Here is a 174705-nt window from a genome sequence, read left to right as displayed (position 1 = left end):
GTAATGGAAAATGTATTAAAATTGTATTGATAAATAGGTAATTTAGATATGAGAAAATTATTTAGAGATCTGGTTACACATTTAATGAGAAAAAGATAACTACTATAATTCCCGGGATGTGATTTTATCGCATCCTTTTTTTATGACAACTATCATTTGCCTGTGTTCGGGAACTCCACTACTTTTGGGATTACAAAACTAACTGAGAATAAACCCGAAATTATGATTAAAAAAGCTGGGAGTATTTTTTTCCTAGGTGCTCTGTTTTTCATCCAGGCGCAGGAAAAAGCAACGGATATTGAAACCATCGAAGTCCAGGGAAAGCTTTTTTCCACCCCTTACAAAACGGCGAACCAGAATATTACGATCATCACCAGAGAGGAGATCGTAAATTCTCCCGCAAAAAGCATTGATGAAATTCTGCAGCTGGTTCCCGGGATGGACATCAGGAGACGGGGAGCCAATGGGGTACAAAGTGATATCGGCTTTCGGGGAAGTTCCTTCGAGCAGGTGCTGCTGCTGTTAAACGGAATCAGGATGAACGATTCCCAGACGGGGCATAATTCCATGAATCTTCCGGTAGACCTCGATGATGTAGAAAGGATCGAGGTAATCAAAGGGCCAGCCGCAAGACGTTTCGGACAGAATGCCTATGCCGGCGTTATCAACGTGATTACGAAGACCAATCCGGGAAAAAGGGTAAAAATAAGTGCGGAAGCCGGGGATTTTGGGACGTATGGCTTAGGACTGAACGCCCAGCTGGGAAATGAGAAGTTTTCAAATTCCCTACAAACCAATTCTGCAAGTTCCCAGGGATATATATACAATACGGACTACGAAATCCGGAATGTTTTTTATCAAAGCAAACTTAATATAAAAGACGGAGACCTGAGGCTGCAGGCAGGATTTTCGGAGAAGAAGTTCGGGGCAAACGGATTTTATGCATCCAAAACAGCAACGGAGCAGTATGAGGAAACCCAAGCTTCGGTACTAAGCCTTGCCCACCAACAGAAGTTTGGGCAGCTAAAACTGAACTCAAATGTCTATTGGAGAAGGGGTCAGGATATGTATCTGTTCAACAGGGCCATACCGGAAATATACCGCAATATGCATATTGGAAACAATGTGGGCGGAGAAGTAAACTCTGCATATGAATGGGGACTGGGAACTACCGGGGTTGGTGTAGAACTGAGAAAGGAATTTCTTGCCAGCAATAACCTGGGTAACAGAAACCGTTTCGTTTCACAGGTATTTTTCGAGCATCATTTTTCTTTACTTGATAAAAAATTAAACATCAGTCCGGGAATTTCCTGGGCCAACTATTCCAAAGAAGGAAATTTTTTCTATCCGGGTCTGGACATTGGATTCACCTTTAACCAAAACAATAAAATTTACGGAAATATTGCCAGGGTGCACCGTGTACCGACTTTTACCGATCTTTATTACAGCAGTAAAACTGAACGTGGCAATCCGGATCTTCGACCTGAGAATGCAGTATATACCGAAATAGGATACCAATATCAGACAAAAAATATCCTGGTTAAGGTCAGCGCTTTCCTGAGAGATACGCATGACGCGATCGACTGGACCAAAATTAATGAGAGCGATACCTTCTGGTCTGCCCAGAATATCGGCAATACGACTATTAAAGGGATCGAAGCCGAACTGAACCACCGCGTAAATAACTGGCTGAAATATACAGTCGGTTATACCTATCTGGATAATAAAATCAATCAGCCGGTTGATTTTTTAGCACGATATGCGCTGGATAATTTGAAGCATCAGTTTATTGCAAAATTAGAAACAAGGTTCCTTAAAAGTTTTACCAATGAAGTCGCTTATAGGTATAATGAAAGACTGAATAACGGAAGCTATAATCTGGTTGATGAAAAACTAAGTTTCATTAAGAAAGACTTTTCCGTTTATATTCTGGTTAACAATATTACAAATACCTATTATACAGAAACTTTCGGAGTACAGATGCCGCAACGATGGTTTCATTTGGGTTTTTCTTATAATATCAATATTAAGTAAATGTTAATGAATAATGAATTAAAGTTAATATTACGAAATTGTTAATTCATCTACATTTGCAAAAATTTTTTAGATGAGACTGTTTATAAGTTTGGGCTTATTATTGAGCATGACATTTTTTAAAGCACAGGAACATATTTCCAGCTTCAATGCACTTACAGTAACTTATAAATTTCATCCGAAATTTTTCCTTTATCTGGAAGGACAGTCGAGAGGGATTGAAGAATATACCTATCCCGACTATTATGAAATAAAAGGAGGATTGGGCTACAACCTGACGAAAAATCATAAACCCTTTATCGGATTGGGAAGGTACGCAACGTATAAAGAGCATGTCATCAACAGGGAAGAATTCAGGGTCTGGTTGCAGGACGTAATTGATTTTAAAAAAGGGATTGTTAAATTTGAGAACCGGTTACGAGCTGAGAAATCATGGTTTTATGAACCGCAGACGGATAAAAGCTCAGAGAGAATGCGTTACCGGTACCGTCTGAACATTTCTGTTCCGCTGAATGCGAAAAAGATCGGTCCGAAAACCCTTTTTGCCAATGTGTATGACGAAATCTTTATAGTTTCTCCCAACAAACCGTCATTCGCAAGAAACAGGATTTATGGAGGCCTTGGGTACCAGATCGACGAGCATTTCGGGGTATTGGGCGGTTATCTGATGCAGAGGGAATTTGAAGCGAAAGGAAATAAGAATTTCCATTTTATTTACCTGGCTTTAAACATCAACATCGACGATACCGACCCGCCGGCCAGAACATACCATTTCCCGGGTGCCGATTAATAACGTCATCGGTTTTAATAAAATACAAATCCTCCACAGTTACCGCTGTGGAGGATTTATTTTTAATATTTTTCAGTAAGGTAATGATAGGCTTTCAGATATTTGTTGAACCTTTTGATGTCTTTCGGCGTCAGCTCCCGGTTTACCCTTCTCAGGTCCATATTATCACGGAGGTCATTAAGCTTTACGGCAACGGCAAGCGGTGATCTTTCTGTCCTTTTCACAAAATCGTCATATTCTTCATCAGGGTCGAATTTGGTCAGGCAGCTGATGGCAAAAATGATATATTCGGGGAAGCCTTCGTCACGCAGGTAGTCCAGGCTAAATTCCTGAGGATGGTCTTCCACCACATCGTGCAGTACGCCTACAATTTTTTCATCCAGCGTCTTTCCGTATTCCATAACGCGCATGACGTGAGCAATGTATGGAGCATGGTATTTATCGGTCTGTCCTTTATGTGCTTTGTCGGCTATTTTTATGGCTCTGTTGAGCAGTTCTTCTTTTGTCATTATCTTTACAGTAGACTGCAAAAATAAAAAATGCTTCAAAATTTCAGGTTATTTTTTATCTATTATTTTAATTGAATTTTAATTTGCTACATCTTTCTATTAACCGACTGAATTCAATTTTTTGAAATAGATTCCCTTTTAAACTAAAAAAACCAGTTTATTTAATTTAAGTTTAATAATATTTATTCACAGTCAGTTAAAAAAGCCGGCCGGAATACAGTTTGAACCATTAAGAAGTAGGAAGAGCTTAAGGTTTAATGGAAATAAAATCAAAGATTTTATTCAGCGGTCTGCTTACAGCAGGACCCAGTTCAATTTTTCAGTATTTTAGATCTTAATGGTGTATGGAATAACATCATTTTATCCTGAAACCTTTCGCTATGATATTCATTAAAAAGTTCCAGCTTCCAGCATTCCCTTTCCAACAGGTTAACCCGGTTTTCACTTCGGGTTCATGTTATTTATTTTTAAACTTAGGCAGAATGTCATATTTTTTTCTTTGGGATTCTTTGGATTTCATGGGATTCAGCATTCTCTAATCCGTTTGATCGGTTCTGCTGTCTTTCAGGCCGGAATATTTACGGGCACCTGCAGGTTTTGCGGTAGGCATCTTATACAAATTCTATCAATCTGTGCGGTAAACGGTTTTAACGCCTTCTTTGCCTGCGAGCTCAGCTTAGTTTTTCTAAATATCTTAGGAGATCTGATGATTTATTAAACAATACCATTTAATCTTCAGTCTTCGCTGTAAGATTCGTTGGAAAGCCTTCCGGCTTCTATTATCATCTTTCAGCCAATTAGTCTGAATTCTACTTTAAGTTTTACATACAAATAAAAAAACGCCTCAAATGATTGAGACGCTTTGAAATCAAATTTATATATAAAAGACTAATAAGTTCCTTTATTGATGTAGTGGGCAGCAATTTTCTCTGTTAATGCCACTACATTCGGATGGTTGGTGTATTTGGTAAACCTTCTCAGTCCGGAAAGCATCATTCGCTGTTCATCGCCTTCCGCAAAAGAAACAATTCCTTCTTTAGCGGCAACGATAATTTTTTCAACGGCTTTGTAGAGATTCAGCTGGGCCATTGCCGCTTCTATAGATTCGGGAGCGGAATGTTTTTCGGCCCTTAATATTGTAGATTCAGCCATATAGATCTGGTTCAGGATTTCAGAAGCATTCAGCAGGAGGTGCTGCTGTTTTTCAATATCCATCATGTATTTCTGAAGTGCTGCTCCGGAAACCATCAGGAATACCTTTTTCAGGTTAGCGATAATGGCCTTTTCCTCACTCATAAAAGCCGAATAATCCGGAACGTCGAATGAAGGAATTCCCATCAGTTCTTTACCGATAGCCATTGCCGGAGATAACAGGTCCAGTTCTCCTTTCATGGCTCTTTTAATCAGCATTCCTACAGCAAGCAGCCTGTTGATTTCGTTTGTTCCTTCGTAAATCCTTGAAATCCTTGAATCTCTCCACGCCGCTTCCATTGGGGTATCTTCAGAGAATCCCATTCCACCGTATACCTGGATTCCTTCATCCGCCGTGTGCTGAGCTAAATCTGAAACAAAAACTTTCAGAATAGAACATTCCACGGCAAATTCTTCCACGCCTTTCAGCTCTGCTGCCTGATGGTCCATTCCGCCGGCTACCAATTCATCAATTTTATCCTGGATATCTTTTGCGGCTCTGTATGAACCGGCTTCACTCACATAAACGCCGGTTGCCATTTCAGCAATTTTCTTTCTGATCGCTCCGAAAGTGGAAATAGAAACGCCGAACTGTTTTCTCTCGTTTGAATACTGAATGGAATGGTTTAAAATCCTTCTCTGGGCATCCAGACACGCTGCCGCCAGCTTAATACGGCCTACATTCAATGCATTCAACGCAATTTTGAAACCGTTGTTTCTTTCGCCTAAAAGGTTTTCCACCGGAACTTTCATGTCGTTGAAGAAAACCTGCCGGGTAGAAGATGCCCGGATTCCCAGTTTGTGCTCTTCCTCACCAAACGTCAGGCTTTCCGGATTTTCCAGTTCGGAACGGTTGATCACAAAACCGGTGATGTTTTTATCATCATCAACTTTAGCGAATAAAGTAAAAGTATCGGCAAATCCTGCATTGGAAATCCACATTTTTTGTCCGTTGATGATGTAGTGTTTTCCATCTTCAGACAATTTTGCTCGTGTTTTCCCTGAATTGGCATCAGAACCTGCATCCGGCTCCGTTAAGCAATACGCTCCGAATTTTGTTCCGGCTGCCAGGTCCGGAAGGTATTTCTGTTTTTGTGCCTCCGTTCCGTAAAGCACGATCGGGAGGGTTCCGATTCCGGTATGCGCGCCGTAAGCGGTTGCTAAAGATCCTGTAGCTCCTGAAAGATAGTCGCAGGCCAGCATCGTCGTTACAAATCCCATGCCCAGACCTCCGTAAGCTTCAGGGACAGCAATTCCCAGCATCCCCATTTCTCCGAGCTTACGCATCACTTCTTCTGTAAGTGCGTAATCCTTTTTCTCAAAACGTTCTTTTTGCGGAACGACTTCACGGTCTATAAATTCTTTCGCCGAATCGCGAAGCATTTTCTGTTCTTCATTCAGTTCTTCAAGACTGAAGATTTCATTTGCAGGAATTTCCCTGATCAGGAATTCACCACCTTTTACTATATTTCCCATTTAATACTGTTGTTATTTAATTTTAAATTGTAAATGCAGAATCAATCGACTTTTTAATCCACTATAAAAGCTGCATGATTTGGCTCTGCCTGATCTGTTTCTTTTTTCTTATTAAAGCAATTCAAAAACACTGGCAGCTCCCTGGCCGGTTCCCACACACATAGTTACCAAGCCGTATTTGTTTCCGCGCTTTCTCATTTCATCCAGCAGCTGAACCGTCAGTTTGGTTCCGGTACATCCAAGCGGGTGGCCTAAGGCTATGGCGCCTCCATTAACGTTTAAAATATCAGGATTTAGATCCAGTTCTTTCTTAATGGCTACGGATTGGGAGGCAAAAGCTTCATTCATCTCGATCAGCTCAATGTCCTTGAGTTCCAGTCCGGCCTGTTTCAAAGCTTTTGGAATTGCGTAAAGCGGACCCATTCCCATAATTCTCGGCTCAAGACCGGCAGCAGCGTAAGAAACCAACCTGGCTTCCGGCTGCAGTCCTAATTCTTTTACCATTTCTTCGCTCATCACCACGACAAAAGCTGCTCCGTCACTCATTTGCGAGGAGTTTCCGGCGGTTACGCTTCCGCCATTGGCAAACACAGGCTTCAGCTTCGCAAGGCCTTCCAGGGAAGTATCAGCCCTTGGGCCTTCATCTACAGCAAAGTCAAACTTCTTGGTCTGTATTTTCTGGTTTTCATCCAAAAAATTATATTCTACCGGAATCGGAACGATCTGGCTGGCAAAGCGGCCTTCCAGGTTTGCTTTTAAAGCTTTTCGATGTGATTCGAAAGCAAACTCGTCCTGTTCTTCTCTGCTAATGTTATATTGCTTGGCTACTTCTTCCGCCGTATAGCCCATACCCCAATAATAATCAGGATTAGTTTTCGCAATATCTGTTTCCGGAACCGGCTTGTAGCCGCCCATAGGAATATAAGACATGGATTCAGTACCGCCGGCGATAATGCAGTCGGCCATTCCTGCCTGAATTTTTGCGGAAGCAATGGCGATCGCTTCGCTTCCGGATGCGCAGTACCGGTTAACCGTTACTCCCGGAACTTTGTCGGTATTCAGACCCATCAGGGAAATCAGACGGGCCACGTTAAGTCCCTGTTCGGCTTCCGGCATCGCATTTCCTACGATCAGGTCATCGATCCTGTTCTTATCCAGCTGCGGAAGCTCAGCCATTAATTTTTCAATAACCGTAGCTGCCATCACGTCCGGACGGGTAAATCGTAAACTTCCTTTCGGCGCTTTTCCAACGGCCGTTCTGAAACCTTTTACTATATATGCTGTTTTCATATTTTTGTTTAATTAAAAATTGTTTTTGAGAATATTTGTCTCAGCAAGGCAAGCTGTTAATAGTTTTTCTTTTGTCGTTTGCTTGGCTCCATAGATAGGGCTTATTTAATCTAAATCTTAACTATTAACAGATAGCTCCTTCGAAGCTTTTAGTTTCTCAACGGTTTTCCATTCTGTAACATGTACTGGATTCTTTCCAATGTCTTTCTTTCACCGCAAAGCTGCAGGAAGGTTTCCCTTTCGAGATTCAGCAAATACTGCTCGGTAACCACCGTTTCTTCGGAAAGATTTCCTCCGACCATTACATTAGCCAGTTTATCGGCAATCTTCTTATCATGTTCAGAAATATAATTTCCGGTAAGCATCTGGTCGGTTCCTACATAGAACATCCCGAGTGCATCTTTACCCAAAACTTTTACTTTCTGCTCGATAGGCTGGGTGTAGCCATGTTCGGCAAGGCTTTTTGCCAGCATTTTCGCCGTCATCACCTGGTTTCTCTTATCTACGGAAACGATGTCTTTTCCATGCTCAAGAATTCCCATATCATAAGCTTCGTAGGCAGAAGTGGCCACTTTACCCATGGCAATATTCATGAAAGCTTCACGAAGACGGTTGTTTTTAACGTCATCTTTATGGAATTCCCTCGATGTTCTCAGGGTAAGCTCTTTCGTACCGCCACCGCCGGGAATTACTCCGACACCGGTTTCAACCAGTCCGATATAGGTTTCTGCTGCAGCAACCACGCGGTCGGCATGCATCGTCATCTCACATCCACCGCCTAAAGTCATTCCGTGAGGAGCAACCACAACCGGAATAGAGGAGTAACGAACCCGCATCATTGACTTCTGGAAATAAGCGATCGCCATATTCAGATCATCCCAATCCTGTTCGATGGCCATCATTAAAATCATCGCCAAGTTGGCACCCACCGAGAAGTTGGTTCCCTGGTTACCGATGACAAGACCATCGTATTCTTTTTCAGCCAGGTCGATGGCACGGTTTAATCCGTCCAGTACCTCGCCGCCTAAAGAATTCATTTTGGACCGGATTTCAAAGTTGATGATTCCGTCGCCCAGATCTTCAATTGCCGCTCCGGAGTTGCTCCAAAGGGTTTTGTTTTTCCGGATGTTATCTAAAATGATAATTGAATCCTGTCCCGGAATCTTGCTGTATTCGCCGGAGTTTTTATCAACATAAATGCTTTGTCCGTCTTCATTTACTTTATAGAAAGTTTCCACATTCTTCACCCAGTCGGACACTTCGTAGCCGGCATCCTGAGCCAGCTCGATGCCTTTCTGAACGCCGACGGCATCCCAGATTTCAAACGGACCGTTTTCCCAGCCGAACCCGGCCTTCATGGCATCATCGATCTTGTAAACCTCATCGGAAATTTCCGGAACTTTATGCGAAACGTAAGCGAATAATGCACCAAATGATTTTCTGTAAAGTTCTCCCGCTTTATCTTTTCCACCGATTAACACTTTGAAACGGTCGATCGGCTTATCTATATTTTTAGTGAGTTCCAGGGTCGGGAAGGAAGATTTGCCCTGCAGCTCATATTCCATGGTATCAAGGTTCAACCCGTGGATTTCGGATTTGCCATCTGCATTTTTTACCTTCTTATAAAAGCCCTGCTGTGTTTTGGAACCCAGCCATTTGTTGTCTGCCATTTTCTGGATGTAACCCGGAAGGGCAAATACATCGTTGAAGTTATTAGCTTCCACACCGCTCTGACGGACGCCGTTGGCCACCATCACCAAAGTATCCAGACCAACGACATCCGCTGTTCTGAAGGTCGCTGACTTCGGGCGGCCGATCACAGGACCTGTCAGTTTATCAACTTCTGAAACAGTTAAACCTAATTTCTGTACGTTATGAAGCAGATCCATCATCGAAAATACTCCGATTCGGTTGGCAATAAATGCTGGGGTATCTTTAGCCAGAACGGTTGTTTTTCCAAGGAACTTTGCCCCGTAATTCATATAGAATTCGATGACTTCCGGTAAGGTATCGTTGGTTGGGATCACCTCAAGTAATGGAAGGTAACGCACTGGATTAAAGAAATGCGTTCCTGCAAAATACTGTTTAAAATCTTCGCTTCTTTCTTCCGTTAAAAAGTGAATAGGAATTCCGGAGGTATTGGAAGAAATTAATGTTCCCGGTTTTCTGAACTGTTCTATTTTTTCGTAAACGGATTTCTTGATGTCCAGTTTTTCAACGACCACCTCAATGATCCAATCCGTATTTTTTATTTTAGGCAGGTCATCGTCAAAGTTTCCGACGGTGATCCTTTCTGCGAATTTCGGTGAATAGAGCAGGGCCGGACTTGCTTTCTTAAGTTTCTCAAAGTTTTCGGAAGCAATTCTGTTTCTTACCGCTTTATTATCTTTGGTCAGACCTTTCTTCTGTTCTGCTTCAGTCAGTTCAAAAGGAACGATGTCCAGCAACGAAACCTGAACGCCGATATTGGCAAAGTGCGCTGCAATACCGCTGCCCATAATCCCCGAACCAAGAACGGTTACGTGTTTGATTCTTCTTTTCATTAATATTTATTTTTAGTTATTATCTGTAAAATATAGTGTGCGTGTTCAATTCCGTATATGATCTGCTGCGGAATCACAAGCTTATTTTCTGTTATTAATATCAGACGCGATTTTCATGATTTCACTCATGACTTCTTTAAAGGTGTCCAATTTGTCGGGAGAGATTTTCTCCATGACCTTCTTATTGAAGTTTACCACCACTTCTTTGGACATGTTTCTGGAATTCAAACCTTTGTCTGTGAGTTTAATGATGACTTCACGCTTATCGGTAGTGGTCTTTTCTTTGTAGATATAACCATTGTCTTCCAGAAGCTTGATAATTCTGGTGAGGGAAGTCGGTTCGATCGCCATTTTCGGACCGAGATTTGTACTTCTTGTTCCTTCTTTCGGATCTATTTTTAAAAGAGTAAGGGCCTGAACTGCCGTAGAATCGTGCTCCTGAGCCAATTCGGTGTACATTTTGGAAACAGCTAGCCAGGTCTGTTTTAAAATTAAATCTACGTTTTCTATTTTTTCCTTATTATTATCCATCATTCTTACTGAAAAGGTTTTACCCAAATTTAGCAAATATTATGCATGCATAGTATTTATTTGAGTTAAAATTTGTTAATAAAATGAAAATGAGAACGTTAAATTATATGATACGCATAATATTATGCATGCATAATATATGACTTATTCAATTGAAAGCCTGTATTAATGAATGGTTTTCACCAATTTAATAATTTCTTCAAAAGATTCGCATTTCTTTATTGATGATTCAACAGTAATCCACCAAATGCCATTTATGAATTCGAACTGAAGGGCTGAAAGGTCTTTCTGAAAGTTTTTCTGAAGCAGGGAGTACAGCATTTCTTTATAAGCATCCGGTGCTTTAATTGCCGGAGGTACGAAATTTTCGTTGATCTCAAACAGGGTAGGGTTGAGCAGTTCGTCATGTCTTAGCAGAATATCTTCCACGATCCCAGAATATAAGACGCTTTCTTTGACATACCAGATCTTATCGGCAAACTCTTTGGCCAGCCGCCAGTCGTGGGAAGAAAAGAGGATCAGTCTGTTTTGCTCTTTGGCCAGTTTCCTGAGTGTTTTAAGAATGATAATTTTATTCTTTTCATCCAGATGGGTCGTCGGTTCATCCAGGATAATAACCGGGGAATTCTGAGTAATGGCTCTTCCGATGAATGCTTTCTGAAGGTTACCATCTGAAAGGTTTTTCAGCAGGGTATGTTTGTGGTGTGACAGATTCAGTTCCCGGATAATATGGGAAACTTCTTCCCGGTCTTCTTTTTTTAGTTCAAAATAAAAAGGATAATAAATATATTTTCCCAATGAGATCAGGTCTTCAACGGTATAATTCTGCGGAATCGGAGATGTCGAAAGAACCACGGCAATCTGTTCCGCAATTTCCTTAACGGAAAAGTGTCTGATGCTTTTGCCTTTAATGAAAATGTCTCCGCTTAACAAGGGAATCTGATGTAAGATGGATTTGATCAGTGTTGTTTTCCCTACGCCGTTACTTCCAATCAAAAGGCATACTTCTCCCAGATTCAAATGGGTATCTGCCTTTGAAATTAAGGTGGTATGGTAGCCGATGTCTGCTTGCTGGATTTTTAGATGCATAACGAAATGGAAACAATTAGGATAAAAATTATAAGAGGAAGCATACTAAAAATAAAATACATCAATTTATGCTTTGTGACTTTCCATAAACTATATGCTCCTGAGATTAAGGACCCGGAAAATGCTGAGGGTACTGCTATCATGAACCACCAATTATGACTGAATGAATATATCCAATGTTTTTCCTGATCCATTCTGAATATCTTTGAATACTCTAAAAACAGACAGCTTACTACAAACAAAATAATGTTTGCAATGATCAGTTGTTTCTGTATTATATTTATATTCATCATCACTATTCAAAAATATACATTTTAATTTGTCTTCTCGAAACCATTTCTAAAAATTGAGCTGGATTTATGCGGAATAATAAACTGCTGAATGTACTTTATTATTAAAATATTCTTAAACATCCTGGGCAATTTTTAAAATCTGCGAGGGATAAAATTAACAGCTATTCCAACCTTTACACTTTATTCTGTTTCAAAAGCATCACGAGGATCACCGGGATTCCGAACACCGAACTGATCACATTCAGAGGGATCTGTGTTTTTTCTGCAATCACGGAGAATAAGAGCATCATCAGCATTCCCAGAAACATATTCAGTATCCACTGCTGCCAAAGCCGGGAAGGATTATAGATCAAACGGCAGAAATGCGGTACAATAATACCGATAAAAAGGATAGGGCCTAAAAAAGCAGTTACAGAAGCTGAAAGCAGGGAAGACGCGACGATAATACCGATCTTCAGCCGGTTTAGGTTGACGCCCAGGCTCTGAGCATAAGAAGTCCCTAAAGAATTACCGATCAACGGTTTGATGGTGTTGAAGCAGATCCATAATCCGGCTGCAATCAAAACGGATAAAACATAGATCTGATTCCGCGAGACCATGTTGTTTGCTCCGAAAGACCACAGGATATAGTTCTTAAGGCTTTGGTTTTCCGCATAAAACTGGAGCAGTGAAACAATAGCTCCGGCAAATGCCGAAACCAGGAAACCGAAAATAACGAGATAGGATTTATCCTGGAACCGCTTTGATATCGATAGCAAAACAAGCATCAGCAGTAAGCTTCCGGCAATGGCGGATAAACTTAAGAAGCTGTTCTGAAGGAATTCCGGCAGAAGAATATCATGAGAAAAAAAGATATAGAAAGCGACCGACAAACTTGCTACAGAGGTTATTCCTAAAATATCCGGCCCCGCAAGAGGATTCTGAAAATATTCCTGCATAAGGAAACCGGAGGTCGGAATGGAAATTCCTGCAAGCAGCATGACCAGAACCCGGTTGACACGGATTTCTGCAATCTGGCTGTTTAAAGCATTTCCCCAAAAATCATTGATATTTAAACTTAAAAATCCTGTGTTCAGATTAATGGCTGCCATGATCAGGATCGCAATCAGTAAAAAGAAACACAGAATTTTGAATTGATAAGACATTCTTTAAATGGTAGGCGGATTATTTTAGGAATGCATTAATTTTTTCATTCAGCATTTCTTCGGACATGGAACCTTCAATTTCATCAGTTTTATTGCCCTTTCTGAAATAGGTAAAAGGAATTCCGTTGCCTTTCCAGGTTTCAAAATTAGAAAAGAAAGTATTGTCGAATTTAGATTCATCCACCAGAACGATATGGTTTTCCAGCCCGTTTTCCTTTGCAAATGCCGGCACTTTATCTTTCCAGGCGGCTTTATCCAGAATATCCACAAAAGTAAATTTCACGGGTTTGGCATTAAGCTCGCTGATCTTTTTCTTAAAATGCGGAATTTCCATCATGCACGGACCGCACCACGTTGCAAAAAAATTGGTGACATACAGTGTGTCGTTTTTCTTAGATAAATGACTAACCAGCTCCTGCTGTGAAATTTCTTTTAATTCAACATTGGGAGTTTCAGCCTTTTGAGAAACTGCTGCAGAATCTGCTGATCCCGAATTTTCTTCTGTTGTCTGGCTTTCTTTTTTACAGCTTGACACGGCAAAAAGAACCAGCATGGACAAAATTATCTTCTTCATAATTATTTTTTATTTATTTTTGAGTTGAAGTTATGGAACAACACATCTATAAAGGGAAACTGACGCAGTTTCATCGGTTAAAAATAGCGAAAAAGGAAGAACTTACCAAAAATACTTTTTCCCTGGAATTTGAAATTCCCGAGCACCTGAAGGAAAGATTTAAGTTTGAAGCAGGACAGTTTGTCAGCATAAAATTTCAGGCTCAGGATGAGAGTGTAATCAATGATTACTCAATGACCTCAGCGCCTTATGAACAGAAAATAGCCCTGGGAATCAAAATCAATTCTCCTGAAGGAGCCGCCGCACAGCTGTTTGAAAATTATCAGCAAGATGATGAACTCTGGGTAAGCGAGCCTACGGGAAGATTTACACTGGTTTCCAAGCCTAGCGAATTCAGGACCATTGTAGGTTTTGCGGCAGGAATCGGAATTACTCCTGTTTTAAGCCACTTTAAGAATATCCTTCATAATGAGCCGAGGACAAGGCTGTTCCTGTTTTTCGGAAACACCAGTTCCGAAGACCTGATCTTCAGGGACGAGCTGGATGATCTTGCTGAACAATACAATAACCGGCTGCAGATTTTTTATTTCTATTCACGGGAAAAAACATCCAACAGTTTCTTTCACGGCAGGCTGGATGATAAAAAGCTGAGCCTAATCATCAATCAGATCCTCCATCTGGACGAAACTGATGAGGAATCGACGATCTGGGATGCCGTAGATGAAGTGCTGATCTGTGGAAAAGGGGAGATGATCAAAACGTTGGCCAATGCCTGCTACCATCACGGGATTCCCAAGAAAAATATTCACTTTGAACTGTTTGAAGAATTTAATGATGACATCTATCCGGTGGAAAAAGACTTTCCGTTTATTGAAAATATAAAAGTGGATTTCAATTTGCTGGGTAAGGCCTATGGTACCACATTACCGGACAATAAAGATAAAATTCTCCAGCAGTTGTTAATTCAAAGATTTCCTGTACCTTATTCCTGTAAATCAGGGATTTGCGGAAGCTGCGAATGTATTTTGGAAGAAGGCGAAGTAGAATTGCTGGAAAATGAATATTTAACGGAAAAGGAAGAAGAAAAAAGACATATTTTAGCTTGTATGTCGATTGCGAAAAGCATGAAAATAAAGCTTAACTTTGATCTTAGTTGAGAATAATAAAAAACATATTTAATCTTATATTCATATCGATAGAAATGGGAATTCTGTTGATATGCCTTGCCAATGCCTGGGTTTTCGCCCTGACAGATGGCAGAACCTATACCAAAATCTCGAAAATTCCTCCCCGTGAAGTAGCACTTGTCCTTGGAACTTCCCCTAAAATGAGATCCGGATTATCAAATCCGTATTTTACCAAGAGAATGGATGCTGCTGCTTTGCTGTATCATCACGGAAAAATCCGGAAAATTCTGGTGAGCGGAGAAAAGAGTAGGGGATATGATGAGCCCGCTGCCATGAAGACCTATCTGATCTATCAGGAAGGTGTTCCGGAAGAAATTATTATTGAAGATCCGAAAGGTTTCAATACTTATAAAAGTATCCTTCGCTGCAAGGATGTTTACCATAAAGACAATGTGATTATCGTTTCCCAGGGATTTCATAATCTGCGGGCACTTCTTTTTGCCAGAAACAATAATATGAATGCCCTGGGCTTTGACGCACAGGATGTCACGAAACCGGAAAGCTATTACCGGAATCAATTTAGGGAAATCCTTGCCAGGACGGTTGCGGTAGTGTATTTTGCCTTGGGAATTTCGCCGGATTAAAATGTTATCTTCTAATCATTTCTGGATTATTTTAGCCTGAGGAAACAGAATTGATACTAACAAAAAATACGTTTGATATTTTATCTACCATTACTTCGGGAGATTTTAAAAATCGTATCGAGAAGTTGCTGAACTACCAGCCAGAGGTCTTACTTTAAAGGTTCCGGATATATTTTTCTCCGCTGCGCTGCAAAAACGCTCTAACTGATGTTATATTATCAGTCATATGCAATTATAACTGTTTAATCTAGTTCTTTGACCTACTTACGTTAATTAAAGAAATTGTAACCTTTGCTTAAAGGTGAATATTAAACGTTACCGTCAATTCCACTTTTATCTTTTGAATTCTACAACAGAAGTTTGGCAGATGTAAATCCATCTGCCAAGATTATTGTAAAGCTAAAATTTAAATGATGTTTTTACTTCCCTGAATAATTTTTCACTTACCTAAGTATAAATTGGCCTAGAAAGGATATCCGAAAGCGATATTCAGCGTCGGCTTAAACGGCTGAAAATGTCTGAATCTCCATCTTTCTCCGTCAGGTCGGTTCGGCTCGTACATTTTATACGCAAGATCCAGCCTTACTTTAATGTAAGCGATATTCAGCCTTAATCCGACACCGCTTCCGACACCGACCTGCCTGAAAAATTTATTGAATTTAAATTCGTCCCCGTAGCCGTCATTGTAGTTTTTAAGGCTCCAGATATTACCGATGTCCGTAAACACCGCACCTTCATAGGTATCGTTGAAAGGAACCCTGAACTCGATATTGGTTGTGAGTTTCAGATTATCTGTCATATAGGTACGAACCCGTTCATCCACCTGGGAATCGGCAGGGCCCAGGCCTCCGAAAGGAACCCACGCCCTGATATCATTCGGTCCGCCGTTGAAATAAGAGCGGATTACCGGCATGTTGGAAGAGTTTCCATAAGGAATCCCGACTCCTATAAACTGGCGAAGGGCCAGGGTATTGTCACCGAATTTAAAGTATTTTCTGATATCAAAATCAAACTTTACAAACTGGGCATACGGAATATTGAAAATAGTTCTTTCAGGACTTGTCGTAATCCCTCCTTCATTTCTTTTCTGATTGAAAATGCTGAAGATATTTCCTGCCAGTTCCACTTTTCCGCTGAAATAGAAAGCATTGGGGAAATCCTTCTTTCCGATTTCATTATAAATAAAATTATAAATCATGGAGGAAATCAATACATCCTGGGTTTGCCGGTCTTTGTTGACCAGCGTTCCTACAAATGCCGTATACCGGTCAAGTCCCTGCTGATTAAGCCCCTGAAGATAAGCGGTATCATTAATAATCTGCTGGGAGACCTGATCAATGGTTAGCTGTCCTGAAGTAAACTGCTGGGCAATGCCGGGATTATAGACAAAATAATCGTTGAAAAATTCTTCACGGATGGCATTGTCACTGGTAAAGTAGCTGTAATAGGCATCTTTATTCTTCGTCAAACTGAGTTGGGTATTAAACAGGGTCAGCCTGTGGGAAACCTTATCATTTACCGTAGCCAGATAATTCAGGCCGGTATTGAAGTTCAGTCTTCCCAAACCGATATTATTCTGATCCGAAACCCCCAAAATAATAGAGGACGTCGGGCTGTAACGCTTTGGAATCAGCTTATAATAATTGAACGGCAATAATAATCTCGGGAAATTCAGTGAGGCCTGGGCTGAGATTTCATAGGCCCAGATTCTCCGGCTGATATCTTTAGGGTCCACGATACGCCCGAAAGTTCCCGAAAGGCTGGTGGAAAGGTTCTCCGCACCTCCGAAAACATTCCTGGTGATCAGGTCTACCGAAGGGGAGATCCCGAAGTTCAGCACTTCAGAGTAATTTAAGTCCATCCCGACCTTCAGGTCATATTTCGGAAGTGGTTTTAAGATATAGGTTACATCTACAATACTGTCGTTCGGGCTTGTACCGCCGCCTCGCCGCAATGAATCCTTGGCTTTCAGAATGCTGAAATTATTCATCGCCAGAATATTTCTTTTGGTAAGATCGAGCTTTTTCTGATCATATACCTGCTTATTGCCGACAATAATGGCCCGCCATATCGCCCGGGAATCATATTTATTATCCGCTTTATGAAAACGGATTCCTCTCAGACTGTCCTTTTTGGTATTGGCAGGAAAATCTTTGATGTCATCGACAATGGCTACATCAATATTTCCAATGGTAGACTTTTTATATGGGCTGTCCAGGGAATCTTTATGAACTTCCATCACAACAGGAACCTGCTTGGTGCTTTTTAAAGAGTCTGCTACAAATCCGACCTCATCGCCAAGCGCATTGAAACGGTAGTACCCGTATTCCCTCATCAGATCGTTGATCCGGTTGACTTCCTTTTCAAGTACTGTCTGATCAAGGATCTGTCCTCTTCTGATAAGGCTTTCGGTCAAATGCTGCTGATAGATGCTTTTAACTTCCTTATCTGTAATATTATAATAGTAATCTTTAATGTAAGTTGGATCTTTATGGGTAATAAAATAGGTAACGGCTGCTTTTTTAGCTGCCGAATCCAAAGCATGCTGATATTTTACGTCAGCATCCCAATATCCTCGGTATGTTAATCTCTTCTGAATGGATTCCGCACTTTTCTCAGTGCGGGTCTGATCGAGAATAACCGGAGCGGAACCCCAATTGTGATACAGCCTGTCCATGAAAAGGCTTTTCCCGATATCTTTGTTCATGTTGTATTTAATGAAAAGAGAATCCCTTAATTTCTGATTCCTCATTTCATTAGGGTAAGTCATGTATTCATTTAGGAGCGTATCGTATTTGGGATTCGCCGCATTATACAGCCAAAGGCTCAGCGGCATGAAAAGAAACTGCCTTTTATTAGGCTTTTGCTGAACATAGCCTTTCAGTTCGCCGTCGAAAGGTTCTTTCTTATCCTCAAACTCAAAATTGTTTTTTACCAGCAAAAATTCGCCGTCCGGAACTTTTTTCGTCGTACTGCACGCATACAAGAGACCAACAAATGTTGCAAATGAGATAATTTTATAATACTTTTGAGGAGAATTCTTATAATGCTTACAGCTCATACAATAAAAGTTTTACAGTCTTTGGATAAAAAGAAGTTCAGACAAAAATACGATTTGTTTTTGGTTGAAGGGAATAAAATCATTTGTGAACTTTTTAATTCTAAGGTTAAAATTAAAGAAATATTTTCTACCGATCCTCAAAAACTGGGCAATACGAACGTGCCCATCACTCATATCTCTGAAAATGAGCTGAAAAAAATCAGTATGCTGCAGCATCCTAAAGATTCTGTGGCGGTCTGCTATCTTGAACCTCAGGGAAAGTCAGAAGACAAAGATATACAGCTGGTGCTCGACGGGATCCAGGATCCCGGAAATTTAGGGACAATCATCCGTCTGGCCGACTGGTTTGGCATCGAACAGATCATCTGCAGCGAAGATACGGTGGATGTTTACAACCCTAAGGTAATTATGGCAACCATGGGTTCTTTTACCAGGGTAAATGTTGTTTATACGAATCTGACGGAATATTTATCACAGACGGAAAACGTGAATATCGGAACTGATATGGAGGGAGAAAACATTTACAGTTTTGAGAAACCCCACAAAATGAATTTAATTTTGGGAAATGAAGGAAATGGGATGCGTCCGGAAACTGAACGGCTGATTCAGAAAAGCATAATGATTCCGAGATTCGGAACATCCAAGGCTACTGAAAGCCTGAATGTTTCCATGGCGGCAGGAATTGTCTTAGGACAACTTTTCAGAGTGAGAGAGTAATAAAGTTTTAGGGCTTTAGAGCAGGAGAAATAAGTATCAACTCTGTAGTCCTCCGACTCCAAAACCCTAAAAAATTTATATAAGCTGTTCCATGCTGGATACGCTTTTGTTTTTCTGGTAAGTTTCCAGTTTCTTTCTGATGAAGCGCAAGGCCATAGGTGCCAGATAGATCATGGCTGCACCGATGAGTTTTTTCTTCCAATTGGAGCTTTTAAAGTTTTTACGGGCATAATTCCCGACGATAGTCGTTACGGCAAGGTTGATCATAATATCAATCGCTTCTCCTTTGAAAGCAGAACCCGCAATATCCATCGCTGAGTTTTTACTGATAACTGCATCTTTTATTTCACTCGTAATCTGTTTCGCAATTATATCTTTACGGAGAACCACTTTTTCATCACCGTTTTCATCTACCTTTTCCTGCAGATATTGGTCTGTTAAACCATTGGTAAATGCACTGAGGCTTTCTTTCGTATTCTTAAAGGTAAGAAGATCCTCCATACCTTCAATTTCCTGCTTCAGCAGTTTTTTCTTTCTCCTGAGTTCCTCAAGGTTTTCATACTTTCTGCCCATAGTTTAATCATTTAAAAATTTAATAACCTGATCTGCTATAGAATTTACGATTTTCTTTTTAAATACCATCACTATAATCATGATCAAAAGATAAAATCCTGCCACGATCAGGAATCCGTAAGACTGATTGCCTAATGCTTCTCCGATGAGAAAGGCAATCCCAAAGTTAAACAGGATAATGAAAAAACCAAAAGCAACAAGCATGATTACAAAATAAGTAATGACCCCTGCAGAAAGCGAAGATTTTTCGGTAGCTTCTATTTTCAGCAGATCAATCCTTTTGGACGCGTATTCTTTAATAGTTTCTATCATCGTTTTTTTATTTGAAGTTATAAAAAAAGGAACTTTCTTTTATAAAGTTCCTTTTCATAATTTATCTAAAAAAATAAACCGTTTTAATTTTTTAGATCATTAAGTTCCGTTTCTACGTTTTTTACAACATCCGCTGTCTTAGAAACGATCTGATCTTTGTATTTATCATATCCGTCTTTAACGGTATGCGCTACATTACTGGCTGTTTCTTTAAAAGTAGAAGAAATGTTGCTATACTGGTCTTTTACCTTTTCAGATACTTCTCCATATTTATTTTTAGCCTGGTCTTTGATATCCTCAGCTTTTGTCTTAATTTTTTTTCTCGTTTCTTTCCCTTCTTCAGGAGCATAAAGCATTCCTAAGATGACACCTGCTGCAGCACCTGCAAGAAGGCCTGCCAAAATACCCGCTGTATTGTTCTTTTTAGACATTTTCGTTTTTTTTAATAGTTAATAAATACTAGCTTTTTACTTGCAGTAAATTGTACAATTTATATACCAAAAGGGAAAGGTATCTATTAAAAAATGTTAAATCTTGTCGACATATGATAAAATTGCATCTATAGTTTCCTGTTTGTTAAGAGCGGTATTATCGATGATAATGGCATCGTCTGCCTGCTTCAGCGGGGCAATTTCACGCTCGCTGTCTATCCGGTCGCGCTCGATCAGATTTTCTTTTACCTGCTGTTCGTCGGCTTCAATTCCTAAACTCAGCAGTTCCTCATATCTTCTCCGGGTCCGCTCATTGATGCTGGCGGTCAGGAAGAATTTATAATCTGCATCAGGCAGGACAACGGTTCCGATATCACGCCCGTCCATGATAATGCCGCCTTTTTCTGCCTGAGAACGTTGGGATTGCAGAAGAAAATCGCGTACTTCTTTCTGTTTGGCCACAAAGCTTACGTTATCGGAAACTTCATTGGTGCGGATGGCCTTGGAAATATCAATGTGGTTGAGAAAGAGAATAAGTTCACCATCAGCATTTTTAAACTCAAGTTCGATTTCATTAAAAGATGAAAACAGCCTAGTCAGATCAATAAAACCGTCTTCTCCGGTACAGTTCTGAAGGGCAAACCAGGTAACACCCCGGTAAAGGGCACCGGTATCCAGATGGATGATTCCCAGTTTTTGGGCAATGATTTTAGAGATGGAACTTTTTCCGGTAGACGAGTACCCGTCGATCGCAATTACAGGTTTTTTCATCCTGCAAATTTCCAGAATTTTTCTTAAAAACCAAGAAACCTTAAGAGAATTTCTTAAGGTTTCTATACATTTATTGTTTTGTTTTTTATCTTATTTAATAACCGGCGTGGCTTGTAAGGTCTACTGAAATACCTATCTGATTGACATTCGACGCATTATGGTACCTTATATGGGCATAATCGATTCTGAACCTGGAAAGCTTAACCCCGAATCCGGCGGAAAGCCCTGAAAAGTTTCTCTGGTCTACCACGGCAAGTTCGCTTCCCCGTTTCACGTTATAGCCTAACCGGATATTGAAGCTTTTCTCCGGAAACAGTTCGGCACCCAAAGAAAAGTGGTCGGCTATTTTTCTTCCTACATTTACTTCCTGTCCGTTTACATTGTACGGTGAAGAAATATCAAATTGCTGAATATCGTGTGCAGTAATGGTAATTGCCAGCGGAACGGCTTTTAAAATTCTTGTGTATCCGATGTCTACACGAAAAGGAAGATTTTCCCTGGTTCCGTTGAATGACTTGAACTGATATCCGAAATTCCTGAAAACCACAGAAGCCGTTTCCTTGTTCTTTTTATTATGATAGGTAACTCCTGCATTTCCGGAAATTGCGGAAGAAGTATAGTTATCGATCTTTGACGTGATGAAATTAAGTCCTCCGCCGATGGTCCAGTCTTCTTCAAACTGATAGGCATATCCTGCACCTACCGAAACATCGGATGCCGTGAAGGTCCCGTTTTCAAAACCGCTGTCATCCGTTCTCGGGATACTCCCATAGCTCATATACCGTGCATTGATGGTGGCCATATGGCCGTTATCGAAATCTCTGGCATAAGCAATGGTTCCGTACTTGGAATCGGCAAGGTAGGCCGTAGCATTTACGGAAAGCTGGTTATCCGAATCTTTATTCAGCAAGGAAGGGTTTGCAATAGCAAAGGAAACATCATGATCCCTAACGGAAATTGCATCACCGCCCAAAGCTGCCTGCCGGGCAGACACGGGAAGGTTCAAGAACGGAAAAACATTTGTCCCCGTTTGTGCATAAGAAACAATTCCTGACAGAAATAATGAAAGAATGACAATTTTCTTCAACTCAGTTTATTAGTAATGCAAAAATAATCCTTTTTCGTACTTTTCAAAATATTTCTCACATTATTTATAGGTAAATATCTGTTTTTTTGTAAAACCAGGGGTTTATTTCAAATAAGGTAACTTTATAATAGAAGAGAGTTGCCGTTAAGGTGAGTGGAAAGCATTTACTTACCTGATTTGGCTGAACGAAGGAGTTTACATCATCATGGTTCTTATCTTTACTTACTAACTGGAAATACATTAAACCTTACCGGATTTAGGTTATCATTAGCCCCGATTGCAGCGGCATCCTTTTTTGCATGGGATAAAAGCCAGGTGGAAAAGATACAGCGGAAAGCGGGAAAAGCTCCGGATAAACTTCTGCTGTTTCGATAAAAAGTGTCAGAAACAGCTTCAGAGACCACATTTAAAAATTTAATACAGAATTAAAAACCAACCTTATTAATGATTATATTTGCAGAGTCAATTTTCAGACAATTAACCTAACGGAAAAAAGTTATTTATACAAAAAATGAAATATAAAAGAATCCTTCTGAAACTGAGCGGTGAAGCCTTAATGGGAAACAGACAGTACGGTATCGACAATGAAAGGCTACAGGAATACGCAGCAGAAATAAAAACAGTAGTAAACAAAGGTTGTGAAGTTGCCATTGTAATCGGAGGAGGAAATATTTTCCGTGGGTTAGCCGGCGCGGCAAAGGGGATGGACCGTGTACAGGGAGACTATATGGGGATGCTGGCCACCGTGATCAACGGGATGGCGTTACAGGGTGCTCTGGAAGATGCAGGAATTAAGACCAGACTTCAGTCTGCTATCGAAATGGATAAAGTGGCCGAACCCTTTATCAAAAGAAGAGCGGTAAGACATCTTGAGAAGGGAAGAGTGGTAATCTTCGGAGCCGGAACCGGAAACCCGTATTTTACGACGGATACCGCAGCAACGCTGAGAGCCATCGAAATTGATGCCGATGTTATTTTAAAAGGAACAAGGGTAGACGGAATCTACGACAGCGATCCTGAAAAAAATGCGGACGCGGTAAAATATAATTCGCTATCTTTCGACGAAGTTTATGCCAAGAACCTGAAGGTAATGGATATGACGGCATTTACCCTGAGCCACGAAAACAAGCTGCCGATTATCGTTTTTGATATGAACAAAGACGGCAATCTGGAAAAAATCGTGGATGGTGAGAAAGTTGGTACTTTAGTTGATTTGTAATAGGTATTCGGGGTAAGCATCTTTTTAAATTACCCATTACTCATTACTAATCAATCATAAAAAATGTGTAATTTATCAAATTTTTATTATATAATGGAAGAAATAGATCTTATAGTAGAGTCTGTACAGCACGACATGGAAGCCGCTATTAAGCACCTGGATCATGCATTTCAGAGAATCAGAGCAGGACGTGCGTCTACCACAATGGTTCAGGATGTAATGGTGGAATATTACGGGGCATTAACTCCCATCAACCAGGTAGCGAATGTTTCTGTTCCGGATGCGATGACGATTTCTATTCAACCCTGGGATTCCAAAGCAATCAATGACATTGAAAAGGCGATTATCAATTCAAATTTAGGTTTTGCGCCTTCCAACAATGGGATCAACATCATTCTTAATGTTCCGCCATTAACGGAGGAAAGAAGAAGGGAACTGGCCAAGCAGGCGAAAGGTGAAGCGGAAGACACGAAAGTGGTCGTAAGAAACGCCAGACAAAACGGCCTGAAAGAACTTAAGAAACTGGACGGTGTTTCTGAAGATATTATCAAAGGCGTAGAAGCCGATATCCAGACCCTTACCGATAAGTATGTAAAAGCTTGTGACGAGCATCTTAAAGTGAAGGAAGCTGAAATTATGAAAGTCTAATTTTCAGTACTGAAATATAAAAAAGCGGTTTCATTTGGTGAAGCCGCTTTTGTTTTGTCTGTGAACCATTTTGGTGAGCCAGATACAAGAACCAGGTTAAAGTAAAAGAGCCAAATAGCAATGCAGGCTGAACTATTAAGAAGGAGGAAGAGTTTTAAGGTTGATAAAGATAAAATCAAAGATTTATTCAACGACGGACTTGAAGCCAGGCTCAGCTAAATTTTTCTGACTGCTATATAATCTTATTGGTTTAAACCGTTGAATTTGAAAACCTAAAGGCATAGGGTTCTGTCTTTCCTGTTTTTGTTCTTTAAAATTTTCTGATAAATGTCCATCAGTTCTTTCACTTCGCAGTTTCCGTTTTTATTAGGAACCGTTTCAGGATTTACATTTTTGCCGGCAGATCTTATGGTAAATTGCTTTTCCAGACATTGAATCGCTTTACCATTCTGCAGATAGATTCTCTGCTGGCTGATGCTGTCTTTGGTGATGGGCTTTTCAGGAGTTCCGCCGTCAAACTGCCACAAGGCTTCTTCTTTAAAAATGAAAAATACATCGTTGTTTTTCACGTAATAATTCGTCACCGATGAGAAATGGCTGTCTGCAAAAAAATGCTTTACCAGTCGCAGGTTTTGCTTTTCATAATAAAAATCTGCTTTGCCTTCGATTTCGTTACAGGCGTAGGTAAAGCTTATGGAATCCAAACTTTTGGATAACAGCTTTTCATTGAGAGTGGTAAATTCTTTTTTGATTTCATTAATATTCTGCGGAGTTCTGTCCGGCGAAACGGTGTCTTTTATAACTGTAGGAAGATCTTTTGGAAAATTCTGTTCCGAACCTTCTTTTTGTTTATTACAAGAAACAATCAGGATGAGGCAAACGGCAGTGATTCTATTTTTCATAAGGGTAAATTTGGCGAATTCAATAATACAGAAAAAAAACAGCCTAAACAAAAAAACAGTCTCAAACTGAAACTGCTTTTTTTATTTTTAGAACTGGTTATTTACAGTTGTCGTTATAATCACCGATTACTTCATCCACGATGGCTCTATTATCGGCCATGGCATTTCCGATTTCGTTCCTGATGAATTTTCCTAAACCGGACCGCTGTTTCGTGTCGTTTTTCAGAGAAGCGTATTCCCCTTTCGAAGCCTTTGTCCTTATAACCGGACAGTCGGCAATGATCATTTTCGCCTTCACTGCGGTAAGTTCTTCCGGCTTGCCTCCTTTCTTGGAATAGACATACGACGGGTTTTCCCTCATTCTTTTATTTTCCGCTTCGGCAACAGCAATCTGACTTCCTGCTGAGAAAGTGGTCGGAAAACCGTAAACTTTATATACTTTGATTTTCCCGTCGGCAATCAGCTCTGCAAACTGGTTGCTTTTTGTAAGGTTATTAAAGGCTTTCATGTTGCCGCTCAACCCTCCGTTCTGGGTATTGTACGCCTCTTTTACATTGGTGTATTTGATGTTTTCAAAAACCCTTTCTGCATCGTTATCAACGGCCATGTAGCCTTTCAGGTCATCCACATCGTAGGTTTTGAATTTCTGTTTCTTTTTGGAAGCATCAATATCGATGGAAGCGATAAACTTTACTTTTTTCTGATTGGTCCACGGACTCATGTCATTTCCGGCAAGCCTCACAATGCCTTCGATTTTCTTCCCGCTTTTATCGATGATATAGCCGGGTTTTTCACCGGTTCCCATTTCATATTCGGTATTGTCTTCCTGTGCATAGGCATTGAATGAAGCCAGGCTTAACAAACCAACGAGTAATATTTTTTTCATAGTACTAAATTTTTAATTCCGGTAAAGATAATTTTTTATTGTTAAACTGACACGTACGCGAAGCAGAAATCAGATTAATAGGATGGGAAAAGGATGCTGAAAGCTGAAAGTTTGCCAAAGAACAGGATAATCTAATGATTTTTAGGATTAAATGGGATTGTTTTTAACTAATCGGACCTTTTAAATCATTAAGGCGTAATAAGGTATAAAGAAAGTTAAGCTAAGCTTCGCTTTAAGCAAACCCGCTATATAAATCTTTGATTTGATCTTTGTAAATCCTTAAAACCTTCATTTATCTTAATGGTTCAGCCTGCATTATGCGTTGGGTTCCTACTGGGCTCTTATGTAATCATCAAACAAAAAGATCCGGAATATCTCCGGATCTGATGTATTTTAAAATAATTTTAATTACTGATAACGCTGATGCTCTTTATTCTTTACAAACAGTTTCGTAATCGGTTTGAAAGCGGCTTTATATTTTTCCGCGTCGAATAATTGAGAATCGGTCAGGGCTTTATACGTCATCCAGACTCCAAACGGGAACAGGACAATATTCGGAACCCAGGCTGCCAGATAAGGATTAATTTTACCGGACCATGCCATGTTTTCAAAACCTACATTGATCACGTAGAATATAATGAAAATAACAATTGCAATAATTACCGGAAGCCCCATCCCTCCTTTTCTGATAATGGACCCGAGACTGGCACCGATCAGGAAAAAGATAATGCAGGTAAAGGAATAGGTAACAATCCTCTGCTGATAAATGACCACCTTATTGTAATACTTGATGCCGGGATCAAGCTCGTTGTTTTTTGCTTCAAGGGTACTTTTCAGACTTTCCAGCCGGTCATAGGCATTTTTAATGATTTCCAGCTTTTTCTCTTTCTTTACCGTATCCAGTTTCATAATCGGCTTCGGTTTGGCCTTTGCCCGGTTCTGCTTGGAATCCATATAGCTGATTACGGAATTGGTCTGGTTCAGGACGTCATTATTGACGTTGGTGAAAAAACGGTCGTTGTCGGTTTTAGCCTTGTCAATAGTTTTGTTAATTTCAGTGAAAGTCTGAAAACGGTAATCTTCCGTAATCTTTTCTTCCTCAATCGCTTTATTGATGATTTCACTCACATCGAAATGGGACGTCAGGGAATCGAACTTAATGGCCTGATCGGGTTGTTTCAGCCTTACGTTTTCACCCTTTCCTGCAAAATTATCATCGTATACATAACCGTCATACAGCACAAGCTTCAGGTAATTTTTGTTGGCAGCAGGAATGAACTTCCCTCTTTTGGCAACAATGGTCTGCTGGTTTTCATAAGAGCTTGCCTTCTTGTGAACGAAAACCCCCTCGATATTTTCATCGTTTTTACCTGAAAGTTTATCAAATTTCACCATATTTCCCGGGATCTGATCGATGAACTGACCGGGTGTAAAATTAAGGGCCGGCTTCGTCTGGGCGATATTGTACAACATATTTCTCGCTTTCCTCTGGAAATCGGGGATGATATTGTTTGAGAAAAAGTAAAGGATAATCGACATGACTACCGTTACTCCTAACAAAGGCATCATGACCCGGGTAAGAGAGATTCCCGCTGCCTTCATGGCAGCAAGCTCGTACCGTTCTCCAAATTCACCGAAAGACATAATGCTGGCCAGCAGGATCGTCAGCGGCAATACCATACTGATAACACTTACCCCGAGGTAGAAAAGCAGCTTCATGATCTGCCAGTAGCTTAATCCTTTCCCCATAAACTGTCCCAGCTGGATCCAGATAATGTTTACGATAAAGATAAAAAACAATACGCTGAATATAAAGAAAAACGGTCCGAAGAAGGTTTTTATGATATAGCGGTCTAGTATTTTTAACATGCGCCAAAATTAATCAAAAAGCTACAAAGTTTCCTTTGTAGCTCTTATATTTTATGAAATTTTTATAATAAAGTCCGTTAAAGCTCCGTAACCAGATAATTTTTGTATTTGTTCTTGTCGAAAACGAACATTCCCGGATCTAACGTCTGGTTTTCCTTATATTGGGTAATGGCAATTACGGCAAGGTCTTTATTATTACCGTGCTGCTCAAGCTTTACCATCTGCTTTTTGGCAGCATCTACAAAAAGATAAACGTATTGTATGCCGTTGGATTTTACCGGCGTTAGCTTAATTAAGTCTGCGTTTACACCGCTTACGCTTTTCTTTCCTTCGTAAGTTACGTTATAATCGTTTCTGTAGCTTGAAAGATAGTTGATAGGGGAGAACATAGAGCTGCTGCCGTTAGGCCTGGCCACCGTAACTTCCATATCTTCTGTATTGATGTTATATATTTTATTACCGTCGAAGATCTGTTCGGTTTCCATGATCTTCAGTTTGTATTTGTCGCCTGCTGCATAATAAATTCCCGGTTCGCTTTTATCCACTTTTCCGTTGGTTCCACTGCCGAATGAGAATTTAAAGTAGGTGTTTTTTTTCGATTTATAGTTGGCGGTAATATCGTCCAGGATCTTTTTTGCTTTGGCATCAATTTTCTGGGCACTTGTAAATCCTACGGCTCCTATTACCAGACTGCTGACTACAATTTTTGAAATAATATGTTTCATTTTTTTAATCTTACTTAAATTTTAGACTCTGTTTTAAGGGGAAAGTTAAACCTGTAGTTTCACTTTTAACTGCGCAGGTCTTCCAAAAACTGTTCCAAAGAATGCAGGTCGCTGATAAGAACTTCCCTTGCTTTTGCCCCGTTGAACCCGCCTACAATACCGCTTGCCTCCAGCTGGTCCATAATTCTTCCGGCCCTGTTGTACCCCAGCTTCAATTGTCTCTGAAGCATGGAAGTGGAACCCTGCTGGGTGGAGACGATAATTCTTGCTGCCTCCTCAAACAAGGCATCTTTTTCATTAGGGTCAAATGCGCCTACGGTACTCGTAGAATCTTCCGAAACATATTCGGGAAGGATAAATGCCGAAGCGTAACCTTTCTGCTCACCGATAAATTCCGCCAGCCGTTCTACTTCCGGCGTATCGACGAAAGCACACTGCAGTCTCAGGATTTCGTTACCGTTGAAATAAAGCATATCCCCTTTACCGATCAGCTGGTCGGCACCCGGAGAATCAAGGATCGTTCTTGAATCCACACTCGAAATTACCCTGAAGGCGGCCCTCGCCGGGAAATTCGCTTTGATCATCCCGGTAATTACATTTACCGAAGGTCTCTGCGTAGCAACAATTAAGTGGATACCTACCGCACGGGCAAGCTGGGCCAGGCGGGCAATCGGCAATTCGACTTCTTTACCGGCCGTCATGATCAGATCCGCAAATTCGTCCACGACCAGAACGATGTAAGGCAGATAGCGGTGTCCGTTTTCAGGATTCAGTTTCCGTTCTGTGAATTTTTTGTTGTATTCCTTTAAATTTTTACAAAAGGCATTTTTAAGCAGATCGTATCTCGTATCCATTTCGATACAGAGGGAATTCAGTGTATTGATTACTTTATTGGTGTCGGTGATGATCGCTTCTTCCGCATCGGGCAGTTTCGCCAGATAGTGCCTTTCTATTTTTGAATATAAAGAAAGTTCCACCTTTTTAGGATCCACCATCACGAATTTCAGTTCGCTCGGATGTTTTTTGTAGAGTAGGGAAGTAAGGATTGCATTGATCCCGACCGATTTACCCTGTCCTGTAGCACCCGCCATCAGCAAGTGGGGCATTTTGGAAAGATCGGCCATAAAAATTTCATTGGAGATCGTTTTCCCGAATACCACCGGAAGATCCATATCGGTATTCTGGAATTTCTGTGAGGCGATCACCGAACGCATGGAAACCATGGTCGGATTTTTCCTCGGAACCTCAATCCCGATGGTTCCTTTCCCCGGCATCGGTGCAATAATCCGGATTCCCAACGCCGATAAGTTGAGGGCAATATCATCCTGTAATTTCTTAATTGCTGCAACCCTGATTCCCGCTTCCGGAACAATCTCGTATAGAGTTACCGTAGGTCCGATGGTTGCTTTAATTTCGGCAATACCTACGTTAAAGTTTTTAAGCAGTCCTACAATCTTATTTTTGTTTTCTTCTAATTCTTCCTTATTAATGGAAATTTCTTCGTTTCCATAATCCTTTAAAAGTTCTACCGGCGGCATCTGGAATTTGGCCAGATCCAGCTTGTGATCATACAGACCGTGCTTATCTACCAACTCCTGGGACTTAATATCTGCGTCATCCAGGATATCAATTACCGGAGCTACTTCCACATTGAACTTGATCTCTTCCGCAGGAGCAGCGGCCGGAACCGTTTGGGCTGCCGGAACGGAAGGTTTAAAGTCAAACGCCTGTTCAGGAGTGGGAGTCGGCATCTTCGGCTTCGTATCAATTGGCAGATTGATGGATGATGAAAAATCCGTTTTTACTTCTTCATCGAAAGAAGTGTTGTTCGGAGTTACAATCGGATCCAGGTTGGCAGAAACCGGGACTTCCGGAAATCCTTTAGGAATGCTTACCGGCTCAGGCACCTTTGCTTTGGCGGCAGGTTTTTGTACGACCTCGGTTACTTTTACTTTTTCAACAGTGTCTTCCTTATGCGCCTCCAGCTCTTCAATCAGTTCTTCATCCGCTTCAAAATTCTCATCAGAGCTCGGCATCATGGATTTTACTTTTCCGATGGTATTTTCGTTAATGTCATTCAGTTTTGATTTGATCGAACTTGGACGGAGGTTAAACTCTAAAATGAAATACAAAGCAATACTGGATACCAGTACCAGCCAAAGACCGACGGTTCCGATAATCGCATTCAGCGAATCCATGATCTGATAGCCGTAGACTCCGCTTAAAACGCCCTGACCTTTGGTTACTGCTCCAAAAAGGATAGGCAGCCAGCAGATAAAGAACAGCGAGTGCCCGACGGTTTTCCATGGCTTAAACATTTTCTTTTTAAGGATCACCGTCCCGAAAACCAGAAATAAAAAGGCTATGATGAATGAGGCAACCCCAATACTTTCAAAAATAAAAATATTTCCCAGCCAGTCGCCCAGTTTTCCGAAAAGGTTAGACGATTTGATACTTTTGTCCAGCATGGTTCCTGCCTGGCTCTGATCAGCCTTCCAGTTCATCAGGTATGAAACGAATGAAAAGGTAAGCACAACGGAAAAAAGGATAAAGGTTAACCCGAAAAATACCCGGGGCTTCGATAAAAATTTGCCCTTGTCAGGCGATTCTGTCGGTTTGTTCTGCGTGTTTTTATTCATAATGTCAATTGGCAAATTTAATATTTTTCAACATTAAACGTCATGCTTTTTTACGAAAAGAAATTTAATTTTTCCCGATCCGGAAAAGGCGTTTTTCCGGCTGGTTTTGTTTTCTGATTATTAAAAATATTTAAAATAAAATAAATTAAAAAAAATTAGTGGACTAAATTTTTTTTTAATGTAAAAAAGAATTTATTCCTATCTGATTGATTGAATTTTTTCCAATTGATTTCAAGTTTATTAAGAATGATTCAAAATAACGTTTCAGGCCCTCAAAGTGATAAAAAACAGCTTTTTTTAACGGCTTTATGGTTTATCATGCTTATTTTTGCATGTCAAGTATATACATATGAAGAAGATCCAGGATATTTTGATCTCAACCAGAACAATGGCTGTGTTGTTATTGGGGTATGCATTCGCCATGGCCTATGCAACGTTCTTAGAAAACGATTACGGAACCCCCACAGCAAAAGCATTAATCTATGAAGCATGGTGGTTTGAATTAATCATGCTTCTATTAATCCTCAATTTTATCGGCAATATCGGAAGATACAGGCTCTGGAAGAGAGAGAAATGGCCGGTGCTGGTATTCCACCTCGCATTTGTGCTGATCTTTATCGGCGGTGCGATTACCCGGTACATCAGTTTTGAAGGCATCATGCACATCCGGGAAGGAGAAACCTCCAATGAAATTGTAACCGACAAGAATTTCCTTAAAATCCAGATCGAAGAAAAAGGTGACGTCCTTAACTACCAGGATATTCCTTATCTGATGTCCCCGCTGCACAAAAATCTGGAAGCGACCTATGATTTCCGTGGAAAACAGGTAAAAGTGGTGGCTAAAGAGTATGTTCAGCGGAAAAAAGACAGTCTTCTGGCAGATCCCAACGGTGCCGAATACCTGCATCTGGTATCTACCGGGCAAACAGGAAGGCAGAATATTTTCATCAAGCCCGGTGAAACAAAATCCATCAACGGAACCCTGGTTACTTTCAACAGGGCTATCGACGGTGCGGTGGAATTTAAAAAAGAAGGCGGGAAACTGTTCATCAAAACTCCGGTTGATGCCAATTACATGACCATGGCCACCCAGGCAACCGGAACGACTAAAAAAGATGAGTTCCAACCATTGGTTTTGAGAAGTTTATATTCAATCAATGAATTAAAACTGGTAGTTCCCGAAGGTTTAAGAAAAGGGAAATTACTTTCTATCGAAGGCGACCGTAAAAAAGACCAGAATGTTCCGGATATGCTGACGGTAGAACTTCAGGGACCAAAAACAAAACAGCTGGTAGACCTTTCCGTAGAAAAAGGAAACCCGAATGCCTATAAGCAGGTCACTATGGACGGGCTGAACATCATGGTTGGTTTCGGACCAAAGGTCTACAATACGCCGTTCTCTTTGAAGCTGGAGGACTTCGTTATGGAAACCTATCCGGGAAGTTCTTCCCCGAGTGCTTACGAAAGCCATATCAAAATTATCGATGAAGGGAAACAGACACCTTTTAAAATTTATATGAACCATGTACTGAACCATAAAGGCTACCGTTTCTTCCAGTCGAGTTTCGATCCGGACAGAATGGGAACCGTGCTTTCGGTGAATCACGATTTCTGGGGAACGCTGATCTCCTATATAGGTTATACTTTCCTGTTCGGAGGAATGTTCTTTATGTTCTTCTGGAAAGGAACCCACTTCTGGAAATTAAATAAAATACTGAAAGACGTTAATAAAAAGAAAGCGGCAACCGTTCTTCTGTTGCTTTTAAGCTTCGGACTGAATGCCCAGAAAATCGAAACGCACGGAACAACTGACGGAAGTCGGGAACACGTTCATGTAGAAGGAGAGAATCATAACCATACTCCGGAATCGGTACAGGCCCAGCCATCGCAGCAGAATTCTGCGGCAGTGCCGCTGGCCAAGATGAGAACCATTTCTGCAGACGAAATTATTGCGAGAAATAAAATCAGTGCGGAGCATGCCGATAAGTTCGGATACCTTCTGGTACAGAATTTTGAAGGCCGTATCGTTCCGATTAACACCGAAGCCCTCGATGTTTTAAGAAAACTGTATAAAAAGGATGAGTTTAAAGGGACAGACGGAAAATCCTTAACCGCTAACCAATGGTTCCTTTCCGTGAATACCGATACTCCGAGCTGGACGATGGTTCCGATGATTAAAGTAGGAACAAAGGGCGGTGATGAATTAAAGAATAAAACAAAAGCGGATGAAGACGGATACACTTCCTTAATGAACCTGTTCCCGGCAGATGCCAACGGAAATTTAAAATATATTCTTGAAAGCGATTACAACACGGCATTCCGTAAAAAACCGGCCGAGCAGACCAATTATGACAAAGAAGTCATTGCCGTTAACGAAAGGGTACAGATTTTCAATGAGTTTTTCAGCGGTCAGTTCATGAGAATTGTTCCGGTAAAGAACGATGCCAACCACACCTGGTATTCATGGCTGGACCAGAAAATGGAACCGGACATGGAATCCCAGCAGGTGATGGGCCCTTATTTCGCGGAAGTTTTAAAAGCACAGCAAACCGGAAACTGGAGCAAGGCCGATGCGGAACTGGCAAAACTTTCGGAATACCAGCAGAAGTGGGGGAAAGCCGTTGTCCCTGCCCCATCAAAAGTTGAACTGGAAGTGTTCATGAATAAGGTGAATATCAATTTCAAGCTGTTGATTTTCTATACCCTGATCGGAGGCTTATTGCTGATCTTAGGTTTTGTGGAATTGTTCAAACCGGGTAAAATTTTAAACAAAAGCATCAAAGCCATTATTGTAATAGGTATTATCGGATATGCTTTCCATTTCCTCGGATTGGTGGCAAGATGGTATATTTCAGGACACGCGCCTTGGAGTAACGGTTATGAAGCCATTATTTTCATTTCGTGGGTCGGAATTACCGCCGGGCTCTTATTATACAGAAATTCCAATGCCCTGATTCCGGCAGCCGGATTTATGGTGGCGGTCATTATGATGGGATTTGCCCACGGAGGTTCAGCGCTTGACCCGCAGATCACCCCTTTGGTACCTGTATTGAAGTCGTACTGGCTGATCGTACACGTAGCGATCATTACATCGAGTTACGGGTTCTTTGCCTTATCAATGATCATCGCGGTCATCAGTCTGGTTTTCTATATTATCTCGAAAAAGAATACTTATAAAATACACCACGACACCACATTGAAGGAACTGGCTATCGTTTCGGAAATGTCTCTTACCATCGGTTTGTTTGCCTTAACGGTAGGAAACTTCTTAGGCGGGATCTGGGCCAATGAATCGTGGGGAAGATACTGGAGCTGGGACCCTAAAGAAACCTGGGCTTTCATTTCCATCATGGTTTATGCGTTCGTACTCCACATGAGACTGGTTCCGGGATTACGAAGCAGATGGGCATTTCACGTAGCTACCATGTTTGCTTTCTGCTCGATGGTCATGACGTATTTCGGGGTAAATTACTACCTCAGTGGGCTGCACTCATACGCTGCAGGAGATCCGGTGCCTGTTCCGGCCTGGGTATACATCGGACTTGGAAGCATGCTGGCCTTAGCCATTGCCTCTTATTTAAAGTTCAGAGTTTTAACGAGAAAATAAGATTTAATTTTTATAAAACAGATCCCGGAAGAAACTTCCGGGATTTTCCGTTTGTGAAGGACAGCACTGAAACTGGCTTTTACAAAATCTTAATCGTTTTCAAGGTATAAAGAGCCACGTAAAAAGTAAAATGAACCAAGTGAAAATACAGTTTAGGCTATTAAGAAGAATCAAAGATTTTATTTAGCGGTTTGCTCAAAGCAAAGCTCATCTTAACTTTCCAGATACCTTATTCAATCTTAATGGTTTTCAAGATTAAGAGCCAAGTAAAAAGTAAATGAACCAGGTGGAAATGCAGTTTAATAAGTTACACTGAAAAACGTCCGGCATCCATCATCCCGCTTACAGCCTTTTTATTTTACATTCACATTAATTTAACATACCTGGCAGTTAAAATCCAAATTTATAATCAGTATTTAAAAAATAAAAAAGCTGAGAAAATTCCCAGCTTCTGTTTCATATTTATTTCAATTAATTAATCAAATATCCCTGTAAAGTAGCCGGCAATAATGCTCCACGCATTTTTTCCTAAGAAATAGATCAGCGTGGAAGTAATGATGCCTTTCACCGTAAAAAATATGATTCCGCCGATCCCGAATTTTTTCAGCAGGCTTTTCCACCGGGAGGTTTTCTGTTCTCCGGCATCAGATTCGTTTTTAATCCTGTTATTTTCCATTTCTGAAATTCAAATGATTGCCTTACAAAGATAAGTATGTTTATAATTAGTCCAAATAAAAAACACGTTAAAAAAATTAAAATTTTGCGGTTCGCATAATATTTTTATCTTTAGAGGAAACGAAAAGTAAAATTTTTATGTCTAAAAAAGTAAAGGATTTTGGGATTGAAAAAACGCTCAAGAATCTTGGAATTAAAGATGAGAATAAGGGGACTTCGACAGGCGGGAAATACTTTGCATCAGGGAATACGCTGGAAAGTTACTCTCCGGTGGACGGAAACCTGATTGCAAAAGTAAAAACCTCCGGTGCTTCGGATTATGATAAAGTAATCGAAACGGCAGAGAGGGCTTTTAAGGAATTCAGGCTTATTCCCGCCCCTAAAAGAGGGGAGATCGTCAGGCAGCTCGGCCAGAAATTAAGACAGTACAAAGATGATTTGGGGAAACTCGTTTCTTATGAAATGGGCAAATCCCTACAGGAAGGTTTGGGTGAAGTTCAGGAAATGATCGACATCTGCGATTTTGCCGTGGGGGTTTCCAGGCAGCTCCATGGGTATACCATGCACTCGGAAAGACCGGGACACCGCATGTACGAGCAGTATCATCCGCTGGGAATCGTGGGAATTATCACCGCTTTCAATTTCCCGGTAGCCGTGTGGTCATGGAATACCGCACTGGCCTGGATCTGTGGAAACGTTACCATCTGGAAACCCTCGGAAAAAACACCGCTTTGCGCCATTGCATGCCAGAACATCATGAACGAAGTACTGAAGGAAAACAATCTTCCGGAAGGCATTTCAAGTGTATTGGTAGCAGATCACGAGATCGGACAACGGCTGGTGGACGATAAGAGAATTGCCCTGGTCTCCTTTACGGGATCTACAAGAGTCGGAAGAATGGTCTCTGCCAATGTGGCGCAGCGGTTCGGAAAATCGATCCTTGAACTGGGCGGAAACAATGCCATCATCATTTCCAAAGATGCCGATATCGATATGTCGATCATCGGAGCGGTTTTCGGAGCGGTTGGAACAGCCGGACAACGGTGTACTTCAACGAGAAGACTGATTATCCACGAAAGTGTTTATGATGAAGTGAAAAACAGACTGGCAAAAGCCTATGGACAATTAAAGATCGGAAATCCTCTGGATGAAACCAACCACGTCGGACCACTGATTGATACCGATGCGGTAAATATGTACCAGGAAGCCATTAAAAAGGGCAAAAAAGAAGGGGCAAAATTTATTGTGGAAGGAGAGGTTCTGAAAGGAAAAGGCTATGAATCCGGCTGCTATGTGAAACCTTGTATCGCTGAAGTGAAAAATTCATATGAAATTGTTCAGCACGAAACATTTGCGCCTATTTTATATTTAATTAAATACAATACATTAGACGAAGCCATTGCTATTCAGAATGATGTTCCTCAGGGATTGTCATCCGCAATCATGACGCAGAACCTGAGAGAAGCTGAATTATTTCTTTCCCACGCAGGTTCAGACTGTGGAATCGCCAATGTGAACATCGGGACTTCCGGTGCGGAAATCGGCGGTGCATTCGGTGGTGAAAAAGAAACCGGCGGCGGCAGGGAATCGGGATCCGATGTCTGGAAATATTACATGAGAAGACAGACCAACACGATCAACTATACTGCCAGCTTACCGTTGGCACAAGGTATTAAGTTTGACCTTTAAAAAACTAATATTGAGAACCGGGATGCAAAAAGTGGTACTATCTGCGTTATAATTAAAATCCCGCTTTCTAACTATTAAATTCTAATCAACCCTAAGATTTTATTTAATATGCAAACAACAATTGATAGACAGACAAATAAAGTAAAAGAAACCGTAGGCAGACACGTGCTGGCCGACGGCTTCGATTTCGTAATGGATATTGAAAAATCCCATGGCTCATGGCTTTACGATAAACTCACCAACCGCGAATACCTGGATATGTTTTCCATGTTCGCTTCTGCATCCATCGGATACAACCATCCTTATCTGATGGAAAAATCAGCATGGCTGGGTAAAATGGCGATCAATAAGCCGACACTGGCAGATGTATATTCTCAAGAATATGCGCATTTCCTGGAAGTATTTGAACGTGTAGCCATTCCTCACGAACTGCAATATGCATTTTTCATAGAAGGTGGTACTGTTGCTGTTGAAAATGCAATGAAAGCCTGTTTCGACTGGAAAACAAGGAAAAATTTTGAAAAAGGACTTGATCTCGAAGCCGGAATCTGTATCCATTTCAGACAGGCATTCCATGGAAGGAGCGGATATACCTTAAGCCTTACCAATACGGCGGATCCGAGAAAATACCAGTATTTTCCGATGTTCAACTGGCCGAGAATCCTGAATCCGAAGCTGACGTTCCCGGTCACGGAAGAAAATCTGGAAGAAACCATAAGAAATGAAAGGCTGGCTTTATTAAACATCGAAGAAGCTATTCTGATGAACCCGGATAAAGTGGCCTGTATCATTATAGAGCCGATTCAGGCGGAAGGCGGCGACAACCATTTCCGTGATGAATTTTTTACAGGCCTGAGAAAAATCTGCGATCAGCACGAAATCCTCCTGATCTTTGACGAAGTGCAGACGGGAATCGGAATCACCGGAAAAATGTGGGCATTTGAGCATTTTACAGCAAAGCCGGATATCATTTCTTTCGGAAAAAAAACGCAGGTATGCGGAATCCTGGCCAATAAGGAAAAGTTCGATGAAGTTCCTGAAAATGTATTCAGAGAAAGTTCCAGGATCAATTCCACTTTCGGCGGGAATTTTATCGACATGCTGCGTTTCCAGCTGGTAATGGAAGTTATTGAAAAAGAAAACCTGGTGGAGAATGCAAGGATTGTCGGCGATTACCTGTTGGAAGGCTTGCAGAATTTACAGCAGAAATATCCTGAAAAACTATCCAATGCCAGAGGAAGAGGCCTTATGTGTGCCATTGATCTTCCGACCCACGAGCAAAGAAACCATCTGCGGGATGTGCTTTGGAAAGACGGAATGATTATTCTGGCCTGTGGCGATCAGTCGCTGCGTTTCAGGCCGCATCTGAACGTTACCAAAGAAGAAATTCAGCTTGCGCTGGATAAAATAGAAAGCAATATTACTAAAATTTAAAAGCTGAAAATTTGTAATTTTCAAAAAAACGTTATATATTTAGATACTCAAACGAGACAGAACTATGGAAAGAAGTACAAGAGTATCAGTTTTTGAAAGTGACAAACCTGCAGAAATCCAGTTGATAAAATCCAAGCTGGATGACGCACAAATCAAGAATTCAGTAGAAAACAACTACCTTACTTTTACAACGACGCCTACGGCAACATCCCTGAAAGTAATGGTAAAACTGGAAGATGAGAAGAAAGCCTTTGAGGTAATCGATGCTTATCTTCAGCAAAATGAAAATCAATAAAACAATTTCATAATTTTAAATTTTACTACTTCGAACCGAAAATTAATTTGATTAGTTTTCGGTTTTTTTACTTTGACAATCATCCGTTTTACCAGTCGGATTCAAAATCAATTTTACATTTAATCAAAAATTAACAGCAATGCATTCGGAAATCAGATTAAGACAAGCACAAATGAATGAAAAAGAAATAATCTGGAATATTTTGCAACAGGCCATCGAACGTCGCAGGCAGGACGGAAGCACCCAGTGGCAGCAGGGATATCCAAACCACGGAACAGTAGAAAGTGATATTTCAAAAGGTTTCGGATACGTGATGACAGTCGATAATGAAATTGCAGTTTATGCGGCTTTGATTTTAAATGATGAGCCTGCTTATAGTACGATCGAAGGAGCATGGCTCAGCAATGGGGAATTTGTTGTCGTACACCGCGTTGCCGTAGATGAAAAATTTGCCGGTAGAGGAATAGTGAAGGCTCTCTTCGATCATATCGAAGATTTTACAAGATCGCATGGGATCCAGAGCGTTAAGGTAGATACCAATTATGACAATACCGCTATGCTGAAAATTTTAGAAAGCAAAGGATATAGCTATTGCGGCGAAGTTTTTTTGGCTGGCGGAGTGCGCAAGGCCTTTGAAAAGATTATTATTTAATTAAAAAGTTAAATCGTTTGTCATAGAATTTTTAAAACGCTATGCATTTATAAACTCTATCATGTTTGTTCGTTTAGTTCTGAACTAATTTTTACTTTTGTTGCAAATTTATATACCATGCATAAGAGTATAGAAATTGATGAAAGAATCTTCCAAGATGCCGTAAAGTTTTACGGTTCTGTTTTCAACCTACCACCTTTAGCTTCAAAGATTTATGCTTACCTTCTTTTCGATTACGATAAAGCGGGCATTACTTTTGATGAATTTGTGGAGGTTTTTTCGGCTAGCAAAAGTTCAGTTTCCACCAGCATTTCTCTGCTGTTGAACTCTGAACTTATCGTCGATCATAATAAAATGGATGAGCGGAAACGGTATTTTTTCATCAATGAGGGTTACAAGAAGATAAGATTTGAAAAAATAGTTCAAAAAATGAAAGACGAATTAAAACTATTGGATGATTTAGACCATTTTAAAAAAAATCATGATGACCACAATGAGAGAATGGAAGCTTATAAGGCACTTTTAAACAAAAATATCATACATATTCAGGAATCTCTTAATAAACTATAAAATGAATAATAAGCTAGTTATACTTTCTGTTGCAGCACTTTCTATGGTGGCCTGCAAAAAAGAAGCTCCCAAGCAGGACGGCCCGAAACCCTATCCTGTAGTGAATGTAGAGACAAAAAATGTAACCGGTTACCAGACATTTCCGGCTACGATTCAGGGAAGGGTAAATAATGATGTAAGGGCTAAAATACAGGGATATATCACCCAGGTTTTGGTAGATGAAGGGCAGTATGTGACAAAGGGACAACCACTTTTCCGTCTGGAAACCAATATTCTTAATGAGACTGCTGCGGCGTCCAAAGCAGGAATCAGTGCTGCGGAATCCAATATTGCAGCAGCTCAGGCAGCAGTATCGGCGGCAAATGTTGAAGTGAATAAACTGAAGCCGCTGGTTCAGAAAAATATCATCAGTAATGTGCAGTTGCAGACGGCACAGGCCAACTTAGCCCAGGCCCAGGCTCAGCTGAAACAGGCCCAAGCGTCGAAAAGCCAGGCTGTAGCCAATTATAAAGGTGTAGAAGCGAATATCGAATATTCTGTTATCCGCGCGCCGATTTCCGGAGTCGTGGGAAAACTTCCATTAAAAGTGGGAAGCCTTGTCGGACCGAGTGATCAGACGCCGCTTACGACCATTTCCGATACTTCCGGGATTTACGCTTATTTTTCTATGAATGAGAAAGAATATTTCAACTTCCTTGAAAAATCACCGGGAGCCTCAATGCCTGAAAAAATTAAAAACCTTCCGATGGTGGAATTGCAGCTCGCAAACGGCAGTCTGTATCCTGAAAAAGGAAGGATTCAAGCCATTACAGGACAGATTGATCCTACAACGGGAACCATTCAGTTCAGGGTGGAATTTACAAACGCTCAGAAATTGTTAAGCAACGGGAACAGCGGAACCATCCGTTTCCCTCAGCCTTACGACAATGTTCTGGTTGTTCCTGAAAGTGCAACGTACGAACAGCAGGGTATCGTTTACGTGTATAAAGTGGACAAAGGAGATACGGCCCGCAATGTGGTGATTGATGTGATCGACCGTATAGATAATATGGCCCTGATTAAATCGGGGGTGAATAAAGGCGAGCTGGTAGTAGCTGCCGGAACGGGGACTCTGAAGTCCGGAACCGCTATCAAGCCTAAAAAAGTAAAAATGGACAGTCTTGTACAATCCGTAAAACCGAAATTCTAATATGATTAAAAATTTTATAAACAGACCGGTTTTATCAACTGTAATCTCGATCCTCATCGTCATCTTAGGGGTGCTCGGGCTTCTGGCACTTCCGGTTACCCAGTATCCGGATATTGCTCCGCCGACAGTAAGTGTAAGAGCAAACTATACAGGGGCGAACGCCGAAACGGTCATGAAAAGTGTGGTCGTACCTTTGGAAGAGCAGATCAATGGAGTGGAAGGAATGGACTATATTACCTCAACGGCAGGTAATGACGGTTCGGCACAGATCCAGGTCTTCTTTAAACAGGGAATCGATCCGGATATTGCTGCCGTAAACGTTCAGAACCGGGTGTCGAGGGCCAGCCCGCTCTTACCAAGTGAAGTTACCCGCTCCGGGGTTGTTACGCAGAAGCAGCAGACCAGTGCCCTGATGTACTTATCTTTCTATTCTGAAAATAAAAATATCGATGATGTTTACCTTCAGAATTTTTTGAATATCAACGTAATTCCGGATCTGCAAAGGATTAACGGGGTAGGGGAAGCCAACGTTTTCGGAGGTAAGAACTATTCGATGAGAGTATGGCTGGATCCCGCGAAACTCGCGGCTTACGGCATTACACCAACAGATGTTACTACAGCTATTAACGAACAGAGTAGAGAAGCGGCTGCCGGTTCTTTAGGGCAAAACAGCGGGAGTTCATTTGAATATATCATTAAATATGTAGGTAAATTCAACGAAAAGGAACAATACGACAACATCATCATCAAAGCAATGCCCGATGGACAGAACCTGATGTTAAAAGATGTTGCGAAAGTTGAATTGGGTGGGCTCTCCTATAGCGGAGTCGGTGAGAACGGGAATTCCCCTTCCATCAGTATGGGGATTTTCCAGACGCCGGGTTCCAATGCACAGGAAATCATCGAAAACATCAAAGCCCAGCTGAAAGAAAAGGAAAGCACATATCCTGCAGGAATCAAATATACCTTTAACTTCGATACCAACGAATTCCTGGATGCGTCGATCGAAAAAGTGATCCATACTTTAATTGAAGCATTTATCCTGGTCTTTATCGTGGTGTATATTTTCTTACAGGATTTCAGGTCTACCCTGATTCCGGCCATCGCGGTTCCGGTTTCCATTGTAGGAGCTTTTTTCTTCCTGAATTTATTCGGCTATTCATTGAACCTTTTAACGTTGTTCGCTCTGGTACTGGCAATCGGTATTGTAGTGGATGACGCGATTGTCGTCGTCGAAGCCGTTCATGCCAAGATGGAAAACGGAATTTCCGATGCTAAAAAAGCGACGATCGAAGCAATGGACGAAATCACGGGAGCAATTATTTCCATTACCCTTGTAATGGCTTCGGTATTTATTCCGGTAACTTTTATCACCGGTCCTACGGGAGTTTTCTACCAGCAGTTCGGGGTAACGCTTATTATTGCCATCGTTATTTCTGCGGTAAACGCCTTGACGTTAAGTCCTGTTTTATGTTCATTATTCCTGAAACCTCATGATGCGCATCACAAAGAATACAGGCAGATGAATTTCATTCAGAAGTTCTTCTATAAATTTAATATCGCCTTTAAAACAACCACCGAACGTTACGGAAGAGGCTTTATCTTTTTATTAAGGCATAAATGGGTAACCTTAATCATTTTTGCAGTGACCGGAGGTATTTTATACTGGGCAAGTGCAACGATGAAGAAAGGTTTCGTCCCGACGGAAGACCGTGGAATTATCTTTACCGACGTTCAGCTTCCTCCCGGGGCTTCCATGGAAAGAACCTACAATGTTCTTAAAACATTGCAGAAGGAAGCGATGAAAATTCCGGGAATCCAGAACGTAACAATTTCTACCGGTCGCGGTCTGCTTTCCGGTAACGGAAGCAACAATGGTTTGGCTTTTATAAAGCTTAAACCTTTTGACGAAAGAAAAGGAGACCTCAGCTCGGATAATATTACCAAGCAGCTGTTCGGACTTTCTGCTAAAGCGCCGGATGCCAAAGTGGTATTCTTCCAGCCGCCGAGTGTACCCGGATTTGGAAACAGTGCCGGTTTCGAAATGGTGCTTCTTGATAAATCCGGAGGCGATTTCGCCCAGCTGGATGCCAAAACCAATGAACTTATCGGAAACCTGATGAAGAGACCGGAGATTGAATTTGCTCAGACTTCGTTCAATACCAAATATCCGCAGTACCAGATGGATATCAACGTTCCTCTGGCCAAGCAGCTCGGTGTTTCCGTAAACAGTATCCTGGAAACCATGCAGGGCTATATCGGGGGGATCTACGGTGCCGACTTTACCAAATATGGAAAACAGTTCCGGGTGATGATCCAGGCACTGCCGGAAAATCGTAAAGATGCCAGCAACCTGAATGAATTATATGTAAGAACAAATTCAGGAACCATGTCCCCGATCTCACAGTTCGTTACTCTAACAAAAACCTACGGGCCTCAATCGGTAGGACGTTATAACCTGTTCAGTTCGGTGAAAATTACAGGGGCGAACTCGGCGGGATACAGTACCGGGGATGCCATCGGAGCAGTTCAGCAGGTGGCCAGCCAGACGCTTGACCAGAATTACAGCGTAGAATTTACCGGACTTTCACGAGAGGAATTGTCTTCAGGTTCACAAACGATTCTGATCTTTGCCCTGAGTTTAATCTTTGTTTATTTCATTCTTGCAGCACAGTATGAGAGTTATATTCTTCCACTGACCGTAGTGATTTCACTTCCTCTTGGGGTAATGGGGGCTTATTTCGGGCAGAAGATCATGGGGCTTGAAAACAACATCTATTTCCAGATTGCCCTGATCATGTTGGTCGGACTATTGGCGAAGAATGCGATTCTGATTGTTGAATTTGCCGTTCAGAGGAGGCATCACGGCGAAACCATTGTAATGTCGGCCATCAATGCGGCGAAAGCAAGGTTAAGACCGATCCTGATGACTTCATTTGCCTTTATCTTCGGTTTATTACCATTGGTTCTGGCAAGCGGAATCGGTGCGGTGGGTAACCGTTCCATTGCAACCGGAGCAGCCATCGGATTGCTGATCGGTACCATTCTCGGACTTTTTGTGATTCCGGTACTGTATGTTATCTTCGAATACCTGCAGGAAAAAGTGAAGCCGATTAAAGAAAAAGAAATCAATCTAGCAGAATAAATTAAGTCAGTTCAGGATGGCAAAACGCTTCAGCCGATTATCATTCTGATCTTTAAACCTTACATTCAAATAATGAAGAGTATTTTAAACATTATAAAAGGAATAACATTTTCTGTGACCATTCTCGTGACCGTATCTTCCTGTATGGCCAGAAAAGAATACCAGAGACCGGACCGCGTGGTGGATGAAAAGCTGTATCGTACCGATATGCTTCCTTCAGACAGCGTTAACCTGGCAAATGTTTCGTGGAAAGAAATTTTTACGGATCCTATCCTTCAGGGCCATATTAACAAAGCACTGGAAAATAACCTTGACATCAGGATTGCGCTGCAGAATATTTATTCGGCAGAGTCTTATTTAAAACAGACTAAAGCAGCCTACCAACCGACTCTGGCAATAGGACCCAACTATACCTTTCAGACCCAGTCGATCAATACCCAATTCGGACAGATCATTGGTGAGAGACGGTATGTCAACCAGTTCGACATTACGGCCAATATCGGATGGGAAGTCGATCTTTGGGGCAAATTAAAGTCACAGGAAAAGGCGCAGCTGGCAACCTATCTGGGAACGGTTGAAGCGCATAAAGCGGTAAAAAGTGATCTGGTGGCTTCAGTGGCGTCATCTTACTACCAATTGCTGACGTACGATGCCCAGAAAAGAATTATCACCGAGACCATCCAATTACGGGAACAGAATCTGGAAACGACAAGAGCTTTGAAAACAGCAGGAACCTTAACGGAAGTGGCGGTACAGCAGAGTGAAGCTTTGGTTTACAATGCGCAATCTCTACTGATCGATGTTGAAACCCAGATTCAGCTTCTGGAAAATACCATGAGTCTGCTGATGGGTGAACCTTCACATACTATTGAACGTTCAACACTTGAAGGCCAGGACCTTCCGGTCAATCTGAAATTAGGATATCCGGCACAGTTACTCGCCAACAGGCCTGATGTAAGAAGGGCGGAGTACAATCTGATTAATACCTTTGAACTGACAAACTCGGCAAAAGCCCAGTTTTATCCGACGTTGCGCCTTACCGGAAGCGGCGGGGTGCAGTCTGTGGACATCGACCACCTTTTCAGTGTGAATTCCTTGTTTGCGAATGTGGTAGCCGGTCTTGCCCAACCGATCCTGAACAGAAGAACGATCCGGACCAATTATGAAGTAAGCTTAGCCAACCAGGAAGCTGCTTATCTGAATTTCAGAAAAGCGATCCTTAACGCAGGGAAAGAAGTTTCAGATGCCATCCGGGTATATTCTGTACAGGATTCTTATATTGCGCTTAAACAGAAAGAGTTGGAGTCTTATAAAAAGTCTGTAAACTATTCTCAGGAACTGGTAAACTACGGCATGGCAAATTATCTGGAAGTACTGAACGCCAGTGTCAATTCTTTAAATGCAGAATTAAATATCGCCAACGCAGAATACAATAAAATGAGAGCCGGGGTTGAACTGTACCAGGCACTCGGAGGAGGCTGGAAATAAAAGTTCCAACATGTCTTTTAATTTATAAATCATCTTAAACCTGGCAGGTCCTGTCAGGTTTATTTTTTAGTTTTGAATTTTAACTTTAAAAAATTTTCATCAAAACTTTTCTCATCAATTGTTTATTTATTCACAGCATTTACATAAAAAAATATTCCCGACAATCAGACGGGAATATTTAAAGTTCTTTGTTGTTTATTTTTAATAGTTGATTTTTAATTTTCAAGTATTGTGCCAGAGTGTATTAGGCTCTAATAATTTTTTGATTTTGAAAAAAAGTAAAATAAAAACCATAAGAGTATTGCGCGATATACTTTAAATGCTTACTTTTGTACCACTTTAAAATCAGATGGGGGATTGGCGCAGTTGGCTAGCGCGTTTGACTGGCAGTCAAAAGGTCACGGGTTCGAATCCCGTATTCTCCACAAGATCAGTTTATTTGGATCAACAAAGTCAAAAGCCGTTTCAGTTCTCTGAAATGGCTTTTTTTATGTTGAATATACAGACTATAATCACGGATCTTCGTCAATTTCAAGATCCAAAGATGGAATGAATAATAAACCCCATAGTTTTTCAAAAACTATGAGGTTTTGTCATCCTTCAGATTTAATCATAATTATCTCAATCCACTGCCAGAGAAGCGTAAAATATCAATAATACTGAAACAAAACACAAAAGCAATCTCACCGGAGTTTATTTTTAATTATTGATCATAAAAAATGATATTTGGCTTGTGAAAAGGCAAATAAATCAAATATAAATTTTATATTTGTCACCGTTCAAAGTCTAATCGTTAAGACTTTCGGATATATCAGGGAACTGTTCCTGGAAATTATTGAAAAAATAATCGACTTATACATTATGAAGAAACTATTTTTACTCTTGTTTACTGCTTTTTTATTTGTAGGCTGCAGCAAAGATGACGATACGATCTACGATTTCATCGGAACATGGGCCGGAACGTATGAAGGAACTGAAAAAGGCGACTGGAACATCGTTGTGGCAACCGACGGAAAAGTAACGGGAACCATGCATTCCGACCAGACTACCGAAAACTATTATATTTCCGGATATCTGAGTGAATCGGGTGATCTGAATGCTACTATCGGCTCTCCTGATGACGGGGAGTTTAGAGGAACACTGACAAGAGAAGATAAAAAAGCCAGCGGAACATGGACCAATGCGGTTCCTGCAACCGTAAGATCCGGTACCTGGAAAGGGGCTAAGACATCTAAGTAAAAACATTTTCACACCAAAATACAGGCTGTCCGGTTTCGGACAGCTTTTTTTATAATCCGATCTAAAAGCATCTGCCTTCTGATCCCACAAAACATAATTTGCCTATATTTGTATACAGCGTAAAATTAAAGGAAAGTATGAACGACCGAATCTTTTGCAGAAAACCATCCATCCGAAATTTATGGCTTTTAACCGCAGTTTCTTTATTTGCAGTTTCATGTGGAAGTTCAAAAAAGGTATCCGCTAAGAGAAATTCCTCTTATAAAAATGTGGCCAAAACGGAAAGCCTCCGTAAGCTGGATTCCCGTTTCGACGGCAAAGTTTCAAAATCCATCAATGAACTTTTAAAGGATGCTGAGAAATATCTTGGCGCGCCCTACAAATTCGGGGGAAATACATCTTCGGGATTCGACTGTTCCGGATTTGCCCTGAAGGTTTTTGAAGAAAACGACTACAAACTACCGAGAAGATCCGCAGATCAGGCAGAAACAGGCAGAGAAATCGATATCAGAGAAGCGAAACCGGGAGACCTTTTGTTTTTTGCCACGGCCGGCGGCACCAAAGTTTCCCATGTCGGGATCGTCCATGATATCGGGAACGACGGGGAAGTACGCTTCATCCACGCTTCAACCACTAAAGGCGTCATTATCTCTTCACTCAATGAAGCCTATTGGAATAAAGCCTACCTGAATGCTAAAAGAGTGTTGTAAGCTGGAGTTGTAAGCTGGAAGAGCCAGGTAAAAAGTAAAAAAGCCAAGTGGTAATGCTGTTTGAATTATTGTCTGAAAGAACAAGGTGGAAATACCTTATAGACCATTAAGATAAACGGAGATTTTAAGGTTAGATTGAAATGAAATCAAAGATTTTATTCAGCGATTTTCTTAAAGCGGAACTCGGTTTCATATTTCTAAATATCTTAACAATCTTAATGGTTTTAATTTACAGTACAGTAAATAATCTTTTTGATAATAAAGTCTCTCATTGTATTCAGTGAGCAAAGAAAAACTCCCGGCATCCATCTTCCGACTTCCAGCCCATCAAACTGCATCTCTCTTAATCTTAAGCTGAGCCTTCATCTTAGCCTAAACTTTTGTATCTTTGGCGCGAATAATTTTAAAAGAGAAACATGTCGTTACAACAAACTATTGAAAATATCTGGGACAACAGAGAACTATTGCAGAATGAAGACAGCCAGAAAGCCATCAGAGAGGTTATTGCTTTGGTAGATAAAGGAGAACTCCGTACGGCTGAACCAACTGAAAACGGATGGCAGGTCAACGAATGGGTGAAGAAAGCGGTCGTAATGTACTTCCCGATCCAGAAGATGGAAACCATCGAAGTGGGTCCTTTTGAATTTCACGATAAAATGCCTTTGAAGAGAAACTATGCTGAAAAAGGGGTAAGGGTTGTACCGCATGCCATCGCCAGAGAGGGCGCTTATATTGCTCCGGGGGTTATCCTGATGCCGTCTTATGTAAATATCGGGGCTTATGTGGATTCCGGAACGATGGTGGATACCTGGGCAACGGTAGGAAGCTGCGCACAGATCGGTAAAAATGTTCACCTAAGCGGTGGTGTTGGAATTGGTGGCGTACTGGAACCGCTTCAGGCTGCTCCGGTAATTATCGAAGACGATTGTTTTGTAGGTTCAAGATGCATTGTTGTAGAAGGGGTACACGTAGAAAAAGAAGCGGTGTTGGGTGCAAACGTAGTGTTGACGGCATCAACCAAAATTATCGACGTGACCGGCGATACTCCGGTAGAAATCAAAGGAAGAGTGCCGGCAAGATCGGTTGTCATTCCGGGAAGCTATACCAAAACATTCCCGGCAGGAGAATATCAGGTTCCATGTGCATTGATTATCGGTAAAAGAAAGGAGTCCACAGATAAAAAAACGTCTTTGAATGACGCGTTGAGAGAGAATAATGTTGCTGTTTAAGATGACTGTTTTAAACTAAAACCACCTATCTTGAAAGAAAAATTTCTTAAAATAATTTTAAACCCTAAATATATTTTTGGGGTTTATTTGATTATCGCTGTGGTAACAGCCGTTTCCAAATATCTCAGAGGGAATTCCATCAACAATTACCTCATCTTTAAGAATGTATTTTTTAATACCATTCACGAAAGAAATCTTTACCTGCAGTATCCCGATCTTTACCAGGATTCAAACCATTACGGGATATTTTTCAGCCTTCTGATCGCTCCTTTTGCGTTGATGCCGGATTGGCTTGGGATCTGCCTCTGGAATGCAGCCAATACTTTAATTTTTCTCTACGCCATCTACAAGCTGCCTTTTTCCGATCCGAAAAAAGCACTGTTTGCTTTATTCTGTTTACAGGAATATATTACATCCTCCCTGTACTTCCAGTTTAATATTGCGCTGGTTGCTCTTTTGGTTTTAGGGGCGGTTTATATTTACGAGAATAAAGAGAAAAACGCAGCCGCAGCCATGATGGTTGGCTTTTTTGTCAAAATTTACGGCATTGTCGGATTGACACAGTTTTTCTTCATTAAAAATAAATTTAAATATATTTTATCCGTAGCGGTTATTGGTGTACTTTTTTTTGTGGTTCCGATGATTTATTCGGGCCCGGCATTTGTTGTACAGAGCTATGCGGACTGGTTCCAGTCTTTGGCCGAAAAGAACGGTCAGAATCAGGGGCTCACTTCCTACCAGGATATTTCCCTGATGGGTTTTGTAAGAAGAATCATCGGTGATGCGTCAATCTCCAACCTTACCTTCCTGGCCTTCGGATTACCGCTTTTTGCCGTACCGTATATCCGGATCAGTCAGTATAAGAATTATGCCTTTCAGCTGATGATCCTGGCTTCCTCACTGTTGTTTTTGGTCCTGTTCAGCTCAAGCTCGGAATCTCCGACCTATATTATTGCTGTTGTAGGAGTGATGGTCTGGTTTTTCCTTCAGAAAAAGAGGACTCCTTTGGTTATAAGCTTATTGGTTTTCGTCATTGTTTTAACCTGCTTTTCCACTTCGGATCTGTTCCCGAAATTTGTACGGGAAAATTACATCATCAAATACTCTTTGAAAGCCGTACCTTGTATTGTTGTTTGGTTCAGGGTGATTTATGAACTGTTAACCAAAGATTTTCAAAAAGAGTATAGCCTGAACTGATCCTATGAAGAAAATTTCAATTGTAATTCCTGCCCATAACGAAGAAGGAAATGTGGCACTGGTCCATCAGAAAATTAGAGAAGTTTTTGACGGATTGGCCCATTATGACTTTGAAATTATTTTTGTGAATGACGGCAGCAGAGATAATACCCAGGAAAAGCTTGAAGCGCTTTCCGCAAAATACCCGGAAGTAAAATTCATCGAATTCTCAAGGAATTTCGGGCATCAGCCTGCCGTGAAAGCGGGAATGGATCTAGCCTACGGAAATGCAGTGATCTCCATGGACGGCGATCTTCAGCATCCTCCCGAAATGATTCCGGGTATGATAAAAAAATGGGAAGAAGGCTACGACATCGTTTTTACCATCCGGAAATATCCCAGGCAGATTTCTTATTTTAAAAGAAAAACCTCCGACTTTTTTTACAAAGTCCTGTCCGGTCTTTCCGACGTTAACTTAACCAAAGGCGGCGGTTCGGATTTCAGGCTGATGGATGCCAACGCTGTGGAAGTAATGCGCAACCTGAATGAAGATGATCTCTTTCTGCGCGGACTTACCAGCTGGATGGGCTTTAAACAGACGGGAATCGAATTTACGGCTAACGAAAGACAGTCCGGGCAAAGCAGCTACAACCTCAAAAAAATGATTACTTTCGCTTTTACAGGGATTACTGCATTCAGCGTAAAACCGTTGTATATTGCAGCTTATCTTGGATTCCTTTTCTCAGGATTTTCCGTTTTGGGTTACGGAATCTACGTGCTCTATTCATTTATTGCCAAAACGGAAATCTCCGGCTGGGCGTCGCTGATTATGACCATTGTATTTTTCGGAGGATTACAGCTCATTATTTTAGGAATCATCGGAATTTATTTAGGCAAAATATTCAAACAGGTTAAAGAACGACCGAATTACATCATCAAAAATAAAAACTTTTAAATGGTTTTATTAAGTTTTGACATCGAGGAATTTGATATGCCGTTAGAGTACAAAGGGCAGATTCCTTTCGAAAAACAGATTTCAATCTCACAGACCGGCCTTGAGCGTATTCTAAATATACTTAAAAAGCACCAGGTAAAAGCTACCTTTTTCTCAACGGTGGTTTTTGCGGAAAACAGCAGCACTTTAATCGAAAGATTATTAAACGAAGGCCACGAACTGGCTTCCCATACCTGGTTTCATTCCGAATTTGAGGAAAAACATTTAAAGGACTCGAAAGACCGTCTGGAAGAATTATTTTCTACAAAAGTTACCGGATTGCGGATGCCAAGGATGATGCCCGTGAGCAAAAATGCCGTTGAAGAGGCGGGATACTCCTACAATTCGTCGGTTAATCCTACCTTTCTGCCGGGAAGGTACAACAACCTTAAAGTTTCAAGAACTTATTTCAAAGAAGGAGAAGTTATCCAGATTCCCGCTTCCGTCTCACCCAATTTCAGGATTCCCTTATTCTGGCTGAGTTTTCACAATTTTCCGTTGGCTTTCTACAAAAAGCTGGCTTCCGATACCCTGAAGAAAGACCGTTATCTCAACATCTATTTCCATCCGTGGGAATTTGCGGAAATTAAAGAGGAAGCTTTCAGATTACCTGGTTTTACCGTAAAAAATTCAGGAGAAGATATGGTCAGCAGATTTGACGATTTCGTTTCGTGGCTAAAAAATAAAAACCATACCTTTGGCACCTTCCAGGAATTTCAAAAACAGATCGAATCATGAAGATAGCCTATGATGCCAAAAGATTTTTTCACAACACGTCAGGATTGGGCAACTATTCCCGCGACCTGGTGAGAATCCTCTCCCAATATTTCCCGGAGAACAAATATCTTCTTTTGAACAAAAACAAATCGGAACGCGGTGCAGATATTTTACAGCTTCCCGGCGTCCGTTTTGTGGAAACTTCAAAAGGACAGATGTCCCGGCAGTTTAAAATGGGAAAAGATGCCCAGCAGGCAGGAGCCGATATTTTCCACGGACTATCCGGTGAACTTCCGCTGAAATGGGATAAGAGATCAATCAGGAAAGCGGTGACCATTCACGATCTTATCTTCGTCCGGTATCCGCAGTATTATTCCTTTTTCGACCGTAAGATCCATTTTTGGAAATTTAAAAAAGCAGCGGAATCGGCTGATAAAATCATTGCAATTTCCGAACAGACGAAACGCGATATCATTCAGTTTCTAAAGATCCCAGGGCCGAAAGTTGAAGTCATTTATCAGGGTTGCCATCAGGCATTTAAGGAAAAGCAATCAGAAGAATTTACTCAAAATACAAAACAAAAATTTAATATTCCCGAAAAGTTTATCCTGAATGTCGGGACCATCGAAGCGCGCAAAAACCTGCTGAATGTAGTAAAAGCGTTGAAAGACACCGGCATCCCGCTCGTAGTGGTGGGTAAAAAGACGAAATACTTCAAAAAAGTAGAACGGTTTGTTCAACAGAACAAAATTGAAGTCCGGTTTCTGGAAGGTGTTTCCATGGATGAGCTGGCCGTGCTTTACAAGTTGGCGGAAATCTTTATTTATCCCAGCCTTTTCGAGGGATTCGGGATTCCGGTGATTGAAGCCTTGTTTTCCAGAACAGTAGTCATCACAAGCAACACCAGCTGCCTTCCTGAGGCCGGCGGACCGGATTCCGTTTATATTGATCCCCAGAATTATCTTGATATCAGGGCAAAAATTAAATTTCTTTGGGAAAACAAAGCAGAAGCAAAACGCCGGGCGGACAAAGGATATCACTTTGTCCAAAAGTTCAATGACGAAGCGATCGCCGAACAGCTGATCCGGTTTTATCAGGATCTTATTCGTTAATTCTCATCTGATTATTTTATATAAGTAAAACGTCCGGAATTATTTCCGGACGTTTTGCTAGTGTTTATATTACTGACTTTATTCTACTTCAAACGGAACAGCATACATCTGGACATACGGCCCGTAGCTGCCCGGATCGAACCTGAAACGGATGCTTCGGGCTGCCGTACTGGACCAGTTTCCACCCGACATATACACCCAAAGGTACAGGGTGGTTGTCTGGGTAATGGTAACGGCAATATTTCCTGATCCGTAATAATCCGGACTGGATGAAGCCGCATTGTACAGTCTCGGAATGATAATCGACTTGATCGGAGTCAGGTAATTCGGAGCGACATTAGCCGTTGAAGATGTTGAAAGGAAAACTGAGGCAAAACCATCGTTTGTAGACGTAGGAGCGGCGTTACCGCCTGTCGGAGCGCACCACATGGTAAAATTAACCTGATATTTTCCGGGTGTTAACGTAACAAAAGCACCGGAATAAGCAATCCGCTGGTCTCCGGAAATCAGAGGATCGTCGATCGTAGTTACAGTCTGTTCCGTATTCGGGATTGTCGCCAGTTTTGCGAGGCTGGTTCCCGGAGCTGCCCATCTTGCATTTCCGCTGGAATCGGAGGTAAGCACTTTTCCCAATCCTTCCGAAGTATCGGTAATTTTAAGGGCATTTCCTGATCCCGCATTGATTTCAAGTTTTGCAGATGGTGCAGTCGTTCCCACGCCGATATTTCCGTTTGCATCAATGGTTACATCATTCAGCTGTTGAGCAGCAGACGGAGCTCCGGTGGCAGGATTATCCTTTGCTCCGTCTACATGAAAAGTTGTTTGAGGATTATTAGTGTTAATGCCGACCTGGGCATTTGAAATAATGGGCAGAAGGCCCATCACCGTAAGTAGTTGTTTTATCATTTTCAGTATTTAAGTTAATCCTTACCTTTCGTCTGAATCCATTTTATCCATTCAGAACATTTATTTTTAAAAAAGCAAATATATGGTAAACTTCGATGAAATAAGGGTTTTCCAATATTAATTCAATGTATTATTATACGGACAGATTAAAAAAACAGATTAAAAATTTGCACGGGTCAGAAATAATGCTTTACCTTTGCAATACAAATTTCAACAATGAAACCGAATTTTTTAACCGTACATCATTATCATTATCATCTCTGCTAAGACGGAACTGATTGATATGTTACGAAGTTAAAAATCAAAATAAAGAAAACCGTCTGAGTAAAAACAGGCGGTTTTTTGTTTCTGAATTCTTCCCGGGCAATTTGTTTCAATAAACCACTTCTTTTTTACTCAGGCACAGCAAAAGTGAAATAATGAGTAAATTAAAAATAGCCATACAGAAAAGCGGAAGACTCTACGAAGAATCGCTTCAGCTGCTTAAAGACTGCGGCATCTTTATCAACAACGGCAAAGATCAGCTGAAAGTTTCCGTAGACAATTTCCCTATGGAAATCATGTACCTGCGTAACTCCGATATTCCCCAGTACCTAGAGGATGGAGTGGTGGATATAGCCATTGTCGGGGAAAACCTTTTGGCGGAAAAACAGAAAAACATTCAAATTATACAGCCTTTGGGATTCTCAAAATGCAGGGTGTCTCTGGCTATTCCGAAAGAGATCGAAACCGACGACATCAGCTACTTCCAGGGCAAAAAAATCGCTACTTCCTATCCGAATACCCTTAATAAATTCTTGCAGGAAAACAACATTTCAGCGGAAATCCACATCATTTCCGGTTCGGTGGAAATTGCCCCGAATATCGGATTGGCAGACGGCATCTGTGACATCGTAAGTTCCGGAAGCACCTTATTTAAAAACGGATTGAGGGAAACCGTTACGCTCCTGAAATCGGAAGCCGTTCTCGCAAAAACTGCTGTTTTAAATGAAGAAAAAACAGCCATTCTTGAAAAATTCCTGTTCAGGATTAAAGCGGTTTTAAAAGCAAAAAACTCAAAGTACATTTTGATGAATGTACCGAACAATAAAATCGAAATGATCTCTAAAACACTTCCGGTGCTGAAAAGCCCGACGGTTATTCCGCTGGCGGAAGAAGGATGGAGCAGCATACATTCCGTAATTGATGAAGAACGGTTCTGGGAAGTGATTGATGAGCTGAAGGAAAGAGGGGCCCAGGATATCCTGATAATTCCAATCGATAAAATGGTAATCTAGCATGAAAATCAAAAAGTATCCACAGAAAGAAGCCTGGACGAAACTGGTGAAAAGGCAGGTCTTAAAAAGAGAAAAACTTACGGAAATCATCACTGAAATTTTTAACGAGGTTTCAAAAAACGGTGACGGTGCATTGATTGAATTCAGTAAAAAGTTCGACAACGCTGAAGTTGAAAACATCAGAGTTTCACAGGAAGAAATAAATGATGCTGAAAGATTGGTTGACAATGCTTTGAAGTCAGCCATCCAGCAGGCAAAAGAGAATATTGCAAAATTCCACGTTTCTCAAATTCCACAGACTGAAAAGGTTGAAACAGTAAAAGGAGTGGTTTGCTGGCGTGAAAACCGGGCGATCGGGAAAGTGGGGATTTATATTCCGGGAGGAACAGCTCCCCTGTTTTCTACGGTTTTAATGCTTGCGGTGCCTGCTCAGCTGGCCGGCTGTAAAGAAATTATTTTGTGCACGCCTCCGGATCGGAATGGGAGGATCAATCCGGCTATTTTATATGCAGCAAAGCTTTGCGGAGTGACCGAAATATTTAAAACCGGTGGTGCACAGGCGATTGCAGCGATGACTTTGGGAACGGAAAGTATTCCTGCGGTGTATAAGATTTTCGGTCCCGGAAATCAGTATGTTGTTGCTGCAAAAGAGTTTGCCCAGAATTATAAAGTAGCTATTGATATGCCTGCCGGACCAAGTGAAGTGCTGATTATTGCCGATGAGCAGGCCGTTCCGGCATTCTGTGCAGCCGACCTGCTCTCCCAGGCAGAGCACGGCAGTGATAGCCAGGTTATTTTCCTGACAACGGATGAAAGGATTCTGGAGGAAACAGTAAAAGAAACCGAAAAGCAGCTGGCCGTTCTTCCCAGAGCTGAATTGGCAGCGGAAGCTTTGAAAAACAGCCACTTCATTTTGATGAAAACGTTGGCAGAAGCGTTGGAATTCAGCAATCAATACGCTCCGGAACACCTGATTTTAGCGATGGAAAATGCAGAACAGTATATTTCCCGAATAGAGAATGCAGGTTCTGTTTTTTTAGGCAATTATTCCTGCGAAAGTGCCGGGGATTATGCCAGCGGGACCAACCACACGCTTCCGACCAACGGTTTTGCAAAGAATTACAGCGGGGTGTCTTTAGACAGTTTCGTAAAGAAAATTACGTTTCAGAACCTATCCGAAGAAGGATTAAAGAATTTAGGTAAAACAATAGAGATTATGGCAGAGGCAGAAGGTCTATTCGCCCACAAAAATGCCGTCAGCATCCGGTTAAAAGAAGAAAATGAAAGAGTTTAATATCAAAAATTTAGTCCGTAAGAATATCCGGGAGCTCCAGCCTTATCTCAGCTTCAGGGATCTGAATGAGTTTAAAAATCCGGTGTTCCTGGATGCCAACGAAAGCGCTTTCGGTGAACTGAACCGTTACCCGGATTCAACCCAGAAAAAGCTAAAGCAGAAATTATCTGGATTAAAAGGGATTTCAGCAGATCAGATCGCCGTAGGAAACGGAAGTGATGAGCTGATTGACCTCATCATCAAAGCATTCTGTGAGCCTAAAGAAGATTCCATCCTCATGATGAACCCTTCGTTTGCGATGTACGGATTCTATGCTTTGGTGAATGGAAATAAGGTCCAACTGCTTGACCTAGACGAAAATTTTGAAATCAGTAAAGCTGAATTTTTAAAAACAACGAATGAAAATCAACCAAAAGTTTTCTTTCTCTGCTCACCCAATAACCCGACCGGAAATTCAGTAGAAGATATTGAATTCTATATTCGGAATTTTAACGGAATTGTAGTGGTAGACGAAGCGTATATTGAATTTTCAGATAAAAAATCCTGCATTAATATGTTGGGAAAATATCCCAACCTTATCGTGCTTCAGACGTTTTCGAAAGCCTGGGGGATGGCCGGCGCAAGGGTAGGAGCTGCTTATTCTTCAGCTGAAATCATTGCCTTGATTAACACGATTAAGGCTCCGTATAATGTCAATTCTTTAAGTTTAAATAGAATCCTGGAAGCAGTTGATCAAAAGGATACTGTAGAGCAGAATATAAAAAATACTTTAGCAGAAATGTCCTGGCTGAATAAAGAACTGCGGTGTCTGAAAGGTGTGAAAAAAATATATCCGAGCGACGCCAATTTCTTTCTGGTCGAATTTGAAGAGGTGGAAAAAGCATATGCAAAACTACTGGAAAATGAAATCCTGACCAGCAAGAGAAGCCCTAAAATTCCCGGCTGTATCAGGATAAACGCCGGAAGCCGGAAAGAAAATATCCGTTTAATTGAAACCTTAAAAACCATAGCATGAAAAAAGTATTGTTTATCGACCGTGACGGGACATTAATCGTAGAACCACCGGTGGATTATCAGGTTGATTCGCTGGAAAAGCTGGAATTTTACCCCGGCGTTTTCCGTAACCTTTCCGCCATTGCCAAAGAACTGGATTTTGAATTGGTGATGGTGACCAATCAGGACGGACTGGGAACCGACAGTTTTCCCTCTGAAGACTTTGTAAAGCCCCAGGAAAAAATGCTGAAGGCTTTTGAAAACGAAGGTATTGTGTTCAGTGATATATTAATCGATAAAAGCTTTGAGCATGAGAACCTGCCGACCCGAAAACCGGGCATCGGAATGATGGGAAAATACATCTACGGCGATTATGACCTCATAAATTCATTTGTCATCGGTGACCGGCTGACGGATGTCCAACTGGCCAAAAACCTGGGGACGCAGGCCATTCTAATCGGTGATTTGACGAATGAGGATGCGGTTCTAATAACAACAAACTGGCAGGATATTTACCAGTACCTGAAACGGATTCCGAGGAAAGCAAAAGTGTCACGGAAAACCAATGAAACCGGGATTGAAGTGGAAGTCAATCTCGATGGCAGCGGGAAGTCGGAGATTTCGACCGGGCTTCACTTTTTTAACCACATGCTGGAACAGATTTCAAGACACGGTAATATGGATCTGAAAATTAAAGTGGAAGGCGATTTGCAGGTCGATGAGCACCACACCATAGAAGATACCGGAATTGTGCTGGGTGAAGCATTTCTGAAAGCATTGGGTAAGAAAAAAGGCATCGAGCGGTACGGGTTTCTTCTGCCGATGGATGACTGCCTGGCGCAGGTTGCCCTGGATTTCGGAGGACGTCCGTGGCTGGTATGGGAAGCTGATTTTAAAAGGGAAAAGATCGGTGATGTCCCGACGGAGATGTTTTACCACTTTTTCAAATCCTTTACCGATTCTGCCAAATGTAATCTGAATATTAAATCTGAAGGTGAAAATGAACATCACAAGATCGAATCCGTTTTCAAGGCATTTGCCAAAGCCGTTAAGATGGCGGTAAACCGCTCTGACCTGAATTTTAATTTACCATCAACCAAAGGAAGCTTGTAATGATTGCTATTATTAAATACAACGGCGGAAATGTAAATTCCGTACAAAATGCAGTGAGCAGATTAAATGCCGACTCCATCATCACCGATGACTTCGATACCATCAGAAATGCAGACAGGGTGATCTTTCCTGGAGTTGGGGAAGCCTCTTCCACTATGGAAAACCTGAAAGAGAAAGGCCTTGACCTGCTGATTCCTTCACTGCGGCAGCCTGTCCTGGGAATCTGCCTGGGAATGCAGCTGATGTGCGGCGATAATGAGGAAGGAAATACCATAGGAATGGGAATTTTCGACATCCGTGTAAGAAAGTTTCCGGCAAAAGACATTGTTCCGCACATGGGCTGGAATACGGTTTCGCAGCTCAGATCCGATCTGTTTTCAGGGATTGAAGATAACAGTGATGTATATTTTGTACACAGCTATTATTGTGAGCAGTCGGAATTTGCCACTTCCGTCTGCGATTACATCCTGCCTTTCAGTGCTTCCCTGCAGAAAGACAACTTTTACGCAATGCAGTTTCACCCGGAAAAATCGGGAACGGTCGGAAATAGGTTATTAGAGAACTTTTTAAAACTTTAAAGATGAAAATTATTCCTGCTATTGATATTATTGACGGAAAATGCGTCCGTCTCTCAAAAGGCGATTACGGAACGAAAAAAATATATAATGAAAACCCGGTAGAGGTGGCCAGAGAATTTGAAAGCTACGGCATCAGATACCTTCACCTGATAGATCTGGACGGTGCGAAATCAAAACATATCGTTAACCAAAAAGTCCTGGAAAGGATTGCCAATGAAACGTCTCTCACCATTGATTTCGGCGGCGGTCTGAAGACCCTGCAGGATATTGAAACGGCCTTTGATTCCGGAGCATCACAAATTACAATCGGAAGTATAGCTGTCCAGGATCCCGGATTTTGTTTTCAATTAATTGAAACATATGGTCCTGAAAAGATAATTCTCGGTGCCGATTTTGAGAACCGGAAAATCAAAACTTCCGGCTGGCTGGAAGAAAGCGGATCGGATGTCATCGATTTTATCCTGCAATACCGGGAAAAAGGAATAGAAAACGTGATTTGTACGGATATTGCAAAAGACGGGATGTTACAGGGGGCCTCCGGAGAATTGTACTCGGAGATTTTAAGCAGAACAGAAATCAATTTAGTGGCGAGCGGCGGCATCTCATGCATGGAAGATCTGTACCAGATGAAGGAAATCGGGTGCTTTGGAACCATCATCGGAAAAGCAATTTACGAAGGAAAGATTTTACTGAAACAATTGCAGGATTTTATTTAACCACAAAAGTTTTTCTACAAGATGCTATCTTAGAGCACGGAACAAGGTCCGGTGGCTGAAGCACTCGAAGCCACGGTATCATCTGTGAAGGTCCGTGAAGATCTGTAGTAGAACCAAAATACAACATATTTAAAATGCTAAAAAAAAGAATCATCCCCTGTCTGGATATAAAAAACGGAACCACCGTTAAAGGAATTAATTTTGAAGGATTACGGAATGCCGGAGATCCAATAGAGCTGGCCAAACGGTACGAGCAGGAAGGCGCTGATGAACTCGTTTTCCTGGATATTACGGCAACGATTGAAGAACGGAAAACCTTTGCAGCGCTGGTACGGAGAATTTCCCGTGAACTCAGCATCCCTTTCACTGTTGGCGGTGGCATCTCCACAGTGGACGATGTAAGGAAGCTGCTTGAAGCCGGAGCGGATAAAATCAGTATCAATTCTTCTGCGGTAAAAAATCCATCCTTAATTTCAGCTCTTGCCAAACAATTCGGAAGTCAGTGCGTGGTGGTAGCCATTGATACACGGTGGGTAAACGGCTCGGATTATGTCCACATCAGGGGCGGACGGGAGCTTACCGGACTAAGAACAATGGATTGGGCAAAGACAGCGGAAACATTAGGCGCCGGTGAAATTATGCTGACCTCCATGGATGGCGACGGCACCAAGAATGGATTCGACATCAGGATCACCAAACTGGTTTCTGAAAATATAAACATTCCGGTGATTGCTTCCGGAGGAGCGGGTAAAACAGAGGATTTCGAAGAAGTCTTTACCCAAACCAAAGCTACTGCTGCTCTGGCAGCCAGCATTTTCCATTTCGGGGAAGTCGGAATTCGCGATCTCAAAAATAATTTAACCTTAAAAAATATTGCCGTACGATGAATATTGATTTTAATAAAAGCCAGAACGGCCTGATACCGGTAATTGTTCAGGACGACCAGACACTGCAGGTGCTGATGCTTGGCTATATGAATGCAGAAGCCTTTGAAAAAACACAGCAGGAAAAAGTCGTTACCTTTTTCAGCCGTTCCAAAAACAGGCTTTGGACGAAAGGTGAGGAATCCGGAAATTTTTTAACCGTAAAAAGCATAGCCATCGACTGCGATCAGGATACGATTCTGATTAAAGCCGTTCCTGAAAAAGTCGTCTGTCACACCGGAAGTTTCAGCTGTTTTGGTAATAAAGATTCTAAGGGGTTTCTGTACGAGCTGGAAGAAAAAATCATCGAGAGAATTGATCAAAAAACAGAGGGTTCTTATACATATTCTTTATTTCAGAGGGGCATCAACAAAATGGCCCAGAAAGTAGGAGAAGAAGCAGTAGAACTAGTGATCGAAGCGAAAGATGACAACGGTAATTTGTTTAAAAACGAAGCGGCGGACCTGCTGTATCACTTTTTAATTTTACTGAAAGCCAAGAATTGTTCATTACAGGATATTGAAGGAGTCCTCATGTCCCGGAATCAATAAAATTGGTATTTTTTAATATTACAACATTAAAATACAGATAAAGACAAAAAGCCAATCAATAGCGATTGGCTTTTATGGATAAGCTTGCGGTTTTATTCGGTTATTTCGCAATAATCACTTTCCGTACAGCTGTTTTTCCGTCTGATTTCAGGGTTACCATGTAAGCTCCGTCGGATAATCCCGCAAGATTTATTTTGGACTCATTTTCCCTGCTCAGGATCAGGCGGCCATTCATATCTGAAATTTCCAGTCTGAAATTTTTAACCTCTTTCGGAAATTCTACCTGCAGATAATCTTTGGCCGGATTAGGATAAATCTTTACCGATTCCAAAGTATTCTGTTGTACTTCTTCAGTCGCCAGCTGACTTGCAGAGGCCGTTGCGAAATGCTGTAAAGCGCCTACTGCCGCTTTCCCTACATTGTACACGTAAGTAGGATCTACGTTGGCAAAAGTATCGTTTGCCGTATGTTCATTATTGCTTCTTACATTTTCATAAAAACCGGTAATGATATCTCCCTTCTGCTCAAAGGGAATATAATCTGAAGAATAAGCGTTCGACATGACTGTCTGTAATGGGGAATATAGCCCGGTGCATACAGCCAGCTGCTGCGTAAAGCTCAACGACTGGGCATTGTTGGAACTTAGTCCCGCCTGGTCGCTTTCGCATTTAATGGCATTGTTGATATTGCCCAGTTTTCCTCCGACCTGATCAATATTGAAAACCACTCTGATATTAAACTGGCGGACATTGTTCTGGAACAAAACATTGTTCGCATAATGGCTGCTTCCCTGCAGGTTCTGCTCTTCTCCTGAGAAATGGATGAATTTAATTGAATATTCGGTAGGGATATCCTTCAGTATTCTGGCTGCTTCCAGAAGAATAGCCGTTCCGCTGCCATTATCACTTACGCCCGGGCCTACAATGGTATCGTAGTGCCCGCAGATAATCACATAAATATTGGGATAAAGCGTCCCGGTTTTTGTAATAATCAGATTCTTGGAACTAATGTTGTTTCCGAATGTGAAAGGGTCTTCCGTAATCTGGCTGGCGGTGTATCCGTAAGACTGGTATTTGGCTTTCAGCCAGTTCAGGGTGTTGGTATTGGCATCAGAACCGGTGGTTTTCACACCGAGATTCTGAAAGTCCTGCAACAGGTTCGTAACGGTTGTCTGGGAAACCTGGTCGGCCCTGTTTTTATAAGCCTGAATAAAATTTTGTGCCTGGAGGCTGTATGCTGATAAAGAAACAAGCAATAGAGTCGTTATTTTTTTCACGGGTGAAGAAAATTTTACATTTTTAATAATACACAAATGTAGATAATAAAAAAATCCTGAGCAAAAAACCCAGGATTTATATTGATAACAAAAATTTTACATTATTTTACTTGATCTACAACTGCTTTGAAAGCTTCAGGGTGATTCATTGCTAAATCGGCTAAAACCTTTCTGTTAAGCTCAACGTTGTTCTTTTTAAGAGCTCCCATAAACTGAGAGTAAGACATCCCGTGCTCTCTGGCTCCCGCGTTGATACGAGTGATCCAAAGGGCTCTGAAGTTTCTTTTCTTCTCTTTTCTACCACGGTAAGCATATTGCATTGCTTTTTCTACCGCGTTTTTAGCTACTGTCCAAACGTTCTTTCTTCTACCGAAAAAACCTTTAGCTTGCTTAAAAATTTTCTTTCTGCGAGCTCTTGAAGCTACCGCATTTACTGATCTTGGCATAATTTAATTGTTTTTTTGAAATGGGCGGTAATGATTGCATGACACTTAAGGGCTCCATTTCAGGGTTAAAATGTTGAATTTGTTTGAATTCTTATAAACCGATATAGATTTATAAAAACTACTTGATGGCTAATTGACGAAGTACGCTTTTCTCGTCCACCGCAGCAACGTAAGAAGTCGTCGTAAGATTTCTCTTTTGTTTCGTTTCTTTCTTGGTTAAGATGTGGCTTTTGTAAGCATTCTTTCTTTTGATCTTACCGGAACCGGTAAGAGCAAAACGTTTCTTAGCACCTGATTTCGTTTTTAATTTTGGCATTGTTTTGCTTTTTATGGTTTTGTTATCAATATCTGTAATTGGTTTCCGATGACCCCCGGAAATAATAGTGTGCAAAATTACGAAAAATTATTTATATTTCCTGTGTAATTCCAGTGTTTCTAAAAATATTTCCTTTTCTGGAATGATCTCGACGGTTATCGTATTTTTACTATAACTGATTTCCGAAACGGAAATTAATCTTTGCTGAGATTTGCTTATTTCCCATTTTTCAGAACCCGGATTTTGAAAGGAGATACTATATTTCTTTTCTCTCTGCAAATGATTCAGAAGTCTTCTGTTTTTAAAAGTGCTTTCATTATTCGAAACATTGCTCATCAGGTAGCCGGGAATAATGAGCATGTTCTCTCTCTTTACAATTCCCGTGTTTTTCCCGTATTTATTAAAATACAGAATATGTTCATCACCACTCTGCTTTGCAAGAACTTTCACATAATGATTCTTAAAAACCGGATTCATTTTCATCTGTTCGCCGATATTAAATTCCGGAGTTACTCCCATATGATAGATGATGATATCGGGATTTCTTCCAAGAACGTATCGGGCATCTCCCAGTTCATGCGCTAAAGAGCCGGTACCAAAATTCTCAGGCGGATGGCGGGGAGTATAATAATCATTTAATCCAAGCATATCGATAGCCGGAAGTTCGGAGGCATAAGGAATACAGCCGGCAGCCGTCACGGCGATCAGAGTAGTTTCCGGAAACGTATTTTTCAGGGTGTTTCCAAGTTTCAGTCCGCGGAATTCCCAACGCTCTCCAATGGCGTATTCATTGGCAGGAATTAACAATTGGATAAACGGATTGATGATAAGCAGAATTATAAAACCTGTCCTGAGGCTTTTTGTTTTCAGTCCTGCCTGCAAATCATTCAAACTGAAAATAACTGCAAATACCAGGACAATCAGAACGGCATAATAATGCCGGAAAGCGGGGAAAATATCACCACCTATCAGGACTACATAAGTCGTCCATGCTGCAACATTCAGTAACAGGTAGAAGCCGAAAACATTTTTCTTCCTGTAAGCCAGATGAAACAGGCCATATAGTCCTAAAGCAGACAGCAACACGGTGCCGGTAAAAGCTTTCAGGATATAAAATCCGCCCCGTAAAATATGGTGCAGGGTAACTTTTACTTTAACCAGCGCTGTATTGGGAACCAGTTCTCCGTAAAAGCTATATCTGAAAATAAGCTGTCCCAACAAAAATAGAGCAGGCACAACGGCAACAATAAAGAATATTTTAATAAATTTTCTTTTGTTCTTTCTGAATATAAACAATAAAAATGCAGCTGTTATAATCGTAAACAGAAAACCGTCCGGTCTCGTAATGGCTAAAAGCCCCAGCCATAGCCCCAGAAAATACAACCTGCCGGAATTTTTGTCGTTTATGATCTTTGATACTTCTGTTAAACAAAGGGTGAGCAGAAAAATATATAATGGCTGCTCCAATCCGCCAATTGCCCAGACTGTGAAGCACGGAGTTGTCACCAGAAGGAAAACCGCTAAAAATACATACTGCTTTTTAATATTTTTTGTTTCGAAATAAGAAAAAATAACCGCCAGCGTTCCGATGGAACATATGATTCCTAATATTCTGGCTGCGAGGATCAGGTCCATCCCTAATTTTCCCAGGAAAGAAATAAGCAGTACCCATAACAGGTTGGAATAACCTTCTACAGGATGTCCATCGTTCCAGGTCAGTCCTTTACCTTCAATCAAACGCTGGGCATAGCGCAGGGAGATCAGGCTGTCATCAGAAAGAAAAGGGTAGTGGTAGAAGCAACCCAATGAAAAAATAATCAGGATGAATAATAGAAAGGAGTAATATCCTGCCTTCATGAAATTAAATTAAAGATAAACTTCTTAAGCCTTTTAAGAATAAGTGCAAAATAACGAAAAATAAAAAAGTAAAGGACAATGATTGTTTCTAAAGTTCAATAAGAAAACCGCTCCAGTAATGAAGCGGTTTAGTTGATATGTTTTATTGGATCGAATGATCCATGCTATCGATTATTTAGCCGGTTTTTTAGGACTCATCATCATAATCATTCTTTTTCCTTCAAGCTTTGGAAGCTGGTCTACTTTTCCCACATGCTCCAGTTCCTGGGCAAGTTTCAGAAGCAGGATTTCTCCCTGGTCTTTAAAGATAATCGAACGTCCTTTAAAAAATACGTAGGTCTTTAATTTTGAACCTTCTTCAAGGAATTTCTCAGCATGCTTTTTCTTGAATTCGTAATCGTGCTCATCGGTCTGAGGTCCGAAACGGATCTCTTTTACCACCACTTTTACCTGCTTAGCTTTTAGTTCCTTCTGTTTTTTCTTTTGCTCATAAAGGAATTTTTTATATTCCAGAATTCTTGCAATAAACGGTTCGGCCTTATCGGAAATTACGACTAAATCGAGATCCTGCTCAGCAGCAATCTGTCTTGCTTTGTCGATAGGATAAATTCCCGGCTCTACGTTATCGCCCACCAAACGAAGCTCTCTCACACGAATTTTTTCGTTGATCAAGTGTAAGTCCTCCTGTACCGGACGTCTTTGTGGGCCCCTGTTGTTAAATCTTTGTGCTATTGTATTATAATTTTATTGGTTAATTCTATTTTAATAATCATTCAGAATCACATCATGCATTAGCTTGAATTCTGAATTTAAACCTTCGATTTTATATCGCAGATTCTTTTTTGAAATAGGAAACGAAATCTTCAAGATTCATTACCCCTAAATCTCCTTCACCACGTCTACGTACAGAAATTGTGCCATCCTTCTCCTCATTTTCACCCACGACAAGCATGAATGGAATTTTATTTAATTCTGCATCGCGGATCTTCTTTCCGGTCTTTTCGTTCCGGTCATCAATCTGACCGCTAATATCGTGATTTTCTAAAAATTCTGAAACTTTTTTAGCATAATCTACATATTTTTCACTGATCGGAAGAATGATAAACTGATCCGGGCTCAGCCATAACGGGAAATCCCCGGCTGTATTCTCAAGCAAAATAGCAATGAAACGTTCCATCGAACCGAACGGTGCTCTGTGGATCATTACCGGCCTGTGCTTCTCATTATCGTTTCCGATATAATGAAGATCGAATCTTTCCGGCAAGTTATAATCTACCTGGATGGTTCCCAACTGCCATTTTCTTCCCAGAGCATCTTTCACCATGAAGTCCAGTTTCGGTCCATAAAATGCGGCTTCACCGTATTCTACAACGGTTTTCAAGCCTTTGTTTTTAGCTGCGGTGATGATGGCATTTTCCGCTTTTTCCCAGTTCTCATCAGAACCGATGTATTTTTCTCTGTTATCAGGATCCCTTAAAGAAACCTGAGTAAGGAAATCTTCAAAGCCCAAAGATTTGAAAACATACAATACCAGATCAATTACAGCTTCAAACTCTCCCAACAGCTGGTCCGGAGTACAGAAAAGGTGGGCGTCATCCTGGGTAAACCCACGAACCCTTGTCAATCCGTGAAGCTCTCCCGACTGCTCGTAGCGATAAACGGTTCCGAACTCAGCATATCTTTTTGGCAGATCCCTGTAGCTCCATTGAGAAGTCTTGTAGATTTCACAGTGGTGCGGGCAGTTCATCGGCTTCAGCATAAATTCTTCCCCTTCGTTCGGCGTTTTTATCGGCTGGAAGCTGTCAGCCCCGTATTTATCCCAGTGTCCTGAAGTTACATAGAGCTCTTTAGACCCGATATGCGGAGACATAACGAATTCGTAACCTCCTTTTTTCTGAGCGGCAGACAGGAAATTTTCCAGCTTTCTTCTCAAAGCCGTTCCCTTGGGTAGCCATAACGGTAATCCGGCACCTACTTTTTCAGAGAATGCAAAAATTCCCAATTCCTTACCTAATTTCCGGTGGTCCCGTCTTTTCGCTTCTTCAAGTCTTTCAAGGTATTCAGTTAATTCCTTCTGTTTAGGGAAAGAAACGCCGTACACTCTTGTCAGCTGAGGGTTCTTTTCATTTCCTCTCCAGTATGCTCCGGCAGCATTTAAAATCTTTACCGCTTTTACAATACTTGTATTCGGAATATGTCCTCCACGGCAAAGATCCGTGAAGTTATCATGGGTTACAAAAGTAATTTCGCCATCGTTAAGATTAGAGATCAGCTCCACTTTATACGGATTATCGGCATATGTTTTCAATGCTTCCTCCTTGGAGACAGGGTATAATGAGAAAGTCGAGCCTTTTTTTGCATTTTCCAATACCTTTTTCTCGATTTTCTCAAAATCTTTTTCTGATAAACTTTCGTCGCCGAAATCTACATCATAATAGAATCCGCTTTCGATGGCCGGACCAATAGTCAGCTTAGCATCAGGATAAAATTCAAGGATCGCCTGCGCCAGAAGGTGGGCAGAAGAATGCCAGAAAGCTTTCTTCCCAAGATCGTCATTCCAGGTCAGCAGCTGTACCGTAGAATCCGTGGTAATAGGCGTGGTCGTCTCTACTTGTTTGTCATTAACGACTGCGGAAATGGCATTTCTAGCCAATCCCTCGCTTATAGATTTTGCCACATCTAGCGGAGTAACTCCCGCCTCGAATTCTTTGACGCTGTTGTCTGGAAGTGTAATTTTTATCATTGTTTACTAAGAAATTTTAAGAGGCAAAAATACGAAAATTTTACTTAGTATGCTATTTTCAAGGGGATTTGTAAAATATAGATGCTAAATTTATTCAGGCAGTTTCGGATTAATGAAATAAATTTTATGGCTATGATGTTGTGGTAGGAATAATTACGATAGTTAAATGATTTATATTGAATGATTTAAAGTTACATATGGATAAAAATAAAGAATGGGTAAAGATCCCCCAGAGATCGGCCTGTATTAACATCGGAAAGAATCTGAAGGTCACAAAAATAACACATCATCAAAGTCTCGAAGGGCAGTTAATAATCTTATCAGATCAATTTAGGGAAAGACAGCAATGAATTTCCGGGCATACGATGTGAAATTAACAAAGTATTCACGATCAACTTATATTAACATGGGTATAGCCCGATATTCAGGATAGCCCTAAAATTTAAAACCCTTAAGGGGTGAACTCTAGTAGCCACTAGTGAAATCAACTCCGTCTCTTATACCTCACCTTCTCCTTGATAATTTCAATCACATCCACGTTCCGCACTTTGGATTTTACCCACCCGTGAATATCAATGTATAAAAGGGATCTTCTGTAATATTCGTTACCTGCAAAAAACTCTAGCTCAGCATCGAATTTCCTGAAAGATTCAAGTTGCCGGTCGGGCGTTACACCATTCAGGTTTTTAAAGAAAGCTACGCTTTCAAAATGGAATTCATCCGGTTTTTTCATCTTTTTGACAAATTTTGATGTCGATCTGATAAATTCATCATAATCTTCGTCATTTCCTGATTCATATTTTGCCATTAAAATCAGTATTCTGGTGTGGAAGAGCAGATCTTCCTGCACATTGCCTTTTGACTCAATGATGTTTAAAGAATATTTTATGGATTCTATAAACTTTTTGCTTCCGAAAAACAAGGCGGCCATTTTAAGGTATAAAATCATAAAATGGTGCTCATCAATTTTATCCCTCAGCTTTTCCATTTTCAGTTCGATTTCAGGAATAAGCCTGGATCCTGAAAAGAACTCACCTTTCACGAAGTGAATGTTCATTAGCGTATTGTAATGGGTAAGAAAAATAAGCGATTGAAGGTTTTCATTTTGAGCAAAGCTTGAGGAATGCACCCTTTCGTTAAACTCTCTGAAACTGTTTTCAAGGATGTCGATATTTCCGTATAGGAAAAGGATTTTCAGGAGATAGGTATTGCCTTTGATGTACCAGACCGGATGGCTGAAGATCATTTCCGGATTTTTGTGAAACAGGTCTACCCATTGAAAGGCATATTTCAGGGTATACTTATAATCCTGGAGCAGCTGGTTTTTCCAGACATGCGCTTTGAAATACCACAGCTTTTCCGTAAAATTCAGCCTTTCGAAATTAATTTTCTGAATCTGTGCATTGAAAAGACTCATAATTTGTTCCCGGTCTTCATGGTTTTTTACATAACCATGGGTAAGCATTTCGCTGTATAATTTCAACGAAAGGTTGGATAATTCCGTAGTGTAATGATTCTGCTTACTGATTTCCGTAGATTGCCGGATCAGTTCGTCGGCACGGCCTTCAATACTCCGGGTAATAAATTGGGATTCAATAACTTTTTCCAGATCAATGATTTCCGAAGCAATGGTTTTTTCATCCAGCTGCAAAGCCGACTGTTTTGTTTTATCCAATATTTTCAGAGCCTGTTTGTAAAGGCCCTTCTGGTAGAGAATATTGGCAAAATCCAATTGTTCCCGAAGCTGGATCCGGTAATTCTGATGGCTGGGATTCATTCGTAAGCTCACAAGGATCTGTTTATAAAGGTGGGCCTTCAGATTAGACAACTGCTGCTTTGTGGAAATTTTCTTCTCGATGATAATGTTTTCATCATATTCTTTCATCTTTTCGATTTCTGAAAACAGCAGAAGAAATTTGGCATCCACATTAATTCCAAGACGGTTCACATACAGCCTGAATTGTCTTTTTTCTGACATGGTAAGGGATTTGATCAGGACAAATAGAAAATCTTTATGCAATTCTGCCATTGTAAATTTTTGGAAATTAAAATATTGTTAGATAACTGGTTAGGGTAAAATTATGATATTTTGGCTATTGTAATTTTTGTGAAAACCGGTAATGACTGAACGTTTCATCTTTCTAGTTTTGGTTCAAAATTAAGTAAAAAACTTCATTATGAAATCCGAAAAAATTGAAATTTTTGATACCACGTTGCGTGACGGAGAGCAGGTCCCGGGTTGCAAGTTAAATACAGAGCAGAAATTAATAATTGCCGAAAAACTGGATGAGCTGGGAGTAGATGTTATCGAAGCGGGTTTTCCAATTTCAAGTCCCGGTGATTTTCATTCCGTTTCAGAGATTTCAAAACTGGTGAAAAATGCAAAAGTATGCGGACTGACCAGGGCCAACCAAAAAGACATCGATGCCGCAGCTGAAGCTCTGCGCTTTGCCAAAAGGCCAAGAATCCACACCGGAATCGGAACTTCGGATTCCCATATCAGATTTAAATTCAATTCTAATCGGGAAGATATTATCGAAAGAGCCTCACAGGCTGTAAAATACGCCAAAAATTTTGTAGAGGATGTGGAATTTTATGCCGAAGATGCCGGAAGAACCGATAACGATTACCTGGCCAGAGTTTGTGAAGCGGCCATCAAAGCAGGTGCTACGGTACTTAATATTCCAGACACCACGGGATATTGCCTGCCGGAAGAATACGGTAATAAAATAAAATATTTAAAAGAAAATGTAAACGGTATCGACAGAGCCATCCTTTCCTGCCACTGCCACAATGATCTGGGAATGGCCACTGCCAATTCTATTTCAGGAGTGATCAACGGGGCAAGGCAAATCGAATGTACCATCAATGGGCTTGGCGAAAGAGCAGGAAATACCGCTTTGGAAGAAGTGGTGATGATTCTCAGACAGCATCCGGACTTACAGCTGTATACCGATGTAAAGTCCAGAATGCTGAACCCGATGAGCTTCCTGGTTTCGGAACTGATGGGAATGCCCGTACAGCCGAATAAGGCTATTGTCGGAGCCAATGCTTTTGCCCACAGCTCAGGGATTCACCAGGACGGTATCATCAAAAACAGGGAAACGTACGAAATTATTGATCCGGCAGAAGTAGGAGTGAATGCTTCAACAATTGTGCTGACGGCAAGGAGCGGACGTTCGGCATTGGCTTACCGGTTTAAGCATATCGGTTTTGAAGTGACAAAAAACGAACTGGACTTTTTATACGAGGAATTCCTAAGAGTGGCCGACCGTAAAAAAGAAGTTGATAATAACGACCTGAGTGCGATCATCGAAAAAGTGACCAGAAAAATAGGATAGTAATATTGATTTTAACAGAATCATTTGAAATGAATAATAAGAAAACACTTTTTGACAAAGTCTGGGATGCCCATGTGGTCGAAACAATTCCGGACGGACCTCAGATCATCTATATCGATAAGCACCTGATCCACGAAGTCACCAGCCCACAGGCCTTTGCCGAACTGGAATCAAGGAATCTGGAAGTTTTCAGGCCGCGGCAGATTGTGGCCACTGCCGATCATAATGTTCCGACCTGGGATCAGGATAAGCCCATCCGTGACGAATCTTCGAGAAACCAGGTAGAGCAGCTTACCGGAAACTGTAAGAAAAACAATATTGAATTGTACGGTTTGGGTCATCCGTACCAGGGAATTGTTCACATCATTGCCCCTGAGCTTGGCGTTACCCAGCCGGGAATGAGTATTGTCTGCGGCGACAGCCATACTTCTACCCATGGCGCTTTCGGCTCGATTGCTTTCGGAATAGGTACAAGCCAGGTGGCGCAGGTTTTTGCGAGCCAATGCTTATTGCTGAACAAACCAAAATCCATGAGGATTACGGTAAACGGAACATTAAGTAAAAATGTTCAGCCTAAAGATGTGATCCTGTATATTATTTCAAAAGTCGGGACTGACGGCGGAACAGGATATTTCTGTGAATATGCCGGAAATGTTTTTGAGGAAATGTCGATGGAGGGAAGAATGACGGTCTGCAACATGAGCATCGAAATGGGAGCCCGCGGCGGAATGATTGCACCGGATGAAACCACTTTCCAATATGTAAAAGGTCGGACCTTTGCCCCGAAAGGAGAAGAGTGGGCAGAAAAAGCAGAGTATTGGAAAACATTGAAAACAGACGATGAAGCGGTTTTTGATGCGGAGTTCTCCTTTGATGCCTCTGATATTCACCCGATGGTAACATACGGGACCCATCCGGGTATGGGAATTCCCATCAGCCAGAATATTCCGTTTCCACAGAATGATTCTGAGGAAAAAGCGTTGAAATATATGGGTTTAAAAGCCGGACAGGCGCTTTCGGATATTACGGTGAATTATGTTTTCATCGGAAGCTGTACGAATGCAAGAATCGAAGATTTTCGGACTGCAGCAAATTATATTAAAGGGAAAAGAAAATCGGAAAATGTTCAGGCGCTGATCGTTCCCGGTTCCCAGCAGGTCGTTAAACAGATTTTTGAAGAAGGGCTGGATGTCATTTTCACTGAAGCCGGTTTTCAGATCAGGCAGCCGGGATGTTCGGCATGCCTTGCCATGAACGACGATAAGATCCCGGAAGGTGAATATTGTGTATCTACCTCCAACAGAAATTTTGAAGGAAGACAGGGTCAGGGAGCAAGAACGATTCTGGCAAGTCCGCTGACTGCTGCAAAAGTAGCAGTCGAAGGAAAAATATCGGTCTTCGAAAACTGATCGGATAGGTGAATGGCGAATTTCGCTATGCAAGTAAATTTTAAAATCGTTTAAAAATTGACCATTGACTTACGAAGTAAAATTGACCATTGACCTTTAAAAAACTAAACAAAATGCAAAAATTGGTTATTATAAAATCCCGGGCAATTCCTTTACCGGTTGAAAATATAGATACGGACCAGATCATTCCGGCCCGCTTTTTAAAAAGTATTGATAAAAAAGGTTTTGGAGAAAACCTTTTCAGGGACTGGCGGTATAACGTCCATACCGGAGTACCGAATGCCGATTTTGTTCTGAACAATCCAAAGTACAGCGGGGAAATCCTGGTGGCCGGCAACAATTTCGGTTGCGGAAGCAGCCGGGAACATGCCGCATGGTCATTGACGGATTACGGTTTCAAAGTCGTGGTCTCAAGCTTCTTCGCTGACATTTTTAAAGGAAATGCTTTGAATAACGGTTTGCTTCCGGTAAAAGTTTCCGAAGCATTCCTGAAAGAAATCCTGAATTGCATTACCGAAAACCCTGAGAAAGAGCTTGTGGTTGATGTAGAAAGACAAACCGTCACTTTTGATGATAAATCAGAAAGTTTTGAAATTGACTCCTATAAAAAGATCTGCCTGATGAATGGTTATGATGACATCGATTTTTTAATCAGCAGAAAACAGGCCATCAGAGAATTTGAACTTAAAACACAGAAAGTATATGAAAACTAAGTTTAACATCGCGGTGCTTCCCGGAGATGGCATCGGTCCGGAAGTCGTAGGTGAAAGCATTAAAATTTTAAATGCCATTGCGGAAGCCTTTCACTATGAGTTTGATTTTACCTACGGGCTGATGGGCGCGGAAGCTATAGATAAAACGGGGAATCCGCTGCCGGATGAAACCCTGGCTATCTGCCGGAATTCTGACGCCGTATTGTTCGGAGCCATAGGAGATCCTTCTTTTGATAATAATCCGGATGCAAAAGTGCGTCCCGAACAGGGCCTGCTGAAACTCCGCAAGGAGCTTGGTCTTTTTGCCAATATCCGACCTTTGAAGACCTACAGTTCGCTGATCGATAAAAGCCCTTTGAAAAGAGAGATTATTGCCGGGACGGATATCCAGATTTTCCGGGAACTGGTAAGCGGAATTTATTTCGGGGAAAAATTTACGGATGAGGAAGCAGGGTATGCTTATGATAACTGCAAGTATCACAGGGATGAAATTGCCCCGATCGTTCACATGGCGTTTCAGGAAGCCCTGAAGCGCAGAAAGAAAGTTACGCTTATCGACAAAGCCAACGTTCTTGATACTTCAAGATTATGGAGAAAGGTTTGTAAAGAGATTGCCGCCGGATATCCGGACGTGGAGCTGGATTTTATGTTTGTTGATAATGCGGCCATGCAGCTGATCCTGAATCCGAAGCAGTTTGATGTTATTGTGACGGAAAATATGTTCGGGGATATCATTTCCGATGAAGCGAGTGTCATCGGTGGTTCTATCGGGCTGCTGCCTTCCGCCTCCATCGGGACCGAAAATGCTTTGTTTGAACCCATCCACGGTTCGTATCCGCAGGCCAAAGGAAAGGGAATTGCCAACCCGATTGCCTCTCTTTTAAGTACCGCTATGATGCTGGATTACCTGAAGCTTGATCAGGCGGCCGAAAAATTAAGACAGTCGGTGCAGCACGCCATTGAAAACAAATATGTGACGGTAGACCTGAATGCCGAACAGCCGTGTTCTACCGCTGAAGTAGGAAGCTTTATTGCAGATTATATTACCTATTCTGAGAAGTCGTATTATAATTTTGAAAATGTGAAGCTTGGAAAATCCACCATTGTGTAATTAATAAACAGCAGATTCCGCTTCGCCGATAACAATCAATAGTCCATAAAAATTCACTTGCGGAGCGAACTGCTGTTTTACATATAATATGATAAATCAGGTTTGTAGGAATGCCGGAAGTTTTACTGCAGTACATTAAAGGATATTTGTATCAATTCTTCTTAAAAATAGCATTTACAATCCTGATTCATTTAATCTTCCTACTTACATTTTTGATGGCCGGAGGATAATTAAATATGTACTTTAAATGCAAATCCATGGTGATTTGAAAAATTGTTGTTTGATTTTTATTTGTATATTTTTTTTCTGAAAAAAGGTTCTGCCTCATCTGAGACAGAACCTTTTTAAATTTATTCTTCCGTGTTATCCGTTTTGCCGGACTCATTGTTTTTCGAAGACTTCTGGACATCCTCCTTGTCTACATCAGACGGATTCGTCTTTTCTGAAGAAGCGGGAATATTCTGAAAATCTTCGTTCTGCTTTTTGGTTTCCGCCTTGTTGGCCGATTCCTGACCTTTTTTGTCGTCGTCGTGTTTGTTGTTCATAGCTTATATTTTATAATCCCAAAATACCGAGTTTGCCGGTCTGGTCTTCAATTTTATAATTCAAAGCTTTTGCCAAAACGAAAATATTATTCAGGTTTTCCATTAATTGCTCACGTCCTTCGGTTCTGAGCCGGTTTTGATCGATCGACCGGATGGCGGTATCTTTGGCTTTTTGCGTTACATTTTTAATGTCTTTCTCTGAAATCCTGTTAAAAAAAGAATCGTCTACCGACTGGATCTCCACACTTGGCGTAATCCTGATGTCGGCGTCAGGCAGTGCAGTAATCATCAGTTTTTTATTCACTGAATCCACTTCGATTTTCATTTTGTTTAAATCGTAAGAAACCTGCGCATTGGTTTTGGTAAATGTGATGATGCTGTTGCTGGAAACTTCCTTGCCTAAAAATTCATAGCCCATTTTGGTTTTCTGTATAGAAGACGTATTCTGTTCCATCACCACCATCTTGTTCATTTTGGCAATCTGGTTGGTGAGAATATAATAATCTGATTTCTCTGTTTTCTTTGCGGGACTTAAACAGGATCTAAAACTGAAAAACAGAATAACCATAACGATTATTCCGGCCAGAAACGGGACTAAAATTTTAATATTTTTCAAATCTTAATTTATTTGCTGAAAATTTCTTTGATCACGGAGCCGTCGTCTTTCTTCAGGATTTCTACCAGATCCCTTTCAATATATCCGGTAGTAGGCATTTCAATAATCCTTCCTATCTCTTTACCATATCTCTGTACGATAATCGTAGGAACTTTCTGAACGTTATAAAGGCCTTCTTCGCCGTTAGGGGATTCTTTTTTACGGTTAACGGCAATGATTTTCAGTTTGCCTTCCGGATAGTTTACTTCATCAAGAATCCTCATCAGCCTCGGAAAATCCCGGTGGGAATCTTCACACCAGGTTCCAATGAATACAACCAGATTATAAGAATTGATCTTATCTTTTTTAAGTTCGCTGACAGCTTTCTGATCCAGTGTATATTCGTCATGCTCTTTCACATACCAGTCGGAATAAGGCGCTTCGGTAAATTTGCTTTTGAGCTGCATTCCCAACAGCATCTTGCCGTCATTTGCCGTTTCCACTTCACGGCCGACCACTACTTTCTGTGCTGCAAGCTGCTGACCCGCAAGAAACAATGCTGAAACGGCAAATATGTTTGTGATAATTTTTTTCATGCTTTTTATTTCTCAATAATGGTTTTTAAATCGGCAGGAGAGTAATACTTGTTTTTAAGGACTTTATGATCGGCCTGTCGGTATACATTGAACTTCTCACCCGATTTTTCATAAAAAGATGCCACATCCTTTGCCTTATAAAACTCAACGGTTTCCTGTGCCTGTTCTTCGTTGTCGCAGGCTTTGGACATATTGGACCGCTGAACTTCGTTGAACAGTTCTACAAATTTGCTGCCAAGTCCGAATTCCAGAACCGCACCGCTCAGAACATACTGCAGGTCACACAGGGCGTCCGCAATTTCAATGATATTGTTATCGGCGATGGCCTGTTTCAATTCGTTCAGTTCTTCCTGCAAAAGTTCAACCCTGAGCTCGCATCTTTCCGGTAAAGGAATCTGCGGACTCTCTAAAATAGGGGCTTTAAAAGTGGTGTGGAATTCTGCTACCTGGTTCAGACTGTCAATTTTATCCATGAATAATTTTTAATTTACGCAAATATAAAAATTCGATTTTACAAATCGGGAATCAACGCTGAGGTTTTTCCAAAGCATAAAATTTAATTTGATATAAATTTTAATCGAAGTATATGTTTTTCTCTGGGTAGATCTTAGCTTATTCAAACACTTTTCTCTTGTTCATACATGTATCAATTTCTTTTTTACAAATCTAAAGGAATAGATTTTTGAAAAAAACATATTGATAAGTTTCTAAATTATCAATTGAAGGTCCCATTGTAAACATTCTAATACATTTTTCTCTGTTGTGCCGCAAGAACAGTCGAACTGATGTAGTGGTTACTACACCGGATCAGCAGGCAAAATGTATCTCTGTTTCGATCATATTTCTGTTTCTTACATCGAGCTTCTGTTAAAAACAGAAAAGACAGCGGTTTCCAAATCCAAAATTTAAATTTAATTGCAGATTATCACTTATTAATCATAACCTATTACTAAAAAAAGGCCGCCCTTTTCAGGCTGCCTTTATCATAAGATTAAATTGATTGGAAATTAGTTTTTAATGAATCTCCCGGAGGTTTCCCCGATTTGAATTATATAAGCCCCTTTAATCAGTCCACTTACATTCACGGAGCCCCTTTCAAGTTTTCCGGAATTGATTAGTTTTCCACCCATATCGAAGATTCTGTACTCTTCGTTCGTTGTATCTGATACATGCAGGATATCTTTTGCCGGGTTCGGATATAATTTGATATCCGTAATCAAATCTTTGGTAGCCGGCAGTTCGCGTCTTCCTGAAGAAACGATATTCACTGTGTAATCTTCCACCTGTCCGTAGGTGTAAGACCCGCATGAAGATGAAGGAACAGTATTATACTGCATCATCACCCGCATTCTCGTGCTTCCTGCAACAGCGGTAGACGGAATGGTCAGGGTTCCCGTTACCGGAGAAGTGGTAGATGCGGATCTGGACCAAACCAGTTCACCGCTGTCCGCGAAGTCACCGTCCCCATTGTAATCGATATATACAGCGTAGGCTTCATTGTATCTGGTGGATGTCCAGACAGGGGTTACGGAAATGGTATAGGAAGATCCTTTGGTAACATTGGTGGAAACTGAAGTGAAATTTTCATATCCTGCCGTTCCCGTCGAGGTATTGTTGATCGTTCCGAACTTCACGTTTCCTATTCTTTCATCAGCCGTATTCGTTGCGGACGCCGAACAGTAACTTACAGTACTTCCCGCAGAAGTGGTTACGGATACCGTATTGCTGGAAGACGAAGCGTTTCCTGCCGCATCTTTAGCCCTTACGCTAAAGCTGTAGGTGGTGGAAGGCGTTAATCCGGTTACGGTATACGAAGTAGAAGAGGTGGAGCCGAGCATTGAGCTTCCCTGGTAAAGATCATATCCCGTTACGCCTACATTATCGGTAGCTCCCGACCAGGAAAGATTGGTGCTTGTGGAGGTTGTTCCTGAAGCAGCCAGCGTAGGAGCGGTAGGGGCTACCTGATCTACGTTCGCAGAGCCTCCATTTACTGTGATGTTGGCATTGTTTATATCAAAGAAAATATGATTGGAACCTTTTATCATAATCCGTCCTGTGGAAGTGGAAGTATTCGGAATCGTTACGGCCTGTGAGCCGTCATTCGGTGTTCCCGCGAGCAGGGTCGTCCATGTATTCCCGCTGTCGGCAGACCATAAGATATCCACGTTGGATGCATTTATCCCGTTGGCTGTTGTTCCGGCAACATTCCAGGTTACGGTTTGGCTGCTTCCGCCGGTATAGGTAACTGCTGAATTTTGAGAGCTTACGCTGAAAGGCCCGGCCGTTCCGTTCACCGTGATTAGCGCATCGTCTGAATTATTACCGGATCCGCCGGCCCTGTTATCACGAACGGTGAACCTGAAGTTATAGGTTCTTGCTACGCTGGATAAAGCTTCCACGGTAATTTCGGAACCGGCTGTTGTTGTTGCTCCGGCCAATAAGGAGGCCATTCTCGGAAAGTATCTCACCGGCGTCATTTGTGGTGTGAACGATCTGAATGCAGGTCCTGAAGCCTTTGTGGCACTGGCTGCAGAGCTTGCTCCCGTCTGGGAAGACGAAGCATTGTCCATCTGTTCCCAGATGTAGGTTAGAGAGTCTCCGTTGGCATCGGTTCCTGATCCTGTAAGCATAAACGGCGTGCCTTTCGGGATGGTATAATCCAGGCCGGCATTGGCGGTTGGAATTGAATTGCCTGTGTTTGTGCTTACAGGACAGGTTTTAGTTTTGATATTATTGGTAATCTGCTGAATGCTGACTGCGTGAAAGAACGAATCCGAGTGCGGCTGTATGTCCTGAGCGGTGATTCCGGCATATCCCATAATCGTTGAGCCTGAGCCGGGTTCCATATTGGCTCCTGTTCCTTCGTTGCTCATGGAGAAAGTATGGTTTCCGCCGAACTGGTGACCCATCTCGTGGGCGACATAATCAATATCAAAGTTGTCTCCGGACGGAATTCCGTCTGCCGGAGAAGTGTAGCCGCTTCCTTTGGATCCGTTGGTGCATACACAGCCGATACAGCCTGCATTTCCTCCGCCTCCCGAAGCGCCGAACAGGTGTCCGATGTCATAGTTGGCTTCCCCAATCACTGAAGTCAGGGTAGACTGCAGTTGGGAATTCCAGCTGTTCATCTGTGAAGAAGGGGAATAAGGATCCGTTGAGGCATTGGTATAAATCACTGCATCATTGTTGGAGATCAGTACCATTCTGGCTGAAAAGTCTTTTTCAAAAACACCGTTGACGCGGGTCATGGTATTGTTCATGGCTGCCAGGGCATTGGCTTTTGTGCCGCCGAAATAGGTAGTGTATTCTCCTGTACAGGATAATGCCAGGCGGAAGGTCCTGAGTTTTGCATCATCGGCATTAGGTCTCGCCGTGAGATTCGTTGTACCGGCTACCCCTTTCTGGGCTACGTCGATTACCGTGCATTCAAATGCATTCAGGTTGTCTTTTTTATCAGACTTCTTGTACACCACGTAGGTAGACAAGTCTTTGGAATAAGGTTCGATGAAAACTGCGGATTTATCACCATAAATTTCCATGGAAGACAATCCCAGCGGGGAAACGCTGAAATAAACCGTTGTGCCGGTATCTCCCAGTCCTTCGCCTACATAGGATTTGATGTCCGGATATTTAGCGGCCAGCTGAGGGTCGAAGTTGGAATTCTCCCTTACTTTGAAGCTTTCCATCTTTCCCTCTGCATTAGGGAACGAAATCAGGATTTCCGATTTTTCACCCGTTGCCAGTCTTTTCGGGGCTTTGGCAAGGACATTTTTCAATCCGTTAATATCCAGGCTGTATAATTTCGGATGATTGATCGTTACTTTGTTTTGAAAAATTTCTAAGGTATTTTTTTGTGAAGTTTCAGACCAGAGGCGGTCGGTCTGAGCGAATGAAATGCCGGAAGCCAGCATCCCAATCAACAATAGTTGTTTTCTCATACATATTCTTATTTGATTGTGGAATATCAAAGCTAATAAAAAATACATTATGAAAAATAAAATTTTTTAAGAAAATTTCTGATAAACAGTCTAAATAATTATGCAATACATTAAACATCAGCAAATGGCGATTTACCGGAAAAAGAAATAGCATATGCTGATGCATATGCTATTATGGGATGAATTGATATAATTCTATTTTATGTAATTACTTGGTAATGTCTCTGCCGATTACCAGTCTCTGAATTTCAGAAGTTCCTTCACCAATTGTGCAAAGCTTGGAATCCCTGTAGAATTTTTCGGCAGGGAAGTCCTTGGTATATCCGTAACCGCCGAAAATCTGAACCGCATTGTTTGCAATTCTTACGCAGGCTTCAGAAGCATAGAGTTTGGCCATGGCTCCTTCCTTGGTCATTTTCTGTTTGGCGTTTTTCATAGTGGAAGCTCTCTGGATCAGCAGTTCTGCAGCATCAATTTCCGTTGCCATATCCGCCAGCATAAAGTTGATCGCCTGGAATTCTGAAATGGATTTCCCGAACTGATGTCTTTCTTTAGCATATTTTAAAGCTGCTTTATAAGCTCCTCTTGCCGTTCCCAAACTCAATGCCGCGATGGAAATTCTTCCGCCGTCAAGGATTTTCATGGCCTGTTTGAAACCTTCGCCCACTTCGCCCAAACGGTGGGAATCCGGTACGCGTACATTATCGAAAATAAGTTCTGCCGTTTCGGAAGCCCTCATCCCCAGTTTGTTTTCTTTTTTACCTGAGCTGAATCCCGGCATTCCTTTTTCAAGAACAAATGCAGTGGAGTTATTTTTAGCTCCTTTTTCGCCTGTTCTGGTCATTACTACGGCAATATCACCGGAAATTGCATGGGTAATAAAGTTTTTAGCTCCGTTGATGATCCATTCGTCACCGTCTTTTACAGCTGTCGTAGACATTCCTCCGGAATCGGAGCCGGTGTTGTGCTCCGTTAGTCCCCAGGCTCCTATTACTTTACCGGAAGCCAGTTGCGGAAGCCATCGGTGCCTCTGCTCTTCATTGGCAAATTCATAAATATGGTTGGTGCAAAGTGAATTGTGTGCCGCTACGGAAAGTCCGATGGAAGGATCTACCTGAGAGATCTCATCCAGGATTGTTACATATTCGTGATACCCGAGTCCGGAACCGCCGTACTCTTCAGGAATTACGATTCCCATGAATCCCATTTCTCCCAACTCATGAAACAGATCTTTAGGGAACGTCTGGCTTTCGTCCCACTCCATAATGTTTGGTCTGATGTTCTTTTCAGCAAACTCCCTTGCCGTTTCCGCTATCATTTTGATATTGTCAATAGTCTCCGTATTCATATAGATAATAAGTTAGTTCCCAAAGATAAATAAATTGCGGTAACGCCCAAAAAAATTATTGCATCCATAGGAATTTATTCGCAAAAAACTAATTTCCAATTTTTTACATTCTCATAATTAATGATTTTTTAATAAAATTTTCCGAAATTTAAGCGGATTAATTTACTATTTTAGCCTCCCAATTTTTTTTAAGTATGAAAAAACTTTTCCTTCCTGTTATATTGATTTCATCCTCTATTGCAGCGCAGGCTCCGGCCGGCTATTACAACGGAACGGCCGGTCTTGCAGGCTATGCGCTGAAATCGAAGCTGCACGATATTATTGCAGCAAAAAATATCAGCTGGAATTACAGCGATCTTCAAAGTTACTATAACCAGACCGACCTGGATAAGTATTACGACCATACGGCAACCAATACCACGTATCTTCTTGACATCTATTCTGAAATTCCATCGGGTCCGGATGCCTATGAATATACTTCCGCCCAGATGATCGGCAGTGCTTCAGGAGAGGGACTGGGCTGGAACCGCGAGCACATGATGCCGCAGAGTACGTTTTACAGTAATTACCCGATGTATTCCGATCTTTTTTATGTGATTCCTACGGATGCCTTCATCAACCAGCGGAGGAGCAACTATCCTTATGGAATTGTAGGAAATACCATTTACCATACGTTCTCCAATTCCTCCAGAATCGGGAATTGTGCGATTCCCGGAGTGTCCTATACCGGAAGGGTGTATGAACCGATCAACGAATTCAAAGGGGACATCGCCAGAAGCTTATTGTATTTTGCCGTACGTTACGAAGGAAAGTTAGGTGCTTTCAATTTTAACAACGATACTAATCCTGCTTCCGATTCCAATCCTCTGGATGGAACCGAAGAAAGATCCTATGATCCCGCTTATATTGTGATGCTTCTGCAGTGGCATCAGCAGGATCCGGTTTCTCAGAGGGAGATCGACCGCAATAATTCAGTGTATGCCATACAAAACAACCGGAACCCCTTCATCGACAATCCTTCGTGGGTAAATGCGATCTGGAATCAGACGGCTGATGCTGTGGCGCCGCAGGCTCCGACAAATCTGTCAGCGATTCAGAATAGTGCTTATTTTACAACCCTAAGCTGGCCTCCAAGTACCAGCATGGATGTAATCGGCTACAAAATTTACCAGAACGGAACATTGATTGCGTCAACAAAAAATACGACATTTACCGCAGATCATTTAACGCCTTCTACGGCTTATACTTTTACTGTAAAAGCTTACGATAACGGGTACTTTCTTTCTCCTGACAGCAATACGGTTTCTATAACGACCCTGGCTACCGATACCTACGCCAAAGATATTATGATCACAAAGTATCTCGAAGGGACATCGAATAACAAAGGATTGGAAATTACCAATAAAACCGGCCATGCTGTAAATTTAAACGATTATAAATTATCCATCCAACTGCCGGGCAGCAGTAACTATTATTACCCTGCTCCTTATGAGCTGGAAGGGATATTGCAGGACAATGAATCAGCAGTGGTGCTGAACCCCAATGCCAGTTTTTCCTGCTATACGACAGGCCAGGCAAGATTTGTAACGGCGGCCCCGCAGATGACATTTTCAGGAAGCCAATATGTAGAATTAAGATACAAATCTTCTTCGGTGGATGCCATTGGTATTCCAGGCACGAATAACTCTTCCGCTTTAGGGAACGTTTCTTTGTACAGGAAAGCCAATGTTACCCAGCCGGCAACAACATTCAATATCAATGAATGGAATTCTTACACTACCGATTACTGCCAGAACCTGGGAACCCTAACGGCAGCTGAGGTTGATCCTGTACAGCAGAACGAATTTAAAGTTTACCCGAATCCGGCGAGTGATCATGTTTTTGTAACCGGCAAAACAGAAAATGTAAAATCCGCACAGATCCTGGATTTCTCAGGAAAGCTGATCTATTCCGAAAAGAATCCTTTCATAAATAAGAAAGCAATCCCGGTTCATTCTCTGCCGGCAGGTTCCTATCTTTTGAATCTGGATGGAAAAGCCTATCCATTTATGAAAAAATAGCTTTAGCCTTAAAATTCAGTTATTTACAATAAAATCGACATAAGCAGATGTACCGATAATTATTATCTATAAGTACATCTGCTTATATTTTTTATTTATAAGTAATTATGCTTATATTTGCAGAATGATAGCGGTCATTACCGGAGATATTATAAATTCACAACACGCGAAAACGGAAGTTTGGATTACCAGACTTAAAAATCTTCTCGGCAAGTGGGGAAGTGCTCCCGAAACATGGGAAATCTACAGGGGCGACGAGTTTCAGTTTAAATGTAATATCGATGACGTGTTCTGGCGTTTCTTAGCTATAAAGTCATTAATCAAAAGTCAGGAAAATTTGGATGTACGGATGGCCATCGGGATCGGTGAAGAAAACTTTTCTTCCGGAAAGATTACCGAATCCAACGGTACGGCATACGTGCATTCCGGAAGATTGCTGAATGATCTGAAAAATGACGGACACACCGTTGCCATCAGGACATCCAGTGTTTCTGTAGACCGGGACCTGAATATCCTGCTGAAATGGTCTTCCAAGGATTTTGACAGCTGGACGATGGCCACCGCAGAGATCATCCACGAGATGATCATGAATAAAGACCTCACGCAGGAAGATCTTGCGAAGAAGTTTGCGATTTCCCAATCCTCCGTAAGCCAGCGGCTGAAACGGGCAAACTACGAGCTGATCGCCGAAACCAACCAGTATTTCAGAAAAAAAATCTCAGAACTCTAAGCATGATTTTTATCCAGCTCATATTCGCACATCTATTGGGAGATTTTATTCTTCAGCCGGATTCATGGGTTGCAGATAAGGAAAGGAAGAAGGTGAAGAGCGGGTACCTGTATCTTCATACACTGATCCATACGGTTTTAAGTTTTGCTTTTCTGTGGGATACCGAACTTTGGTGGGTCGCACTGACGGTCGGAATTTCGCATTTCATAATCGACGCTGCAAAGCTGAGCTTTCAGACCGTCAAAAACCGAAAGAACTGGTTTTTTATGGATCAGGCACTCCATGTTCTGGTGATTGCCGGAATTTCCTTTTACTCAAACGAATTCAATTTTGAATTTTTAAAAGATACGGACCTTTTAAAAACGATGGCAGGTGCGGTGTTTCTGACGACGCCGGCTTCGGTTTTCATCAGGATACTGCTGTCGTCCTGGACACCGGTTCCGGAGACTGCAGGAAATCTGCAGACCGACTCTTTATCAAGTGCCGGAAAATATATCGGGATCCTTGAGCGTTTAATGGTTTTCACCTTTATCATGGTCAACCATTGGGAAGGCGTTGGTTTTATGGTGGCGGCAAAATCCGTATTCCGGTTCAGCGACCTGGCGCAGGCCAGGCAGAGAAAGTTAACGGAGTATGTACTGATCGGGACGCTGCTGAGTTTCGGGATGGCGGTTTTAATAGGAATTTTAATTAAGTAATATAAATCTAACTAAAAAGTAATTTCAGAAAATGGAAAAGAAAGAAATGTTGTACGAAGGTAAGGCAAAACAGGTATTTGCTACCGATAATCCTAATGAAGTCGTAGTACGTTTCAAAGACGACGCTACGGCATTTAATGCTCAGAAAAGAGGATCTGTAGATCTTAAAGGAGAAATGAACAATGCGATCACGACTCTTATTTTCGAATATTTAAATGAAAAAGGGATTAAGACTCATTTCATTAAACAACTGGACGAAAGAGAGCAATTGGTAAAAAAAGTATCGATCATTCCTCTGGAAATGGTGGTAAGAAATTATTCCGCAGGAAGCATGGCTCAGAGATTAGGGGTTGAAGAAGGCATCAAATCTCCGGTTACGATCTTCGATATCTGCTACAAAAAGGATGAATTGGGAGATCCGCTGATTAATGACCACCATGCAGTTTTCTTAGGCGCTGCGACGTACGAGGAACTTGATGAAATGTATGAGCTGACTTCAGACATCAATGAAATCCTGATCGATCTTTTTGATAAAATGAACATCATCCTGGTTGATTTCAAGATCGAATTGGGAAAAACGGCAGACGGCGAAATCATCCTTGCAGACGAAATCTCTCCGGATACGTGCAGACTTTGGGACAAAGACACGATGAAGAAACTCGATAAAGACCGTTTCAGAAGAGATCTTGGTGAAGTTACCGAAGCCTATGTGGAGATCCACAACCGATTGAAAGCTGTTCTTGGCAAGTAAATAAAAAGCATAGATCCATCAGGTGCAGGATTTTTTATTTAACATCATATCAGATTCTGCATCTAATGAGTATCTGTCAACATAATCTAGATTAGAAAAAATAGAATGAAAAGTTTAGACATTCATAAAAGTGAATATTTAAAACAATTTGAAACCCAGACCTACGGAAGGAATCTTTTCAGAACGCAGGAAGAGGAGAGGCTTGATGCTCCCAACGAGGAGTGCGGGATCTTCGGAATGTATTCTGATGATGATCTGGATACGTTCTCGCTTTCACAGTTCGGTCTTTTTGCCTTACAGCACAGAGGCCAGGAAGCCTGTGGTATTTCCGTTTTGAAGAACGGAAGGATCACCAATATGAAAGACGAAGGGCTGGTTTTGGATGTGTATAAAGAAATTCCGGATCCGGAAACTTTTATGGGGAATTCTGCCATCGGGCATACCCGTTACACGACGGCAGGAGACAAAAAGAAGTATAATTTTCAGCCGTTTTTCGCCAAAAACGAATACGACCAGATTATCCTTTCCATTGCACACAACGGGAACCTGACCAACGCAAAAGAACTGAAAACGGAACTTGAGGCAGAAGGGGTGGTTTTCAGGGCAACTTCAGATTCTGAGGTGATTCTAAGACTGATCCAGAAAAACCTTGATCTTGGTCTTCGCGGAGCTATTAAAGCGACAATGGATAAGATCGAAGGGGCTTATTCGGTGGTGGGAATGACGAGAAATAAATTCTTTGCCTTCAGGGATTTCAACGGGATCAGGCCGTTGGTTCTGGGAGCGATCAATGAAAATTCTTACGTTGTTGCTTCCGAGTCGGTTGCTTTGGATGCGGTAGGAGCGCAATATGTGCGTGATATTTTACCAGGCGAAATCATTTATACCAATGAAAACGAGCCGGGAAAACTTCATTCTTACATGGTAGATGAAGAAAAAGGAAAGCAGAGAATCTGTTCTTTCGAATACATCTATTTCGCCAGACCAGACTCTTCTTTAGAGAATATCAACGTTTACGAAATCAGGGAGAAGTCGGGAGAGAAAATCTGGGATCAGGCGCCGGTAGAAGCGGACGTGGTAATCGGGGTTCCGGATTCGGGGGTTCCTGCCGCCATCGGATTCTCCAAAGCTTCGGGAATTCCTTTCCGTCCTGTATTGATCAAAAACCGGTATATCGGAAGAAGCTTCATCGTACCGACCCAGGAAATGAGAGAAAGGGTGGTGAACCTGAAATTGAATCCTATTATTTCAGAAATTAAAGATAAAAGGGTAGTGATCATCGATGATTCCATTGTTCGCGGAACTACTTCTAAGAGACTGGTAAAAATATTAAAAGATGCCGGCGTAAAAGAAATCCACTTCAGAAGTGTTTCCCCGCCGATCATTGCACCATGTTACTTAGGAATCGATACGCCTTCTAAAGATGACCTTATCTCAGCCAATATGTCTACAGAACAGCTGAGGGATTATCTAGGCGTAGATTCACTCGAATTCTTAAGTGTAGAAAACCTGAAAGACATTTTAGGCTCTGCCAACCACTGTTTCGGATGCTTTACCGAGCAATATCCTGTAGAAAAAGGAGAAGAAGTGGAATTATTTAATTAAAATTTTTAGTTTAAATAAAAAGAAAACCGGATTTTAATGAATCCGGTTTTTTTATGAAGATCAGAATTATCTTAAAATTTATACGCAACGCCAATCTGAAAAACGCTGTTCCTTACCGCATCACTCGGATTGTTTTCTACGATATCCGTAAGTCCGGCAACATATCTTGCTGTGATTCCGAATCTCTGCTCGAAATAATATCCCGCACCAAGACCCAATCCTAAATCAAAATTTTTAAAGGCTTCATTTACATCTGCCGAACCGCCGTCGCCTTTAACCTTCTGGCTGACCGCAAAGCTGAACTGAGGACCTGCTTCAACATACAATGCAGGAAGAACGTTATACTGAACCATTACAGGAACAGAGATATAATCCAGATTCAGTCTCACTGAAGAATATGTTCTGTCTTTCGCACCCATCCCATTATACAATAATTCCGGCTGAACGCTGAAATCACTTGCTACCGGAATATTGGCAAATAGCCCTCCGTAGAATCCCGGTTTCGCTTTAGAGTCGTTATCATTAATAGACGATACGTTAAGTCCGGCTTTAATCCCGAACCGAACCGGTGAAGCAGAAGAAGCTGCTTTTTCCTGGGCAAAAGATAAGGTGCCTGCTGTAATCGCAAGGCCTAGAAAAAACTTTTTCATAGTTATTATTTTTTAATGTTATTTAAAGTCCTGCAATTTAAGAAAATAATAAACACCTTATATACAAAAGGTCAGGTTTCATTATGAAAACTGACCTTTCTATTGAAAATTAAAATTTGTTTAGAATTTGTAATTAAGACCTAACTGGAATACCCGGTTGGTATTAACGTTTTTCTGTGCCTCGGAAGCAGCATTGGAATTGTCATAGATATGCGTTAAGCTGTTTACATATCGTGCATTGATCCCTAAGTGGGGCGTAAAGTAATATCCCAGTCCTACGCCAAACCCTAAATTGAATTTTTTGATATTATCTTTATCGATACTTTCTGAAGCGGAAACGGTTTGTGTAGTCGTCGTACCGGATGTGGTTGTGGAAATTGTTTGTTCCCCCTTGTTTTTCCCATCTACGAAATAACTTACTTCAGGTCCGGCTTCCACATAGAAATTATCGGTTGGCTTCATTTGTAACATAACAGGAACTGAAATATAATTGAGCGTAGTGCTGTAATCCTGTCTTGTTCTCACCGTTGTGGTTCCGGTGTTTACTTCGTTATCAGATATTACACTTTTTGCTCCCATCTGGTTATACAGCACCTCCGGCTGTAAAGCAAACTTTTCGGTTAAAGGTACATTTACAAAAACCCCTGCATTAAAACCGATCTTCTGATTTTTAGCAGTAAGCTGCTGTTCACTGAACTGTGCCGCCGTAGCAGCGCCTTTAATACCGAATCTTACAGGTTCTTTCACCTTCATTGGAGGAACGGAAGCCGATACCGGATTAACTTCCTGTGCAAATGCCATAGACGCAGTAACCACTGCCATTCCTAAAAATAACTTCTTCATAATTTTACATTTAAATTTTACTGTTGTTGATTGCCTGATAATTCAATCAGGCATGAATTATTTTGCAAAATGCTTGCCATTAAAGCCCGCACTGAAAATATTATAGAGTAGAATAGGGTAAATCCGCAATTACTTATATGCTAAGCATGGGATGTGAGAGATAAAAAGAATAAAAGTAAAGGTCAGCATCATACAATGAAGCTGACCTTTTATTGAAATCAAAATTATTTTAAATTTCTGCTTCTTAGAATTTGAATGCTAAGCCAACCTGGAATACGTTGTTTCTGATGGCATCAGAACCGTTTGGTCTGTCTTTAGCTACATCAGTTAAACCTGCAACATATCTTGCTGTGATACCGAAGTTATCGGTAAAATAATATCCCGCTCCTAAACCTAAACCGAAGTTGAAAGTATTTAAGTTATCTTTGTCAATATCTTCTGTGTAGCTTGAATTACCTACAGTACTGGAAGATCCTGTAGTAGTTGTTGTAGTTCTGTCACCCTTATTTTTCGCTGTTACCATAAATCCGAATTCAGGACCTGCTTCTACATAAAAGTTTGGTACGAATTTGTACTGGAACATTACCGGTACTGTAATATAATCTAGGTGAGTAGAATAAGATTCAACGTCTCTTGTAGTGGTACCTAACACAGTATACTCATTTACACTTTCTACTTTAGCTCCATATTGAGAGTATAAAACTTCCGGCTGTACGCTGAAAGATTCAGCTAAAGGAATATGAGCAAAAACACCTGCATTGAAACCTATTTTAGATTTCTGATCCTGAAGGCTTGCGTCTTTGGATAATGAAGCAACGTTCATTCCTGCTTTGATACCGAATTGAACCGGGCTAGCAGATGATGACATTCCTGTTGTAGTCTGAGCAAATGCCATAGATCCTGCTGCAAGTGCCATTCCTAAGATTAACTTTTTCATAACTTTAATTTTTTTAATTCTTACTATTTTTCTAATTCTAAATTTTACTACTGCCAATCCTCTTTCTGAATTGACGGAAGGAATCTTTCAAATTGCTTGCCAAAAAGAGAAATCATGATTAAAGTCATGAAAAATCCGCCTGTCTGAATAAGCGGATTTTATTTTTAAAAAATTGATTTTCAATATTTTGTTTACCTGTATTCCAAAATTATTTAGAAATGGTCAAAATCGAAAATTTTGGTAAAAACACCAGTTTTTTACAGGAAGATACTTGGCAGAATTTCTATGCATTGTTGAGTTTCCGGTAGAAATCCAGTGATTTCGTGATGTTTTCCTCGCTGCACTGATAATCAAACACACAGCTTCCGATGCCTGAGATCAGTGAAAAATTAATGTTGCGGTCTGCATTCTTTTTATCATTCCATAACAGGTTAAAAATATCTTCATCTTTGAAATCGCTGATATCCAGGTACGGATAATACTTCTGTATACATTCAATGATAACCCAGCTGTCTTCTTCAGAAATCAGTTCTTCCAGATAAGCAAGGTGGGTTTCGGCAATCATTCCCGTGGCTACGGCCTCACCGTGAAGTACCGGATTTCCCTGCTGCAGGCAAAGGCTTTCAATAGCATGGCCGATGGTATGGCCGAAATTCAGGGTCTTGCGGATGTTTTTCTCCTGAAAATCTTTATTCACCACTTCCTGCTTGATACCCATCGAGGTTTCGATATGCGGGATAACCCCTTCAATATCCAACCTGCTGATGCGGGTGAGATTTTCCCAATGGATCTTATCGGCAATCAGCCCGTGCTTCAGCATTTCGGCAAAACCGCTTCTCACTTCTTTGAAAGGAAGCGTTTCGAGGAATTTCGGATAGACAAAAATGCGTTCGGGGAAAGTAAACGTGCCTACCATATTCTTATAATGCATAAGGTCGATACCGGTTTTTCCGCCAATGGATGCATCGCACATCGATAAAAGGGTTGTAGGGATATTAATGAATGGTATTCCTCTTTTAAAGGTAGCTGCCACAAAGCCACCCATATCCGTAATGACACCGCCGCCGAGGTTGATCACCAGAGCTTTCCGATCTGCCTGCATTTCCGTTAAAATTTCCCAAAGCTGATTGGCCGTCTGGATATTCTTCATGTCTTCACCGGCTTCAATCTCCAGGATTTCAAAACCAAGATCCGTTTCCATATTTCCTAAGAGGACCGGAAGACAATATTCATGCGTATTTTCGTCAACCAATATAAATATTTTGCTGAAAGACTTTTCATGAAGGAATTCGTTCAGCTGGGAAAAGGTATTGTCTAATAATGTTATCATTTTCAGATTTTCTGTAAGGTTTAATATGAAACTATATACAAAGTTATGATTCTTAATTTTTAACTCGTTGCTAAATGTACTATCTTTGCAAAAATATTTTAGAATGAGCAGAGACAATAATTCAGGAAAACCCAAAAGACCAAGAACTTCAACAAGAAATAATTCTGATGATTCTCGCGCTTCCAGATCCGGAAATTCCGGTTCCAAACCTTTTAAGAAATCTTTTCCCAAAGCAGGAGAAAGAAATTCCGACAGAGGATCCAATACAAGATTCGAAAAGAAACCTTTTGAAAGAAGTTCGGAAGAATTTGATGGCGGTAAGAAAGATACCAGCTATCAGGCCCGGATGGATAAGAAATATTCAAAAACCGAAAGAGAGCCTTATATTACCACCGAAGGGGAAGGTAAAAAAACGTTCGGAAAACCGGCTCCGAAAAGAGGCGGGAAAAATTTCGATACCCGTGACAAATACGAAAGGGGCAGCCTGAAATACGGAAAAAGACCTTCTGCTGACGGAGACGAGAGACAGGACAAAGCAAGGTCTTTTGTACAGAAAAGAAGACTGAACAAGATCGACAAAGATGTTCATAAAGATACCGTGCGTCTGAATAAATACATTGCCAACTCAGGAATCTGCAGCAGGAGAGAAGCTGATGAGCTGATTACCCAGGGCCTGGTAGAAGTTAACGGTAAAGTGGTAACCGAAATGGGTTACCAGGTTGAAAAGACCGATAAAGTTGTTTTCGACGGACAGAACATCACGCCTGAAAAGCCGGTATACGTTCTTCTGAACAAACCGAAAGGGTATATTTCTACCACGAAAGACGATAAAGCCAGGAAAACCGTAATGGACCTGGTGGCGAACGCTTCGCCATACCGTCTGTTCCCGGTTGGAAGACTGGACCGTTCCACAACAGGGGTTATCCTGTTAACGAATGACGGACACATGACGAAAAAGCTGACGCACCCTTCTTTCGATGCCAAGAAAATCTATCATGTCACTCTGGATAAAAAATTAACCCATGAAGATATGAAACTGATTGCTGAAGGAATCCGTCTGGATGAAGGGGTAGCGGTAGTTGACCAGATTTCTTTTATCGAGGGCAAGCCGAAGAATGAAGTGGGCATTGAAATCCACATCGGCTGGAACCGGGTAATCAGAAGGATTTTCCAGAGATTAGGATATGAAGTGGAAGCTTTGGACCGTGTGATGTTTGCAGGATTAACGAAGAAAAATATCAAAAGAGGACACTGGAGAATCCTTACGGAACTGGAAGTGAACAATCTTAAAATGCTTTAGGTAAAGTGTTTTTAAGTGAAAATAAAAAACGGCGTTGAAATTTATCAATGCCGTTTTCATTGTAAAAAAATGTTCTTCATTATCCTAAAACCGTAACCCCTTTCTGGATCATCTCATAGATCGCATCCCTTCCGTTATCCGGTTTTACGTTAACGGCGCGTGTTCCGTTGAAATGGAGGCAGGTAACATAACCGCTGTTTACGGCATCGATACAGGTAAATTTTACGCAGTAATCCATCGCAAGACCTACAATCTCTACCAGCTGGATATCGTGGAATTTCAGGAAGTCGTCCAGTCCGGTCTTCATAAAATGATTGTTGTCCTGAAAACCGCTGTAGCTGTCGATTTCTACATTTTTTCCTTTCTGCACGATGTGGGTTACCTTATCCCTGTTCAGGTCTTTGTGGAATTCGGCCCCGAAAGTTCCCTGGATGCAGTGGTCCGGCCACATAAATTGAGGAACACCGTTCAGGATGATGCTTTCCCCTACATTTCTGCCATTGTTGCTGGCGAAGCTTTTATGATTTGCAGGATGCCAGTCCTGAGTCAATACAATCTGGTCGTAGTCGTTTTCTTCCATCAGGGAATTGATGTAAGGGAGTACCTCACTGGCTTCCGGAACCGCCAGGGCTCCACCCTCACAAAAATCATTCTGCACATCGACGATGATTAGCGCTTTTTTCATATTTAAATTCTTGAATTTTCGATAAATTTACAAAAACTACTCCTCAAAAAATTATCCAAAGGATAATTATCGGACAAATCGGCATTATAAACCGATTCGGGATTGTTTCTCCTTCTTTATGAAATGCCAATAGCTTATCTTTGCCCAAAATAAGAATTTTATGTCATTTGAATCGCTGGGATTATCACACCACATCATCCGTTCCGTAAAAAAGTTAGGCTACCTGAAACCTTTTCCGATCCAGGAGCAGGCCGTTCCAGTGATTTTACAGGGCAAAGACCTGATGGGCATTGCACAGACGGGTTCCGGAAAGACGGCATGTTTTGTAATGCCCGTTCTTGAAAAACTGCAGAATGCCGAGGTTAAAAAAGACCGTAACGTCCAGGTTTTGATATTGGTGCCAACGAGGGAACTGGCCATTCAGATTGATGAGGTCTTCAGGGCTTTTACAGACAACCTGAAGCGTGAAATCCGCACCATGGCGGTTTACGGCGGGGTCTCTGTCAATCCGCAGATGAAAGGGCTGTTTGGGGTGGAGGTACTTATTGCAACACCCGGCCGTCTGCTGGATCTCATAGACCACAATGCATTAAGTATTTCAGGGATCCAACATCTTATCATTGATGAGGCCGACAAAATGTTTCAGCTGGGGTTCGGGGAAGAGCTGGACAAGCTTTTTGCCATGATGCCGGTCGCGAAGCAGACCACTTTATTTTCTGCTACTTTAAACGAGAAGGTTGCCGAAATAAAGGAACGCCTGACCATCAACCCGGTCATTATTGAAATCAAGAAAGAAGAAGTTGAGATCGACAATATCGAACAGCTGGCCTATCATGTTTCCCCGGAAAGCAAAGGTCCTTTTCTGCGGTATTTAATTAAGGAGAAAAAAGTAGAGAAAGCCCTGGTATTCGTTTCTTCCACAAGATCGGCCGATAACCTGGTTGAAAAGTTGAAGAAAAACAAAATAAAAGCTGTAGCCATTCACAGTCAGAAATCACAGGGTGCCCGTCGGAACAATCTGGAAGAGTTCAAAGTAAACGGTGCTCAGATTCTGGTAGCCACCGACCTGATCGGCCGCGGGATTCACATCGAATCCTTGCCTTGCGTCATTAATTACGAACTGCCGCGTTCGCCGCTGGATTATATTCACCGCATCGGAAGAACCGGACGTGCCAACGAAACAGGGACTGCCATCAGCATTCTGACGGACGATGAACTGCAGCACTTCCGCGTTATCCAGAAAAAGATGGGAAAGAAAGTACCGTTGCAGCGAACCGAAGGACTTGATCTGCACGGATATTAGGATAATCTTGCGGAACAGGCTGGAAAAAGGAAGCCGGGGCCGGATGTTTTGTTTGTATATATTATCACGAATACTCTTTAAAATCAAACCTGAAAGAATATTTAAAAATAAAATCCTGAAGAGATTGATATACGGCAGAATTTCTGAAATTTTCGGTGTTTTATCCAAAACTGATATTAGGCATTGTCTGTTTAAAATGCAGCCAACCGGATTTATGAAAGAAATTACCATCGTCCGCGGATTGCCCGACACCAGAAAACGGTCATTGATTATTGATGAGGATTTTATCAGGTTTAAAAATAAAGACTTTAAAAATGATCCCTTTACCGTTATCAATAAAAAGGATATCGCCCGGGTCCGGTACGGCATTCGTTTTTATTAACAGCTACCGTTTTACCATAGGAAGGGAACACCTTATTTTTATCTGCAGAAGCTCCGGCAAAGAGCCCAGAATATCTTTTAAACTTTTTTACGGAAGAAAACTCTAAGAAAAGCATCAGCTGTATGTAGAGATCATCGATGCCTTGTGGGATTATTTTTCGATGAAACTTTTGATGATTACGAAAGAAAGTTTGAAAATGGCGGATTTTTAAGTATATCAGGCATTGAAATTGCTGGCGATAGAATTAAATTCGATAAAGGTGAAATCCTGTTTGAAGATCTGGATCTGAAACGGTATCATCATTATTTTATGGTGTTCTCAAAAAAGAATCCGCATCATCATAAAATGCTGTAATACCGCAAGACCGGGATGCCGTGATTTTACTTAATATACTAAATAACATTATTAAAAATGAGCCACTTAGAGCAAAAGAAATTTCCGATCGGGCGGTTTGAAGAACCTGAAAGCATTTGTGACATCAAACTTGACGAATACATCAAAGTCATCAGGGATTTCCCCGGCAAGCTGAAGAACCTGATTGAACATTTTACCGACGGTCAGCTGGATACCCAGTACCGGGAAGGCGGCTGGACGGTACGGCAGGTGGTAAATCACCTGGCAGACAGCCATATCAACAGTTTTATGCGTCTGAAACTGGCTCTTACGGAAGAAAACCCTACAATAAAACCCTATGACGAAGCGAAGTGGGCAGAACTGCAGGATAGTCTCAGTATGCCCGTAAAACCGGCAATGCGGATGCTGAAAGGCACCCACCAGCGATGGACGGTTTTGCTGAAAAGCATGACTAACAGACATTTCGAAAGAACCTTCCACCATCCGGAGCATAACAAGAATTACAACCTAAGAAGTTATCTAGCCTTATACGCGTGGCATTGTAACCATCATTATGCCCACATCGATAATCTAAAGAAAGAAAAAGGTTGGTAAAGAAAAGTCTACATCACCCGGCTGACTTTAGGGAGATCACGGAAAGGATTTCGCGCCTGAACGAAAATTCACGCAGGAAATGGGGGAAAATGGAGGTAAGCCAGATGATGAGGCATTGCAGCTGTGTGCTTCAGGTGCCTCAGAAGAAACTTATTCTCCCCGAGATCAACAGGCTGTTCCGCATGATCGGAATCGCCACCAGAAAAGAAATTCAGATATTCAACAACGGAATTCCTCGAAATATGCCGACTTTTCAAAAACTTATTATTAATTTTGAATGTCATTTCGATGAAGAACAACAAAATCTTCTGAAAACACTGGATGATTACCTGATTCATTTCAAAAACGGCAGCCTGCCGGATCGTCACGTGCTTTTCGGGAAGATGGAGGAAAGAGACTGGGGCTTTTTGGAGTATAAACATCTCGATCATCATTTAAAACAGTTTAACGTATGAGTTTCTTTGATAAAATATTCGGCGGAAAAGAAGATGCTTCCGAGCAGAAGTCTTTCTGGAAAAAAATAGAATCCGAAGAGGATCTGCAAAAAGCTATTGAAAGTTCTTTCGATCATAAAATAGCCATTTTCAAACATTCCACCAGCTGCTTCATCAGCAAAACGGTGCTGCGGAATTTTGAAAAGGAAGCAGAAAACGTAGAGGGAAAAGCGGAGTTGTATTACCTGGACCTTCTGGCACACCGACCGCTCTCCAGTAAAATTGCGGAAGATCTCGGGGTGACCCACCAGAGCCCGCAGCTGATCGTCATTGAAAACGGAAAAGCCATCAGCAACACTTCCCACCAGAGTATTTCGGCAGACCAGATTGTATAATGAAGAATATCAACAATTATTTAGCAAAAGTTCTGAATGTTCCCCTGGAAAGAGTGAATATGTGCAGCCTGCATTATGAAGCCAAGAAAGTACAGAAAAACCAGTTCCTTTTACAATACGGCGAAATTTGCAGGTACATTTATTTTGTAGAGAGGGGGCTTCTGAAAATGTATTCCATCGACAAAAACGGTAAAGAACACATCATCCAGTTTGCACCGGAAAGCTGGCTTATTTCCGACCGCAGCAGTCTTTATTTCAATGAAAAATCAGTTTACTACATAGAAGCGGTGGAAGATTCGGAAATTCTGATGCTGCCTCCGGATTTCATCAATAAACTGATTGAGGGATTCCCCAACAGTCTTGAGCAGAGTGATATCCTTTTACAGAAGCATATCAAAAGCCTGCAGGACCGGATCAATTCTTTACTGGCCGAAACGGCGGAAGAGCGGTATATGAAATTCATTAAAATGTATCCGGATCTCCTGTTGAGGGTTCCCCAATGGATGATTGCTTCCTATCTGGGAATCACGCCTGAAAGCTTAAGCCGTGTACGGAAAGAGCTGGCAAGAAAAAACTTCGTTCCCGACAGTAAATAGTAGTATATATCTATCTAATATAAGTCCGATACTCAGCTTTATATCGGATTTATATTATTTATACCCTGTAGCCAGATTAGTGACATAAAATATTCATGTACCCTAATTTTGGTAAGACATCCCGTTAAATATACTTTAATAAACAACCGGACTATATCGACAGTAATGTACATTGATACTATTTCATTTATGTTCAGTCAGTTTATAAATAAGAGAAGCACATAGGGCTGAATTCAGGTTTGAACAGAATTATTCTTAAAAGTAATAAACTCAGGATCTCCTTGTCTATAATAATAGAGAAGAATGTTCAGTCTCCAGCTTTATGATTGCAATTATAATTACAACACTTTCCAATTTTCAATTTACTATTCATAAAGTTTTATAATTAAGCAGCTTAATGATCGTAATCATAAAAGATTAACAGAATATTTGTTTATCTTTGATAATCACACCACTTAAAATATAAATATTATGAAATTTGCATTATCATTCGCAGTGCTGGGACTTCTTACCCTGAGCTGTGAAAAAAAAGAAACATCTCCTCCTGCCGATATGCAGGATCCGATGGAAGTCACTGATAATACTTCGGCCGCACCGATGTCTTCAGACACTATACAGGCAGGAGACAGTACTTCCCGGCCGGGCAATACCGAATCCGATACGGCCAGAACAGCACGATAAATTTACAGTTAAAAAATTTAAGACCCGTTTTATACAGAAACGGGAAATATTTGTGATATGCCTTCATTTCCAGCGTATCATGAAATAATTGCAAAATTAATACGACTAAAATTTTCGGTAAATTTATCTTAAAGGCTAAATATTAGATGCTAACGTCAAAAACAGGTAATCATTTATCCTGTCCAACGATATAAGGCAGTGTTTACTATTCGCATTCATCATTCATTTACTTACTATCCAATTTTATTTTTACTAAGGATGCTTGAAATTACTAGAAACACTAAAACAGCTAAATATGATCATCAAGGAAGAACTCCTATATTCGGCAGGAGCAACAATAAAACAGTACAAACCATCTGAAATTATTTTCAGTGAAGGAGACCCGGCTAACTATTATTATCAGATTATAACCGGTGAAGTAAAGCTTAACAATTATAATGACGAGGGAAAAGAAATTATACAAACCCTGTTGGAAGACGGGCAGAGTATCGGAGAGTCTTTGCTTTTTATGGATAAACTTTATCCGATCAATGCCATCGCATTGACGAATTGTAAAGTTCTCAAATTGCCGAAAAACAATTTTTTCGAGCTCTTAAAGCTTTATCCCGATATCTCTTTCGATATGAACAGGGTACTTTCCCAAAGACTTTATTTTAAAATCATCATGGCACAGAACCTGTGCAGCCAGAGCCCGACAGCAAAGCTTAAGGTATTGATGGATTATCTTAAGAGCTCCCAGGAAGAACAGGCCCCTTATTCATTCATGATTCCGCTTACGAGGCAACAAATGGCCAGCCTTACCGGTCTGTGTGTAGAAACGGCTATACGGACTATAAAGACCATGGAAAGGGATAAGATTGTGAAAATAAAGGACCGTAAGATTTTATATTAATTTTTCTGAGCCGAAAGGCATGGTCTTTTTTTTGCACGCCATCTGAAAAACTCTTTATGAAAACGATAAGCTGCATGAATATCGATGCGGATCTTCTATATTCTTATGGTGCAGAAGACAGAAATTATAAAAAAGGAGAGGTTATTTACAGGGAAGGGGATCAGGCACTTTATTATTACCAGATCATCAAAGGAAAAATAAAGCAGAATAATTATAATGATGAAGGAAAGGAATTTATTCAGAACATCCTGGAAGGTCAACAGAGCTTTGGTGATTCTATGCTCTTTCTTGAAAAGTTCTATGTGATGAATGCAATTGCGCTTACGGATATTGCGCTGATCCGGTTGCCTAAGGCGAATTTTATGGAACTGCTGGAAAACAATCCCAGGATCTCCATGGAGATGAATACCTGTCTTTCACAAAGGCTTTATTTCAAAGCGATCATGCTGCAGAATATGTCGTCATCCAGTCCGCTTTTAAGACTGAAAGGATTGCTGGATTATCTTAAAAGCTACCATAAAGGTGACGGTGACCATTGCTTCCACATAGAACTTACCAGACAACAGATCGCCAATCTCATCGGGTTGCGGGTTGAAACGGTAATAAGGACTCTGAAAAAACTGGAAAAACAGGAAATTATCCGGATTGAAAACCGTAAAATATTGTATTAATTCCCATTAAACATGACTTCGGTCATAAAAAGGTGAATTATTCTGTTGTAGATTTGAGTATAGTTCATTTAAATTTCTCTAGGGCCTCATTTTGAGGAACTTATATTTTGATTTTTTAACCGAAAACCAACCTATTGCTGTCTAATACTAGTCACGGCTGGCAATAGCTATCACTTAATATTAATATAAAAAAGTTATGAACAACAGAAATTCAGGAAATCGCAGCTCCAGAGGAAATTCAAATTTATCCAGAAATCTCGAAGAAATCTATCAGCTGGGTTATGACCATGGATATAGCGACGCACAGAACGAAGAAGATTATGATGATGACTTCTCAGAATATGAAGACTATTTTGAGGACGAAGATTATGACGACTATGATGATAACTACGACGGCTATGAAGATTATGACGACGGTGATAACAGAGGCCGTAGCAGAGTAAACAACGGAAATCAGCAGAGGGACGACCAGGGGCGGTTTACTTCAGGCAGCGGAAGAGGCAGTTCCCGCGGAGGATCGGGAACAAGATCAAACTCAGGCAGATCCGGTTCCGGTGGTGGAAGAGACAGGTCTTCTTCATCAGGAAACGGAAGTTCGGGAAGAGGCTTTGCATCCATGAGCCGTGAAGAACGTACGAGAATCGCCCGTATGGGTGGTGAAGCGTCTCAGGGAAGCGGAAGAAGATCTTCTTCAGGTGCAGACTCAAATTCAGGAGGCAGATCAGGCGGAAGAGGTAATTCCGGCTCAGGATCCCGCAATAACAACAACAACAACAACAACAACAGTTCAGGCCGGGGCTTTAATTCCGGTAACGGTTCAGGAAACTCAAAAAGAGGTTTCGCTTCAATGAGCAAGGAAGAACGTACAAGAATAGCACGTATGGGCGGCCAGGCTTCTCACGGAGGCGGAAGATCATCCGGCTCAGGAAGATCAGGATTCGGAGGCAGACGCAACAATTCATAATTCTTTTTTCAGGATTACCTCTTTATGAATAATAATAGAGGGGTAATCTTTTCAAATCAAAACACCACAATCATATTATGGCAACCAAAACATCAGAAAATAAAAACAATGCAGGTACGGAGAATGGTACGGCACCGACATCAGCCGTCAAAAACACAACGGCCGTAGATAACGCAAAGGTAGATGGAAATGAAATGAAAAGCGCTCCGCTTTATAAATTTTTCGTATCCGCACTTAAAGACATTTATTTCGCAGAAAATGCGATTATCGATGCACTGGAAAAAATGCAGGAAGCAGCGACAACGGAGGAACTGAAAGAAGCTTTCGAAGATCATCAGCTGCAAACTAAAAAGCATGTAAGCCGTCTCGAAAAAGTTTTCAGACTTATTGATGAAACTCCCGAACAGAAAGAATGTAAAGCCATTAAAGGTATTATTGAAGAAGGGGAAGAAATCATTAAGTCTACCGAAGAAGGATCGATGACGCGGGATGCGGCTCTGATTATTGCAGCCCAGAAAGTCGAACATTACGAGATTGCTACCTATGGCGGACTGGCTCAGCTGGCGATTACTATGGGTCATGATAAAGCAGCGGATCTTCTGGAAAAAACATTACAGGAAGAAGAAGATACGGATTATAATCTTACAGAAATTGCGGAAACATACATCAATTTTGACGCAGAACAGGAAGATTAAGGATTACAAAAGCCATATAGAGCTTTCTATATGGCTTTTTAAAAATATTGGCCGACATCAATATCAATTTATCTTAAATGCCAGCACTATCGGGAAAATAATTACTTTTTCTGTTTATTGATCACAAACCAGACCAACGATACACCAAATCACAAAACATAAGAATTTATGAATGACAAGTCACACAATGAAAAGCTGGACCAGCTGGAATCGCATACGACTTCTAATGAAAACGCCAGGCTCACGAGCAATCAGGGACTCAGAATCAACAATAACCAGGATTCCCTGAAAGCAGGAGACCGGGGACCGACGCTGATGGAAGATTTTTTCTTCAGGGAAAAAATGACCCATTTTGACCATGAAAGGATTCCGGAAAGAGTAGTACATGCCCGCGGATCCGGTGCCCACGGTGTCTTTAAACTTAATAAGAGCCTTGAAAAATATACCAAAGCCGGGTTCCTGACGGAAGTAGGAAAAGAAACTCCTGTATTTGTACGGTTCTCTACCGTGGCCGGAAACAGGGGAAGTACCGACCTTGCAAGAGACGTTAGGGGATTTGCTGTAAAATTCTATACCGATGAAGGGAATTACGATTTGGTTGCCAATAATATTCCGGTATTCTTTATTCAGGATGCCATTAAGTTCCCGGATCTGGTGCATGCCGTAAAGCCGGAACCGCATAATGAAATTCCGCAAGCCCAGTCGGCACACGATACTTTTTGGGATTTCATTTCCCTGATGCCGGAAAGTATGCACATGATCATGTGGCTGATGAGCGACCGTTCCATCCCGAGAAGCTACAGCCGGATGGAAGGTTTTGGAGTACATTCTTTTAAATTCATCAATGACGAAGGCAGAATGCACTTTGTAAAATTCCACTTCAAACCGAAATTAGGCGTTCATTCCGTCGCATGGGATGAAGCCCAGCGAATTTCCGGGGTAGATCCGGATTTCCACAAACGGGACCTTTGGGAATCCATTGAAAACGGGATGTTCCCGGAATGGGACTTCGGCGTACAGCTGATCCCTGAAGAAGATGAAGATAAATTTGATTTTGACCTTCTGGATCCTACTAAAATTATTCCTGAAGAAGAAGTTCCGGTAGAACTGGTAGGAACCCTTACTCTGAACAGGAACCCTGACAATTTCTTTGCAGAAACCGAACAAGTTGCTTTCCATCCGGGACACATTGTTCCGGGAATCGATTTCAGTAACGATCCGCTGCTTCAGGGAAGACTATTTTCTTACACCGATACCCAGCTGATAAGATTAGGCGGACCTAATTTCCACGAGATCCCGATCAACAGATCTGTCAAAACGGTTCATAACAACCAGCGTGACGGCTATATGAGACAGCAGATCGCCAAAGGAAAAGTAAGCTATGAGCCGAACTCCATCGGTGGAGGCTGCCCGTTCCAGTCGATGATGTCCGAAGGAGGATATGTCTCGCATCAGGAAAGGGTTTCCGGCCCGAAAGTCAGACAAAGGAGCGAAAGCTTTGTAGACCATTATTCTCAGGCTAAATTATTTTATAATAGCCAGTCCGACTACGAAAAGATGCACCTTCAGAATGCACTGATCTTTGAACTTTCAAAAGTGACGATTTCTGCAATCAGGGAAAGAATGGTAGGACAGCTGAATTTTATTGATAAAACATTGGCCCAAAAAGTTGCCAGTCAGGTAGGCGTACAGGTAACAGAGCTGGAATTTCCCAATCAAAGCCTTCCTCCAGATAGCAACCATCAGGATCTTCAGAGTGAAGAAAGGGAGGCCCACACGAGAGTTTCCCAGGCGCTGAGTATGGAAAATACCATTAAAGATACCATTAAAGGCAGAAAAATTGGCTTTATCATGGCTAATGGTGTAGATGCGCTGAAGGTTCATGATCTGAAAACCAAACTGGAGGGAGAACATGCCGTTGTGGAAATTATAGGTCCGAATATGGGACCGGTAACCACTAATGACGGATCGATGCTGATACCTAAGCACTCCATTAGCAGTATAGCCAGTGTCGCTTTTGATGCACTTTATATCGGCGCAGGAGAAGATTCCGTGAAAGAACTGCTTACTGCCGGAAATAAGCCGCATGTACTGAATTTCATAAATGAAGCTTACAAACATTGTAAAGCGATTTACTTCGGGGAAGGATCCGAACCGTTTTATATGAACAGTAATGTAAGCCTTAAAAAGCATATCGATCCGGGCATTGTATCCTGGGAAGATGAAATGCCGGAGAACAAATTTATTGATGCCATCGCACAGCACAGGGTCTGGTATCTTGAACTCGAAAGAACCATACAGGATTAATAAACATCACCTCATACCACTTAAATATTACGTTATGAAAGCTGCAGTCATTCATTCACCGGGAGTTATTACGTGCGATACCGTAGATGATCCCATCATTAAAGATTCCCATGACGTCATTTTGAAAGTAACATCTACGGCCATTTGCGGAAGTGACCTGCATCTGTTTTCAGGCGGAATCCCGCAGGCAAGGCCGATGGTACTGGGCCATGAATTCATGGGGATTGTGGAAGAAGTCGGACAACGGATTACCAATCTGAAAGTCGGGGACAGGGTCGTAGTGCCCTTCCCGGTTTCCTGCGGAAGCTGCTTTTTCTGTCAGCACGACCTTCCTACGGCCTGTGAACACAGTAATCCCAATCATTACGGTCCTGAAGGCGGAATTTTGACCGAAAAAGGCGGAGCCCTTTTCGGATACAGTGATCTTTACGGTGGCTATGATGGTGGACAGGCCCAATATGTAAGAGTTCCGTACGCGCATGTCGGGCCACGAAAAGTTCCCGATAACCTGACAGATGAGCAGGTTTTGTTTCTTACCGATATTTTCCCCACGGGTTATACCGGCGTTCTATGGGGAGAAATAAAAGGCGGGGAAACCGTTGCTATCTTTGGAGCCGGCCCGGTAGGATCAATGGCTGCCAAAAGTGCCATCCTCAAAAATGCTAAAAAAGTAATCGTTGTGGATACGCAGCAATACCGTTTGGACCAGATTAAAAAACTGACAGGCTGCGACACCATTTTATGGGAAGATGCGGAAAGTGTTGTAGAACAGATCCGGGATATGACAGACGGACGAGGAGCCGATGTATGCATTGAGGCGGTAGGTTTTGAACCGGACCGGAATTTAATGGACCGTGCCAAAGCGGTCCTGAATTTTGAAAAAGGTTCTATTAAAGTACTTGAAGCCTGTATGAGTGCGGTAAGAAGGGGCGGAATTGTCCCGGTTTTAGGAGTTTATCCTGTAAATTATGATAATTTCAAACTTGGACAGATTTTTGATAAAGGTATAACCATAAAGGCAGGGCAGTGCAACGTTCATACCATTATTGATGAATTGATGGATTACGTACAGAGCGGCCGGGTTACGTTAGACGATATTATTACCCATCGTCTTTCATTGGAAGATGTTTCCAAAGGATATGAAATTTTTGATAAAAAAATGGACAACTGTGTAAAAGTAGTCCTCGATCCCTGGAAATCTTCAGCTTTATAGATTTAGAATACACAAACCACTTAAATATTAGAATTATGGAATTTCAAAAAAACCTCCTGGAATACATCAGCCAGTCGCTGATGACCTCAGATGAAACGATTTCAGTTGTAGAAAGTGTTACTTCAGGCTGTCTGCAGCTGGCTTTCTCACAGATGCCCAACGCTTCTCTTTTTTATAAAGGCGGAATGACAACATATACCCTTGCAGAAAAGGTAAGACTGCTGAATGTAGACCGGGACGAAGCTGAAGAATGCGACTGCGTTTCCGAAAATATTGCCGAAACCATGGCATTGAATGCGGCGAGGCTCTTTGAGTCCGACTGGTCTATTGCTACCACAGGTTACTGCACACCGATCAGAAATTCCTCTTATAAAATCTTTGCCTATTTCTCTTTTTCTTATAAAGGGGAAATTGTGCTGACAAAAAAACTTGAATTGCATCCTAAAACACAGGCGCTTAATGCTCAGCTGTATTATACCGAATTTATTTTGGGCTGCTTCAAAAGTGAAATCAATCAGCTTTTAATTTTAAAATAAAATGATGAATCGGAAAAATCAGTATGTCTTAATTACGGGGGCTACCAGCGGGATCGGCTATGAGCTGGCAAAGCTGTTTGCAAAGGATGGCTATGATCTTGTTATGGTTTCCAGAAACCACGATGATCTTCAGGCAAAAGCCAGAGAATTTAAAAGTTACGGAATCAATGCTATTACGATGGCTAAAAACCTTTTTACCCAGGAGGATGCCTTTTCTTTGTATTCTGAACTGAAATTAAATGGGATCAGTCCCGAAATTCTTGTAAATGATGCAGGACAGGGTGTTTACGGAAAATTTCAGGATACGGATATCCATCGTGAGGTGGATATCATCAACCTGAATATTGTTTCCGTTATTATTTTAACCAAACTGTTCTTAAAAGACCGTTTATCTCAAGGATCCGGAAGAATTTTAAACCTGGCTTCCATAGCCAGCAAAGCACCCGGTCCATGGCATTCGGTATACCATGGCACAAAAGCCTTTATCCTTTCGTGGTCCGAAGCGATCCGGGAAGAACTGAAAGATTCCGGGATTACAGTTACCGCACTTTTGCCTGGGCCTACCGATACGGATTTCTTTAATAAAGCCGATATGAATGAAAGTAAGATTCTTGAAGACAAAGATAACCTGATGTTGCCGGAAGAAGTGGCGATGGACGGCTACAAAGCTCTTATGAACGGCGATGATAAAGTAATATCCGGATTAAAAAATAAGCTTTCTGTAGCGATGACCAACATTGCGACCGACAGTATGGCGGCGCACCGGATGGGGGAAATGCAGAAGCCGGTAAATGAAAAGTAATTCTATTATGGGGAAATTAAAGTTAGAAAATAAATCTGTTCTGATTACAGGAGCCGACAGTGGAATCGGGAAGGCAGCGGCTGTGCTTTTTGCAGAGCAAGGAGCAAATATAGCCATTGTTTACCATTCCAGTAAAGAAGATGCGGAGAAAGTAAAATCTGAAATTGAAAGCCTCGGAAGAAAATCGATCATTATACAGGGAGATGTCAGCGATTCTGCATTCTGTACAAAAGCTGTTGAAAAAACAGTTTCAGAACTCGGAGGAATTGATATCCTGGTAAATAATGCCGGCGTACAGTTTCCTGCGGATTCCATTGAGGATCTGGAAGAAGAAAACATCAGAAAGACATTCGATTCCAATATTATCGGAATGATCCTGCTTACAAAAGCAGCTTTCCCTCACCTTAAAGAAGGCAGTGCAATCATCAATACAACCTCTGCAGCAGCTTATCAGGGACATCCTGAACTGCTGGATTATTCGGCGACAAAAGGAGCTATTGTTTCTTTTACACGCTCGCTTGCCCTGCAGGCAAAGCCTAAAGGCATCCGGGTTAACGCGGTAGCACCGGGACCGGTAGCCACGCCGCTGACCGAAGCAACATTCGGGGAGGAAAAAGAAGATCTGAGCAAGCCGCCCTTCGAAAGAAATGCTTCTCCTGAAGAAGTGGCTTACAGCTTCTTATTTCTGGCAAGCAGAGATTCTGTACAGATTACAGGGCAGGTTCTGCATCCCAATGGTGGATTAATCGTCGGTGGATAACCCATCGAAGAACAATCAAAAAATCTAATACCTAAATTAAACGAGAACTTATGAAAACCAAAGCCATCGTGATTCTGGGAGTGATCGCTCTATGCACTGTTACTTCATGCCGCTGTGATTTTGATGAAGATGAACCTAAAAACAGAGATAAAGATCGTGAATCCCAAGCCTTCAGGCCTCAGCCTTTTTCCGAGAATGATACTATTCTGCTTAAAAGATGAACCTGATACTTTCATTAATTAATAATTATAAAAAAATAACGCTATGTACAGAGACGGAGCGAGAAAAAGTATATGGCAGGAAGAAATAAAGAAATTTTCTTCGGAAGCCGACTTTCACCAGCTGTTCGACGCAGCTATTGTAGGAGGAGGAATCACTGGTGTTTCCACTGCCCTAAAATTACAGCAGTCCGGTAAGAAATGTATTCTTCTGGAAGCAGCCAATATCGGTTTCGGAACAACCGGTGGCACTACAGCCCATCTAAATGATTTTTTTGATACTACTTTTACCGAAGCCATCAATGATTTTGGTAAAGATAATGCCAGAATATTCGCCGAAGTGGGACAGGAGGCTATCGGAATTATAGAAACCAATATCAGGAATTATAATATCGACTGCGATTTTGAGAGAAAGACCGCTTATCTCTTTGCCTTAGATGAAAAACAGGAAAAGCAATTGCAGGATATCGTTGACGGTGCCTCAGAAGTCGGACACGAAATGAGATATGTTAATGAGATTCCTTTCCCGATTCCTTTTAAAAAAGCTGTTTCCATTCCGGATCAGGCCCAGTTTCATCCGATAAAATATATCAAAGCTTTATGCGAGGCATTCATCAATGCTGGTGGAATTATTTTGGAAGACTGCCAGTGTGAAAATGATGATGAGCAGGATGATGTCGTCATTTTAAAAACCTCAAAAGGAGAAATCAAAGCAGCAAATGTTGTCTATGCTACGCACATTCCTCCGGGCCTGAGCATTCTGCATACAACCAATGCACCATACAGAAGTTATGCTATGGCTTTCAGCCTGAAAGATGAAAATTATCCGAAAGATCTGGGTTATGATCTTATTGACCCGTATCATTATTACAGAGTACAGGAAGTAAATGGGGAAACCCTGCTGATTGCCGGAGGGGAAGACCATAAAACGGGACATGAAGAAGATACCGGCGAATGTTTCTCAAAACTGGAAAACTATGTGCGAAAATACTTTGATGTAGAAACGGCTTATTACAGCTGGTCCAGTCAGTATTACGAACCTACCGACGGGTTTCCGTACATCGGAAAGCTTCCCGCAAGCAAAGGAAGGGTGTATACGGCTACCGGTTTCAGAGGAAACGGAATGATCTTCGGAACTATTTCATCACAGATCCTTTCCGATTTAATTATAAACGGCAGCAGCAAATATGAGAATATATTTAACCCTTCAAGAATAAAACCAATTGCCGGATTTACAAGTTTCGTGGAAGAAAATGCAGTCGTAGCTTACGATTTTATTAAAGATAAACTTTTCAGGGAGAAAATCACGTCTTTAAACGAAGTAAGTGAGGGAGAAGCTAAAGTGATAAAATACGAAGGTGATTCATACGCTTTATACAAAGAAACCAACGGAAAAATACATTTGGTAAAAAGCACCTGCCCCCATGCTAAGTGTGAGGTCCGGTGGAACAGTGCCGAGCTGAGCTGGGATTGTCCTTGCCACGGTTCAAGATTCAATATCAACGGAAAAATCCTTACCGGACCCAGCGTTACTGCTTTGCAGAGAATAGATCCGGATGATGCCGAATCCTAAAATACCCGGAATACAAATGACAAAACAAAGTTTCTTATACCGCAACAGCCTGAGTATAGTCCTGATCGTTTTTATGATCATCTTTCTGGCAGGCCAGTTCTTTACCGGTTGGAAAACCGAAAACAAGGAGCTGGCTGAAAACGGAAGTACGATGCTTAGCCTGGGCCAATATATCCATAGCGGGCACTTTATCCAGGCCACCTTTGAAAACTGGGAAAGTGAATTCCTCCAGATGATGATTTATGTGGTGCTTACTGTTTCTTTACGGCAGAAAGGTTCCAGCGAATCCAAATCTCTGGATAAAAAAGAAGATGTGGATAAGGAACCCGAACCGCATCCTAATGCCCCGTGGCCTGTACGGAAAGGAGGAATCTGGTTAAAATTGTATAAACATTCACTTTCTTTAGCGTTTGGTATCTTGTTTGCAATAAGTTTTTCGCTGCACTTTTACGGAAGCCTGAAAGACTATAATGAAGAACAGATTTCTAAAAAACAGCAGGTGATAACAGCTTCGGAATATATTACGGAGTCCAGGTTCTGGTTTGAATCCTTCCAGAACTGGCAAAGTGAATTTCTCGCCGTCGCATCGTTGGTAATCCTATCGATTTGGCTGCGTGAAAAAGGTTCCCCGGAATCAAAGCCCGTGGATATGCCGCATACTGAAACACCTTAGTTCCCTCGTTATTAAAAACACTAAGAAAAAACCATGCAGTTTTGTATGGTTTTCTTTTTGCCGTAGGCTTTATATGTTTATATATTTCAGATCAAGCTACAGTAGCGTAAGCAAAATGTCCGGCAGTATAAAATTTTTAATGCTGTCGCCGTCAGAACTCGTTTGGATATAAACCTCAAATTTTCCAACTAACAGCATTCCATTCAGTGAATGGCAGTTGTAGATATATGTATAACATATTTAAACGATCCTATTATTTACTGAGCGTCCGAAGTACCTTCGCGAACAAAGAATCCGAAATTTTGTATTAAAAGCCGTTGTAAGCATAGCGTTATATTAAATAAACTTTGACAGTCGCCTGATCGATATCAAACTCGAAACTGATTTATAATAAATCCCACATGTTTCAAAATTTCTGTGGGCTTAATGTAAATTTCTTAGTGAAAAGGTATTGATTATCAAAAGAAATAAGACCGCGAAAATTTCGCGGCCTTACACTATTTAATAGTTAAAGTATTTGCGTGACAGTAATTTATATTTTGGCGTTTCCTTCAACCCCGTCGGAATTATCGGTTGTTTTCCCGGTAACTGCATTGGCTACAAAATTAAGGATGCTCACCAGCTTACCGGCCTTGGTATCCCAGTAATAGGAATCTTTCGGTTCTACCCGGATAATTGAAACATTCGGATCATCTTTTCCGTCTTCAAACCATGCTTTGGCCATCGGTGACCATTTGTCTTCAATGGTAGAACGGTCCTTATAAATTGTAGCATCCCCGAAAACAGAAAGATATTGGTAATCGCCGTTATTCATAAAAAACAGCTGTACTCTTTTATCGTCTTTTATTTCAAAGTTTTTATTGCTGGTATCACCGCTGATAAACCATAAATTTCCTTCATCATCAGTTTCCTGTAAAGTCATGGGGCGGGAATTAATCGGAAGGGTTCCCAGTTCCGTACAGAACATACAGATTTTTGCATTTTCCGAAAGTTCTTTAATTTTTTTAATTGCTTCTGTGTTCGTAAGATTTTCTGTTGACATAATAAATATATTTTAAGTGATTGGTTTAATTAGACCGGAATTTAATTACAATTACCATTCAAAAATCCGACCATAATTGAAATATTATATCGGAAAGATCAATATTGTAAGAATGGATGGCTAATTATGCTTCGCAGGTGTATAGTGAGTTTAAATAAATTTATTTTACATATATATAAGGGGGGCAAAATTCAGCCAGGGTTTAATGGTAACAGATAAAAAATTGACGGGCGCAGTGATTATTATTCGCCATTCATCCTATTTCCATTCACTTTACTGCTAAACCTTTCATGAAACAAGAACAGACCGAAAAGATAAACACCATGTAACAATTGCGCTTCAACAGCCGCCCAGTTTTCGATAGAGCAGCTCCCTGCGATCAGAATGCTCATCAGGGCCAATGCGGAATACAAAGTGTATTTTGTTTTAAAATTGATCAGCAGTAAAAGGCCGATAACCGTTTCTGCCACAGGCAGAACATAGCTGAAAGGAACGATCAGCGTTTCCGGAATAACCGATTTCTCCATTGTTTTTACCATCCATTCGCTGAAAGCTGAAAGTTTCGGCAGCCGGACCAATCCGTGCCCCAAAAGAGAAACGGCTGCCGGCAGCCTCACAAAAAAGAAAGCTGTTTTAAAATCTTTCATAACCGACTGTTTAATTAAAATTCTATCATCAGAATCATTAAGGTGTTTATAAAATGAAGCTGAGCTTTGCTTTAAGCATACTGCTAGGTAAATCTTTGATTTTACCTTTATCCAAGCTAAAATCCTTCATACCCTTTAACGGTTTAAACTGCATTCACACTGGGTTCCTTTTACTTTTTACCTGGCTCTTTAAGATACTGAATAATCCCGATCACATCATCCTTTCCAAAGCCTGCGTCATGTGCTCCCTGATAGGTTTTGATCAGTGTTTCGGATAATGGGAATCCGGCGCCTGCATTTTTTGCAAGGATAATATCTTTCAGCATCAGATCCAGCGCAAAGGCAGGATCATAGTTTTTATTGATTAAGAGAGGGGTTTTTACTTTCGTGGCCCCGCTTCCACTGGCACTTTCATTGATGATGTCCAGCATATCCATGCGGTTGATCCCCAGCTTATCCGAAAACAGAATCGTTTCTGCCAGCCCTTGGTACAGGCAGGAAAGAAAGTAATTGACCGAAAGTTTTGCGGCAATTCCTTTACCGTTTTCACCCAGATGTCGGATCTCTTTTCCCAATTTTCCAAGATAGGGAAGGGCCCGGCTGATGTCACGCTTGTTACCCCCAGCCATAATAATCAGGGTTCCTTCTGCAGCCGGTTTTGTACTGCCGGCTACCGGTGCATCGATGAAAGAGGCTTCCTTGATGATTACGGCTGCCGAAATCTTGCTGCTGGCTTCAGGAGAAACAGTGCTCATATCCACAAACAGTTTTCCTGAAACGTTCTGGCTTAAAATTTCTTCAAAAACTTCCCGTAAAGCTTCATCGTTAGTTAGCATCGTAAATATTACGTCGCTGTTTTGTACCAGATCTGCCACAGAACTGCAGACAATGGAATTTTCCCTGAAGTCTTCTGCTTTTTCCGGTGTTCTGTTATATACTGCAAGCCGGAATCCTGCTTTCTCAAGATTTTTTGCCATCGGACGGCCCATATTTCCAAGGCCGATAAAGCCCAATCTCTCTTTGCTCATTTTTTTCTCAGATTTGATTATTTAAAATTGATATTGATAAATAGGATAAATATCAATAGTGAATTCCTGATATACAACTTACAGGCAATTTAGATTATCAATCGATTATTAATTCAGATTAAATATCCAAAGGTGAATCTTCAAATAAATTTTTCCAAATATTGATAAGTAAAACGCAACTGACTATTCACCCTAAAACCCTTCAGCAAGCTCGCTGATTGTGTCGATCTCCTCTTTGCTCAGATTAATTTCAGCTGATCTGGCATTCTGTACCGCCTGTTCTGCATTTCTGGCTCCTGCTAAAGCAACGGTAATTCCCGATCTTTCAATGGTCCATCGAAGAACGAGCTGGCCCAGACTTACATGATGCTGATCGGCAATGGGTCTTATTTTATCCAGCAATGCATTGGTTTTCTCAATAAAATCCGGCTGAAAATGCTTATGGCTGGCGCGGTGGTCACCTTCCTGAAACTGGTAGCCCGGTGTAATTTTACCCGTCAGCAGACCTCTTTCAAGCGGACTGTAGGCCAGAATTGATTTATTATTTTCAATGCAGTAAGGAACCGTTTCCTCTTCAATGCCCCGATTGACCATACTGAAAGGAATCTGGTTGGAAACGAGCTTCAGTGTTTTCTCAGCTTCTTGCATCTGTTGGGCGCTGTAATTGCAGACCCCTGCAAAACGCACTTTCCCCTGTTCGATAAGCCTGGAAACCGCTTCGAAAGTTTCATCAATCGGGGTGGTAGAATCCGGCCAATGGATCTGGTAAAGGTCGATATAATCCGTTCCCAGTCTTTTGAGGCTCTGTTCGCACTCATAGATAATGCTGTCTCTCCCGGCATATTTATAGACATCGATGTCTTGTCCGTCATTGTTTTTACTGTGCATGGCAAAATCCCCTTGGGTAAGATCCCAACGCATTCCGAACTTGGTCAGGATCTGAACCTGGTCCCGGGAAATTCCTTTGATGGCATCGCCTACAATCTCTTCGCTGGTTCCCTGTCCGTAGATGGGAGCCGTATCGATGGAAGTAACGCCTGCATCGTAAGAAGCTTTAATGGCTTCCACAGCATCGTTTCTGTCTGTACTTCCCCACATCCATCCTCCTGCAGCCCATGCGCCGAAAGTAATGGCAGAAACCTCAAGATCACTTGTTCCTATTTTTCTGTATAGCATATTTTATAATTTTAATGGTATTGATTACTTATTTATTTAAACCTTGTAGTTGTATTTTCCACAGATGGCACTGATTTCACAGATTATTATTTACACTTTATCCGCTTGAATCCTTACACAATTTTCATTTCCGTAAAAACACTCTTTTCACATCAAAAAAGCCACCAAATTACCTTTTAAGAATTAAAAATTCACTGAAATTTACAGAACAATAATTTTTTACACAGGATCAGATAAGATTTATCAGCTATAAATTTTTTTTAATAATAAAACTTACCGAAATTTGCACCGATGGAAACAATGAAGGTAATTGATATCGAAAGCTGGAACAGAAAAGAACATTTTGAATTTTTCTCAAAAATGGCAAGTCCGTATTTCGGTTTTACAACGGAGGTCGACTGTACCAGAGCGTATGAAGGCGCCAAGGAAAACGGGCATTCTTTCTTCGCTGTTTATCTTTATAAATCCATGGTGGCGGTAAATACTGTTGATGAGCTTAAACTGAGGATCGTCGGGGATCGGGTAATTCTGTATGATGAAGTGCATGTCGGCAGCACGATCGGCAGGCCGGACGGTACTTTCGGGTTTTCATTTTTCCGTTATTCCGAAGATTATGAAGTCTTCAATGCAGGTTTGCAGGATCAGATCAGAACGGTACATCATTCTACCGGCCTCGGCATCCGCAATGAAGCTTTACCGGTAAACCATATCCGGCATACTACCATTCCGTGGAATTCTTTCAGTGCTTTGCTCCACCCGACTAATTTCGATCCGAAAGAATCCATCCCGAAAATTACTTTCGGAAAATTCAGCATCCGGGACGGCAGGAAGTTTTTGCCGGTTTCGGTAGAAGCGCATCACGGACTGGCAGACGGTCTTCATCTTGCAAAATATATTGAGGAATTCCAGCGTTTACTGAATATATAATTGTTGATAATCAGCATCTGCAAAATAAAATTGCAGGTCAGTCAACCGGAATGTAGTGCGGTCAAATAGTCTTGTCTATTACTGCTAACTTTCTCTTACAGCCTTTTCGCAGGGGCTTCCGGATTAAATACACTGCCTTTCATATACCATGAAAATCCTGCGGCCCACAAATATAGAGCCGTGATTTTTAGGAGTATATTACGAAATGTAAGATTTTTTAAAACTCATTGATTATAATCATAAAAAACAGACTATAAAATCATCTAGTTTTGTAAATAAGTAAGACCTGATAAAGAAGGTATATAAGGAATTAAAAAGATTCGCGTGGTACCTATGTGGTATTTTAATTATGTAAATTTTTAATCATTTTTTATTTCTTTGTCTTTGCCTAAAAATAAATTACAGATTCTGTAAGATATTTTTAATCTTAAACTAAAAACTAAGAAAAAAAATACTTGTCTGTATGTTTTAAGATAATAGATACTTAAACCAAAATATACTCAGAAAGGAAGAATCCGGACAGAGTGGAAAGAAGAGCGATTAATACTGAAACTTATCAAATAAGTGACAGCCATAGTAGAGATGAGAAAAATATGAGAAACGAAAAGACTGAATTTAATTTAGAAGATATTAACCAAAAGATTTTTGTGCAGGAAGAAATTTTAACATTAGCAAAAGAGAACTCACCACGTCTGCTGAATAAATTCAGGCTGGTAGATCCCGATTTTTTCAATAAATTATCAGCAATTCAGCCTAATCTGAAGAATTCTGAACTGATATTTTGTATTTATCTGAAGCTTAATTTAACGACCAAGGAAATTGCAACCTATACATTTGTAACCCCAAAGGCGATTCAGAACCGGAAAAACAGACTTCGGAAAAAACTGAGCATTGCTTCAGATCTAGATATTTATAAATGGTTTAATGAACTTTAAACCATTTTTTTTATTTAAATTCCACAACCGCTTTTTCCAGGTCATGGTACAGCAGTATTTTCCATTGGTTTTCAGCTGCCATCCAGGCCCAGCCTATCCTCAGTTCCATCGCTTTCTGCCGTCGAAATCACTTTTGTAGGACAGATGATATTTCAGATACGATTCCTGCGGAAGATCATCAGCTCCGTAAAATACGGTATCCCGGCCATCGCGGATCCAAAAAACCTGCATAAACGGCGTGTGGCCGCCTACAACTTCAAAAAAGATTTCTTCCGTGATGTTGTCTTTATCTTCATCCAGCCAGACGATATTTTCAAGCTGTACCAGTTTTTGTAGGGTATCAAAATCAAAAGAGGGGCTCCCTTTGTTTTCCATGGCAAATTCCAGTTCCCTTTTTTGCAGATAGATTTGCGCATTCGGAAAAGCGGCTTCGAAACCTTCTTTAGTGCGGGTAATTGTTGTTTCTATATGATCTTTGTGCAGGTGAGAGAGCAGTATTTTTGTTACCTTTTCCCGGTGAATATTTTCTCTTTCAAGAATTTCAGAAATTACCGTACTGCCTTCTTCATTTTTCCAGCCGATGCCGGCATCAAGGAGAATAATATCCTTCTCAGTAACAACCAGAAACGGCGTGACGGACATTTTTATTCCTTTCAGAAGATCTCTGTTTTCATTGGTAAGAAGCGTAAAATCTTTCGTTTTAATCGTAGAAAAATTGCCTCCTTTTAACGGGATAATTTTCATATGGCAAAGTTCATTATTATTTCCAAACTGTAAAAATTTTTACATCAATTCCCTTTATCGGTGAAACCGGCAGAATCAGGCCTGATTTTGATCTTAAATAAGTATTTTTGCAATACGGTTTTTTGACAAATATTTATTAAATGAAACGTATGCAGTTGAATTCTACCGGTGGTATTTCGCGTACGGTCATCTGGCTGATGGCTGTTATCTCCGGCCTTGTCGTGGCAAACATTTATTATAACCAGCCATTGCTGGGTCTTATTGCCGGAGAACTGAAGGTTCCCGAAAGCGCAGTGAGTAAAATTTCGGTTCTTACCCAGCTCGGGTATGCCGCCGGCTTACTGCTTATTGTTCCTTTGGGCGATAAACTGTTCAGGAAAAAACTGATTCTGACAGATCTGCTTTTGGTTTTCGGTTCTCTGCTCTTGATGGCTTTCGGCACTGAATTATGGATGCTGTACACTGCCAGTTTACTGATCGGCGTCACGTCCGTGATTCCGCAGCTTTTTATTCCTATCGCAGCTGAGCTTTCTTCTGATAGAGAAAAATCCTCCAATATCGGAACGGTCATGTCCGGATTGCTGCTGGGCATTCTCCTGTCGAGATTTATCGGCGGTATTATAGGGGAATTATGGGGCTGGAGGGCCATGTTCGGAATTGCAGCCGGGCTGATGACTGTTGTATGGTTTGCGGTATATAAAATGCTTCCTGAGCTGCAGCCTAATTTTAAAGGTACTTATGGAGCACTGATGAAATCCGTTTTTAATCTGGCCAAAACACAGCCGGTATTGCGGCTTGCTTCTTTCCGGGGTGCCATGGCTTTCGGGTCGATGTGTGCGTTATTTACAACGCTTGTCTTTCACATGGAAAATCCTCCGTTTAATGCCGGTTCGTCGGTAGTCGGAAGTTTCGGGCTGGCCGGGGCTGTCGGTGCACTGTCGGCTGCAAAAGTGGGGAAACTTCAGCAGTATCTCGATCTTAACAGGATTATTTTCTATGCGCTGCTGGTGGTTTTGGGAAGCTGGCTTTTCTCTTATTTTGCAGGGGAAACCTACTGGGGACTGATTGTTGGGGTTATTTTGGTGGATTTGGGCGTACAGTCCAGTCATATCATGAACCAGACCAATTATTTCATGATCAGGTCCAACGCCGTGAACCGTCTGAATACCGTGTATATGGTTTCCTACTTTATAGGCGGATCTTTGGGAACCTGGGCGGCATCTGTTGCGTGGCAGCATGCAGAATGGAGCGGTGTCTGCCTGGTCGGAGCATTCATGGCTTTATGTGCCCTGGCTGCACACCTGGCATTCAGCAGGAGAATACAACTGAATAAATAATGCTTGTTTCACATAAATTTAAATAAAATACTAATGAAAATAGAAATCTGGTCGGACGTGATGTGTCCGTTTTGCTATATCGGAAAAAATAATTTTGAAGCAGCCCTTGCGACGCTTCCCTTTAAAGATGAAGTGGAGGTAGAATGGAAAAGTTTTCAGCTGGATCCGTTTTTAGATCCGAAAGAAACCAGAAACACCTTCGATTATTTAAGGGAGAAGAAAGGCCTTCCCGAGATCCAGGCCCAGCAGATGCTCAGCCAGGTCAAACAGATGGGTGCCGGTGCCGGAATTGATTTTGATTTTGAAAAAGCGTTGATCACCAATACGTTTTCGGCGCATAAGACCCTGCATCTGGCTAAAAAATACAGCAGATCCAACGAAATGGAAGAAGCCCTTTTCATTGCACATTTCATCGACGGAAAAAACGTAGGGGATCATGAGACTTTAACTGCTTTAGCGGCTTCTCTCGGAATCGATCAGGAAGAAACCCGGCAGGTATTGAGTTCCAATACTTATGATGCCGAAATCGCCGATGACATCGAGGAAGCAAGAGTTAATGGCGTTTCAGGCGTTCCTTTCTTTATCCTCAACGGTAAATATGCCGTATCAGGAGCCCAGCCTGCCGAACTGTTTGTTAATGCACTTCAGCAGACCTATGATGAAACGGTTGCTCCTTTAAAAATTCAGACAGGCAACAGTGCATCCTGCGATGCCGACGGTTGCAAAATTTAATAAATATTGTTAAAAAACCACAACGGAACAGCACCGATAAAGATTTTAAACACAAAAGAAACATCAGATTTAAATAAGCTTTTAAAAAATCGAAGATTTTTATGTCCCGTATATTTTAACTGGGTGAGGCACTCAAAGCCACGCTATCATCTGTGAAAATCTTTGGCAATCCGTGGTTAAAAAGTAAAATAAAATGATCAGAATAAACGAAGGACTGGAATTCCCTCTTGAAGATACACTTTTCGTCTTTGCGCTGGATTCGGAGGCGGGAAAGGTTTTCAATGACAAAAATAAACTGATAACCGGTATCGGTAAAGTGAATGCCGCTATGGAACTGACGAAAGAAATTTACCGCAGGCGGCCGAAGCTGATCGTTAACCTCGGATCGGCAGGAAGCCAGAGTTTTAATAAAGGCGATGTAGTTTGCTGTACGAAATTTATCCAGCGCGATATGGATGTGCGGGGACTTGGTTTCAGCCTGTACGAAACCCCGCTTTCCGGGATACCGCCGGTTCTGGAATATGGTCTTAAGCATCGCGGTCTTCCGGAAGGAATCTGCGGAAGCGGCGACAGCTTTGAAATGAACCATTCCGAAACGGTTTACCATATTGTCGATATGGAAACTTATCCGCTTGCCCTTATTGCCATGAAAGAAGAAATCCCGTTTCTGTGCCTGAAATACATTTCCGATGATGCAGGAAGCGAAGCGGCCGATGACTGGACGGTACAGGTGCATCTGGCATCGGAAGCCTTTAAAACCATTTTATTTCCATAATTTTTAAAATGACATCTATCCATATTAAACAGGCTTTGCCAAATGATCTTACCATTTTACAGAATCTTGGAAGGGAGACCTTTTACGAAACCTTTGCACCCTATAATTCCGAAGAACAGATCCAGCAGTATCTCACCGAAAGTTTTGCAGCAGAAAAACTGACCAGGGAGTTAAACCATCCCGATTCCCTGTTTTTTATAGTTTGGGAACAAGAAGATCCGATAGGCTATTTAAAAGTGAATTCCGGAAAAGCACAGACCGAACTGCAGGATGAAACTTCACTGGAAATCGAAAGAATTTACGTTAAAAGTTCGCACCACGGTCGGAAAGTCGGTCAGCTTCTTTATGACAAAGCACTGGAAACTGCTGTTGAATTAAGGAAGAAATATCTATGGCTCGGCGTTTGGAAGGAAAACCACCGGGCCGTCCGCTTTTATAAGAAAAACGGATTTAAGGAATTCGACAAACATGTTTTCAGATTGGGTAATGAAAAGCAGACCGATCTGATGATGAAGAAAATGTTGGATTAAATGAATTCTGAAGTTAATAGCCTGGATGTCGGAAGTTTATTTTTTTATATATCACATATAATAACAAATGATCTCTCACTGAATAACTAATCCCTCCGGAAAGTAATCGTGATAAGATAAACTTCCAGCATCCGGCTTTTCTCCTTCAGCCCGTTCATCCGATTTGTACTTTAAATTTCATAAATCTCAGCATCGGTAAAAACATAGAATCTTCCTTTTTTAGGTAGATTTTTTGTATCCAGCCCGGTAAACTCACTGAAGGCCGGGAGCAGCAACTGGTTGTCGGTAACCACAAAACACGGCAGCTTTATTTTTTTTACGGAAGAATGGATGACAAACCCGGGATGAATGTGACCGGTGACCTGAAATTTTTCCTGCTTGTTCTCAAAATCATGGATGAAAAGAAAGTCTCCGTTCTCAAAGGATTTCGATTTATAATTCAGGCATAGTTTCGCTTCCAGCTTTTTCGAAAGGCGGTCATGATTGCCTTCGATAAGATAGAACTGCAGATCGGGATATTGATTTCGCCATTCGCAGAATTCATCTACATCCGAATTGTCTCCTGCATGCAGCAGATCGCCAACCACAATAAATTTTTCAGGCTGGAAATATTCAATCAGGATTGAAAGCCGTTCCAGGTCATTTTTCATCAGATGGCTGGTAAGGGCTATGCCGTTTTTCCGGAAGTGCGCTGCTTTACCGATGTGCAGATCGGAGAGGACCAGTGCTTTTTCTTTCTTCCAGAATAAAGCCCGCTGATTGGTTAAAGTAAATTGTTCGTTTTGAAGGGTTATATTTTTTGTTACGATTTTCATTTTTAAATTATTCGTATGCAAAGGTGATTGGTCAAAGGTAAATGGTCCATCTGCTTCACTTGTCAATTTTTTCACTCATGTTATTCATATATAAGACGACTTCAAACATTGGTGTTTGACGTAAATTATGAATATGCTACATTCCTTAGATTGACATGAGCAGCAAATTCACTACTCACCCATATACTATTATTTCATTTTTTTCGCCTGCTGGATCAGTTTCTGTATTCTTGAATCCAGGTCTTCGCTGGAAAGAGTCTGCCTTAAGCTGTCGACTTTTATCGGGAAACTCAAAGGTGTAAAAGTGTTGGCAAATTTCAGGATTATTTTTGACTTTTCAATACGTTTGAAGGCTTCCACTAAACGCTGTTCCTGAAGCTGGGCATTAAAAACCTCCGTATATGACTGCCGTACCAGGAAATGGTTGGGATCATAATCTTCCAGTACTTTAAAGATCAGTCCGGCCGAACTCTGAAGCGACTTATTAGAACGCTGCTGGCCCGGAAAATTCTGGACCACCATTCCCGAAATCACAGCAATATCCCTGAATTTCCGCCGGGCCATTTCTGCCGCATTGATGCTGGAAATAACATCATTCATCAGGTTATCCCTTGTCAGAATCCGGTCTAAATTGTCTTCATTCAGCGGAATTTCCTTATCACTGAAGAGTTCAAAGCCGTAATCGTTCATAGCCATCGAAAAGGAGATCGGCGCCAGCTTGGAGATCCGGTAAGCAATCAGGGCCGCCATTACTTCATGCACCAGCCTTCCTTCAAAAGGATACATAAAAAGATGATAGCCTTCGCGGTTCCTGATAAGTTCTACCAGAAATTCGTCTTCTTCCGGAATGTGGGAGCGTTCCTGCTGATTGACGAGTAGAGGATGAAGGAATTTCAGTTCCTTCTCGGAAGCTTTCGGATTTAATGCGCCGGATAATTTCTCCCTTAAAAACTGCCCGAGACTGGTACTTAACGGCAGCCTGCCGCCCAGATAACTCGGAGCAAAAGCTTTGCCTTTGGAAGCCCGTACAAAAACCGTCATATCTTTGATCATCGCCACCTCCAGCACGCGTCCAGCTAAAATAAATTTATCTTCTTTTTTTAACCTCGAAATAAAATATTCTTCCACCATCCCAATGTAACCGCCGGAAATGAATTTGACTTTCAGCATGGCATCGCTGACGATCACACCCATATTCATCCGGTGAAGCATCGCAATTTTTCTTGAAGTCACTTTGTAGAGGCCATTTTCATCGATAACAATCTTGTGGAATTCTTCATAACTTTTAAGAGCTTTTCCGCCAATGGTCAGGAAATCCAGCATGCCTTTCCATTCATCATCGTTCATTTCGCGGAAAGCATACGTTTCCTTTATTTTAGGGTAGAGTTCGTCCGGAAGGAATCCGTCTCCAACCGCCAGGGTCATCAGAAACTGTACGAGGACGTCAAAACAAAGCACCTGTGGATCGCGGGGCTCGATGATATTATTTTTTACCGCTTCCTTTAGAGCGGAAACCTCGATCAGCTCCAGGGAATGGGTGGGTACGCAATAGATTTTTGATGTTTCAAAAGGGGAGTGCCCGCTTCGTCCCGCCCGTTGCAGGAACCGGGCTACTCCTTTGGCAGATCCGATCTGGATCACAGTATCTACCGGCTTGAAATCGATTCCCAGATCCAGCGATGAAGTGGAAACCACCGCTTTCAATTTTCCGCTGCTGAGGTTTTCTTCAATCCAGATTCTCAGATGCGCGTCGATCGAACTGTGGTGAATAGCGATCTGTCCGGCAAAATCAGGATGGGCATTCAGCAACAACTGGTACCACATTTCGCTCTGGCTTCTGGTATTTGTAAAAACAATCGTAGAATTGGAATTCAGAATAATCGGAACGACTTTATCGGCTAATTTATGCCCGAGATGTCCCGCCCAGGGAAGGATTTCGACCTCATCCGGAAAAACGGAAAGAATATCGATTTTCTTTTTTTCTTTGGCTGTTATTTTTGTCTTTTTGATGTCATAGGGAATCAACACCTCCATCGCTTCGTCGAGATTGCCGATGGTCGCCGTAATTCCCCAGATTTTCATTTTCGGGACATAAATCCTCAGCCGGGAAATCCCCAGCTCGATCATCACTCCCCGCTTTGATCCCAGCAATTCGTGCCACTCATCGATAACGATGGTCTGTAGATTCGTGAAAAACCGCTGATGATTTTTCTGTCCGAGCAACAGATGTAAACTTTCCGGCGTTGCCACCAGGATATCCGGCATATTCTTAACCTGCTGTTGCCGGACTTTAGGATCGGTATCGCCGTTTCGTACGCCCACCGCCCAGTCGAGGCCGATTTCATCGATGGCTTCCTGCATCGCTTTGGCAATGTCTTTGGAAAGTGAACGGAGCGGTGTAATCCAGATCATCTTCATTCCTTTCTTATACTTGTCGGGATGGTTCAGAAAATCGGAAATAAGGGCTAAAAAAACAGAGTAGGTTTTTCCGAAACCTGTCGGTGCAACCACCATTCCGCTATAGCCGTTCCCGAATTTCCACCACGTTTCCGTCTGAAACTTAAAAGGAGCAATGCCTTTATCGCCCATCCAGTTCTGGATGATTTGATAACCGCCGGTATTTTCAAATGCTGTCAAATCGTAAATCTGTTTGTTTTTAACGCAATGAGTATAAAGATCCAACTAAAGGATCTGAAGTTGAATCTATAGTATCAATTTTTTAACCAAAATATTTTAACCATTAAGATGATTAAGGGAAATCAAAGATTAAATTTAGCGGTATGCTTAAAGCGAAGCTTAACTTAATATTTCTAAACTGCTTCATAAAATTTTAAGGGTTTAGGAAAGTATTATTTGGCTGGCATTTAAGTTACTGTATCAATTTCTTTACCTCTTCCAATTCGTCAATTTCCTCAACCGTTTTGTCTTTCCTCCATCTTAAGATTCTCGGAAAACGCAGTGCTACACCGCTTTTGTGGCGGTTACTGAACCCGATGCCCTCAAAGGCGATTTCAAAAACCAATTCCGGCTTTACCGTTCTTACAGGCCCAAATTTTTCGATCGCATTTTTGTTGACAAACTTGCTTACCTCCATAATTTCTTTATCCGTCAGTCCGGAATAAGCTTTGGCAATCGTTACCAGCTTGTCCTCATTTTTTACGGCAAAGGTATAATCGGTGTAATAGGCGCTTCGCCTTCCGCTTCCTTTTTGGGCATAAATCAACACTGCATCAATCGTCAGAGGATTGATTTTCCACTTCCACCAGTCACCTTTTTTTCTGCCGGAATGGTAGAGCGAATTTTTCTGTTTCAGCATCAGCCCTTCACTGTTGATTTCCCTTGATGCTTCACGGATTTTATCCAGTTGATTCCAGTCATTAAATTCAATGACTTCAGAGATTTTAATGTTTTCGGGAGTTTCGTTTAACAACAGTTCTTCCAGCATGGCCCGTCTTCCTGAAATCGGTTTTTCCCTTAAATCATTACCTTCCAGTTCCAGCAGATCATAAGCGAAAACCTGTATCGGGATTTCGGAAAGCATCTTTTTGGTTAATGTTTTGCGGTTCAATCTTTTTTGTAATTCATTGAAATTTAGAACTTTATTGTCTTTTACGGCCAGAATTTCCCCGTCGATCACAAAATTACCGTTCATTTTTTCAACGGCTTCCTTCACTTCCGGAAACTGTTCAGTCACCAGTTCTTCCCCTCTGGACCAAATGAATACTTCATCATTCCTTTTGATGATCTGTCCGCGGATCCCGTCCCATTTGTATTCAATCAGCCATTCATCCGGAGTACCAAATTCTTCCAGACCTTTTTCCAACGGATAGGCTAAACAGAAAGGGTAAGGTTTTGAGTTGTCAGGATTCACATTTTCTGCGGCAATCAGCTCCTGAAATGAAACTTCATTGGGCAGCCATTTTCCCATAAGGCTGTGCATCAGCGCGCTTGACTCCTGTTCCGAAAATTTTGTCAGTGCGTTGATCAGTGTTTTGTCGGAGACCCCGATCCGGAAACTTCCGCCGAGCAGTTTGTTAAAAATTAACCGTTCCGTATAATCCAGCCCGTTCCAAGAAGTAAGAATGAATTCTTTTTTTTCGGCGTCTGTTTTATTCTTCAGATTTACAATATCGTCCATCCATTCGGAAAGGGAGCGTTCTATTTTTTCAGTAGGAGGCGGAAGAATCAGTGAGATGGTTTCACCCAGGTCTCCTACGGAAGAATAGCTTTCCTGAAACAGCCAGAAAGGAAGCTGCGTAATATCCAGCGCCCATTCTTTCATATAATTGCTGTTGACGTTCCGTTTCGGTCTCTTACCGGTAAACAGAGCAATAAACCACACTTTGTCATCGTCGGGTGCACGTTCCAGATAATCGATGATCGCATCGATTTTTGCATTGGTCTTATTGGTACTTTCCAGTGCATTGATCAGTTCAGCAAAATTCTTCATGGCTCCGGATTTTTAACGGTTTCTTTTTCAGCTTCCTCTTCATCATCATCGCCGTACAGGGTTTCCACTACATCGGAATGAATGCCGATCTCATTTAAATATTTAGAGAAAACCTCGGTCTGTCCATGGGTAACATGTACGATTTCCGCTTCCGTGGCCTTAATCGCCTGCAGCAACCCTTTCCAGTCGGCATGGTCGCTCATGGCAAAACCGGCATCGGCACTCCGCCAGCGTCTTGCTCCCCGCACCTGCATCCATCCGGAACAGATGGCAATGGCCGCATTGGGAATTTTTTTAATTACATTGGAATCCATTAAGGCAGGCGGGACAATAACGATTTCGTCCTGTACATGCTTTACACTTTCTCTGAAATCCGGAATTTCATACTCCGGCAGCTTAATGCCTACCGTTTCAAAAGCTTCATTCAGTTTGCCGATCGAGTAGTGGACATGGATTTTTCCCATTCCATCTACCGCTTTCATGATCCTCTGTGCTTTTCCCAAAGAATAACCGATGAATACGGAGGTCTTCTGATTTTCCTTATTCCGCAGCACCCAGTTTTGAAGCCTTTTGTTAAGATCATCCACTTCCAGCCAGTTGTAAATCGGCAGCCCGAAAGTACTTTCGGTTACAAATTCATTGCACCGTACCAGTTCAAAAGGTGTGCTTAAACCGTCATCCTGAACTTTATAGTCTCCGGAAACAACACTTACATAGCCTTTGTATTCAAGCCGGATCTGTGCAGAACCAATGATATGTCCCGCAGGATGAAATGAGACCCTGACGCCGTTCATATTGATGACCTCGCCGTATTCTACGCTCTGGCATTCAATATCTTCGCTGATTCTTTTGTATAAAATAGGTTTGGTAAAATGGTGGCAGAGATATTTTTTCATTCCCCAGCGTGCGTGGTCAGCATGCCCGTGGGTAATAACCGCCAGATCAACCGGCCGCCAGGGATCAATATAAAATTTTCCCTGCGGACAGTAAATGCCTTTGTTTGTGAATTTGATAAGCTTCAATGGTGTGCGTGATTTGGATTTAGTATTCAAAAATCCAACCAATCAAAATCCGAGAGCAAAGAATTCGGTATTTTATACTTTTTCAGCAGTAATTTCCCGTTATTTAACAGATACGGGGTTACAATTCCAACAGTAGTTCAATCAGCGTGCTGACCAAGCAGATGCTTTTAATCCCGAAATAATGCGGTAAAATAGGCATCAGCGGGATGGATAAAATCAGTTGCCGCAGGAAAATAAGGAGGCTTGCTTTTTTGCTGTCGTTTACAGCCGGATAACAGGAAAGGGCCAATACCGCGACCGGCAGGCAACGGCAGTATGGAAAAAAACATCCTGAAACTTACCTCAGACTTTTTACGTCGAAAGATCTGCTTTTCGATTCCATTGAGGAATTTCAGTTCTTTGTATTTGTATCCGGTCGCAAAGATTACATGACCTGATGGGGTAAAAGCGGCCAGGTCCTGAACATGGGTAAGGTATAAATGGCATGAGCAGTCATCATGTCCGATATTGTTCAGCTGTCAGCTTGGCCTTAGCTCGACATTCAAAAGGGGATATTTCCGACACTCATTCCGTATAGTGAATCGAAATATCATTGATGAGGTCAAAATGATTCCTTTGTAAAAGCAGAGGCTGTTTAGCCAGAATATTTTTCTTTGACGGGACGGCATCTGATAAAAATGGTCTACATACCCGGACGAAGTAAGTGCCCGCGTCAGTTTGGAATAAAACGGCCGGTACGGGCAAATCAGCTTAGTTTAAGTCCATCTTTCGTTTCAGGTAGAAGATCCTGGAAAATTTCTGCGGCATTCTGATCACCGAATTCAGAACTTCTTCTTTTTTATAAGATACCATGAGGCGTAGACCACGTTGGGATGGATTTGATCTTTCGAAAATCCGGATGCTGCGGCCGGGTGCCGGTTCCTAAAGCAATTTTTTCGGTGTACTATTTTTTAATGTCATTGTTTTTCAGGTCCGGTACTTCAACAGTATAGATTTTCCCTGTTTCATCAAAACGGATGTTTTCCACGCCTTTTGATTTTATAAAAATATTCTGGAAGTTCCTGGTTAACTATGATTGATATTGAAGGAAAGATGACGGATGCTGAAGTCTTTTTCTCTGAAGGCAGCATTTAAACCAACAGAATCACAGTGGTTATGCTTGAAAATCCAGCAGGAGACATTTAGTACAGAAAGCTTCCTGCCATCATCCATGAAATCTGCGCAATCGGAGAGGGAAATTCAATTCCCAGGCACAAATCTAATCCAAAAACCTTTCAAAATCATCCGGCAGATCTGCAGCAGACAATCATACCACAAGTCTTGGCGTATTTTTTGACGCTCGGAACTTAAACAACCGTTATGTTATCTGTATTGCTGTTAGAAATAAATTGGAAGGAATTGCTGATGGGCCAGGAAGAATGGCCTTTTATCCTGGAAATTGTTATCCGTACCGTTATTATGTTTGTTACCATTGTTATCGGGCTGCGGGTCCTTGGAAAAAGAGGCGTTAAGCAGCTTTCCATCTTTGAACTGGTGGTAATTATCGGTCTGGGATCTGCCGCCGGAGATCCGATGTTTTATAAAGAAGTTGGGGTTATTTCTTCGATTATTGTTTTTGCAGTTATCACTTTCTTATATACACTCATTACTTATTTAATTGCAAAAAATAAAAAATTTGAGCAGCTCATTGAAGGCAAATGCATCTGCCTGATTGACGGAGGGGAATTTTCAATTGAAGATTTTAAAAAAGAAAACCTGGGAAGCGATGAATTTTTTGCTGAACTGAGACTCAATGGAGTATCGCATTTGGGACAAGTTGAAAAGGCTATTGAAGAAAGCTCCGGGGAAATCAGCGTATTCTTTTACGAAGATGATAAAGTAAAATACGGACTTCCGACCATGCCGGGCTCCTTGGACCACCCTTTAAAAAATATTACGGATCACGGATATTATTCCTGTACTTTCTGCGGACATACAGAAGAAAAACAGCCGGGCAATGCAGGAACCTGCAAAAAATGCAGTAAAAAGAACTGGGTTCCGGCCAGCAATAAAAGAAGGGTTACCTAAATAAAAAAGGCTCCTGTGAATAGGAGCCTAAAAAAACACAAATGATGAAAAAAAATTATTTCGATATACAAATATAATAAAATATTATTATTTAAAATCCAGCTCTGATAGATATTTTTAAATGAGTTTATACATTTTTACTATCCTGCATTAAGCCTTTGAGAAGTTGTAAAAATCCCAAAAGCAAATAACGCTATAATGCCTATTGCCAATACTTTTACTCCCTCCTTTATTTTTGTAGAAGCTTTGTTTTCCGATGCTCTGTTCTTAAAAATATAAGACCATAATTTTCGCGTTTCCATATTATTTTTACATCAAATTTTAAACCATAACTCTAATTCTTCAGAATGAAATCTGTTCAGGTTTCAGATAATACTGCCTTTCTGATCCGGGTCATAAAAAACAAATAATTTAGACGGTATATTTGAAATAATAACATTACCATATTTCAAATTTTTAAATGTAGTTAAACCCTTTCCTGATGGTCAGGGTTTTTATTTTCAGATCTCTGAAATTAATTAATAATTCAACTTTACGAAAAGCTTATTATAAAGTTGAAAATGACCCTGCATAAAAATCCCCTCCTGAAACAGAAGGGGATAAACAGCTAAAATTAAGGACTGATCAGACAATAAACAATCCTGCAATTGTCTGAGCGTCACTACCACTTAAAACTTCGTCATAAGCTGCAGAACCTGCTGCTGCTCCGAACGCAGTACTTGTATTGAAACCGGCTTGGTTTACATTATCTTCTCCAGCGTAAACCGGGTTGGTTGCCGCAGGCATGTTGCCTCCGTTTGCCAATTCGATCCAGCCTTTATTTGCTCTCATCCTTCTTACCTGTGAAGCATGTCTTGCCTCTACAGAGTGAATCTGTAATGCAGCCTGCAATACGGTTTTATTGGACATTACGTTTCCGGCCTGTCCTTTATACGCTCTTACTCCGGTGTCTTCAAACGCCTGGGCAAGAGTAAGGAACTGACTGTAACTGGTGAAAGGAGTGAAATTACCTTTTGCGGTAAAATCGAAAGTCGGCTTAGCTCCCGGAGCTGTTCCTAAAGAAGTCAGTGTACTTTTCAGGAATGCCACGTGAGCAGTTTCGTGTTTTGAAATCTGCTGAAAAACCGTTCTGTCTGAATTTGGGATTAAACCTGCAGTGTTTAATCCTATTCTATAATATTCATCTTCAAGATATTCCAGTACTAAAGCCAATTGTAAGGCGTCAGTCAGTGTACTTTTGAAGAAGGTTGCGTTTTTCTGGTTATCTACGGTTTCTGCTTTGGCAGGTGTACTCATTAAGGCTCCCAGTCCTAGCGGAAGTGCAGCAACTGCCGCTTTTTTACCGAATGATGAAATATTGGTTAGAGTTTCCAATCTTGAAGTTTCTGTAGTGAAAAATTTATCGTCAGAAAGCTTATCTAGTAATTTAAGAATGTTCATAATGTAATTTTTTGAAGTGAATAATTAACCGATTCCCTGTTCTTTCCAAGTAAAAGGTGTTTTGATGAATCCTCCTGCTACCGATACGATGTCTTTCGGCTCTTTTGCAAGATCCAGTCCGTTCGAATCAATCACATCATCACCTGAGAACGCTGCCGTTCCGGGGTTAATCAGGTTTCTGATTGCAGAAGCATGTCTTGCTTCTACGGAAACGATTTTTCCTGCAATTACAAGATAATCCGGATTGCTGATGTACTTTCCTGCTCCGTTATAAGCGGCAACCCCGGTGTCTTCAAGGGCTTTCGCCGTTGCCAGTACGGAATTCCTGTCGTTAAAGTTCACATTCGGGTACTGGAACTCAAGCGTTGGCAATACATTGGATGTTGCTCCGCTGATTGCTGTTTTAAAGAAATCTCTGTGGATTACCTCATGATGATACAGATCAGTAAAAATCTCTTTTTCAGCACTTGAAATACCTGAATAGAAATTATTAACCACTTTGGTATAGAAATCAGCCTCCAGCTGCTCCAATGCATATGCATAATTCAGGATACCCACATCTCCTTTTCCAAGATCGAAGACATTCACGTCTACGAATTCGAATTCCTTATCTTCGCAACCGATCAGGGTAAGGCCGGCCATGGCAAGACCTACACCGCTCAGCTTCAAAAAATTTCTTCTGCCTGTATCCAGGGTTGCTCCCTGGTTAGACACATTAATAGTTTTTTTCATAATATTATTTTATTTAAGCGTTAGTATAAACTGATAAAAGAACAAAACAGCATAAAAAAATTATGCTGTTTAAACTAAGAAACCATTACGGCATCAATACCGTGTCTATTACATGAATAACACCATTTGACTGATTTACATCAGCAATCGTTACTTTTGCGTCATTTCCTTTTGAATCCCTTACATAGAGATTTTTTCCTTTTGCCCAGAAAGTCAATTCTTCACCTTGTACGGTTTTCATCATTGCCTTACCGTTTTGGGCTTTCACTTCAGCCCAGATCTGCTTTGCGCTGTATCTTCCCGGAAGAACATGATAGGTTAGAATTTTAGTAAGCATTTCCTTGTTTTCAGGCTTTACAAGATTATCAACCGTTCCCTTCGGAAGTTTTGCAAATGCTGCATCCGTAGGGGCAAATACTGTAAAAGGTCCTGCACCCTGAAGAGTTTCTACCAATCCTGCAGCTTTTACCGCTGCTACTAATGTTTTATGGTCTTTGGAATTTACGGCATTTTCAATAATATTTTTAGAAGGGTACATCGGAGCACCGCCTACCATTACCGTTTTTTCTTTCATTTGTTGAGCTGCTGCCGTTCCGCTGAGAGCGAAAGAAAGAATAACCATTCCTAAAGCAGTGATTTTTGATCTTGTGTTCATTTTTTTATTTTTAAGTTCAATGTTGTATCCGGATGTGTTCTGATTTCATTTACGACAGTGGTTTTGTTTCAGATTTAAAAAAATGAAAAAAAAACAGGATTAAATTTCAATTAATTGATTTACAGTATTTTATTTTTCAAAAATTAATTGAAATATTTATTTTAAATTAATGTTTTTCCATACTTCAGGTATTATCTATGGTTTTTTTTTCAATGATTTAAGAATAATTCAGAATATTGAACAATATGGCTTTAAAATTGTTTGTTATTTACTTTATTTTACTACATTTGGAAACAAAAATATCCACTATTAAAACAAACTATTCGGAAGAGCAGCTTATCGTTTTATTAAAAGATAGAAACGAGACCGGTTTTCATCATTTGTATGATAACTATTCTGGTGCATTATATGGAGTTATCCTCCGAATCGTTCAGTCAAGGGAATATACTGAAGAAATTATTCAGGATGTTTTCGTTAAAATCTGGAATTCCATCAGTCAATATGACGCTTCAAAAGGTCGCTTTTATACCTGGATGATCAATATTGCAAGGAATACCGCGATCGATTATTTAAAATCAAAAAGTTTTCAAAACGAACTTAAAAACCAATCGCTTCCCGATTTCGTATATGATTCTGCAGAGCTTTCAACGACCAATGATTCTTCCGATTTTATCGGATTTAATAAAGTCCTGGAAAATCTGGAAACTGACAAGCAGGAACTTATCAACCTCGCGTATTATCAGGGATACACTCAGCATGAGATCTCCGAAAAACTGAAGATACCCCTGGGGACGGTAAAAACCAAGATGCGGAATGCGCTGATGAAATTAAAAGATTTGCTAAAAGATTATCAATAAATTGAATACGAAAGAGTACATATCATCCGGAATTATAGAATCCTATATTCTAGGTCTTGCTTCGCCAGACGAAGCGGGGATTTTGGAGTGTGTGATGAAGAACAATGCAGAGGTAAAGGCCGCTTTCGAAGAAGCACAGAAAACTTTGGAAGATCTGGCCACAGTACAGGCTGTGACGCCTCCAACGGATTTAAAATCAAAAATCTGGAACAAAATACAGCAGGAACAGCCTGCTGAAGAAAAACAAACTGTTTTTGCACCGGATATTCCCGTTGCAAGGCCACAGGAGAAAATTAGAATTAAAGGAAACAACAACTGGAAGACTTTTGCCATTGCTGCATCTGTTCTGTTCCTGATCAGTGTTGCCGGAAATCTTTTTTGGATGAATGAACAGTCACAGACGAAAAAAGAAATCGCCGGAATGCAGGAAGAAAAGAAAACCCAGGATTTTGCCATGCAGAAAATGAATCAGAAAATGGAAATGGTTTCCAATCCTGATATGAAAGTGGTGATGCTGAAGGGTGTTGAAAAACATACGGATTCAAAAGCCATGGTTTTCTGGGATAAAAAAACCAAAGCCGTTTATCTGGATGCAGAAAAGCTGCCGAAGGCACCTGAAGGTATGCAGTACCAGCTCTGGGCCATCGCTGACGGAAAACCGGTAAATGCAGGAATGTATACCGAAGAAAAAGACAGCAGAATTGCGTTAGCTAATATTCCGAAAGCACAGGCATTCGCCATTACATTGGAAAAGCAGGGTGGAAGTCCGGTTCCCACTATGGAAAACATGTATGTGATGGGAGAAATTTAATAACTTGAAATTAAATAAAATAAAAAAGATCAGTCTAACAACTGATCTTTTTTATTTACGGCTAAGACCGCTTTGTTAGATTAGACCTTAACTGGGAACTTTAAACAAAAAAACCTATTGCAACAGGTAATAAATCGCAACCCCGATTCCGGTATAAGCCGCAACCGTAATAATATCGGCAATGGGCTGTGAGAAACGTTTCTCCGCGATTTTATCCGCGTTGATCTGATTTTTATGGAATTTCAGAACTCTTTTGGGGTTATGAACCGGGTGGGCCACCAAACTGTCACTTTCCCAGCGGTCTACAATAACTTTATAGCTTTTTCCATCTACATCAATCTTAACATTTTTATTGGGCGCAAGTTTTTGCTGAACGTTAACGGGAGCAGGAGATTGTGCATTCATATTCTGGGATTGTGCTCCTGCATTTTTCATCTGCATGTCAACAGCAGACTCGACATTCCTCCGGGAGTTATTCTGATTCTCAGCTGCCGGATCTGTCGGCTTTTTAACCTGATAAGTATAGCAGCTTACCAGAACGTATGATAAAATGATAAGATAAATATTCTTTCGCATAAGTCAAATTTAAGAATTAAATACAATATTCGGCGTTTTCTTTTGAAGATTACGTTTGAGATCACTCAATAATGTTGGGAACGCAAGGAAGCAAAAGTTTTTAAATAACTTTATGTTTTTAAGGTGCAAGGATTTAAAACTCTTGGGGCTTTGCGTTTCCAATATGAAAAGTTCGATAATTAATCTGTGACTGACCTACTCAGCCAACATTCAAAAATAAATTCAGTATATTTAGGTTAGTTTTATAGTATTAACCACAAAATAAATTTATGGAAAAAAGAACCGTTAAAAATACCGATTTGTCTGTTGCTCCGATTAATTTCGGAGGAAATGTTTTCGGATGGACCCTGGATGAAAAACAATCTTTTGAAGTCCTGGACAGATTCTTCGATAAGGGCTTTAATTTCATTGATACGGCCGATACCTATTCCTGGTGGGTCAACGGTAAAGGCGGGCAGTCTGAGGAAATCATCGGTAAATGGATGAAGAGCCGCGGTAACCGGAACAATCTGGTCATTGCGACAAAGGTAGGGTCCGAAACCAAGGAGCACGGCTACGACATCAGCCGTAAACATATTCTGAAATCGGTAGACGAATCGCTGCAAAGACTTCAGACTGATCACATCGACCTGTATTATACCCATTTCGACGACAAACAGACGCCGGTAGAAGAAATATTATCGGCTTACGATGAAGTGATAAAAGCGGGTAAAGTACGCTTTATTGCCGCTTCCAATGTTTCACCGGAAAGACTTAAGGAATCTTTTAACGCAGCCGAAGAACATAACCTTCCGAAATATGTCGCCTTACAGCCACATTACAATTTAATGGAAAGAGAAGGCTTTGAAAATAATTATGCGCCTATAGCTGAAGAATACAGATTGAGCGTTTTTCCGTACTGGTCTCTTGCAGCGGGCTTTCTTACCGGCAAATACCGTGATGAATCTGACCTTTCCAAAAGCCAGCGGGGAGAAGGGGCAAGGAAATACCTGAATCCGAAAGGCCTGGAAGTTTTAAAAGTGCTGGATGAAATCAGCAGCAGGCACCACTCAAAACCGGCAACAGTTGCATTGGCCTGGCTATTATCCAACCCGCTGATCACCGCACCGATCGTAAGTGCCACCAGCGAATCCCAGCTGGAAACTTTATTTGCCGCCCCGGAACTTCATCTGGATCACGAAGATATTGAACTGCTGAATAAAGCTTCCGATTTTAAGTAACATAAACCACCGGATTACAAACAGGTTAATAGGACGCAAGAAAGAAAAAGGAAGTTTTCTCCACATAACTGTTATTATTTTTATGCCTGCTCTGTTTGCCATCCCCATGTGATTCCGACAAATTATATTGGGAAGCAAAGGAAAAGTTCATATCTTATTCTGATGTGTTCTAAAATGTTCTTTAAAGCATTAATCTAAACCTTATCTGACTAACGTGTCAAAGAAATCTTAATCTATTTTTACACATAAAAAATCCGCCCGGAAAATTTCTGAGCGGATTTTATTTAATTATATAAATCATACCTGGTTCTATTCCGAATATTCTTTCAGCAACTGCCGGTAACTCATCAGAATAGTAGATTTTGAGATAAAACCGATGAAGATATTGTTTTCATTTACTACCGGGAGATTCCACACCCCGGTGTCATCAAAAGCCTGAAGGATTTCCAGTGGCTGGTTTTCAGGATGGATTACTGCGGGCGGGGTCTTCATGATCTGGGTAATGCTGGCGGAAACTTCCGTATTCGTAAACAGGTAAGGGCGGATGTCATCCAGCGTTAAAATTCCACGAAGAATCTTTTCCGAATTCACAACGGCAAATATGTTTTTGTTTCCGTTTTTTACGAGGTCAAATAATTCCGTAATTGGAGCATTTTCATTGACGGACTGGGAATAACGGTCGATAAATTCTTCTGTTTTTAGGGAAAACAATAAATTCTTGTCATGTTTGTTTGTGAAAATTTTTCCCTGGTCGGCAAGCGATTTCAGTTCAGGAGAAATAGGGGAGAACCATTTGGCAATCAGGTAAGAGATGATAGAAACGATCATCAACGGAATAAACAGGTCGTAGCCGAAGCTCGATTCTGCAATCAGGAAAATAGCGGTCAGAGGAGCATACATTACGCCGCTCATCGCTCCGGCCATCCCAACCAGCACCAGATTGGTAACGGGCACATCTGCGAAACCAATTTGCTGGCAGATAATGGCAAACAGATAGCCTACGGTTCCGCCGGCAAAAAGTGAAGGGGCAAAATTCCCGCCGTTTCCGCCGCTGAAAATTGTAAAAGAAGTAGCGAAAGCCTTCAACAATAAAACAAGAATCAGGAAAATAATAATCGTAAAATTTTTGATCTCAAAATACCTGAAAAAGCTGTTCTGGATAATGTTGTGCGTATTTCCGTTGGTAAAGGCTTTTACCGTATCGTAACCCTCTCCGAACAGAGGCGGAAAAAGGACACACAGCAAGGAAAGCACGGCGCCGCCAAACATTGCCTTTCTTATTCGCGACATCTTCAGCTCTTTGATAAAATGCTCGACTTTCTTCGAAACAAGGACAAAATACCGGGCATACAATCCGGTAACGATCCCTAAGATAAAATAATACGGAACATTTTTATAATTGAATGCTTCACGCGTATAAAACCTGAAAAGCACATCTTCCTGCAGAAGGATACGGGATAAAAGGCTTCCGCAAACGGCCGCTACTACCAGAGGAATAAAATCGGTAAAGACTACGCCCGTAAGCAGGATCTCAAACGCAAACATAATCCCGGCAATCGGTGCATTGAATGCCGAGGCAATCCCGGCGGTAGCTCCGGCGGCGAGCAATAAGGTCCGTTCTTTATAGCTCAGGCGGTAAGTCTGGGCAAAATTGGATCCGATGGCAGCGCCCGTAACGGCAATCGGGCTTTCCAGCCCGGCAGAACCTCCCAATCCTACCGTAACTGCACTTTGGACAATCTGGGAATACATTTTTACCGAAGAAACAATACTGGAATTCTGGGCAATTTCATAAAGAATGACGCCGATTCCTTTCCGGTCCTGGCCTTTAAATATCGTTAAAACAATCAGGGTCGTCAGTACAATTCCCAGAAAGGGAAAGATCACATAAAAGAGGATCTGGTATTCGAAATGGACTTCGGTGGTGATAAAATGATGAATGTTATGCACCAGGGTTTTAAGTACAACGCCCGCAAGGCCTGCCGAACAGCCGACCAGGATTCCGGATAATACAAGAAACTGATTCCGGCTGAGCCTGTTGTTAAGCCAATGCAGAATAATCTCGTAACTGCGTGCTTTTTCAAGTCCATATTTCTGAAAGTCTCTCTTAAACTTCAGGAAGCTCAGAAACTTTTTTTTATTATGAATATTCACTCTCAGGAAATTTTAACCGCAACCGAATTGTTACGGCCCGTAAATTTATGAAATATATCAGGAACTTTAAAATTGTTCGTACTGGCCGGTCTCTTTTTTCGGGCGTAAAATAAGTCGGATGGATGGGTTATTCGTGATAAAAAGTCTAAGCCAGTTGAATGCCAGACGCGCTTTGCTCCTGAAGGTAACAAGTGGGATAATGTGGATAAAAAGCCAGGTAAGCCAGGCAATAAATCCTTTGTATGAAAACTTCGGAAGGTCTACTACGGCATCAAATTTTGAGATGATCGCCATACTTCCTTTATTGTTATATTTAAAAGGAAGCTGCACCTTTTCTTCCTCGATTCTTTTTAAATTTTTTCCCAGATTAAGAGCATGCTGAATCGCCACCTGGGCCAGCTGCGGATGTCCTTTCGGGAAATCTTCATCCGTAAGCTGCAAGGAGATATCTCCCAAAGCGTAAATATTTTTCATACCCTGTACTTTATTGTAAGCGTCTACAAGTATCCTTCTTCCTTTCCCTATGCTTTCGGCAGGCAATCCGGGAACTTCACGGCCGATAACCCCGGAAGTCCAGATCAGGGTTTCTGTATCAATGGTTCGTCCGTCGGCTAAAATCACTTTCTGGTCTACATAATCTTTTACGGCAACATTCAGGATAATTTTAACCCCTAATTTGGTAAGCCGTTCATGAGCCGCTTCCTGAGCAGTTTTACTCATCGGTGAAAGCAAAGTCGGAAGGGCATCGATCAGGTAAATATTGGAAAGGCTGAGTTTGATTTCCGGATATTCTTTTTCAGCTATATAACTGCCCATTTCGGCAATCATCCCGGCAAGCTCCACACCTGTCGGGCCGCCTCCGGCGATCACGATATTCTGTAATTTCTGCGCTTTTTTAATGTCTTTATTCCTTGCCGCTTCTTCAAGAGTAAGCAGCATGTAATTTCGGAGGTATAGAGCCTCATCGATGGTTTTCATCGACAGTGAACATTTTTTTACATTTTCCATACCGAAATAATTGGTTTCCGTACCCAGTGCCAGAACCAGGTAATCGTATTGAAGGATACCGTTATCCGTTTCTAGGGCATTATGCTCATGGTCAACTCTTACGATACTTCCCATGTGGAAATTAACGTTTTTGTATTTTGAAATCATTTTCCGGAAAGGATAGCTGATATTGGAAGCTTCAATAAATGAAGTGGCCACCTGGTAGATGAGCGGCGGAAAAAAATGGTAATTGTTCTTATCGACCAGTGTAATTCTGAATCGTTTGTCATTCACCAGAGATTTGATCAGGTTGATGCCTGCGAAACCTCCGCCTACGATAACGATGTGTTTTTTCATATATAATGATTTGTAATGGTCTGAAATAAGCTTCAAGAATAACGCCAAAGAAAAGATTGTGGTACTTATTACAGCGGCTAAACCGGACAGTCGGGAATTCCCTGCACGATGTTTGTATCCTATACCGGACCAAATCTTAAATAACAATATAATGAAATCAGACATTTTAACGGAAAAACATCAGCTGGGTTTAGGCGGAGTCGCTATCGGTACTGCCTTTGAATCCCTGACCGACGGAGAATCGTATGAAGTCTTACAGAAAGCCTGGGATCTTGGAATCCGCTATTACGATACCTCACCGTGGTACGGCCTTACGAAAAGTGAAAGAAGGTTCGGGAATTTCCTGCACAGTCAGAACCGGGAAGATTTTGTACTTTCTACCAAAGTGGGCCGCCTGTTTGTGGAAGTTCCTGAAGATGAAGTGCCGCCAACGATGTGGCAGGATCCTTTACCTTTCGATTTTGAACATAATTATACCGCGGATGCCATCAAAAGATCTATTGAGGAAAGTCTGGAAAGAACGAGATTGAGCCATATCGATATCGTGTATGTGCATGACCTTTCCGAGGACCAGGTGGGCGACCGGTATGATTATTTTTTAAAACAGGCCAGAGCCGGAGCTTTTAAAGTATTATCGGAGCTTCGTGATCAGGGCGTAATCAAAGCCTGGGGAATGGGCGTCAATAAAATAGAGCCGATCCTGGACTGCCTGGATTCTGCCGATCCCGACATCTGCCTTTCAGCGACCCAATACTCAATCCTGGACCATGAAGAAGCGGTTGACCGCCTGCTTCCTGCCGTAAAAAAAGCAGGTGTAAAGCTGGTTTCCGGAGCCGGATACAATTCCGGATTTATCAATGGCAGGCCGAGATACAATTATAAAGATGTCATCCCGAAAGGAATGATGGAAAAACGTGAAAAAATAAGCGACATTGCCAAAAGATACGGTACGACGATTACCCATGCGGCGCTTCAGTTTGTGCTCGCCGCCGATGAATTCGTATCGATTATCCCGGGAGCCAGCAAGCCGGAGCAGGTAGAAGATAATGTAAAAGCCTGGAAAGAAAGTATTCCTTCCGACTTCTGGAAAGAACTGCAATCCGAAGGGCTGATCTACGAAAAAGCCCAGGTTCCTAACTAATCAGCAAAGACATTAAATTCCATGCCTTCCAAGCGGAAGGCTTTTTTATTTCAGGGACTTAAACTTACGGTTAAAAAAAAATTAAATTAAACTTAAAGCACCAAATCCCTGTCAACATTGAATTTTTCATAAAATTAATATCTGAAAAAATATAAAACGTCATATCCAAATAAAGCATTTTAATTTTTTTTTAAGGAACCGTTAAATATTTTGTTACGGAATGTTATCCCTATGTTAACGGCCTCAAAATGCACTTCTGAATAATTTTGCGATACAATTTTGAAGTATTAAAAAAATGAAAAAAATAATCTGTGCGATTGCATTATTATCTTTCAGCCTTGCTTTTTCGCAGGAAACCAGCTCTAAAATTTTCGGGAGACTGAGAGGGACCTCTTCCGAAATGACCATTAAAGTTACCCACGTCCCAACCAACAGCAGCTTTGAAACCAAGTCCAGCAAAAATGGACAGTTCAGCTTGGACAACCTGCAGCCGGGCGGTCCTTACATCATTCAGGTAACCGACGGCACAAAAGTGGTATATTCCAACAACAATGTGCAGCTTTCCCTGGGAAACAACGATCTTCCGGTAGTGGAACTGGGCAGCAATGAGAAAATAATTGATGAAGTAAAGCTGACTTCCAAAAGAACCACAGCCGCTAAATTCGGGGTGGGCATCAGCCAGGCACAGATTTCAGGATTGCCGAATATCAACCGGGGCATTCAGGATGTTACGAAGCTCGTTCCTCAAAGTGCCAATAATTCCTTCAATGGAACCAATTTCAGATATAATAACGTCACCATCGATGGTTCTATTAATAACGACGCCATTGGATTCAGCCCTTCTCTAGGCGGACAGACCGGGACCTCGGGAATGCCGGGAAGCAGCACGCGGTCCAATTCCATCAGTCTCGATGCCATCCAGGATGTGCAGGTCTACATTGCGCCTTATGATGTAAAATTAGGAAATTTCTTAGGGGGAAGCATCAATGCCGTTACCCGCAGCGGAAGCAATAATGTAGAAGGATCTCTATATTTCTACGGCAGAAATGCGGCCATTACAGGGAGAAACAGAGTGGGAGACAATTCCGAAATGCCGAATTCATTCGGAGATTTTATTTACGGTGGAAGGGTCGGACTGCCTGTGATTAAGGATAAGCTTTTCCTGTTCACGAATATGGAATATACGAAAAGAACGGATCCGGTTTTCTATAATGCCGGAGACCAAGGATCGCTGGTAAATGGTAACGTTGCCCAACAGATTTCGGATTTCGTAAGAACCAAATACGGTTTCAATACCGGAAGCTTCGATCAGTACACCAATTTTTCCGAAAGCTCTAAGCTATTTAATAAATTAGATTGGAAAATTAACGATAAACATACGTTATCCATTAAAAACAATACCGTATTTTCCCATGCTTCCAATCTTGAAAGAGACGCGGCCAACTTCCGTTTCTCCAGCATAGATTTCGTACAGAAAAATACCTCTTCCACCACAACGCTGGAACTAAAGAGCCGTTTTAATGATAAGCTGAACAACAATTTGGTGCTTGGATATTCGTCCATCCATGATTACCGGGACCCAACTTCCCGGAATGCGATGTTCCCGCAGGTGGAAATTGCTTACAACGGCGGAACCATCCTTCTTGGAAACGACCGGGAGGCAACGGTTTTCAATATGAGACAGAAAACTTTTGAAATCACTGATAACCTGACCTATAAAGCAGGGCATCATACTTTTTTACTGGGAACCCACAACGAATTGTATAACATTGATTACGGTTTCGTAAACGCACTGAACGGAAGAATTTCCTATAAGAGCTTAAACGATTTCTATAACTCAAATCCGGCCAGGATCCGCGGAACCTATTCTTTGACAGGAGAAGACCTACAGAACTTATTCGATAATCCCTATGCGCATTATAAAGTAAACCTGTTATCGGCTTATTTTCAGGACGAAATCAACTGGGGAAGTCTGAGACTGACGCCGGGAGTACGGATAGATTATACCGATCTTCCGAACAAGCCGGTATTAAGCCCGAAAGTGACGAGCTCACCTGCTGATCCTTATTACGGAACTACTTATACGTATACAAAATTAGGTGATCTCACCAACGATTACCTGAACAAGCCGACCATTTCCCCGAGATTAGGATTTAATTTAGACCTTACCCAGGACCGGTCGGTTGTCATGAGAGGAGGATCAGGGATTTTTGTGGGAAGAATTCCTTTTGCGTGGATCGGCTACGCATATTATAACGACGGGGTAGGATTCGGAAGCTACGATTACAATGCGCCGACCGCTGCCCAGCTGGCTGCCAACGGAGATCCGCTGGTAAGCGGGAATTTTCCGAAATGGCAGAATTCTTCTAAAGTACAGGTAGATTTAATCGACAACAATTTTAAGATGCCGCGGGTATGGAGAAGCTCATTAGGCTTCGATTATACGCTGTCCGGATATAAATTTACCCTGGAAGGTATTTACACCAAGGTTTTATACGACCTGAGATTCCAGCAGGTGAACAAGACGGATAACGTAACGTATTACAGCTATGATACGAACCACGAAATGCCGGTTTATACGACCAATATCAACAGCAATTTCTCCAATGCCTATATGCTTTCCAATACGAAAGAAGGCTACCGTTACAACCTGACGGCCCAGCTTTCCAAAACCTATAATTTCGGATTGAATTTCTTTGTGGCGTATACTTACGGTGATGCGAAAGACATTACCAACGGGATCCGGAATTCCATGGAGAGCAACTGGCAGATGAACCAGTCCCTGACTCCGAACGATCCTAAACTAACGACCTCCAACTTTGCGATCAAAAACAGGATCGTGGCCAATGTAGGCTATTCCGTTCCGCTTTCCCAGTCGAACAGATTATCGGCCAACGTATACTTTAATGCACAGTCCGGAAACCCTTTCTCCTGGGGATTTGTAAACAGTACGATCGCCGATACCGGGCAGGCAGCTGGTCTTGCTTATATCTTTAAGGATGCCACCGAAGCGGCAAAATATATCGCTCCGGTAAAAGATGCTTCCGGCAGCATCCTGGTAACGGCACAGCAACAGGCAGCCGATTATGAAAAATTCATCAGCGGCAACGAGTACCTGAACAGCAGAAGAGGGAAGTTTACCGAAAGAAACGGTGATTTCACCCCCTGGAACATCCAGGCAGATTTCAGGATTATGGACGAAATAAGATTAAATGAAAAATCAAAAAACACCCTGCAGATTTCATTCAGCATCATCAATGCGACGAACCTGCTGAACAAAGACTGGGGTAAAGTATACTTCGTGCCGAATACCTTTAACTCAACATCGAGTGTCGGTCTTACGAAAGTAGGAAATGTTGCGGCAGGGCAGCCTTCTGCAGGAGATCCGGTTTACAATTTTAAAACACCGGGGCTACCGTACACCATCGATCAGTTGGCTTCGAGATTCCAGGGACAATTGGGAATCCGGTACAACTTCTAATCCGTATTTAATTCATTCTAAAATAGATTATTAAATTCTTTCAAACCCCAAGTCCGGATTTTATCCGGGCTTTTTATATAATTAAATATTATAACTAGGTATGTAGTTATATTTATTATATTTGCTCACTTTAAACAGAAAAATTTTAAAATAATAAAAAAGATGAAAAAGTTAATCACAACATTTTCTTTAGCCGCAGGACTTTTCCTGACTTCAAATTTTGTACACGCACAACAGAAAATAGGACACGTAAATTCTGACGATGTATTCAATAATCTTCCTGAAGCCAAAACGGCGGAAGCGTCTCTCGATACTTTCACGAAAGCAAAGCAGGGTGATATCGAGAAAATGATTACGACGTACCAGACAAAGCTGAAATCGGCACAGGATAAGGAAAAGACCATCAGCGAAGCCAATAAGGAAACGGTGATTAAAGAACTAACCACTGCGCAGACCGAACTTCAGACCTTGGGAAAAGATATAGAAACCGCAAGAACCAAAGCAGCACAGGACATCAGCAAAAAACAGACGGAACTGTTTACCCCGATCCAGCAGAAAGTGGCCACAACCATTTCCGCTGTAGCCAAAGAAAGAGGACTGGCTTATGTATTTGATGTGGCCAGCTCCCAGGGAAGCAATATTGCTTATATGGATGGCGGTGAAGATATTACGTCTGCGGTAAAGGCAAAATTAGGAGTTGCTGGTGGGAAGAAATAATAGAATATAGATCTTTCACAGACCTGCATGGATTTTCATGTATGGTGGCGCACAATTAACAGCTTTCGCAGGTAATAATATGGCTTTGACTCCGCTCCTTCACTGGATTCCGAAAGTCTTAACCAACAGATAAGAAACATCTAGGAAAATATTTATTTTTTATTCTCTTCTTAAAAATCTCATGTCATGAATATGTGTGAAAAGCTTTTGTGAACAATAAAAAAAGCTGGAAACTCGGTTTCCAGCTTTTATTTTTTGCTTATAAATTGGTCTAATCAAGGGGCCTTCTGCCTGAGATCAGATTATAAAGAACCACAACAATGGCAATAACCAACAAGATGTGAACTAAATATCCTGTATCCATTCCAGGTACAATACCCAACATTCCTAAAAGCCACACTACTATACAGATAACTGCGACTAACCATAATATACTTCTCATAATTAAAGATTTTAAGTGATTTGATTTATGGTATACATATACTGTGCCTTTTTTTAAAAAAAATGTTAAAACGAATACCACAAAACAATCAATACTTACTTATTTAATCTGAAAAGATAAAAATATTACAACAGTCCGAAGCGGATAAGTGCCTGTTCTATACCGTGTTCGTCCACTTCGTCCGTCACGAAATCGGCAATATCTTTTACTGTATCATTTGCATTTCCCATTGCAACACCAATTTTTACGAACTTCAGCATGGCAATATCATTGCCTCCGTCTCCGAAAGCCATTGTACCGGCCGTATCAATCCCGAAATATTTACAGAAATTTTCAATGCCCAGCTGTTTGGTAATCCCACCGCCGTTTACGTCTGCAAAAAGCGGCGTCCAGCGTGAAGAAGTACTGTTCGGCATGACCTTCTGCATAAATTCTTCTTCAGCTTCGGGACGCAGAAAAATATTGGCCTGCAATACATTTTCCACATCAATCTGGTCTTTATCGTGAATCGGTGGAACGGGAAGGTTAATATGGGAATACATGCCGACTACCTCAGGCGTCGCATCATTGATCTCCACTTTATTTTCATACATCAGCGAATAGCTCAGCGGCACCTCGCCGGCATATCGGATCAGGCTTTTGATATCCGCAGGATCAATGGTATGCCTGGAAATAAGTTCGCGGGAAGTAGTAACACAATAGGCTCCGTTGAAAGTAATAAAACCATCGAATTCCAGATGACTGATATGACTAAGAGAATTGATCGACCTGCCGGTGGCTACAATAACTTTAATGCCTTTTTCGCGAAGCTTTTCCAGGGCATTCTGTGTAGATTCCGGGATTTTTCCGGTTTTAAAACTAATGAGGGTGCCGTCGATATCAAAAAAGACGGCTTTAATAGAGTGGGGATGATCACTGTCTGGAATATTCATGAAGTATATTTATTTAGATACATAAAAATACGATTTTCTTTTTTCTGATCTGCCTATTGGGAACACATGCCGGGTGATGTTTTTGTTAAATTAAGCTAGAGCTAAAATTGAAAAACAATTAACAGGTAAACTGAAAATGAAATTTTATTTGCAGCCTTTAGGTACCACGAAAAGAAGTTTTCTATTATGAAGGTATGGTTCTTGCAGAATTTCCAACATCACAAAATATCTACTTATGAAAAATCAGGAAGAAATATCCGTCTTGAATGATCTGCTTCACATCACCAACGACCGTATTGAAGGTTTTGGGAAAGTGGAAGGCAAGGTCTGGGAAAATTATCCCGACGTAAAACCGGAATATGCAAAAATGAATTCCCTTACAAAGGTGATGAAAAATGAGCTGATCGATCTTATTACACAAGACGGCGGTGAAGCCGAAGATACGCCATCGGTAGCCGGAGCATTACACAGGACATGGATCGATATCAAAAATTCTTTTACACTCGGAAACAGAGAAGAGTCAACCATCGGAAATGTCATTTTCGGTGAAAAGGCGGCGATTGATGCTTATCAGAATGCCATCGACAGCGGAAAATTAAGCGAGAAAAGCCTGCCGATTGTTTCCGAACATTTGAAGCACATCAGAGATTCTTACCACCAGTTTAAAGGAATCAGCGATTATAAAGATTAATATTCGTACAATCTATCTTTATTAAAACAACTTCTCCAATACAATCGAGAAGTTGTTTTTTATTAGATCAGTTTAATATTCCGTTCATTTCGGTTAAAATAACAGGTTTTCCGTCGGTAATAAGAAGCGTATGTTCGTGCTGCGCCATAAACCCGCCTTTGTTCCCGACCATTGTCCAGCCGTCTTCCAGATCAACAGCAATACTGGATGACGTTGAAATAAAGGTTTCAATCGCTACAACGGAGTTCTTTTTGAACCTTCTGCCGTCAAAACGGTTCCTGTAATTCATCAGTTCGTCCGGCTTTTCATGCAGGCTTCTGCCGATTCCATGGCCGCCTAGATTTTTAATAACTTTAAATCCTCTTTTTTTCGCCTCAGTCTCCATCAGACCACCGATGTCAGCAATTTTCACTCCGCCTTTAATATGATCAATGGCTTTCTTCAGGATATCCCTGGAGGCATCTACCAATTTACGGTGCTTATGAATATCTTCTCCAATAATAAAAGAATTTCCATTGTCGGCCCAGAAGCCCTCCAGTTCCGCCGAAACATCAATATTAATCAGGTCCCCTTCCTGTAAGACTCTTGATTTACTAGGGATTCCATGGCAAAATTCATTTCCGACACTGATGCAGGTCCAGCCGGGAAATCCGTAGGTAAGATAGGGAGCAGAGCGTGCACCGAAATCTGAAAGAATAGACGCTCCATATTCATCCAGGTCTTTGGTTGTCATGCCGGGTCTGGCATATTTTGTCATTTCACGTAAGGCATAGGCGACTGCTTCACCGGCTTTCCGCATTCCGGCCAATTCCTGTTCGTTTGTAATAGACATTTTCTTATTTTTTTTTATGAATTATTTAAACAAAGTTAATGAATTCATTACCGGATTTATCTTTATCACTTTAACTGTGGTACTTATTGTTGAATTAAAGGAATAACAGGCTGGAAAAGGAAGCGGGATACCGGAAGTTCTTACGGTTGATATCATAATCAACAGATTAAGTATTAAAGGTATTTTTAGTTGTTGACTTTGCTCCGGAGCAGCAATTTGTATAAGGAATCATCAGGATTTTGAAATATTGGAACTTCTCAAGAGTTTTATCTATTCTTTAATCTTTAAAAATCCGATTCACTGATTTCTGTATTGTCTTTAGAATCCGCACTTAATACGTTGAAATATGAATACCTGGAAGTCAATGTTGTACCAGTGAATCCATGTTAAGTAAGATTTTATCGGAAATGAAATATTATTAAATCAGAAAAGTCAATGTCCAGATCATCAGATTAAAGAATGATTGTAAATAAGTTATCTTTCAATTTTTTTTGAAAATTAAAATAAAAATAGGGAAGGAGTTAATACTAAAGGGCTTGAAACCAGCCTGTAGAGTATATTTTATTTAAATTTATATGATAAACAGCCACAAATCCGGTAAAGATCTGTGGCTGCTTATATTTTAGATAATTTTTACGGTTAAAAATCTTCCGGAAAAATACCGGTGGCATACTGCCATACTTCAACGATTTCATTTAAAGGAATATCGTAAGGTTTATAAAACGTATTGTCTGAGGCTACCGTAAGTGAGGTTTTATTTTTGGCTCTAAGGCGTTTATAGGTAATGCCGTCATTCAGCGTAATGAAAACGTAGGTATTGCCTGATTTCAGATCATTGATTCCTTCCATATATTTTCCGATAATATAGGATCCGTCCCTGAACGGCGGCATCGAATCGCCATCCGCAGGGAAAGCCCTGAATTTTCCATTTTTCAGAAAAGGCAGCGAAATCGTCTGCAGACTTTCAATATAATCGGGATCGCTGTAACCGCGAAGATAACCCATAGTAGCTTTCTGCGGAACAATTTCAATGCTTTCATTGCCTTGCTGATCCACAACAACTGGCAAAACAATCCGGTTATCCGGAAGTTTCAGCATATCTTTCAGAGAATGTTTCGTTAAATCTACCGAAAGCAAAAGATCGATGCTGACGTTAAAGATTCTGGAAATCCTGATTAGCACATCGACAGGAGGCTTTGACTTTCCGTTTTCATACGAACTGTATCTGGAAGAGGTGATCTGTATCTGCTGGGACAATTCGCGCTGGGTTTTCCCGAGGGTAGCGCGCAAAAGCCTGATATTTTCTGAAAAAACTGACATTTGGAAGGATTAGGATAGCAAAAATACAAAATGTTTTACGGAGCGGCGAATTTTAACCGTTAAAAGATGATCAGCACGGGAAATTAACCAATAAATAAGAAGTTGAAAAATTTCAGGATGTGGTTTCAAAAAGACATCCAATTTAACATAATATAAATTATAGGATTTTTTAATGATTCGAAAACAGGAAATTTTACAGGAAATTTTCTGTTATTTCAACCACTTGATTTAGAGGCTTTTTCAGGCGTCAGAATTAACCTAGAACCTTAGCTATCTGACTGATATTAAACGGCTTTAAAAGCCCTTAAATCAAGACTTCTTCTTCCATTCAAAATTAAGCTGTATTTTTTTATATTTATAACTTTTAGAATTTAAATCTGATAAAAATTAATATAAGCAAAAACAAATTAACCCAGGAACAAACGGATGAACTGTTAAAAGTCCTGAAAACAAGATTCGACAAAAACATGAACCGTCACGAAAATCTGCATTGGGATAAAATTCTGAAAAAACTGGAAGAAAATTCGGATAATCTCCGGTCTCTTTACGAAATGGAAAAAACCGAAGGCGAACCTGATATTATGGATTATGATGAAAATAAAAATGAATATCTCTTCTTTGACTGTTCGCCCGAAAGTCCAAAACGTCGGAGCCTTTGCTACGATTACCAGGCCTGGGAATCCAGAACAGCCAATAAACCGGAAAATAATGTTATGGATAAAGCTGCAGAAATGGGTATTGAACTTCTGTCTGAAGAACAATACAGAAAGCTGCAGGAAATGGGAAAATTCGACCACAAAACGTCAAGTTGGTTAAAAACGCCTCAGAATATCCGTGATCTGGGAGGAGCTCTCTTTGGTGACCGCCGTTACGATACGGTGTTCATCTACCACAACGGTGCCGATTCCTATTACGCAGCGCGGGGTTTCCGCGGCTATTTAAAAATTTAGAACCGGGACGATGATTCCTTGATAAATAAACTTATTCTCTGGTTAAATATTTTTTTCATGTAATATACAATTGTTATTTTAGCATCAGCAAAATTTGATAAATAATAAGGATATGAAAAAATTAATCTTGTTAAGCACGGTGTCTGCATTTCTGTTGAATTGCAATAAAAAACCCGAAGCTCCGGCTGCTGAGCCTGCTTCTGCCGATACCACGGCTGCCACGGATAAAGTTACGGATACTTTAAGCCCTAAGTCGTTCTGCTATATAGGCGTCACCGGAAAAGACACTGTTTTTGTAAGCATCGACGATAACCTCGGAACCCTTACCGGAAAAATGGCGAATAAAAACAATGAAAAAGACAGCAACAAAGGAGACCTGACAGGCTTCAAATCCGGAGATACACTGAAACTTACCTATACTTTTGCTTCCGAAGGCAAAAGCGGGAATAAAAACGACCTCTATTTTCTTCAGACCAAAGACGGCCTGAGCGAAGGAATCGGTGAAAGAGACGCAGAGACCGGCACCAAATATGCCGACGAAAAGAAAATAAAATACACCGGCGGCAGAACCCTGAAAACGGCAGACTGTACTACCGTTGCCAACGCTCTGAGATAAAAATAGGTGCAATAATACAATCTTTATTAGATTAACAAAAATGCAACCGTCCGCGGTTGCATTTTTTTATAATTCTTCTTTAATAATTTTTATAAAATCGTTTACCGGTTCATCTCCTGTATTCCAGGAAGTAATAAGGCGGATCGCAGAAAAACCGTCGTCTACCCTTTTCCACACATAAAATTCGAATTTTTCCGACAGTTTATCAATCAGTTCATGGCTCAGGATCGGGAAAATCTGGTTGGTATAGGTATCAGATAAGAACTCCACTCCCCTTTCCTTCATGGTATTTTTGATCTTCATCGCCTGCTGATTCGCGTGTTTTGCCAGATCAAAATACAGGTCGTTTTTCATCAGTTCCATAAACTGGATTCCTAACAGCCTGCCTTTGGCGAGCAAAGCACCTTTCTGTTTGATATTAAATGCGAAATCCTGCTGCAGCTCAGGATTATTGATCACAATGGCCTCCCCGATCAATGCCCCGTTTTTGGTTCCTCCCAGATAGAAAATATCGGTCAGTTCAGCAACTTTTTCCAGCGTCAGATCACTGATTTCCGAGGTAAGCCCATGCCCCAGCCTTGCGCCGTCCATAAACAGATAAAGACTATTTTTTTTACAGAATGCAGAGAGATCTTCCAGCTCCTGCAAAGTATAAACGGTTCCCAGTTCTGTAGAATTTGAGATATACACCAGCTTCGGCATCACCTGATGCGGAACATTGCGGTGGCTTTCCAGCACCGGAACGATATCTTCAGGAGTCAGTTTTCCATCCTCCTTTTCAATGTTCAGAATTTTATGGCCGGTCGCTTCAATTGCACCGGTTTCATTGTTTAATATATGCCCCGTCGATGCAGAAACCGCACACTGATACGGCCTTAGAACCGAAGAAATCACGATAAGATTGGCCTGGGTCCCTCCCGAAACAAAATAGATCTCGGAATCCGGGCTTTTCATCTTTTCCTTGATTAAAATTTTGGCCTCCCGGGAATATTCATCTTCTCCGTAACCGGCCTGCTGATTGAGGTTATTTTCTAATAGTGCCTGTAAAATGTCAGGATGACAACCTTCCGAATAGTCGTTTTTGAATGAGAATTTCATATGGTAAAATTAAAAAAAGTTAACCGAAACATCCTTATTTATTGGCAATAATTTGTTAGATTTGTCCTGAATAGTATCTAACATTTTGAAGACAACATTAACAGAAGAAAATTATCTGAAGGCTTTGTTTCACGTGGTGGACCATGAAGGAAAGGCAACGATTAACGAGCTGAGCAAATTTTTAAACGTAAAAATGCCGAGTGTTAACAACATGATGAAGAAGTTTGCCGAGAAAAACTGGGTGATCTACGAAACCTACAAGCCTCTGAAAGTAACGGATAAGGGACGCAGGGAAGCAGCATTGGTAGTAAGAAAGCACCGCCTGACAGAAATGTTTCTGGTAAAAAAAATGAATTTCGGCTGGGAAAATGTTCATGAAATTGCTGAGCAGCTGGAGCATGTACATTCTACCGTTTTCTTCGACAAAATGGATGAAATTCTCGACTATCCGAAATTCGACCCGCACGGGGAACCCATTCCGGATAAAGACGGCAATATCATCGCCCAGGATTTACAGAAACTAAGCCATTGTACTGTTGGAGAAACTGTTATTTTTACTTCGGTTACCCTTTCCGATGATGCTTTTTTAAATTATTTGACGGAAAGAAATTTACTGCTGAATAAAAAAATCAATATCCTCAAAATTGAAAGCTTCGACAAGTCAGTCACTATTGAAGTCGATGGAAAACAGGAAATCCTGAGCCGTAAAGCCACGGATAAAATACTGGTGAAGAAATAAGATTTGATCGTCAATGCACTTAAAGCCGCAAGATCATCTGTGAAATCTACAGGAGATCATCTTTGCATTCCTCTGATACTATGGTGAGATCCCTACGGGATGAAAAAACTTGCGCTTAAATCCAAATTGCTTACTCATCGAAAGGAACGGCAGACTGATAGTTGATGCTCTCGAAACTACCAGATCTTATTAAGCTTTTTTCATAATTAACCTACTCTAAGCTATCTTTCAGCATTTCTGAAACCTTCTCTATCTCCTCCATCGTATTGAAATAATGAGGTGACAGGCGTACAATCCCATTAATATTTTTGTTGGTAAAATCAATCAGTGCAGAATTTCTATAGGTTACTGAAAAGTACACGTGATTTTCTTTCAGGACCTTCTGGATCTTTTCCAGGTCGCCGTCGGGACCGGAAAAAGTAACAATGCTGCTGAGACGGTTTCCCCAGTCCCAAACACTGAAACCGCTGTCTCTCAGATTTTCCCTTAATTTCTGGGATAACCTTTGGTTATACTGCTCAATGACATCCATTCCGATATGGTTTGCATATCTTGCTGCCTGCTTTAAACCCAGCATGGAAGCGTACGACATCTCCCAATGCTCGAAGCGCTTAGCCGTTCTGCATAATTCATAATCATTGTATTCCGTCCAGTCTGCCCCTCTCATATCCAACAACAGCGGAGCATAGTCCTGTTCCAGGATCCGGTCTGAAACATAAAGAAATCCTGTTCCCCTCGGCCCGCGCAGAAACTTTCTTCCGGTGGCCGTAAGGAAATCACAGCTGATCTTTTCGACATCAACGACCATCTGCCCTACGGACTGGCAGGCATCCACCAGATATAAAATATTGTGTTCCCTACAGATTTTTCCTACTGCTTCCACATTCTGGATCAGCCCGGAATTGGTAGGAATATGGGTGACGGCAACGAGCTTCGGCTGGTACTCCCTGATCAGATGCTCCAGGTCTTCCAGATCCAGTTCGTTATCCGGCAGGTTCTTCATTCGAACAACCTTCACCCCTACTTTCTTCTGCAGGGAAATAAAAGTAATCTGGTTGGAAATATAATCGTCTGCCGTCGTAATGATGACATCGTCTGCTTTAAAAACAATACTCGACAGAGCCTTGGCATATGCCTCGGTGGCGCTGGTCGCAAAAGCCATATTGAATGGTTTGGCATTGATCAGTTTTGCAGTCTCATCATAAAATTCATCCAGTACATCTGCATTTACATTGGCCACGTAATAGCCTCCTGAGAGTTCTTCCAGCTTTAAATAATCAACGATTGCATCAGTTACTATATCCGGCATTAAAGAAGATCCGGCATTGTTAAGAAAAATTTTGCCGTCTTCCAGACCACGGGTATCCTGTTTTATTTTATCGATATTCATTGTCATTGTATTGAAACATAATGTTACGGATTTTTATCTTGATAAAATTTAAGAATGCTTTATTTTATCTGTTGCTTAAAAATTAAAGTTTTAGCACTATAGTCAACGTGAACTTTATTTTTAAATATGATCATGCAGATTTATCGTTATCTGCATGATCACTATAGTCTTATTCTAAAGCTTAATTTAGACTGGCGCTTATATAACAATTAGATTTAATTTTATTCAAGCATAAAAACTTTACGGAATCAATTCTTCGCACCTTAAAACATTATTCCTTAAAATTCTCTTTCGTCTTCGCGCTTTCCCAAAACAAAATCCCGGAAGTATAACTCCGGGATTTATATCTGGATAGGTTTTCTGAATTAATCAAGAACGCTCCAGCCTCTTTTCGGATTATTATTGTTGGATACTTCCTGTTCGTTGACAATAATGTTTTCTTTCCGCTGGCCGATGTAATCCAGTTCGCTCAGTTTGGCAAAGATCGTTTCCAGGCTTTTCAGCATCTGCTGGATGTCGATAAACGGTTCCCCGCAGTTATGGTGGTCGTAGTTCGTTTCGGCAACAATGGATAATTGGTTCAACAGCGTATGAGGAGCAATTTCGCTCCATTCCAGACTGTAGTTCAGCATTTCTTCGAGTTCAGCAGGAACCAGTACCTGCGTGGCATTGTACATGCGGAGCGCCAGTTTCGCAAACAACTCAATCAAAAATACCGGCGGCTGATATGGGGTAATATTCCGGAACTGGAAATACATGTCACCAAAGGTATTGATCATGGTGTTGCACAAAAACTTAACGTTCTGGGCCAAAGCTGTATTCTGGTTTTTATGGGAAGCTTTCTGAATAATCTTGAAAGCGTACTGCTGCAGGTTCCCGACGGATTTCGCAAAGATATTGTAATAATCCAGCAGTGCCGGGTGGCTCTGAATGGAAGTACACGGCGGAATGAAGTTGGAATCTACCTGCGCGATATTCCCTTTCAGGTCTACTTTTCCGATGATCAGGTAATTTCCTCCCGAATAGCTGCTGTTCAGCGAAGTTACCGGCAAGAGTTCCAGATGGTGGTTAGATTGGGTATTCGGGTGGCGCGGCGGAATTTCCTCCGGGTCAATATCTCCGAACGGCACCTTATCGAACGGATTTACAGAGATCAGGATGTAATATTCCCCATCGGCCTGTTCTTCGTTCATGGATTTCGCCAGTGATTTTACGCTCACTCTTCTGTCAATAAGCTCGATCCGGTAACCGGCCATGGTGACGGCACTACAGCGTTTGATTACGAGCTGGACATCGTTTGTGGCCGTATTATGGACATCGAAAATGGTCCGGTCGGTAAACTCACTGGAGATAGGCAAAAGCCCGTAATTATAATTCGTGATTCCTAATGAATTGGAATCCCTGATGGTATCGATTAAAAAATTATCTTGGTCGTTAAGATGTCTCTGGGAAACTTTCATCCCGTCAACCCAATTGATGGCAAAATGCTTAATAGGCTGTATCATATTCAATATTTTTAAACGGTGTGCGGCTGTGGTTTTCTGACTCCTTCTTCCTCGTGCTGAATGACTCTTTTACAGATCACCACATCATTTTCATGAATTCTGTTTTCGGTAATATCCTGTTCAAAATCAATATATTTCCTGAAGCTGAAAAAAGACTTTTTGGTATAGAAAATCCAGTAAAAAGGTTCCTGTGTCTCGTCGGTCAGATGGATCACTGAATTCGGATTCTTATGGTTATAATCGTCAACCACCCGGTAGAACCAGTCGCCGAAGGTTACCCCAGTAGGAAGAGTCTTGGCTTTTATTCTGAAACGGTTGGCTTCTTCAAGGTTTTTGCTCAGTTCAACATTTAAAACCATCAGCCGGTCGAAATCCGCGCCTTCAAAGTCCGGCAGCTTCTGGTCCGGTGAGTATCTCCAGGTTTTGTAGATATCCACGGGAATGCTGATCAGTTGTACATAACAGTAATGGAACACCAGGGGAACCATGAAAATAAAGATACTGGTCGCTGCCATTACGGGGTATCCGGTTCCTTTGCTCATCCAGTTAAAGATCAGGTAAAAAAGGTAGCCTCCGAAACCTATGCAGGTTAAAGTGAGGATGGATTCAAATAAAAAACTTTTTGTAGTGGACGTAAAGTGCTTTTTGAAATACCGGTCTGATAAATTGACGTGAATGATTCCTAAAATAAGGTAAACGATCTGTGCAATAAGATACCAATACGGGTTAAAGAGATTCCCTGTGAAGCCGAAGATTCCCGGAATGGCCAGGCATAAACTGCACAGCAGAAAGTAAATGATTATGGTTTTAATCTTTACAGCAGGCTTATTTCTCCTGATGGCTCCTAAAATTACCATCATAATCACTGCAAACAAAGGCATCATGATATACCTTAAAAAGATTCCTTTTACTGACGAAACTTCCATCTGATTTTCCGAATTAATATTTTTTCTTGGTAAATGTAAATATAGTTAAAATTTTCAAAGGAAAGTAGAGTATCCGAGCCTGTTTGCATTTCTTTCATCATCTTCCAGCGCAAAAGAATATTCTTTTTTCTCGGTAATGAATTGTTCCTCCACTTCAACGCTTACAGGCAGGAAATAATCGTACATGGCCTGCAAAACTTCCCTGAAGGGGCTTCCGTCTATATATTTCTCCATCTCCTGATACGGGATCGGCCCGATGTTTACCACCCAGTTCCGCTGGCCGTCCATATGCCTTCCACTTGGAATATAAGTTACACCCAGCCTTGAATTCCCCAGCAGCATGGAATTATCTTCCTTCTCTATCCGGTCAATCACATTCGGTGCGAAGGTAACTTTCACGGGAACCTGGAGAAAAGCGGTCATGCACCTTTCAAACCAGCTTTTATCGCCCCGGATCTGATGGAAAAACGGTAAGATATAGATAAAAATATAGGCATTTTGTATATCAAGCTTTCTGATCAGCGGCCATAATTCGCTCACGATATCCAGCAATGCACCGGTATCGCTGGAGATGTCAAAATCAAATTCCTTCAGCAAAGCATTGATTTCGGTAAAGAATATTTCCAGCTCAAAAGGCTTAAAAAATTTCCGGGCATCCTCCTCTACTTTTTTCTGCCTGCGGATTTCGCGGACAACGGTATCTACATTTTTACGCGAGGCCCCTAATGACGGCGGATGGAAAAGCCCTTCCGGAAGATAATCGTAAATCCCTTCTCGGTAAGTTTCGATGGTGAATACTTCTTCATCAAATCCCAGATAATCGCTTGAAATGCTTTTGATATCCTTCAGATAAGCCCGGTCGTTAATCCCGATCCGGTCGATAAAAATATTGCTTACCGCCCTGTGGTATTTTAAAAGATTTACTGCTACCGCTTCTGCTTTGAAATCGGTCTGCAGTTTATTGTAATGCATGTCTACAATATTATTCTCATACATGGTCCTTGCTGTGATTTTGACGTGTAAAAATAGTATATCTCAAATTATTGAAAAAATATTTCCCAATGAATTTTCTATTAAAAATAGTAAATATTTATGAGCAAAGGAAGAAAAAAAGAAAATAAGGTTGGGATAAAGGCTGAGTTTTGGGGTGAAGATAAAAAAGATCGGTATTTCGCGCTATCTTTACCTTTACCTTTGCCTGAGACTTAAATTAATATTTGATTAAATTTTCCCGCTCCTTTTTCTTGATTGATGGCAACCTTAAAATTAACCGTATCTTTGCCCCCTGAAAATGTTATTTACAATGAAAAGTATGTATTCTAAGATTCTGGTTCTGGCCTTCATGGCCTCTTCGCTGTATTCTTATGCGTGGGGACTTACGGGACACCGGATTATTGCAGAAATTGCAGAGCACCACCTTTCCGGAAAGGCAAGAAGGGAAATCAAAAAAATGATGGGAAGGGAACGCCTTGCGTATTGGGCCAATTGGCCGGATTTCATTAAATCCGATACCACCGGCGCCTGGAAGCAGGCTTCAGCCTGGCATTACGTGAACATCGATCCGCAGACGGATTTCAAAGTGTTTGAAGAAAAACTGAAGGCACAGGCCGGCCCAAGCCTATATACTCAGGCAAAAACCCTGTCCAGCCAGATCAAAGATCCGAAAACTCCGGAAAAAGACCGAAAGATCGCACTGATTTTCCTGATCCATATCATGGGCGACCTGGCTCAGCCGCTGCACGTGGGAAGAGCAGAAGATCTGGGCGGAAATAAAATCAATGTGACGTACTTCGGGGAAAAAACCAACCTGCATTCGGTGTGGGACGGAAAACTTGTAGATTCCCAGAAATACAGCTATACGGAATATGCTAACCTTCTGGACATCAAAACCGACGAGGAAGTAAAGCATATCCAGACCGGAACGCTGGAAGACTGGTTATATGACTCCCATAAAATTGCCAACAAGATCTACGCCCAGACGCCGAATGATTCTAAACTGGCTTACGATTACCAGTATAAATTCAACGATACGATGGAAAGACAGCTTCTTTACGGAGGACTGAGACTGGCAAAATGGCTGAATGATCTTTTTTAAAAGTGAATGGCCAATAATGAATAGTGAATTTGCTGTTAAATGATATAAGGCGGGGCTTCGGTTCCGCTTTTTTTAATGGTCAATAGTCAATGGTGAATTTGATGCTGATTAAGTGATAAATAAAGATTAAAAAACCGGAGTTTATTAAAATCAGTAACTTACTATAATGAAAGGGATTAAAATTCCTCTCCCCGGAGGGGTGGCGAAAATTCTAAAAGAATTTTTGACGGGGGTGGTTTTTAGAAGGGTGAGTTTTGCAATGCAGATGAGCGATCAATGGTCAATTTGCCTCTCATTACATCACGAAAATTCACCATTCACCGGTGAAGCCGAATTCATGACTGACCTGAACTTCCCGGCTAAAGCAGAATCAAAACACCACTGCCCTAGCCCCGATTGCAGTGTAAATCCTTTTTGAAAAAAAAGATTGCAACGGAAAGCGGGAAACAGCTCCTAAAAGAATGACTTCCTGTTAGGTTTCTCCCTCTAAGACGGGCATTCTGTACCGTGAGAGGCATAATTTACAACTAATTTCCGGAAATAAGTTTAATTCAATAAAAAATTTCTGCAACTACTGTAACCTTTCTGATGTTTCATACGTATAATATATAGAAACTCTTTTTTGAGGATAAAATAGATGAGACAATTAAAAATCACTAAGCAGGTAACCAACAGGGAAACTGCTTCATTAGACAAGTATTTGCAGGAAATTGGTAAAGTGGAACTTATTACTGCGGACGAAGAGGTAGATCTGGCACAAAGGATCCGTGCGGGCGACAGAGCAGCACTGGAAAAGCTAATCAAAGCCAACCTTCGTTTCGTGGTATCCGTATCCAAGCAGTACCAAAATCAGGGTCTTTCTTTACCCGATTTGATCAATGAGGGGAATTTAGGACTTATGAAGGCGGCAAAAAGGTATGATGAAACTAGAGGTTTCAAATTTATCTCTTATGCGGTTTGGTGGATCCGTCAGTCGATCTTACAGGCTTTGGCAGAACAGTCGAGAATTGTAAGGTTACCGCTGAACAAAATCGGTTCCATCAACAAGATCAACAAAGCGTACGCGCACCTTGAGCAGGAAAACGAAAGACCACCTTCCCCGGAAGAGCTGGCTGAAGTTCTCGATATGAGTGAAGAAGACATCAAGGAATCAATGAAAAACTCCGGAAGACACCTGTCGATGGATGCGCCTTTGGTAGAAGGTGAAGATTCCAATCTTTACGACGTATTGCGTTCAGGAGAATCTCCGAGCCCTGATAAAGATTTGATGCTGGAATCCCTTCAGATCGAAATCGAAAGAGCTTTGAATACCCTGACGCCAAGAGAAGCGGATCTGGTAAGACTGTATTTCGGACTGAACGGGAAACACCCGATGACGCTGGAAGAAATCGGTGAAACTTTCGACCTTACAAGAGAACGTGTTCGTCAGATCAAAGAAAAAGCGATTAAGAGATTGAAACACAACACCAGAAGTAAGATTCTGAAATCTTATTTAGGGAAGTAAATTTTTAACGGAATATATAGGCGGAGCTTGATTTTCAGGCTCCGTTTTTTTTATTTTTGTTTATGGACGAAATCTATTTTAATCGGAAAATTTTTCCTGACTTTTATTTTCGGAAATACGTTTGTTTACTTTTTAAATAAAAATAATCATAACCGTTTTCAATTTTATCAAAGATAAAAAATATGATGTCATTAGGAATGTGAAAACTGAAATTGAAGTATATTCAAAATTAGGAGCAAAAATAAGTTGTTTTAAGGCGGTATTGTTTTTCTTGATAATGAAATTTTATTGTTCCTTTCAACAGGTTGATTATCCAATTACTAAAAGCCAGGAAAACTTCCCGGGTGTTTTTTTATAAATATTCATATAATTTAAAGCAAAAAGTAAAAGAAAGGCTTGAAATAAAAAATTTCAATGGCAGCATTGAAGTATATCTTAATTTCAAAAATACCGGTCTTAAGAAAGATATTTAGCAACGGTCTGTTTCGATTTCTTTTTCAACAGCATAAACTTAACAGATAATTAACCGGAACGCAATCCAGTTCATTAAGGAATCCAATAGCTTCGCATCCAATTCAAAACAGTGTAAACTATTAATTATGATTCAGAAAAAATTCCTTGGATGGATGCTTTTGTGTACTCTGGCCGGCATCGGGTGCCAGAACAATGCCCTAACATCAACAGAAGAAGAACCGTATTTAAAAGACAATACCGGCAGAGCATCTGTAGATACAAGCGTAAGTGTTAATGCTTATGTAGATACCAGCAACTATATCAATTCCGGTTTCAGTTTTTTAAATCCGTCACAGATCAATAAAAACCGCCAGGCCATTGGCGGAAGCGCTTATACGGAAGTTTACGGATTCAATATTCCTGAAGAAAACAGGGTAAGAGGCATCCGCTGGAATACCGATGATGAAACAACACCGCTCTGGAGACCGCAGGGAATTGCAGGATTCAGCAAAGATGGTGTACGCTATCTTCTGGTAAGCTGGTATGCCAAAAATGAAGCTGCATACAAAGGATCGCGAATTACCCTGATCGACATCAGTCCGGGTTCAGCTACTTATCTTACCTATCGCCATATTCTGCTGGTGCAGCCCGATATTCCGGCAACCCCGACAGGTTACTTACAATACGGTTCATACGCCCCGCTAAACGTGCATGCCGGTGGGATGGCCTATTTTAAAGGTAAAATCTATATCAGCAGTACGAATTTAGGGGTCCGTGTATTTGATCTGGATAAAATCATTGAAGTAAGCACAGGCGATACAACCAATGACAAATGCGGTAAAGATTCCAACGGTAATTCATTCGCTTTCAATTACCGGTATATCCTGCCTCAGACGGGCTATCAGAAAATCAACAATGCCAATCCTTTTTCCACAATTCAAGTCAATGATGAAGGAACCCAGTTTTGGACCGGACAATATTATTCAGGTAGCGCTGATGCTTCCATCGTTCCTAAAGTCTTCGGATTTCCTGTTGATGCCAACGGAACACTTCAGAATAGCGGAATTGTATCGGTAGCACCGAAAAACAGCCTTTTTACCGATAACCATGCGCATGGAATACAGGGCGTATTCAGAAAAGGAACCCGGACCTGGCTTTCCTGTACCGGATCCCCGAGCAATTCTTACGGATCCAATGCAAGACTGGCCCGTTATACCGATGGCGCTGACGATACAGTACGTTTCCGCTGGCCCTACGGAGCGGAATCGCTCTACCACGAATCCCAGTATAATTACCTGTGGAGTCTTACGGAATTTGAGCCCAACGCAGGCGCACAGAATGGAAGCCAGGTGAACCGGTGTATATTTGCCGTTGATTTTTCCAAGTATGAATAGAAAAGTTGAGTTTGAATTGATGTCAACCTGAAGCAGAATCAGATTTATAGGCTGGAAGAGTATGCTGGAAGTTTTTGAAGTTCACATTGACATCCGAAATAAAGAAGAGATGGTTTCCGGACCGTCTCTTTTATTTTTTTGTCAGTACTCAACAGTAAGACTTATATTAAACAAATTAATGCAGGATCATTCGCAATATTAACGCAAAGTTTTATAAGCATTCTGCATATTTTTAAGACAGCCAAGTAAAGCGGCAAAGCCGCTGATTAAGCGGACGGATTATACATACGCTTCATCAGATCAGCTTGCTGATCCCTTCTTTGCTTCCTCTCACTATGTATGAGGAATAACAAGCTTTGCGTAAAAAAATAAATTGATTGTCTTGAATTTTTTTACTGCTTTCCAGACCAGATTAATAATTTTGATAAAAAAGAAGTTATTCAAATATTAAAATTTTAAACTATCTTCAGTGCATTATAAGAAAATGAATAACTATTCAGTGGAAAATAAAATATCAAAAGAAAAAAACGTTCTTGTCGTTTTAAATAATCAGGAAATCAACGCAGAGCTCCAGTATATTATTGAAAATTTCTGCGGAACTATAGTTCGTGAATTAGTCCCCGGACTTGATCACAAAAAAATATACATCTGCGGAGATTTAATTGACCTTCGGGAAAACAGCTATTTCATGCATGTCATCAGTGAATTTTCAGTGAATTACGAAAACATCCGTGAAGAAAAATATGAAACGGTAAGTATCGGAGCGGTTCCTGTGATCGTCAGCAATGCAGGAGTCTATTTCCGAAAGCTTTTTCATGAAGGAAATATTTTTGAAAAGGTAAAATCCGAACATCATTTTCAGGAACTTACCGAATCTAACAAAGAAGCAAAAGCATTAAGGAAAGGCATCTACCTTAGTAAAGTGACCAAAGAATCTGATGAAGAAGAAATACTACACTTTAATCTTCTGCGGTGCTCCAGTAATCTGACAGGCCCAACCGATAATTTCAGAGAAACAGACTGCAAAATTATCGCTCTGCTGAATCAATGTGCAGAGGAAACTTTTGAATACAAAACCGATCTGAACCATGCTTTGGTGCAGATCTATGAAAATAGGAAGAAAACACCGGATACTGAAAAGGAATCCAAAGCCAAGATTAAAGCCCACTCCGACAAAACGAAGGATATGCCGAAAGAAGGGCTGATCGCTTTCTGTACTTTTTATGACAATTCCAATTCCAAGCATTTGAAGCCATCGGAAACGGACCGGTTTGACGTTTGCTATAAGCAGACCAGTGCACTGACAAGACTTCATTTCAGACTCAAGAAAACTGTTGAAGACCAATCCCTGGAAAAAGCATTTACGGTGACTTTATATCCGGATTCCGCATTCATTATTCCGTTATCTACCAACAGGCTGTACACGCATGAGATCCGCCCTTCTATTCTGGGGGTCGATCAGATTCCGATAAGGATGGGTTATGTGGTCCGCTGTTCAAATCTTGAAGCGATTTACAAGGATAACCATACTTACATCAGAGAAAATGATGAGTGCATTAAACTGGAGCAAATGACACCAGAAATGCAGGCAGAGTTGCGGAATTCATATTATGAGGAAAACATGACGGCAAATATGGTGGAATACAGGAAAACGCATTTCAGCATGAATCTGGGCGATTATGAAAAACCTTTGCTGTAATGAATGTTTACGGGTTTTATAAAATAACACTGCCGGCAGAGCAGAATTTATTTGAAAGTCTGATGAACTCCGCTGACTTTGAAGCCACGGGAAAAGGCAGATTGGGAAATCATCTTGTAAAAGAAGATCATGGAAATATAGCGGTTGTAAGGACGACAACACGATACAGTATTCCCGCGAATTTATTTTCGGATGTTCATCATACGGTTATTGAACAGATCAACAAAATTATTTCAGCCGCAACTACAGCATTGCCGGAACAGGATTTTAACAACGCTTTGATCGAAGTATACGATCTCTCCTATTCCAAAATGGGATTTCATTCTGACCAGGCGCTCGACCTGGAAGATAATTCTTTTATTGCTTTGTTTTCTTGTTACGAAAACCCGGATATCCTGCAGGAAAATCAGGTAAGGAAACTGGTCTTAAAAAACAAAATTACAGAGGAAGAATCTGAAATTGTACTGGATCACCATTCTGTCGTTTTATTTTCAACAGAGACCAATAAAAAATTCCAGCATAAAATTATTCTGGGTTCAAAGCAGAGTCCTAAAGATTATCACGATAACAGATGGCTTGGGATGACTTTCAGAACTTCTAAAACTTTCATAAAATTTGAGGATACTCAACCTTATTTCCTGAACGGAAAATTACTGATTCTTGCTGATGAGGAGAAAGAAAAAGAATTTTTCCATCTGCGCAGCCAGGAAAACCGGTCTTTGGATTTTGTGTATCCTAAATTATCTTACACCATAAGTCCTGCTGATCTTCTGATCCCTGAAAACAAGAATAAACCATAAATACGACCATGAAAAAAACATTATTTACTATCCCTCTGTTTTTACTATTTTTTTCCTGCGGAGAAAACAGATCTGGAAATAAACCTTTGATTGAAAATGCGGTTGATGACACGGATTCATCTTTGAAAGGTTCATTTGAGAGCAGCCGGTATGATGATAATATAATTGATAAAATTTATTCCGAATTAATTAAAAATGACAAAAAATTATCTGCCCTCGACGATAAAATCCTAAAAATCCATCAAGAGGAATCAAAAGTTATTCAACAGTACGAAAATATTTTCATTAAATCCGATGTTTATTATCGTGATGCCAGAAGTCATAGCAGCAGCATAACGGATTCGCTTATGAAACATCAAATTGAAAATGAGATTAAATTAAGCGCTGAAAAATATAATTTAAAAATAAAGGATATTAAAAATTTGATTTCCCGGATTTCTAAAAATACGGAGATGATAAATAATCTATATACAGTATTCAAAATCAGGAAAACCCTTCCCGAAATTGAAAAATACCAGAATGCCCATCCGTTAAAGACAGACAGTCTGGAGCATTTTATCACGAAACAGAATCAATTGCTGAATACACTGAAAAATGCAGACTCATGAATCCTATTTCTATTATCGGTGCCGGAATCGGAGGTTTAACCCTTGCGAATATCCTGAAAAAACAAAACCTTGATTTTACCCTTTACGAATCTGCCCCGGAAATAAAACCGGTGGGCTCCGGAATTATGATGGCTATCAATGCCATGCAGATTTTTGATAAGCTCGGACTGAAAGAAAAGATCGAAGAAGCCGGGCATAAAATCCACAGTGTTTCTGTGACTGACCGGCACCTGAAGAATATCTCAACCACCCATGTTCTTGCCCTGGAAAAGAAATACAATTCCTGCAACGTCGCCATTCACCGGGCGGATCTTCAAAGAATTCTGGCTGAAAACATCGGTTTTGAAAAGATTAACCTGCAATATGCTCTGAAAGAAATCAGGAAAGAAGAAAATTACCGGCTCCGTTTTGAAAACGGAAGTGAAATTGAAAGCCGGATCGTTTTCGGGGCTGACGGGATCCATTCGAAAATCAGGGCCCATATATTGCAGACCGGGAAAATCCGGGATACAGGGCAGATCTGCTGGCGCGGGCTTGCAGAATTTGACCTGCCGGAACAATACAGCCGGGAAGCCGTAGAAATATGGGGCAAAGGAAAGCGTTTTGGCTTTGTAAAGATGACCGGCAAAAAAATATACTGGTATGCCGTTATCAATCAAGGATTGCATAAGCGTTACCAAAGCATTGCCGAAAACTTTCACGGCTTTCATCCGATGATTATTGATATGATTAACGCCACCCTACCGGAAAATATTATCCTGAATGCGCTTACCGATCTGGCTCCCATCCCGGAATGGTATGCGGACAACCTATGCCTGATCGGTGATGCCGCCCATGCCACAACGCCAAATCTCGGCCAGGGTGCCTGCCAGTCGATTGAAGATGCCTATGTCATGGGAAAATTGCTGGAGCGTACGGATGATTTTAACTATATTTTTAAAGAATTTCAGAAAATCAGAAGAAAAAAAGTTGATTATATAGTGGATACCAGCTGGAAAATCGGGCAGTTTTCCCAATGGGAAAGAGCAACGGCTCTACGGAATTTCCTCATGCGGATGGTTCCGGAACGTTTCAACCGGAAACTGGCAGAACGGATCGTAGAACTGGAAATGTAATATGTAATAGCTGGAAGAAGGAAGCTTTTCTGTTTATAATACAGGTATTAATTCTGACTTAAGATTCTTATAATTTTTATTCGCCCAATTATTTATTAAAATAAACAAGAACACTGAAATATTGGTTTAAAAACCCGAAATTTGCACCTATGAGCATTCAGGAAAATTACAACGATATTAAAAGTCAGCTCCCTTCCGGGGTACAGTTGGTTGCCGTTTCAAAAACCCACCCGGTTTCGGCCATTCAGGAAGTTTACGATCTGGGACAAAAGGTTTTTGGGGAAAATAAAGTTCAGGAAGTAACAGAGAAATACCCGCTCCTTCCGAAAGACATCCAATGGCACCTCATCGGGCATCTTCAGACCAATAAAGTAAAATATATTGCCGGATTCATAGACACCATCCAGAGTGTGGATTCTGAAAAGCTGATTCGTGAAATTGATAAAGAGGCAGGAAAAAACAGCCGTACGATCAATGTACTGCTCCAGGTGAAAATAGCCGCGGAAGAAAGCAAATTCGGACTGGAAATCAGCGAAGCAAAAGATCTGTTTGAACAATATCTTAGCGGAGAATTTCAGAATATCAAAATCACCGGATTAATGGGAATGGCAACTTTCACAGAAGATCAGGATCAGATAAAAAAGGAGTTTCTAACGTTGAAAAATCTTTTTGACGAATTAAATCAACTGAAAAAGCTGGAAACCCTATCCATGGGCATGAGTGATGACTTCCCGTTGGCGATCGAATGCGGGGCCAATTCCATCCGTGTCGGCTCGGCCATTTTCGGCAAAAGGGATTATTCCCAATAGTGGATTAGGTACGGTTTTTGCTAATAATTCAATCAAAAAAATCTAAATTTGCAACTATGCAAAAAATCCTTATTGTAGAAGACGAAAAAGCAATCTCAGGAGTACTCCAAAGTATCCTTTCTGACGAACTTACCGAATATGAATTTGTAATTGCCGAAGACGGACTTGAAGGTTATAAGCAGATCGAAAAAGAAGATTTCGCACTGGTTATTTCCGATATCAAAATGCCTAAGCTTTCCGGAACCGAACTTTTGAAACAGAGTTTGGCGCTAAAACCGGAATCCACCTTTATCATGATTTCAGGACACGCAGACATTGATTCTGCGGTTTCCTGCCTGAGAGAAGGGGCTTACGATTTCATATCCAAACCGATTGACATCAACCGACTGATTACCAGTGTAAAAAATGCTCTGGCCAAAGAAACGCTGAAGAAAGAAAACAAAAATCTTCAGACGGAAAATAAAACGCTGAAGAGAAAGGTAAACAAAAAGTACCAGATGATCGGTGAATCGGCAGGTCTCAAGAAGATCCAGGAGATGATCGAGAAAGTGGCCGTATCTGATGCAAGGGTTTTGATTACGGGACCAAACGGTGCCGGTAAAGAACTGGTAGCCCACGCCATCCACAACCAGAGCGACCGGGCAAGAGGTCCGATGGTGGAAGTAAACTGTGCTGCCATCCCTTCAGAACTTATAGAATCCGAATTGTTCGGGCACGTAAAGGGATCTTTTACGGGAGCAATTAAAGACAAGCAGGGAAAATTCGAACAGGCCAACGGCGGAACGATTTTCCTGGATGAGATCGGAGATATGAGCTTAATTGCCCAGGCCAAAGTTTTGAGAGCGCTTCAGGAAAGCAAAGTTTCTCCTGTGGGAAGCGATAAGGAAATAAAAGTTGACGTAAGGGTTCTTGCGGCAACCAATAAAAACATGCAGAAGGAAATTGAGGCCGGAAGGTTCAGAGAAGATCTTTACCACAGACTTTCCGTAATAGAAATTTATGTTCCGCCTTTGGATGAAAGAAAAGAAGACATCCGACTTCTGGTTGAGCATTTCTCCGGAATAATTGCCGATGAACACGGTACCGCTATGAAAAAGTTCGATGATAAGGCAATTGATGCCTTAAAAGCACTTTCATGGACAGGAAATATCAGAGAGCTGAGAAACGTTGTGGAAAGATTGATTATCTTAGGAGGAAACACCGTTTCTGCTGATGACGTTGCAAGTTTTGTAAGGAAATAATGTAATTATTACTTTAAATAAATTATGAAAATTGCAGTACCTGGTTACTGCAATTTTTTTTGAATAAACTATACTATGAATTAAACGATTATGAACTTTTTAAATAAAAACTATACGAAAGAATGCCTGACCTTGGCATTGCCCGTTATGCTGACGCAGGTAGGACAGGTTTCGGTAAACCTCTTCGACAATATCATTGTCGGAAATCTCTTGGGCGCCGATGCCCTGGCATCCGTTTCATTGGGAAATGCTGTGTTTTTCTCCATGTTTGTCCTGGCGCTGGGATTCTCTTTTGCCATTCCGCCGCTGGTTTCTCAGGCGCATTCGCAGCATGATCATCAGACGATCAATTCGGTTTTCAGCCATGGCTTCGTAATCAATATGACGGTAGGAATTTTACTGATGGGAATTTTGCTTTTAGGAATGCCGCTTTTGTATCAATCGGGACAGCCGGAAAAGATCATTCCCGACACCGTCGATTTCCTGACGATCATGGCCATCAGCATTGTTCCGTTTATGGCGTTCCAGACCTTACGGGAAGTTTCGGAAGGATTGTCTTACACCATCGGGGTAACGAAGGCTACAATTATTGCCAATGTGATAAACATCGTGCTGAACTATATATTCATCAAAGGACTGTTCGGCCTGCCGCCGATGGGTGTAAAAGGTTCGGCATTAGCCAGCCTGATTGCGCGGATCTTCATGGTGGTCTTTCTTTATTTTGTTCTACTGAATGAAAAGAAAACAAGACAGTACATCAAAGATTTCTCTCTAAAAATCCAGGTTTTCAGCAAAGAAATGTTTGAAAAAATGATACGGCTGGGATTCCCGACGGCGTTGCAGATGTTCTTTGAAGTAACTGCTTTTGCCGGGGCTGCCTTTATCTGCGGACTGATTTCGGCACATGATATCGCTTCCCACCAGATTGCGCTGAGCATGGCTTCCTTTACCTTTAATCTGTGCATCGGCTTCAGTGTCGCTTCTACGGTTATGATTGGAAGAAAAGTGGGTGAAGGAAATTTTGTAGAGCTGAGAAAAGTCGGCATCAACAACCTGAAGATCGCTTTTATCTTCATGTGCATCTGCGGGATTATCTTTGTCCTCGGCCGTAACATCCTCCCGACTTTCTTTACCAAGAAGGAAGAGGTTGAAGTCATTGAGCTGGCTGCGAAATTAATGATCATCGCCGCCTTATTCCAGCTGTCGGACGGAATTCAGGTAACGGCTTTGGGAATGCTCAGGGGATTGCAGGATGTAAAGATCCCGTCCATCTACACTTTTATCGCTTATTGGATCATGACCATCCCATTGGGCTATTTACTTTGTTTCACCCTGAAAATGGGAGCCTTCGGAATGTGGATCGCCTTAGGACTCGGACTGACCATCTCGGCAGTGATGCTGGTGAAACGGTTTCTGAATTTGTCTGCGAGAAGAATTAAGCAGAATGTATAATATGAAAGCGGTCCTTGGGATCGCTTTTATATTTATACTTGTTGTTTATGTTTATTAAATGGATTAACATCACGTGATTTCAGAAGGCGTGCCTTATCTTTTGATCCTTCTTTTTCTAGATTAGAAAACATTATCGAAGGATTAAATTGGTTTTGAATTATGCATTTATTGGCATGGTACAATTAATGAGAAGCATGAGTGTGAAACAATTTACAGATTAGTTTTTTTACTTTTGAAACTTATATTATCTCAAGTGCTGCAGGTTTATGTAAAGAAGGTGAAAATCCTCAACAATTTTATGACCTCTTGCCAGGTATTACATTAGTCCTTGCTCTATCAGATTATACTACTTCAAAAACAGATAATTATAAATTACATTTAAATAAAAATTTTGTACGGAGACTTCCTCACTTTATTTATTCTTTAATAAACGATCCTACCCTTTTCCCTACAATCACCAGCGTCCTTTCCACCCCATCCAGCAAAGCAACATCAGGAAAAACGCCCCAGTCTTCAAAACCGAAATGGCGGAATAATTTCAGACTGGGTTCGTTATGCAGAAAGATAAATCCCAATAATGTTTTCACGTCAAACTTTGGCGCGTTATCAATACAATATTGAAGCACCTTTTTTCCGTAACCCTTTCCACGGGAATTTTCGGCCATGTAAATGCTGAGCTCTGCTGTTCCATTATAGGCCGGTCTTCCGTAAAAAGAAGAAAAGCTGACCCATCCCAAGACAGTGCCTTGCTGGTCTTCGATCATCCACAATGGCCTTTTGTCAGGCGTATGTTCATGAAACCACTGAACCCTGCTTTCCACGGTAATATCTTCCGTATCGGCAGTGACCATTCTTGAAGGAATGGTGGAATTATAAATTTCTACGATCTTTGTTAAATCTTCCGGCGTTGCATCCCTGAATTTCAGTTCTTCCATTGGTATTGGCATTTGTGCAAAGATACGCGAAGATTTTCCAGCGGCCTATACCCTATTCTTTGGAATTATTCTCCTGCAGTTCCTTCAGGGCACGGTTCAGGCTTCTTACGGTAATCCCGAGATAAGCGGCCATGTCCTCTTTGGAAATTTCCATTTCCTTGGATTTTACTTCCAGAAGCTGTGAAAGCGTATGTTCTGTCGTGTGAAGCTGCTGATAGGAAGCCCGGCTTGAAGTATTGACAATCCGTTCCGCAAAAACATCCAGCAGTAAATTATTTAATGTCAGGTCATTTTTGATCAGTGACTGGAAATACGGGATCGACATGGAATAAACGGTCACTTCCGTAATGGCTTCAATGCTGCACAGGCACGGAACATTTTTAATGACCTCTATTTCACCGACGATCTCCCCTTTTCCCAAAAACTCAACGATGTATTCCTTATCATTCTCCTCTACGAAATAGCATTTCGTGATGCCGCTTTTAATCAACATGATTTTCGTAGAGATTTCGTTCTGGGTTAATATCTTATCTCCTTTTTCAAAAGGCTTTAACACAATATTGCCTTGATGATCCGGCCGTGTGTAAAGCTGCTCTAAATAATCCAAAAATGGCTGATTGGTACGTAACATATTCTCGGTTGGGACAAATGTCCTTTTCTTATTTATTTTTTATACTGAATTTTGTCGGCAGAAAAATACAAAAACTAAAGTAAATACAATATGAATAATTCGATAACCACCATCGCATTTGATGCTGACGATACCCTTTGGATCAACGAGCCTTATTTTCAGGAAGCCGAAAACAGATTTTGTGAACTGCTGGAAGATGATCTGCCGCAACATTCTGTTTCTCAGGAATTATTTAAAACCGAAATGCAGAACCTTCATCTGTACGGATATGGGATCAAAGGATTTATGCTGTGTATGGTGGAAACAGTATGCCGGATTTCAAATTCAACCGCTTCCACAGACCTCATCAGCAAGACCATTGAAATCGGGCACGAACTGTTGATGAAGCCGGTTGAGCTTCTGGACGGAGTAACAGAAACACTGGAGCGTCTTAAAGGAAAATACCGGCTGGTGGTCGCAACAAAAGGCGACCTGCTGGATCAGGAACGCAAACTGAAAAAATCCGGGCTGCAGGATTATTTCCACCATATTGAAATCATGAGCGATAAAAAGGAAAGTGATTACCGGAAATTGTTAAAACATCTGGATTGCAAACCGGAGCACTTCTTAATGCTGGGAAACTCTGTCAAATCCGATATTTTACCGGTACTGGAAATCGGAGGTTCAGCCGCCCATATTCCGTATCATGTCACCTGGACCCACGAACAGCAGGATCTCCAATTGGAGCATGAACGTTTTCTGGAACTTAAAAATATTAAAGAGGTCTTGAATTATTTGTGACTTGTTTTTTTAGACATTTCCGCTTTTTAATCTGCTATTTTTCACTGAACTTTAAGCTGTTCTTCCGAAAGGTTTTAAAACACTCCAATTGTTATCCCCGCAGGGATTAACAGTGTATCAGCGATAAGTATGCAACTATCCGCAAAGCACATAAAAACAAAACCCGCTCAAAAAGAGCGGGTTTCAGCATTTATTTCTTCAGACATTTCTCCAGGAACTGGTCCTGTTCCCATAGCAAATGCAGGATATTTTCTTTGGCGGCATATCCATGCGCTTCTTTAGGCAGTAGCACCATCTTTACCGGAGCGCCCAGGTTTTTCAATGCCTGGAAGTACCGTTCCGTCTGTAAGGTGAAAGTTCCGGGGTTGTTATCCGCATCACCGTGAATCAGCAGCAAAGGCGTCTTCATTTTGTCAGCATTCATAAACGGCGACATGGTATTGTAAATTTCCGGGACGTCCCAGTAATTTCTCTGCTCGCTCTGGAAACCGAATGGGGTCAGCGTCCGGTTATAGGCACCGCTCCGGGCAATTCCGCAGGCAAACAGCTTGGAATGCGTCAACAGGTTAGCCGTCATGAAAGCACCATACGAATGTCCTCCCACGGCTACTTTTTTACGGTCGATGTAGCCCAGCTGGTCCACCGCATTAATAGCGGCCTCCGCATTCGCCACCAGTTGTGGAATGAAGGTATCGTTCGGTTCGGTTTTGCCTTCGCCGATAATGGGGAATGCGGCATCATCAAGGACGGCATATCCTTTTGTCGTCCAGTACACAAAAGAACCGTAATAAGGGAATGTAAAATCATTCGGGTTCTGGTTGTTCTGCCCGGCTGTATTTTTGTCTTTGTACTCTGTCGGATACGCCCAGATCAGCAAAGGCAGCTTTTCCGTTTTTGCCTTGCGGTCGTAGTTGGCCGGAAGGTAAAGCGTTCCCGTTAAAGTGACCCCGTCATTCCTTTTATAAGTAATCACTTCTTTATAAACATCCTTAATGCTCTCAAACGGATTGGCAAACTGGGTTACCGCTTCCGCTTTATTGGATTTTATGCTCTTTTTAAAATAATTCGGGTACTGGCTGGAAGACTGCTGGATTGTGAGCACTTCACCCCTGGAAGGATTCAGGATATCGATGATCTCTTCTTTGCTATTTTTAAGATTGGAAGTATAAAGCCTCTTCTTCTTCAGGGTTTTCATATCCATTTCATCAAGAAAAGGATGCTGCCCGTCTTTTGTGAATCCGGCTCCGATGAGGTAAGATTTCCCGTCTTTCATATCCACGACATATCTTCCGTACTGATTTTTGGTTGTGTTAAAATTTCCGGGATCGCTGTAAATATCCTGATAATTCCGGTTTTCCAGAACTTTCGATTCTCCGGTATTCAGGTCTACCAGGTAAGAGGTCGTATTTCTCGTATCGTACCAGCCTTCCGAAACAATGGCATAATGATCGTTGGTCCAGCTTACATTTTCATACCGCTGTTTGGTTTTGAAAAAAGATTTCGGTGCATTGGTAAACGGTGCTTCCCAGGTATAAACCTCATCCCGGTAATCGGCTGCTTTCGACTGGTCGCCGCCATCCAGAGCCTCGGTGTAAACCAAAGTTGCCGGCATATCGCTTCTCCAGCCCATATCCCTTTTTCCGGTACGTACGGAAGAGAAACCTTTCGGCATAATTTCATTTAGAGGAATCTCGTTTACCACTTTTACCGTATTCCCGCTCATGTCGTAAATGGTGGTCGTCATCGGGAACCGGCTCAGCGGAACGATATAGGAGAATGGTTTTTTAATCGTTGTTGCCATCAGGTAATTTCCATCCGGCGAGAAGCTCAGTCCGGAATACAGATCCTGGTCCTTTAGTTTTTTTAAACTTCCGTTAAGATCAACGTTATAAACTTCTGAAGCTGTCAGTATTTCAAAATTCTTTTCGTCCTGAGGATTTTTAAGCAGGTCCTGATAGGTTCTGTTCTGCGAAACTTTCCCGTCGGCGGTCGATACAATCGGACCCGTCGGAAGGTCTTTGCCGGCATCAATGAGGGTTCCTCTGTTTTGAGGAAGTGTTTTAATCAGCAAGTGCTGAGAATCTTTATACCATAAATACGGGCTACCAAGATTCGCATTTAAATTATCGGAAGTGATTTTTTTGGCAACAGCGGTTTCCAGATCCACGGTCCACAATTCCACTCCTTTATTCGTCGTATTGGTAAAAGCCAGCTTCTTTTCGTCGGGTGAAAATGAAGTATAGGCAATTTTAGGATTTGCCGGTAAATTTTTAACCTGAACTTCTGTTTTGTCATTTATTTTTCTGACCTTCAGATTATTGGCGTAGGTCATCGAGCTTGAAATATTGGTTACCGGATTGATTCTTAATCCGCCCAGTTTCATTTCCTGCTGGCTCAGATCCTCCAATGTCTTATAAGTAGGACGATATGTGAAAACGATCCAGTCTTTTTTACTGTTCATTAAAACACCTGGAGGCCGTTCATAATCTGCCAGCTTCAGAATCTCCGCAGACGGTTTCTGGTAGGTCATGCTTTCCTGTGCTTCGTAGAAATTAAGGAACGCAAGAAGGCATATGGTTAATTTTATCTTCATAACAATTTCGATTTCCACGAATTTAATGAATTTTATTCCGACGGCAAAAGGATTGTTGTTTTTGGGTTTTTAAAAAGACTGAGATCAAACGCTATGAACGCAAGAAAAGTTTTTATTTGAATAACTTAAATTTCCGTTTGCAAAGGTATTTCGCCAGGCTCAGCATGACACATTTCATTCAGCAAACAGCAATGTATATTTTAAATTAACTTTAACTCGCAGGAAAGAATTGATTAACATGCTGGAATAAGATTTCATATGAAATACAGCAAAAAAGGTAGCGAGCTGGGTTGATCTGTCCCGGGGTTTACGAGAGCAGTCAACAAAAAAGCCCTGAAAGGACGAAACTGCTTTATAGAGATGTACAGCATATGATGAAATTCCGCAGGCTGATCTGAATTTCAGCTTGGGTTTCAATAATCATGCTTCTTAAGGGCCTGAACCATCTGCATCTCATTTACCAAAGCGATGCCTAAGGCTATCTATACTGTCTTTGCAGGACATAGTTATTTCTGTCACGGATTTAAATTATTGAAAATAAGTTAAATACGATCAAATTTAAATTAACGAAATATAACAGATAAAAATATCAGTAGGACAATAAAGAAGAGTGGTAAAATTTACCACTCTTTCTTTATTTATAATTTATATTTTAAATTGAATTACCAGTCATTGGCTCTTTTCCGTTTTTCGATCATATAATCTACGGAGACTTTTCCGACGCCGAATACCATCAACAAAAGATAAACTGCAAGGTAAATCAGGCTCATTTCCTGCTTATCGAAAGGATCTGTTGCATGGACTACAAATCCGGCAATAACCATCGTAAAGATGAGAAACCCCAATGCGATTCTAGAGAAAAGTCCCAGGATCAGAAAAATGGAACATACAAATTCAGCAAAAACCGTAAGTCCCAGAGTCAACTGCGGACCCATTCCCAGGAAATCGTAGAAATCACTTTTTCCGTCGATCAGTATCTGTAGTTTGGGAAATCCGTGGGAGAGCATGGTGAAACCGATAAATACCCTCACGACCAATAAAGCAATATCTTTTACCACCGAATCAGAATTTGTTGAGCTTGTGTAGTTCATTGAAAGAGATTTAAATTTAAAGATAACACAAATCTTTTAATACAACGGCTTTCAGGTCCTTTTTAGTCTACCGGTACCCAAAATTTTTCAGGTCTCTGTCGTTTTTTCTCCAGTCTTTTTTCACTTTTACGAAAAGATTCAGGTGAATTTTCTTGTTGAAGAATTTCTCCAGGTCCATTCTCGATTCGGTTCCTACTTTTTTAATGGCTTCCCCTTTATGGCCGATGATGATCCCTTTTTGGGTATCGCGCTCGACATAAATAATGGAATCAATAAAAATAATTCCTTCTTTTTCCTTGAACTGTTCCGTAACCACTTCTACGGAATAGGGAATTTCTTTTTCGTAGTTCAGTAAAATTTTCTCACGGATGGCTTCATTCACGAAGAACCGTTCCGGCTTGTCCGTGTATTGGTCTTTATCGTAATACGGAGGATTTTCCGGAAGCAGAGACTTGATTTTCGGCAGGATAATTTCCGTATTGAAAGCATTTAAAGCAGAAATAGGAAGGATTTCCGCTTTCGGAATCCTTTCATGCCAAGTTTCAACCAGCTTTTCAAGGCCTTCCTGGTTGGTCTGGTCTACTTTATTTAACAACAATAAAACAGGTACCGGAATTTTATTCAGTTTGTCTATTAAAAATTCAGAAGGCTCGGCTTTGTCGGTTACATCTACAATGAATAAAAAAACATCTGCATCCTGAAGAGAATCTTTTACAAAATCCATCATTTTCTCCTGCAATCCGTATTTGGGATCCAGTACACCCGGTGTATCGGAAAATACGATCTGCAAATCTTCCTCGTTATAAATTCCAAAAATCCTGTGGCGTGTCGTCTGAGCCTTTTGGGTAACAATCGCCAGCTTCTCTCCCATCAGTTGGTTCAACAAGGTAGATTTTCCGGCATTCGGCTTTCCGACTATATTTACAAATCCTGCTTTGTGCATAAAATAATATTAAGAAATGCAAAGTTAATAAAACTAAACCGGTCTTTCGGCTAATCATGAAGATTTAAACCAAAAAGCCCTTCCCAAAACTCAGGAAGGGCTTTTCATTACTTGTACTGCTGTTTAATTTACAGGCAGCGGCTTTTCATGAACTCCAGGCTGCCTGCCGCGAGCGCATCGGCGTCATACGGTGATTTCTGCCATAAGGAAACCATCTGCTGCATGCCGGGAACTGATGATGAAAAGTTTTCCAGTACAAGATTTCCGTCAAAATCGATCTCCATTAATGCTGCAAACAGCTGATCCCAGTTTACCGTTCCTTCTCCCAGCATGCCCCGGTGGGATTCCGTCATGTGGATATGCTTAAGCTTTTTTCCGGCCAGGACAACTGGGTCATAAAAATTGTTTTCCTCAATATTCATATGAAAAGTATCCAGATGTAGGAACAGGTTTTCCCTGCCTGCTTTTTTTATCAAATCCAAAACGTTCTGCGACGTGTTGCAGACGTAGGTTTCATAACGGTTGATCGGTTCAATTCCGATATTTACGCCT

At 41.2% G+C, this 174705-nt stretch carries 160 protein-coding genes and 1 tRNA gene (1 of these 161 cut by a window edge); 91 read left to right on the top strand and 70 right to left on the bottom strand.

From position 1 onward, the window contains the following. The first annotated feature begins 222 nt into the window (after positions 1–222). Entirely contained in the window at positions 223–2034 is a 1812-nt protein-coding gene (locus FY557_RS03220) for a TonB-dependent receptor plug domain-containing protein (RefSeq protein WP_149245842.1), read from the top strand. Positions 2035–2107: 73 nt separating this feature from the next. Further along, a complete protein-coding gene (locus FY557_RS03215) occupies positions 2108–2824 on the top strand; it encodes a DUF2490 domain-containing protein (RefSeq protein WP_149245841.1) in 717 nt (238 codons plus the stop codon). A gap of 62 nt (positions 2825–2886) precedes the next feature. Here FY557_RS03215 and FY557_RS03210 read toward each other — a convergent pair whose 3' ends face one another. From FY557_RS03210 to FY557_RS03175, 8 genes are all read right to left on the bottom strand, one after another. Next, complete coding sequence (locus FY557_RS03210) at positions 2887–3333, bottom strand: phosphohydrolase (protein WP_149245840.1); 447 nt, start codon at positions 3331–3333, stop codon at positions 2887–2889. Between the two features lie 888 nt (positions 3334–4221). Then, a complete protein-coding gene (locus FY557_RS03205; RefSeq protein WP_149245839.1) occupies positions 4222–6000 on the bottom strand; it encodes an acyl-CoA dehydrogenase family protein in 1779 nt (592 codons plus the stop codon). A 111-nt stretch (positions 6001–6111) separates the two neighbouring features. Further along, the gene (locus tag FY557_RS03200; RefSeq protein ID WP_149245838.1) at positions 6112–7290 is read right to left on the bottom strand and encodes a thiolase family protein; all 1179 of its coding nucleotides are present in this window, start codon (positions 7288–7290) and stop codon (positions 6112–6114) included. Between the two features lie 149 nt (positions 7291–7439). Further along, positions 7440–9833 carry a 3-hydroxyacyl-CoA dehydrogenase/enoyl-CoA hydratase family protein gene (locus FY557_RS03195; RefSeq protein WP_149245837.1) on the bottom strand — a complete coding sequence of 798 codons (2394 nt, stop codon included), beginning with the start codon at positions 9831–9833 and terminating at the stop codon, positions 7440–7442. Positions 9834–9914: 81 nt separating this feature from the next. Beyond that, complete coding sequence (locus FY557_RS03190; RefSeq protein WP_149245853.1) at positions 9915–10364, bottom strand: MarR family winged helix-turn-helix transcriptional regulator; 450 nt, start codon at positions 10362–10364, stop codon at positions 9915–9917. A gap of 165 nt (positions 10365–10529) precedes the next feature. After that, positions 10530–11453, bottom strand: a complete 924-nt coding sequence (locus FY557_RS03185; protein WP_149245836.1) for an ABC transporter ATP-binding protein — start codon at positions 11451–11453, stop codon at positions 10530–10532. A gap of 466 nt (positions 11454–11919) precedes the next feature. After that, complete coding sequence (locus FY557_RS03180; protein ID WP_149245835.1) at positions 11920–12891, bottom strand: iron ABC transporter permease; 972 nt, start codon at positions 12889–12891, stop codon at positions 11920–11922. Positions 12892–12910: 19 nt separating this feature from the next. Next, entirely contained in the window at positions 12911–13465 is a 555-nt protein-coding gene (locus tag FY557_RS03175) for a TlpA family protein disulfide reductase (protein WP_149245834.1), read from the bottom strand. A gap of 32 nt (positions 13466–13497) precedes the next feature. Between FY557_RS03175 and FY557_RS03170 the strand changes: the two genes are divergently transcribed. Both FY557_RS03170 and FY557_RS03165 read left to right on the top strand, forming a co-directional pair. Continuing rightward, positions 13498–14622, top strand: coding sequence for a ferredoxin--NADP reductase (locus tag FY557_RS03170; protein WP_149245833.1), 1125 nt, complete (start codon positions 13498–13500; stop codon positions 14620–14622). After that, complete coding sequence (locus FY557_RS03165; RefSeq protein ID WP_149245832.1) at positions 14619–15236, top strand: vancomycin high temperature exclusion protein; 618 nt, start codon at positions 14619–14621, stop codon at positions 15234–15236. Before FY557_RS03170 ends, FY557_RS03165 begins: the two co-directional genes overlap by 4 nt. 463 nt (positions 15237–15699) lie before the next feature. Here FY557_RS03165 and FY557_RS03160 read toward each other — a convergent pair whose 3' ends face one another. Next, positions 15700–18297, bottom strand: coding sequence for a BamA/TamA family outer membrane protein (locus FY557_RS03160; RefSeq protein WP_149245831.1), 2598 nt, complete (start codon positions 18295–18297; stop codon positions 15700–15702). On the opposite strand from FY557_RS03160, the gene FY557_RS03155 reads away from it, so the two are divergent. Next, positions 18283–19014 (top strand): TrmH family RNA methyltransferase, encoded by a 732-nt coding sequence (locus tag FY557_RS03155; RefSeq protein ID WP_149245830.1) that lies wholly within the window; start codon positions 18283–18285, stop codon positions 19012–19014. The two genes, FY557_RS03160 and FY557_RS03155, sit on opposite strands and share 15 nt — an antisense overlap. A 75-nt stretch (positions 19015–19089) precedes the next feature. Here the strand turns inward: FY557_RS03155 and FY557_RS03150 are convergent, their stop codons facing one another. The 5 genes from FY557_RS03150 to porQ all read right to left on the bottom strand — a co-directional run bounded on the left by FY557_RS03150 (position 19090) and on the right by porQ (position 22188). Beyond that, positions 19090–19587: a phosphoribosyl-ATP pyrophosphatase gene (locus FY557_RS03150; protein WP_149245829.1), complete on the bottom strand. Its 498-nt coding sequence runs from the start codon at positions 19585–19587 to the stop codon at positions 19090–19092. Positions 19588–19590: 3 nt separating this feature from the next. Then, on the bottom strand, positions 19591–19899 hold the full coding sequence (locus FY557_RS03145) for a phage holin family protein (RefSeq protein ID WP_149245828.1): 309 nt from the start codon (positions 19897–19899) through the stop codon (positions 19591–19593). A gap of 83 nt (positions 19900–19982) precedes the next feature. Continuing rightward, positions 19983–20330: a YtxH domain-containing protein gene (locus FY557_RS03140; RefSeq protein WP_149245827.1), complete on the bottom strand. Its 348-nt coding sequence runs from the start codon at positions 20328–20330 to the stop codon at positions 19983–19985. 96 nt (positions 20331–20426) lie between these two features. Further along, positions 20427–21101, bottom strand: a complete 675-nt coding sequence (gene cmk / locus FY557_RS03135; protein ID WP_149245826.1) for a (d)CMP kinase — start codon at positions 21099–21101, stop codon at positions 20427–20429. 94 nt (positions 21102–21195) lie between these two features. Beyond that, the gene (gene porQ / locus FY557_RS03130) at positions 21196–22188 is read right to left on the bottom strand and encodes a type IX secretion system protein PorQ (protein WP_149245825.1); all 993 of its coding nucleotides are present in this window, start codon (positions 22186–22188) and stop codon (positions 21196–21198) included. Between the two features lie 511 nt (positions 22189–22699). Here porQ and pyrH point away from each other — a divergent pair. Both pyrH and frr read left to right on the top strand, forming a co-directional pair. Continuing rightward, positions 22700–23407, top strand: coding sequence for a UMP kinase (pyrH, locus tag FY557_RS03125; protein WP_149245824.1), 708 nt, complete (start codon positions 22700–22702; stop codon positions 23405–23407). A gap of 93 nt (positions 23408–23500) precedes the next feature. Then, positions 23501–24055 carry a ribosome recycling factor gene (gene frr / locus FY557_RS03120; RefSeq protein ID WP_149245823.1) on the top strand — a complete coding sequence of 185 codons (555 nt, stop codon included), beginning with the start codon at positions 23501–23503 and terminating at the stop codon, positions 24053–24055. Positions 24056–24327: 272 nt separating this feature from the next. Here frr and FY557_RS03115 read toward each other — a convergent pair whose 3' ends face one another. The 5 genes from FY557_RS03115 to FY557_RS03095 all read right to left on the bottom strand — a co-directional run bounded on the left by FY557_RS03115 (position 24328) and on the right by FY557_RS03095 (position 31076). After that, entirely contained in the window at positions 24328–24957 is a 630-nt protein-coding gene (locus tag FY557_RS03115; RefSeq protein ID WP_149245822.1) for a hypothetical protein, read from the bottom strand. Between the two features lie 97 nt (positions 24958–25054). Then, complete coding sequence (locus FY557_RS03110; protein WP_149245821.1) at positions 25055–25843, bottom strand: hypothetical protein; 789 nt, start codon at positions 25841–25843, stop codon at positions 25055–25057. Positions 25844–26251: 408 nt separating this feature from the next. Beyond that, entirely contained in the window at positions 26252–27712 is a 1461-nt protein-coding gene (locus FY557_RS03105) for an LptF/LptG family permease (protein ID WP_149245820.1), read from the bottom strand. 77 nt (positions 27713–27789) lie between these two features. Further along, positions 27790–28437, bottom strand: coding sequence for a LolA family protein (locus FY557_RS03100; protein WP_149245819.1), 648 nt, complete (start codon positions 28435–28437; stop codon positions 27790–27792). Positions 28438–28502: 65 nt separating this feature from the next. Further along, complete coding sequence (locus tag FY557_RS03095; RefSeq protein ID WP_149245818.1) at positions 28503–31076, bottom strand: FtsK/SpoIIIE family DNA translocase; 2574 nt, start codon at positions 31074–31076, stop codon at positions 28503–28505. Positions 31077–31425: 349 nt separating this feature from the next. Between FY557_RS03095 and ccsA the strand changes: the two genes are divergently transcribed. Further along, positions 31426–34683, top strand: a complete 3258-nt coding sequence (gene ccsA / locus FY557_RS03090) for a cytochrome c biogenesis protein CcsA (protein WP_149245817.1) — start codon at positions 31426–31428, stop codon at positions 34681–34683. 475 nt (positions 34684–35158) lie between these two features. Here the strand turns inward: ccsA and FY557_RS03085 are convergent, their stop codons facing one another. After that, the gene (locus tag FY557_RS03085) at positions 35159–35359 is read right to left on the bottom strand and encodes a hypothetical protein (RefSeq protein ID WP_146939373.1); all 201 of its coding nucleotides are present in this window, start codon (positions 35357–35359) and stop codon (positions 35159–35161) included. A 137-nt stretch (positions 35360–35496) separates the two neighbouring features. Between FY557_RS03085 and FY557_RS03080 the strand changes: the two genes are divergently transcribed. The 16 genes from FY557_RS03080 to FY557_RS03005 all read left to right on the top strand — a co-directional run bounded on the left by FY557_RS03080 (position 35497) and on the right by FY557_RS03005 (position 52997). Further along, a complete protein-coding gene (locus FY557_RS03080) occupies positions 35497–37047 on the top strand; it encodes an aldehyde dehydrogenase family protein (RefSeq protein WP_149245816.1) in 1551 nt (516 codons plus the stop codon). Positions 37048–37155: 108 nt separating this feature from the next. Next, positions 37156–38481: an L-lysine 6-transaminase gene (gene lat / locus FY557_RS03075; protein ID WP_149245815.1), complete on the top strand. Its 1326-nt coding sequence runs from the start codon at positions 37156–37158 to the stop codon at positions 38479–38481. 64 nt (positions 38482–38545) lie between these two features. Continuing rightward, positions 38546–38776 (top strand): DUF2007 domain-containing protein, encoded by a 231-nt coding sequence (locus FY557_RS03070; protein ID WP_146939376.1) that lies wholly within the window; start codon positions 38546–38548, stop codon positions 38774–38776. A gap of 139 nt (positions 38777–38915) precedes the next feature. Beyond that, positions 38916–39428 (top strand): GNAT family N-acetyltransferase, encoded by a 513-nt coding sequence (locus tag FY557_RS03065; protein WP_149245814.1) that lies wholly within the window; start codon positions 38916–38918, stop codon positions 39426–39428. A gap of 117 nt (positions 39429–39545) precedes the next feature. Further along, the gene (locus tag FY557_RS03060; protein ID WP_149245813.1) at positions 39546–39998 is read left to right on the top strand and encodes a transcriptional regulator; all 453 of its coding nucleotides are present in this window, start codon (positions 39546–39548) and stop codon (positions 39996–39998) included. 1 nt (position 39999) lies between these two features. After that, positions 40000–41187 carry an efflux RND transporter periplasmic adaptor subunit gene (locus FY557_RS03055; RefSeq protein WP_149245812.1) on the top strand — a complete coding sequence of 396 codons (1188 nt, stop codon included), beginning with the start codon at positions 40000–40002 and terminating at the stop codon, positions 41185–41187. A 1-nt stretch (position 41188) separates the two neighbouring features. Further along, positions 41189–44332 carry an efflux RND transporter permease subunit gene (locus tag FY557_RS03050; RefSeq protein WP_149245811.1) on the top strand — a complete coding sequence of 1048 codons (3144 nt, stop codon included), beginning with the start codon at positions 41189–41191 and terminating at the stop codon, positions 44330–44332. Positions 44333–44404: 72 nt separating this feature from the next. Beyond that, positions 44405–45820, top strand: coding sequence for a TolC family protein (locus FY557_RS03045; RefSeq protein ID WP_149245810.1), 1416 nt, complete (start codon positions 44405–44407; stop codon positions 45818–45820). A 351-nt stretch (positions 45821–46171) separates the two neighbouring features. After that, positions 46172–46245: transfer RNA gene (locus FY557_RS03040), tRNA-Ala, on the top strand. A gap of 436 nt (positions 46246–46681) precedes the next feature. Continuing rightward, positions 46682–47059: a hypothetical protein gene (locus FY557_RS03035; RefSeq protein WP_149245809.1), complete on the top strand. Its 378-nt coding sequence runs from the start codon at positions 46682–46684 to the stop codon at positions 47057–47059. A 137-nt stretch (positions 47060–47196) separates the two neighbouring features. Next, complete coding sequence (locus tag FY557_RS03030; protein WP_149245808.1) at positions 47197–47769, top strand: C40 family peptidase; 573 nt, start codon at positions 47197–47199, stop codon at positions 47767–47769. A gap of 416 nt (positions 47770–48185) precedes the next feature. Beyond that, entirely contained in the window at positions 48186–48998 is an 813-nt protein-coding gene (locus FY557_RS03025) for a 2,3,4,5-tetrahydropyridine-2,6-dicarboxylate N-succinyltransferase (RefSeq protein WP_149245807.1), read from the top strand. Between the two features lie 30 nt (positions 48999–49028). Further along, on the top strand, positions 49029–50195 hold the full coding sequence (locus FY557_RS03020; RefSeq protein WP_149245806.1) for a glycosyltransferase family 87 protein: 1167 nt from the start codon (positions 49029–49031) through the stop codon (positions 50193–50195). A gap of 4 nt (positions 50196–50199) precedes the next feature. Next, positions 50200–51129 (top strand): glycosyltransferase family 2 protein, encoded by a 930-nt coding sequence (locus FY557_RS03015; protein WP_149245805.1) that lies wholly within the window; start codon positions 50200–50202, stop codon positions 51127–51129. Continuing rightward, a complete protein-coding gene (locus FY557_RS03010; RefSeq protein WP_149245804.1) occupies positions 51130–51906 on the top strand; it encodes a polysaccharide deacetylase family protein in 777 nt (258 codons plus the stop codon). It begins immediately after the preceding gene. After that, positions 51903–52997, top strand: coding sequence for a glycosyltransferase family 4 protein (locus FY557_RS03005; RefSeq protein WP_149245803.1), 1095 nt, complete (start codon positions 51903–51905; stop codon positions 52995–52997). The genes FY557_RS03010 and FY557_RS03005 overlap by 4 nt, the downstream gene beginning before the upstream one ends. A 78-nt stretch (positions 52998–53075) precedes the next feature. Here FY557_RS03005 and FY557_RS03000 read toward each other — a convergent pair whose 3' ends face one another. Then, the gene (locus FY557_RS03000) at positions 53076–53903 is read right to left on the bottom strand and encodes a hypothetical protein (RefSeq protein WP_149245802.1); all 828 of its coding nucleotides are present in this window, start codon (positions 53901–53903) and stop codon (positions 53076–53078) included. A 419-nt stretch (positions 53904–54322) separates the two neighbouring features. Between FY557_RS03000 and hisG the strand changes: the two genes are divergently transcribed. The 8 genes from hisG (at position 54323) to hisIE (ending at position 61348) form a co-directional block, all read left to right on the top strand. Then, positions 54323–55180 carry an ATP phosphoribosyltransferase gene (gene hisG / locus FY557_RS02995; protein WP_149245801.1) on the top strand — a complete coding sequence of 286 codons (858 nt, stop codon included), beginning with the start codon at positions 54323–54325 and terminating at the stop codon, positions 55178–55180. Between the two features lies 1 nt (position 55181). Further along, positions 55182–56474 (top strand): histidinol dehydrogenase, encoded by a 1293-nt coding sequence (hisD, locus tag FY557_RS02990; RefSeq protein ID WP_149245800.1) that lies wholly within the window; start codon positions 55182–55184, stop codon positions 56472–56474. Beyond that, entirely contained in the window at positions 56461–57489 is a 1029-nt protein-coding gene (hisC, locus tag FY557_RS02985; protein WP_149245799.1) for a histidinol-phosphate transaminase, read from the top strand. Before hisD ends, hisC begins: the two co-directional genes overlap by 14 nt. Beyond that, a complete protein-coding gene (hisB, locus tag FY557_RS02980; protein WP_149245798.1) occupies positions 57486–58580 on the top strand; it encodes a bifunctional histidinol-phosphatase/imidazoleglycerol-phosphate dehydratase HisB in 1095 nt (364 codons plus the stop codon). The genes hisC and hisB overlap by 4 nt, the downstream gene beginning before the upstream one ends. Continuing rightward, positions 58580–59158: an imidazole glycerol phosphate synthase subunit HisH gene (gene hisH, locus FY557_RS02975; protein WP_149245797.1), complete on the top strand. Its 579-nt coding sequence runs from the start codon at positions 58580–58582 to the stop codon at positions 59156–59158. Before hisB ends, hisH begins: the two co-directional genes overlap by 1 nt. Before the next feature lie 2 nt (positions 59159–59160). Beyond that, positions 59161–59874: a 1-(5-phosphoribosyl)-5-[(5-phosphoribosylamino)methylideneamino]imidazole-4-carboxamide isomerase gene (gene hisA, locus FY557_RS02970; protein WP_149245796.1), complete on the top strand. Its 714-nt coding sequence runs from the start codon at positions 59161–59163 to the stop codon at positions 59872–59874. A gap of 134 nt (positions 59875–60008) precedes the next feature. Then, a complete protein-coding gene (hisF, locus tag FY557_RS02965) occupies positions 60009–60761 on the top strand; it encodes an imidazole glycerol phosphate synthase subunit HisF (RefSeq protein WP_149245795.1) in 753 nt (250 codons plus the stop codon). Beyond that, positions 60758–61348 (top strand): bifunctional phosphoribosyl-AMP cyclohydrolase/phosphoribosyl-ATP diphosphatase HisIE, encoded by a 591-nt coding sequence (hisIE, locus tag FY557_RS02960; RefSeq protein ID WP_149245794.1) that lies wholly within the window; start codon positions 60758–60760, stop codon positions 61346–61348. Before hisF ends, hisIE begins: the two co-directional genes overlap by 4 nt. A gap of 100 nt (positions 61349–61448) precedes the next feature. On the opposite strand, the gene FY557_RS02955 is transcribed toward hisIE, so the two are convergent. The 7 genes from FY557_RS02955 to FY557_RS02925 all read right to left on the bottom strand — a co-directional run bounded on the left by FY557_RS02955 (position 61449) and on the right by FY557_RS02925 (position 70015). Then, entirely contained in the window at positions 61449–62624 is a 1176-nt protein-coding gene (locus FY557_RS02955; RefSeq protein ID WP_149245793.1) for a M28 family metallopeptidase, read from the bottom strand. A gap of 101 nt (positions 62625–62725) precedes the next feature. Next, the gene (gene rplT, locus FY557_RS02950) at positions 62726–63070 is read right to left on the bottom strand and encodes a 50S ribosomal protein L20 (protein ID WP_149245792.1); all 345 of its coding nucleotides are present in this window, start codon (positions 63068–63070) and stop codon (positions 62726–62728) included. A 118-nt stretch (positions 63071–63188) separates the two neighbouring features. Beyond that, positions 63189–63386, bottom strand: coding sequence for a 50S ribosomal protein L35 (gene rpmI / locus FY557_RS02945; RefSeq protein ID WP_076390550.1), 198 nt, complete (start codon positions 63384–63386; stop codon positions 63189–63191). Positions 63387–63473: 87 nt separating this feature from the next. Then, positions 63474–65243: an ArnT family glycosyltransferase gene (locus tag FY557_RS02940; protein ID WP_149245791.1), complete on the bottom strand. Its 1770-nt coding sequence runs from the start codon at positions 65241–65243 to the stop codon at positions 63474–63476. A 171-nt stretch (positions 65244–65414) separates the two neighbouring features. Next, positions 65415–65915, bottom strand: coding sequence for a translation initiation factor IF-3 (gene infC, locus FY557_RS02935; RefSeq protein WP_185151635.1), 501 nt, complete (start codon positions 65913–65915; stop codon positions 65415–65417). A 151-nt stretch (positions 65916–66066) separates the two neighbouring features. Next, positions 66067–67986 (bottom strand): threonine--tRNA ligase, encoded by a 1920-nt coding sequence (gene thrS / locus FY557_RS02930; protein WP_149245789.1) that lies wholly within the window; start codon positions 67984–67986, stop codon positions 66067–66069. Between the two features lie 484 nt (positions 67987–68470). Continuing rightward, positions 68471–70015, bottom strand: coding sequence for a hypothetical protein (locus FY557_RS02925; protein ID WP_149245788.1), 1545 nt, complete (start codon positions 70013–70015; stop codon positions 68471–68473). 148 nt (positions 70016–70163) lie between these two features. Here FY557_RS02925 and FY557_RS02920 point away from each other — a divergent pair, with 148 nt between their 5' ends. From FY557_RS02920 to leuB, 4 genes are all read left to right on the top strand, one after another. Beyond that, positions 70164–71327: a 2-isopropylmalate synthase gene (locus FY557_RS02920; protein WP_149245787.1), complete on the top strand. Its 1164-nt coding sequence runs from the start codon at positions 70164–70166 to the stop codon at positions 71325–71327. Positions 71328–71356: 29 nt separating this feature from the next. Next, positions 71357–72736: a 3-isopropylmalate dehydratase large subunit gene (gene leuC, locus FY557_RS02915; protein WP_149245786.1), complete on the top strand. Its 1380-nt coding sequence runs from the start codon at positions 71357–71359 to the stop codon at positions 72734–72736. A 113-nt stretch (positions 72737–72849) separates the two neighbouring features. After that, positions 72850–73449, top strand: coding sequence for a 3-isopropylmalate dehydratase small subunit (leuD, locus tag FY557_RS02910; protein ID WP_149245785.1), 600 nt, complete (start codon positions 72850–72852; stop codon positions 73447–73449). Continuing rightward, positions 73439–74560, top strand: a complete 1122-nt coding sequence (leuB, locus tag FY557_RS02905) for a 3-isopropylmalate dehydrogenase (protein WP_149245784.1) — start codon at positions 73439–73441, stop codon at positions 74558–74560. The genes leuD and leuB overlap by 11 nt, the downstream gene beginning before the upstream one ends. Positions 74561–74910: 350 nt before the next feature. Here leuB and FY557_RS02900 read toward each other — a convergent pair whose 3' ends face one another. The 6 genes from FY557_RS02900 to FY557_RS02875 form a co-directional block, all read right to left on the bottom strand. Then, a complete protein-coding gene (locus FY557_RS02900) occupies positions 74911–75105 on the bottom strand; it encodes a hypothetical protein (RefSeq protein WP_149245783.1) in 195 nt (64 codons plus the stop codon). 10 nt (positions 75106–75115) lie between these two features. Beyond that, the gene (locus FY557_RS02895) at positions 75116–75721 is read right to left on the bottom strand and encodes a DUF4230 domain-containing protein (protein WP_149245782.1); all 606 of its coding nucleotides are present in this window, start codon (positions 75719–75721) and stop codon (positions 75116–75118) included. Positions 75722–75729: 8 nt separating this feature from the next. Then, entirely contained in the window at positions 75730–76296 is a 567-nt protein-coding gene (locus FY557_RS02890; RefSeq protein ID WP_149245781.1) for a TlpA family protein disulfide reductase, read from the bottom strand. Between the two features lie 5 nt (positions 76297–76301). Next, positions 76302–76769 (bottom strand): nucleoside triphosphate pyrophosphohydrolase family protein, encoded by a 468-nt coding sequence (locus FY557_RS02885; RefSeq protein ID WP_149245780.1) that lies wholly within the window; start codon positions 76767–76769, stop codon positions 76302–76304. Between the two features lie 534 nt (positions 76770–77303). Continuing rightward, positions 77304–80234, bottom strand: a complete 2931-nt coding sequence (locus tag FY557_RS02880; protein WP_149245779.1) for a reprolysin-like metallopeptidase — start codon at positions 80232–80234, stop codon at positions 77304–77306. 208 nt (positions 80235–80442) lie between these two features. After that, entirely contained in the window at positions 80443–81582 is a 1140-nt protein-coding gene (locus tag FY557_RS02875) for an acyl-CoA dehydrogenase family protein (RefSeq protein WP_149245778.1), read from the bottom strand. Positions 81583–81776: 194 nt separating this feature from the next. On the opposite strand from FY557_RS02875, the gene FY557_RS02870 reads away from it, so the two are divergent. From FY557_RS02870 to purF, 5 genes are all read left to right on the top strand, one after another. Next, positions 81777–83642, top strand: coding sequence for an endonuclease (locus tag FY557_RS02870; protein ID WP_149245777.1), 1866 nt, complete (start codon positions 81777–81779; stop codon positions 83640–83642). Positions 83643–83766: 124 nt separating this feature from the next. Then, positions 83767–84372: a SatD family protein gene (locus tag FY557_RS02865; protein ID WP_149245776.1), complete on the top strand. Its 606-nt coding sequence runs from the start codon at positions 83767–83769 to the stop codon at positions 84370–84372. Between the two features lie 2 nt (positions 84373–84374). Beyond that, on the top strand, positions 84375–85070 hold the full coding sequence (locus FY557_RS02860; RefSeq protein ID WP_149245775.1) for a DUF3307 domain-containing protein: 696 nt from the start codon (positions 84375–84377) through the stop codon (positions 85068–85070). Between the two features lie 31 nt (positions 85071–85101). Next, the gene (purC, locus tag FY557_RS02855) at positions 85102–85821 is read left to right on the top strand and encodes a phosphoribosylaminoimidazolesuccinocarboxamide synthase (protein ID WP_146939419.1); all 720 of its coding nucleotides are present in this window, start codon (positions 85102–85104) and stop codon (positions 85819–85821) included. Positions 85822–85926: 105 nt separating this feature from the next. Next, entirely contained in the window at positions 85927–87426 is a 1500-nt protein-coding gene (purF, locus tag FY557_RS02850; protein WP_149245774.1) for an amidophosphoribosyltransferase, read from the top strand. 71 nt (positions 87427–87497) lie between these two features. On the opposite strand, the gene FY557_RS02845 is transcribed toward purF, so the two are convergent. The 4 genes from FY557_RS02845 to aroB all read right to left on the bottom strand — a co-directional run bounded on the left by FY557_RS02845 (position 87498) and on the right by aroB (position 91186). Then, a complete protein-coding gene (locus tag FY557_RS02845; protein WP_149245773.1) occupies positions 87498–88076 on the bottom strand; it encodes a porin family protein in 579 nt (192 codons plus the stop codon). A 120-nt stretch (positions 88077–88196) separates the two neighbouring features. Then, the gene (locus FY557_RS02840) at positions 88197–88919 is read right to left on the bottom strand and encodes a porin family protein (protein WP_149245772.1); all 723 of its coding nucleotides are present in this window, start codon (positions 88917–88919) and stop codon (positions 88197–88199) included. 244 nt (positions 88920–89163) lie between these two features. Further along, positions 89164–89856 carry a porin family protein gene (locus FY557_RS02835; RefSeq protein WP_149245771.1) on the bottom strand — a complete coding sequence of 231 codons (693 nt, stop codon included), beginning with the start codon at positions 89854–89856 and terminating at the stop codon, positions 89164–89166. A 283-nt stretch (positions 89857–90139) separates the two neighbouring features. After that, entirely contained in the window at positions 90140–91186 is a 1047-nt protein-coding gene (aroB, locus tag FY557_RS02830; protein WP_149245770.1) for a 3-dehydroquinate synthase, read from the bottom strand. Between the two features lie 103 nt (positions 91187–91289). Here aroB and FY557_RS02825 point away from each other — a divergent pair, with 103 nt between their 5' ends. Continuing rightward, the gene (locus FY557_RS02825) at positions 91290–92486 is read left to right on the top strand and encodes a pseudouridine synthase (RefSeq protein WP_228451686.1); all 1197 of its coding nucleotides are present in this window, start codon (positions 91290–91292) and stop codon (positions 92484–92486) included. 79 nt (positions 92487–92565) lie between these two features. Here FY557_RS02825 and pncA read toward each other — a convergent pair whose 3' ends face one another. Then, a complete protein-coding gene (gene pncA, locus FY557_RS02820) occupies positions 92566–93171 on the bottom strand; it encodes a bifunctional nicotinamidase/pyrazinamidase (protein WP_149245769.1) in 606 nt (201 codons plus the stop codon). Between the two features lie 160 nt (positions 93172–93331). Between pncA and FY557_RS02815 the strand changes: the two genes are divergently transcribed. The 20 genes from FY557_RS02815 (at position 93332) to FY557_RS02730 (ending at position 109214) form a co-directional block, all read left to right on the top strand. Then, positions 93332–94474 (top strand): DEAD/DEAH box helicase, encoded by a 1143-nt coding sequence (locus tag FY557_RS02815; protein WP_149245768.1) that lies wholly within the window; start codon positions 93332–93334, stop codon positions 94472–94474. A gap of 214 nt (positions 94475–94688) precedes the next feature. Beyond that, positions 94689–94856 carry a hypothetical protein gene (locus tag FY557_RS20010; RefSeq protein WP_185151634.1) on the top strand — a complete coding sequence of 56 codons (168 nt, stop codon included), beginning with the start codon at positions 94689–94691 and terminating at the stop codon, positions 94854–94856. Between the two features lie 144 nt (positions 94857–95000). After that, a complete protein-coding gene (locus FY557_RS02810; RefSeq protein ID WP_149245767.1) occupies positions 95001–95210 on the top strand; it encodes a hypothetical protein in 210 nt (69 codons plus the stop codon). Between the two features lie 57 nt (positions 95211–95267). Then, positions 95268–95804, top strand: coding sequence for a YfiT family bacillithiol transferase (locus tag FY557_RS02805; protein ID WP_149245766.1), 537 nt, complete (start codon positions 95268–95270; stop codon positions 95802–95804). After that, positions 95798–96259: a DUF1569 domain-containing protein gene (locus tag FY557_RS02800; protein WP_228451685.1), complete on the top strand. Its 462-nt coding sequence runs from the start codon at positions 95798–95800 to the stop codon at positions 96257–96259. Before FY557_RS02805 ends, FY557_RS02800 begins: the two co-directional genes overlap by 7 nt. Then, positions 96256–96633, top strand: coding sequence for a bacillithiol system redox-active protein YtxJ (gene ytxJ / locus FY557_RS02795; protein WP_149245765.1), 378 nt, complete (start codon positions 96256–96258; stop codon positions 96631–96633). The genes FY557_RS02800 and ytxJ overlap by 4 nt, the downstream gene beginning before the upstream one ends. After that, a complete protein-coding gene (locus FY557_RS02790; protein WP_149245764.1) occupies positions 96633–97229 on the top strand; it encodes a Crp/Fnr family transcriptional regulator in 597 nt (198 codons plus the stop codon). The genes ytxJ and FY557_RS02790 overlap by 1 nt, the downstream gene beginning before the upstream one ends. A gap of 471 nt (positions 97230–97700) precedes the next feature. After that, a complete protein-coding gene (locus FY557_RS02785) occupies positions 97701–97910 on the top strand; it encodes a hypothetical protein (RefSeq protein ID WP_149245763.1) in 210 nt (69 codons plus the stop codon). Positions 97911–98205: 295 nt separating this feature from the next. Then, positions 98206–98802 (top strand): Crp/Fnr family transcriptional regulator, encoded by a 597-nt coding sequence (locus FY557_RS02780; protein WP_185151633.1) that lies wholly within the window; start codon positions 98206–98208, stop codon positions 98800–98802. 56 nt (positions 98803–98858) lie between these two features. Further along, a complete protein-coding gene (locus FY557_RS02775; RefSeq protein WP_228451684.1) occupies positions 98859–99473 on the top strand; it encodes a Crp/Fnr family transcriptional regulator in 615 nt (204 codons plus the stop codon). Between the two features lie 196 nt (positions 99474–99669). Beyond that, on the top strand, positions 99670–100437 hold the full coding sequence (locus FY557_RS02770; RefSeq protein WP_149245762.1) for a KGG domain-containing protein: 768 nt from the start codon (positions 99670–99672) through the stop codon (positions 100435–100437). 77 nt (positions 100438–100514) lie between these two features. Further along, positions 100515–101132, top strand: coding sequence for a ferritin-like domain-containing protein (locus FY557_RS02765; RefSeq protein WP_149245761.1), 618 nt, complete (start codon positions 100515–100517; stop codon positions 101130–101132). A 168-nt stretch (positions 101133–101300) separates the two neighbouring features. Further along, on the top strand, positions 101301–103439 hold the full coding sequence (locus tag FY557_RS02760; RefSeq protein WP_149245760.1) for a catalase: 2139 nt from the start codon (positions 101301–101303) through the stop codon (positions 103437–103439). 34 nt (positions 103440–103473) lie between these two features. Continuing rightward, positions 103474–104652, top strand: a complete 1179-nt coding sequence (locus tag FY557_RS02755) for a zinc-dependent alcohol dehydrogenase (protein ID WP_149245759.1) — start codon at positions 103474–103476, stop codon at positions 104650–104652. A gap of 35 nt (positions 104653–104687) precedes the next feature. Next, the gene (locus FY557_RS02750; RefSeq protein WP_149245758.1) at positions 104688–105188 is read left to right on the top strand and encodes a CinA family protein; all 501 of its coding nucleotides are present in this window, start codon (positions 104688–104690) and stop codon (positions 105186–105188) included. A 1-nt stretch (position 105189) separates the two neighbouring features. Continuing rightward, positions 105190–105990: an SDR family NAD(P)-dependent oxidoreductase gene (locus FY557_RS02745; protein ID WP_228451683.1), complete on the top strand. Its 801-nt coding sequence runs from the start codon at positions 105190–105192 to the stop codon at positions 105988–105990. Positions 105991–105997: 7 nt separating this feature from the next. Next, a complete protein-coding gene (locus FY557_RS02740; RefSeq protein WP_228451682.1) occupies positions 105998–106750 on the top strand; it encodes an SDR family oxidoreductase in 753 nt (250 codons plus the stop codon). Between the two features lie 50 nt (positions 106751–106800). Next, on the top strand, positions 106801–106971 hold the full coding sequence (locus FY557_RS20005) for a hypothetical protein (protein ID WP_185151632.1): 171 nt from the start codon (positions 106801–106803) through the stop codon (positions 106969–106971). Positions 106972–107014: 43 nt separating this feature from the next. Next, on the top strand, positions 107015–108541 hold the full coding sequence (locus FY557_RS02735) for an FAD-dependent oxidoreductase (RefSeq protein ID WP_149245757.1): 1527 nt from the start codon (positions 107015–107017) through the stop codon (positions 108539–108541). A 16-nt stretch (positions 108542–108557) separates the two neighbouring features. Then, complete coding sequence (locus tag FY557_RS02730; protein WP_149245756.1) at positions 108558–109214, top strand: DUF6766 family protein; 657 nt, start codon at positions 108558–108560, stop codon at positions 109212–109214. 532 nt (positions 109215–109746) lie between these two features. On the opposite strand, the gene FY557_RS02725 is transcribed toward FY557_RS02730, so the two are convergent. The 4 genes from FY557_RS02725 to FY557_RS02710 all read right to left on the bottom strand — a co-directional run bounded on the left by FY557_RS02725 (position 109747) and on the right by FY557_RS02710 (position 113107). Further along, entirely contained in the window at positions 109747–110256 is a 510-nt protein-coding gene (locus FY557_RS02725) for a pyridoxamine 5'-phosphate oxidase family protein (protein WP_149245755.1), read from the bottom strand. Between the two features lie 242 nt (positions 110257–110498). Continuing rightward, positions 110499–110903, bottom strand: coding sequence for a MauE/DoxX family redox-associated membrane protein (locus tag FY557_RS02720; RefSeq protein ID WP_149245754.1), 405 nt, complete (start codon positions 110901–110903; stop codon positions 110499–110501). Between the two features lie 170 nt (positions 110904–111073). Then, the gene (locus FY557_RS02715; RefSeq protein ID WP_149245753.1) at positions 111074–111931 is read right to left on the bottom strand and encodes an NAD(P)-dependent oxidoreductase; all 858 of its coding nucleotides are present in this window, start codon (positions 111929–111931) and stop codon (positions 111074–111076) included. A gap of 192 nt (positions 111932–112123) precedes the next feature. Beyond that, a complete protein-coding gene (locus FY557_RS02710; RefSeq protein ID WP_149245752.1) occupies positions 112124–113107 on the bottom strand; it encodes an aldo/keto reductase in 984 nt (327 codons plus the stop codon). A 291-nt stretch (positions 113108–113398) separates the two neighbouring features. Here FY557_RS02710 and FY557_RS02705 point away from each other — a divergent pair, with 291 nt between their 5' ends. Together FY557_RS02705 and FY557_RS02700 are read left to right on the top strand one after the other, a co-directional pair. Next, positions 113399–114034 (top strand): chloramphenicol acetyltransferase, encoded by a 636-nt coding sequence (locus tag FY557_RS02705; protein ID WP_228451681.1) that lies wholly within the window; start codon positions 113399–113401, stop codon positions 114032–114034. Positions 114035–114627: 593 nt separating this feature from the next. Next, entirely contained in the window at positions 114628–114969 is a 342-nt protein-coding gene (locus tag FY557_RS02700) for a helix-turn-helix transcriptional regulator (RefSeq protein ID WP_149245751.1), read from the top strand. Between the two features lie 99 nt (positions 114970–115068). Here FY557_RS02700 and FY557_RS02695 read toward each other — a convergent pair whose 3' ends face one another. Continuing rightward, a complete protein-coding gene (locus tag FY557_RS02695) occupies positions 115069–115713 on the bottom strand; it encodes an MBL fold metallo-hydrolase (protein WP_228451680.1) in 645 nt (214 codons plus the stop codon). A 140-nt stretch (positions 115714–115853) separates the two neighbouring features. On the opposite strand from FY557_RS02695, the gene FY557_RS02690 reads away from it, so the two are divergent. The 4 genes from FY557_RS02690 to FY557_RS02675 all read left to right on the top strand — a co-directional run bounded on the left by FY557_RS02690 (position 115854) and on the right by FY557_RS02675 (position 119087). Continuing rightward, positions 115854–117050, top strand: a complete 1197-nt coding sequence (locus tag FY557_RS02690; protein ID WP_228451679.1) for an MFS transporter — start codon at positions 115854–115856, stop codon at positions 117048–117050. 33 nt (positions 117051–117083) lie between these two features. Further along, complete coding sequence (locus FY557_RS02685) at positions 117084–117782, top strand: DsbA family protein (RefSeq protein ID WP_149245750.1); 699 nt, start codon at positions 117084–117086, stop codon at positions 117780–117782. A gap of 193 nt (positions 117783–117975) precedes the next feature. Next, positions 117976–118557: a 5'-methylthioadenosine/S-adenosylhomocysteine nucleosidase gene (locus tag FY557_RS02680; RefSeq protein ID WP_149245749.1), complete on the top strand. Its 582-nt coding sequence runs from the start codon at positions 117976–117978 to the stop codon at positions 118555–118557. A gap of 8 nt (positions 118558–118565) precedes the next feature. Next, the gene (locus FY557_RS02675) at positions 118566–119087 is read left to right on the top strand and encodes a GNAT family N-acetyltransferase (RefSeq protein ID WP_149245748.1); all 522 of its coding nucleotides are present in this window, start codon (positions 118566–118568) and stop codon (positions 119085–119087) included. 170 nt (positions 119088–119257) lie between these two features. On the opposite strand, the gene pdeM is transcribed toward FY557_RS02675, so the two are convergent. The 4 genes from pdeM to FY557_RS02655 form a co-directional block, all read right to left on the bottom strand. Continuing rightward, positions 119258–119902 carry a ligase-associated DNA damage response endonuclease PdeM gene (gene pdeM / locus FY557_RS02670; RefSeq protein ID WP_149245747.1) on the bottom strand — a complete coding sequence of 215 codons (645 nt, stop codon included), beginning with the start codon at positions 119900–119902 and terminating at the stop codon, positions 119258–119260. Between the two features lie 189 nt (positions 119903–120091). Continuing rightward, entirely contained in the window at positions 120092–122539 is a 2448-nt protein-coding gene (locus FY557_RS02665) for a ligase-associated DNA damage response DEXH box helicase (RefSeq protein ID WP_149245746.1), read from the bottom strand. A gap of 232 nt (positions 122540–122771) precedes the next feature. Then, on the bottom strand, positions 122772–124352 hold the full coding sequence (locus FY557_RS02660; RefSeq protein WP_149245745.1) for an ATP-dependent DNA ligase: 1581 nt from the start codon (positions 124350–124352) through the stop codon (positions 122772–122774). Continuing rightward, positions 124349–125374: a ligase-associated DNA damage response exonuclease gene (locus FY557_RS02655; RefSeq protein ID WP_149245744.1), complete on the bottom strand. Its 1026-nt coding sequence runs from the start codon at positions 125372–125374 to the stop codon at positions 124349–124351. Before FY557_RS02655 ends, FY557_RS02660 begins: the two co-directional genes overlap by 4 nt. Positions 125375–126733: 1359 nt before the next feature. Between FY557_RS02655 and FY557_RS02650 the strand changes: the two genes are divergently transcribed. Beyond that, entirely contained in the window at positions 126734–127441 is a 708-nt protein-coding gene (locus FY557_RS02650) for a YetF domain-containing protein (RefSeq protein WP_149245743.1), read from the top strand. A 140-nt stretch (positions 127442–127581) separates the two neighbouring features. On the opposite strand, the gene FY557_RS20280 is transcribed toward FY557_RS02650, so the two are convergent. The 4 genes from FY557_RS20280 to FY557_RS02635 all read right to left on the bottom strand — a co-directional run bounded on the left by FY557_RS20280 (position 127582) and on the right by FY557_RS02635 (position 130268). Next, a complete protein-coding gene (locus tag FY557_RS20280; RefSeq protein WP_228451678.1) occupies positions 127582–127743 on the bottom strand; it encodes a hypothetical protein in 162 nt (53 codons plus the stop codon). Positions 127744–128065: 322 nt separating this feature from the next. Beyond that, entirely contained in the window at positions 128066–128881 is an 816-nt protein-coding gene (locus FY557_RS02645; RefSeq protein ID WP_149245742.1) for a ferritin-like domain-containing protein, read from the bottom strand. A gap of 24 nt (positions 128882–128905) precedes the next feature. After that, the gene (locus tag FY557_RS02640; RefSeq protein WP_149245741.1) at positions 128906–129613 is read right to left on the bottom strand and encodes a ferritin-like domain-containing protein; all 708 of its coding nucleotides are present in this window, start codon (positions 129611–129613) and stop codon (positions 128906–128908) included. A gap of 85 nt (positions 129614–129698) precedes the next feature. Further along, the gene (locus FY557_RS02635) at positions 129699–130268 is read right to left on the bottom strand and encodes a fasciclin domain-containing protein (RefSeq protein WP_149245740.1); all 570 of its coding nucleotides are present in this window, start codon (positions 130266–130268) and stop codon (positions 129699–129701) included. A 287-nt stretch (positions 130269–130555) separates the two neighbouring features. On the opposite strand from FY557_RS02635, the gene FY557_RS02630 reads away from it, so the two are divergent. Both FY557_RS02630 and FY557_RS02625 read left to right on the top strand, forming a co-directional pair. Then, the gene (locus FY557_RS02630) at positions 130556–131125 is read left to right on the top strand and encodes an RNA polymerase sigma factor (protein WP_228451677.1); all 570 of its coding nucleotides are present in this window, start codon (positions 130556–130558) and stop codon (positions 131123–131125) included. Between the two features lies 1 nt (position 131126). Next, a complete protein-coding gene (locus tag FY557_RS02625; RefSeq protein WP_149245739.1) occupies positions 131127–131936 on the top strand; it encodes an anti-sigma factor domain-containing protein in 810 nt (269 codons plus the stop codon). A 114-nt stretch (positions 131937–132050) separates the two neighbouring features. Here FY557_RS02625 and FY557_RS02620 read toward each other — a convergent pair whose 3' ends face one another. Continuing rightward, positions 132051–132512: a hypothetical protein gene (locus tag FY557_RS02620; RefSeq protein WP_149245738.1), complete on the bottom strand. Its 462-nt coding sequence runs from the start codon at positions 132510–132512 to the stop codon at positions 132051–132053. Between the two features lie 269 nt (positions 132513–132781). Between FY557_RS02620 and FY557_RS02615 the strand changes: the two genes are divergently transcribed. Beyond that, positions 132782–133732 carry an aldo/keto reductase gene (locus FY557_RS02615; RefSeq protein ID WP_149245737.1) on the top strand — a complete coding sequence of 317 codons (951 nt, stop codon included), beginning with the start codon at positions 132782–132784 and terminating at the stop codon, positions 133730–133732. A 309-nt stretch (positions 133733–134041) separates the two neighbouring features. On the opposite strand, the gene FY557_RS02610 is transcribed toward FY557_RS02615, so the two are convergent. Then, on the bottom strand, positions 134042–135886 hold the full coding sequence (locus FY557_RS02610) for a chloride channel protein (protein ID WP_149245736.1): 1845 nt from the start codon (positions 135884–135886) through the stop codon (positions 134042–134044). 66 nt (positions 135887–135952) lie between these two features. Continuing rightward, positions 135953–137230 carry an NAD(P)/FAD-dependent oxidoreductase gene (locus tag FY557_RS02605; RefSeq protein WP_149245735.1) on the bottom strand — a complete coding sequence of 426 codons (1278 nt, stop codon included), beginning with the start codon at positions 137228–137230 and terminating at the stop codon, positions 135953–135955. A 151-nt stretch (positions 137231–137381) separates the two neighbouring features. Here FY557_RS02605 and FY557_RS02600 point away from each other — a divergent pair, with 151 nt between their 5' ends. From FY557_RS02600 to FY557_RS02590, 3 genes are all read left to right on the top strand, one after another. Next, entirely contained in the window at positions 137382–138371 is a 990-nt protein-coding gene (locus tag FY557_RS02600) for an aldo/keto reductase (RefSeq protein WP_149245734.1), read from the top strand. A 295-nt stretch (positions 138372–138666) separates the two neighbouring features. Beyond that, a complete protein-coding gene (locus tag FY557_RS02595; protein ID WP_149245733.1) occupies positions 138667–141852 on the top strand; it encodes a TonB-dependent receptor in 3186 nt (1061 codons plus the stop codon). A 162-nt stretch (positions 141853–142014) separates the two neighbouring features. Further along, positions 142015–142569 (top strand): OmpH family outer membrane protein, encoded by a 555-nt coding sequence (locus FY557_RS02590; RefSeq protein ID WP_149245732.1) that lies wholly within the window; start codon positions 142015–142017, stop codon positions 142567–142569. Between the two features lie 271 nt (positions 142570–142840). Here FY557_RS02590 and FY557_RS02585 read toward each other — a convergent pair whose 3' ends face one another. Continuing rightward, positions 142841–143011: a lmo0937 family membrane protein gene (locus tag FY557_RS02585; RefSeq protein ID WP_146939471.1), complete on the bottom strand. Its 171-nt coding sequence runs from the start codon at positions 143009–143011 to the stop codon at positions 142841–142843. Positions 143012–143136: 125 nt separating this feature from the next. Continuing rightward, the gene (locus FY557_RS02580; protein ID WP_149245731.1) at positions 143137–143943 is read right to left on the bottom strand and encodes a Cof-type HAD-IIB family hydrolase; all 807 of its coding nucleotides are present in this window, start codon (positions 143941–143943) and stop codon (positions 143137–143139) included. Between the two features lie 235 nt (positions 143944–144178). Here FY557_RS02580 and FY557_RS02575 point away from each other — a divergent pair, with 235 nt between their 5' ends. Continuing rightward, positions 144179–144634 carry a PA2169 family four-helix-bundle protein gene (locus tag FY557_RS02575; RefSeq protein ID WP_149245730.1) on the top strand — a complete coding sequence of 152 codons (456 nt, stop codon included), beginning with the start codon at positions 144179–144181 and terminating at the stop codon, positions 144632–144634. A 67-nt stretch (positions 144635–144701) separates the two neighbouring features. Here FY557_RS02575 and map read toward each other — a convergent pair whose 3' ends face one another. Next, positions 144702–145466 (bottom strand): type I methionyl aminopeptidase, encoded by a 765-nt coding sequence (gene map, locus FY557_RS02570; RefSeq protein WP_149245729.1) that lies wholly within the window; start codon positions 145464–145466, stop codon positions 144702–144704. Between the two features lie 639 nt (positions 145467–146105). Further along, positions 146106–146786, bottom strand: a complete 681-nt coding sequence (locus tag FY557_RS02565; RefSeq protein ID WP_149245728.1) for an XRE family transcriptional regulator — start codon at positions 146784–146786, stop codon at positions 146106–146108. Between the two features lie 386 nt (positions 146787–147172). Here FY557_RS02565 and FY557_RS02560 point away from each other — a divergent pair, with 386 nt between their 5' ends. After that, positions 147173–147736, top strand: a complete 564-nt coding sequence (locus FY557_RS02560) for a DUF4256 domain-containing protein (protein WP_228451688.1) — start codon at positions 147173–147175, stop codon at positions 147734–147736. 112 nt (positions 147737–147848) lie between these two features. Continuing rightward, a complete protein-coding gene (locus FY557_RS02555) occupies positions 147849–148352 on the top strand; it encodes a hypothetical protein (protein ID WP_149245726.1) in 504 nt (167 codons plus the stop codon). 66 nt (positions 148353–148418) lie between these two features. Here the strand turns inward: FY557_RS02555 and FY557_RS02550 are convergent, their stop codons facing one another. Then, positions 148419–149450 (bottom strand): threonine aldolase family protein, encoded by a 1032-nt coding sequence (locus FY557_RS02550; RefSeq protein ID WP_149245725.1) that lies wholly within the window; start codon positions 149448–149450, stop codon positions 148419–148421. Positions 149451–149535: 85 nt separating this feature from the next. On the opposite strand from FY557_RS02550, the gene FY557_RS02545 reads away from it, so the two are divergent. Continuing rightward, a complete protein-coding gene (locus tag FY557_RS02545; RefSeq protein WP_149245724.1) occupies positions 149536–150189 on the top strand; it encodes a metal-dependent transcriptional regulator in 654 nt (217 codons plus the stop codon). 211 nt (positions 150190–150400) lie between these two features. Here FY557_RS02545 and FY557_RS02540 read toward each other — a convergent pair whose 3' ends face one another. The 4 genes from FY557_RS02540 to FY557_RS02525 form a co-directional block, all read right to left on the bottom strand. Further along, a complete protein-coding gene (locus FY557_RS02540) occupies positions 150401–151579 on the bottom strand; it encodes an aminotransferase class V-fold PLP-dependent enzyme (protein WP_149245723.1) in 1179 nt (392 codons plus the stop codon). Positions 151580–151944: 365 nt separating this feature from the next. After that, the gene (locus FY557_RS02535) at positions 151945–153084 is read right to left on the bottom strand and encodes a hypothetical protein (RefSeq protein ID WP_149245722.1); all 1140 of its coding nucleotides are present in this window, start codon (positions 153082–153084) and stop codon (positions 151945–151947) included. A gap of 11 nt (positions 153085–153095) precedes the next feature. After that, complete coding sequence (locus FY557_RS02530; protein WP_149245721.1) at positions 153096–154010, bottom strand: TssN family type VI secretion system protein; 915 nt, start codon at positions 154008–154010, stop codon at positions 153096–153098. Positions 154011–154064: 54 nt separating this feature from the next. After that, positions 154065–154982, bottom strand: coding sequence for a type VI secretion system baseplate subunit TssG (locus FY557_RS02525; RefSeq protein WP_228451676.1), 918 nt, complete (start codon positions 154980–154982; stop codon positions 154065–154067). Between the two features lie 331 nt (positions 154983–155313). Between FY557_RS02525 and FY557_RS02520 the strand changes: the two genes are divergently transcribed. From FY557_RS02520 to FY557_RS02470, 11 genes are all read left to right on the top strand, one after another. Then, positions 155314–156105 (top strand): S1/P1 nuclease, encoded by a 792-nt coding sequence (locus FY557_RS02520; RefSeq protein WP_149245719.1) that lies wholly within the window; start codon positions 155314–155316, stop codon positions 156103–156105. A 166-nt stretch (positions 156106–156271) separates the two neighbouring features. Continuing rightward, positions 156272–156523 (top strand): hypothetical protein, encoded by a 252-nt coding sequence (locus FY557_RS02515; protein ID WP_149245718.1) that lies wholly within the window; start codon positions 156272–156274, stop codon positions 156521–156523. A gap of 219 nt (positions 156524–156742) precedes the next feature. After that, positions 156743–157609 carry an RNA polymerase sigma factor RpoD/SigA gene (locus FY557_RS02510; protein ID WP_027385416.1) on the top strand — a complete coding sequence of 289 codons (867 nt, stop codon included), beginning with the start codon at positions 156743–156745 and terminating at the stop codon, positions 157607–157609. Between the two features lie 599 nt (positions 157610–158208). Next, the gene (locus FY557_RS02505; protein WP_149245717.1) at positions 158209–159456 is read left to right on the top strand and encodes a hypothetical protein; all 1248 of its coding nucleotides are present in this window, start codon (positions 158209–158211) and stop codon (positions 159454–159456) included. A 484-nt stretch (positions 159457–159940) separates the two neighbouring features. Further along, positions 159941–161155 carry a hypothetical protein gene (locus tag FY557_RS02500; RefSeq protein WP_149245716.1) on the top strand — a complete coding sequence of 405 codons (1215 nt, stop codon included), beginning with the start codon at positions 159941–159943 and terminating at the stop codon, positions 161153–161155. Continuing rightward, on the top strand, positions 161155–161955 hold the full coding sequence (locus FY557_RS02495) for an alpha-ketoglutarate-dependent dioxygenase AlkB (protein WP_149245715.1): 801 nt from the start codon (positions 161155–161157) through the stop codon (positions 161953–161955). The genes FY557_RS02500 and FY557_RS02495 overlap by 1 nt, the downstream gene beginning before the upstream one ends. A gap of 452 nt (positions 161956–162407) precedes the next feature. Beyond that, entirely contained in the window at positions 162408–162563 is a 156-nt protein-coding gene (locus FY557_RS20275; RefSeq protein ID WP_228451675.1) for a hypothetical protein, read from the top strand. Next, positions 162560–163678, top strand: coding sequence for an FAD-dependent monooxygenase (locus FY557_RS02485; protein WP_149245713.1), 1119 nt, complete (start codon positions 162560–162562; stop codon positions 163676–163678). Before FY557_RS20275 ends, FY557_RS02485 begins: the two co-directional genes overlap by 4 nt. A gap of 149 nt (positions 163679–163827) precedes the next feature. Continuing rightward, complete coding sequence (locus FY557_RS02480; RefSeq protein WP_149245712.1) at positions 163828–164487, top strand: YggS family pyridoxal phosphate-dependent enzyme; 660 nt, start codon at positions 163828–163830, stop codon at positions 164485–164487. Positions 164488–164543: 56 nt separating this feature from the next. After that, positions 164544–165728, top strand: coding sequence for a sigma-54-dependent transcriptional regulator (locus FY557_RS02475; RefSeq protein WP_149245711.1), 1185 nt, complete (start codon positions 164544–164546; stop codon positions 165726–165728). A gap of 90 nt (positions 165729–165818) precedes the next feature. Then, positions 165819–167180: an MATE family efflux transporter gene (locus FY557_RS02470; RefSeq protein ID WP_149245710.1), complete on the top strand. Its 1362-nt coding sequence runs from the start codon at positions 165819–165821 to the stop codon at positions 167178–167180. A gap of 416 nt (positions 167181–167596) precedes the next feature. Here FY557_RS02470 and FY557_RS02465 read toward each other — a convergent pair whose 3' ends face one another. Beyond that, entirely contained in the window at positions 167597–168115 is a 519-nt protein-coding gene (locus tag FY557_RS02465) for a GNAT family N-acetyltransferase (protein ID WP_149245709.1), read from the bottom strand. A 52-nt stretch (positions 168116–168167) separates the two neighbouring features. Next, the gene (locus tag FY557_RS02460; RefSeq protein ID WP_149245708.1) at positions 168168–168746 is read right to left on the bottom strand and encodes a Crp/Fnr family transcriptional regulator; all 579 of its coding nucleotides are present in this window, start codon (positions 168744–168746) and stop codon (positions 168168–168170) included. Positions 168747–168836: 90 nt separating this feature from the next. Between FY557_RS02460 and FY557_RS02455 the strand changes: the two genes are divergently transcribed. Continuing rightward, entirely contained in the window at positions 168837–169526 is a 690-nt protein-coding gene (locus tag FY557_RS02455) for an HAD family hydrolase (RefSeq protein WP_149245707.1), read from the top strand. Between the two features lie 190 nt (positions 169527–169716). Here FY557_RS02455 and FY557_RS02450 read toward each other — a convergent pair whose 3' ends face one another. The 4 genes from FY557_RS02450 to FY557_RS02435 form a co-directional block, all read right to left on the bottom strand. Then, a complete protein-coding gene (locus FY557_RS02450; RefSeq protein WP_149245706.1) occupies positions 169717–172119 on the bottom strand; it encodes an alpha/beta hydrolase family protein in 2403 nt (800 codons plus the stop codon). A gap of 662 nt (positions 172120–172781) precedes the next feature. Further along, on the bottom strand, positions 172782–173210 hold the full coding sequence (locus tag FY557_RS02445) for a DoxX family protein (protein WP_149245705.1): 429 nt from the start codon (positions 173208–173210) through the stop codon (positions 172782–172784). A gap of 67 nt (positions 173211–173277) precedes the next feature. Further along, positions 173278–174153, bottom strand: coding sequence for a GTPase Era (era, locus tag FY557_RS02440; RefSeq protein ID WP_149245704.1), 876 nt, complete (start codon positions 174151–174153; stop codon positions 173278–173280). A 128-nt stretch (positions 174154–174281) separates the two neighbouring features. Continuing rightward, a protein-coding gene (locus tag FY557_RS02435) for a sugar phosphate isomerase/epimerase family protein (RefSeq protein WP_149245703.1) crosses the window boundary here: on the bottom strand, positions 174282–174705 show its 3' portion. It continues 416 nt past the right edge of the window; only the last 424 of its 840 coding nucleotides appear in the window; the start codon falls outside the window, past its right edge — the gene reads right to left on this strand; it ends in the stop codon at positions 174282–174284.

This window comes from Chryseobacterium sp. SN22, from assembly GCF_008329705.1.
In the GTDB taxonomy this organism is placed as follows: domain Bacteria; phylum Bacteroidota; class Bacteroidia; order Flavobacteriales; family Weeksellaceae; genus Chryseobacterium.
Note: the sequence above shows the minus strand (reverse complement) of the source record. Positions and strands in the feature narration are given on the sequence as shown.

Excerpts from the sequence above, each read along its gene's own strand:
- FY557_RS03220 (WP_149245842.1), top strand. The coding sequence starts at position 223 with ATGATTAAAAAAGCTGGGAGTATTTTTTTCCTAGGTGCTCTGTTTTTC.
- FY557_RS03215 (WP_149245841.1), top strand. The coding sequence starts at position 2,108 with ATGAGACTGTTTATAAGTTTGGGCTTATTATTGAGCATGACATTTTTT.
- FY557_RS03210 (WP_149245840.1), bottom strand. The coding sequence starts at position 3,333 with ATGACAAAAGAAGAACTGCTCAACAGAGCCATAAAAATAGCCGACAAA.
- FY557_RS03205 (WP_149245839.1), bottom strand. The coding sequence starts at position 6,000 with ATGGGAAATATAGTAAAAGGTGGTGAATTCCTGATCAGGGAAATTCCT.
- FY557_RS03200 (WP_149245838.1), bottom strand. The coding sequence starts at position 7,290 with ATGAAAACAGCATATATAGTAAAAGGTTTCAGAACGGCCGTTGGAAAA.
- FY557_RS03195 (WP_149245837.1), bottom strand. The coding sequence starts at position 9,833 with ATGAAAAGAAGAATCAAACACGTAACCGTTCTTGGTTCGGGGATTATG.
- FY557_RS03190 (WP_149245853.1), bottom strand. The coding sequence starts at position 10,364 with ATGGATAATAATAAGGAAAAAATAGAAAACGTAGATTTAATTTTAAAA.
- FY557_RS03185 (WP_149245836.1), bottom strand. The coding sequence starts at position 11,453 with ATGCATCTAAAAATCCAGCAAGCAGACATCGGCTACCATACCACCTTA.
- FY557_RS03180 (WP_149245835.1), bottom strand. The coding sequence starts at position 12,891 with ATGTCTTATCAATTCAAAATTCTGTGTTTCTTTTTACTGATTGCGATC.
- FY557_RS03175 (WP_149245834.1), bottom strand. The coding sequence starts at position 13,465 with ATGAAGAAGATAATTTTGTCCATGCTGGTTCTTTTTGCCGTGTCAAGC.
- FY557_RS03170 (WP_149245833.1), top strand. The coding sequence starts at position 13,498 with ATGGAACAACACATCTATAAAGGGAAACTGACGCAGTTTCATCGGTTA.
- FY557_RS03155 (WP_149245830.1), top strand. The coding sequence starts at position 18,283 with ATGCTTACAGCTCATACAATAAAAGTTTTACAGTCTTTGGATAAAAAG.
- FY557_RS03160 (WP_149245831.1), bottom strand. The coding sequence starts at position 18,297 with ATGAGCTGTAAGCATTATAAGAATTCTCCTCAAAAGTATTATAAAATT.
- FY557_RS03150 (WP_149245829.1), bottom strand. The coding sequence starts at position 19,587 with ATGGGCAGAAAGTATGAAAACCTTGAGGAACTCAGGAGAAAGAAAAAA.
- FY557_RS03145 (WP_149245828.1), bottom strand. The coding sequence starts at position 19,899 with ATGATAGAAACTATTAAAGAATACGCGTCCAAAAGGATTGATCTGCTG.
- FY557_RS03140 (WP_149245827.1), bottom strand. The coding sequence starts at position 20,330 with ATGTCTAAAAAGAACAATACAGCGGGTATTTTGGCAGGCCTTCTTGCA.
- cmk (WP_149245826.1), bottom strand. The coding sequence starts at position 21,101 with ATGAAAAAACCTGTAATTGCGATCGACGGGTACTCGTCTACCGGAAAA.
- pyrH (WP_149245824.1), top strand. The coding sequence starts at position 22,700 with ATGAAATATAAAAGAATCCTTCTGAAACTGAGCGGTGAAGCCTTAATG.
- frr (WP_149245823.1), top strand. The coding sequence starts at position 23,501 with ATGGAAGAAATAGATCTTATAGTAGAGTCTGTACAGCACGACATGGAA.
- FY557_RS03115 (WP_149245822.1), bottom strand. The coding sequence starts at position 24,957 with ATGAAAAATAGAATCACTGCCGTTTGCCTCATCCTGATTGTTTCTTGT.
- FY557_RS03110 (WP_149245821.1), bottom strand. The coding sequence starts at position 25,843 with ATGAAAAAAATATTACTCGTTGGTTTGTTAAGCCTGGCTTCATTCAAT.
- FY557_RS03105 (WP_149245820.1), bottom strand. The coding sequence starts at position 27,712 with ATGTTAAAAATACTAGACCGCTATATCATAAAAACCTTCTTCGGACCG.
- FY557_RS03100 (WP_149245819.1), bottom strand. The coding sequence starts at position 28,437 with ATGAAACATATTATTTCAAAAATTGTAGTCAGCAGTCTGGTAATAGGA.
- FY557_RS03095 (WP_149245818.1), bottom strand. The coding sequence starts at position 31,076 with ATGAATAAAAACACGCAGAACAAACCGACAGAATCGCCTGACAAGGGC.
- ccsA (WP_149245817.1), top strand. The coding sequence starts at position 31,426 with ATGAAGAAGATCCAGGATATTTTGATCTCAACCAGAACAATGGCTGTG.
- FY557_RS03085 (WP_146939373.1), bottom strand. The coding sequence starts at position 35,359 with ATGGAAAATAACAGGATTAAAAACGAATCTGATGCCGGAGAACAGAAA.
- FY557_RS03080 (WP_149245816.1), top strand. The coding sequence starts at position 35,497 with ATGTCTAAAAAAGTAAAGGATTTTGGGATTGAAAAAACGCTCAAGAAT.
- lat (WP_149245815.1), top strand. The coding sequence starts at position 37,156 with ATGCAAACAACAATTGATAGACAGACAAATAAAGTAAAAGAAACCGTA.
- FY557_RS03070 (WP_146939376.1), top strand. The coding sequence starts at position 38,546 with ATGGAAAGAAGTACAAGAGTATCAGTTTTTGAAAGTGACAAACCTGCA.
- FY557_RS03065 (WP_149245814.1), top strand. The coding sequence starts at position 38,916 with ATGCATTCGGAAATCAGATTAAGACAAGCACAAATGAATGAAAAAGAA.
- FY557_RS03060 (WP_149245813.1), top strand. The coding sequence starts at position 39,546 with ATGCATAAGAGTATAGAAATTGATGAAAGAATCTTCCAAGATGCCGTA.
- FY557_RS03055 (WP_149245812.1), top strand. The coding sequence starts at position 40,000 with ATGAATAATAAGCTAGTTATACTTTCTGTTGCAGCACTTTCTATGGTG.
- FY557_RS03050 (WP_149245811.1), top strand. The coding sequence starts at position 41,189 with ATGATTAAAAATTTTATAAACAGACCGGTTTTATCAACTGTAATCTCG.
- FY557_RS03045 (WP_149245810.1), top strand. The coding sequence starts at position 44,405 with ATGAAGAGTATTTTAAACATTATAAAAGGAATAACATTTTCTGTGACC.
- FY557_RS03035 (WP_149245809.1), top strand. The coding sequence starts at position 46,682 with ATGAAGAAACTATTTTTACTCTTGTTTACTGCTTTTTTATTTGTAGGC.
- FY557_RS03030 (WP_149245808.1), top strand. The coding sequence starts at position 47,197 with ATGAACGACCGAATCTTTTGCAGAAAACCATCCATCCGAAATTTATGG.
- FY557_RS03025 (WP_149245807.1), top strand. The coding sequence starts at position 48,186 with ATGTCGTTACAACAAACTATTGAAAATATCTGGGACAACAGAGAACTA.
- FY557_RS03015 (WP_149245805.1), top strand. The coding sequence starts at position 50,200 with ATGAAGAAAATTTCAATTGTAATTCCTGCCCATAACGAAGAAGGAAAT.
- FY557_RS03010 (WP_149245804.1), top strand. The coding sequence starts at position 51,130 with ATGGTTTTATTAAGTTTTGACATCGAGGAATTTGATATGCCGTTAGAG.
- FY557_RS03005 (WP_149245803.1), top strand. The coding sequence starts at position 51,903 with ATGAAGATAGCCTATGATGCCAAAAGATTTTTTCACAACACGTCAGGA.
- FY557_RS03000 (WP_149245802.1), bottom strand. The coding sequence starts at position 53,903 with ATGATAAAACAACTACTTACGGTGATGGGCCTTCTGCCCATTATTTCA.
- hisG (WP_149245801.1), top strand. The coding sequence starts at position 54,323 with ATGAGTAAATTAAAAATAGCCATACAGAAAAGCGGAAGACTCTACGAA.
- hisD (WP_149245800.1), top strand. The coding sequence starts at position 55,182 with ATGAAAATCAAAAAGTATCCACAGAAAGAAGCCTGGACGAAACTGGTG.
- hisC (WP_149245799.1), top strand. The coding sequence starts at position 56,461 with ATGAAAGAGTTTAATATCAAAAATTTAGTCCGTAAGAATATCCGGGAG.
- hisB (WP_149245798.1), top strand. The coding sequence starts at position 57,486 with ATGAAAAAAGTATTGTTTATCGACCGTGACGGGACATTAATCGTAGAA.
- hisH (WP_149245797.1), top strand. The coding sequence starts at position 58,580 with ATGATTGCTATTATTAAATACAACGGCGGAAATGTAAATTCCGTACAA.
- hisA (WP_149245796.1), top strand. The coding sequence starts at position 59,161 with ATGAAAATTATTCCTGCTATTGATATTATTGACGGAAAATGCGTCCGT.
- hisF (WP_149245795.1), top strand. The coding sequence starts at position 60,009 with ATGCTAAAAAAAAGAATCATCCCCTGTCTGGATATAAAAAACGGAACC.
- hisIE (WP_149245794.1), top strand. The coding sequence starts at position 60,758 with ATGAATATTGATTTTAATAAAAGCCAGAACGGCCTGATACCGGTAATT.
- rplT (WP_149245792.1), bottom strand. The coding sequence starts at position 63,070 with ATGCCAAGATCAGTAAATGCGGTAGCTTCAAGAGCTCGCAGAAAGAAA.
- rpmI (WP_076390550.1), bottom strand. The coding sequence starts at position 63,386 with ATGCCAAAATTAAAAACGAAATCAGGTGCTAAGAAACGTTTTGCTCTT.
- FY557_RS02940 (WP_149245791.1), bottom strand. The coding sequence starts at position 65,243 with ATGAAGGCAGGATATTACTCCTTTCTATTATTCATCCTGATTATTTTT.
- thrS (WP_149245789.1), bottom strand. The coding sequence starts at position 67,986 with ATGATAAAAATTACACTTCCAGACAACAGCGTCAAAGAATTCGAGGCG.
- FY557_RS02925 (WP_149245788.1), bottom strand. The coding sequence starts at position 70,015 with ATGGCAGAATTGCATAAAGATTTTCTATTTGTCCTGATCAAATCCCTT.
- FY557_RS02920 (WP_149245787.1), top strand. The coding sequence starts at position 70,164 with ATGAAATCCGAAAAAATTGAAATTTTTGATACCACGTTGCGTGACGGA.
- leuC (WP_149245786.1), top strand. The coding sequence starts at position 71,357 with ATGAATAATAAGAAAACACTTTTTGACAAAGTCTGGGATGCCCATGTG.
- leuD (WP_149245785.1), top strand. The coding sequence starts at position 72,850 with ATGCAAAAATTGGTTATTATAAAATCCCGGGCAATTCCTTTACCGGTT.
- leuB (WP_149245784.1), top strand. The coding sequence starts at position 73,439 with ATGAAAACTAAGTTTAACATCGCGGTGCTTCCCGGAGATGGCATCGGT.
- FY557_RS02900 (WP_149245783.1), bottom strand. The coding sequence starts at position 75,105 with ATGAACAACAAACACGACGACGACAAAAAAGGTCAGGAATCGGCCAAC.
- FY557_RS02890 (WP_149245781.1), bottom strand. The coding sequence starts at position 76,296 with ATGAAAAAAATTATCACAAACATATTTGCCGTTTCAGCATTGTTTCTT.
- FY557_RS02885 (WP_149245780.1), bottom strand. The coding sequence starts at position 76,769 with ATGGATAAAATTGACAGTCTGAACCAGGTAGCAGAATTCCACACCACT.
- FY557_RS02880 (WP_149245779.1), bottom strand. The coding sequence starts at position 80,234 with ATGAGAAAACAACTATTGTTGATTGGGATGCTGGCTTCCGGCATTTCA.
- FY557_RS02875 (WP_149245778.1), bottom strand. The coding sequence starts at position 81,582 with ATGAATACGGAGACTATTGACAATATCAAAATGATAGCGGAAACGGCA.
- FY557_RS02870 (WP_149245777.1), top strand. The coding sequence starts at position 81,777 with ATGAAAAAACTTTTCCTTCCTGTTATATTGATTTCATCCTCTATTGCA.
- FY557_RS02865 (WP_149245776.1), top strand. The coding sequence starts at position 83,767 with ATGATAGCGGTCATTACCGGAGATATTATAAATTCACAACACGCGAAA.
- FY557_RS02860 (WP_149245775.1), top strand. The coding sequence starts at position 84,375 with ATGATTTTTATCCAGCTCATATTCGCACATCTATTGGGAGATTTTATT.
- purC (WP_146939419.1), top strand. The coding sequence starts at position 85,102 with ATGGAAAAGAAAGAAATGTTGTACGAAGGTAAGGCAAAACAGGTATTT.
- purF (WP_149245774.1), top strand. The coding sequence starts at position 85,927 with ATGAAAAGTTTAGACATTCATAAAAGTGAATATTTAAAACAATTTGAA.
- FY557_RS02845 (WP_149245773.1), bottom strand. The coding sequence starts at position 88,076 with ATGAAAAAGTTTTTTCTAGGCCTTGCGATTACAGCAGGCACCTTATCT.
- FY557_RS02840 (WP_149245772.1), bottom strand. The coding sequence starts at position 88,919 with ATGAAGAAGTTATTTTTAGGAATGGCAGTGGTTACTGCGTCTATGGCA.
- FY557_RS02835 (WP_149245771.1), bottom strand. The coding sequence starts at position 89,856 with ATGAAAAAGTTAATCTTAGGAATGGCACTTGCAGCAGGATCTATGGCA.
- aroB (WP_149245770.1), bottom strand. The coding sequence starts at position 91,186 with ATGATAACATTATTAGACAATACCTTTTCCCAGCTGAACGAATTCCTT.
- FY557_RS02825 (WP_228451686.1), top strand. The coding sequence starts at position 91,290 with ATGAGCAGAGACAATAATTCAGGAAAACCCAAAAGACCAAGAACTTCA.
- pncA (WP_149245769.1), bottom strand. The coding sequence starts at position 93,171 with ATGAAAAAAGCGCTAATCATCGTCGATGTGCAGAATGATTTTTGTGAG.
- FY557_RS02815 (WP_149245768.1), top strand. The coding sequence starts at position 93,332 with ATGTCATTTGAATCGCTGGGATTATCACACCACATCATCCGTTCCGTA.
- FY557_RS20010 (WP_185151634.1), top strand. The coding sequence starts at position 94,689 with ATGAAAGAAATTACCATCGTCCGCGGATTGCCCGACACCAGAAAACGG.
- FY557_RS02805 (WP_149245766.1), top strand. The coding sequence starts at position 95,268 with ATGAGCCACTTAGAGCAAAAGAAATTTCCGATCGGGCGGTTTGAAGAA.
- ytxJ (WP_149245765.1), top strand. The coding sequence starts at position 96,256 with ATGAGTTTCTTTGATAAAATATTCGGCGGAAAAGAAGATGCTTCCGAG.
- FY557_RS02790 (WP_149245764.1), top strand. The coding sequence starts at position 96,633 with ATGAAGAATATCAACAATTATTTAGCAAAAGTTCTGAATGTTCCCCTG.
- FY557_RS02785 (WP_149245763.1), top strand. The coding sequence starts at position 97,701 with ATGAAATTTGCATTATCATTCGCAGTGCTGGGACTTCTTACCCTGAGC.
- FY557_RS02780 (WP_185151633.1), top strand. The coding sequence starts at position 98,206 with ATGATCATCAAGGAAGAACTCCTATATTCGGCAGGAGCAACAATAAAA.
- FY557_RS02775 (WP_228451684.1), top strand. The coding sequence starts at position 98,859 with ATGAAAACGATAAGCTGCATGAATATCGATGCGGATCTTCTATATTCT.
- FY557_RS02770 (WP_149245762.1), top strand. The coding sequence starts at position 99,670 with ATGAACAACAGAAATTCAGGAAATCGCAGCTCCAGAGGAAATTCAAAT.
- FY557_RS02765 (WP_149245761.1), top strand. The coding sequence starts at position 100,515 with ATGGCAACCAAAACATCAGAAAATAAAAACAATGCAGGTACGGAGAAT.
- FY557_RS02760 (WP_149245760.1), top strand. The coding sequence starts at position 101,301 with ATGAATGACAAGTCACACAATGAAAAGCTGGACCAGCTGGAATCGCAT.
- FY557_RS02755 (WP_149245759.1), top strand. The coding sequence starts at position 103,474 with ATGAAAGCTGCAGTCATTCATTCACCGGGAGTTATTACGTGCGATACC.
- FY557_RS02750 (WP_149245758.1), top strand. The coding sequence starts at position 104,688 with ATGGAATTTCAAAAAAACCTCCTGGAATACATCAGCCAGTCGCTGATG.
- FY557_RS02745 (WP_228451683.1), top strand. The coding sequence starts at position 105,190 with ATGATGAATCGGAAAAATCAGTATGTCTTAATTACGGGGGCTACCAGC.
- FY557_RS02740 (WP_228451682.1), top strand. The coding sequence starts at position 105,998 with ATGGGGAAATTAAAGTTAGAAAATAAATCTGTTCTGATTACAGGAGCC.
- FY557_RS20005 (WP_185151632.1), top strand. The coding sequence starts at position 106,801 with ATGAAAACCAAAGCCATCGTGATTCTGGGAGTGATCGCTCTATGCACT.
- FY557_RS02735 (WP_149245757.1), top strand. The coding sequence starts at position 107,015 with ATGTACAGAGACGGAGCGAGAAAAAGTATATGGCAGGAAGAAATAAAG.
- FY557_RS02730 (WP_149245756.1), top strand. The coding sequence starts at position 108,558 with ATGACAAAACAAAGTTTCTTATACCGCAACAGCCTGAGTATAGTCCTG.
- FY557_RS02725 (WP_149245755.1), bottom strand. The coding sequence starts at position 110,256 with ATGTCAACAGAAAATCTTACGAACACAGAAGCAATTAAAAAAATTAAA.
- FY557_RS02720 (WP_149245754.1), bottom strand. The coding sequence starts at position 110,903 with ATGAAAGATTTTAAAACAGCTTTCTTTTTTGTGAGGCTGCCGGCAGCC.
- FY557_RS02715 (WP_149245753.1), bottom strand. The coding sequence starts at position 111,931 with ATGAGCAAAGAGAGATTGGGCTTTATCGGCCTTGGAAATATGGGCCGT.
- FY557_RS02710 (WP_149245752.1), bottom strand. The coding sequence starts at position 113,107 with ATGCTATACAGAAAAATAGGAACAAGTGATCTTGAGGTTTCTGCCATT.
- FY557_RS02705 (WP_228451681.1), top strand. The coding sequence starts at position 113,399 with ATGGAAACAATGAAGGTAATTGATATCGAAAGCTGGAACAGAAAAGAA.
- FY557_RS02700 (WP_149245751.1), top strand. The coding sequence starts at position 114,628 with ATGAGAAACGAAAAGACTGAATTTAATTTAGAAGATATTAACCAAAAG.
- FY557_RS02695 (WP_228451680.1), bottom strand. The coding sequence starts at position 115,713 with ATGAAAATTATCCCGTTAAAAGGAGGCAATTTTTCTACGATTAAAACG.
- FY557_RS02690 (WP_228451679.1), top strand. The coding sequence starts at position 115,854 with ATGAAACGTATGCAGTTGAATTCTACCGGTGGTATTTCGCGTACGGTC.
- FY557_RS02685 (WP_149245750.1), top strand. The coding sequence starts at position 117,084 with ATGAAAATAGAAATCTGGTCGGACGTGATGTGTCCGTTTTGCTATATC.
- FY557_RS02680 (WP_149245749.1), top strand. The coding sequence starts at position 117,976 with ATGATCAGAATAAACGAAGGACTGGAATTCCCTCTTGAAGATACACTT.
- FY557_RS02675 (WP_149245748.1), top strand. The coding sequence starts at position 118,566 with ATGACATCTATCCATATTAAACAGGCTTTGCCAAATGATCTTACCATT.
- pdeM (WP_149245747.1), bottom strand. The coding sequence starts at position 119,902 with ATGAAAATCGTAACAAAAAATATAACCCTTCAAAACGAACAATTTACT.
- FY557_RS02660 (WP_149245745.1), bottom strand. The coding sequence starts at position 124,352 with ATGAAGAATTTTGCTGAACTGATCAATGCACTGGAAAGTACCAATAAG.
- FY557_RS02650 (WP_149245743.1), top strand. The coding sequence starts at position 126,734 with ATGTTATCTGTATTGCTGTTAGAAATAAATTGGAAGGAATTGCTGATG.
- FY557_RS20280 (WP_228451678.1), bottom strand. The coding sequence starts at position 127,743 with ATGGAAACGCGAAAATTATGGTCTTATATTTTTAAGAACAGAGCATCG.
- FY557_RS02645 (WP_149245742.1), bottom strand. The coding sequence starts at position 128,881 with ATGAACATTCTTAAATTACTAGATAAGCTTTCTGACGATAAATTTTTC.
- FY557_RS02640 (WP_149245741.1), bottom strand. The coding sequence starts at position 129,613 with ATGAAAAAAACTATTAATGTGTCTAACCAGGGAGCAACCCTGGATACA.
- FY557_RS02635 (WP_149245740.1), bottom strand. The coding sequence starts at position 130,268 with ATGAACACAAGATCAAAAATCACTGCTTTAGGAATGGTTATTCTTTCT.
- FY557_RS02620 (WP_149245738.1), bottom strand. The coding sequence starts at position 132,512 with ATGCGAAAGAATATTTATCTTATCATTTTATCATACGTTCTGGTAAGC.
- FY557_RS02615 (WP_149245737.1), top strand. The coding sequence starts at position 132,782 with ATGGAAAAAAGAACCGTTAAAAATACCGATTTGTCTGTTGCTCCGATT.
- FY557_RS02605 (WP_149245735.1), bottom strand. The coding sequence starts at position 137,230 with ATGAAAAAACACATCGTTATCGTAGGCGGAGGTTTCGCAGGCATCAAC.
- FY557_RS02600 (WP_149245734.1), top strand. The coding sequence starts at position 137,382 with ATGAAATCAGACATTTTAACGGAAAAACATCAGCTGGGTTTAGGCGGA.
- FY557_RS02595 (WP_149245733.1), top strand. The coding sequence starts at position 138,667 with ATGAAAAAAATAATCTGTGCGATTGCATTATTATCTTTCAGCCTTGCT.
- FY557_RS02590 (WP_149245732.1), top strand. The coding sequence starts at position 142,015 with ATGAAAAAGTTAATCACAACATTTTCTTTAGCCGCAGGACTTTTCCTG.
- FY557_RS02585 (WP_146939471.1), bottom strand. The coding sequence starts at position 143,011 with ATGAGAAGTATATTATGGTTAGTCGCAGTTATCTGTATAGTAGTGTGG.
- FY557_RS02580 (WP_149245731.1), bottom strand. The coding sequence starts at position 143,943 with ATGAATATTCCAGACAGTGATCATCCCCACTCTATTAAAGCCGTCTTT.
- FY557_RS02575 (WP_149245730.1), top strand. The coding sequence starts at position 144,179 with ATGAAAAATCAGGAAGAAATATCCGTCTTGAATGATCTGCTTCACATC.
- map (WP_149245729.1), bottom strand. The coding sequence starts at position 145,466 with ATGTCTATTACAAACGAACAGGAATTGGCCGGAATGCGGAAAGCCGGT.
- FY557_RS02565 (WP_149245728.1), bottom strand. The coding sequence starts at position 146,786 with ATGTCAGTTTTTTCAGAAAATATCAGGCTTTTGCGCGCTACCCTCGGG.
- FY557_RS02555 (WP_149245726.1), top strand. The coding sequence starts at position 147,849 with ATGAAAAAATTAATCTTGTTAAGCACGGTGTCTGCATTTCTGTTGAAT.
- FY557_RS02550 (WP_149245725.1), bottom strand. The coding sequence starts at position 149,450 with ATGAAATTCTCATTCAAAAACGACTATTCGGAAGGTTGTCATCCTGAC.
- FY557_RS02540 (WP_149245723.1), bottom strand. The coding sequence starts at position 151,579 with ATGAATATCGATAAAATAAAACAGGATACCCGTGGTCTGGAAGACGGC.
- FY557_RS02535 (WP_149245722.1), bottom strand. The coding sequence starts at position 153,084 with ATGATACAGCCTATTAAGCATTTTGCCATCAATTGGGTTGACGGGATG.
- FY557_RS02530 (WP_149245721.1), bottom strand. The coding sequence starts at position 154,010 with ATGGAAGTTTCGTCAGTAAAAGGAATCTTTTTAAGGTATATCATGATG.
- FY557_RS02525 (WP_228451676.1), bottom strand. The coding sequence starts at position 154,982 with ATGCATTACAATAAACTGCAGACCGATTTCAAAGCAGAAGCGGTAGCA.
- FY557_RS02520 (WP_149245719.1), top strand. The coding sequence starts at position 155,314 with ATGAAAAGTATGTATTCTAAGATTCTGGTTCTGGCCTTCATGGCCTCT.
- FY557_RS02515 (WP_149245718.1), top strand. The coding sequence starts at position 156,272 with ATGAAAGGGATTAAAATTCCTCTCCCCGGAGGGGTGGCGAAAATTCTA.
- FY557_RS02510 (WP_027385416.1), top strand. The coding sequence starts at position 156,743 with ATGAGACAATTAAAAATCACTAAGCAGGTAACCAACAGGGAAACTGCT.
- FY557_RS02505 (WP_149245717.1), top strand. The coding sequence starts at position 158,209 with ATGATTCAGAAAAAATTCCTTGGATGGATGCTTTTGTGTACTCTGGCC.
- FY557_RS02500 (WP_149245716.1), top strand. The coding sequence starts at position 159,941 with ATGAATAACTATTCAGTGGAAAATAAAATATCAAAAGAAAAAAACGTT.
- FY557_RS02495 (WP_149245715.1), top strand. The coding sequence starts at position 161,155 with ATGAATGTTTACGGGTTTTATAAAATAACACTGCCGGCAGAGCAGAAT.
- FY557_RS20275 (WP_228451675.1), top strand. The coding sequence starts at position 162,408 with ATGATAAATAATCTATATACAGTATTCAAAATCAGGAAAACCCTTCCC.
- FY557_RS02485 (WP_149245713.1), top strand. The coding sequence starts at position 162,560 with ATGAATCCTATTTCTATTATCGGTGCCGGAATCGGAGGTTTAACCCTT.
- FY557_RS02480 (WP_149245712.1), top strand. The coding sequence starts at position 163,828 with ATGAGCATTCAGGAAAATTACAACGATATTAAAAGTCAGCTCCCTTCC.
- FY557_RS02475 (WP_149245711.1), top strand. The coding sequence starts at position 164,544 with ATGCAAAAAATCCTTATTGTAGAAGACGAAAAAGCAATCTCAGGAGTA.
- FY557_RS02470 (WP_149245710.1), top strand. The coding sequence starts at position 165,819 with ATGAACTTTTTAAATAAAAACTATACGAAAGAATGCCTGACCTTGGCA.
- FY557_RS02465 (WP_149245709.1), bottom strand. The coding sequence starts at position 168,115 with ATGGAAGAACTGAAATTCAGGGATGCAACGCCGGAAGATTTAACAAAG.
- FY557_RS02460 (WP_149245708.1), bottom strand. The coding sequence starts at position 168,746 with ATGTTACGTACCAATCAGCCATTTTTGGATTATTTAGAGCAGCTTTAC.
- FY557_RS02455 (WP_149245707.1), top strand. The coding sequence starts at position 168,837 with ATGAATAATTCGATAACCACCATCGCATTTGATGCTGACGATACCCTT.
- FY557_RS02450 (WP_149245706.1), bottom strand. The coding sequence starts at position 172,119 with ATGAAGATAAAATTAACCATATGCCTTCTTGCGTTCCTTAATTTCTAC.
- FY557_RS02445 (WP_149245705.1), bottom strand. The coding sequence starts at position 173,210 with ATGAACTACACAAGCTCAACAAATTCTGATTCGGTGGTAAAAGATATT.
- era (WP_149245704.1), bottom strand. The coding sequence starts at position 174,153 with ATGCACAAAGCAGGATTTGTAAATATAGTCGGAAAGCCGAATGCCGGA.